The organism is Variovorax sp. RO1 (assembly GCF_002849325.1).
Taxonomy (GTDB): domain Bacteria; phylum Pseudomonadota; class Gammaproteobacteria; order Burkholderiales; family Burkholderiaceae_C; genus Variovorax.
This window is the reverse complement of record NZ_PKMT01000001.1, coordinates 792,619-1,010,067: the sequence shown is the minus strand read 5'-3', so window position 1 is coordinate 1,010,067 and position 217,449 is coordinate 792,619. Positions and strand designations below refer to the sequence as shown.

Genomic DNA, 217,449 nt, shown 5'->3' with positions numbered 1-217,449 from the left:
ACGCCGCCGGCACGTTGATCGAGCCGTCTTCGTTCTGGTGGTTCTCCAGCACGGCGACCAGCGCGCGGCCCACGGCCAGGCCGGAGCCGTTGAGGGTGTGCACCAGCTCGTTCTTGCCCTGGGCGTTCTTGAAACGAGCCTGCAGGCGGCGCGCCTGGAAGGCTTCGCAGTTCGACACCGAGCTGATCTCGCGGTAGGTGTTCTGCGCGGGCAGCCACACCTCGAGGTCATATGTCTTGGCAGCGGTGAAGCCCATGTCGCCAGTGCACAGCAGCACCACGCGGTACGGCAGCTCCAGCGCCTGCAGCACGACTTCGGCGTGGCCGGCCATCTGCTCGAGCGCGTCGTAGCTCTTCTCGGGGTGCACGATCTGCACCATCTCAACCTTGTCGAACTGGTGCTGGCGGATCATGCCGCGCGTGTCGCGCCCGGCGCTGCCGGCTTCCGAGCGGAAGCAAGGCGTGTGGGCGGTGAGCTTGATCGGCAGCTGCGCCTCGGGCACGACCTCGTCGCGCACGAAGTTGGTCAGCGGCACTTCGCTGGTCGGAATGAGGTACAGCGCCGAATGGTCGGGTGCAGCCTCGCCGTCCTGGCCGCCCTTCTTCGCGGCGAACAGGTCGCCTTCGAACTTGGGCAGCTGGCCGGTGCCGCTGAGCGTGGCGGCGTTGACCACGTAGGGCACGTAGCACTCGGTGTAGCCGTGCTGTTCAGTCTGCAGGTCGACCATGAACTGGGCCAGCGCGCGGTGCAGGCGGGCGATCGGACCCTTCATGACGGAGAAACGCGAGCCCGAGAGCTTGGCGCCCATCTCGAAATCGAGCCCCAACGGTGCGCCGAGGTCGACGTGGTCCTTGGGCGCGAAGGCCAGCGGTGTGGCGTTGGCGCCGGCGCCGCCCTTCGGGGCCCAACGGCGCATCTCGACGTTGCCGGCCTCGTCTTCACCGAGCGGCACGCTGGCGTGTGGCAGGTTGGGCACGGCGAGCAGCAGCGCGTGCAGTTCGGGTTGGATTTCTTCGAGGCGCTTGGATTGCGATTCCTGCTCGGCCTTGAGCGCGTTGACCTCGGCCATGAGCGCATCGACCGACTCGCCCTTGGCCTTGAGTGGGCCGATCTGCTTGTTCAGCGAGTTGCGGCGCGCCTGGATTTCCTCGGTGCGGGTTTGCAGCGTCTTGCGCTCGGCCTCGAGCGCAGTGAACGCCGAAACGTCGAGGTAGGGCTGGTTCTTCTTGCGTTTTTCGAGGCCGGCCACAGCGGAGGCCAGGTCTTTGCGGAGCAGGGTGATGTCGAGCATGGAGAGATTTTAGGTGGGCGCCCGGCCCGCGCCCGCCCTCCCCGCTCGCACGCCTGCGGCGACTCAGGCAACCGTGGCCGGATCGACGTTCGCCCCGCAGATGATCAGGCACACCTTCTCGCCCTCGCGCGGCACATAGGCACCGGTCTGCAGCGCCGCCAGCGGCAACGCGGCGGCCGGTTCCACGGCGAGCTTCAGCTCTTTCCACAGCCACTGCTGGGCGGCGCGGATGGATTCGTCGGACAGCAGCAGCGCGTCGCGCACCTGCTGCTGCGTGATTTCCCAGGCGATGGCGCCGATGCGGCGCGCGCCGAGCGAATCGGCTGCCACGCCGCTGACGTCCACGTCGACGGGCTCGCCCGCCTCGCGGGCGCGGAACAGCGTCGGGGCCTTCTCGGGCTCGAGCGCGACCACGCGGGCGCGCTGCTCGAACCAGCCGGCGAGGCCGCCGATCAGGCCGCCGCCGCCCACGCTCACGAGCACGGCGTCGGGCAGGCCGCCCTGCGCCTCGATCTCGCGGCCGAGCGTGCCGGCGCCGGCCACCACTTCGGGCTGGTCGTAGGCATGCGTAAGCAAGGCGCCGGTTTCCTTCTGGCGCGTCAGGCAGGCGGCCAGTGCGTCGGGGTACAGCTCGCCGACCACGACCACTTCGGCGCCCAGCGCCCGCAGGCGCGCGCGCTTGGCTTCGGGCGACACGCCCGGCAGGAACACCTGGCAGGGCACGCCCAGCGCCTTGGCGGCCGCGGCGGTGGCGATGCCGGCGTTGCCGCCCGAGGCGACGATCACGCCTGCGGCGGGGATGTCGTTGGCCAGCAGCCGATTCATCATGCCGCGGGCCTTGAAGCTGCCGCTGACCTGCATGTGCTCGAGCTTGAGCCAGACTTCGGCGCCGGGCGCGGTCACGCCGACGGCGGCGGCCGGCAGCTTCCACAGCGGCGTTTCACGCAGAAAGTGGCTGGCGCGCTCGCCCAGCCTGCGGGAGGCGCTCTCGATTTCGGAGCGCCAGTTGGTGTTTTTCATGAGATTCAGGAGATGTGCCCGAGGGGCGGAATGTCGTCGAGCTTGAGGCCCTTGGGAAGCGGGAACTTGATGGTTTCTTCGATGCCGTCCATCTTGCGCACCGACACGGCGCCGAACGCGCGCACGCGCTCGATCACCTCGTGCACCAGCACCTCGGGCGCCGAGGCGCCGGCGGTGAGGCCCACGCGCGACTTGCCTTCGAACCATTCGGGCTTGAGCTCGTCGGCCGAGTCGACCATGTAGCTCTCGGTGCCCAGGCGCTGCGCCAGCTCGCGCAGGCGGTTGCTGTTGGAGCTGGTAGGGCTGCCGACCACGATCACGAGGTCGACCTGCGGGCTCATGATCTTCACCGCGTCCTGGCGGTTCTGGGTGGCGTAGCAGATGTCCTGCTGCTTGGGCTCGCGCACATTCGGAAAGCGCGCGCGCACGGCGGCGGCAATCTCGGCGGCGTCGTCCACGCTGAGCGTGGTCTGGGTGACGACGGCGAGCTTCTCGGTCTGCAGCGGCGAGGCGTTGGCCACGTCGGCCACGTCTTCCACGAGGTGGATGCCGCTCGACAGCTGACCCATCGTGCCTTCGACCTCGGGGTGGCCCTTGTGGCCGATCATGATGAATTCGTAGCCCTCTTTCGCGAGCTTGGCCACCTCGACGTGCACCTTGGTCACGAGCGGGCAGGTGGCGTCGAAGATCGAGAAGCCGCGGTCGCGCGCCTCCTGCTCCACGGCCTTGCTCACGCCGTGCGCGCTGAACACCAGCGTGGAGCCGGGCGGCACGTCGGACAGCTCTTCGATGAAGATCGCGCCCTTGGCCTTGAGCTCGTTCACCACGTAGGTGTTGTGCACGATCTCGTGGCGCACGTAGATCGGCGCGCCGAACTTGGCGAGGGCGCGCTCGACGATCTCGATGGCGCGGTCCACGCCGGCGCAGAAACCGCGCGGCTCGGCCAGGAGGACTTCCTCGATGTTCGGGTTCATAGCACGCCGATCAGCTTCACTTCGAAAGTGACCGGTTGGCCGGCGAGCGGATGGTTGAAGTCGAAGCGCACGCCGGTCTCGTTCGACTCGACGACCGCGCCCGCGTAGCTGCCCGAGCCGTCGGGCGTGGGGAACTGCACCACGTCGCCGACGGCGTACTGCTCGTCGGGGTCGCCCATCTGGGCCAGCAGCTTGCGCGCCACCCATTGCTGCATGTCGGGGTTGCGCTCGCCGAAGGCCTCGCCGGCGGGCAGCTCGAAGGTGGCGTGCGCGCCCTCTTCCAGGCCCATCAGGCGCTGCTCCATGGCCGGCGAGAGCTCGCCGGTGCCGAGCGACAGCGTGGCAGGCTTGTCGGCGAAGGTGTTGATGATGTCGCCCGCCGGACCGGCCAGCCGGTAGTGCAGGGTCAGGAAGGAGCCGGAAGTCACAACTTGGGACATGGGTGCAGCAAAGGTGGGCAAAGAGGAGGGAGGTGTCCCGATAAACTGACCCTCATTTTAAGGATCGGGGCAACATCTCGCCCCGGCCAAGGTTTCAGCAGGGTTTCATGGCATTCAAGGATCTCCCTCTCGACGCCCGCCCACGCGAAAAGCTCATGGCGCGGGGCGCCGCCGCGCTGGCCGACGCCGAGCTGCTGGCGCTGCTGCTGCGCACCGGTGTCGCCGGCAAGAACGTGCTCCAGCTGGCCCAGCAACTGCTCGAACGCTTCGGCGGCCTGTCGGGCCTGCTGCACACCGCGCCCGACGACCTCAAAGAGGTCAAGGGCATGGGCGGCAGCGCCAAGCGCTCTGAACTCATGGCGGTGCTCGAGTTGGCGCGTCGCGCCATGGGCGAGCGCCTGAAGGAGCGCACGGTGTTCGACTCGCCCGAGGCGGTCAAGCAGTACCTGCAGCTGCACATCGGCTCGCGCCCGCACGAGGTGTTCGCGGTGCTCTTTCTCGACGTGCAGCACCGCCTGCTCACGCTCGAAGAACTGTTTCGCGGCACGCTCACGCAGACCAGCGTCTACCCGCGCGAGGTCGTCACCCGCGCCCTGCATCACAAGGCCGCGGCCGTGGTGCTGGCCCACAACCACCCGAGCGGCAGCATCGAGCCCTCGCGCGCCGACGAATCGCTCACGCAAACCCTTCGCGCCGCGCTGGCGCTGGTCGACGTGCGCGTGCTCGACCACGTCATCGTGAGCCCGGGCCAGAGCTTCTCGATGGCGGAACGGGGACTGATCTGATGGCTTCTTCCCGTCCTCCCGCCCTGAAAACCCTCGCCGACCTCAAGCAGGTGCAGCGCGTGCTCGCCGAAACCCGCGAGCGCGAAGCCGCCGAGGCCGCCGCGCGCGCCGCGGCCGAGCGCAAGCGCGCCGCCGAGAAAGACCTGTTCACGCGCGCCATCGGCGCCACCGAGCCGCTGCGCCGCAAGGCCTCGGTGCCGCTCGCGCCGGAACCACCCGCGCCCATTCCGTTTCAGCACCAGCTCGACGAGCAGCGCGTACTGCGCGAGTCGCTGTCCGACGAGTTCGACGTGACCACGCTGCTCGACGTCGACGACGCCATGAGCTTTCGCCGCCCCGGCATCGGCACCGACATCACGGCGCGGCTGCGCAAGGGCGACTGGTCGATCCAGGCGCAGGTCGACCTGCACGGCCTGCGCAGCGACGAGGCGCGCGAGGCGCTCGGTGGTTTCATCCGCAATGCCCACAAGCAGGGGCTGCGCTGCGTGCGCGTGGTGCACGGCAAGGGCCTGGGCTCGCCCGGCAAGCAGCCGGTGCTCAAGACCAAGACGCAGCGCTGGCTGATCCAGAAGAACGAGGTGATCGCGTTCGTGCAGGCGAAGCCAGCGGAGGGTGGGGCCGGGGCGCTGGTGGTGCTGTTGGCGCCTGTGCGGCGCTGAATTGCTCCCTCTCCCCTCTGGGAGAGGGTTGGGGTGAGGGCTGCGGCGCTTGCACTGACGCCCCGCCTTGTCGAGCGCACTTCCCTCACCCTATCCCTCTCCCCGAGGGGAGAGGGGACAAGATGGGGAACTACTTGCTCAGATCGACCTTGTAGACCGAGCGGCCCTTGCCGCTGTCATCGTCCGCCTTCAGCAACGAGATGTTCACGAGCCCCGCGTCCGTTGCCGCGCTCAGCTGCCCCTGCCCCGACGTGATCGTCACATTCCCCGCCGTCGTCACCTTCGTGAAACGCCAGCTGCGCGCCGCGCCGTTGGCCGCGCGCGTGATGGTCTTCTTCGCCTTGATGTACGCGATCAGCACGTCGCGGTTCGCATCGGGCGAGGCGTAGATCGTCGCGCGGCCGTCCAGCGCCGGAATGAAGCTCGCACCGCTGGTCGCACGGTAGTTGTTCGTGGCGATGACGAACTCCTTCGCCGGGTCGATGGGCGCGCCCAGGTACATGAGGTTCTTGATGCGGCTGCCCACGGCCTGCGTCACGTCGATCTCGTACTGCATGTCGGGCGTGGTGAACATGTCGAAGTTGTAGCCCGGGAAGGTGCTGATCAGCGGCTGGTCGGTCGCCAGGGCCGGGTCGATGGTGTTGAAGCGCTTGGCCGCGGCTTCGAGCCAGCCCTTGATCTCCGCGCCCGTCACCTTCACCGTATACACCGTGTTCGGGTACAGGTACAGGTCGGCGGCGCTGAAGATCGCGAGGTTGCCCACGGCCACGTCGGTGTAGTCGCGCCCGCCCTCGAAGCCCGACTTGAAGGGCGCGCTCACCGACAGCACCGGCAGGCTCGCGTACTGCGGCAGGTTGGCCTGGACATAGGTCTTCACGTAGTCGGCCTGCGCCTGGTTCACGATCTGGATCGCGCCCGGGTCGCCCACGTCGGCGAAGAAGGTGTTCATGCGGAAATCGGTGGTGCCGACCGGCGTCTTCACGTAGTCGATCGCGGCCTGGTGCTGGGTGTCGACCAGCGGCGCCACGCTCGGGTCGGCGTCGACATACACGGCCTTGCCCTGGCTGTCCTTGCCAGTTTGCGTGGAGCGCGCCTCGACCAGCGTCTTGCTCTTGTCGACGCCCCAGGCCTTGCCGTCCCACACGAGCTCGAGCTTCACGAGGCCCAGCGCCTTGCCCCACGAGCTGGGCATCACGGCCGGCACGCCGTTGACGGTGCCGGCGGCGTTGTCGACACCCGCCTGCGTGTAGCCGGGCTTGGCGCCGCGGTCGGGGAACAGGCCGTGCTGGTGGCCCATCATCAGCACGTCGATGCCGGGCACCTTCGACAGGTACAGGCCCGGGCTTTCCATGGTCGGGGAGTACGGCGAGCCGTCGAGGCCGCCGTGCTGCAGCGCGACGACGATGTCGGCGCCCTTCTCGCGCAACTCGGGCACGTAGCGCTTCGCGGCCTCGACCGCGCCTTCGGTGCGCAGCTTGCCTTCGAGAAAGCGCTTGTCCCAGTTCATGATGCCGGGCGTGGTGAAGCCGATCACGCCGACCTTCACCGGCACCGTCACGCTCTTGCCGTCAGGTGCCGTCGCGGTGAACTGCTTCGTGACGATGGTGTACGGCGCGACGAGCGGCTTGCCGCTCTTGAGGCTGTGCACGTTGGCCACCACCATCGGGAAGCTGGGGCCTGCGCATTTCTTGCTGCCGTCCACGCCCTCGACATCGAGGCCGCCACCGAGCACCTGGTTGAGGAAGTCCAGGCCGTAGTTGAACTCGTGGTTGCCCAGCGTGCCGGCGTCGTAGCCGGTGGCGTTCATCACCTTGTACATCGACAGCGGCTGCGTGCACGGGATGCGGCTGATCAGCGCCTCGTAGTCGGCCAGCGCGGTGCCCTGGATGGTGTCGCCGTTGTCGAACAGCATGGTGTTCGCGAACTCCTTGCGCGCGGCGTTGATGAGCGTGGCGGTGCGCTCGTAGCCGTACGACTTGTCTTCGGCGAGCTTGAAGTAGTCGTAGCTGCGCACGTTGAAGTGCAGGTCGGTCGTTTCGAGCAGCGCGACCGTGGTGCGCGTGCCCGCCGCCACGGGTGCCGGCGCAGGGGGCGGAACGATCGGCGGGAAGGTGGTGCCGCCCCCGTTGCCACCGCCACAGGCGGTGAGCACGGCGGTCAGTACGGCGGCACAGGTGGACATGGGGCGAGGCGCGCAAGCGACGCAGCCACTGCGTTGTTCATCGAGAGGTCTCCCTACGGATATGAGGAAGGCCAGTCTCCGAAAGCAGGGTGACAGACCGGTGAATCCGGGCCTGCCGTGCAGCGCCGTTGCGACAGCAGTTACGCCAGGTGATTCTTTAGTGGTATCGCCGCATCCGCCACCGCGTCGGGCGCGGGGCTGCGGCCCGCTTCGAGCAGCTTGCGGCTCATCATGTGATCGACCGGCGCGTTCACCGATTCGACGCACACGAGCTGGCCGTCGACGTAGTGGAACAGCGAGAACGCCTCGGGCTTCGGCCCCGCGCGGCGCACGCTCACCAGGCCCGGCGTGCCTTCGGCCGGCATGAGGCCGGCCATCTGCAGCCGCAGGCCGCCCTGGTCGGACCAGAACCACGCGACCGCGTCGTGATCGCGTGCGGCGCCGGTCAGCGTGGCCACGGCGGTGCGTGCCTGGTCGTTCGCGTTCTGCACCGATTCGAGCCGCAGCGCGCGGCCCGCGCGGCGGTCGGGGAAGCGCGTGCAATCGCCCACCGCGAGCACGTCGGCCGCGCTGGTCTGCATGTGGCCGTCGACCACGATGCCGTCCGCGCACTCGATGCCTGCGGCTTGTGCGAGCGCGGTCTCGGGCACGGCGCCGATGCCCAGCAACAGCAGGTCGATCGGTTGCTTCGTGCCGTTGACTTCGACCGACACGAGCCGGTCGCCCACGACCTCGAAGGCGCCGGTCTGCGCGCCCAGCACGATGTCGATGCCGGCGGCGCGGTGCGTGGCCAGCACATGCGCCGACAGCTCGGGCGACACCGCGCGGCCCAGCAGGCGCGGCGCGCATTCGATCACCTGCACCGTCTTGCCGAGCGCCTTGGCGGTGGCTGCCACTTCGAGGCCGATGAAGCCCCCGCCCAACACCGTGACCTGCTGCGCATCCATCAGCCGCGTGCGCAGACGATGCGCCTCGTCGGCGGCGCGCAGGCTCGCGACGTTTTCGAGGCCCGGCTGCAGGCCGGGCATCTGGCGCGCGCGCGTGCCGGTGGCCAGCACCAGGCGCTCCCACGGCAGCACCGCGCCCGAACGCAGCGTGACGGTGTGCGCCTCGCGGTCGATGGCCACGGCGGCGTCGCCCAGGTGCAGCGTGATGCCCGCTTCGCGGTACCAGTCGGTGGCCTTGTGCGGCTGCGTGGTTTCTTCCGCGCTCTTGAGGAAGGCCTTCGACAGCGGCGGGCGGTGGTACGGCTCGCAGGCCTCTTCGCAGACCAGGTGCACGCGCGCGCCCTGCCCGGCTTCCGCCAGGCCCGCGCACAGCTGGGCCGCGGCGTGGCCGCCGCCGATGATGACGATGGAATTCATGGAGAACAGTCTTTCGGAAATCGTTGTCTGGTCACTCGCCGCGGTTGCGCATCCAGTCCGCGGTCTTGAAGAAGGAGTCCCTGAGACGCGCACGCAGGTCTTCAGGCACACCGGTCTCGCCCATCGCCTGGTCCATGCAGGCCAGCCACTGGTCGCGTTCCTTGATGCCGATGCTGTGGCCGCCGATGGCCTGCGGCATGTGTCGCGCGCGCAGCATAGGGTGGCCGAAGCGGTCGGTGTAGTGGGCGGGCCCGCCGAGCCAGCCGCACAGGAACCAGAAGAGGCGCTGGCGCGCGTTGTCCAGGTCGGTGCCGTGCACGGCGCGCAGTTGCGCGTAGGCCGGCTCGAGGTCCATCAGGTCGTAGAAGCGCTCGACCAGCGCCTCCACCTTCGGCTCGCCGCCGATCCATTCGAAGGGCGTGCCGGCGGGCGGTTTGTCTTGAATCTGCATGGGCGGGAGTATCCCCTCGGGGCGCTCTAGAGTTGGATCAGATCGGGAATGCCCACATCCGTGCTCACGTCGGCCGTGTAGTCCACGCCGTCGACAGCAAAGCCGAACAGGCGCAGGAACTCGGTCTTGTAGCCCGCGAAATCGGTCAGCTCGTTGAGGTTCTCGCCAGTGACCTGCGGCCAGAGTTCCTGCACGCGGGCCTGCACCTGCGGCGCCAGTTCCTTGTAGTCGGCGCGCAGGCGGCCTTCGTCGTCCAGGTGCGGCGTGGCGCCGTACAGGCTGTCGGCGTACAGGCCGTGCACCTGCTCGATGCAACCTTCGTGCGTGCCTTCGGCCTTCATCACCTTGAACAGCAGCGACAGGTACAGCGGCATCATCGGAATGGCCGAGCTGGCCTGCGTGACCACCGCCTTCAGCACCGACACGCGCGCGTCGCCGCCCTTGGCCGCCAGCTGCGCGCGGATGTCCAGCACCTTCTCGTCCAGATCCTTCTTGGCGGCACCGATGGAGCCGTTCCAGTAGATGTCGTGGGTGATCTGCTCGCCCAGGTACGTGAAGGCCGTGGTCTTGGCACCGTCGGCCAGCACGCCGGCCTGCTGCAGCACGTCGATCCACATCTGCCAGTCTTCGCCGCCCATGACGGCGACGGTGTTGTCGATTTCTTCCTGCGTGGCGGGCTCGAGCACCGACTCTTTCACGGCCCCGCTGTCGGTGTCCAGGCCGCGCAGCGTCACGGCCTTGCCGATGGGCTTGAGCACGGAGTTGAAGACCTGGCCCGTCTTCGGGTGCGTGCGGCGCGGCGCGGCCAGGCTGTAGACCACGAGGTCGACCTGGCCGAGGTCGGCGCGGATCGTGTCGATGGTCTGCTGCTTCACCGCGTCGGAAAAGCCGTCGCCGTTGATGCTCTTGGCGTAGCGCCCTTCGGCCGTGGCGGCGCGATGGAAGGCGGCGGTGTTGTACCAGCCGGGCGAGCCGGGCTTGGTCGCGCTGCCTGCGCGTTCGAAGAACACGCCCAGCGTGTCGGCGCCGCAGCCGAAGGCCGCGGTGATGCGCGCGGCCAGGCCGTAGCCGGTGGACGCACCGATCACCAGCACGCGCTTCGGGCCGCCCGCGATGGGGGGCTTGGCTTTGACGTAGTCGATCTGTTGCCGGACATTGGCTTCGCAGCCCACGGGATGGGTGGTGACGCAGATGAAGCCGCGCACGCGGGGTTGGATGATCATGAAAAGCTCGCTCGGTAAGACATTGGGGGGACGGCGGCGGGGCACGTCGCGGCGCCGCGAATTTAACCCAGCCGGCAACAGGCCGATTCATCAGCCCCATATGCATATGTCGATTGACGATTTAATAATCTTGGGTTTTATTGATATGGTTCCGGCCTGAATTTCACTCTGGAGAGAGGACGATCCCACCATGCGCCACACCCTGCTTGCCGCGGCCCTTGCCGCTTCCGCCCTGCTGACCGGCGTTGCCGCCCATGCGGACCAGCTCGCCGACATCAAGAAAAAGGGCGAACTCGTGGTCGGCGTGCTCGGCACCGACGAGCCCGCCACCTTCATCGATCCGAAGACGCGCCAGATCGTCGGCTACGAGGTCGACCTGGTGAACGCCATCGCGAAAAAGATCGGCGTGAAGCCGGTGCTCAAGCAGATCGCCGTGGCCGCGCGCATTCCCGAGCTGCAACAGGGCCACGTCGACCTCGTGGCCGCCGGCCTCACGCACAACAAGGAGCGCGAGGCGCAGATCGACTTCTCGCTCACCACCTTCGTCACCGGCCAGAAGGCCGTCGTGAAGAAGACCAGCGGCATCACCGACGTGCCGCAGCTCGGCGGCAAGAAGGTGCTGACCATCCGCGGCGGCACGCAGGAACCCAACATCCGCAAGGCCGTGCCCACCGCCGAGGTCGTGACCTTCGACACCAGCCAGCAGGCCTTCCAGGCGCTGCAGCAGGGCAAGGGCGTGGGCTACGTGGACGACGAGGCCGCGCTGCTGCGCAGCTACGCCAAGCTGGGCCCGCAGAAGGCGCAGTACGTGGTGCTCAAGCAGAACCTGAGCACCGAGTCGCTGGCCATCGGCATCAAAAAGGGCGAGAGCAGCCTGAAGGCCGTGGTGGACGACACGCTGCGCGAGCTCGAGAAGTCGGGCGAAGCGCAGAAGATCTTCATCAAGTGGTACGGACCGAACACGGCGTCGGGCTTCCAGACGCGCGACTTCAAGCTCGAGACCGACAAGATCGACTGAGCTGTCTTTTGACTTTCTCCTTCCCCTTCCGGGGGAAGGCCGGGATGGGGGCTGACAGCCTTCGCACAGGCCGCGGCGCATCGATCGCCGCCGTGCCCCCACCCCCACCCTCCCCCAGCGGGGGAGGGAGAAGATTCCCCTCGCGACGGTGATACTGTCGCCCCCCATGCCCCTGTTCGACTATTCGCTGCTGCTCACCGGCCAGTACCACGACATGCTGGTCGCGGGCCTGTGGCTGTCGCTGCAGCTGCTTGCGGTCTCGCTCGTCCTTGCGCTGCCGCTGGCGCTGGTGGTGGCGCTGCTGCGGCTCTCGCCGCTCGCACCGCTGCGCTGGCTCGGCTTTGCGTACGTCGAATCGATCCGCAACATCCCGCTGCTGGCCCACATGCTCTTCTGGTATTTCGGCGCGCCCGAGCTGCTGCCCGAAGGCATCAAGACCTGGCTCTACGAAGGCCACATCGAGGCCTACAGCGCGATCGTCGCGCTGTCGCTGTACACGGCGGCCTTCATGGCCGAGGACATCCGCAGCGGCATCCGCTCGATCCCGGCCGTGCAGTTCGAGGCCGGCCGCGCGCTGGGCTTCAGCTTCCTGGCCACCATGCGCCGCGTGGTGCTGCCGCAGGCGCTGCGCGTGACCGTGCCGCCGCTCATCTCGCAGACGCTGAGCCTGTGGAAGAACACCTCGATCGCCACCGTGATCGGCGTGGCCGAGCTGATGTACCAGGCCGGCCAGGTCGAGAGCGCGACCTTCCGCAGCTTCGAGTCGTTCGCCTTCGCGAGCGCGGCTTATCTGACGGTGTCGCTGGCCATCACCGGATTGGCGACCTGGTACCACCACCGCTTCCCGGTGCGGACCATCTGAGGTGTTGATGACATGCTAGAGATCATCAACGACTACTGGGTCTACTTCCTCATCGGGCAGTATCCGAACGGCCCGCTCGGCGGCCTGGTGCTCACGCTGCTGCTGGCTTCGTGCGGGCTGGTGCTCGCGCTGCCGCTGGGCATCGTGCTCGGCTTGGCGCGCGTGAGCCCGTGGCGCTGCGTGCGCTGGCCCGTCACGGCGCTGGTGTTCGTGGTGCGCGGCCTGCCGCTCTTGATGGTGATCTTCTGGGCCTACTTCTTCCTGCCCAGCGTCACGGGCGTGAAGACCGACCAGTTCACCACCATGCTGATCGCGCTCGTGATCTTCGATGCCGCCTACCTCGCCGAGATCGTGCGCGCCGGCATCCAGGGCCTGCCGCGCGGACAGATGGAAACCGCACGCGCGCTCGGCCTGAGCTACATCGGCGCGATGCGCCTCGTGGTGCTGCCGCAGGCGCTGCGCAGCATGCTGCCGTCACTCGTGAACCAGTTCGTCTCGACCATCAAGGAGACCTCGCTGGGCTACATCATCGGGCTGGCCGAGGTGTCGTTCATTGCCACGCAGATCAACACGCAGGTGTTCACCAAGCCGGCGCAGATCTACCTGATCCTGGGCCTGACCTACTTCATCCTGTGCTTCGGCCTCTCGCGCTTCGCCTACTGGCTGGAGCGCCGGCTCGCGCGCCGCGGCCTTCCCGCCGCGACCCTCAAGGTGCCCGCATGATCGAACTCCAACAAGTCAACAAGTGGTACGGCAGCTACCACGCACTGGTCGACGTGACCGAAACCATCCACAAGGGCGAGGTGGTCGTGGTGTGCGGGCCCTCGGGTTCGGGCAAATCGACGCTGATCCGCACCTTCAACCGGCTGGAGCCGATCCAGTCGGGCCGCATCACGCTCGACGGGCAGGACATCCACGCGCCCGGCCTGGACGTCAACGCGTTTCGCTCGCGCATCGGCTTCGTCTTTCAGCAGTTCAATCTGTTCCCGCACCTCAGCGTGCTGCAGAACTGCACCATGGCGCCGATGCAGCTGCACGGCCTCTCGCGCAAGGAGGCCGACGCGCGCGCGATGGCGCTGCTGGAGCGCGTGGGCCTTGCCAACAAAGCCAATGCGTGGCCCGGCGAGCTGTCGGGCGGCCAGCAGCAGCGCGTGGCCATTGCGCGTGCGCTCGCCATGAAACCCCCGCTGATGCTGTTCGACGAGCCCACCAGCGCGCTCGACCCCGAGATGGTCGGCGAGGTGCTGCTGGTGATGCGCGACCTTACGCGCGACGGCATGACCATGGTGTGCGTCACGCACGAGATGGGCTTCGCGCGCGAGGTGGCCGACCGCGTGCTCTTCATGGACCAGGGCCAGGTGCTGGAACGGGCCACGCCCGACGATTTCTTCAACCGCCCGCAGCATCCGCGCGCGCAGCAGTTTCTGTCCGACATCCGTTCGCCTTTTTCGAGAGACGCATGACCGACTCCACCCTTCCCCTCATTGACGCCGCCCCGCTCGTGGCCGGCGCGCCCGAACGCGAACGCGTGGCGGCGCAGATCGGCGACGCCTGCCGCGCGCACGGCTTCTTCTACGTGACCGGCCATGGCGTCGACCCAGCATTGATCCAGCGGCTCGAAGACCTGAGCCACCAGTTCTTCGACCTGCCCGAGGAAACCAAGATGCAATGGCGCATGGCCCTGGGTGGCCGTGCCTGGCGCGGCTACTTCCCGCGCGGCGGCGAGCTGACCTCGGGCCGGCCCGACTGGAAGGAAGGCCTCTACCTGGGCACCGAGCTGCCCGCCGACCACCCGCTGGTGCAGGCGAAGACGCCCGTGCATGGGCCGAATCTCTTTCCCGACGTGCCGGGTTTTCGCGAGACCATCCTCGCGTACATGGACGCCGTCACGCAGCTGGGCCACCGGCTGATGGAAGGCATCGCGCTGAGCCTCGGCCTGCCCGCTTCATATTTCGCCGAACGCTACACGGCCGACCCGCTGATCCTGTTCCGCCTCTTCAACTACCCGACACAGGCCGTGCCCGAAGGGCTCGACGTGCAATGGGGCGTGGGCGAGCACACCGACTACGGCCTGCTCACGATCCTGCACCAGGACACCGTGGGCGGCCTTGCGGTGCACACGCCGGGCGGCTGGATCGACGCGCCGCCGGTGCCCGGCGCCTTCGTCTGCAACATCGGCGACATGCTCGACCGCATGACCGGCGGGCTCTACAAGTCGACCCCGCACCGCGTGAAGCGCAACACCTCGGGCCGCGACCGGCTGTCGTTCCCGCTGTTCTTCGATCCGAACTTCGAGGCCCGCGTGCAGCGCATCGAAGGCCTGGCCGGTGCCGAGGCGCTGGACGACAGCGCCGAACGCTGGGACCGCGCCAACGTGCATGCCTTCAGTGGCCGCTATGGCGACTACCTGCTGGCCAAGGTGTCGAAGGTGTTTCCGCAGTTGCGCAACGAAGTGCTCTGAACTGAACGCGGGCCCTGACCGCGTCAGGGGAACCAGCGCGTCACATGCGGCACCGCATCGTGCAGCGAATCGAGCACATGAAAAGCCTGCGCGACGATCGCCTCGGGCGGGTGCTTGAGGTCAGGCACCACCACCACGCGCATCCCGGCGGCCAGCGCGGCCTTGGCGCCGTTCTCGCTGTCTTCGAAGGCCACGCAATCGGCAGGGTCCACGCCCAGCCGCTCGGCCGCGAGGCGGTACAGCGCCGGGTCGGGCTTGGCGCGCGCCACTTCGTCGCCGCCCGCGAAGGCCTCGAAGTGATGAAGCACGTCGAGGCTGCCCAGGCAGGCCGCGATCTGGCCGCGCGTGGACGACGAGGCGACCGCGCAGCGCGTGCCGCGTCCGCGCAAGGCGGTGAGCAGCTCGGCCGCGCCGGGCTTGATGGGAAAGAGCGGCCGGACGTCGCCTGCCAGGCGTTCCAGCTGCAGCGCGGCAGTCACTTGCGCCGCCGCATGCTGGTAGGCAGCAGCGCCACCGAGCAGAGCCGCCAGGATCTGCTTCGATTCGCCCATGGCGAGCCCCACGCATTGCAGGTACTGGGCGTGCGAAAGCTCGATATCGAGCGTGCGGGCCGCTGCGATCCAGGCGGCCATGATGGGGCGCTCGGAATCGATCAGCAGTCCGTCCATGTCAAAAATGGCGGCGGTGAACATCGAGGCGAATCCTAAGCGAGCGCGCACCGGTCCCGTGGCGGCCATGAAAAAAGGGGCCATCGGCCCCTTCGTTGGAGAAACGGCAACGCTGCCGGTCAGTCCCGCGCCAGCGCCCGGTTCAGCCCCAGCGCCGCCAGCGTGCCGAGCGCGCCCGACAGCAGGTAGATGCTCACGAAGGCCAGGCCGAAGTGGGCCGACAGGCCCAGGGCGACCAGCGGGGCAAAGGCCGCGCCGATGAGCCAGGCCAGGTCGGCCGTGAGGGCCGCGCCGGTGTAGCGGTACTTGGCTTCGAAGTTCGAGGTGACGGCGCCGGCCGCCTGGCCGTACGAGAGGCCCAGCAGCACGAAGCCCAGCAGGATGAAGATGTCCTGGCCGATGCGCCCGCCGTCGAGCAGCGTGGGCGCAAAGCCGCTGAACACCGCGATCATCGCGGCCAGCCCGCCGAGCGTGAAACGCCGTCCCACGCGGTCGGCAACCAGGCCCGAGGCCACGATCCCGCCGGCACAGAACACCGCGCCGATCATCTGCACCACCAGGAACTCGGTGATCGACTGGTCGGAGTACAGCGTGATCCACGACAGCGGGAACACCGTGATCAGGTGGAACAGCGCATAGCTGGCCAGCGCGGCGAACGCGCCGATCAGCAGGTTGGCGCCCTGCGAGCGGGTCAGCTCGACCACGCTGGTGGGCTGCAGTTCGCGCTCTTCGAGCAGGCGGGAATATTCTTCGGTCGCCACCAGCCGCAGGCGCGCGAACAGCGCCACGACGTTGATGGCGAAGGCCACGTAGAAGGTGTAGCGCCAGCCCCAGTCGAGGAAGTCGGCCAGCGGCAGGCTCGAGTACAGGTACGCGAACAGCGCGCTGGCCACGAAGAAGCCCAGCGGTGCGCCCAGCTGGCCCAGCATGGCGTACCAGCCGCGCTTGTTGGGCGGTGCGTTCAGCGCCAGCAGCGACGGCAGGCCATCCCACGAGCCGCCCAGCGCCAGGCCCTGGGCAAAGCGGAAGATCGACAGCAGCACGATGGCCGTGAAGCCGATGCTCGCGTAGCCCGGCAGGAAAGCGATGCCCGCCGTGGAGGTGCCCAGCAGGAACAGCGCAATCGTCAGTTTCGTCTCGCGCCCGAAGCGCCGCTGGATCGCCATCGAGATCACGGTGCCGAAGGGGCGCGCGATGAAGGCGAACGAGAAGATCACGAAGGCCCAGAGCACGCCTTCCAGGCGCTGCTCGAACGGGAAAAACACCGCCGGAAACACCAGCACCGAGGCGATGCCGTAGACGAAGAAGTCGAAATACTCGGAGGCGCGACCGATGACCACGCCGACCGCGATCTCGCCCGGGGCGATGCGCGAATGGTCGGCGTCTGCGGCGCGGGCGCCGCCTTCGGTCGGGTGCGGCACGGGCTGGGCGCCTTGTGGACTGATGCTGGACGTCGTCATCTTGCTGGCTGGCTGGCTGTAATTCGGGTGTCACGCCGGAGCGCGACACAGGGGGGAATTCTGGACACCCTGTAGCGTCTCATCGATTTGCGTTTACCGCCATAGGACAAAACGTCCAATAGGCGAAATCCCTTGGGCGGCGTAGATTGCAGGGTCATTTTTGCGCGGCCTTCGCACTCTCCTCTCCCGGCATGCACATCCTCAAGACCCTTCGCCGAGCGCTCCTGCTGCTCTCCGCCATTTTCCTGGCGGGCTGCAACACAGTGCTGTTGAACCCCTCCGGCGACATCGCCAACCAGCAGGGGCGTCTCATCATCGTCTCGACGGTGCTGATGCTGATCATCATCATCCCGGTGATCGCGCTGACCATCTTCTTTGCCTGGCGCTATCGCCAGTCGAACAAGGAGGCCACCTACAGCCCCGACTGGGACCACTCCACGCAGCTCGAGCTGGCGATCTGGGCCGCGCCGCTCCTGATCATCATCGCGCTGGGCGCGATCACCTGGATCAGCACCCACACGCTGGACCCGTACCGCCCGCTGAGCCGCCTGGACGCGCAGCGCCCGATTCCCGCCGAAACCAAGCCCCTGGTGGTCGAGGTGGTCGCGCTGGACTGGAAGTGGCTCTTCATCTACCCCGAGCAGGGCATTGCCACGGTGAACGAACTGGCGGCCCCGGTGGACCGCCCGATCAGCTTCAAGATCACGGCCTCGTCGGTCATGAACTCCTTCTTCATCCCCGCGCTGGCCGGCCAGATCTATGCCATGCCGGGCATGGAGACCAAGCTGCACGCGGTGATCAACAAGCCGGGCGAGTTCGAAGGCTTCTCCGCCAACTACAGCGGCGCGGGCTTCTCGGGCATGCGCTTCAAGTTCCACGGCCTGAGCCACGACGGCTTCGACCAGTGGGTGGCCAAGGTCAAGACCGGCAAAGAGGGCGAACTGACCCGCGAGCAATACAAGAAGCTCGAAGTGCCGAGCGAGCGCGAGCCCGTGCGCCACTACGCCGCGGTCGACCCTGCCCTGTACGACGCCATCCTGAACCTGTGCGTCGACCGCAACAAGATGTGCATGAAGGAAATGATGGCCATCGACGCCGACGGCGGCATGGGCAAGCCGGGCGCTTTCAACATCGCCACCAAGCAGGCCTGGCAGGCCGACTCCCTCGACACGCCCAAGCGCAAGTACGTCACCGCGATGTGCACCACCGAAGACTAAGAAGATGCTGCAGAACCTAGACCTGACGAAGCTCGTCTTCGGCCGCCTCTCCTGGGAGGCGATTCCCCTTCACGAGCCGATTTTGCTCGTGACCTTCGCGGCCGTGATCCTGGGCGGCCTGGCGCTGCTGGGCGCGGTGACCTACTTCAAGCTGTGGGGCACCTTGTGGAATGACTGGATCACCAGCATCGACCACAAGAAGATCGGCATCATGTACATCATCCTTGGCCTGGTGATGCTGCTGCGCGGCTTCGCCGACGCGCTGATGATGCGGGCCCAGCAGGCCGTCGCCTTCGGCGACAACGCGGGCTTCCTGCCGCCGCACCACTACGACCAGATCTTCACCGCCCACGGCGTGATCATGATCTTCTTCGTGGCGATGCCGCTGGTCACGGGCCTCATGAACTTCGTGGTGCCGCTGCAGATCGGCGCACGCGACGTGGCCTTTCCGTTCCTGAACAACTTCAGCTTCTGGATGACCACCTTCGGCGCCGGCCTCGTGATGGCCTCGCTGTTCGTGGGCGAGTTCGCCAAGACCGGCTGGCTGGCGTACCCGCCGCTGTCGGGCATCCTGTTCAGTCCTGACGTGGGGGTGGATTACTACATCTGGTCCTTGCAGATTGCGGGGGTGGGCACATTGCTCTCGGGCGTGAACCTGCTGGCCACCATCGTGAAGATGCGCGCGCCCGGCATGACCATGATGAAGATGCCCGTCTTCACGTGGACCGCCCTGTGCACCAACGTGCTGATCGTGGCTGCCTTCCCGGTGCTCACGGCCGTGCTGGCCCTGCTGTCGCTCGACCGTTATGTCGGCACCAACTTCTTCACGAACGACCTCGGCGGCAACGCCATGATGTACGTGAACCTGATCTGGATCTGGGGCCACCCCGAGGTGTACATCCTGATCCTGCCGGCCTTCGGCATCTTCTCGGAAGTGGTCTCCACCTTCTCGGGCAAGCGCCTGTTCGGCTACGCCTCGATGGTGTACGCCACGGTCGTGATCACCATCCTGTCGTACCTCGTGTGGCTGCACCACTTTTTCACCATGGGCTCCGGCGCCAGCGTGAACTCGTTCTTCGGCATCACGACGATGATCATCTCGATCCCCACGGGCGCGAAGATCTTCAACTGGCTCTTCACCATGTACCGCGGCCGCATCCGTTTCGAGCTGCCCATGATGTGGACCATCGGCTTCATGATCACCTTCGTGATCGGCGGCATGACGGGCGTGCTGCTGGCCGTTCCCCCGGCCGACTTCGTGCTGCACAACAGCCTGTTCCTCATTGCCCACTTCCACAACGTGATCATCGGCGGCGTGCTGTTCGGCATGCTGGCGGGCATCACCTACTGGTTCCCGAAGGCCTTCGGCTACAAGCTCGACCCGTTCTGGGGCAAGTGCTCGTTCTGGTTCTGGATCGTCGGCTTCTGGATGGCCTTCATGCCGCTGTACATCCTGGGCCTGATGGGCGTCACGCGCCGCATGAGCCACTTCCAGGACATGTCGCTGCAGATCTGGTTCCAGGTTGCCGCCGTCGGTGCCGTGCTCATCGCACTGGGCATCGCCTCGTTCCTGATCCAGCTGGTGGTGAGCTTCATCCGCCGCGAGTCGCTGCGCGACACCACGGGCGACCCGTGGAACGGCCGCACGCTCGAGTGGTCGACCTCGTCGCCGCCGCCGGCCTACAACTTCGCGTTCACGCCGCGCGTGCATGACAACGACGCCTGGACCGACATGAAGGCCCGCGGCTACCAGCGTCCGCTGGACGGCTTCAGCCCCGTGCACATGCCCAAGAACACGGCCGCCGGCTTCATCATCGCGGCGCTGAGCGCGGTGTGCGGCTTTGCGCTGATCTGGCAGATGTGGCTCCTGGCCGGCATCGGCTTCGTGGCCATGCTGGCCGCGATCATCGTCCACACCTTCAACTACAAGCGCGACTACTACATCCCCGCGGAAGAAGTCGTGCGCACCGAAGCCGAACGCACCCGCCTGATGGCTGCCGCCCATGTCTGATACCACCGCCCTCTCCACTCCCCCGGGCGTGCACGTGCACGCCCACAGCGACCTGACGGGCAAGCCGCCGGTGTTCGAGCTGTTCCACGTCCGCAACGAGGACCACCACCCCGAGAACGGCACGCTGCTGGGCTTCTGGCTCTACCTGATGAGCGACTGCCTCATCTTTGCCTGCCTGTTCGCGGTGTACGGCGTGCTGGGCCGCAGCTACGCGGCCGGCCCCTCGGGCGCCGACCTGTTCGACCTGCCGCTGGTGGCGATGAACACGTCACTGCTGCTGCTGTCGTCGATCACCTACGGCTTCGCGATGCTCGAGATGCAGCGCAAGCGCATGGGCGGCGTGCTGCTGTGGCTGGGCATCACCGGCCTGCTGGGCCTGGGCTTCATCGGCCTGGAGCTGTACGAGTTCGCGCACCTCCTGCACGAAGGTGCCGGCCCGCAGCGCAGCGCGTTCCTGTCGTCGTTCTTCGCGCTGGTGGGCACGCACGGCCTGCACGTGAGCTTCGGCATCATCTGGCTCGTCGTGCTGATGTTCCAGCTGCCCAAGCACGGCTTCACCCCTGCCAACCGCCGCCGCCTGATGTGCCTGTCGATGTTCTGGCACTTCCTGGACGTCGTGTGGATCGGCGTCTTCACTTTCGTCTACCTCATGGGATCGATGGCATGAGCGCCCCCGCACACACCGACGCGCACGGCCATGGCGCACACGATGGGCATGACGCCCATCACGACGACGGCCCCGTGAGCCACAGCACCTTCAAGGGCTACATGACCGGCTTCGTGCTGGCCGTGATCCTGACCGCGATCCCGTTCTGGCTCGTGATGGGCAAGGTGATCGCCAACCCGAGCACCACCGCCCTCGTCATCCTCGGCTTCGCCGTGGTGCAGATCGTGGTCCACATGGTGTACTTCCTGCACATGGACGCCAAGTCCGAAGGCGGCTGGAACATGCTGGCGCTGATCTTCACGCTGGTGCTCGTGGTCATCACGCTGGCCGGATCGTTGTGGGTCATGTATCACATGAACACCAACATGATGCCGGCCATGGTCCACGACATGAAGAACATGCCCTGATGGCATCGACCGCCCGCCCGCGCTCGGTTGTCACGCGTGCGGCGCTGGCGGTCTGCGCCGTCCTGGCCTTTGCCGGTTTCGTCGCGCTCGGCACCTGGCAGGTCGAGCGCCGAGCCTGGAAGCTCGATCTCATCGCCCGCGTCGACCAGCGCGTGCACGCCCCGGCCACCGACGCGCCGGCGCAGTCCGAATGGCCCACGGTCAACGCGGCCAATGACGAATACAGACACGTGCGCCTTCGCGGCACGTTCCTCCATGACAAGGAAGCGCTGGTGCAGGCCAGCACCCGGCTCGGTGCCGGCTTCTGGGTGCTGACCCCGCTGCGCACCACCGACGGCAGCGTCGTGCTCGTCAATCGCGGCTTCGTGCCGCCCGAAGCGCGCGAGCGCGCGGCGCGCACCGCCCCCGAGCCCCAAGGCGACACCACCGTGGCCGGCCTGCTGCGGCTCACCGAACCGAAGGGCGGCTTCCTGCGCACGAACGACCCCGCAGCCGACCGCTGGTTCTCGCGCGACGTGCAGGCCATTGCCACGGCGCGCGGCCTGGCCGATGTGGCGCCCTACTTCGTCGATGCCGAGGCCGGGCCTGCGCCCGCACAAGCCGCGCCCACGTGGCCGGCAGGCGGCCTGACCGTCATCGCCTTCCCCAACAGCCACCTCGTCTACGCCCTCACCTGGTACGGGCTGGCGCTGATGGTGCTCGGCGCCGCATGGTTCGTGTGGCGCGACGACCGGCGCCGGCAGGCGGCCCCCGGCGGCAGCGGCGAAAATGCACCGCATGCCGACGCCGCACGCCCCGATCACGCCGATGTCCGCCGCGACTGACAAGCTCGTCGCGGTGGCCGGCGAGCTGCACGCCCCGCGCGCGGGCGTCGCGAGCCTGGACAACGCCATCGGCCACCAGAACATGCAGCAGCTGATCCAGCTGCGCTGGTTCGCCGTGGTCGGGCAGGTCGCCACCATCCTCGTGGTGCACTACGGCTTCGGCATCCGCCTGCCGCTGAACCACATGCTGCAGGTGCTCACCTGCCTGGCGCTGTTCAACATGGTGAGCCTGCTGCGCCTGCGCATCCATGGCCGCGTGACCAACGAAGAGCTGTTCGTCGCGCTGCTGGTCGACGTGGCCACGCTCACGGCCCAGCTGTACCTCAGCGGCGGCGCCACCAACCCCTTCGTCTTTCTGTACCTGCTGCAGGTGATCCTGGGCGCGGTGCTGCTCAAGGCCTGGTCGACCTGGACCATCGTGGTCATCACCGGCCTGTGCTTCGCCGGCCTGGCGCTGTTCTCGCGCCCGCTGCCGCTGCCGCTGGACCACGACCGCGGCCTGTGGAGCCCCTACGTGCAGGGCATGCTGGTGTGCTTTGCGCTCAACGCCGCACTGCTGGTGGTGTTCATCACCCGCATCAGCCGCAACCTGCGCGTGCGCGACGCGCGGCTGGCCGACCTGCGCCAGCGCGCCTCGGAAGAAGAACACATCGTGCGCATGGGCCTCCTGGCGTCGGGCGCGGCGCACGAACTGGGCACGCCGCTGGCCACGCTGGCCGTGATCCTGGGCGACTGGCGCCGGCTGCCGCATTTCAGCTCCGACCCCGAGCTGCTGCAGGAAGTGGCCGAGATGGAAGTGCAGATCCAGCGCTGCAAGAGCATCGTGAGCGGCATCCTGCTGTCGGCCGGCGAGACGCGCGGCGAGTCGTCCGAAGAGACCACCGTGCGCACCTTCCTGGACGACCTCGTCGAAGAATGGCGCACCACGCGCCCGGTCGAGGAGTTCGACTACGAGAACCTGTTCGGGCAAGACCTGCCCATGGTTTCCGACTCGGCGATCAAGCAGATGGTGTGCAACGTGCTCGACAACGCGCTCGAGGCCTCGCCGCACTGGCTGCGCCTGGAAGCCACGCACGACGCCGACGCGCTCACCATCACCGTCACCGACGCGGGCCCCGGCTTCATGCCGGCCATCCTCGCGGAGTTCGGCAAGCCCTACCAGTCGAGCAAGGGCCGTCCCGGCGGCGGGCTGGGCCTGTTCCTGGTCGTGAACGTGGCGCGCACCCTGGGCGGGCGCGTCTCCGTGCGCAACCGCCCCGAGGGCGGCGCCATCGTGACCATCACGCTGCCGCTGGCGGCCATCGTGCTCGAAGAAGACGAGGAAGCCCCAGCCATCGCGGACAACGCCGCCCCCCAAGCCCCGAGCAGCCCATGACCCCCACATCCGACACCGCCGAGGTCCGCCAGTTGCTCATCGTCGAGGACGACGAGGCCTTCGCGCGCACGCTCGCACGCTCGTTCGAGCGGCGCGGCTACGTCGTGGTGCATGCGCGCAACCTCGAGGAGGTCGAAGCGGTGCTCGAGGAAGGCGACGGCCCCTCGCCCGGTTATGCGGTGGTCGACCTGAAGCTCAACGGCGAGGCCTCGGGCCTGGCCTGCGTGCAGATCCTGCACCGGCACGACGCCGAGATGCTGATCGTGGTGCTCACCGGCTTCGCGAGCATCGCCACCGCCGTCGAGGCCATCAAGCTCGGCGCCTGCCACTACCTGGCCAAGCCCTCGAACACCGACGACATCGAGGCCGCCTTCGGCCGCGCCGCCGGCACCACCGAGGTCGAACTGACCAACCGCTCGACCTCGATCAAGACGCTGGAGTGGGAGCGCATCCACGAAATGCTGGCCGAAACCGGCTTCAACATCTCGGAAACCGCGCGCCGGCTTGGAATGCATCGGCGCACATTGGCACGCAAACTCGGCAAACAGCAGGTCAAGTAACATGATCTGCCGGTTTCGCGCATTTTTCGGAACCAAACCCGACCCCGGAGGCTCTGTTCCTGATGACGAATAGCCCGCCGCTGCAGCTGCAGCCCGCCCTTTCCACCGCCGCGAAGAAAACGCCGGCGTCCGCCGCGCGCGACCAGACCGCGATGGAAGAGCTCTTCAACGCCCTGAGCCACGGCCTGGGCCTGCTGCTGGCGATTGCCTCGCTGCCGATCCTGGTCTACAGCGCCGCCCAGAAGGGTCAGGCCGCGGCCGTGGTGGGGGCCTCGCTCTTCGCGGGCACGGCCATCGTGCTGTACCTGATCTCCACGCTGTACCACGCGCTGCCGATCGGCCGCGCCAAGGCCTGGTTCAACCGGCTCGACCACGCGGCCATCTACCTGTTCATTGCGGGCAGCTACATGCCCTTCCTGTTCGGCGTGCTGCGCGGGCCTTGGGGCTGGACCCTGTTCGGCGCCATCACCGCCGCCGCCGTGCTGGGCGTGAGCGCCAAGCTGTTCAACCGCCTGCAGCACCCGCTGTGGTCCACCGGCCTGTACGTGGCGATGGGCTGGATGGCGCTGATGGCGGCGGTGCCGCTGTACGAGCGCATGTCATCGGCCGGCCTGGCCTGGCTCGTGGCCGGCGGGCTGTTCTACACGGCCGGGGCCGTGGTGTTCCTGTTCGACAACAAGGTGCGCTACGCGCATTCGGTGTGGCACCTCTTCGTGCTGGCCGGCAGCACCTGCCATTTCTTTGCCGTGCTCTGGCACGCGCACGGCTGAACGATCTTCCTCAGTAGTGAGGCGGGAGTTCGTCGCGCAGGTTGCGCGCGCCCCCGTCCTGCCCTGCGTTCTGGCTCTGCAGCCGGAGCTGCGCGACCTGCAGGATCAGGCTGTCGATCTGCTGCTGCTGCCGGTAGATCGTCATGTTCAGCTGCTCGAGCAGGTCTTCGGCATAGCTCGACTTGATCTCGAGGTCGTTCAGACGCTCTGTCACGTCGTTCGGTGAATGTTCCATGCCGCTATTGGACAGGAAGATCCACCGCTTTTCTTGACAGCGCCCCGCTCAGCGACAGACCTTCGCCTCGAGCAGGTCGCCCATGCCGATGCGCCGGGCGAAGTCGATGCGCACGCGCTCCGACACCTCGAAGACCTCGGCCGCACCGTCGCCCACGAAGTCGATCAGCGAACGCATCGGCCGCGTGCCGCTGGGCAGGCCCACGATGCGCACGATGTCGTCGGCCACTGCCTGCGGATCGGCGTGCTCGGGCGTGAGGGCGGACAGGCGCTCGCCGATGCGGTCCATCACGCCGTCGTAGCGGCTGTAGGCGGCGGCGACAGTCGCATCGGAGGGCTTGCCCGCGCTTGGGAAGTGATCGGTGCCCCGGGTGAACGCGCCCGGCACGACGATCGAGGTCTCGATGCCGAAGCGCGCGATCTCGTAGCCCAGCGTCACCGCCAGCGAATCCATGGCCGCCTTGGCCGCGCCGTACGGGCCCATGAACGGCGGAAAGCCGCCCTTGGTCGTCGTGCTGCTGATCCACAGCATCAGCCCCGACTCTTGTTGGCGCAGGTACGGCAGCACCGCGCGGTTCACGCGCTGGGCACCGAGCACGTTGGTGTCGAACACTTTGGCGATGTCTTCCGGCGTGAAGGCCTCGGTCGGCCCGACCACCAGATGGCCCGCGTTCTGCATCACCACATCGAGGCGGCCGTGTGCCTGGACGATGGTCGCCGCGGCCGCATCGGCGGAGGCCTGCGACAGCACATCGAGTTCGAGCGGATGCAGCTGAAGCCCCCGGGCCGCGGCCAGGGCACGCAGCTCGGCCGCGCGCTCCTTGTTGCGGCCTGCGATGTCGCGCATGGAGGCATAGACGATGTGGCCCGCTTCGGCGAGCGCCTGCGCGCTGAGCTTGCCAATGCCGGAGCCGGCGCCAGTGACGAGGATGACGGATTGCATGATGGAACGCCTTGAATGAAGGTGAGAGGGAAGGAAGAAAGAAGGAAAGAAAGACCGGAGCGTCCGGTGGTCAGCGCACGCGGCGCTGCAGCAGGTGGGCCAGCCACGCCGCCGTCGATCCGAGTGCTGCCGCGCCGGCCAGCGTGGCGAACAGCGACAGCGACGGGGGCTGGTGGACCGCGAAGAACGCGATCAGCCCGAGGAAGTAGCACAGCAGGTTGTTCAGCCGCGGCACGCCGCGCATCGACACGACCCCGAGCGCGACGAACAGCACCACCACTGGCAGCGCCGCGGCGCCCGCGATCGGGGCCAGCGCGGCGATGGCCAGGGCCGCCCCCTTGCCGATCAGCAGGCCCAGGCTCACGCAGACGAGGTTGAACACGCCGTCGCGTGCGGTGGCGCCGCGGGTGTAGAACGCCACCCAGCCGACGAACATCGCCCACACGGGCAGTTCGAGCACGAGCGCCATCGCCGAAGCGGCGGCGGCCACCACCGCAGCGGCGGCCGTGAACGCCGAGTAGGCGAGGCTGAAGAAGCGTGGGGTGGCCGCGGGGAGTGAAGGCGGGTGCATGGTGCGTGCTCCGTGGAAATCGTGGTGGACCACTCAGGCCACGCCGCCGTTGGCTCGCAGCACCTGCCCGTTGACCCACCCCGCGTCCGGCCCCGCCAGGAACGACACCACCGAGGCGATGTCTTCCGGCTGCCCCAGGCGCTGCAGCGGCGGCATCTGGGCGAAGGCCTGGATCTGTTCGTCGGTCTTGCCGTCCAGGAACAGCGAGGTGGCGACCGGGCCCGGCGCCACGGCGTTCACCGTGATGCGTCGGCCGCGCAGCTCCTTGGCGAAGACGTGCGTGAAGGCCTCGACCGCCGCCTTGGTGGCGTTGTAGATCGCGTAGCCGGGCATGTGCAGCGCGAGCGTGGTGCTCGAGAAGTTGACGATGCGCCCGCCCTCGGCGAGGCGCGTCGCGGCTTCGCGCAGGGTGTTGAAGGTGCCGCGCACGTTGATGTCGAAGGTCTGGTCGTAGAGCGCATCGCTGTGCGCGGCCAGCGGCGCGGTCTGGAGCACGCCGGCGTTGTTGACCAGCACATCGACCGGGCCGAACTGCGCCTCGACGGTGTCGAACATGGCACGCACCGCGTCGGCGTTCGCCACGTCGGCCTGCACCGCGAGGGCGCGGGCGCCGGTGGCCTTCAGTTCGGCCACCAGCGCTTCGGCCGGCGCGGCGCCCGAGGCGTAGTTGACGGCGATGGCGAAACCGTCGGCGGCGAGCCGACGTGCAACGGCGGCGCCGATGCCGCGCGATGCGCCGGTGACGAGGGCGACGCGGGCGGAAAGAGAAGAAGGAGAAGAAGAAGTGGCGGTGTTCATGGCGCGATTCCTTGGGGTGGTGAGTGGATGTAGCGAATGGTCGGCCATTCCACTCAAAAGATAATCAGCGCCAAATCGTCAATAAAATTCCATTTACTTAAACAATAGGCACGAAGGCTGACCCCATGGACCGCTTCCAGGAAATGCAGGCCTTCGTGCGCATCGCCGAGCGCCAGAGCTTCACGCAGGCCTCGGACGACCTGCAGATTCCGCGCGCCACCCTCACCACGCTGATCCAGCGGCTCGAATCGCGCCTGGGCGCCCGGCTGCTCGAACGCACCACGCGCACCGTGCGCCTCACGCAGGACGGCGAGGCCCACTACCAGCGCTGCGTGCGGCTGCTGGCAGACGTGGAAGAGGCCGAAGGCGCGTTCACCCACGCGGCGCCCAAGGGCCTGCTGCGCGTGAACCTGCAGGGCACGCTGGCGCGGCACTTCGTGGTGCCGGCGCTGCCCGGTTTTCTGGCTCGCCACCCGCAGCTGCAACTGCACATCGCCGAGGACGACCGGCTGGTCGACCTCGTGCGCGAAGGCGTCGACTGCGTGCTGCGCGCCGGCCCGCTGCAGGACTCATCGATGGTCGCGCAGCGCGTGGCGCTGCTGCCGCAGGTGACCGTCGCGAGCCCCGCCTACCTGGCGGCGCACGGCCACCCGACCGACCTCTCGGCACTGGCCTCGCACCGCGCGGTGCACTACGTGTCGAGCAGCACGGGCAAGGCACTGCCGCTCGAGTTCACGGTCGACGGCCAACTCCGGCCCGTGCAGCTGGCCGCCACCGTGTCGGTGACCGGCGCCGACCTGTACACGGGCGCCGCCGTCGCCGGCCTCGGGCTGGTGCAGGTGCCGCGCTACCGCGTGGCGGCCGAGCTGGCGGACGGGCGCCTGCAGGCCGTGCTGCCCGACTTCGCGCCGCCGCCGATGCCGGTCTCGGTGCTGTACCCGCAGAACCGGCAGCTGTCGTCGCGGGTGCGGGTGTTCACGCAGTGGCTGCGCGGTCTCTTTGAAGCTGAAGCGGCGGCTTCCTGACCCTGATGACTTTCGCCCTCCCTTTCCGGGGGAGGGCGGGGTGGGGGCCAGCGGCGTATCGAATACCGGCAGCCTTGCGAAGGCCGCGAGCCCCCATCCCGGCCTTCCCCCGGGAGGGGAAGGAGCAAGACAGTCCCCTCAACAGGCAGATGACTCCAACGCCGCGGCGCCAGCGTCGGCATGCGTCTCGCCGCGCAAGAACACAAACACCACCACCGCCGTCAACACCGTCACCCCAGCCAGCACGCACAGCAGCGTCCCGAACGCCACGCCATACGCGTGCAGCAACGCCGCGCGATCGATGCCCGGCAACAAGGCCAGCGCCTGCGCCAGATCGCCCGTCGCTACGCGCTGCGCCGCCTGCGACACCGCCACGGACGAAGACGACGACACCCCCAGCTGCAGCGCCACCAGCGCCGTGAGCCCCGCCCCCACCAGTGCCAGCGCAATGCCCTCCCCCGCGACCCGCACGGTGTTGAAGATGCCCGACGCCATGCCCGCCCGTTCGCGCGGCACCACGCTCACGGCCAGGCCGTCCATCAGTCCCCAGGGCAGGCCGATGCCCGCGCCGATCAGCAGCAGCGGCCCCACGAGGCCGTGCAACGAGGTGCCCGGCGCGCAGCGGCTCAGCCACACGAGCCCCACCGCGCATACCAGCAGCCCCACGGCCGAGATCACGCCCGCCGAGAACCGGTGCGCGAGCCACGCCGCGAGCGTCGGCACGACGAGGATCGGCCCCGACAGCGCGAACATGAAACCGCCCGCCTCCAGCGCGTTGCGCCCTTCGAGCCCGATGAAGCGGATCGGCAGCAGCACCAGCAGCACGACAAAACCGTAGGCCGGTGCCGCGGCCAGTAGTTGCACGCCGACGAAGCGTGGGAAGCGGAAGAGCGACAGGTCGAGCATCGGATGCGCCACGCGCCGCTCGATGGCGATGAAGGCCGCACCCATGGCCAGTGCACCAGCCAGCGCCGCGAGCACCCACGGGCTGCGCCAACCGCTGTCGGGGGCCTGCAGCACGCCCAGCGTGAGCAGGCTCAGCGCGGTCGTGAAGCTGAGCGTGCCGGGCACATCGAGCCCCATCGCCTGCGGGTTGCGCGACTCGCGCATGCGCGGCGCCGCCAGGCACAGCGCGACGAGGCTCACGGCGCCGGGGCTCAGCATCACGGCGTGCCAACCAATGGTGTCGGCCAGCCAGCCCGACAGGATCGATCCGCACGACAGCCCCACGCCGAACGAGGTGCCGATGAGGCTGAACGCCCGCAGCCGCGCGGGCCCGTCGAACAGCTGCGCCAGCGCCGCCGTACCCGCCGCGAAGGCGGCCGCCGAGCCGAGCCCCTGCACGGCGCGCGCGAGGTCGAAGGCGACGATGCCCGGCGCCAGTGTCAGCAGCGCGCTGCTCAACGCCACCACCGCCAGGCCCAGCAGGAAGACGCGCTTGCGCCCGTAGGCATCGGCCAGCGCGCCGGCCGCCATCAGCGTGGCGCCGAAGCTCAGCATGAAGGCGTTGGTCACCCAGTTGAGTTGCACCGGCGTGCCGCCCAGCGTGTCGCGGATCGCGGGCAGCACCACGGCCGGGCCGGTGAAGCTCAGCGGCATGCCGAGCGCGGCCAGGCAGACGGCGGCGAGCAGCCAGGCTTTGTTGTTGGAATCGGGGGAAGACATCGGGAGGGCTTTCACGCGGAGGAAGACGAAAAGGGGAAATGCGTGAAGCGAAGATAAAAAGGATTCAATGAAACGAAAATAGGCCCTCTGATCCTCACACTGCCAACCTAAAGTTGCCAATCAAGCCGATGGACAGCTTCAGCGGACTCGAATCCTTCGTGCGGGCGGCCGACCTGCAGAGCTTTGCGCGGGCGGGCCGCGACCTGGGCATCTCGGCCTCGGCCGTGGGCAAGAACGTCGCGCGGCTCGAGGCGCAGGTCGGCGTGCGCCTGTTCCACCGCACCACGCGGCAGGTGCGGCTCACGGCCGAGGGCGCGATGTTCCACGAGCGCTGCCGCCGCATCCTCGACGAGCTCGGCGATGCGCGCGCCATGCTGCAGGACGCCGTCGCCACGCCGCGCGGCCGCCTGCGTGTGAGCCTGCCGACCATCGGCTACCGCTTTCTGCTGCCGATCCTGCCGGCGTTCAAGGCGCGCTACCCCGAGATCGAGCTCGACCTCGACTTCAACGACCGGCTGGTCGACGTGGTGGCCGAGGGTGTCGACGTGGCGATCCGCAGCGGCGAGCTGGTCGACTCACAGCTCGTGGCGCGCCGCCTCGGCCCGTTCAGCTTCGTGCTCGCCGCCTCGCCGGCCTACCTCGCGCAGCACGGCGAGCCGCAGGTGCCGGCCGACCTCGCCCGCCACCGCTGCCTGCGCTACAAGTTCGTGACCGGCGGAAAGATCGAAGACTGGGACCTGCCCGGCCTGCCACCCCAGTTGCCGCCGGGCCTGGTCTGCAACAACATGGAAGCCATGCTGGGCGCCGCGGTTGCGGGCCTGGGCATTGCGTACATGCCCGACTTTCTGGCGCGCGATGCGCTGCGCCGTGGTGAGCTGCAGCGCGTGCTGGCGCCGCACCTCGTGCGGCAAGGGCAGTTCTCGGCGCTGTGGCCATCGAGCCGGCAGTTGTCACCGAAGGTGCGGGCGTTTGTCGACTTTGCGGGTGAGCACATGTTCAGGGGCGACGGCGCAGACGCACAAACGACCTGAACCCGATTCAGACCACAATCCGGCTGATTCACGGCACCCACGGGACGCGCAATGAGCTCTTCCATGCAGATCAAATCCATCGACGATCCCGAGCGTCATGCCACAGAGGTCGTGAAGCCGCTGTTGGTCGGCTCCGACAAAGAACACGAAGAAGCGCCCGTGCTGCTGAAAGTCCTAGTGCTCGGCAGTCACCAAATCGAGCAGAACCAATTCAGGTCTTCGGATGAGGTGTTCGCAGAACTGGACCAAGAAGACACGAGCAGTACTTCCGCATGAAGCGGTCGACGGACCGGCGCGACATCGTGCTCGCGCCCATCCTCTCGCCCCACAACATCGACACGATGCAGCGGGAATTCCGGCAAGGCATCACGCGCTGACGCGGGTGCCGAGCCGGATCAAATGACAGCTTCAGCGACGACGCGCGGCTCGGTGGACACAACCTCGACCTGAGGAGCGCTCTCCTTGATCGGCGTCTTCACAGGCTCGCTGCCCATGCGGCTCAACGCCAGCGCCACCTGCAACGGATACAGCGTGCGCGCATCACCCTCGGCCTTGTTGCTCACCGTCGTGCCGGCGGCCTCGCTCATGCGGGCCGTGCGCACCGCGTCGAGGCGGTGGGTCGGCACCATGAACGGCGAGTGCGTCGTGTAGAGGATCTGGTTGCCGAAGTCGTGCTCCAGGTGCGCCAGCAGATCGGCCTGCGAATGCGCATGCAGATGCAGGCCGGGTTCGTCCAGCAGCAGGATCGCATCGCTCGCGCCCTTCGTGTCCGCAAAGAACGCGATGTAGAACGAGAAGAACCACTGGAAGCCGCGGCTGCGTTCGTCGAGGTTCACTTCCACCTCGTAGGCAGCGTTGGGGTCGGACACCAGCGTCTCCAGGTGCTGACCGTCGAGGTTGAAGCGGACCTTGAGTTCCCGGTCTTTCCACACGCGGCGGATTTCCGACGTGACGACCGAGCCGGCCCGGTTCACCAACTGGTTGCGCGTCGCCAGGTCGTTCTTCGCCAGCAGGTCCTGCAGCTGCTGCGGGTCGAGCCCCGCCACCTGGCACAGCTTCTCGAAATTGCGTTCGCCCGCGGTGCGCTCGCCCCAGCCCTTGCGCGTGAGGTACTCGGCGATGTTCTGGCGGCCGGGCAGCGAGGCGTAGTCCTCGACGTAGATGAAGCGCGGCAGTTTTTCCAGCACCCAGGCGCGGGCGCGAGCCAGCGCGGGCTGGTCGTTGTCGATCGTGCGCGCCAGCTCTTCGAGCTCGGTCAGCATCTGCGCCTGCTTGTCAGCGATTTCCGCACCGGCCGTGGCCAGCGCCTGGCGCAGCGCCTGCAGTGCGAGCAGCGCGCCGGCCGACCACTTGACGAAGTCGGGGCTCGGGATCATCGCGGCGTCGAAGGCGTCGGCCTCCTGTTCGAGCGGGGCCTTCAGTTCGTCGGCGACCTTCTCGGTCGCAGCCTTCACGGCGGGCACGATCTTGCGGACCTTGGCCTTGATGTCGCTCACGTCGATCGACAGCGGGCCCAGGCCCTCGAAGCCGGTCGTGCGCGTGGCGCCGTAGCCGCGGCCGGCCGTGACCTGGCGCACGCCCGCAGCGCGCGGCAGGATGGCGGCGAGCGCCAGTTGTTCGGAGGCGTCCAGGTCCCAGCGCGTGTGCACGACGGGGGTGTCGTCGGTGCATTCGTCGAGGCGGCGGTGCCGCGGAAAGTCCTTGATGGGGCTGAGTGCCGTGAGCCCGTCGGTCGGGTTCAGGCTGTGCAACGCGCGCAGCAGGTTCGACTTGCCGCTGTCATTTCGGCCGAGGATCGCTGTGATCTGGGAGGAATCGATGGAGCCGCTGTCGTGGATCGAGCGATAGTTGGTGATCTGGAATGACGCCAAGCGCATGCAGGAATTTCTCTTCTGAATTGAATACGGGGCCGGGGAATGTATTGCATCCCCGGCCCCGTCTTGCCGATCGCGGAAGAAAAAAACTGTACGGCGCTGTGCAGCCCTACTCGGCCGCGCGGCGCAGCGTGTCGACCACCGGCCGGCGCAGCACATCGCGCAGGCCCCACCACCCCGCCGCCAGCGCGAGCACCGCGCCGGCCAGCGCGCCCGCCACTGGCACGAGCGGCGAGGCGGTCCAGGTGAACTCGAACACGTAGCGCGCGAGCGCCCAGCCGATCACCGAGGCCACGATGCTCGCGAGAAAGCCCGCGAGCAGGCCGACGCCGATCAGTTCGGCGCGCTGCACCTGCCGCAGCAGGCTGGCGCGGGCGCCCACGGCGCGCATCACGGCGAATTCGCGCGCACGCTCTTCGCGCGTGGCGGTGACGGCGGCGAACAGCACCACCAGCCCGGCCGCCAGCGTGAAGCCAAACAGGAACTCGACCGCGCGGATCACCTGGTCGAGCACGCGCTGCACCTGGTTGATGGTGGCGCTCATGTCGACGTTGGTCACGTTGGGAAAGCTGCGCACCAGCGCGTTGTCGAAGCCGCGCGTTTCGGGCGCGCGAAAGGCGCCCATGTAGGTCACGGGCACGTCGGCCAGCGAGGCCACGGTGTACATCACGAAGAAGTTGGCGTGCAGCGAGCCCCAGTCGACCTTGCGCAGCGAGGTGATGCGCGCGTCGTTCTGCATGCCGCCAATGTCGAAGCGCAGGGTGTCGCCGAGCTTCAGGCCCAGCGTCTCGGCCAGGCCTTCTTCCACGCTCACCTCGTTCTTCGCCTCGGGCGTCCAGGCGCCGGCGGTGACGCTGTTGTGCGCGGGCGCGGCGGTGCTGTTGCTCAGGTTGAACTCGCGGTCGACCAGGCGCTTGGCGCGGTCTTCGGTGTAGTCGTCGGGCGTCACGGGCTTGTCGTTGATCGCCACCAGCCGGCCGCGGATCATCGGGTACCAGTCGAACTTGGCGACGCCCGCGTCGCGCAGCGTCTTCTGGAACGCGTCGCTCTGCTCGGGCATCACGTTGATGACGAAGCGGTTGGGCGCATCGGGCGGCGTGGCCTTGCGCCAGCTCGCGACGAGGTCGGTGCGCAGCAGCACGAGCAGCACCAGGGCCAGCAGGCCCACGGCCAGTGCGCTGACCTGCACCACGGCGTAGGCCGGCCGCGCCGAGATCTGCCGCGTGGCCAGCACCAGCCAGCGCGGCGCGGTGGTCTCGTTGACGCTGCGGCGCAGCACCTTCACGGCCAACCAACTCAGGAGCGCGAACACCGCCACGGCGCCGGCAAAGCCGCCGACCGCAATGAGGCCCAGCTTGATGTCGCTGCTGGCCGCCATCAACAGGGCCGCAAAGCCCGCCACGCCGATGCCGAGCACGGCGAGCGACGCGGGCTTGAGCCCGCCCACGTCGCGTCGGATCACGCGCAGCGGCGGCACGCGCGCCAGCTGCAGCACCGGCGGCAGGCCGAAGGCGAACAGCAGCGTGAGCCCCATGCCCAGGCCGAAGGCCACGGGCCACAGCGTGGCGGCGGGCAAGGCGGTTTCGACCAACCCAGCCAGCAGCAGCACGAACACATAGTGGACGGCGAAGCCGATGGCCACGCCGATCGCGCTCGCCACGGTGCCGATCACCGCGAACTCGAAGGCATAGGCCGCGGCGATGGTGCGCTGGCTCTGGCCGAGCACGCGCAGCATGGCGCAGTCGTCCAGGTGGCTGGCCGCGAAGCCGCGCGCGGCCAGCGCCACGGCCACGGCCGACAGCAGCGCCGCGAGCAGCGCGACGAGGCTCAGGAATTTCTCGGCGCGGTCCAGCGTCTGGCGCATCTCGGGCCGACCGCCCTCGAACGAGTCGAGCCGCACGCCGCGCAGCTCGCCCTTCTTGATGGTCGCCTCGGCCCAGTCGCTGAAGCGCTTCACGGCGGCATCGTCGCCCGCCACGGCGTAGCGGTAGCCCACGCGGCTGGCCGGTTGCACGAGGCCGGTGCGCGCCACGTCGGTCTGGTTGAGCATCACGCGCGGCGAAAAACTCATGAAGCCCGCGCCCCGGTCGGGCTCGAGCGTGATCACGCGGCCCACGCGCAGGCCAGTGTCGCCCAGCAGCAGCGTGTCGCCGACCTTCAGGCCCAGCGAGTCGAGCAGCGAGGCATCGACCCAGACCTCGCCCGAGGCCGGCACGTCGCGCGTCACCGTGCCCGCGCCCTCGGCCGTGGTGGCTGTCTGCAGGTTGCCTCGCAGCGGGTAGCCCGGCGTCACGGCCTTCAGGGCCACGAGCTTGCTGGCGCCGCCCTGCGCCTCTTCGGCCCGCGCCATGGTCGGAAAGCCGAAAGTGCCGGTGCCCGCAAGGCCGAGCGATTGGGCCTGCGTGATGAACGCTTCGGGCGTCGGGTTGTCGCTCACGATCACCGCGTCGCCGCCCAGCAGCTGGCGCGCATCGCGCTGCAATCCGCCCTGCAGCCGGTCGGCAAAGAAGCCGACCGCCGTGAGCGCGGCCACGGCCAGCACCACGGCCACGATCAAGAGGCGCAGCTCGCCGGCGCGCAGGTCGCGCCAGAGCGTGCGCCAGCCAAGGCGAAGGGAAGCGTTCATGGCGCGAACGATAGCCGACGCCTACCGGCACCGGCGGACTCAAGGGTTATTTGTGGCGGGCCGGAGCTCTGCCCTTGTCTTGCTCCTTCCCCTTCCGGGGGAAGGCGGGGATGGGGGCACGCGGCGCTCGCACGATGGCTGTGCCTGATCGAACGCCGCGTGCCCCCMCCCCTGCCCTCCCCCAGCGGGGGAGGGAGAAACACGGGGCCCTACGGCAGAACGACGAGGCCCGGTGCGCCGGCCTCCACACTGCCAATCACCGCCGCCTGCCCGAAACCCTCCTGCCGGAAGATCTCCAGCACCGCCTCGGCCACTTCAGGCGCGCAGCTCACAAGCAAGCCACCCGACGTCTGCGGATCGGTCATCAGCGCCTGCGCGGTGGCCGGCAAGCCTTCGTGCAACTGCACGTCGCCGCCATACCCCGCCCAGTTGCGCCCCGACGCACCGGTGACCAGCCCGCCGGCCGCCATCGCGATCACGTTGTCGAGCAGCGGCACACGCGACCATTCGACGACCGCCGTGAGCCCCGCGCCGCGCGCGAGTTCGAGCGTGTGGCCGGCCAGGCCGAAGCCGGTGACGTCGGTCAGCGCATGCACGCCGTCCAGCGCCGAGAGGGCGATGCCGGGCGTGTTGAGCTTGGTCGTGTTCTCGATCAGCTGGCGGTAGCCGGCCTCGGACAGCTGCTGCTTCTTGAGCGCCGCCGACAGCACGCCCACGCCCAGCGGCTTGCCAAGCACCAGCACGTCGCCCGCCCGCGCATCGGCGTTGCGCCGCACGCGCTTCGGGTGCACCAGCCCCATCGCGACCAGCCCGTAGATCGGCTCGACCGAATCGATGGTGTGGCCGCCCGCAATGGGAATGCCGGCCGCGCGGCACACGTCCTGCCCGCCGCGCACGATCTCGGCGATGACCTCCACCGGCAGTTCGTTGATCGGCATGGCGACGAGCGCCAGCGCCATGATCGGGCGCCCGCCCATCGCGTAGACGTCGCTGATCGCGTTGGTCGCGGCGATGCGCCCGAACTCGTAGGGGTCGTCCACGATGGGCATGAAGAAGTCGGTGGTGGCGATCAGCGCCTGCTCGTCGTTGAGCCGGTAGACTGCCGCGTCGTCGGCGGTCTCGATACCGACCATGAGTTCGGGCGGAATCAGCCCGCCCCCATGGTGGCGCAGGATCTGCGACAGCACGCCCGGCGCGATCTTGCAGCCGCAGCCGCCCCCATGCGAGAAGCTGGTGAGCCGCAGCGGCGCCAACGGATTCAGGAGCTTGGAAGGTGCGGCTTCGATCATGGCGGCGGGTCGGTCGAATGGAACAAGCCGCAATTATCGAAGCCCGCGCCACCGTCTGCCTGCGCACCCGAACACACCCTTTTTCTTTCTTCTCCACTGAACGCTTCACCCACACCATGCAAACGAAACAAACCGTGTCCCGGCTGGCCATCGCGCTGGCCCTGTCCCTCACCGCCGTGGGCGCCTTCGCCCAGGGCGTGCTGCGCGTGTCGGCCATTCCCGACGAAGCGCCCACCGAGCTGCAGCGCAAGTTCACGCCGCTGGGCGACTACCTGAAGAAGGAAACCGGCATGGACGTGCAGTTCACGCCCGTGACCGACTACGCCGCCGTGGTCGAAGGCCTCGCCACCAACAAGATCGACATGGCCTGGCTGGGAGGATTCACCTTCGTGCAGGCGCGCATCCGCACCAACGGCGGCGCGGTACCGATCGTGCAGCGCGCGGAAGACGAGGTGTTCACCAGCAAGTTCATCGTGCCGATCGACAGCCCCGCCAAGACGCTGGCCGACTTGAAGGGCAAGACCTTCGCCTTCGGCGCGCCCTCCTCCACCTCGGGAAGCCTGATGCCGCGCTACTTTTTGCTGCAGGCCGGCATCAACCCCGAGAAGGACTTCAAGACGGTCGCGTTCTCGGGCGCACACGACGCCACCGTGGCCTTCGTGGCCGCATCGCGCGCCGAAGCGGGCGTGCTCAACGCCTCGGTGTGGGACAAGCTGGTCGAGTCGAAGAACCCCAACGCCGCCAAGGTGCGCGTGCTCGCGACCACGCCGACCTACTACGACTACAACTGGACCGTGCGCCCCGGCATGGACGCGGCACTGCAGAAGAAGCTGACCGATGCATTCCTGAAGCTCGACCCCACCAACCCGGCGCACAAGGAGATCATGGCGCTGCAGCGCGCGAGCAAGTTCATCCCGACGAAGTCGTCGAACTACGACGGCATCGAGACGGCGGGCAAGTCGGCAGGCCTCATCAAGTAAGCGGACCGCGCGGATGAGTTTTTCGCTCGACGGCGTGGGCGTCGTCCACCCCAACGGCCAGCGCGCGCTGGCCGGCGTGACGCTGGCCGCGCGCGATGGCGAGCGCATCGCCGTCATCGGGCCCTCGGGCGCGGGCAAGACCACGCTGCTGCGCGTACTGGGCGCAGCGCTGCGGCCCGGCGAAGGCGAGGTGCAGGCGCTGGGCCAGCACCCGTGGCGGCTGACGGCACGTGCGCTCAAGCAGCTGCGCGCGCGCATCGGCACCGTGCACCAGGCGCCGCCGATCGCGCCGCGCCTGCGCGTGGTCACGGCCGTGCTCGCGGGCCGGCTCGGCCAGTGGTCGGTGCCGCGCGCGCTGGGCTCGCTTTTCTATCCTTCCGACATCGCAGGCGCGCACGAGGCACTGGCCCGGCTCGCGCTCGAAGACCGGCTGTTCGACCGCTGCGACCGCCTCTCGGGTGGCCAGCTGCAGCGCGTGGGCATCGCCCGCGTGCTGTACCAGCGCCCCGCACTGCTGCTGGCGGACGAGCCGGTGTCCGCGCTCGACCCCACGCTGTCGCACGCGGCCGTGGGCCAGCTGGTCGCACAGAGCGAATCGACCGGTGCCACGCTGGTCGCGTCGCTGCACGCGGTCGACCTCGCGCTGCGCTGGTTTCCGCGCATCGTGGGCATGCGCGACGGGCAGGTCGCCTTCGACCTGCCGGCCGCCGAGGTGACGCCGGCGCTGCTCGAGGCGCTCTATGCGAGCGAAGGCGGCGTGGCGACGCAGGGGCCGCTGCCGGTCGCACCGCCGGTCGGCACCGCCGAGCCGGCCTTCCATCGGCCGGACTGCCCGTGACGACCACGACGACGCTGTCGTCTCCCGCCCTGCGCGATCCGCAGGCGGGCCGCCGCCTGGCCGGCTGGCTCGCGGCGCTGGTCATCGCATGGCCGGTGCTGGCGCTCTCCGAATTCAAGCCATGGGCGCTGTTCGGCAGCGGACAGCTCGCCGTCATCGGCGGCTTTCTCGCGGGCTTCTTCCCGCCCGACGGTTCGCCAGCTTTTCTCGCACTGCTCGCCAAGGCCACGCTCGAGACACTGGCCATGGCCACGGCCGGCACGGCCATGGCGCTGCTGATCGGCGCGCCGCTGGGCTTCGTGACCACGCGGGCGCTCTCCATCTCGCGCATCGGGCCCGGCCCCGGCCGGCTGCAGGCCGGCATCGTCCGCCAAGCAGCGCGCTGGCTGCTGATGGTGCTGCGTGCCATTCCCGAGATCGTGTGGGCGCTGCTGTTCGTGCGCGCGCTCGGGCTCGGCCCCGCGGCCGGCGTGCTGGCGCTGGCCATCACCTACGGCGGCATGCTGGGCAAGGTCTACGCCGAGATCCTCGAATCGACCGACACGCGCCCCGCGCGCGCGCTGCTCGAAAGCGGCAGCGGCCGGCTCGCGGCGCTGTGCTACGGCCTGCTGCCGCACACGGCGCAAGAGCTGGCCTCGTACACCGTGTACCGCTGGGAATGCGCGGTGCGCGCCTCGGTGGTGATGGGCTTCGTCGGCGCGGGCGGCCTTGGGCAGCTGATGGACCAGTCGATGAAGATGCTCAACGGCGGCGAAGCCAGCAGCATCCTGCTCGTGTTCCTCGCGCTCGTGCTGCTGGCCGACATGCTGAGCAACGCGCTGCGAAAGCTGCTGGCATGACGACGCTGCCACCACGCCCTCCTCTGTGCCTGCGCTGCTGGCTCGCCGTGGCGCTGATCGCCGCCGCGGTGATCGCGAGCTTTGTCTACCTGGGCATCGACTACGGCGCGCTGGGCTCGGCCGAATCGCTCAGGCTGATGGGCAAGTTCATCGCCGAGTTCTTCCCGCCCGACGTGTCGTCCGAGTTCCTCGCCAAGGTCGGCCACGGCGCGCTGCAGACACTCGCCGTGTCGGCGCTGGGCACCGTGCTGGCCGCCGTGGCCGGCGCCGTGCTCGCACTGCCGGCCTCGGGGCGCACCGGCGGGCCGCTGCGCCATGGCGCGCGCTTCGTGCTCAACTTTCTGCGCAGCGTGCCCGAGCTGGTGTGGGCTGCGCTGATGGTGCTGGCCGCCGGCATCGGTCCGTTCGCGGGCGCGCTGGCGCTGGCGCTGCACACCACGGGCGTGCTCGGCCGCCTCTTTGCCGAGGCGCTGGAGAACGCACCGCGCGAACCCGAGCAGGCACTGGCGCTCTCGGGCGCCGGCCCGGTCGCGGCCTTCAGCTACGCCAGCCTGCCGATCGTGCTGCCGCAGTGGGTGGCCTACACGCTCTACCGCTGGGAAATGAACATCCGCATGGCGGCCGTGCTGGGCTTCGTCGGTGGCGGCGGGCTGGGGCAGCTGCTGTACTTCCACCTGTCGATCTTCCAGCAGCAGCAGGCGATGACGGTGCTGATCGCGATGTTCGTGCTGGTCACCTTTGTCGACTTGGCGAGCGCTCGCTTGCGCAAGGGCCTCGGCCCTGCCTACGCCTGAGCCCTGCGGCGACAATCGGGGGATGAGGTTCCTCCCGCCATGAGTCATCGCCAGCCCGTTCGGGTGGCCGACCGCCACGCCTTCGATTCGATCATCGACGCCCGCTCGCCGGCCGAGTTCGCGCTCGACCACATCCCCGGCGCCATCAACTGCCCGGTGCTCAATGACGAGGAGCGCCACATCGTCGGCACGGTCTACGTGCAGACCGGCGCCTTCGAGGCGCGGCGCATCGGCGGCGCGATGGTCGCGGCCAACATCGCGACACATCTGCGCGACACGCTGGCCGACCGACCCGAAAAGTGGAAGCCGCTGGTCTACTGCTGGCGCGGCGGCATGCGCAGCGGCTCGATGGTCACGTGGCTGCGCCTCGTGGGCTGGGACGCGCAGCAGCTCGCGGGCGGCTACAAGAGTTTTCGCCGGCATGTGATCTCGCAGATCGATGCGCTGACGCCGCAGCTCGACCTGCGCGTGGTCTGCGGCGCCACCGGCAGCGCCAAGACGCGCGTGCTGCACGCGCTGGCCGAACGCGGCGCGCAGGTGCTCGACCTCGAAGACTTCGCCAACCACAAAGGCTCGCTGCTCGGCGCGTTGCCGGGCGTGCCGCAGCCTTCGCAAAAACACTTCGAGACGCGCATCGCGACCGTGTTCGACGCCATCGATGTCTCGCGTCCGCTGTATGTCGAGGGCGAGAGCGTGCGCATCGGGCGGCTGTCGCTGCCGCTGGCGCTCGTGGCCCAGATGCGCGCCGCGCCGTGCATCGAGGTGGCCGCCACGCCCGAGGCGCGGCTGAGCTACCTGCTGCGCGACTACGCCTACCTGGGCGACGACCGCGCGGCGCTCGCCGAGAAGATGGGCGTGCTGAAGGAAATGCAGGGCAAGGAAACGGTGACGCGCTGGCAGCAGTGGGCGCATGACGCCGACCTGCCGCACCTGTTCGCCGAACTCATGTCGCTGCACTACGACCCGCACTACGAGAAGTCGCAAGAAACGCACTTTCGCGCGTGGGCCAAGCGCCAAAGCGTGGCGGCGTCCGACCTGTCGGATCAGGGCATCGAGGCCGTGGCCGACGCGGTGCTGGCGCTTGGCGACCCCAGCCCGTCTGCATAGAGCACGCCGCGCGGCGCGCGGCACAGCCCCCAGAAACGCAGGCCGCTGAGCTCGGCCATGCGCACGCCCATCGCGGTCGGCGCCGAGATGGTCGCCATCGCCGCGATGCCCAGGCGCGCGCACTTGCGCACCAGCTCGTGGCTGCCGCGACTGGACATCAGCACGAAGCCGGGTTCATCGAGCCGATTCGCACGCGCGAGCTTGCCAAGCAGCTTGTCGAGCGCGTTGTGACGACCGACGTCTTCCATCAGGTCGGTCAGTTCGCCGTCCACCGTGGCCCAGGCCGCGGCGTGGATCGCACCGGCTTCGGCATTGAGCACCTGGCGCGGCGACATGGCGGCGAAGGCACGCAGCACGGTGGCGAGGTCGATGCGCTCGATCCAGTCGCGCGGCGGCACGCGCTGCGGCGACAGGTCGAGCCCCGCGAAGCTTTCAACGCCGCACACACCGCAGCCCGTGCGGCCCGCGAGGCTGCGGCGCCGGTCTTTCAGGCGTTCGAAACTGCGCGTGGCAATGTCGAGCTGCACCTCGATGCCGGGCATGCCCTCGGGCAGGCCGGCGTCGGAGGCATCGACCACCTGCACCTCGATGCCGCGGCAATCGGCGGCGCTGTCGAGGATGCCTTCGCTCAGCGCAAAACCGAGCGCGAAGGCTTCGAGGTCTTGCGGCGTGGCCATCATCACCGCGTGCGAGACGCCGTTGAACACCAGCGCCACCGGCACCTCGGCGGCCAGTGTGTCGTCGCGCACCACGCCTTCGGGCGCGAGGCCGCGCTCGCCGAAGACATGCACAGCATGCCGCGCGAGCGGCGGCAGGGAGTCGGGTTCGGGGGTGTTTGTCATGGCCGCGGCCATTGTCGGCTCAGCCGGGGTTGTCGTCAGCCGGCAGGCTCTCGGCCACCGCGCGCCCGGCGTCGGTGAGGTGCGCGACCCAGCGCTCGTCCTGCTGCACCACGCGCACCCAACCGGGGCCGCGCACGCCGCCCAGGGCGGCATCGCCCATCAGCGTGAGCTGGCGCATGACCACGCTCGCGCCCTGCCCGAGCCGCTTGCCCAGGCGCGGCAGCGACATGCCGCCCTCGCCGGGCGCTTCGGCGAGCGCACGCAGGATCGCGATGGAAAAGGCGTCGGCGTCAAACCCTGCGCTCATGCCGCCACGGCGTCGACTTCCACCACGACCGGCGCCACATGCAGCGACAGCACCACGGGAATCGACTTGGACGTCGGCGTGCCCGCGTTCTCGGCCACCGACGACAGCGGCACCAGTGGGTTTGTCTCGGGGTAGTAGGCCGCCAAGTTGCCACGCGGGATGTCGTAGGCGACCAGCTTGAAGCGGTCGGCCCGACGTTCCTGGCCGTCGCTCCACACGGTCTGGATGTCGACCCAGTCGCCGTCCTTCATGCCGAGCTGGCGGATGTCGTCGGCGTGGATGAACACCACGCGGCGCTGGCCGAACACGCCGCGGTAGCGGTCGTCCATGCCGTAGATCGTGGTGTTGTACTGGTCGTGCGAGCGCGTGGTGAGCAGCGTGAACACCAGCGTGTCGCGCTGCGACGCAAAGCGCGCGCGGGCCCGGTGCGCGTGCGTGTCCAGCGGCACGGCGTGCGTGAAGAACACGGCCTTCTGCGACGCCGTGGCCCACACGCGCTCGCTCGCCGTGTTGCGCAGGCGAAAGCCGCCGGGGCGCGCCACGCGCGCGTTGAAGTCCTTGAAGTCGTCGAACACGGCTTCGATCTTGTCGCGGATGCGGGCGTAGTCTTCCACCAGCCAGAGCCACGGCGTCTTGCTGCGCGCGCCGATGGTCGCTGCAGCCAGGCGCGCGACGATGGCGGGCTCCGACAACAGGAGCTCCGACGCGGGCGGGTTGATGCCCATCGAGATGTGGACCATGCTCATCGAGTCTTCGACCGTCACGCCCTGCGGGCCGTTCGCCTGCATGTCGATCTCGGTGCGGCCCAGGCAGGGCAGGATGAGCGCCTCGCGCCCGTGCACGATGTGGCTGCGGTTGAGCTTGGTGGTCACGTGCACCGTGAGGTCGCACTGCTGCAGCCCTTTCCACGTCTGGTAGGTGTCGGGCGTGGCCGCCGCGAAGTTGCCGCCGAGCGCGAAGAACACCTTGCCCTTGCCGTCGAGCATGAGCTGGATCGCCTCGACCGTGTCCACACCGTTCTCGCGCGGCGGCTCGAAGCCGAACACCTGCTCCAGCCGGTCGAGCAGCGCGGCCGGCGGCTTTTCCCAGATGCCCATGGTGCGGTCGCCCTGCACGTTGCTGTGGCCGCGCACCGGGCAGGCGCCCGCGCCTTCACGGCCCATGTTGCCGCACAGCATGAGCCAGTTGCCGATCATCTGGATCGTGGCCACCGAATGCTGGTGCTGCGTGATGCCCATGCCCCAGCAGGCGATGACACGCTTGGCGCCCAGGTACACGTCGGCCGCCGCGCGGATCTGCGCTTCGCTCAGGCCCGATTCCTGTTCCAGCAGCGGCCACGATTCGGCACGCAAGTCGTCGGCCAGCGCCTCGAAGCCGAGCGTGTGGGTGGCGATGAAGTCATGGTCGAGCACCGAAGGCTCGCCACGCGCCACCGCCGCGTCTTCGCGCTCGATGACGTGCTTCATCATCCCCTTCACGGCCGCGAAGTCGCCGCCCACGCGCAGCTGAAAGTAGTGCGTGCTGATCGGCGTGGAGCCCAGCGTGGCCATCTCCAGCTTGTCCTGCGGGTCGGCAAAGCGCTCCAGCCCGCGCTCGCGCAGCGGGTTGAAGCTCACGATGCGCGCGCCGCGCTTGGAGGCCGCACGCAGTTCGCCGAGCATGCGCGGGTGGTTCGTGCCCGGGTTCTGGCCGAAGATGAAGATCGCATCGGCCTTCTCGAAATCTTCGAGCGTGACCGTGCCCTTTCCCACGCCGATCTGCGGCCGCATGCCGCTGCCGCTGGGCTCGTGGCACATGTTCGAGCAGTCGGGAAAGTTGTTGGTGCCGTACTCGCGAACGAACAGCTGGTACAGAAAAGCCGCCTCGTTGCTCGCGCGGCCCGAGGTATAGAAGATCGCCTGGTTCGGGTCGGGCAGCGCGTTCAGGTGCTGCGCGATCAATGCGAAGGCGTCGTCCCAGTCGATGGGCACGTACTTGTCGCTGGCCGCGTCATACACCATGGGATGCGTGAGCCGGCCCTGGTCTTCGAGCCAGAAGTCGCTCTGCTGCGCCAACTCGGCCACGGTGTGCTTCGCAAACAGCGCCGGGCCCGCGCGGCGCGCGGTCGCCTCGGCGGCCACGGCCTTCACGCCGTTCTCGCAGAACTCGAAAGTCGAGGCATGGTTGCGGTCGGGCCACGCGCAGCCCGGGCAGTCGAAGCCGTCGGGCTGGTTGGCCGAGAGCAACGTCTTCGCGCCCTTGACCGGAATGTCCTGCCGCAGCAGCGCATTCGTCACGCTGCGCAACGCGCCCCAGCCACCGGCCGGACCCTTGTAAAACTCGATCTTCTGCTCGCTCATGGCGGCAGTGTTGGCCGGTGGGGGTCTGGCGTCAAATTGAATCGGGACATGCGGCGATTCAAAATGGAAATGAAAGGCTCAGCGATGAGTCGGTTTCTGTCGCTTCGCCGCCAAATCGAGCTTCACCGTGAGACGCCGTATCAGCTCATTCGCATCGATATACACACCGCTGCGACGAGCTTCAGCCAACGATGCCAAGCCTCGCGCCAGAAATGCAGGCTTCGAACGCGTGGGAGAGACGTTGACTGATTTCATCGCTCGACTGTAGCGTCGATGCCATGCGCAGTCGTCAGCTGCGCGCCCCACCCATCAGCAAACCCCGCAGCTTGCTGCGCAGCGGCGTCTCCTCGACCTCCTGCACACCCGCAATCTCCCGCAGCGCAAAGTCGCGGCTGTCGGCGTTGTGCAGGTCGATCTCCCGCACCACCTGACCGTCCTTGTAGACGAAGGCCACGTCGGCCAGGGCGAGCACATCCTCGATGTCGTGCGTGATCATCAGGACCGGGATGCCCCACTGCTTGCGCACCTGCGCCAGCTCGTTGCGCAGCTCGGCGCGCAGCATGGGGTTGAGCGCCGCAAAGGGCTCGTCGAGCAGCAGCACCTGCGGTTCGCAGGCCAGCGCGCGCGCCAGGGCCACGCGCTGCTGCTGACCGCCCGATAGTTTTTGCGGCCGGCTGTCGGCCAGTGCGGCGAGGCCGAAGCTGTCGAGCAGCGCCTGCACGCGCTCGGCGTCGCGCGCCGGCAACCGGCGGCGGTGCCACGCCGTGAGCCCGAAGGCCACGTTCTCGCGCACCGTGAGGTGCGGGAACAGCGCGTAGTTCTGGAACAGGTAGCCGATGCGGCGCGCCGGCGCGGGCACGTCGATGCGCTGGGCCGCGTCGTACAGCGTGCGGCCGTCGAGCCGCACATGGCCTGCCGACGGATGCAGCAGGCCGGCGATGGCCTGCAGGGTCAGCGACTTGCCGGCCCCCGAGGGGCCGTAGAGCGCGGCAAAGGGAACGTCGGTCTGGAAGCGCACGGCGAGGTCGAAGCGCCGGGCCCCGTCCTTCACCGTGAGCTGCAGATCGACATCGATCATGGCTTGCCGAAACCGTAGCGCGTGAGCACTTCCTGGGCCGCAGGCGTCGACAGGAACGCGATGAAATCGCCGGCCAGCGCCCTCTGCCGGCTCTCGGCCACCACGGCGATCGGGTAGGTCACGGGCGTGTGGCCGGTGGGCGTGAAGGCGACCTTGACCTTGTCGCCGGCCACGGCCGCGTCGGTGCGGTAGACAAAACCGGCCTCGACCTCGCCACGGCTCACGTAGTCGAGCACCTGGCGCACGCTGTCGGCCTGCACGAACTTGGGTTCGAGCACGGTCCAGAGCTTCGCGTTGTCCAGCACCTGCTTGGTGTACCGGCCGACCGGCACGGTGGCGGTCTTGCCGACGGCGATCCGCTTCACGCTCGCGCCGCTCAGGTCTTGCAGCGACTTCAGGCCGACGGCGCCCTGCGCGGGCTCGACCAGCACCAGGCTGTTGGTGACGAAGTCCTTGCGGGTGGCGGTATCGATGAGCTTCTGGTCGGCGCCGCGATTCATGGTGTCCTGGTCGGCGCTGGCGAACACGTCGACCGGCGCGCCCTGGCCGATCTGCTGCAGCAGCACGCCCGAGGCGGCGAAGTTGAAGCGCACGGTGCTGCCGGCCTTGGCGGCTTCGAACTTGGGACCGATTTCCTTGAACGCGTCGGTCAGGCTCGCAGCAGCGGACACGGTGATCTGCTGCGCCGCCGCCGCAAGCGGCAGAGCGAGGACGAGCACGAGGGACAAGAGGCGCAACGAACGCATGGGCACAGTCTCCAGGAAAAAGTGGAAATCAACGAAGCGAAAAGAAGCGGTTCGACACGACCAGCACGGCAATCGACAGCACCGACGTGACGACCACCAGCAGCAGCGCCAGGTCGTCATGGCCCGCCTGCACGGCGTCGTAGATGGCCATCGACAGGGTCTGGGTCTGCTTGGGAATGGAGCCGGCCACCATCAGCGAGGCGCCGAACTCGCCCATGGCGCGCGCGAACGCGAGCAGCGTGCCGGCCAGGATGCCGGGCCAGGCCAGCGGCAGCGTGACACGCAAGAACACCGAGAACGGAGACTGGCGCAAGGTGCTGGCGGCGGCTTCGAGCGAGCGGTCGACGTTCGAGAACGCCGCGCTGGCCGACTTGAGCACCAGCGGCAGCGCGACCACGGCCGAGGCCACCACGGCGCCGTGCCAGCTGAAGATGATGGTGTAGTCGAAGTGCTCGCGCAGCCACGCGCCGAGCGGGCTGCGGCGCCCCGCCGCCACCAGGATGGCGTAGCCGATCACCGTGGGCGGCAGCACCAGCGGCAGCATGAACACGGCCTCGAGCACGCCCGAGCCGACGAACTGCTTGCGCGCAAACACCCAGCCCAGCGCCACGCCGACGACCAGCGCCAACAGCGTCGCGACCGCCGCGACCTGCAGCGACAGAACCAGCGGAGACCAGTCGGTGGTGGCGATGAGCGAAGCAGTCGTCGTGTTCATTTGAATACGGCGAGATTGTTACACGCGCCGTCCTTTTCATTCATACGGGGATGCGCGAATGCGCCGGTCTTCATATACTGGCGAATACAGCGTTGGAGACTTTTCCCATCCGCCCATGCGCCCTTCCATCCACGACACCGTTGTCCGCTCGACCTCCGGCAGGCCCGAGCTTCGCCATGTGACACAGGTGCACGAATGGCGCATCGAGCGCACGCTGGACGCCGGCGGCTTCGTGCTGTCGATCATCGCGCCGGGCGGCGAGAGCCAGTCGTTCCTGGTGGCACCGGGCGATGCGCAGGACATCGGCGAGGTGCTGCGCCGCAGCGCCGCGTGGACCGACCGGCGCGAGCAATGACAACCCAGTGGCACCACATGACGGGTGCGGAACGCATCCTCGAAGTGCTGCTGACGCGGCGCTCGGTCTCGCCGCGGCGCCTGCAATCGCCCGGCCCGAACCCCGACGAACTCGACGCCATCCTGCAGGCCGGCCTGCGCGCGCCCGACCACGGCGGGCTGCATCCGTGGCGCGTGATCGAGTTCCGCCCGCAGAACCGCGAGGCGCTGGCCTGGTGCTTCGAACAGGAAAAGCTGCGCCGCGACCCGCTCGCCAGCCCGACCGACCTGCGGCGCGCCCGCGAGCACGCCACGCGTCCGCCGCTACTGCTGGGCTTCGTGGTGTCGCCGCGCGAGCGCAGCAAGATCCCGGCACGCGAACAGTGGCTGGGCGCCGGTGCGGCGCTGGGCAACCTGCTGGCCGCCGCGCACCAGCTGGGCTATGGCGCCATCGTGCTCAGCGGCGAGCGCTGCTTCGACGAGACGCTGGTGCGCCAGGTCGGCGTGCAGCCGGGCGAGTACCTGGCGGGTTTCATCAGCATGGGCACGATTCGCGAGGCGCCGCCACAGGCGCGCGAGACGCTGTCGCAGGACGTGTGGTCGTGCTGGCAGGGCGACCTGCTGCCGGGCGTAGCCGGTGACGGCTCAGCCGACAGCGATCAGTCCATCCGGCCGTCGGAGCGCGTGCGCGGCAGCTGATCGAGCCGCGCGCCGAACCAGCCCACACGCTCGGTCTCGCGCACGTCGAAACGCGGCACGTAGGGCTTGATGTCGAGCACGGGCGTGCCGTCGACCATGTCGTTGCCGCTGAAGTGCAGCGTGGTGCCGTCCACCGCCGTGAGCCGCACGATCGACAGGCCCAGCCGGTTCGGCCGCGCGGGCGAACGCGTGGCGAACACGCCGTGCGTGGCATCGTCGAGAAAAGGCACCACCTCGAGCCGTTCATGCGCACAGCGGTGCAGGTGCGTCACGAGGATCAGGTAGTCGAAGCCTTCGATGTCGCGCAGCCCCGGCGCGAACTCGGCGAACACCTCGAGGCGCCCCACTTCGTCGGGCGCGCCGGCCGTCTGGATCGGCATGCCCGAGGTCTCGGTGAAGCGGCTGCGCACGATGCCGACCGGGCGGCTGACGACGGGGTCGATGTCTGCAGCGTTCATGGCGCGAGCAGGCGCGTGAGCGCGCGAACATCAGCGGCTGTCGCGAGGCGCGCGGCGTTCTCGATCGCGCGGTAGCGCTTCACGATGTCCTCGCCCACCGGCGTGAGCGCCGTGCCGCCGCCGCGCGAGCCGCCGGCTGCCGTGTTCACTGCGGGCGAGACCAGCGTCTGGTTCATCTCGTCGATCAGCATCCACGCACGTCGGTACGACATGCCGAGCAGGCGGGCCGCCGCCGAGATCGAGCCGGTCTCGGCCACGGCTTCGAGCACGGCGATCTTGCCGGGGCCGATGGCGATGGTGTCGTCCCGGTAGATGCGCAGGCGGAACTGGGCTTTGGATTTCATGATGGCGCAAAGGGTAAACCATCCGGATGCCATCGGCACCCGCGCGCCGGGCTACGCGGCGTCGAGCGCGCCGCTGTGCTCGCGCGCCTGCGCTTGCCATTCGGGCGTCTGCAGAAAAGCCAGCGCGGCATCGAGCGCACGCGCAGGCCGCACGCCCTCCTGCGTCATGAAGCCGATGGGCGTGCGCACCTCGGGCGACACCAGCGGCAGCGCCTCCAGTTCGCGGTGGCTGCGCACGGCCGCCACCATGGCGCCGGGCAGCACGCTGCTGACGGTGCCCACGCTCACGGCCAGCGCGAGCGTGAGCACGGAATTCGTTTCAATGGCGGGCGCCACCGCGGCCACGCCGGCATCGCGCAGGGCCTGGTCGATGATCGCGCGGTTGTGCATGTCGGGCGTGAGCAGGCACAGCGGCAGCTTGCCGGCTTCGGCCCAGGGGATGGGGCGGCCAATGCGCAGCCGGTCGGCCGAGGCCTTCTTGGCGCGCCGCAGCAGGAAGTAATGCTCGATGCTCTGCGGCCAGGCCTTGAGCTTGACGCCCGGCAGGTGCATGCGCTCGGTGTAGCCCAGCGCGAGGTCGACCGAGAGGTTCTCCAAGCCCGTCTCCAGCTCCTGCGAACTCATGGAGAGCACGGCCGGCACGATGCCCGGATGCCGCTGCTGCAGCATCGCGGCAAAGCGCGACAGCATCGGGATCGCGGTCGGCACGGCGGCCATGCGCAGGCGCCCGCGCGGGTCGTCGGCCTCGCTGCGCAGCTCCTGCAACAGCACCTCGTTGTCGCGCAGCATGCGTTGCGCCGTGGCCAGCACGCGCTCGCCTTCGTGCGTGAGGCCCACGTACACGCGGGAGCGCTTGACGATGACGACGCCGAACTCGCCTTCCAGTGCGCGCAGTGCGTTCGAAAGGGCCGGCTGCGTGATGTGGCAAGCCTGCGCGGCGCGGCCGAAATGCTTGTGCTCGCTGAGTGCGACGAGGTAGCGCATGGAGGCGAGCAGGTTCATCTCGTTGCCTTTCCGTCGGCGCTCCGCCCGCCCGACGCCGCCATGCCGTTAGGTATTTTTGCTGATCGAAATCGTCGGGAACTTCGCTGAGAAGTCCTTCGCCTTCTCCGCAATCCCCACCGCCACGCGGCGTGCCACGGCCTTGTAGAGCGCAGCGACTTCACCGTCCGGATCGGACACCACCGTCGGCGCCCCGCTGTCCGCCTGCAGCCGGATGTTGATGTCCAGCGGCAGCGCGCCCAGGTATTCCATCTGGTATTCGGCCGCCATCTTCTTGCCGCCGTCCGCGCCGAAGATGTGCTCCGTGTGGCCGCAGTTCGAGCAGATGTGCACCGCCATGTTCTCCACGATGCCCAGGATCGGCACGCCGACCTTCTCGAACATCTTGATGCCCTTGCGTGCGTCGAGCAGCGCGATGTCCTGCGGCGTGGTGACGATCACCGCGCCCGTCATCGGCACGCGCTGGCTCAGCGTGAGCTGGATGTCGCCGGTGCCGGGGGGCATGTCGACGATCAGGTAGTCGAGGTCTTTCCAGTTGGTCTGGCGCAGCAGCTGCTCGAGCGCCTGCGTGGCCATGGGGCCGCGCCAGATCATGGCCTGGTCGGCGTCGACCAGGAAACCGATCGACATCACCTGCACGCCATGGCGCTCCTTGGGCTCCATGTTCTTGCCGTCGATGCTCTCGGGGCGGCCGTCCAGGCCCATCATCATGGGCTGGCTCGGGCCGTAGATGTCGGCGTCGAGCAGGCCCACGGTGGCGCCCTCGGCGGCCAGCGCCAGCGCCAGGTTGGCGGCCGTGGTGCTCTTGCCCACGCCGCCCTTGCCCGAGGCCACGGCCACGATGTTGCGCACGTTGGGCATCAGCTGCACGCCGCGCTGCACCGCATGGCTGATGACCTTGGTGACGATGTTGACCGACACGTTCTCCACGCCCGGCACCGTCTTGGCCGCGGCCACGAGCGACTTGCGGATGGCCGCGTGCTGGCTCTTGGCCGGATAGCCCAGTTCGAGCTCGAACGAGACGTCGCCCTCGGCGATCTGGAGGTTTTTGAGCGAGCGCGTCGCTGCGAATTCTTTGCCGGTGTTAGGGTCCGTGACGCTCTTGAGCGCGTCCATGAGCCCGTCGGGGGTGAGTGCCATTGATCAAACTCCTGAATGGCGGGTAGTCTATTCGGCCTGCCAAGCCCGCACCGGACAGCGTTCAATACCCGAAAACCCAGACACCAAAAAAAGAATGCCCGAGACACGCCCCGCCACCGGTCTGCTGCTGACAGGCGGCGGCGCCCGCGCCGCCTACCAGGTCGGCGTGCTCGAAGCCATCGCCGAGATCCGGCGCGATGCCCTGGCGGCCGGTGCGGCCATCGGCGCCGGCAACCCGTTCCAGGTCATCACCGGCACCTCGGCCGGCGCCATCAACGCCGCCGCGCTGGCCTGCGGTTCCGACGACTTCAACCGCGTGGTCGCGCACATCGCGCAGGTGTGGGGCAACTTTCGCGCCGAGCAGGTCTACCGCGCCGACTCGCTCTCGGTGCTCGGCAGCGGCGCGCGCTGGCGCATGCTGCTGGGCCTGGGGCGCTTTGCGGCCAACTGGATGCGCATCAAGCCGAAGTCGCTGCTCGACAACGCGCCGCTGGCCGACTTGCTCGCGCGCCTGGTGCCGCTGGACCGGCTGCCGCAGCTCATGCAACAAGGCCACGTGCAGGCGCTGGCCGTCACGGCGTCGAGCTACAGCTCGGGCGAGCACGTCACCTTCTTCGAGGCGGCCGTGCCGATGGAGCCCTGGGTGCGTTCGCAGCGCCTGTCGGTGCGCGACCGCATCACGCATGCGCACCTGATGGCCTCGTCGGCCATTCCCTTCGTGTTCCCGGCCACCGCGCTGCCGATGCCTCCGGGCCACACCGAGTACTTCGGCGACGGCTCGATGCGCCAATCGGCGCCAATCGCGGCGGCGATCCACCTGGGCGCGCAGCGCATCGTGGTGATCGGCGCCGGCCGCATGCACGAGCCGCGCGACGAAGCTGGGCCCAACACGCACAGCGGCTACCCGACCATGGCGCAGATCGCCGGCCATGCGCTGTCGAGCATCTTTCTCGATGCGCTCGCGGTCGACATCGAACGGCTGCGCCGCATCAACCACACGCTGGGCCTGATCCCCGAAGAGGCGCGCGCCGCCAGCACGCTGCGCCCGCTCGACCTGCTGGTGATCTCGCCGTCGGAGCGCATCGACATGATCGCGGCGCGCCACGTCGATGCCCTGCCGGGCGCCGTGCGGCACCTGCTGGGCGGCTCGAAGGTCGCGGCCGACGTGAAGGGCGGCGCGCTCGCGAGCTACCTGCTGTTCGAGTCGGGCTACACGCGCGAGCTGATGGCACTCGGGCGCGCGGATGCGATGCGGCAGCGGGACGAGGTGGTGCGGTTCTTTGGGTGGGTGCCGAGGTGATGGCGCCAGCGGTCGACTGAAAGCCCGCCGCTCACCCCGCCTCGTCCACCAGCCCCAGCACCACGTCCAGCAGCACGTTCGCGCCCTGCACCAGGTCGGCGCTCGCCGTGTGCTCCTTCGGGTTGTGGCTGATGCCGCGCGCGCTCGGCACGAAGACCATGGCGGCGGGGCAGATGCGCGCCATCATCTGCGCGTCGTGGCCCGCGCCCGAGGTCATGCGGCGGTGGCGCAGGCCGCGTGCGTGCGCGCTGGCTTCGATGACGCGCACCAGCCGCTCGTCGAACCGCACCGGCTCGAAACGCGCCAGCGTGCGGGCTTCGATGGTCACGCCCTCGATCGCTTCGAGCTGCCGCAGGTAGTCCGCCAACTCGCCCTCGGCGTCATGCAGCGTCGCCTCGTCGGTGTTGCGCAGGTCGACCGTGAGCGTGGCGCGCGCCGCGATCACGTTGATGAGGCTGGGATGCAGGTCGATGGCGCCCACGGTCGCGACCTGGCTGCCGCCGTAGCGTCGCGCCAGCTCGCGCACGAACACCGCGATGGCGGCGGCGCAGTAGCCGGCGTCGTGACGCAGGCGCATCGGCGTGGTGCCGGCGTGGTTCGACTGGCCGAGGACGACGATCTCCTGCCACGAGATGCCCTGCAGGTCGGCCACCGCGCCGATGGTGATGCCCTCGGCCTCCAGCACCGGGCCCTGCTCGATGTGCAGTTCGACGAACGCATGCGGCACCAGCGCGCCGCAGGCCATGTCGCCCGCGTAGCCGATGCGCGCAAGCTCGTCGCCCAGCCGCGCGCCGTCGGTGGCGACGGTGTCGAGCGCCGCGTCGAGCGCCAGGCCGCCCGCGTGCAACAGCGAGCCCAGCATGTCGGGCATGAAGCGCACGCCCTCCTCGTTGGTGAACGCGGCGACCACGAAGGGGCGCAGCGTCTGGCGTTGGCGTTCGTTGAGCCAGCGCACCACCTCGAGGCCGGCCATCACGCCGTAGTTGCCGTCGTAGCGCCCGCCCGTGGCGACGGTGTCGATGTGCGAGCCGGTCATCACGGGTTTCGCATCCGGCAACTGGCCGGGGCGGATGCCGAAGATGTTGCCGATGCGGTCGATGCGCACCGTGAGGCCCAGGTCTCGCATCCACTGCACGAGCCGGTCGCGGCCCGCGCGGTCGGCGTCGGTGAGTGCGATGCGGCAGACGCCGCCTTGCGCGGTCGCACCGATGGCGGCGTGCGCGTCGATGCGCGCCATCAGCGCCGCTTCGGCGATGCCTTCGCGTTGCAGCCATTGCGCCTGCGCCGCAACGACTTCTTCGCCCGAGCGGCCGGTCAGCGCGCGGTACACGCCGGGTGCGGTTGCGCCTTCGGTACTGAACAGCAGCACGCGCGAGCTGGCGTCGAGGCCTGCGGCGCGCGCCAGTTCGGGGTCGGCCGCAAGCACCTGCAGCGCGGCAAGGCCGGCCGCGCCGGACTCGCCGACCAGCACGGGCACGTCGCCCGCCTCGCCGGCGGCGAAGGTGCGCATCGCGTGCTCGGCGTCGGCATCGGCGACGGTCATGAAGAGATCGACCGAGGGCTGCAGAAAGCGCCACGCGAGCGGCGAGGTCTCGCCGCAGGCCAGGCCGGCCATCACGGAGTCGACGCTGCCGGTGGCGCGGTCCGGGCGACCGCTGCGCGCGCTCTGCAGCAGGCAGTCGGCCTGCTCAGGCTCGACCACGATGAGCGTCGGCCGCGCGGCGCCATAGCGCTCCCAGAAATGGCTGGCCACTCCAGCCGCGAGCCCGCCAACGCCGCCTTGCACGATGACGTGGGTGAAGGGGCACGGCGCGCCGGGCGCGGTGGTCTCGAGCAACTCGTCGACGAGGATGCCGTATCCCTGCATCACGTCGCGCGGAATCTCTTCGTAGCCTTCGTAGGAGGTGTCGGAGACCACCTCCCACCCATTGGTCTTTGCCAGGCGCGCGGCCTCTTCGACCGAGGCGTCGTAGTTGCCGGCGATGCGCACGATCTCGGCGCCGAGCGCGGCGATGGGCGCCTCGCGCTCTTCGCTGACCTGCGCGTGCAGCACGATCACGCAGCGGCAGCCCATGCTCTGCGCGGCCGCGGCCAGTGCGCGGCCATGGTTGCCGTCGGTCGCGCTGATGACGACGAAGTCGCGCAGCGCTGCGGCGTGCCGGCCTGCGAACAGGTCGGCCGGCGTCCAGCCCCGGTCGGGCCAGCGGCGCAGCACCAGGCGCAGCAAGGCCACGGGCGCGCCGAGCACCTTGAAGCTGCCGAGCGCGGAGCGGCGCGATTCGTCTTTCACGATGACCTGCGCGATGCCCAGCTGCGCGGCGAGCCGGGGCAGCGGCCAGGCCGGTGTGGGCTGCGGCGCGAGCCGGTCCCAGGTGGACAGCCACTGGCGGCTCTCGCGGCCGCGTGCGATGTTCATGACGGCCTGCAGGGCCGCGTCGTAGCCGCGCCGTTGCGCGTGAGGATTGGCGAAGAGCATGGAATGAAAACCGGAAAAGAAGAATGGATCAGGCGGCGGTGCGTGCGGGAAGGCGCAGCCGCACGATCTCCGCGAAGTAGCGCGCGCCCGTGGTCAGCACCGCGTCGTTGAAGTCGTAGCGGCCGTTGTGCAGCGGCGTGCCGCCGGGCTCGCCCTCGGCGCCGTTGCCCAGGAAGACGAAGGCGCCCGGCACGGCGCGCAGGAAGGCGCCGAAGTCTTCCGAGATCATCATCGGCGCGACATTCGCGTCGACCTTTTCGGCACCCACCACGGCCGTCGCGGCGGCCACCGCGGTCGGCACGCACTCGGCCCAGTTCACGGTGGGCGCGAACTCGTGCGTGTAGCTGAAGGTGCAGTCCGCGCCGTGCATGCGGCAGATGCCTTCGCTGATCTCGCGCATGCGCGTTTCGAGCATGCGCTGCACGACGGGGTCGTAGCTGCGCGTGTCGCCCTTGATGACCACGTTCGACGGAATCGCGTTGCGGATGCCGTCGGTGATGAACTCGGTGCACGACACCACGGCCTGCGCACCCGGGTCGAGCGTGCGCGAGACGATGGTCTGCAGCGCCAGCACGACCTGCGCGCCGATCACGATCGGGTCGATGCCCATGTGCGGCCGCGCGGCGTGCGTGCCCCGGCCGTGGATGTGGATGACGAAGTTGTCCTCGCTCGCCATCAGGCCGCCCGCGCGCGTGGCGAAGGTGCCGGCAGGCAGACCCGGCATGTTGTGCAGGCCGTAGATCTCGTCGACCGGGAAGCGCGTGAACAGGCCGTCGTCCATCATGGCCCGGGCGCCGCGGCCGTGTTCTTCGGCGGGCTGGAAGATGAAGCGCACGGTGCCGTCGAAATCGCGCCGCTCGCGCAGCAGCTGCGCCGCGCCGAGCACCATCGCCATGTGGCCGTCGTGGCCGCAGGCGTGCATGCGCCCGGGCGTGCCTGAGGCATACGGCCGCTCGGTCGCCAGCTCGGTGATGGCCAGCGCGTCCATCTCGGCGCGCAGGCCGATCACGCCCGCGCCGCTGCCCACCGTGAGGCTGGCGACCAGCCCGGTGCCGCCAATGCCGGTGTGCACCTCGAGCCCCAGCGCCCGCAGCGCGTTGGCAATGAAGGCCGAGGTCTTGGCTTCCTCGAAGCCGGTCTCGGGCATCGCATGCAGCTGGTGCCGCCAGCCGGCCAGCTGGTCGCGCAGGGGGTGGTCTGGAAACTTCATGGCGAGATGCTATTGACAACGCAGCGGGACAGGTGCGCAAAATGAGCCGCTGCCACGCAACGTTTTTGCGCGAGACATCGCCTTTCCATGACACCCCTCGATGCTCTCGATTTGCACCTGCTGGAACTGATCCAGGCCGACAGCCGCCTCTCGCAGGGCGAACTGGGCGAGCGCATCCACCTGTCGACGGCGGCGGTCAACCGACGGCTCAAGCGCCTGCGCGACGAGGGCGTGATCCAGCGCCACGGCGCCGTGCTGTCGCCGGCCGCGCTCGGGCACCCGCTCACCATCGTGGTCGAGGTCGAGGCCGAGAGCGAGCAGATCGAACGGCTCGACGCCATGAAGCAGAGCTTTCGCGACTGCCCGCAGGTGCAGCAGTGCTACTACGTGACGGGCGAGTGGGACTTCATCCTCGTGTGCGTGGTGCGCGACATGGCGCAGTACACCGCGCTCACCCGCCAGCTGTTTTTCCAGAGCAACAACGTCAAGCGCTTTCGCACGCTGGTGACGATGGACCCGGTGAAGGTGAGCCTGGACGTGCCGGTGTCGGCGGGGGGCTGAGGGCGCGGGCTCAGCGCGCCGGCAACATCGACCGCAGCATCAGCAGCACCGCGCCGACGATCGGCGCCATGGCCAACAGCCGCCCGGGTTCGAAAGCCAGCCCTGCGATGGCGCCGACAAAGCAGCCGGCCTTGACCCACATCGGCACCGCACCCCAGCCGCGCCCGTGGGTCACGGCGAGTGCGACCAGCGCGATCCACCCGACCGCCCCGCCAAGAACCGACAGCGTCCAGCTCAGCAGGTAGAACGCCGAATCCACGTCGCGGAACGCGAGGGCCGTGCCCAGGCCGCGCCAGGTGTGCCACCAACCGTCGAACAGCAGGAAGCCGGTGGCCGAGGCGGCCCACCAGAAGAAGGCGTAGAGGCTGGCAATGCCGGCGAGGGCCGCCAGCCCGCCCAGCAGGCGGCGGGTGATGTCGTCGAAGGGCGTGTGGTCGCGCCAGGCGGCGGTTTGTCCGTGGTCCATGGTCGGAGCTCCATTGGGTTCGCAATGGGTCCGACGGTAGGCAGCGAATGTGCGGGCTGGATGAAGCCTGTGTGAACGCGGGGGCTCAGGCCTCGGGTGCTTCTGGCGTGGCTGGTGCGTCAGGGGAAATGCCCAGCTCGGAGCACACGCGCCCCACCAACGCCTTCAGCGACGCCACCTCGGTTTCGAGCCGCGCCACATTGGCCTTGAGCGCCGCAACCTCGCCGAGCGAATCACCGTGCGTGGCAAAGGCGCCGTCGCCCGACGCGCCCGGCCCCGCGACCTCTTCCGCCGGCGGCCCGCTCAGCAGGTGCGCCCAACGGCTTTCGCGTGCGCCCGGCAGGCGCGCCAGCTTCACCACGAGCGCACCGGCCGGACGCTCGGACAGCTCGTTGAGGAAGCCCTCGACCGACGAGATGTCGGCAAAGTTGTGCATGCGGTCGCAGGCGATGCGCAGCTCGCCGGCGGTCTGCGGGCCGCGCAGCATCAGCACGGTGAGCAGGATGACCGACTGCGACGGAATGCGCAGCACGCGGTCGGCGTTGTGTTCGTAGCGGAAGGCGCGGCCGCCGCTGGTTTCGGCCACGAGGCTGTAGCCCTTCAGGCTCTCGATGGCGGCCTGCACCTGCGACTCGCTGAGTTCGAGCACCGGGTTGCGGCTGGTCTTCTGGTTGCAGCCCGACACCAGCGAATTGAGCGTGAGCGGGTAGCTGTCGGGCACGGTGCGCTGCTTTTCGGCCAGCACCCCGAGCACGCGGGTTTCGAGGAGGGACAGGACGGGCAGCGGTGTGGACATGGCGCAGGGAGAAAAAAGGCAGAAGTAAAAAGGCAACCGGGCCTCAGGGCGCCACCACGGCCAGCATCGGCCCGAGGTCGCGCACGAAGTCGTTGCGCTGCAGTGTCTTCGAGTAGATCGCCGACACGGTGCCGTCGAGGTACAGCGCATCGCGGCAATGCAGCACATCGCGGAAGTAGAGCGCGAAATCGTAAAAGTTCACCGGCGTTTCGGCAAAGACGAAGACGGCCGTCGAGCCCGACACGCACACGCCGTTGCGGGTCTTGCGTGAATCCGAAGTCGGAATGAGCGCCGGGTGCACGGCGCCGTGGCGCAGCAGCAGCGGGCCCGACTGGGTCGCCAACTGCACGCCACCCTTCGCAGCCATCGCCGGGTACTCCGACGCCTCGACGATGCGCGGCCCGTCGGCCGTCACGAGGAACACGCCGTTGGGCTTGCGAAAGAAATTGCCGACACCGTCGGCAAGATTCAAAGGCGCTTCCTCGCGGCCTTCGCGCACCAGCAGGCCGACCGGCGCAAAGTCGGCGTGGTACATGCCGGCGTTCACCGCGAACAGCAGCTGCTTGTTGCGCGCTTTCAACCAGGCCTCGAGCCGGTCGAAGCGCTTGAAGGCGGTGCCCGTGTCGTCGTTCAGGAACAGCGCGAGCCGTTCGGTGCGAAGGTCGACCTTCACGACGGTGTAGCGCGGCGCGTCCGTGGCCCCGGCGGCGGACCACGCCAGGCCGGCGAGCAGAAAGACCAGCGCAGGCAGCAGCAGTTTTTTCATGCGACGACCTGCGCTGCCTTTTTTCTTCCTTGCTTGCTCAGCCGCCGTTGATGCGCGCGACCAGCGCCTTGGTGAAAGCAGCGGTGTTCGCCGTGCCGCCCAGGTCGCCGGTGCGCACGTTGTCGATGTTCAGCGTCTGGTCGATGGCCGTGCGCAGGCGCGTGGCCAGCTCGGGCATCTTCGTGTGGTCGAGCATCATCGCGGCGGCCAGCAGCAATGCGGTCGGGTTGGCGATGCCCTTGCCGGCGATGTCGGGCGCCGAGCCGTGCACGGCCTCGAAGATCGCAGCGTCGGTGCCGATGTTGGCGCCCGGTGCCATGCCCAGGCCGCCGACGAGGCCGGCCACGAGGTCCGACAGGATGTCTCCGAACAGGTTGGTCGTCACCAGCATGTCGAACTGCCAGGGGTTGAGCACCAGCTTCATGGCGCAGGCGTCCACGATGATCGAATCGAGTTCGAACTTGCCCTTGTACTTTTCGGCGTAGAGCTGCTCGCCGGTTTCCAGGAACAGGCCGGTCAGCACTTTCATGATGTTGGCCTTGTGCACCAGCGTGACCTTCTTGCGGCCGGTGGCGATCGCCGTGTCGAACGCGTACTCGAGCACGCGGCGGCAGCCCTGGCGCGTGTTGATGCCGGTGGCCATGCCCACGGCGTGCGGGTCGCCGTCGATGCGCACGTAGTGCTCGTGGCCGATGTAGAGGCCCTCGAGGTTCTCGCGCACGATCATCAGATCGATCTTGTCGAAGCGCCCGCCCGGGATGATGGTGCGCGCGGGGCGCAGGTTGGCGTACAGCTGGAACTCCTCGCGCAGCCGCACGTTCGACGAGCGATAACCGCCGCCCGAGGGGGTTTCGAGCGGGCCCTTGAGGGCGAGCCGGGTGCTGCGGATGCTGTCCAGCGTGGCCTTGGGCAGCGGGTCGCCCGAGGCCTTGACACCGCCGAGGCCGGCGATCTGGGTGTCCCAGACGAAAGGCGCCTTCAGCGCATCGAGCGCGGCCAGGGTGGCGTCGACGATTTCAGGGCCGATGCCGTCGCCGGGGATGAGGGTTGCGGGAATGGGGGTGGTCATGGAAAGGCGCCCTCGTGAGGTCAGGTGAAGGGGGGTCGCGGCCGGTTCGGCGCGAAGGCTGAAGAATAACGCCGGCCCCTCGCTGCCGCCGGGCCTCAGGCGGGGCGTCAAAGGGTCATTCGAAGGCGGTGGCTTGGGCCAGCATGAGGAGCGTGTGGCTCATGGCTCGACCTCCTGGTCGACGAGCGACGCCCGGCGCACGACACGGCCCGGGGCCAGCAACGCACCGGGCGCAACCACGGCATTGGCGCCGATGCAGACCCCATCGCCGATCAGCGCGCCGAACTTGTCGCAGCCGGCGGGCTGCAGCGCCCCGCCGGGTCCGCTGCGCACCCTGATCTGCTTGTCGGCGCGCTCGTTGCGGTGATTGCACACGATGCTGCCCGCCTCCATGTTCACGCCCGCGCCGACGATCGAATCGCCGACGAAGTTGAAATGCGCCAGCGCCGAGCCCGCGAACACGAAGGACGATTTCAGCTCGGTGCCCGGCCCGATCGTGCAGCGCGCATCGACCCAGTTGCCGCCGCGCAGGTAGGCGCCCGCGGCCACGAAACAGCCAGCGCCCAGGATCAACGGCCCCTTGAGCACCGCGCCGGGCTCGACCACGGCGTCGCGGTGAACGGCCACCTCGCCGTTGATGGCGTACACATGTGCCGGCAGCGCCGCGAGCAACCGGCGCACGATCTCGGGCGCGCGCGGCGGCAGTTCCCAGGGCAGGAGCGCGCCCCAGGGCGCGAGGGGAGAAGCGGCGAATCCCGCGACATAGGCGGACAGGTCGATGGCATGCGTCATGGGGTCGATGCTGCCACCGAACGCACGGGCGGACGCCGCCACCTAAAATGCCCGGTTCCGTCCGTACCACTCCCGAAAGCGCCCTCCCCGATGTCCGCCCCGCGCAAGCTCTTCGTTACCACCGCCCTGCCGTATGCCAACGGCAAGTTCCACATCGGCCACATGATGGAATACATCCAGGCCGACATCTGGGTGCGGAACCAGCGAATGAATGGCGCCGAGGTCAACTTCGTGTGCGCCGACGACGCACACGGCGCGGCCATCACCATCGCGGCCGACAAGGCCGGCGTGACACCGCAGGCCTTCGTGGCCGAGATCGCCGCGGGCCGAAAGCCCTACCTCGATGGCTATCACATCGCCTTCGACAACTGGCACTCGACCGACGCGCCCGAGAACCACCAGCTGGCGCAGGACATCTACCGCGACCTGCGCGCCGCCGGCCTCATCGAGACCAAGAGCGTCGAGCAGTTCTACGACCCGGCCAAGGGCATGTTTCTGGCCGACCGCTTCATCAAGGGCGAGTGCCCCAACTGCCACTCGAAGGACCAGTACGGCGACAACTGCGAGGTGTGCGGCGCCGTGTACGCGCCCACCGAGCTGATCAACCCGTACTCGGCGCTGTCGGGCGCCAAGCCCGAGCTGCGCAGCTCGGAGCACTTCTTCTTCAAGCTCTCGGACCCGCGCTGCGAGGCCTACCTGAAGAAATGGACCGCCGCCCCCGGCCACGTTCAATCCGAAGTGCAAAACAAGATTCGCGAGTGGCTCTACAAGGACGACGAAGGCAAGGGCGGCCTGGGCGACTGGGACATCAGCCGCGACGCGCCCTACTTCGGCATCGAGATCCCCGATGCGCCGGGCAAGTACTTCTACGTGTGGATGGACGCGCCCGTGGGCTACCTGGCGTCGCTGAAGAACCTGCTGGACAAACGCTGCATCGAGCTGGGCGGCGACGGCATCTCGTACACCGAGTACATGGCCGACCCTGATCTCGAGCAGGTGCACTTCATCGGCAAGGACATCATCACCTTCCACACGCTGTTCTGGCCCGCGATGCTGCATTTCAGCGGCCGCAAGGCGCCCAACGCCATCTACGTGCACGGCCACCTCACAGTGAGCGGCGAGAAGATGAGCAAGAGCCGCGGCACCGGCATCGACCCGCTCAAGTACCTGTCGATCGGGCTCGACCCCGAATGGCTGCGCTACTACATCGCCGCCAAGCTCAACGGCCGCAACGAGGACATCGACTTCAACCCCGACGACTTCGTGGCGCGCGTGAACAGCGACCTCGTGGGCAAGTACATCAACATCGCCAGCCGCGCGGCCGGCTTCATCGGCAAGCGCTTCGGCGGCCAGCTGGGCGTGGTGTCGGCCGACGGCGAAGCGCTGCTGTCGACGCTGCGCGCTGCAGCCCCGCAGGTGCAGTCGCTCTACGACGGCCGCGACTACGCCCGCGCGCTGCGCGAGGTGATGGCGCTGGCCGACAAGGTGAACGAGTACGTCGACCAGAACAAGCCCTGGGAACTGGCCAAGAAGGAAGGCGCCGAGGCGCGCCTGCACGACGTGTGCACGGTGTGCATCGAAGCCTTCCGCCTGCTCACGCTGTACCTGAAGCCGGTGCTGCCGGCGCTGGCCGTGAACGTCGAGGCCTTCCTGAAGATTTCGCCGCTGACCTGGACCGATGCCGCACAGGCCCTGCCGGCCGGCCACGCCATCGGCGACTACAAGCACCTGATGCAGCGTGCCGATGCCAAGGTGGTCGACAAGCTGTTCGACGTGCCTGAAGCCGCCGCAGCCGCCGCGCCTGTCGCCGTGGAAGCGCAAGACCTGCCGGGCGGCGAAGCCATCGCGCCGACGATCACCATCGACGACTTCGTGAAGATCGATCTGCGCCTCGCGAAGATCGTGGCCTGCGAGAAGGTCGAGGGCTCGACCAAGCTGCTGCGCCTGACGCTCGACGCGGGCGAGGGCAAGACGCGCAACGTGTTCAGCGGCATCGCCTCGGCCTACCAGCCGGAGCAGCTCGTGGGCAAGCTCACGGTGCTGGTCGCCAATCTCGCGCCGCGCAAGATGAAGTTCGGCATCAGCGAAGGCATGGTGCTAGCCGCGAGCCACGGCGACGAAAAGGCCCACCCGGGCATCCACGTGCTCGAGCCCTGGGCGGGCGCGACGCCGGGCATGCGCGTGCGCTGATCTGAAGACGAAGAAGAACTAGCCGAACTTGTTGTTCAACACGAGGTCGGCAAACACCTTGCCGCCCACCGAGATGTGGTCGCGCATCGCCTCCGCGGCGTTGTCCGCGTGGCCTTTGAGAATCCACTCGACCACCCGTTCGTGCTCCCGCTGTGAAGCGGCGAGCCGGCCGGGCTTCTCGAACATCCGGCCGCGGTAGGCCGCGATGCGCAGGCGCACGGTCTGCGCCTGCTCCACGATGAAGGGGTTGCCGCTGGCGCGGTAGATCACGCCGTGCAGCGCGGCGTTGGCCTGCTGATAGGCCTCGGCGTCGTCCGCCTCGGCCTGCGCGGCGGTGTCGGCCAGGGCGCGCAGCAGCTCATCGCGCAGTGCCGGGCCGATGCGCAGCGCCGCCAGCCGCGCCAGCACGCCTTCGAGCTCGCCCAGCGCTTCCATCATCGCCACCAGTTCGTTCGCCCGCAGCTGGCGCACGTAGATGCCGGTGCGCGGAACGATGTCGACCAGCCCGCGCGCGCTGAGCAGCAGCAGCGCCTCGCGCACCGGCGTGCGCGAGGTGTTGAAGCTCAGGGCCAGCGCCTTTTCGTCGATGGGCATGCCGGGCGACAGCGTGCCGCCCAGGATGTCTTGTTCGAGCCGGGCGCGGATGCGGTCCTGCAGGCTGGTGGTGTCGAGGGTTTTCGCGGGTTGCATGGCGATCTGGATATTAGCTAACCTTACAGATATATCAATTCATCTGTTTGGTACATCAATGTCTCCCACCCTCGCGATCGACGGCCACGTCGCCTACCTGACGCTGCACCGTCCTCAAGCCGCCAACAAGCTCACTCCGGGCGACCTGCCCGTGCTGATCCAGCATGTGGAAACGGTGAACCGCACGCCGGAGGTGCTGGTGCTGGTCCTGCGCGCCGAGGGCAAGTACTTTTGCAGCGGTTTTGATATATCAGAAGTGGCCAGCCAGAGCCAGACCGAGGGCCGCAGCTTCGGCGAGATGGTCGATGTGTTCGAAAACTGCCGCGCGGTCACCATCGCGGCGGTGCACGGCGGTGTCTACGGCGGCGCGACCGACCTCGTGCTGGCCTGCGACTTCCGCGTGGGTGCCCGCGCCGCCGAGATGTTCATGCCGGCCGCCCGGCTCGGCCTGCACTACTACCAGAGCGGCATGGAGCGCTACGTGTCGCGGCTGGGGCTGGACACGGCCAAGCGGCTGTTCCTCACCGCCGAGAAGCTCGACGGCGCCGCGATGCGCGACTGCGGCTTTCTCACGCAACTGGTCGACGACGCCGCGGCGCTCGACTCCGAGGTGCAGCGCCTGCGCACCGTGCTCGCCGGCATGGCGCCGCTGGCGCTGCTGGGCATGAAGAAGCACCTGAACCAGATCGCGCGCGGCACCGCCGACGCCGCCGCGATCTCGCGCGAGGTGCAGCGCACCGTCGCGTCCGAAGACCTCGCCGAGGGCGGCCGGGCCTGGCGCGAGAAGCGCACGCCGGTGTTCCAGGGCCACTGAGCGCGCCCGCCCTTCCCCATACAAAACTCAGGAGACAACCCATGAAGCAAGAACTGCGAGCCCTCTCGTTCGCGGCCGCCGCGCTGCTGGCCTCGGCCGGCGCGCTGGCCGACACCTACCCCTCGCGCCCGATCACGCTGGTGGTGGGCTTCCCCGCCGGCGGCGGCGCCGACACCGTGGCGCGCATCGTGAGCGACAAGATGGCCAAGCTGCTCGGCCAGCCGATCGTCATCGACAACAAGCCAGGCGCCGGCACCACCATCGCGTCGGACCAGGTCGCGCGCGCCGCGCCCGACGGCTACACGCTGCTGCTGGGCAGCGCCAACCTCTACGGCAGCGACAAGCTGCTCTACAAGAGCGTGAAGTACGACGGTGCGAAAAGCTTCGTGCCGATCTCGCGCTGGAGCTCCGCGCCGATGCTGCTGGCCGTCAACAAGGACGTGAGCGCGAAGACCGTGCAGGCGCTGATCGCCGAGGCGCGGCAGAACCCCGGCAAGCTGGCGTACTCGTCGTCGGGCGCGGGCGTGGTCACGCACCTGGCCGGCCTGTCGTTCGAGAAGGCGGCCGGCGTGCAGATGCTGCATGTGCCGTACAAGGGCGGCGCCCCGTCGATCCAGGCCGTGGCCGCGGGCGACGTGCAGCTCACCTTCGGCACGCCGCCCTCGGTGCTGCCGATGGCGCAGGGCCAGAAGCTGCGCGTGCTGGCCGTCACCTCGGGCCAGCGCTCGCCGCTCTTTCCCGATGTGCCCAGCGTGGCCGAAGCCGGCGTGAAGGGCTACGACTACACCTTCTGGTTCGGCCTCTTCGCACCCGCAGGCCTGCCGCCCGAGGTGACGCAGAAGCTGTTCGACGCCAGCGTGGCGGCGCTCAACGACCCCGAGGTCAAGGCGCGGCTGGAGAAGTCGGGCAACGAGTCGGCGCCCTCGAAGTCGCTGGCCGAGTTCCGTGCCTGGGCCCTGGCCGAAGGCGCGAAGTCGAAGGAACTCACCGCGCGCTCCGGCGCGAGCATCGAATGACGACAGACGCATTCAAGGCAGGCCCGCTGCAGGGCTTCACCGTCATCGACCTGACCCGCGTGCTCGCGGGCCCGTACTGCACGATGCTGCTCGCCGACCTGGGCGCGCGCGTCATCAAGGTGGAGCAGCCGGGCCTGGGCGACGACGCGCGGCAGATCGGCCCCTTCGTCGAGGGCGACTCGGCCTACTTCATGTCGGTCAACCGCAACAAGGAGTCGATCGCGCTCGACCTGAAGGCGCCGGCCGACCGCGCGGTCTTCGAGCAGCTGCTGGCCACGGCCGACGTGCTGGTCGAGAACTTCCGGCCCGGCACGATGGAAAAGCTGGGCTACGACTGGCCGACGCTGCATGCGCGCTTTCCCCAACTGGTGTTCACCTCGGTCTCGGGCTTCGGCCAGACCGGCCCCTACAGCAGGCGCCCCGCCTACGACATGGTGGTGCAGGCGATGGGCGGCATCATGAGCCTCACCGGCCACCCGGGCGCACCGCCGACGCGCGTGGGCGTGTCGATCGGCGACCTCGGCGCGGGCCTGTACGCGGCCATCGGCACGCAGGCCGCGCTGCTGCAGCGCAGTCGCACGGGCCTGGGCGACAGGGTCGACGTGGCGATGCTCGACTGCCAGGTCGCGCTGCTCGAGAACGCGATCTCGCGCATGGAGGCCGAGGGCCGCGCGCCGGGGCCGATCGGCTCGCGGCATCCGTCGATCACGCCCTTCGACGTGTTCCGCGCGGCCGACGGCTGGTTCGTGATCGCGGCGGGCAACGACGCGCTGTTCCAGCGACTGTGCACCGCCCTTGACCTGCCCACGCTCGCCGAGGACGCGCGCTTTGCCACCAACGCCGCGCGCTGCCAGCACCACGAGGCGCTGAAGCAGTTGCTCGAAGAGCGCCTGTCGACCGCGCCCTGCGCGCACTGGCAGGCGCTGCTGATGCAGCACAACATTCCCACCGGCGACTACAACGACGTGGCGGCGGTAGTGAAAGACCCGCAGGTGCAGGCGCGCGAGATGCTGGTGCAGGTGCGCACGCAGGGCGGCCAGTCGCTCACGGTGGCGGGCAACCCGGTGCATGTCGGCGGGCTGCGCACGCAGGTGCGGCGGCAGCCGCCGCGGCTGGACCAGGACCGCGAGGCCATCCTGGCGTCACTCGCCCAAGCCTGAGCGGGACAAGGCCGGCGGGTGCAGAATCCGCCCCATGCAACGCAGTGACCGCCTCCGCCCCCTCGTCCTTTCTGCGCTCGGCCTCGCGGGTGCACTGCTGCTGAGCGGCTGCGCGGTGGTCAGCGTCGCGAGCACCGCCGTGAGCGTGGGCGCCGGCGCAGTCGGCCTCGCCGCCGATGCCGCCATCGGCACCGCGCGCATCACCGGCAAGGTGGTGGGTGCCGCGGCCGACGCGGTGATTCCCGACAGCAAGGACTGATCCGCTTCCCGTCTCAGCGCGGCAGGCCCAGCGCCGCGATGTGCGCGGGCGTGTGCTGTGCTTTTTCCTTGCGCACGAAGGCCGAACGCAGCGCCGCGTGCGGCTCGGCCGGATCGAAGAAATTGCGCCGCATGTGCGCCAGCTCCTCGTCGCGATACGCCTGCAGCGGCTTGACCGCCTCATCGCGGGCACGCGCCGCCTGCTTGTCTGCAAGGCGCGCAGCCAGGTCCGGCGATGCCGCCAGTTGCGCGGCCAGCCGGCCGACCTCGTCTCCCAGTTCTTCCGGTGCGGCCTGCAGCACCCGCTGCGCCAGGCCCAGCGCCACCGCACGCTTCGCGCTCACGGGCAGCGCCGACTGCGTGAGCCGCACGGCCTCGTCGGCGCCCACGCGGCGCGGCAGGCTGTAGGTCCAGTATTCGGAGCCGTGCAGGCCCATCAACGTGTAGTGCGGGTTGAGCACCACGCCGTCGCGGCACCACACCTCGTCGGCCGCGAGCGCGAGCATCACGCCGCCCGCTGCAGCGTTGCCGCCCAGCGCGGCCACCGTGAGGCGGTCGGTGGTGGTGAGCACGGCCTCGACCAGGTCGTTCATCGCGTGGATGTTGGCCCACGACTCTTCGGCCGGATCGGCCGCCGCTTCGATCACGTTCAGGTGAATGCCGTTGGAGAAAAAGTCGCGCAGCCCGCCGAGCACCAGCACCGACGTCGGCCGCGTGCAGGCGAAGCGGTAGGCAGCCAGCAGACGCCGGCATTGCGCAGTGCTCATGGCCCCGCCCGCGAACGAGAAGTTCAGCACGCCGACGGGGCCGTGTTCGCTGTAGCGCATGTCGGTCCAGGTGCGACGACCAGCCGGCAACTCGAGCGGCGCGGGCACTTCGGGCAAGCCCGCCGGCAGCCGCGCGCCCAGCGCCTCGACGGCCGGCAGCTTGTAGCTCGGCAGGCCGGAACCCGCCTCGCGCCAGGGCCGCAGTTGCGTGAGCCAGACCGCGCCGTTCACGGTGGCGCGGCAGACCGCGCCGGTGCGGGTGGCGATCAGGTCGCCGGGCGTGCCGCGCAGTTCGTCTTCGGCATGGCCGCCGTGCAGGAACCACGATGCGCCCAGCAGCTCGTCAAGCACGCCGGGTTGCGAGTCGGCCGCGCGCAAATGCTGCAGCACCGATTCGGTGGTCTGCGTGGCCCAGTCGATGCGGCGCTCGGCCTGCTTCATGAACGGCCGCCAGCCGGCGGCGAGGTCGGCCGCCTTCTGCCGCTTCGGCTTGTAGGTGCCCGAAGCGAAGCGCTCGACAGCCAGCAGCACCGCATCGATGGCGGCATCGGCCACCTCGCCGCGGTAGAGGTCGCTCTTGCCGGCCTGCGGCGGCACCTTCAGCGGCGACCAGGCCCAGACATCGCCCGCGTCCATCTCGGCCACGGCCTCGAGCACGGTGACGCCCCAGCTGTCGACGCCGCCCTGCAGCGTCCGGTCAAGCGACGACGGACCGCGGTCGCCGGGCGGGCCCGGATGCACGATCAGGCAGGTGTGGGCGCGCCAGACATCCTCGGGAATCGCCGTGGTCAGCATCGGCGCGACGACCAACGCCGGCGCATGCTGGCGCACCGCTTCGCGCAAGGCCTCGTCATCGCCGAGCGCCAGCACGATGCCTGCTGTGTGACCGCGGTCCTGGAGTTCGGCCAGCACGCGCTGCGTGAGGCTGTTGAAAGCGCTCGCGACGAGCAGGATGTGCATGGGCGACCTCATTGACGTTTGTTTCTAAACGTCAAAAATGTATCTTTCAGCCTCGCCACCGATAAGCTGACTGAAAGTACTCACGCCCGGGAAATCGCCGGCCCGCCGCGACGGCCGGGCCACAATGACCGCACATGTCATCGCCGCTGAACCTCACCCGCTTTCGCCCCCGCCTGATGGACACGATGGCGGGCTACGACCGGGGGCGGTTCCTGAGGGACCTGGGCGCGGGCGCCACGGTGGGCATCGTGGCGCTGCCGCTGGCCATGGCTTTTGCCATCGCCTCGGGGCTCAAGCCCGAGGCCGGCATCTGGACGGCGATCATCGCGGGCTTCCTGATCTCATTCTTGGGCGGCTCGGCCGTACAGATCGGCGGACCGGCGGGCGCGTTCATCGTGATCGTCTACGGCATCGTCGAGCGCTACGGCGTGGCCAACCTGCTGATCGCCACCGCCTGCGCGGGCGTGCTGCTGTTCATGGCGGGGCTGTTCGGGCTCGGGCGGCTGGTGCGCTTCGTGCCGCTGTCGATCGTGGTGGGCTTCACCAACGGCATCGCGGTGCTGATCCTGCTGTCGCAGCTCAAGGATTTGCTCGGCCTCACGGTGGAACGCATGCCAGCCGACGTGTTCTCGCAGCTGCACGCCATGGCGCTGCGGCTGGACACCTTCAATCCGCACGCCTTTGTGCTCGGGCTGGCCTGCGTGCTCGGCCTGCTGGCGTGGTCGCGGCTGTTTCGCGGCGACTCGGCGCTGGCGCGTGCGGTGCAGCGCGTAGGCGGGCGGTGGGTGCAGACGCGCCCGGTGCAGATCGTCGGGCGCATCCCGGGGCCGATCGTCGCGCTGGTGTCGCTCACGCTGGTGTCGTGGGGCTTCGCGCTGCCGGTGGAAACCATCGGCACGCGCTTCGGCGGCATTCCCGAGGGCGTACCGACCTTCGCGCTGCCCGATTTCTCGTGGGAGACCGTCAAGCAGCTGGTAACGCCGACGCTGACCATCGCGCTGCTCGGCGCCATCGAGTCGCTGCTGTGCGCGCGCGTGGCCGACCAGGTCAGCGGCCAGCCGCGCCACGACCCCAACCAGGAGCTGATGGCGCAGGGCATCGCGAACATCGTTACGCCCTTCTTCGGCGGCATGCCGGCCACGGGCACCATCGCGCGCACCGTGACCAACATCCGCTCGGGCGGCAGCTCGCCCATTGCGGGCATCGTGCATGCGGTCACGCTGCTGCTCGTGGTGCTGCTGGCGGCGCCGCTGGCACGCCATGTGCCGCTCGCGGTGCTGGCCGGCATCCTGGTGTTCGTGGGGCTGAACATGGGCGAATGGCGCGAGTTCACGCCCGGCCAGCTGCGTCACTTCAGCCGCCACTACCGGCTGCTGATGCTCGGCACCTTCTTCCTCACGGTGGTGTTCGACCTCACGGTGGCGGTGCAGGCGGGCCTCGTGCTCGCGTGCGCGCTCTTCATCCGGCGCATGAGCGGGCTGTTCAGCGTCGAACTCGTGACCTTGCAGCCGCCGGTGCTCACCTACCGGCTGTACGGCGCCATGTTCTTCGGCGCGGCGGCCAAGCTCGACGAAGCAGTGAACGCCGCCGAGCGCGCACCGCGCGGCATGACGGTGGTGCTCGACGCCACGCACCTGATCTACATCGATGCCACGGGCGTCGATGCGCTGCGGCAGTTGCACCGGGCGGTGCTGGCGCGCGACGGGTTATTGCGCATCGAGTCGCTGCAGCCGCAGCCGCTCGAGGTGCTGGAGCGTTCAGGCTTTGCCGAGGAGCTGACGACGGGCCAGCCCGGCGCGTCGCACGGCGCGTAGCTGCTACGGCGCCTCGGTGCCCCGATCAGGCGACGAGCCGCTGCGCACCACGCGCTGGTCGTCGTTCAGCGTGGCGGTGAAGACCATCGCCGAGCTGGGCGGCTGCACCCAGCGCCATTCCCATTCAGTCTCGCGCTTGAGCGCATAGGGCGTGACCTTGGCGGGCTTGCCGAGCAGCTTGCGCAGGTCTTCCATCATCATGCCGGGCTGCACCTTGGCGAAGTTCTCGGGCGTGAGCACCTGGCGCAGCGCGCTCATCTTGCCGTCGGCGCCGATGGTGATCATGTAGTTCTTCTGGCCCTGCGGCTGGCGGTTGAACTCCAGCACGCGGCCGTTGGGCACGTCCCAGACGTTCTCGGGTTCGCCGAAGCGCGCGCGCACGTCGGCCTCGGTCGAGACGCCTTCTTCGAGCTCGCTGATGCGCTGCGGATCGCAGCCCGCGAGCCCGATGAGTGCTGCCAGCAGTCCTGTCATGAGGCCGATCCGGGCCTTCTGAAATCGTTGCATGCCGTCCCCGGTAAAATTCGAGCGATAAAGGTCCAGTCTATGTCCATCTTCCGCCGCCCCCACTACACCTCCGAGATCACGAACTTCATCGAGGAGATGAAGGAAAAGAAGCCGACGCTGGAAGCCGAACAGCGCGCCGGCCGCGCCCTGCTCTGGGACAAGCACCTCGACCGCAGCCTGCTCGAGGAGTACAGCGAAGCCCGCGTGCCGATGCAGCCGTACGTCTACCAGACCCAACCCAAGTGAATCGTGCCCACCCGGCATCCCGCCGCCCCGCGTGCGCGCACAGCTATTAAGTTGATAGCAATCGCCTCATGAGCGCAGACGAGGACAACGGCACGATCGTGGCCAGCATGCCCGAGGTCGTCGACCAGGTCGCCCTGGCCCGGCTCTACGGCGAGCCGCTGTTCGCGATGCCGAAAGACCTGTACATCCCGCCCGAGGCGCTGCAGGTTTTTCTGGAGGCCTTCGAGGGCCCGCTCGACCTGTTGCTGTACCTGATCCGCAAGCAGAACTTCAACATCCTGGACATCCCGATGGCGGGGCTCACGCGGCAGTACCTGAGCTACGTCGACGAAATCCGCCAGACGAACCTCGAACTCGCGGCCGAATACCTGCTGATGGCCGCGATGCTGATCGAGATCAAGTCGCGCATGCTGCTGCCGCCCAAGAAGGTGGCCGACGGCGAAGAGGCCGAAGACCCGCGCGCCGAGCTGGTTCGCCGGCTCATGGAGTACGAGCAGACCAAGCTGCAGGCCGCCGCCCTCAGCGCGCTGCCGACCTACGGGCGCGACTTCTGGAAGGCGCAGGTCTACATCGAGCAGTCGATCAAGCCGCGCTTCCCCGACGTCGACGTGGTCGAGCTGCGCGACGCGTGGGCCGACATCATGAAGCGCGCCAAGCTCGTGCAGCACCACAAGATCTCGCGCGAAGAGCTCAACGTGCGCGAGCACATGAGCATCGTGCTGCGCCACCTGCAGGGCCAGCGTTTCGTCGAGTTCGAAAAGCTCTTCGACGTCTCGCGCGGCGTGCCCGTGCTGATCGTCACCTTCATCGCGATGCTCGAGCTCGCGAAAGAGACGCTGATCGACATCACGCAGGCCGAGGCCTTCGCCCCTATTTACGTCCGCCTGGCCTACGCGCCGGCCTGACCCAACCGGTTCCACTCCCCGTGACTTCTGCCGTACGCGACTTCGACGTCCTCATCGTCGGCAGCGGCCTCGCAGGCCTCTCCGCCGCGCTGCACCTGGCGCCCACGCACCGCGTGGCCGTGCTCACCAAGCGCGCACTGAACGACGGCTCCAGCGCCTGGGCGCAGGGCGGCATCGCGGCCGTGCTGGCGGCGGGCGACAGCTTCGACGCCCACGTGGAAGACACGCTCGTGGCCGGCGCCGGCCTGTGCGACCCCGAGGCCACGCGCTTCGTGGTCGAGGGCGCGCCGCAGGCCATCGGCTGGTTGCGCGAACTGGGCGTGCCTTTCTCGGAAGAAGGCGGCGACCTGCACCTGACGCGCGAAGGCGGCCACAGCCAGCGCCGCATCGTGCACGTGACCGACGCCACCGGTGCGGCCGTGCAGCAGGTGCTGATCGAGCGCGTGCGCCGCACGCCCAACATTACGCTGTTCGAGCACCACACGCTGGTCGACCTGGTCACCGGCACCAAGCTCGGGCTGGCCGATCCGTCGTGCCAGGGCCTGTACGCGCTGGACGACGAGACCGACGAGGTGCTGGCCTTTCGCGCGCCGCACACCATCCTGGCGACCGGCGGCGCAGGCAAGGTGTACCTGTACACCACCAACCCCGACACCGCCACCGGTGACGGCATTGCCGCCGCCTGGCGCGCGGGCTGCCGGGTGTCGAACCTGGAGTTCATCCAGTTCCACCCGACCTGCCTGTACCACCCGCACGCCAAGTCGTTCCTGATCAGCGAAGCGGTGCGCGGCGAAGGCGGCCTGCTGAAATTGCCCGACGGCACGCGCTTCATGCCCACGCATGACGAACGCGCCGAACTCGCGCCGCGCGACGTGGTGGCCCGTGCCATCGACTTCGAGATGAAGAAGCACGGCCTCGACTGCGTCTACCTCGACATCTCGCATCAGCCGCCCGCGTTCCTGAAAGAACACTTTCCCAACATCCTGGCGCGCTGCCTGGAGCTGGGCATCGACATCACACGCGAGCCGATTCCCGTCGTGCCCGCCGCGCACTACACCTGCGGCGGCGTGCTCAGCGACCTGGCCGGGCGCACCGACATCCCCGGCCTGTACGCCATCGGCGAAACCGCCTGCACCGGCCTGCACGGCGCCAACCGGCTGGCCAGCAACTCGCTGGTGGAGTGCATGGTGTTCGCACGCGCCGCGGCCGACGCCATTGCGCAGGCGCCGTCGCGCGAACGCGCCGCGCTGCCCGCCTGGGACGAAAGCCGCGTCACCGACGCCGACGAAGCCGTGGTCATCTCCCACAACTGGGACGAGCTGCGCCGCTTCATGTGGGACTACGTCGGCATCGTGCGCACCAACAAGCGCCTGGAGCGTGCGAGCCACCGCATCGCGCTGCTGCAGGCCGAGATCCAGGAGTTCTACGCGAACTTCCACGTCACGCGCGACCTGCTCGAACTGCGCAACCTGGTGCAGGTGGCCGAGCTGATCGTGCGTTCCGCGCAGGCCCGCCACGAGAGCCGTGGCCTGCATTTCAGTCGCGATTACCCTTCGCTGGCCGAGCCCACCGCACCCACCGTGCTGGTGCCGCCGGTCGACTGACCCCACCCTTCGTCACCTTTCGATCACCCTCAGGATGCCCGGCCACCGACGCCCGCAGGGAGAAAGCCAACCATGTCGAACACACCTTCCACACCCACCTCACCGTCCGAAGCTCTGTCCGAAGCCCCGGCCGGCACGCCCTACGGCACGCTGCCGCCCGCCTCGCCGCTGGCACAGCGCAAGCCCGTGAGCCTGCCGCGGCTGGCGGACATGCATGCGCGCGGCGAAAAGATCGCCATGCTCACCGCCTACGACGCCACCTTCGCGGCCATGGCCGACGCGGCCGGCATCGACTGCCTGCTGGTCGGCGACTCGCTGGGCATGGTCTGCCAGGGCCTGAACAGCACCGTGGGCGTGAGCCTGGAAGCCATGCGCTATCACACCGACAGCGTCTCGCGCGGCCTGCGCCGCGTGCAGGGCACGACCTGGCTCATCGCCGACCTGCCCTTCGGCAGTTATCAAGAATCGCGCGAGCAGGCCCTGCGCAGTGCCACCGTGCTGATGCAGGCCGGCGCGCACATGGTCAAGCTCGAAGGCGGCGGCTGGACCACCGAAACGGTGCGCTTCCTGGTCGAACGCGGCATTCCCGTGTGCGCCCACCTCGGCCTGACGCCGCAGACCGTGCATGCGCTCGGCGGCTACCGCGTGCAGGGCAAGGGCGACACCGCCGGTGCGCTGCTCAAGCAGCAGGCTCACGCGCTGCAGGACGCGGGCGCCGCCATGCTGGTGCTCGAGATGGTGCCGGCCGCGCTGGCCGCCGAGCTCACGGCCGAGCTGAAACACTGCGCCACCATCGGCATCGGCGCCGGCAAGGCCACCGCCGGCCAGGTGCTCGTGCTGCACGACATGCTGGGCATCAACCTCGGGAAGATGCCGAAGTTCGTGCGCAACTTCATGGCCGACGCGCCGGGCGTGCTGCCCGCGCTGCAGGCCTACGTGCAGGCCGTGAAGAACGGCAGCTTCCCCGACGACCGCCTCCACGCCTGGTAAGCCCCCAAGGACACCGACCATGTACATCGCCAAGACCATCGACGAACTGCGCCAGCACCTGTCGTCCAGCCAGCGCCCCGCCTTCGTGCCCACCATGGGCAACCTGCACGAGGGCCACCTCGCGCTCGTGCGCCAGGCCAAGCCGCTGGGCGACGCCACGGTGGCGAGCATCTTCGTGAACCGCCTGCAGTTTTTGCCGCACGAAGACTTCGACACCTACCCGCGCACCTGGGACAGCGACTGCGAGAAGCTGCGCGCCGCCGGCTGCGACGTGCTGTTCGCGCCCGACGAGAAGGCGCTCTACCCCGAGCCCCAGACCTGCAAGGTGCACCCCGACCCGACGCTGGCCGATCTGCTCGAAGGGCATTTCCGCCCCGGCTTCTTCATCGGCGTGTGCACGGTGGTGATGAAGCTGTTCCAGTGCGTGCAGCCGCGCGTGGCCGTGTTCGGCAAGAAGGACTACCAGCAGCTCATGATGATCCGCCACATGGTGCGGCAGTTTGCGTTGCCCATCGAGATCATCGGCGGCGAGACCTTCCGCGCCGACGACGGCCTGGCGCTCTCGTCGCGCAACGGCTACCTGAGCGCCACCGAACGCGCCGAGGCCGTGCAGCTGTCGAAGGCGCTGCGAGACATGGCCGAGGCCGTGCGCGCCGGCGAGCGCGACGTGGCCGCCCTCGAGGCGCGCGCCATGCAGTCGCTTGCACAGCGCGGCTGGCAGCCCGACTACCTCGTGCTGCGCCGCCGCGCCGACCTGCAGACGCCGCAACCCGGCGATGCGCTTGTGGCCCTGGCCGCCGCGCGGCTGGGCAATACGCGGCTCATCGACAACCTCGAAATCGACACGCCGCTCGCCGCATGACTTACAGCGTCAAGGAAATCTTCTACACCTTGCAGGGCGAAGGCGGCCAGGCCGGCATGCCGGCCGTGTTCTGCCGCTTCGCCGGCTGCAACCTCTGGACCGGCCGCGAGGAAGACCGCGACACGGCCGTCTGCCGTTTCTGCGACACCGACTTCGTCGGCACCGACGGCACGCTGGGCGGCAAGTTCAAGAGCGCCGACCAACTCGCCGACACCATCGCCGCGCAATGGCCCGCCGGCGACACCGCGCACCGGCTGGTCGTACTCACCGGTGGCGAGCCGCTGCTGCAGGTCGATGCGGCGCTGGTCGACGCGCTGCACGCGCGGCACTTCCGCATCGCGGTCGAGAGCAACGGCACGGTCGCCGCGCCCGCCGGCATCGACTGGCTGTGCATCAGCCCCAAGGCCGGCGCGCCGTGGGTGCAGCAGCGCGGCCAGGAGCTCAAGCTGGTGTGGCCGCAGGCCGGCTTCGACCTCGACACGATGGCGCGCACGGGCGAGTTCACGCACCGCTTTCTGCAGCCGATGGACGGGCCCGACCGGCTCGCCAACACCGAACGCTGCATCGACGAATGCATGAAGCAGCCGGTGTGGCGCCTCAGCGTGCAGACCCACAAGATCACGGGCATCCGCTGACGCGGCGGCCTCTTTTCTTCTCTTTTCTCCGTTTCCGAGTTTCTTTTTTCTTCCGACGATGCGCTTCACCATCAGCCAACGCTTCTTCTTCGACGCCGCCCACACGCTCAAACGCGAGATCGAAGTCGAAGGCAGCCGCCGTATTCACGGCCACACGTATCACGCGGAAGTGTGGCTCGCGGGCGAGCGCGATCCGGTGACGGGCATGGTGATCGACCTGGGCCTGCTGCGCCGGCGGCTCGAGGACGTGCGCGAGCAGCTCGACCACCATCTGCTGGACGACGTGCCGGGGCTGCATCCGCCGACGCTGGAGAACCTGTGCGTGTTCATTGCAGAGGCGTTGCCGGATTTGCGGGAGTCGCTGGCGCGCGTGCGCGTGTGGCGCGAGGCGCTGGGCGATTCCTGCACGGTGGAGTTCTAGGTTTTTCTCCCTCCCCCGCTGGGGGAGGGCCGGGGTGGGGGCACGCGGCGTATCCATCGGACGCTCTGCCCGCCCCCATCCCAACCTTCCCCCAGCGGGGGAAGGAGCAAGACAGGATCAGGCGGCGCCGATGCCTTCGATCAGACTGCCGGGCTGCTGCCCGTTCTTCAACCCAGCCGTGAACGCCAGCATCCGATCGATCGGCACCCGAGCCCGCACGCCCAGTGCCGGATCGACGTGGATCTCGCCCGCGCCGGTCTCCAGCGCATTCGCCAGTTCGACCAGCCCGTTCATCGCCATCCACGGGCAATGCGCGCAACTCTTGCACGTGCCGCCGTTGCCCGCCGTGGGCGCTTCGATGAAGGTCTTGCCGGGGTTCAGCGTGCGCAGCTTGTGCAGCATGCCGGTGTCGGTCGCGACGATGAACTCGGTCGCGTCGAAGCGCTGCGCCGCGTTCAGGATGGCCGAGGTGGAACCCACCGCATGCGCCAGCGCGATCACGTCCGACGGCGACTCGGGGTGCACCAGCACCTTGGCCTTCGGGTGTTCCTTCATGAGCAGCTCGAGTTCGAGCGACTTGAATTCGTCGTGCACGATGCACGCGCCGTTCCAGCTGACCATGTCGGCGCCGGTCTGGCGGCGGATGTAGTCGCCCAGGTGGCGGTCGGGGCCCCAGAGGATCTTCTGGCCGGCCGCGTGCAGCGCGTTGACCACGTCGAGCGCGCAGCTGGAGGTGACGAGCCAGTCGGCGCGCGCCTTCACGGCTGCGCTGGTGTTGGCGTAGACCACCACGGTGCGGTCGGGATGCGCATCGCAGAAGGCGCTGAATTCGTCGACCGGGCAGCCCAGGTCGAGCGAGCAGTTCGCGTCGAGGTCGGGCATCAGCACGCGCTTTTCGGGCGAGAGGATCTTCGAGGTCTCGCCCATGAAGCGCACGCCCGACACCACCAGCGTGGTGGCGGCGTGGTCGCGACCGAAGCGCGCCATCTCGAGCGAATCGCTCACGATGCCGCCGGTTTCCTCGGCCAGATCCTGCAGGTCGGGGTGCACGTAGAAGTGCGACACCATCACCGCGTTGCGTTCGCGCAGCAGCCGGCGAATGCGCTCCTTCAGCGCGATGCGTTCATCGGGCGAAGGCTCGGGGGGCACGCGGGCCCAGGCGTGGCGCGTGTCGCAGACCGAGCCCTCCGCGGGCTGTTCGTAGTCGACATCGATGACGGAAGCGGTCGTCATGGCGGTTCAGTGGTTCAGGAAGCGCATCGAGTAGTCGATGGCCTTCACGTCCTTGGTCAACGCGCCGATCGAGATCCGGTCGACACCGGTCTCGGCCAGGGCGCGCAGGCCGTCCAGCGTGACGCCGCCCGAAATCTCGAGCACGGCCTTGCGATCGGCGCCCACGGCGTCGTTCAGGCGCACGGCCTCGCGCAGCGTGGGCAGGTCCATGTTGTCGAGCAGCACCATGCGGGCGCCGGCGTCCAGCGCTTCCTGCAGCTGGGCCAGGGTCTCGACCTCGACCTCGACGAACGCGGCCTGCGCGGCCACGGGCGCCACCGCGCGCAGGGCGGCGGCCACGCCACCGGCCGCGGCGATGTGGTTTTCCTTGATGAGCACCGCGTCGTACAGGCCGATGCGGTGGTTCAGCCCGCCGCCGGTGCGCACGGCGTACTTCTGCGCCAGGCGCAGGCCCGGCAGGGTCTTGCGGGTGTCGACGATGCGCGCGCGCGTGCCCTTCACGGCGTCGGCGTAAAGCGCGGTCTTGGTGGCGACGGCACTCAGCAGCTGCAGGAAGTTGAGCGCGGTGCGTTCGGCCGTCAGCAGCGCGCGGGCGCCGCCTTCGATTTCGAGCACGGGCTGGTCGGCGGCGCAGCGTTCGCCCTCGCCGCACAGCCAGGTGATGCGCGCCTGCGGATCGAGCCGCCGCACGGTGGCCTCGACCCAGGGCGCGCCGCAGACCACAGCGGTTTCGCGCGCGAGCACGCGGGCATGGGCCGTGCGGGAGGCGTCGACCAGCGAGGCGGTCAGGTCGCCGTCGGCGACGTCTTCCTGCAGGGCGCGGGCGACGTCGGACTCGGCCAGCGCGGCGACGGCCGACGCCGAGAAATCAAAGCGAAGGCTCATGTCTCTGGAATCTCTAATTTTCAGGAGGAGTGACGGGGGACCGAACCGGCTTGCACCGATTCCGGCACCGGGTCGCGCCCGGTCAGCGCCGCGACGGCATCGCGCGGGCTCACCTGGCCGTCGAGCAGCGCAACCACGCCTTCGGCGATGGGCATCTCGATGCCCAGGCCGCGCGCGCGCTGCACCACGGTGCGGGCGCAGTACACGCCCTCGGCCACGTGGCCCAGCGAATCGACGGCCTGCGCGAGCGTGCGGCCCTGGGCCAGCAGCAGCCCGACCTTGCGGTTGCGCGAGAGGTCGCCGGTGGAAGTCAGCACGAGGTCGCCCAGGCCCGACAGGCCCATGAAGGTGTCGGCGCGGGCACCGAGCGCCAGGCCGAAGCGGGTCATTTCGGCCAGGCCGCGCGTGATCAGCGCCGCGCGGGCGTTGAGCCCGAGCGCGAGGCCGTCGCACAGCCCGGTGGCGATGGCGAGCACGTTCTTCACGGCACCGCCGACCTCGACGCCGACGATGTCGTCGTTGGCGTACACGCGCAGGGCTGGGCCATGAAAAGCGTCGACCAGCGCATCGCGCACGCCGGCATGCGGGCTGGCGGCCACCAGCGCGGTCGGACGCCCTTCGGCGACCTCTTGCGCAAAGCTGGGGCCGCTGAGCACGCCCGCCTTCAATTCGGGCGCAACCTGCGCCCAGATTTCGTGGGCGAGCAGGCCGAAGGCGGTGGGAGAGGAGGTATCGAGCGCGGGCTCGACGCCCTTGCACAGCCACGCCACCTGGGCGGTGGTGCCGCGCAAGGCGATCAGCTGTTCGCGCAGGGCGGCCATGGGCGTGGCGACGATGACGAGGTCGGCCCCGGCCTGCGCCTGGGCGATGTCGCCCGCGCGCACGGCCAGCGAGGCCGGCAGGGCCAGTCCGGGAAGGTAGCGGGTGTTTTCACGCGCGGCCGACATGGCGTCGGCCTGGGCGGCGTCGCGCGCCCACAGCGTGACCTCGTGGCGGGCCGCCGCGTTGACTGCGACGGCCGTGCCCCAGGCACCGGCGCCATGAACGCAGATCTTCATCGTGCGTTGGCGGCGTCGTGCGGCCTGTTTACTGGGCGAGGGTGGGTGCAGCCTGGCCGGCGGCCTGGGCTTGCTGCTGCTCGTACATGGCCTGGAAGTTGATTTCGGCCAGGTGCACGGGCGGGAAGCCGCCGCGCTGGATCACGTCGGCGACGTTGCCGCGCAGGTACGGGTAGACGATCTGCGGGCAGGCGATGCCCAGGATCGGGCCCATCTGGTCTTCCGGCAGGTTGCGGATCTCGAAGATGCCGGCTTGCTTGGCTTCGACCAGGAACACGGTGCGGTCGTCGATCTTGGTCTGCACGGTGGCCGACACGGTGATCTCGAAGATGCCGTCGGCCACGGGCTGGGCGTCCACGCCGAGCTGGATGTCGACGGTGGGCTGCGTCTGCTCCAGCAGGATCGCGGGCGAGTTGGGTTGTTCGAGCGACAGGTCCTTGAGGTAGACGCGCTGGATCTGGAACACGGGATCTTGGGCTTGCTGGTCGGCCATGGCTGAACTTTCGAGGATCAAAACAATGCCCGCCGGGGAGAGGGTCCCGCAGCGGGCTGCAGATGAGGGAACAAACGATTATCGCCCGACGGCCCGCGCACTTTCGTGACGCTGGGCCGCCGTAGGCTTCAGGCGGCCTGCAGCAGCGGGACGAGGCCGCCGCGGCTGTCCAGGGCCTGCAGGTCGTCGCAACCGCCCACGTGGGTGTCGCCGATGAAGATCTGCGGCACCGTGCGGCGCTGGGTGATCTCCATCATGGTGTTGCGGGCTTGCGGGTCGGTGTCGATGCGGATCTCTTCGATCTCTTCGACGCCCTTGGCCTTGAGGATCTGCTTGGCACGCGTGCAGTACGGGCAGAACGCGGTGGTGTACATCTTGACGGCTTGCATGCGCTTTACCTTGGGGAAGAGTTAAGCCTTTTCAACCGGCAGATTAGCCTCTTTCCAGGCCTTGAGCCCGCCAGCGACGGCTTGGGCCTGCTCGTAGCCGAGCTTCTTGGCCGTGGCCACGGCGCGCTGGGCGCGGGCGCCGGTGGCGCACACCAGCAGCAACGGCACGTTCTTGTTCTTGACCGCGCCAGCCAGCTTTTCCTCGAGCAGGTTCAACGGGACGTTCTTGGCGCCGATCATGTGGCCGCCGGCAAACTCTTCGGGTTCGCGCACGTCGACCAGCACCGCGCGCTCGCGGTTGATGAGCTGTACAGCACCCTGGGCCGTGAGCGTGCCGCCGCCCGCACCCCGGAGCATCGGCCAGGCCAGCATGCCGCCCGAAGTGAGCGCCATCAGGATCAGCATCCAGTTCGCGGTGACGAATTCGATCAATTTCACGGGGGTTCCTTGGATGGCAAACCCGGGATTTTAGAATGCTGGTTTTCCCACGCGCTGCCAAAGGCCTCCGACATGCACAAACTGGTACTGATCCGCCATGGCGAATCGACCTGGAATCTCGAAAACCGTTTCACCGGCTGGACCGACGTCGACCTGACCGAGACCGGCGTCGAGCAGGCCAAGCAGGCCGGCCGGCTGCTCAAGGCCGAGGGCTACGACTTCGACGTGGCCTACACCAGCGTGCTCAAGCGCGCCACCCGCACCCTCTGGCACACGCTCGACGAACTCGACCGCACCTGGCTGCCCGTGGTGCACTCCTGGCGCCTCAACGAACGCCACTACGGCGGCCTGCAGGGCCTGAACAAGGCCGAAACCGCCAAGAAGTACGGCGACGAGCAGGTGCTGGTCTGGCGCCGCAGCTACAGCACCCCGCCGCCGCCGCTGGAAGCCGACGACCCGCGCAGCGAGCGCTCCGACGTGCGCTACGCCAAGCTGTCGCCCGAGCAGATTCCGCTGACCGAATGCCTGAAGGACACGGTGGCGCGCGTGCTGCCGTTCTGGAACGAATCGATGGCCCCGGCCATCCGCACCGGCCGCCGGCTGGTGGTGGCCGCGCACGGCAACTCGATCCGCGCACTGGTGAAGTACCTGGACGGCATCTCGGACGACGCCATCGTCGGCCTGAACATCCCGAACGGCATTCCGCTGGTCTACGAGCTCGACGACGACCTCAAGCCCCTGCGCCACTACTACCTGGGCGATGCCGCCGCCGCCGAAAAGGCCGCCGCCGCGGTGGCGTCGCAAGGCAAGGGCTGAAGACGTAAGCAAAAGAAGAAAACCCGGCTTGCCGGTCCCTCCGTGGAACCCCGGCAGGCAATTTGCTTCCAAGCTGTGTATATTGGTTCGACAGCCGTCGACATACAGGACATTTCACTCATGATGGGCCAGAAACTGAAGATCACCGGCTGGGTCGCCGCCGGCGCCGTTGCTGGCGTCCTGACCACCGTCTCGCTGCAGACGGTCGCGCGAGGTTCGCTCGCGCCGCTCCCCCTCGAGGAACTGCAGCAGCTTGCGGCCGTCTTCGGGATGGTCAAGAGCGACTATGTCGAGGCGGTCGATGAGAAGAAACTCATCTCCGACGCCATCTCGGGCATGGTCGCCGGGCTCGATCCGCACTCGCAGTACTTCGACAAGAAGTCCTTCAAGGAATTCCGCGAGGGCACCACGGGCCGCTTCGTCGGCGTGGGCATCGAAATCTCGCAGGAAGACGGCCTCATCAAGGTCGTCTCCCCCATCGAAGGCTCGCCGGCCTTCCGCGCCGGCTTGAAGCCGAACGACCTGATCACCAAGATCGACGACACCGCCGTGCGCGGCCTGTCGCTGAACGAAGCCGTCAAGCGCATGCGCGGCGAGGCCAACACCAAGGTGCTGCTGACCATCTTCCGCAAGGACGAGAGCCGCACCTTCCCGGTCACGATCACGCGTGAGGAAATCCGTACCCAGTCGGTGCGCGGCAAGATGATCGAGCCGGGCTACGGCTGGATCCGCCTGTCGCAGTTCCAGGAGCGTACGGTCGACGACTTCGTCAAGAAGATCGAAGAGCTCTACAAGGAAGACCCGAACCTCAAGGGCCTGGTGCTCGACCTGCGCAACGACCCGGGCGGCCTGCTCGACGCGGCGGTGGCGGTGTCGGCGGCCTTCCTGCCCGAGAACGTCACGGTGGTCACCACCGACGGCCAGCTGGCCGAAAGCAAGTCGATCTACAAGGCGGCACCCGAGTTCTATCAGCGCCGTTCGGGCAGCGACCCGCTGCGCAACGTGCCGGCAGCGCTCAAGAACGTGCCGCTGGTGGTGCTGGTGAACGAAGGCTCGGCCTCGGCCAGCGAAATCGTGGCCGGCGCGCTGCAGGACCACAAGCGCGCCACCATCATGGGCAGCCAGACCTTCGGCAAGGGCTCGGTGCAAACGGTGCGCCCGCTCGGCCCCGATACCGGCCTGAAGATCACCACGGCGCGCTACTACACGCCGAGCGGCACCTCGATCCAGGCCAAGGGCATCGTGCCCAACGTGCTGATCGACGAAAGCGCCGAGGGCAGCCCCTTCGCCGCCCTGCGCATGCGCGAGGCCGACCTCGAGAAGCACCTGGCCAGCGGCCAGGGCCCCGAGGTGAAAGACCCCGAGCGTGAAAAGGCCCGCGACGAAGCCCGCAAGCGCCTCGAGGAAGAAGCCAAGAAGCCGCCGCAGGACCGCAAGGTGCCCGAGTTCGGCACCGACAAGGACTTCCCGCTGGTGCAGGCGCTCAACCGCCTGAAGGGCCAGCCGGTGCTCGTGAGCAAGACGCAGGTCATCGTCGACAACAAGGACGAGAAGAAGGAAAACTGATCCGGCGAGCGGGCCGCACCCTGCGTGCGGTTCGCGCCACCGGTGTTTTTCCTTCCTCCGCGAAGTTCCAGGCAGCGCGCATGGACGATCACGACCTGCTGCGCTATTCGCGCCACATCCTCCTCGAAGAATTCGGCATCGACGGCCAGGCGCGCGTCAGTGCCGGGCGGGTGCTGGTCATCGGCGCCGGCGGGCTGGGCTCGCCGGTGGCGCTGTACCTCGCGGCAGCGGGGGTCGGCCACATCGTGCTGGTCGACGACGACGAGGTCGATCTCACCAATCTCCAGCGGCAGGTGGCCCACACGCACGCGCGGGTGGGGCAGTCCAAAGTCGCCTCCGCCGCGCAGGCCATGCGCGACATCAACCCCGACATCGCCATCGAGACCCACGCCGTGCGCGCCGACGAGGCGCTGCTGTCGCAGCTCGTGGCCGAGGCCGACGTGGTGGTCGACTGCTGCGACAACTTCGCCACCCGGCAGGCCGTGAACCGCGCCTGCGTGGCGCACGCCAAGCCGCTGGTGGCGGGCGCAGCGATCCGTTTCGACGGGCAGCTGAGCGTCTACGACACGCGCGACGCCGCCTGCCCTTGCTACGCCTGCCTGTTCCCGCCCGAGGCCAGCTTCGAGGAAACGCGCTGCGCGGTGCTCGGCGTGTTCGGCCCGGTCGTCGGCACCATCGGCACGCTGCAGGCCAGCGAGGCGCTCAAGCTGCTGGCGGGCATCGGGCCGTCGCTGGCGGGCAAGCTGCTGATGTTCGACGGGCGCAGCACCAGCTTCGACACGCTGCGCGTCTCGCGCGATCCGCACTGCAGCGTCTGCGCGCAGCGGCCCCAGGCCGGCGCCTGAGCGCCCGCCCTCTTCTTCTTTCTTTCGTCAAGGCTGACGGGCGCCCTTGGCCCGCGCGGCACCGCGCGACGCCGCCCCCGTCGTCGGCCGGTTCGCCAGCGCCAGCACGCCCGTGCAGTCGGCGTTCTCGCCAGGCCCGGTCTCGATGGTCGCGGCCAGCGCCAGCAGCGGGTTGATGGCGCCGAGCGCCAGCGCGGCGAGGCCACGGCCGGCCAGCGGGCCGAACTCGACACCGCCCCTGGGCGCGCCGAAGGTGCCGCTCACGACCAGCGGCGTGCGCAGCGACAGGATGCTCGGGCTCTTGGGCTCGGGGTGGATCACGAAGTCCAGCGACTCGGTCGCGAGGTTGGCCTGGCCGGTGGCGGTGAAGACGGCGTTGGTGGTGTCCAGCACCAGCGTGCGCCCGTTCATCACGCCCTTGTTCACGTCGAAGGCCAAGGCCGCGCAGCGCAGCTCCACGTCGCGATCGCCGCGCAGCAGGAACTTGAGGATGTCGCCGCCCACCAGCGTCGCGAACACGGGCATCAGGTTGCCGAACTGGCCGCGCCCCGACAGCACCGCCATGTCGCCCGACGCGCCGCCGAGCCAGCTGGCCACCGAGTTGCCGGCGCCCGACAGGTTGATGCGCCCGTCGAGCCGGCCCACGCTGTTGCCCGAGTTCTCGAGCTTGGGAATCAGCCGCGCCAGCCGAAGGCCGCGCACGTCGAGCGAGGCGCGGATGTCGGCCGGTGTCTTGGTGGCGTCGATGCGGATGGCGCCCGCGAGCTTGCCGTTGGCGACGCCCAGGTCGAGCGGGTCGAGCGACAGCACGCCATCGGTCAGCTTGATCTTGACGCTGCCGCGGTCCAGCGGCACCTGGCGCACGTTGCGGATGGTTTCGGCGGTGTAGCCCACGTCGGCGTTCATGGCGTGCAGCCGCCCGAAGTCGAAGGGGTGGGTCGGCAGCACCTTGCCGCCGGGCGGGCGCTTGGGCTGGGCCGAGGCGACAGGCGCCACGCCTTCCACGGCGTTGGCGGAACGCGCCGTGGGCGGCAGGCCGATCAGCGGGCCGAGGTCGTCCATGTCCATCACGCGCGAGCGCAACGTGCCCGACAGGCGCGGCACCTTGCCGGCCTGGTCGAAACTCATGTCGCCGCCGATGTCCGACAGGCCCAGCCGGCCGTTGAGCCCCGTCGCGTCCCAGACCTTGCCGCGCTTGCGCAGGCCGCCGCTCAGCGCGTAGGGCGGGGTCTGTGGCAGCACGACGCCGGTCAGCGGGAACAGCGCGCTCAGCGTCTGGCCCTTGACCTGGAACGTGGCGTCGATGCCGTCGAAGCCCGCGAGCTGGGCCACGGTGCCGCTGGCCTTGAGCTTCGTCTGGCCGGCGGCGGCATCGATCTCCAGCGGGAACGGCGGCGCGCCCGCGGCGTTGATCTGCAAGACGTTGCCGGTGCGCCCGTTTGCCGTGAGCGGCTGGCCCTTGTAGCGGCCCTTGATGCGGTAGTGCAGCGGCAGCTCGCCGCGGTTGCTGTCGTAGTCGAGGTCGGCATGCACGTCGACGCCCAGGTGCGTGGCCAGGAAGTCGACGGCGCCCTGGTCAACCTGGATCAGGCCGATGGTGGGCACGGTGCCGGTGTCCGAGGTGTCCTTGCCGAAGGCCCAGGTGCGGCGCCCGTCGGGCTCCATCTGCAGCCCCACGGTGGGCGCGGTGAGCGCCAGCCGCGGGATGACCACCCGCTTGTCGATGAGCGGCCACAGCCGGATCTCGAAGCTCGCCCGCTCGGCCTTCACCAGGTAGGGATCGCGCGCCCACTCGGGGTTGGCGAACTCGATGCCGTCGAAATTCACGGTGGCGGCTTTCCAGCCCAGGTCGACGTCGAGCCGGCGCGTGATCTCGAACTTGCGTCCGGTCTTCTCGCTCACGAAACGGTTGAGCGGCTCGCGCAGCGTGTCCCACGGAAAGAAGGCGACGAGAAGCGCGAGCGCGGTCAGCAGGACGGCGACCAGCAGCACGAAGGCCGCCAGCAGTTTCTGCCAGCGCGGCCGGGCGCGAAGGGATTGGGTTGCCATGGTCGATTCTTACCCGGATGCGCGCCCGGGCCGGGTCGGCGGCGGGCCGCAGACCCCGTGCGGCTTGGCCTACGGGCGGGCGCGAAGCCGCGTGGAGACAGCCGCCTGCACAGGCGTCGGAACCCGCCTACAACGCGCGGCCCTTGAACCCTGCATGATCCGCTGCGGGAAAGCCTCAATGTCCATGGGCAGGCTCTCTCCTCCGCAGGGCGCTTGGACACGAGCACCTGCCCACCTCAGAGGAAGCGCGGTTCGGCATGGATTCCAGATTGCAGACCTATGTTGTCGAAGACAACCCCACGATCCGTGAAAACCTCATCGGCACTCTGGAAGAGCTCACCTGCACCACGGTGGTCGGCTTCACCGACAACGAGCAGCAGGCGCGCGACTGGCTGCGCGACCATGCCGACGAGTGGCACCTGGCCATCGTCGATCTCTTTCTCAAGCAAGGGAGTGGCCTGGGCATCCTTCAGGCCTGCCAGTCGCGCAAGCCCGGCCAGACGGTGGTGGTGCTCAGCAACTATGCGACGCCCGACATCCGGCGCCGCTGCGCCGAGTTCGGGGTCGACGCGGTGTTCGACAAGTCGAACGAAATCGACGCGCTGGTCGATTTCTGCATCCGCCAGGCCGCCGCGCTGCGGCCACCCGGCGATGCCTAGTCTTTGTTGCTCAATCGATGAGCTTGTTCTTCAGCGCGTAGTAGGTCAGGTCGCTGTTGGAAGACAGGTTCATCTTCTCCATCAGCCGCGTGCGGTAGGTGCTCACCGTCTTCACCGACAGCGACAGCGTCTTGGCGATGTCGCCGGCGGTTTCGCCCTTGGCCAGCTTCAGGAACACCTGGAATTCGCGCTCCGAGAGCTGCTCGTGCGGCGCGGCGTCGTCCTTGCGGTCGAGTTGGCGGGCCAGCAGTTCGGCCACGGCGGGCGTGATGTAGCGCCGGCCCAGCGAAATAGTGCGAATGGCGTTCACGATCTCGATGGGATCGCATTCCTTGTTGAGGTAGCCGCTGGCGCCCTGACGGATCAGGTTCATCGCGTAGTGCTCCTCGGGGTAGCCGCTGAGGATCAGGATGCCCACGTCCGGCGCCTTGGCGCGGATCATGGCGAGTGCATCGATACCGCTTTGTCCCGGCATGGACAGATCCATCACCAGCACGTCCAGCTCGGTCGTGCGCACCAGCTCGATGGCTTCACGGCCACTGGCTGCTTCGCCCGCCACGCGCAGGTCCACGTGCTCGGAGAAGAACTGCCGGAGGCCCGATCGCACGATGGCGTGGTCGTCCACAATTCCAATTTTGATCATCTGTTACTTTCGTCGTTGTACTGCTGCTTTGGAAGCCGCAGCATGCCGGTCCCTGATTGTTATCAATTATTCACGAAGTTGCATTGAATGCGACCCTAAGGGTGACATGCACTGGTTAGCCCCCCAAAAAATGGCCGTGAGCCTCTTGCTCGCGGCGCTGGCCGCACTGGCCCTCGTGGGCATCAACGAGGCAGGATACCGGCAGTCGAGCCGCGCCCTGGCGGACATCGACGAAGCCCAGCAGATCCGGGGCACGCTCAACCAGATTCTGCAGAACATGCTGGACGCCGAAACCGGCCAGCGCGGCTTCCTGCTCACGGGCGAGGCCGCCTACCGCCAGCCCTACGACGTGGCCGTGAAGCAGGTGGACGGCAACCTGGCCACGCTGCGCCAGCTGTACGCCGAGCGCCCGGCCGAGCGCACCCAGCTGACCGAGCTGTCCAAGCACGTGCTGCGCAAGATCGCCGAGATGGACATGAGCGTGCGGCTGCGCCACGAGGGCAACGAGGACGCCTGGAAGTTCGTCATGACCACCGACGTCGGGCGCGAGGAGATGGAAGCCATCCGCGCCACCGCCAACGAGCTGGTGAAGGCCAGCAACGCGACGCTGCACGCCGGCCAGCTGCAGGTGATGAAGTCGCTGCAGCTGGCACGCATCGGCACCGGCATCGTGGCGCTGGCTGCGCTGATCGCCTTCTTCCTGTACCTGCGCCAGACGCACGCGCTGCGCTCCATCGGCGAGCGCCAGCAGGAGGCGCTGCAGCGCGAACGCAATGCGCTCGAAGACGAGGTGCGCGAACGCACGGCCTCGCTGGGCGAGCTAGCCACCCACCTGCAGGACGTGCGCGAGACCGAGCGCGGCTACCTGGCGCGCGAGCTGCACGACGAGCTGGGCTCGCTGCTCACGGCCGCCAAGCTCGACGTGGCGCGGCTGAAGTCGCGGCTGGCCGACGCGCCCGATGCCATTCAGCGGCTGCAGCATCTGACCGAACTGCTCAACAGCGGCATCGCGCTCAAGCGCCGCATCATCGAGGACCTGCGGCCTTCGTCGCTCTCCAACCTCGGGCTGGTCGCCTCGCTGGAAATCCTGGGGCGCGAGTTCGGGGAGCGCTCGGGGCTGGAGATCGAGATGGCGCTGGAGCCCGTGACCATGGACGAATCGCGCCAGCTCACGATCTACCGCATGGTGCAAGAGAGCCTCACCAACATCGGCAAGTACGCCGAGGCCACCGAAGCCACCATCGTGCTGAAGAACTACGCCAACCACGTGATCGTGGAAGTGGCCGACAACGGCAAGGGCTTCGACGCGCAGCGCATGCGCCCGTCGACGCACGGCCTGGCGGGCATGCGCCATCGGGTCGAGGCGGCACGCGGCAAGCTCACCATCACCTCGGCGCCGGGGCAGGGCACGCGGCTCAGCGCGATGCTGCCGGTGGTGAAGCCCACGCCGCAGGCCGGCACGCCGGCGAGCCTCGACACCCCCACGTCGCGCAGTGCCTGACGCAGCCGGTGGCATTTCTTCACGCCACGGCCTGCGGCGACTCGGTCGCCTCCTACGCTCCCCCGCCCCGGTCGCTGACAGGGCCGGCGCGGCCCTGCCTTTAAGGTGGTTCCTGTGTCATCCGGTGCAGCATCGCTTCTTGGGTTCTGCTGTCGGATGCGCGGTTTCAAACCATAAAAGAGGGAAGCCTCGAAGGAGTTCCGCATGCTGCACTACGCCGTGGTATTTCTGGTCATCGCACTCATCGCTGCCGTCTTCGGCTTCGGTGGCATCGCCGCCAGCGCGGTGGGGATCGCCAAGGTCCTTTTCATCATCTTTGCCGTGCTCGCCATCGCCAGCTTCCTGGCCGGCTTGCTACGACGCAAGTAGCGTAGTTACGATCCATAGGCTCCCGCATTTCATCTTCCCGGAAAGGACTCTCCCATGAACACGACCAAGACCCCTTCGCAACTCGCCGACGACGTGCGCCAGACCGCTCACGAAGCGGCAGAAACCACCCGCGCCTACGCTCAGAACGCGGTGAATGCGGCGGGTGAAAAGGTCCGCGAACTGCGCCGCGACGCCGAGCCGGGTGTCGAGCAGTTGGCCGCACGCGTGCAGCAAGCAGTGCAACGCGGCCTTGACGCCGCCTCGACCACCAGCGCCCGCGCCCACCGCCGCATTGAACAGGCCGCCGACGTGACGGGCCGCTACATCTCCGACCAGCCCGTGCGCTCGGTGCTGCTGGCCGCTGCGGCCGGCGCCGCCATCACGGCGCTGATCGTGCTGGCCAGCCGCCGCAGCCGCGACGACTACTGATCCGTTGCATCGCCATTGATTGACTGACCGACCGACCCCGCCCGACCACCCTCGCACATGCTTCATCCGATCTTCTCGACGGTGCTCGGGCACCCGGAGCTCATTGCCGATCACATCGCCAACTACGCGGCCCTTGCCCGGCAGGAGAGTGCCGTGGCGGGACGCGGCCTCGTCGCCCGACTGGTCGCGGGCGTCCTGGCCGTGGCCACCGCCGTGCTGGCGCTCGGGCTGATCGGCGTGGCCGTGCTGCTCGGTGTGCTGCACGGCAGCTTCCACTGGGTGCTGGTGGTGGTGCCCGCGGTGGCGGTGGTGATTGCGGCGATCTGCACCTGGATCGCCACCCGCCCGAGTCCGAACTACGGCTTCGACGATCTGCGCGCCCAGCTGGCCGCGGACCTCGACGCGCTGCACGCCGCCGGAGCCCGCCATGAGCAGCCCTGACCCACGCCGCCCTGCCGCATCGCAGCTGACGCCGCAGCAGCGGTTGGCCATTTCGCGCCGCGCGCTCGTGCGGCAACTGAACGGTGGCGAGCCGGACGCACCCGCGCCCCATCGCGCCTTTGCCGCCGGTGACGCCGACGACGATCTCGAATACGCACACACCGACGCCGATGATGGGCCTCCCGCCTCGCCGGGGCGCCGCCACAACGTCTGGAGCGCCATGGCGCGCGGCGTGGTGCAGCGCTGGTGGCGTCGCCATCCCGCGCACGCGGCCGGCCAGCTGGCCCGCCCTCTGCTCGAACACTACGCCCGCACGGAGCCCGTCAAGCTCATGGCCGCCGCGGCAGCCACGGGCTCGCTTCTGGTGCTCGTGCGGCCCTGGCGGCTGCTCTCGGCCACGGCCGTGATCGCGGCGGTGCTCAAGACCTCCGACGTGGCCGACCTGGTCAACACGCTGCTGCAGAAGCCCGCGCGCCTGCCGCGACAAGACCCGCCCTGACGTTCAGGCCTGCGCGCTCTTTGCGCACCCAAGAAAAAGCCCTCGCGAAGAGGGCTTTTCTGTTTCTGGCGGAAGGACCGGTCAGCCCTTCACTTCAAGCTGGTTGTTCACCGACTTCACGCCCTGCACGGCCTTGGCGATTTCCTCGGCGCGCGACTTGGCGGCGGCCGTCGGTGCCGGCCCCTTGAGGCTCACGGTGCCGCCCTTGGTGTCGACGTCGATCTTGATCGCGCTCAGGTCGGGGTCCTTGGCCAGGCCGGCCGAGACCGAGGCGGTGATCGCGGCATCGTCGACCGTGGCGGTCACCGCGGCGGTGGCGTCCTTGGCGGCTTCCTTCACATCGGCCGTGGCGCCGGCCATGCCAGTCTTGGCGTCGGTCGCGGCCTGTTCGGTCTTGGCCTTGGCATCGGAGGCCGCCTGCTCGGTCTTGGCGACGGCGCTGTCGAGCTTCTCGCCTGCTGTCTGGTTGCCCGGCTTGTCGCAGGCGGCCAGGGTCAGCGCGGCGCCGGCTGCGAGCACGGCGAGCCAGGTGCGCGAGGTGGCAAAGGAAGCGAGGGAACGGTTCGACGTTGTCATGGGAAATCCTCCTGCGGTCGGAATGAATGCATGGACCGGCTTGGTCCACGCCCATCAATCTAGCCCCCACCGCCTGCGCCCGGGTGTCGCCGCAGGCCCGAAGCGCTGTAGGACAAGCAAGCGACGGCAGGCGGCTCAGGCGCTGACGATCCAGCCTTCGAGCGGGTCCATGGCCTGCGGCAATCCGTAGCCGGGCCCCGGGCTGTCGGCGCGCTGGCGGGCCCACGCGGCCTGCAGCAGGCACAGCACCGCATCGAGTTCGTCGCCCTTGGCATCGGCGCGCAGCCCTTCGCGCTGCGCGGCTGTGAGTCGGAGCCGCAGGCCGAGCCGTGTCTGCCCGGCCTCGAGTGCGGCCAGCAGGTCGGCACGCGCGATCTCGCGCTCGGGCGACTGGCGCGCGAGGTCGTCGCTCTTGTAGCTGCGCCGGCCGATGAGTTCACGCGCCAGCAGGCCCGGGTAGGCCTCCAGCGCGATGCGGTCCTTGTGCGTGCCCGTGTGCAGGCCCGGCAATGTCGCGCCCGCCGCGAGCAGGCGCGGCACGCCGGCGTGCAGCATGTAGGCCACCGGCGGGTTCACCCATTTCATCGACGGGCTCGACCCCGCCGGGGCATCGGTCGCGCGGTGCGCGAACTTGCCGCCGACCGGGCGCGCCGCGCAGAAGGCGGCGAAGGTGTCGCGGATTTCGGCGCGGCTCAGGGCGGCGTAGTGGGCGATCAGCGCATCCCATGCGGTGGGCCACTGCAGGTGCTCGACCAGCTCACGCGGCAGGCCGAAGGGAAAGTCGAAGCCGCCGACCCAGGCGGGCGTGCTGTGGTCGAGCCACTGGCCCCACGCGTCGAGCGTGGTGAAGCGATGCAGACCGGTCAGCGCGACGACATCGGCGCCGGCCATCTCGCCGACGGCCACGACGATGGGTTTGCGGGCGGTCGGTGCGCTCGAGAAATCGCAGCCGAAGAGCATCGCCCGCCTTCGGTCAACCCAGTGCGAGCGCGATCACGCCGGCCGCGATGAACAGCGCGCCCAGCAGCCGCAGCATGCGATCGCCTTCGCGCAGCAGGTGCCCGCCGATCAGCGCGGCGAACAGCATCGACACCTCGCGCGCGGGCGCGACGTGCGAGATGGGCGCTTGCTGCACCGCGTACAGCACGAGCACGTACGACACGGGGCTGATCACCGCCACCAGCAACGCGTACTTCCACTGTTCGCGCCACATGCGCGCGGTGGTCGCGCGGTCTTGCAGCGCGGCGGGCAGCAGCAGCACGAGGCGCACGAAGTTGCTCATGTAGTCGAGCAGGATCGGCGACATCGCGAGGAACTTGACGGCGTAGCTGTCGGTGATCGTGTAGGCCGCGATGAAGGCGCCGGTCAGCACGCCGTAGCGCATGCCCTTCTGCACGCGCTCGCGCTGCACCGGGTCGTGCTTCTTGTGAAAGAGGCGCGGGCCGCCGGCCACCAGGAACACGCCGAGCACCACGCCGAAGATGCCGGCCACGCCGACGAGGCTGATCTTCTCGCCGAGGAACAGGATCGCGACCAGCGACGAGAGCAGCGGCCCCGAGCCGCGTGCCAGCGGGTACACCACCGTGAGGTCCGACTTGCGGTAGCCGCGCAGCAGCACGACGTAATAGAAGACGTGCAGCACGCCGCTCAGCACGATGAACGTCCACTCCTTCGTGCCCCAGGTCGGCACGACGCTCCAACCGAGCGTGATGCCCACGGGCGCCCAGACCACGGCCATGAACACGCCGCTCTGGAACGCAAAGCGCGAGTCGCCGTTCGCCTTCTTGGCGGCGATGTTCCAGCTGGCGTGAATGACCCCGGCGAGCAGGATCAGCGCAAAGGCAGAGAGTGGCACCCCGGTGGAACCGGGATCAGTGGCGGCCGACGATGGCGGCGGTCGCCATCAGTTCTTCGAGCAGCGCGAGCGAGACCTTGCCGGAGACCTTGTAGGGGTCGAGTTCGGGCTTTTCGGAGTACTTCAGCAGCGTCGAGGCGTTGAGCTTCGAGAGGTTGACCTGCCCCATCGTCCAGCCGCCGAAACGGCGCTCGGAGATTTCTTCGTAATGCAACAACACCACGTCCTTGTGGCGCGCATCGCGCTGGATGTGGCCGTAGAGATCGCTGATGGCGTCGCGCCCGCCCTCGATGGCCTGCAGGAAGGTGCCGGCGCCGTAGCAGAGGATGCCGGTGATGCCGCAGGCCGGGTTGTGCGTGCGCGATTTCGCGAGGATCGCCTCGATGGCCTCGGGGCTGGTATCGACGGCGCGGCTGGCGTAAAGAAGACGGACCAGCATGGCTCAGCTCTTTCTTGGCAACAGGGAAAGGAATTCGCGGCGCAGGCTCGGGTCCTTGAGGAACACGCCGCGCATGACGGAGTTGATCATCTTGCTGTCCATTTCCTTCACGCCGCGCCAGGCCATGCAGAAGTGCTCGGCTTCCATGACCAGCGCGAGGCCGTCGGGCTGCGTCTTTTCCTGGATCAGGTCGGCCAGCTGCACCACGGCTTCTTCCTGGATCTGCGGACGGCCCATGACCCATTCGGCCAGGCGCGCGTACTTCGACAGGCCGATCACGTTGGTGTGCTCGTTGGGCATCACGCCGATCCAGAGCTTGCCGATGATCGGGCAGAAGTGGTGCGAGCAGGCGCTGCGCACGGTGATCGGGCCGACGATCATCAGCTCGTTCAGGTGCTCGGCGTTGGGAAACTCGGTGAGCGGCGGCGGCGGCACGTAGCGGCCGCGGAACACCTCGTTGAGGTACATCTTGGCCACGCGGCGCGCGGTGTTGTCGGTGTTGTGGTCGTTCTCGACGTCGATGACCAGGCTCTCGAGCACGCCCTTCATCTTGACCTCGACCTCGTCGAGCAGCGACTCCAGTTCACCGGGTTGGATGAACTCGGCGATGTTGTCGTTGGCGTGGAAACGCTTGCGCGCTGCATTCAGTCGCTCGCGGATCTTGACGGAGACGGGGGTGCCCTCGTCATCGTCATCGTCTTTTCGATCGGGAAGCGGTTCGACGTCGGTTTTCCTCAGCATCTGCGGATGGTATCAGTGAACCCTTTTTCAGCACCGCCAGAGGGGGAACACCGCGGAACCGGCTTTGCCGGGCCGCAGGTGTTGCCCCCGGTAGGGGGTTGGAGAAGCGACACGCAGTGCGCGAAGCCTGGGGGCGAGCTCAGGCCAACGCGAAGTCGGCTACCAGCGGAAGGTGGTCGGACATGCGGGCCCAAATGGGGCCGCGTGGAACGGAGCAAGACAGCGGCTCGAGCTGGCGCCCGTAGACGAAATCGAGCTGCGCCACCGGCAAGCGCGAGGGGTACGTGAGCGTGCGCGGGCCGCGCAGGTCGCTGGTGTCACGCAGGCCCATGGCATTCATGGCGTAGCGCATGCGCGCGCCCCAGTCGTTGAAATCGCCGGCCACCACCACGGCCTCGTCGGCCGGCACCTCGCGCTCGATGAACTCGCGCAGCCGGGCCACCTGCCGCACGCGGCTGCCTTTGATGAGTCCCAGATGCACCACGATGGCGTGGATCGGGCGGCCCTCCACCTCGATCACCGCGTGCAGCAGGCCGCGCTGTTCAAAGCGGTGGTCGGAGATGTCCTGGTGGCTGGTGCGGATCACCGGCCAGCGCGTGAGCAGCGCATTGCCGTGCTCGCCGTGGCGCGTGACGGCGTTGGTCTCGTAGACGGCCGTGTAGCCCTCGGGCGCGAGAAAGTCGGCCTGCGGCAGTTCGGGCCAGCGCGGAAAGCGCGCGGCGGCCTGCCGGTTCATCTTGCGCACTTCCTGCAGGCAGACGATGTCGGCATCGAGCTGCTCGATGGCGTGGCCCAGGTTGTGAATCTCGAGCCGGCGTGCCGGCCCGATGCCCTGCACACCCTTGTGGATGTTGTAGGTCGCGACCCGGAGGTTGTGCGCTGCGGAGGCTGCCGGTGGATTCATCGCGCAAATTCTGGCAGCAACAGAATGGCTTCGGCGTTGGACGGGGAAAAACACGCATCGGCCGCCTCGCGGTACGGCAGCCATTGCCAGTCGGTGTGCTCGCGCACGGCGAGCACGGGCGTCAGGCGCTCGGGCACGCACAGGCCGAACAGGTGCTCGGTGTTGTGGGTGATGCCGGGCTCGTAACGCGCACGCCAGCCGGGGTAGATCTCGTAGATGTTGCGCAGCTGCCAGTCGACCAGCTGCGACGCCAGCGGCGTACCTTCGCCGCACTGGATGCCTGTTTCCTCGGCCACTTCGCGCGCCGCGGTGAGCATGAGCGGCTCGTCGAGGGCATCCTTGCTGCCGGTGACCGACTGCCAGAACTCGTGGGCATCGGCGCGCCGGATCAACAGCACATCGAGCGCGGGCGTGTGGATCACGACCAAGACCGACTCGGGGATCTTGAAGGGGCTCGGATCAGAAGCCACTGAGCACAGCATCCAATGCCGCTGCCACCTCACCGGCGCGGGGAGCGAGCGAGGCGACTGGTTTCTTGAGAAGTTTTGCCGACAGAGGGGCTGCCAGGTGCGGCATCAAGGACAACGTCTCTCCGTCCATGTCCACGGTCGGGCACAAGTTGACTGGTGCCTGGCGCGCACCGACACGAAACACGGGAATGACAAGGCGCGTCGACAAATGATCGAGCAGGCCGCTTTGCACATCAACGACGTAGGGAACCGTCCGGCGCGCCTCGAGCCGAGGGTTCTCGTAGATGTCGAACTGTGCCATTCAAGGCGCGTCCTGCCAGGCCACCATGCCCTCGCACCACAGCCCGTGCTTCTCCACCAGTTCGTTCTGTGCGGCGATCCAGTCCTTGTATTCCGCATTGAACTCGCGCTTGCGCTGCGCCATCGATTTCTTTTGCTCCAGCGCCTCGAGTTCCGCAAAGCGCGCCGCGGAAACAAGAACGACCGCCACGCGGTCGTTCTTCATTACGTGCACCGGTTCACGCTCGGCCTGGCCGAGGTAGTAGCCGAATCGGTTCTTGGCTTCGGTGGCGGTGATCTGCATGGCTGGCTCCGGGGAGTGATTAGCCATTTTAGCCAATCACCCTGTCCGTGCCAACCTGCCGGCCTCAGGCCGCGGCTTGCGGCGTGTTGCGCAGCTTGATGTGCAGTTCGCGCAGCTGCTTCTCGTCGACCGGGCTCGGCGCCTGCGTCAGCAGGTCTTGCGCGCGCTGGGTCTTGGGGAAGGCGATCACGTCGCGAATCGACTCGGCGCCGGTCATGAGCATGACGAGGCGGTCCAGGCCAATGGCGATGCCGCCGTGCGGCGGGGCGCCGTACTGCAGCGCGTCCAGCAGGAAGCCGAACTTGAGCTGTGCGTCTTCGGCGCTGATCTTCAGCGCGCGGAACACCTTGCTCTGCACTTCCTCGCGGTGGATACGCACCGAACCGCCGCCCATCTCGATGCCGTTGAGCACCATGTCGTAGGCCTTGGCAATGCACTTCTCGGGCGCGGTGTCCATGAGGTCTTCATGGCCGTCCTTCGGTGCGGTGAACGGGTGGTGCACGGCCGACCAGCGCTGGCCTTCCTCGTCGAACTCGAACATCGGGAAGTCGACCACCCACAGCGGTGCCCAGCGGTCGTCGAAGAGGCCGGCCTTCTTGCCGAAGGGGCTGTGGCCGATCTTCACGCGCAGCGCGCCGATGGCGTCGTTGACGACCTTTTCCTTGTCGGCACCGAAGAACAGGATATCGCCGTTGCACGCGCCGGTGCGGGCGATGATCTCGGCCAGCGTGGCGTCGTCGAGGTTCTTGACGATCGGGCTTTGCAGGCCTTCGCGGCCGGCGGCTGCGTCGTTGACCTTGATGTAGGCCAGGCCCTTGGCGCCGTAGATCTTCACGAATTCCTGGTACGCGTCGATCTCGCCGCGCGACATGCCGCCCTCGGCACCGCCGCCGGGCACGCGCAGTGCGACGACGCGGCCGCCAGTCATGGTGGCGGCGTTCGAGAACACCTTGAACTCGACACGCTTCATCAGCTCGGTGAGTTCGGTGAATTCGAGCTTCACACGCAGGTCGGGCTTGTCCGAACCGTACTTGAACATCGCGTCGGCGTAGCTCATGGTCGGGAACACCGGCAGGTCGATGCCCGCGGCGTTGCGGAACATGGTGCGGACCATGCCTTCGAACATCTCGCGGATTTCTTCTTCGGAGAGGAACGAGGTCTCGATGTCGATCTGCGTGAATTCAGGCTGGCGGTCGGCGCGCAGGTCTTCGTCGCGGAAGCACTTCACGATCTGGTAGTAGCGGTCGTAGCCGGCCACCATCAGCAGTTGCTTGAAGAGCTGGGGCGACTGCGGCAGCGCGAAGAAGCTGCCGTCGTGCACGCGGCTGGGCACGAGGTAGTCGCGCGCGCCTTCGGGCGTGGACTTGCCGAGCATGGGCGTCTCGATGTCGATGAAGCCATTGGCGTCGAGGAACTTGCGCGTTTCCATCGTCACCTTGTAGCGCAGCATCATGTTGCGCTGCATGGCCGGGCGGCGCAGGTCGAGCACGCGGTGCGTGAGGCGGGTGGTTTCCGACAGGTTGTCGTCGTCCAGCAGGAACGGGGGCGTGACCGACGGGTTCAGCACCTTCAGCTCGTGGCACAGCACTTCGATCTTGCCGCTCTTGAGGCTGTCGTTGGTCGTGCCTTCGGGGCGCGAGCGCACGAGGCCGGTGATCTGCACGCAGAACTCGTTGCGCAGGTTCTCGGCCACGGCGAAGGTCGAGGCGCGGTCGGGGTCGCACACCACCTGCACGTAGCCTTCGCGGTCGCGCACGTCGATGAAGATCACGCCGCCGTGGTCACGGCGACGGTTGACCCACCCGCACAGGGTGACGGTCTGGCCCAACAGGGCTTCGGTCACAAGACCGCAATAGTGAGTACGCATGGCCATAGGAAGGACTTCCGGCGCCGTCGTGGCGCGTTCGTTTTTATGAGTTGGATGGCTTGATCGCCACCGAGGAGGGGCCGCCTGGAACGACCACGCCCATCGAGACGATGTACTTGAGCGCTTCGTCCACGCTCATCTTCAGTTCGACGCAGTCACTGCGCTTGAGCATGACGAAGTAGCCGCCCGTGGGGTTGGGCGTGGTCGGCACGTAGACGCTGAGGAATTCCTCGGTGCCCAGGTACTCGGCCACTTCGTTGCCCGGCGCGCCGGTCACGAAGGCAATGGTCCACACGCTCTCGCGCGGCCACTGGATCAGCACTGCCGTGCGGAATGCGTTGCCGTTCTCGGAGAACAGCGTGTCCGACACCTGCTTGACGCTCGAGTAGATCGAGCGCACGACCGGAATGCGCCGCACCACGGCGTCGCCCCAGCCGAGCAGGCGCTTGCCGACGAAGTTGCTCGCAATGGCGCCGACCACCAGCAGGATGGCCAGCGTGAGCAGCACGCCGAGTCCGCGGATGTTGTTGTCGTAGAGCCAACGCTGCCATGCGCCCGGCAGCACCCACAGCGTCTGGTCGAGCGTGTCGATGATCCACTTCAGCACCGCCAGGGTGATGAACAGCGGAACGATCACCAGCAAGCCGGAGAACAACCATTTGCGCAGGGCGGACATGAAAGGGTTCCGTCAGTCGCCGCTCTTGGCGGCAGCCGGAGCAGCAGCGGGGGCCGGCGCAGGCGCGGGCGCCGGTGCGGGACTGGCTGCAGAAGACGAGGACGTGTCGGCCGGCTTGGCATTGTCGCCACTGCCGGAAGCCGCGGGCGCGGTGGGGGCCTCGGACTTCTTGCCGCCGCCGTCGCGGAAGTCGGTCACGTACCAGCCCGAGCCCTTGAGCTGGAAGCCGGCGGCCGTGACCTGCTTTTCAAATGCGCTCGCACCGCATTCCGGGCACACCGAGAGTGGCGTGTCCGACATCTTCTGCAGAACGTCCTTGGCAAAGCCGCAGGAACTGCACTTGTAGGCGTAAATGGGCATGGGGAATCGGGGTGGAAATGAGCGACGCAGCTGCCGCTCGCAAAGCCCTCGATTATAGGGGCGCCCCCGCCCACAGGGCCGCACGGGGTGCGGCCCCACCCTTCGTCAGGCCGGCTCGGTCGCCAGGAGGCGGTGCGGCGTGTGAGTGTCCACTATCCATTGCGGCAGCAGCGAACCGAGGACCATGCCCACGAACGCGGACAGCACGCCCGCCAGCTGCGCCGGGAAGGCGGTGCCCCAGGGCATCGCCATGAACAGCAACCAGACGCCGATGCCGCCGGCGATCGAGGCGATGGCGCCCTGGGTGGTGGCGCGGCGCCAGTACAGGCCGCAGACCAGCGGCACGAAGGCCCCCACCAGCGGCACCTGGTAGGCGCCCGACACCAGTTCGTAGATCGGCGTGCCCTGCATGCGAATGGCGTAGGCCAGCACGGCGGCACTGAACAGCAGCACCGTGATGCGCATCGTCATCAGGTTTTCGCGGTCGGTGCCGGCCGGGCGGAACTGGCGCCAGATGTTCTCGGTGAAGGTGACGCTGGGCGCCAGCAAGGTGGCCGAGGCGGTCGACTTGATGGCCGACAGCAGCGCGCCGAAGAACAGCACCTGCATCACGAACGGCATCTTCTGCAGCACCAGCGTGGGCAGCACCTTCTGCGGATCTTCCTTCAGCAGCACGACCACCTCCTCCGGCATGATGAGCAGCGCGCTGGCCACGAGGAACATCGGCACGAAGGCGAACAGGATGTACGCCACGCCGCCGATCACCGGGCCGCGCGTGGCGGCCCTGACGCTGTCGGCCGACATCACGCGCTGGAACACGTCCTGCTGCGGAATGGAGCCCAGCATCATCGTGATGGCCGCGGCAAAGAAGAACACCATGTCGTGCCAGTTGGGCTCGGGCCAGAACTTGAAGAGGTCCTTGCTGACCGCGAAGGCGATCACCTTGTCGGCGCCACCGGCCATGTCGCCCGCGAACATCGCGATGACCGCCAGGCCGATGACCAGGATGATCATCTGGATGAAGTCGGTCACGGCCACCGACCACATGCCGCCGAACAGCGTGTAGGCCAGGATCGAGACCACACCGATCACCATGCCCACCGGAATGCTGATCGCACCGGCCGACAGCACGTTGAACACCAGCCCCAGCGCCGTGACCTGCGCCGACACCCAGCCCAGGTAGCTCAGCATGATGATCAGCGAGCAGGCCACTTCCACGCTGCGGCCGTAGCGCTCGCGGTAGTAGTCGCTGATGGTCAGCAGCGTCATGCGGTACAGCTTGCCCGCGAAGAACAGGCCCACCAGGATCAGGCAGGTGCCCGCACCGAACGGGTCTTCGACCACGCCGCTCAGCCCGCCTTCGATGAACTTGGCCGGGATGCCGAGCACCGTCTCGGACCCGAACCAGGTCGCGAAGGTGGTCGTGACGATCATGAACAGCGGCAGGTGCCGCCCCGCGATCGCGAAGTCGGTGGTGTTCTTCACCCGCTTGGCCGCATACAGGCCGATGGCGATGGTGACCAGCAGATAGACGATGACCAGCGTCAACAACACGGTGAAACTCCTCCAGCCTCTAGAACAAACGCACGCGCACCAGCAGTTGCATGGCGAGCAAACCCAGGACGAATCCGATGCCGCCATAAAGGATGGCCTGCAGCAGCCGGTTGGTGCGCTTCTGCGCGGCCAGCAACTCCATCAACTCGCGGCGGTGATCGGGCGGCCGATTTTCCAGGAAATCGTGCAGCAGACGCGGCAACTGCGGCAGCAATTTCGCGTAGCGCGGCGCCTCGGCCCGCAGCTGCTGGAACAGCTTCTTCGGTCCGATCTGGTCGAGCATCCACTTCTCGAGGAACGGCTTGGCCGTGGCCCAGAGGTCGAGCTCGGGGTCGATGCTGCGACCCAGGCCCTCGATGTTCAGCAGCGTCTTCTGCAGCAGCACGAGCTGCGGCTGGATCTCGACGTGGAAGCGGCGCGAAGTCTGGAACAGGCGCATCAGCACCATGCCCAGCGAGATTTCCTTCAGCGGCCGGTCGAAGTACGGCTCGCAGACAGTGCGGATCGCGGCCTCGAGCTCGTCGATGCGCGTGCCCTGCGGCACCCAGCCGCTTTCGAGGTGCAACTCGGCCACACGCTTGTAGTCGCGCCGGAAGAAGGCCGCGAAGTTCTGCGCGAGGTACTCCTTGTCGGACTCGGTGAGCGTGCCGATGATGCCGAAATCGAGCGAGATGTAGCGACCGAAGGTCTCGGGCGCCAGGCTCACCTGGATGTTGCCCGGGTGCATGTCGGCGTGAAAGAAACCGTCGCGGAACACCTGCGTGAAGAAGATCGTCACGCCATCGCGCGCGAGCTTGGGAATGTCGACGCCGGCCGCGCGCAGCTTGTCGAGCTGGGCAATGGGCACGCCGTTCATGCGCTCCATCACCATCACCTCGGGGTGGCAGAAGTCCCAGAACATCTCGGGGATCAGCACCAGGTCGAGCGAGGCCATGTTGCGCCGCAGCTGCGCGGCGTTGGCCGCCTCGCGCACGAGGTCAAGCTCGTCGTGCAGGTACTTGTCGAACTCGCCGACCACCTCGCGCGGCTTCAGGCGCTTGCCGTCGGCCGAGAGGCCTTCGATCCAGCCGGCCATCATGGCCATGAGCGCGAGGTCCTTCTCGATCACGCCGCGCATGTTGGGGCGCAGCACCTTCACCGCCACGTCGCGGATCTCGCCCTGGTTGGTGCGGATGGTCGCGAAGTGCACCTGCGCGATCGATGCGCTGGCAATGGGCGTTTCGTCGAACTGCACGAACACGTCGCTCACCGGACGGCGGAAGGCACGTTCGATGGTCGCAATGGCCACTGCCGAAGGGAACGGCGGCACGCGGTCCTGCAGGAAGGCCAGCTCGTCGGCGATGTCGGGCGGCAGCAGGTCGCGGCGCGTGGACAGCACCTGGCCGAACTTCACGAAGATCGGGCCCAGCCGCTCCAGCGCCTCGCGCAGGCGCTGGCCGCGCGGCGCGTCGAGGTTGCGCCCGACAGAAACGATGCGTGCCACCACGCGCAGCCAGGGCTTCTGGAAGCTCGTGAGCACGAGCTCGTCCAGGCCATAGCGCAGTGCGACCCAGACGATGAACAGGCCGCGATAGAAGCGACTCATTCGGCGCGGCCTGCCGCACCGCCCGCACCGACCGCAGGGGCCGAGCGGTCGCCGACGAACTGGCGCAGCGCGCCCACCACGCGGCGCACGCCATTGCCCAGCGTGTGCGCGGGCACATCGCCGATCACGCGGGCCAGGTCGTCTTCGACGTCCCAGCGCACGTGGTCGACCAGCCAGTTGACCTCGGCCGCGAGCTGCACGTCGCCGACGATCTGCACGGAAGGCTTGTCGCCGCGCAGCGTGGCGCGGGCGATGTCGAAGGGGGAGTCATCGATCACGGTGAGCGTGAGTTCGGGCGTGGACCCGGCAGGTGCCAAGTCGAGCAGGCCGGCCGGCGTGGCCACCAGCTCCATCGTCACGAAGCGCCACTGGAAGCGCACCACCCGGCCCTGCTGGCGCAGCAGCCGCTGCTGTGCTTCGGGCTCCTGCTGCAGCACATGGTTCATGAACAGGACCACGCGGTGCTGGATCTCGTGGACCGCCCAGTCCGGCGGTTGCAGGCGTTCGCCGATGCGGTTGAACAGGTCGCCGAGCAAAGAAAAAGGGGACGATGGTGTAGCCATGGTCCCCATTATCCCGTCAGTGCTACGGCCGGGTGACGGCCGCAGCTCAGGTTTTTGTCACTGCAGCGCTTGCACGCCTGCCACCAACCAGCCAGCGCTGCCGGTCTTGGTCATGTTCCAGACTTCGCGGAACGGAGCCGGGCCTGCCGAGGCGTCTTCGCGGATCATGCCGGAGAACTCCACGCTCGCCATGTAGGCGTCGGGCAGCTCTTCGATGCCGAGCAGCTTGGCGTCGAGCATCACGACTTCGGTCTTGTTCGACGAACCACCGGTGTGGCTGGCGCGATCGGCCAGTTGCGTGCGGATCTCTTCAACCATGCTGTCGGTCATCATGGAACGCAGCATCGACACGTCGGCGCGGTCCCAGGCGTCTTGCAGGGTCACGAAGTTGCGCTTGGCGGCGGTGAGGAAACCGTCGGCATCGAAGCCCGCGGGGACGCCCCAGGACTGCGAACCGGCGAGGGCCGAACCGATCATGCTGCCACCGGCTGCGGCACCCGCGGCCGACAGGCTGCTGCCGTGGCGTTCCGACTCGGCGGGCGTGGCATCGAACGCCGTGGCGTTGCGCTCCCACGGCCGTGCCGAGGCGTCGTTGCCGACGTTGGCCGGGCTGTACTGTGCCGGTGCGCGTGCATCGGCGGGGTTGCCGGCGCCCTGGAACGCGAAAGCACCCTGGCGGTTGGCATTGCCCGACGACGCGGCCGAGCGCGCCTTGAAGATGCGCCACACCGCGAGCGCAGCAAAGGCCAGCAGCGCGATCAGCAGGATGTTGGCGAAGCCGGCACCCAGGCCCAGCGAATTCGCGAGCCATGCCAAGCCCAGGCCGGCGGCGAGACCGCCAAGCATCGCGCCCCACGGACGCTTCGGTGCAGCGGCGGCGGGCGTTGCGGGCTTCGGCGCCGCATTGGTCGCGTTCTGCTGCGCGGGGGCCGCAGGCTGCGTGGCCTGGCGCTGCGTCACGTTGGACGACTGGCGACCGACAGACTTGCCGCCGCCCATGCGAGCGGCTTCCGCCTGAACACTCACCAGCACCAGCGCAGCCGCCAAAAACAAAGAACCCAAACTCTTCATGCCGTCTCCTCTTGAGCGAAAAAATCGCGTCGTCATCGTGATCAACACTTGATTCCAACATGGAGGGCTGCAATTCCCCCCGTCATGTTGTGATAGTCCACATGTCCGAAACCGCCCTCTTTCATGAGGGTCTTGAGCTCCTCTTGCGAGGGGTGCATCCGGATCGATTCGGCCAGGTAGCGATAGCTCGCGTCGTCGCCGGCCACGAGCTTGCCCAGGCGCGGCAGCACGTTGAACGAATACCAGTCGTAGGCCTTCGTGAGCGGCTTCGCGACCTTCGAGAACTCGAGCACCAGCAGCTTGCCGCGCGGCTTGAGCACGCGGTTCATCTCCTTGAGCGCGACGTCCTTGTGCGTCATGTTGCGCAGGCCGAAGGCCACGGTGACCACGTCGAAGTGGTCGTCGGGAAAGGGGAGCTTTTCGGCGTCGCAGACCGTGGTGGGCAGCACCACGCCGGCGTCGAGCAGGCGGTTGCGGCCGGTGTGCAGCATGGCTTCGTTGATGTCGGTGTGAACCACCTGGCCGGTGGCGCCGACCTTCTTCGAGAAGGCGAGCGCGAGGTCGCCGGTGCCGCCCGCGATGTCGAGCACGCGCGAGCCTTCGCCCACGTTCGCGACCATCACGGTGTAGGCCTTCCAGGCCCGGTGCAGGCCGGCCGACATCAGGTCGTTCATGATGTCGTAGCGCGAGGCCACCGAGTCGAAGACGCCGCGAACGCGTTGCGCCTTCTCGCTTTCGTCGACTTTCTCGAAGCCGAAGTGGGTTGTACTCATGCGGTCGATGTTAGGCCGGAAGGCATTCCTTCAAGGCGACGACCCCGCGGGCACGGCGGACATTTGTTGCTTTTTCCTCCAACGCAGAGCCGCCGCAACGCGCGTCTTTGCTATGTGTAAGGCTATCTTTTCAATAGCAACAGGGTATGTTTACCCTCGGTCTCGCGCTCAGTGGCTGCTGCAGGCGCTGCCGCCCTTGTCGGCCATCGGCGCATCGCGGTCCACGCCGGCCGCGGCCAGGCGCCGTTCGTAGTCGGCCCACAGTTCAGCCTGCCGAGCGCCCAGTTCGTACAGCAGGCTCCAGGTGTAGATGCCGGAGTTGTGGCCGTCGCTGAAGGCGGGCTGCACGGCGTAGTTGCCGACCGGTTCCAGCCCGACCAGCTCGACCTCGCGCTTGCCCGTCTGCAGCACCTCCTGCCCCGGGCCGTGGCCCTGCACTTCGGCCGACGGCGAATAGATGCGCATCAGCTCGAAGGGAATGCGGAAGGTCGCGCCGTCCGAGAAGCCGACTTCGAGCACGCGCGACTGGCCGTGCACGGTGATCGATTGGGGCGTCGGCGCGCCGGCTTGCAAACCTGCCATGGGGAATCCGTTCGAAGGAAGAGAAGAGAGAAAAGGGATCGGAGTCGCGCAGTATGCCGCGCGCTCCGCCGCGGCGTGCCCGCTGCCTGCGCTTAGCATTGCGGCATGCCGTCACGCACACGCTTCCACCCGCTCCTGTCGCGTCCGAACCGGGCCGCCCTCGTCCTCTGCGCCGCGCTCGCGGGCGCGGCCCTCACCCCACCCGCCCACGCTTTCTGGGGCCTGATCGGCAAGGCGGCGGGCAAAGCTGCAACCGCCGGCAAGGCGGCTGGCGTGGCGGGCAAGGGGGCGGCAGTCGGCGCCGGGGCGGTGGCGGCCGAAGGTGCGACGGGCGTGGCCGCCAAGGGCGCAATGGCGCTGGGCGACGACGCAGCGCATGCCGCGCAGGCGGGCTCGCGCGGCTTCGGCGGCGCGCATGAACTGAGCACCGTGAACGCGGCGCTGCCACCCGAGGTCGCGGCCTACCTCGCCAAGCCGGCAAAGGAGCTGACGCCCAAGGACACGTCGTTCATGATGGACAGCTACCGGCAGATGGTCGAGCGCGCCGGCAAGAGCGGCGACTTCACCGCCGTCGAGCGCCTGCCGACCTCGGCCAGCACCGCGCGCACGCTGCCCGCGGAACCGGTCAAGGCCGCCGCAACACCGCAGCCGACGACCGCTGCAGCCACCGCGTCGTCCAGCACCTCGGGCGTGCCCTTCCACGCGGTGCGTCTGCTGGCCCATGCCGCGCATGCGGGCAACAGGAGCGCGCAGACTGAACTCGATCGCGTGTGCAGGGACGGCAGCGTGGCCTCGAAGCGCTTCTCGAAGGAAACGCGCGCCACGCCGGAATTCAAACAGGCCTGTGCGGACCGCAAGGCAGGCAGCGCGACGCGCACCGCCGCGGCCAGCTGAGAAAAAAACGAGGGCCTCAGGCCAGCGTCGCGAGCCGGCAGACCATGTCGGCCTCCGCCTGCGGCAGCAGCGCCTGCACGGCTGCCAGCCGCTCGGCCGGCGCCGTCCGCTGCACGGCGGCCCAGACCGCCCCGGGAAAATGGCTGTCCCAGTCGAAGCGCGCGATCACATGCCAGTGCAGGTGCGCCACCATGTTGCCGAGCGCGGCGATGTTGAGCTTGGTGGGCGCGAGCGCGTCACGCAGGCATTGCTCGACGCGCACCACGGCTTCCATGCACAGCACGCGGTCGGCTGCGTCGAGGTCGGAGAACTCCGCCGCATGGTCGCGCCACACCACGCGGTAGAAGGCCGGAAAGCCTTCTTCCTGCGCATGGATGACGCGCAGCTTCGCGCCTTCGAACACGATGCGCCCGCCGGGCGCATCGCACAGCGGGCAACCCGCCACGGCCGTCATACCAGCACCCGCTCGATGCCGCCCTGGTTGGCGGCCGCCACGTACTTCGGCATCCAGTCGTCGCCGAGCAGCTTGTTGGCCATCTCGACCACGATGTAGTCGGCTTCGAGCAGGCCGTTGTTCAGGTCGTTGCCGTAGCGCGAGAGGCCTTGCAGGCAGCTTGGGCAGCTGGTGAGGATCTTCACGTTGCCGGTCGCGCCGACAGCGCCGCTCTCGCGCAATTCAGCCTCGCCCTTCTTCAGTTCTTCTTCCTTGCGGAAGCGGATCTGCGTCGAGATGTCGGGCCGCGACACGCCCAGCGTGCCCGACTCGCCGCAGCAGCGGTCGTTCTTGAGCACGTTGTCGCCGACCAGCGCCTTCACGGTCTTCATCGGGTCCTGCAGCTTCATCGGCGAATGGCAGGGGTCGTGGTACAGGTAGCCGCCACCGCCGGCATCGGCCAGGGTGATGCCCTTTTCGAGCAGGTACTCGTGAATGTCGATGATCCGGCAGCCCGGGAAGATCTTGTCGAACTGGTAGCCCTGCAGTTGGTCGTAGCAGGTGCCGCAGCTCACCACCACGGTCTTGATGTCGAGGTAGTTGAGCGTGTTGGCGACGCGGTGGAAGAGCACGCGGTTGTCCGTGATCATCTTCTCGGCCTTGTCGAACTGGCCGCTGCCGCGTTGCGGATAGCCGCAGCACAGGTAGCCCGGCGGCAGCACGGTCTGCACGCCCGCGTGCCAGAGCATCGCCTGCGTGGCCAGACCGACCTGCGAGAACAGCCGCTCCGACCCGCAGCCCGGGAAGTAGAAGACCGCCTCGGTTTCCGACGTGGTCGTCTTCGGGTCGCGAATGATCGGCACGTAGTCGGCGTCCTCGATGTCGAGCAGCGCGCGCGCCGTCTTCTTCGGCAGGTTGCCCGGCATCTTCTTGTTGATGAAGTGGATCACCTGCTCCTTGATGGGTGCAGGCCCCAGCGTGGCCGGCGGCGCGCCGGTCTGCTTCTTCGCGAGGCGGCTCAGCAGATCGTTGGCCAGGCGCTGCGCCTTGAAGCCCACGCCCACCATGCCGGCGCGCACCGCCTTGATGGTCTGCGGATTGGTCGCGTTCAGGAAGAACATCGCGGCCGCGTTGCCGGGGCGAAAGCTCTTCTGGCCCATCTTGCGCAGCAGGTTGCGCATGTTCATCGACACGTCGCCGAAGTCGATCTTCACGGGGCACGGCGTGAGGCACTTGTGGCAGACCGTGCAGTGGTCGGCCACGTCCTCGAACTCTTCCCAGTGCTTGATGCTGATGCCGCGCCGCGTCTGCTCTTCGTAGAGGAAGGCCTCCACCAGCAGCGAGGTGGCCAGGATCTTGTTGCGCGGGCTGTACAGCAGGTTGGCGCGCGGCACGTGCGTGGCGCACACCGGCTTGCACTTGCCGCAGCGCAGACAGTCCTTCACGCTGTCGGCAATGGCGCCGATGTCGCTCTGCTGCATGATCAAAGACTCGTGCCCCATGAGGCCGAAGCTCGGCGTGTAGGCGTTGGTCAGGTCGGCGTGCAGCGTCTGCGCTTGCCCCGCGGGCGCGCGCAGCAGCTTGCCCTTGTTGAAGCGGCCCTCCGGGTCGACCCGGGCCTTGTATTCGGTGAAGGGGCGCAGCTCTTCGTCGCTCAGAAATTCGAGCTTCGTGATGCCGATGCCGTGCTCGCCCGAGATCACGCCGTCGAGGCTGCGCGCCAGCGCCATGATGCGCACCACCGCGGCGTGCGCGGTCTGCAGCATCTCGTAGTTGTCGCTGTTCACGGGCAGGTTGGTGTGCACGTTGCCGTCGCCCGCGTGCATGTGCAGCGCGACCCACACGCGGCCCTTGAGCACCTGCTTGTGGATGGCGGTGCACTCGGCCAGGATCGGCCCGAACTCGGCGCCCGAAAAGATCTCTTGCAGCGGCTGGCGCAGCTGGGTCTTCCAGCTTGCGCGCAAGGTGTGGTCCTGCAGTTGCGGGAACAGCGCGTCGACGTTCTGCAGCCAGCCGGCCCACAGCGCGCGCACGTCATGCACCAGCGCCACGGCCTGCGCCACGCGGTCTTCCAGCAGCTCGGCCGCAGGAATCTCGTGCGCGTCGTCGGTCTTGCCCAGCGGCAGGTTGCCGCGTGTGAAGAACGCTTCGAGCGCGTCGGTGAGCGCCAGCTTGTTCTGCAGCGACAGCTCGATGTTGATGCGCTCGATGCCGTCGCTGTACTCGGCCATGCGCGGCAGCGGGATCACCACGTCTTCGTTGATCTTGAAGGCGTTGGTGTGCTTGCTGATGGCGGCCGTGCGCTTGCGGTCGAGCCAGAATTTCTTGCGCGCTTCGGGGCTGATGGCAATGAAGCCTTCGCCGCTGCGCGAGTTGGCGATGCGCACCACTTCCGAGGTGACGCGCGCCACCGCGTCGGCGTCGTCGCCCGCGATGTCGCCGAACAGCACCATCTTCGGCAGGCCGCCGTGCTTCTTCGACTTGGTGGCGTAGCCGACCGCCTTGAGGTAGCGGTCGTCCAGGTGCTCGAGGCCGGCCAGCAGCACGCCCGAGCGCTTCTGCTCGGCGAACATGAAGTCCTTGATCTCGACGATGCTGGGCACCGCATCCTTGGCGTTGCCGAAGAATTCGAGGCACACGGTGCGCGTGTGCGCCGGCATCTTGTGCACGACCCAGCGGCAGCTGGTGATGAGGCCGTCGCAGCCTTCCTTCTGGATGCCCGGCAGGCCCGAGAGGAACTTGTCGGTCACGTCCTTGCCCAGGCCCTCCTTGCGGAAGGTCTTGCCGGGAATGTCGAGGCGCTCGGTGCGCAGCGGGGTCTTGCCGTCGGCGGCGAAGTACTGCAGCTCGAAGAGCGCGCTCTCGGCGTCGTGGATCTTGCCCAGGTTGTGACCGATGCGGGTCACTTCGAGCCATTCGGCCTGCGGCGTCACCATGCGCCACGAGGCGAGGTTGTCGAGCGCCGTGCCCCACAGCACGGCCTTCTTGCCGCCGGCGTTCATGGCGACGTTGCCGCCCACGCACGAAGCCTCGGCCGAGGTCGGGTCGACCGCGAACACGAAGCCCGCGCGCTCAGCCGCGTCGGCCACGCGCTGGGTGACCACGCCGGCCTCGGTCCAGATGGTGGGCACGGGGTGGTCCAGGCCGGGCATCGACACATGCTCGACCTCGGTCATGGCCTCGAGCTTCTCGGTGTTGATGACCACGCTCTTCCACGTGAGCGGAATGGCGCCGCCGGTGTAGCCGGTGCCGCCCCCGCGCGGAATGATGGTCAGGCCCAGCTCGATGCAGCCCTTGACCAGCAAGGCCATCTCGACCTCGGTGTCGGGGCACAGCACGACGAAGGGGTACTCGACGCGCCAGTCGGTGGCGTCGGTCACGTGCGACACGCGCGAAAGGCCGTCGAACTTGATGTTGTCCTTGGCCGTGAGCCGGCGCAGCACGCGGGTGGCCTTGCGGCGCAGGGCGGAGACTTCGCGGAAGGTGTCGTCGAAGGCGGCGACGGCCTGGCTGACGAGGCCAGTGAGCTCGCCCACCAGCTGGTCGCGCGGCAGGTCGCTGTCGGGGGTGCGGCGCTTCTGCACTTCGCCCAGGCGGTGGCGCAGGGCGTCGACCAGCTGGCCGCGGCGGCGCGGGTTGTCCAGCAGGTCGTCGACGAGGTAGGGGTTGCGCTGCACGACCCAGATGTCGCCCAGCACCTCGTAGAGCATGCGCGCCGATCGGCCGGTGCGGCGCTCGGCACGCAGGGTCTGCAGCAGGTCCCAGCCGCGTTCGCCCAGCAGGCGAAGCACGATCTCCCGGTCGGAGAAGCTGGTGTAGTTGTAAGGGATCTCGCGCAGTCGTACAGGCTCTGCGGCCTGTGACAACAGCGTATTCAACGCGGTCGGAGCATTCATCGGGTGGGGCCCTTGGCCAGGCGCTGCGCGCCCATGTAGCCGGGGGGGTGGATTTTAGGGCAGGCCTTGGGGTCTTTGCCCTTCCCGTTCCGCTATTCCCTATGGCAGGCCCGATGCCTGCCTTGGCGTGGGGCCGCCGACCCTCACGCCGCCCTCTCCCGGCGGGAGAGGGAGAAAGACAACGGGCTTAGAACAGCACGCGGCTGCGGATCGTCCCGTTCACCTTGGCCAGCTTCTCCAGCGCCAGGTCGGACGAGGCCGCGTCGATGTCCATCACGACGTAGCCGACCTTCTCGTTCGTCTGCAGAAACTGGGACGAGATGTTGATGTTGTTGTCCGAGAAGATCTTGTTGATCTCGGACAGCACGCCCGGCACGTTGCGGTGGATGTGCAGCAGGCGGTGCTTGCCCGGGTGCGCCGGCAGCGCCACCTCGGGAAAGTTGACCGACGAGGTCGAGGTGCCGTTGTCGCTGTACTTGACCAGCTTCTCGGCCACTTCGAGCCCGATGTTGGCCTGCGCCTCCATGGTCGAGCCGCCGATGTGCGGCGTGAGGATCACGTTGTCCAGCCCGCGCAGCGGCGACTGGAACTCGTCCTTGTTGGTGCGCGGCTCGACCGGGAACACGTCGATGGCGGCGCCCAGCAGCTTCTTGCTCTTCAGGGCCTCGGCCAGCGGCTCGATCTCGACCACGGTGCCGCGCGAGGCGTTGATGAGGATCGACCCCGGCTTCATGGCGGCGATCTCGGCGGCGCCGATCATCCATTGGGTGGCCTGGGTCTCGGGCACGTGCAGGGTCACGATGTCGCTCTGGGCCAGCAGCTGGTGCAGCTCGCGCACCTGGCGAGCGTTGCCCAGCGGCAGCTTCGTGACCACGTCGTAGAAGGCCACGTGCATGCCCAACGCCTCGGCCAGCACCGACAGCTGCGCGCCGATGGAGCCGTAGCCCACGATGCCCAGCGTCTTGCCGCGGATTTCAAAGGCGTTGTCGGCCGACTTGAGCCAGCCGCCGCGGTGCGCCACCGCGCTCTTCTCGGGCACGCCGCGCAGCAGCAGGATGGCTTCGGCCAGCACCAGCTCGGCCACCGAGCGGGTGTTGGAATACGGGGCGTTGAACACGGCCACGCCGTGTTCGCGGGCGGCGTCGAGGTCGACCTGGTTGGTGCCGATGCAGAAGCACCCGGCCGCCACCAGCTTGTGCGCGGCAGCGAACACATCGGCCGTCAACTGGGTGCGCGAGCGGATGCCCACGAAGTGCACGTCGGCGATCTTGGCCTTGAGTTCGGCGTCGGGCAACGCACCCGGCAGCGCCTCGATGTTGGTGTAGCCGGCGGCGCGCAGCACCTCCACGGCCGAAGGGTGGATACCTTCGAGCAAAAGGAACTTGATCCTGCTTTTGTCGAGGGAGGTTTTGCTGCTCATGGCGTACTCAGGAAGGCCCCGGCCATGGCGACAAGCTAGGCCAAAAAAGGGGAGGACGATGCTAGCATGGTGCAGCGCAGCAAGAGCCCCGCAGCCCGCGCCGGGCTTGACGCTAAAGGGGTTTCCCCGATTGGAATAGCCCCCGGGTCCGTGCCCCAATGTGACGCGGCTGTGTCACGCACATGCCCTAGCATTCGCGCTTTCCATTTTTTCCCCGAGGAGACTTCATGCGATTCAAGACGCTCGCGTTGGCATCGGCGCTGGCCGCCACGCTGTTCAATGCAGCCCAGGCCCAGACCGAAATCCAGTGGTGGCATTCCATGACCGCCGTCAACAACGAGTGGGTCAACGACCTGGCCAAGCAGTTCAACGAGAGCCAGAAAGACTACAAGATCGTCCCGACCTTCAAGGGCACGTACGACGAATCCATGACGGCCTCCATCGCGGCCTTCCGCTCGGGCAACGCACCGCACATCCTGCAGGTGTTCGAAGTGGGCACCGCCACCATGATGGCCAGCAAGGGCGCCGTCATTCCGGTCGGCCAGGTCATGAAGGACGCGGGCGAGAAGTTCGACCCGGCCGCCTACATCCCCGCCGTGGCCGGTTACTACACCGCCCCCAACGGCCAGATGCTGAGCTTCCCGTTCAACAGCTCGACCACCATCTTCTACATCAACAAGGACGCCTTCAAGGCCGCCGGCCTACCCACCGACAAGGCACCGTCGACCTGGCCCGAAGTGGTGGCTGCCGCCGCCAAGCTCAAGGCCAGCGGTCACAAGTGCCCGTTCACCACGGCCTGGCAGAACTGGACGCAGGTCGAGAGCTTCTCGGCCTGGCACAACGTGGAGTTCGCGAGCAAGGCCAACGGCCTGCAGGGCCTGGACGCGCGCCTGAAGGTGAACTCGCCGCTGCACCAGCGCCACATCGAGAACCTGGCCAGCATGTCCAAGCAGGGCCTGTTCATCTACAAGGGCCGCGGCAACGTGCCTGAAGCGTCGTTCGTGTCGGGCGAGTGCGCCATGATCAACACGTCGTCGGGCTTCTACGGCAACGTGGCCAAGAACGCCAAGTTCGCCTACGGCCTGGCACCCCTGCCCTACTACCCGGACGTGCCGGGCGCACCGCAGAACACCGTGATCGGCGGCGCCAGCCTGTGGGTCATGTCGGGCAAGAAGGCCGCCGAGTACAAGGGCGTGGCCAAGTTCTTCAGCTTCATCTCGACGCCTGAAGTCCAGTCCGCCAGCCACAAGCGCACCGGCTACCTGCCGGTGACCACCGCCTCGTACAAGCTCACCGAAGAATCGGGCTTCTACAAGCAGAACCCCGGCACCGACGTGGCCGTGACGCAGATGATCCGCAAGGTCACCGACAAGAGCCGAGGCATCCGCCTGGGCAACTACGTGCAGATCCGTGCCATCGAGGACGAAGAGCTCGAGCAGGTCTGGGGCGGCAAGAAGACGGCCAAGGAAGCCCTCGACGCCATCGTGACCCGCGGCAACGAGCAGCTGGAACGCTTCCAAAAAGCGAACAAAAGCTAACGATTGAAGTTCCGGGCTCCGTGTCCGGCTAATATCGCCCGCCCCCGCACGCCCTTATTTCAGGGCGCGCCGGGCGGGATTTTTTATGTAGAGGCTTCATGGAAAAACGCGTTTTCTTTCGCTCGGGCTGGTTGCCCTGGCTGCTGCTGACACCGCAGATGGCGGTGATCCTCGTGTTTTTCTTCTGGCCGGCCGGCCAGGCGCTGTTGCAGTCGCTGCAGCAGCAGGACGCGTTCGGCACATCGGTGGAGTTCGTCGGGTTCGACAACTTCCGCCAGCTCTTCAGCGACCCGGCTTATGGCGAGTCGTTCAAGACCACCGCGCTGTTCTCGGTGCTGGTGGCCGGCATCGGCATCAGCCTGTCGCTGATGCTGGCCGTGTTCGCCGACCGCATCACCCGCGGCGGCATGTTCTACAAGACCATGCTGATCCTGCCGTACGCCGTGGCGCCCGCCGTGGCGGCCGTGCTGTGGGTCTTCATGTTCTCGCCCTCGCTGGGCGTGGTGGCCTATGCGCTGGGCAAGATCGGCATCAACTGGAACCACCTGCTCGACTCGGGCCATGCCATGACGCTGATCGTGATGGCCTCCGTGTGGAAGCAGATCTCGTACAACTTCCTGTTCTTCCTGGCCGGGCTGCAGTCGATTCCGAAGTCGCTGATCGAGGCCGCGGCCATCGACGGTGCGCGCCCGTGGCGCCGCTTCTGGACCGTGCAGTTCCCGCTGCTGTCGCCCACCACCTTCTTCCTGCTGGTGATCAACGTGGTCTACGCCTTCTTCGACACCTTCGCGATCGTCGATGCGGCCACGCAGGGCGGCCCGGGCAAGGACACGACCATCCTGGTCTACAAGGTCTACCACGACGGTTTCAAGGGCCTCGACCTCGGCGGTTCGGCCGCGCAGTCGGTGGTGCTGATGGTGATCGTGGTGGCGCTGACGGTCATCCAGTTCCGCTACGTCGAGAAGAAGGTGCAGTACTGATGAAGCAACAAGAACAAATCAAACTGGGCGGAGCGCAGCATGGTTGAGAAACGCGGCACGCAGGGCATCCTGGCCCACGTCATCATGATCCTGGGCGTGTTCATCGTCGCCTTCCCGCTCTACCTGGCGTTCGTGGCTTCCACGCACACGGCCCAGGAGATCGTGCAGGCGCCGATGCCCCTCACACCCGGCTCGAACATCGTCGACAGCTACAAGGGCGCGCTCTTCGGGCGCGAGAACAGCGCGGGCTCCAACGCCCCGGTGGCGCACATGATGTGGGTGAGCTTCGTGACGGCCATGGTCATCGCCATCGGCAAGATCACCATCTCGCTGCTGTCGGCCTTCGCCATCGTGTACTTCCGCTTCCCGTTCAAGAAGATCTGCTTCTGGGCCATCTTCGTGACGCTGATGCTGCCGGTGGAGGTGCGCATCCTGCCCACCTACAAGGTGCTGTCCGACCTGAACATGCTGAACACCTACGCGGGCCTGACGGTGCCGCTGATCGCGTCGGCCACGGCGACCTTCCTGTTCCGCCAGTTCTTCCTCACGGTGCCCGACGAGCTCACCGAAGCGTCGCGCATGGACGGCGCGAGCCCCATGCGTTTCTTCTTCGACGTGCTGCTGCCGCTATCGAAGACCTCGATCGCGGCGCTGTTCGTGATCCAGTTCATCTACGGCTGGAACCAGTACCTGTGGCCGCTGCTCGCGACCACGAGCGAAGACATGTACCCCGTGGTGGTCGGCATCAAGCGAATGATTGCCGGCGGCGACGGACAGAACGAATGGAACGTCGTGATGGCCACCGCCATCCTGGCGATGCTGCCGCCCGCGCTGGTGGTGATCCTGATGCAAAAGTGGTTCGTCAAGGGCCTTGTAGATACCGAGAAATAAAAAATGGCAGCTCTTTCCCTACGCAACGTCATCAAGCGCTACGGCCACGGGCCGAAAGCCAACCAGGTCATCCACGGCGTGAGCGCCGAGATCGCCGACCATGAATTCATCGTCATCGTCGGCCCCTCGGGCTGCGGCAAGTCGACGCTGCTGCGCATGGTCGCGGGCCTCGAGGAAATCTCGGCCGGCGAGATCGCCATCGGCGGCAAGGTGGTGAACCAGCTCGAACCCTCCGAGCGCGACATCGCCATGGTGTTCCAGAACTACGCGCTGTACCCGCACATGAGCGTGTTCGCGAACATGGCCTACGGCCTGAAGATCGCCAAGGTGCCGAAGGACGAGATCAAGGTGCGCGTCGACAAGGCGGCCAAGATCCTCGAGCTGGGCCACCTGCTGGAGCGCAAGCCGCGCGAGCTCTCGGGCGGCCAGCGCCAGCGCGTGGCCATGGGCCGCGCCATCGTGCGCCAGCCGCGGGTGTTCCTGTTCGACGAACCGCTGTCGAACCTCGACGCCAAGCTGCGCGCCCAGACCCGCCTCGAAATCCAGAAGCTGCACCGCGAACTCGGCATCACCTCGCTGTTCGTCACGCACGACCAGGTCGAGGCCATGACGCTGGCGCAGCGCATCATCGTGATGAACGGCGGCGTGATGGACCAGTTCGCGACGCCCGAAGAGGTGTACTCGCGCCCGGCCACCACGTTCGTGGCGAGCTTCATCGGCTCGCCGCCGATGAACCTGCTGCGGCACGCACCGGGCGTGCGCCCGGGGCAGATCCTCGGCATCCGACCCGAGCACATGAAGCTCGACGAAAGCGGCTGGACCGTGCAGGTCGAGCAGGTCGAACTGCTGGGCGCCGAGCGCCTGGTGTACGGCCGCATCGGCGAGGAGCAGATCATCATGCGCACCGACGAGGGCGACCATCCGCCGGTGCCTGGCGACACGGTGAAGATCGCCGCGCGCGAAGACAAGCTGCACTGGTTCGACGCCGGATCGGGCAAGAGGGCAGACTGAGCGATGGCCGAACGCAGCCCCTGGCCCTACCCCCGCTGGGTCGCGCACCGCGGCGCCGGCAAGCTGGCGCCTGAAAACACACTCGCGGCCTTCCGCTTCGGCGCGTCGCACGGCTACCGCATGTTCGAGTGCGATGCCAAGCTCAGCGCCGACGGCGTGGTCTTTTTGATGCACGACGCCACGCTCGATCGCACCACCAACGGCCACGGCATCGGCGGCCAGCAAGCGTGGGGCGCGCTGTCGCAGCTCGACGCCGGCGGCTGGCACTCGCGCGCGTTCGCGGGCGAGCCGCTGCCCACGCTGGAGAACCTGGCCCGCTTCTGCCGCGCCAACGACCTGCTGCTGAACATCGAGATCAAGCCCACGCCCGGCACCGAACGCGAGACCGGCGAAGTGGTGGCACGCGAAGCCGCGCGCCTCTGGCAGGGCGCGGCCGTGCCGCCGCTGCTCACCTCGTTCCAGATCGACGCGCTGAAGGGCGCGCAGGCCGTGCAGCCCGAACTGCCGCGCGGCCTGCTGCTCGACACGCTCTGGAACGGCTGGCTCGACACCGCGCTGAACCTGGGTTGCCAGGCCATCGTCTGCAACCACGCACTGTGGGACGCCACCACCGTGGCGCAGGTGCATGGCGCGGGCCTGCGCTCGCTGAGCTACACGGTGAATGACGATTGGGCCGCGCAGCGGCTCATCGACCTGGGCACCGACGGCATCATCACCGACCGCGTCGACCTGTTCAGTCCCGCGGGCTGAGGCTGCATTTCTTACCCGTTCTTACGTCATGGCGGCTTCTATGATGCGGCCATGAATCGGACCTCTCGCCTCGCGGGCCTGCGCCTCCCCGCCCTCCTGGCCGCGTTGACCGTGTGGGCCCTGCTGATGTGCGGCAGCGCCTTCGCGCAGCCCGACGCCAGCATGAACGCCGGCAACGGCAACCCCAACAACAGCGCCAACACCGTGGCCGCCGCCGCGGCCCCGCCCCCCACCATCGCCGAACTGCGCGCGCAGTTCGCCCGCATCGCGCCCACCGGCAAGGCCAATGCCAGCGTCGTTCCGGGCGCCGAAGACGACGCACGCAAGCAGCTCGCGCAGATCAACGAAATCGGCGTGCAGGCCGACAAGTTCGTCGCCGCCCGCGCCAGCGAACTGGCCGACCTGAACGCACGGCTCGGCGAACTCGGCAACCCGCCCGCGGCCGGCGCCACCGAAGACCCCAACATCACGCGCCAGCGCGCGCAGCTGACCAAGGAGCGCAATGCGCTCGATGCGGACATCCGCCTGGCCAAGCTGCTGGCGATCGACGTGCGCCAGCGCGGCACCGACGTCGTATCGCAGCGGCGCCAGCAGTTCGAGGCCGAACTCACCAGCCGCGCCGCCTCGCCGCTCGGCGGCGAGTTCTGGGACGACCTGCGCGAAGCCTGGCCCGACGACCTGGCCCGGCTGCAGGCGATCGGGTCGGCGCTCGGCGACGGCTTCGATCAGGCGCTGCAGCCCGAAAGCCGCACGCCGGTGATCGCCGCCTTCATCGGCGCGCTGCTGCTCGCATGGCTCGGCGTCTGGGCCGCCGAACGCGGACTGACGCGGCTGGCCACGCGCGTGCTGCCGGCCGGGCGGCTGCGCCGCTCGCTGCTGGTGATCGCCATCGTCGCCACGCACGTGCTGCTGGTCGCCGTGGCCGCGCACGGCGTCGTCGAAGTGCTCAAGGCCCACGCGATGTGGGACGCGCAGGCGCGCAAGGCACTGCAATCGGCGGCGCAGACGCTGACCTTCATGGCGTTCATCATCGGCCTGGGGCGCGGGCTGCTGGCCACCGGGCGGCCGTCGTGGCGCCTGCCGGCCATTCCCGACCTCACGGCCCAGCGCCTGTCGGCGCTGCCGTGGCTGGTGGCGCTGGTGGCCGCGCTGGCGTGGACGCCCGCCGAGATCAACGCGCTCATCGACGCCAGCTTTGCCGCCGTGGTGACCACGCACGTGGCGACCGCGCTGCTGCTCACCGCGCTGATCGGCACCGTCGTGTACCGCCTGAAGGCACTGCGCGCCGACGCGCCCGACGCCGGCCTGCCCGAACGGCCGATGTGGGTCGGGGTGCTGGTGGCGCTGATCGTGGTGCTGGTCATCGCCATCTGGGTGCTGGTGGCTTTCGGCTACGTGGCGCTGGCGAGCTTCCTGGCCTCGCAGCTCACCTGGAGCGGCATCGTCGCGGCAGCCTTCTACGTGCTGTTCAAGTTCGCCGACGACCTGTTCATGGCGGTGGTGTCGTCGCGCAGCGCCTCCGGCCAGCGGCTGCAGAAGAGCTTCGGCCTCGCGCCGCAGACGCTCGACCAGGCGGCCACGGTGCTCTCTGGCCTGAGCCGCGTGGCGCTGTTCTTCTACATGCTGGTGGCGCTGGCCGCGCCGCTGGGCACCGGCCCGGGCGAGGTGTTCCAGCGCGGCGGCAAGCTCGGCACCGGCGTGAAGGTGGGCGAGTTCCAGCTGGTGCCGGGCGCAATCCTCAGCGCCGTGGCCGTGGCGGTGATCGGCTTCATCGTGCTGCGGGTGTTCAAGCGCTGGCTCTCGCGCAGCTACCTGCCGAGCACGCAGTTCGAGCCGGGCATGCAAAGCTCGATCACCACGCTGCTGGGCTACGTGGGCGGCATCCTGGTGGTGGCGTTCTCGCTGTCGGCGCTGGGCATCGGCATCGAACGGATCGCATGGGTGGCGAGCGCGCTGTCGGTGGGCATCGGCTTCGGCCTGCAGGCCATCGTGCAGAACTTCATCTCGGGGCTCATCTTGCTGGCCGAGCAGCCGGTGAAGGTGGGCGACTGGGTGGTGCTGGGCACCACCGAGGGCGACGTGCGACGCATCAACGTGCGTGCCACCGAAATCCAGCTGGGCGACCGCTCGACGCTGATCGTGCCGAACTCGGAGTTCATCACCAAGACCGTGCGCAACATGACGCTGGCCAACGCCGAGGGCCGCGTGCTGATCCGCCTGCCGATGCCGTTGACCACCGACGCGCAGCGCGTGCGCGACCTGATCCTCGAAGCCTGCCGCGCGCACGAGGGCGTGCTGGAAACGCCGGCGCCCTCGCTCACGCTCGAAGGCATCGAGAACGGGCTGCTGATCTTCCAGGCCATCGCCTACGTGCCGAGCCCCCGGCTGGCGGGCGGCGTGCGCAGCGACCTGCTGTTCACGATCCTCGATGCGCTCAAGCAGGCCGACCTGCCACTGGCCACGCCCACGACGCTCGTGATGGCGGCGCCCGCGCCGGTGCTGCCTGCCGAGCCTTCGCCGGCGCCGGCCACGCCGGCGTCTCCGCTGCCGGGCACCACCAGCACCTGAAGCACCCGCCGCCCTATTCGAGCGGCAGCGCCCCGGTGCACTTGATCTCGTTCAGGCACACGCTGGAGCGCACGGCCGACACGCCCGGCATGTGCATCAGCGTGTGCATCAAGAACTGCGACAACGCCTCCAGGTCGCGCGCGACCACCTTGAGCACGTAGTCGAAGTCGCCGGTCACCGAATAGCACTCCAGGATCTGCCGCATGTCGGCGATCAGGTCCTGGAACTTGGGCAGCTCGTCGACGTGGCCGCGCGCCATCGTGACGTGGATGAAGGCGATCACGCCCAGCCCGATGTGGCGCGCGTTGAGCCGCGCGGCGTAGCCGCTGATCAGCCCCAGTTCTTCGAGCCGACGGTGGCGCCGCAGGCACTGTGCGGGCGACAGCTGGGCCACCTCGGCCAGGTCCAGGTTGGACGCGCGGCCGTGCGCCTGGAGATGGTCCAGAATCCGCCGGTCGGTGCGGTCGAGTTCGATGATCTGCAATTTCGTCTCCCCATATGCATGATTGATGCAATTATGTTTCTTAAAGCGGGGAAAGCCCGAGGGGTTCATGCACCTTAATTGTGCAAAGTACGATCTAGACTTCGACGCGCCCGGACGGCGTTGCATCCATCCGGGCCGCTGAATGGCGCGCCCCAGGCTTTGCCGGCGGCTTCGAACGCACCCACACCCCTTTCCCCACCCGGAGACCCTTACGTGAAAAACGCTTTGCTTCGCACCCCCTTCAGCGCCGTGGCCCTGGCCCTCGGTGTGCTCGCCGCCGCACCGGCGCTGGCCGCCGACAAGTCGGTCGCCGTGACCGCCATCGTCGAGCACCCGGCGCTGGACGCTGTGCGCGACGGCGTGAAGGAAGAGCTGAAGGCCGCCGGCTACGAGGTGGGCAAGAACCTCAAGTTCAGCTACCAGAGCGCACAGGGCAACGTGGGCACCGCCGCCCAGATCGCCCGCAAGTACGTGGGCGATGCGCCCGACGTGATCGTCGCCATCGCCACGCCGTCGGCGCAGGCGACCGTGGCCGCCACCAAGACGATTCCCGTCGTGTACTCGGCCATCACCGACCCGGTGGCCGCCAAGCTGGTGAAGAACTGGGAGCCCTCGGGCACCAACGTGACAGGCGTCTCCGACCTGTCGCCGCTCGAAAAGCACATCGACCTGATCAAGAAGGTCGTGCCGAACGCCAAGCGCATCGGCGTGATCTACAGCCCCGGCGAAGCCAACTCGGTGGCGATCGTCACCGCGCTCAAGAAGGCCGCCGCCGACGCCGGCATGACCGTGGTCGAAGCCGCCGCCGCGCGCACGGTCGACGTGCCCACCGCCGCCCAGAGCCTGGTCGGCAAGGCCGACGTGATCTACACGCCCACCGACAACAACGTGGTCTCGGCCTTCGAAGGCATCGTGAAGGTGGCCCAGCAGGCCAAGCTGCCCGTGGTGGCCGCCGACACCGCCACCGTGGAGCGCGGCGCCGTGGCCGCACTGGGCCTGAACTACACCGACATCGGCCGCCAGACCGGCAAGATCGTGGTGCGCATCCTCAAGGGCGAGAAGCCCGGCACCATCGCCTCGCAGACCAGCACCAACTTCGAGCTGGTGGTGAACCCCGGCGCGGCCAAGCTGCAGGGCGTGACCCTGTCGGACGCGCTGCTGAAGTCGGCGAAGGTCGTCAGCACCAAGTAAAAGCCGCCCCCGGCGGGCCTTCCGCTCCCGGCGCAGGCCGGGCGCCGGGGCCCGCCGACTGCGCTCCCCGGAAGCCCCCATGTCCCTCATTGCTTCGCTGGGCGCCATCGAGATCGGTCTGATTTTCGGACTGGTCGCGCTGGGCGTCTTCATGTCGTTTCGCATCATCAACTTTCCCGACCTCACGGTGGACGGCAGCTTTCCGCTGGGCGCCGCCGTGGCCGCGACGCTCATCGTCGCGGGCTGGAACCCCGCTGCCGCCACGGCCGTCGCCTGCGTGGCCGGTGCCGCCGCGGGCTGGCTCACGGCCTGGCTCAACGTCAAGCTGAAGATCATGCAGCTGCTCGCGAGCATCCTGGTGATGATCGCGCTGTACTCCATCAACCTGCGCGTGATGGGCAAGCCCAACGTGGCGCTCATCACCGAACCCACGGTGTTCAGCATGGTCAGCTTCGGCGGCATGCCCGAGCAGTGGGCCAAGCCGCTGTTGCTGCTGATCATCGTGATCGCCGCGAAGATCGTGGTCGACATGTTCTTCGCCTCCGAAGCCGGTCTGGCGATGCGCGCCACCGGCGGCAATGCGCGCATGGCGCGTGCGCAGGGCATCTCGACCGACTTCCACACGATGGCAGGCCTGGCGCTTTCCAACGCGCTGGTGGCGCTGGCCGGTGCGCTGTTCGCGCAGAGCCAGGGCACGGCCGACATCTCGATGGGCGTGGGCACGATCGTGATCGGCCTGGCCGCCGTGATCATCGGCGAGACCCTGCTGCCCGCACGCAGCATGGTGATCACCACGCTGGCCTGCGTGCTGGGTGCGCTGCTGTATCGCTTTTTCATCGCGATGGCGCTCAACACCGACTTCATGGGCCTGCAGGCGCAAGACCTGAACCTGGTCACCGCCGTGCTCGTGGCGTTCGCGCTGCTGGTGCCCGCCTACAAGCGCAAGCTGGGCGGACTCTTCAAGGGGAAGAACTGATGCTGCGCGCGCAACAACTCGAAATTACGTTCAACCCGGGCACGCCGATCGAAAACCGCGTGCTGCGCGGCCTGAGCCTGGACATTCCGACCGGCCAGTTCGTCACCGTGATCGGCTCGAACGGCGCGGGCAAGTCGACTTTTCTGAACGCGATCAGCGGCGATCTGATGGTCGACAAGGGCCGCCTCGAAATCGACGGCAAGGACGTGACCCGCCTGAACGCCTGGCAGCGCTCGGGCATGGTCGCCCGCGTGTTCCAGGACCCGATGGCCGGCACCTGCGAGGCGCTGACCATCGAGGAAAACATGGCGCTGGCGTGGAAGCGCGGCGAGCGCAGGGGCTTCGGCTTTTCGCTCAATCGCAACCTGCGCGAGCTGTTCCGCGAGAAGCTGTCGATCCTGAAGCTGGGCCTCGAAAACCGGCTGGCCGACCGCATCGGCCTGCTCTCGGGCGGCCAGCGCCAGGCCGTGAGCCTGCTGATGGCGTCGCTGCGGCCCTCGCGCATCCTGCTGCTCGACGAGCACACGGCCGCCCTCGACCCGAAGACCGCCGCCTTCGTGCTGGAGCTCACCGCCAAGATCGTCGAAGGCAGCCAGCTCACCGCCATGATGGTCACGCACAGCATGCGCCAGGCGCTGGACTACGGTTCGCGCACCGTGATGCTGCACGAAGGCCAGGTGATCCTCGACGTGGCCGGCGACCAGCGTTCGGGCCTCGATGTGCCCGACCTGCTGCGCATGTTCGAGCAGACGCGCGGCGAAAAGCTGGACGACGACAAGCTGCTGCTGGCCTGATGGACGCCGCGCCTTCTCTTCTCGTGCGCGACATGCGCGCAGACGACCTCGAGGCGGTGCTGGCGATCCAGCTCGCCTGCTACGGCGCGGGGTTCGTGGAGGACGGCGTGCTCATCGCGCGGCGGCTGGCGGCCTCGCCGCACACCGGCTGGGTGGCCGAGCACGGCGGCGCCGTGCGGGCCTACCTGGCGGCCTACCCCTCGCAGTGCGGCAAGCTCACGCCGCTGCACGGCGACTTCGACGTCGCGCCCGACGCCGACGCGCTCTACCTGCATGACCTGGCGGTGCATCCCGAAGCGTCGGGGCTGGGCCTGGGGCCGCGCCTCGTGCGCCACGCCTGGGCCCACGCACTGCGCGCGGGCTGGCGGCATTCGACGCTGGTGTCGGTGCAGGCGTCGGTCGGGTTCTGGGAGCGCCAGGGTTACGCGACCACGTCACCAGCCGGCGACGAACAACAAGCCCGGCTGGCGACCTACCCCGGGCTGTCGGTCTACATGGCCCGCCGGCTCGACTAAAGCCGGCTCAGCGGCCCCAGCCGCGCATCACGAGCCACTGCACGGTGCCGCAGACCGCCGCCAGTGCGGCGTAAGTGGTCATCGAGCCGTCGCGGCCCGTGACGATCAGGCCGGCCAGCGAGGTCAGCAGGCCGGCCCCGAAGGTGATCGCCCATTGCATCCACCCGCGCGGAATGCCGGTGCGCGGGCCGCCGAGAAAGCGCCCCACGGCCACGAGCACCCAGGCGATGAAAGCCGCGGGTGCCGCAAAATTAAGCAGGTGATTGAAGAGGTCCAGCAGGTCCATGAGGGGCCGTGAGTGAGCGCGAAGGCCATGTGGCGGCGCATATGGCTGTCATAGGGAAAGCCATTTGTCCCTCGGAACGCCTCGCCCGGCTGCTGATTTTATAATCATGGAATGTCAGTCTGGGCTCTCGGCTTGAACCACACGACCGCGCCGCTCGATCTGCGCGGTCGTTTCGCGTTCGCGCTCGATCAGATCGCCCCGACGCTGCACAGTTTGCGCAGTTCTTTTGGCAGCAGCAGCCACCCCCAGGTCGAGGCCGCGATCATCTCGACCTGCAACCGCACCGAGATCTATTGCGCCTCCGAGCACATCGCGCTCGACCACACCTTCGGCTGGCTGGCCCAGAGCGGCGGCGTGGCCCCTGCCCTGCTGCGCTCGCACGCCTACACCCTGCACGACGACGAAGCCGCACGCCATGCCTTCCGCGTGGCCAGCGGACTCGACTCCATGGTGCTCGGCGAGGCCCAGATCCTCGGCCAGATGAAAGACGCCGTGCGCGCGGCCGAAACCGCCGGCGCGCTCGGCAGCACGCTCAACCAGCTGTTCCAGCGCTCGTTCGCGGTCGCCAAAGAAGTGCGCACCGCCACCGAGATCGGCGCCCACTCGATCAGCATGGCCGCCGCCGCCGTGCGCCTGGCCGGCCAGCTGTTCGAAGACCTGCGCACCACGCGCGTGCTGTTCGTCGGCGCGGGCGAAATGATCGACCTCGCGGCCACGCACTTCGCGGCCAAGGAACCCAAGGCCATTGCCATCGCCAACCGCACGCTGGAGCGCGGCGAAAAGCTGGCCTCGCGCTTCGGCGGCGAAGCCATGCGGCTGGCCGACCTGCCGGCGCGGCTGGCCGAGTTCGACATCGTCATCAGCTGCACCGCGAGCACGCTGCCGATCATCGGCCTGGGCGCCGTGGAGCGCGCGCTCAAGGCGCGCAAGCACCGCCCGATGTTCATGGTCGACCTGGCCGTGCCGCGCGACATCGAGCCCGAAGTGAAGGCCCTCGAAGACATCTACCTGTACACCGTGGACGACCTCGCCCAGGTCGTGCAGCAGGGCCAGGCCAACCGCCAGGCCGCCGTGGCGCAGGCCGAAGTCATCATCGACGCCGGCGTGCAGAGCTTCATGCACTGGCTGGGCCAGCGCGGCACCGTGCCGCTGATCCAGCAGCTCAACGCACAGGCCGACGAATGGCGCGCCACCGAAATGGCCCGCGCACGCAAGCTGCTCGCCAAGGGCGAATCGGTCGAGGCCGTGCTCGAAGCCATGTCGCGCGGGCTCACGCAGAAGATGATGCACGGCGCCATGGCCGAGCTGCACGCGGGCGATGCCGCCTCGCGCGAACAGACGGCGCAGACGCTCTCGCGCCTGTTCCTGCGCAAAGAGCGTTAGCGACGACGCTCGCCGATCGCCCGCCGCGCGGGCCGCGCTCTTCATGCGCCCTGCCGCTGCATTGCGGCGTTCCTCCCCATTTTTCGAGCCCCTTCCGTCGTGAAATCCTTTCTGCGCCACCAACTCGAACGCTACGTCCAACGCCTGGGCGAGCTCGACTTCCTGCTCTCGCGCGAAGACATCATGAGCGACATGGCGCAGTACCGCACCATCTCGCGCGAGCACGCCGAGGTCACGCAGATCGCCGGCCGTTACGAGCGCTTCAAGCAGCGCGAAGCCGACATCGCGGGCGCAAAAGAAATGCTCGACGACCCCGACATGGCCGAGATGGCCACGGAAGAAATCGCCGGTGCCGAGGCCGAGCTGGTGCAGCTCGAAGACGAGCTGCAGCGCCTGCTGCTGCCCAAGGACCCGGACGACGCGCGCAACGCCTTCATGGAAATCCGCGCCGGCACGGGCGGCGACGAATCGGCGCTGTTCGCGGGCGATCTGCTGCGCATGTACACGCGCTACTGCGAGCGCGTGGGCCTGCGCTGCGAGGTGGTGAGCGAGAGCGCGAGCGAACTCGGCGGCTACAAGGAAGTGGTGATCCGCATCGTCGGTGACGAAGTCTTCGGCAAGCTGCGCTTCGAATCGGGCGGCCACCGCGTGCAGCGCGTGCCGGCCACCGAGACGCAGGGCCGCATCCACACCAGCGCCTGCACCGTCGCCGTGCTGGCCGAGCCCGACGAAACCGTGGCGGTGCAGATCAACCCGGCCGACCTGCGCATCGACACCTACCGCGCCAGCGGCGCCGGTGGCCAGCACATCAACAAGACCGACTCGGCCGTGCGCATCACGCACATCCCGACCGGCATCGTGGCCGAGTGCCAGGACGACCGCAGCCAGCACCGCAACAAGGCCAAGGCGCTGCAGGTGCTGTCGGCGCGCATCCAGGAAAAAGACCGCAGCGAGCGCGCCGCCAAGGACGCGGCGATGCGCAAAGGCCTGATCGGCAGCGGCGACCGCTCGGACCGCATCCGCACCTACAACTTCCCGCAGGGCCGGCTCACCGACCACCGGATCAACCTCACGCTCTACAAGCTGCTGGCCATCATGGAAGGCGACCTGGGCGACGTGCTCGAAGCACTGCGCGCCGCGCGCGAGGCCGAACAGCTGGCCGAGCTGGAATCGAGCCTGCCCGCGTGATGACCGAAGCCACCGCACCGTCCACCGTGGCGCAGGCGCTGGCCGCGGCCGTGGCCCTGGGCATCGACCGCCTCGACGCCCAGCTGCTGCTGCTGCACGCGCTGGGCCGCCCCGTGAACGACCGCGCCTGGCTGCTCGCGCACGACACCGATCCGTTTCCCGGCGAGGCCTGGCCCGCGTTCGCGGCCCGGCTGTCGCGCCGCACGGCGGGCGAGCCGGTCGCCTACCTGCTGGGCGAGAAAGAATTCCATGGCCTGCAGCTGCAGGTCGATGCCCGTGTGCTGGTGCCGCGCCCCGACACCGAAACGCTGGTCGAGTGGGCCCTCGCCTGCCTCGATGGCCGCCCGGCCCCGCGCGCGCTCGACCTCGGCACGGGCAGCGGCGCGATCGCGCTGGCGCTGCAGCATGCGCGCCCCGATGCACAGGTCGACGCGGTCGACGCCAGCGCCGATGCGCTCGCGGTGGCCCGGGCCAACGCGCAGCGCCTGGGCCTGCCGGTGCGCTTCACCGAATCGAGCTGGCTCGACGGCGCCGCCGACGGCTACGCGGTCATCGCCAGCAACCCGCCGTACATCGCCGCCGGTGATCCGCACCTGCCCGCACTGCGCCATGAGCCGACCCGCGCGCTAGTGGCGGGCGCCGACGGCCTCGACGACATCCGCCAGATCGTGCGCGACGCGCCCGCCCACCTGGCCGACGGCGGCTGGCTGCTGCTGGAGCACGGCCACGACCAGGCCGAGGCGGTGCGCCAGCTGCTGGCCGCGCGCGGCTTCGCCGAAGTGCAAAGCCGCAACGACCTCGCCGGCATCGCGCGCTGCTCCGGCGGCATCTGGCGCACGGTGAAATAATCCCCCCAGCCCACTTTTCTTCAGGAGTCCCCATGTCCGACGCTCAACAACGCATCGACGACCTCGTCAAATCCAACGAACTCGTGCTCTTCATGAAGGGCAACGCCAGCTTCCCGATGTGCGGCTTCTCGGGCCGCGCCATCCAGATCCTCAAGGCCGTGGGTGTCGACACCAAGGCGCTGAAGACCGTCAACGTGCTCGAAGACGACGGCATCCGCCAGGGCATCAAGGAATACAGCAACTGGCCCACCATCCCCCAGCTCTACGTGAAGGGCGAATTCGTGGGCGGCTCGGACATCATGATGGAGATGTACGAGTCGGGCGAGCTGCAGCAGGTGATCGGCGGCGGCGCGTCCGCCTGAGCCTTTCGCTTCTTGTTTGACGGGCGCCGCGCCCCGCGCGCGCCCGAACCCGGTGCCAGTCATGGCACCATGGCGGTCTACAACGTGCCGCCATGACTCTCACCCAAAGCCTGCTCATCATCGCGCTGCTGATCGCGATGAGCGCCTTCTTCTCCCTCGCCGAAATCTGCCTGGCCGCCTCGCGCCGCCTGCGTCTGCGCCAGATGGCCGACGAGGGCGACCCGCGCGCGGAAAAGGTGCTGCGCGTGCAGGAGCAGCCGGGCCACTATTTCACCGTGGTGCAGATCGGCCTGAACGCCGTGGCGATCCTCGGCGGCGTGGTCGGCGAAGGCTCGCTGAGCCCGTATTTCGCCCGCTTCTTCGAGAACTGGCTGAGCGTGGAGGTTGCGGCCAACATCGCCTTCCTGTGCTCGTTCGTGATCGTGATCGCGGTGTTCCTGGTGTTCGCCGACCTGTTCCCCAAGCGGCTCGGCATGAGCAACCCCGAGCAGCTGGCGGTGCGCCTGGTCGGTCCCATGCAGTTGCTGATCACCACCTTCAAGCCGCTGGTGTGGTTCTTCACGCGGTGCACCGACCTGCTCTTCAAGCTGCTCGGCATGCCGATGGCGCGCGACGACAAGATCACCTCGGCCGACATCCTCGCCATGACCGAGGCCGGCGCGCGGGCCGGCGTGCTGGCGGTGCGCGAACAACAGGTGATTGCCAACGTGTTCGAGCTGGAAACGCGCCTCGTCAGCAGCGTGATGACGGCGCGCGACAGCATCGCCTGGTTCCTGCACGACGACCCCGAGTCGGTGCTGCGCGCGCGCATCGTGGCCGAGCCGTTCTCGGCCTACCCGGTGTGCGACGGCGACATCGACCACGTGCTGGGCTACGTGGACGCCAAGGACATGTTCCAGCGCGTGCTCAGCGGCCAGCCGCTGGCCTTCGACCAGGGCCTGACGCTGCACAAGGCGCTGGTGATTCCCGACCGGCTCTCGCTCACCGAGGTGCTCGAGCAGTTCCAGCAGGCGCGCGAAGACTTCGCGATCATCGTCAACGAGTACAGCCTGGTGGTCGGCGTGATCACGCTCAACGACGTGATGAGCACGGTGATGGGCGACCTGGTGTCGACGTCGACGCCCGAAGAAGAACAGATCGTGAAGCGCGACGAGAACTCGTGGCTGATCGACGGCATCACGCCCATCCAGGACGTGCAGCGCGCGCTGCACATCGACGAGCTGCCGCACGCCGAGGAGTACGAAACGCTCGCGGGCTTCCTCATGGTGATGCTGCGCCGCGTGCCCAAGCGCACGGACAGCGTGACCTGGGGCGGCTACACCTTCGAGGTGATGGACGTCGACAGCTACCGCATCGACCAGGTGATGGTGACCAGGGGATCGACCACCGCGAAGGCCGTGGTCGCCGACTGAGCGAACGCCTTCAGGCCGCCGAGCGGTCGCGCTCGCGTTCCTTGTCGACGTACGCCCACAGCCGCTGGTTCGCGAACACGGCGTTCGGGTACGGCGCCCTGCCGCGGCTGCCGTTGTAGCGGCCCAGCGTCATGAACAGGTCGCCCTTCTCGCGGTCGAGGTAGTGGCGCAGGATCACGCAGCCGAAGCGCAGGTTGGTCTGCATGTGGAACAGCTTGGCGGAGTCGCTGTCGCCGATCACGCGGGTCCAGAACGGCATCACCTGCATGTAGCCGCGCGCGCCCGCACTCGACACCGCGAACTTGCGGAAGTTGCTCTCGACCTGGACCAGGCCCAACACCAGGCTCACGTCGAGCCCCGAGCGCTTGGCCTCGTACCAGACGGTCTGCAGGAACTCGATGCGCGTGGCCGGGTCAGCCACCTTCTTGCGCAGGCGTTCGCTCATCTCGCCGAGCCACCGCAGGTACGCGAGGCGGGCCTCGGTGTCGGCAAACTGCGGCACTGGCGGCGCCTTGTTGTGAACGGCCGAGCTCAGTGCGGTGCGCACCGAGTCGATGAGCGGCTCTTCGATCTGCGCGCCGGCCCAGGCCGCTTGCGGCAGCGACAGAGCTGTGAGGGCGCCGGCGGCGGCGCTGCCCAGCAGGCAGCTGCGTCGCGACAGGCCGCCCGCCACGCTCATGCCGCGAGCTTGCCGGCGATGAAGTCGGCGATACCGGCGGCGGGCACCTTGGTGGCCGCGGTGTCGCGTCGACCCTGGTACTCGAGCTGGCCTTCCTTGAGGCCGCGGTCGGAGATGACCACGCGGTGCGGCACGCCGATCAGCTCCCAGTCTGCGAACATCGCACCGGGACGCTCGCCGCGGTCGTCGAGCAGCACGTCGACGCCCTTGGCCAGCAGCTCTTCGTAGAGCGCTTCGGCCGCGACCTTGACCTCGGGGCTGCGGTCCATGCCGATCGGGCAGACCACCACGGTGAACGGCGCCAGCGCGTCGGGCCAGATGATTCCGCGCTCGTCGTGGTTCTGTTCGATGGCGGCGGCCGGCAGGCGCGTGATGCCGATGCCGTAGCAGCCCATCTCGAGGAACTGCGGCTTGCCGCCTTCGTCGAGGTAGGTGGCGTTCATGTCCTTGCTGTACTTGGTGCCGAGCACGAAGACGTGGCCCACTTCGATGCCGCGCTCGATGGCCAGCACGCCCTTGCCGTCGGGCGAGGCGTCGCCGGCGACCACGTTGCGCAGGTCGGCCACCAGGTCGGGCTCGGGCAGGTCGCGGCCCCAGTTGACGCCGGTCATGTGGAAGTCGACTTCGTTGGCGCCGGTGATCCAGTCGGCCAGCACGGCGGCTTCGCGGTCGGCCACGAGCTTGACGGGCTTCTTGAGGTTCAGCGGGCCGAGGTAGCCCGGCTTGCAGCCGAAGTGCTCGTCGATCTCGGCGACGGTGGCAAAGCGGAAGCCCTTGTCGAGGCCCGGCAGCTTGCTGACCTTGATCTCGTTCATGTCGTGGTCGCCGCGCAGCAGCAGCAACCAGACTTGCGCGCCCTTGATGTTGCCGGCCGCGTCAAGGACGTCGGTGGCCAGCACCAGCGACTTGACCGTGGTGGCCAACGGCACGCCGAGCAGCTCGGCCACGTCGGCGCAGGTGGCCTTGCCGGGCGTGGGCGTCTTCTCGAGCGCGTTGGCGGCGGCAGGACGCGGGCCGGCCGGGGCCAGTGCCTCGGCCTTTTCCATGTTGGCGGCGTAGGTGCTGTCGGGGCAGTAGACGATGGCGTCCTCGCCGGTGGCGGCGATCACCTGGAACTCTTCGCTCAGGTCGCCGCCGATGGCGCCGCTGTCGGCCGCGACGGCGCGGTAGCGCAGGCCGAAACGGTCGAAGATGTTGCGGTAGGCCTGCGCCATGATCTGGTAGCTGGCCTTGGCCGCGTCGAGGTCGCGGTCGAAGCTGTAGGCGTCCTTCATGATGAACTCGCGCCCACGCATCAGGCCGAAGCGCGGACGGCGCTCGTCGCGGAACTTGGTCTGGATCTGGTAGAAATTCTTCGGCAGCTGCTTGTAGCTGCGGATTTCCTGGCGCGCGATGTCGGTCACCACCTCTTCGCTGGTCGGCTGGATCACGAAGTCGCGGTCGTGGCGGTCCTTGATGCGCAGCAGCTCGGGGCCCATCTTGTCGAAGCGGCCGGTCTCCTGCCAGAACTCGGCCGGCTGCACCACGGGCATCGCGAGCTCGACGGCGCCGGCGCGGTTCATTTCCTCGCGCACGATCGCTTCGACCTTGCGGATCACGCGCAGGCCCATGGGCATGTACGTGTAGATGCCCGTGCCGAGCTTCTTGATCATGCCGGCGCGCATCATGAGCCGATGGCTCGCGACCTCCGCGTCAGCGGGCGCTTCCTTCAGGGTGGAGACAAAAAATCGGGAAGCTTTCATCGGGATCGCGCAGGTGGGTTCGAAGTGAGGAGGGAGACAGGCACCCCGGATAGACCCTGAGAGCCCGGAACCGGTCGCTTGCCGAGGGCAACCCGGCATGCATAATCGACTCAGTTCAAAAATTGGGGTTTGATTATGCTCGACCGGGACGGCTTCAGGCCCAACGTCGGCATCATCCTGCTCAACCAGAGAAACCAGGTTTTCTGGGGCAAGCGCATACGCACGCATTCCTGGCAGTTTCCGCAAGGCGGCATCGACCGTGGCGAAAGTCCCGAGCAAGCCATGTTCCGGGAACTGCACGAGGAAGTCGGGCTCCATCCGGAGCATGTGCGCATCGTGGCCCGTACCCGCGACTGGTTGCGCTACGAGGTGCCGGATCGGTTCATCCGCCGTGACGCACGGGGCCACTACAAAGGCCAGAAGCAGATCTGGTATCTGCTGCAACTTGTCGGCCACGACTGGGATCTCAACCTGCGTGCCACCGACCATCCCGAATTCGACGCTTGGCGCTGGCATGACTACTGGGTCCCGCTCGACGTGGTCGTCGAGTTCAAGCGCGGCGTCTACGAGATGGCGCTTACCGAGCTTGCTCGCTACCTGCCCCGGCAGGATTTCCGCAACCGCTTCCTGCGCAGCAACGTGCGCGCCCGAGAATTCGAGCGCCACACGCTGGACCATGGAGCACCTGCGGGCCTCGACCTGCCGCCCGGCGGCAGTTTCGATCCGCATCCCGACATTCCTTCTGCGAGCGATGAACCTCCTCCCAAGAACAGCGCGCCTTCTTCTTTCCCGACGCCACGCTGAGCGTGCGCTCGTCATCGCCTGCGTCAGCCTGCTGGCTGCATGCGCCTCCCGCGGCTACGACACCGACAACCCCGACTGGGCCCAGGCCGGCACGCCGCCCGCACCCAAGAGCACGGAGCAGGACAAGGAGTGGGAAGAAACCGCGGTGCCGCCGCCGCCCGCGTTCAGCGAAAGCCGTCTGCTGCCGATCGCGATGCCGCCCTACATGACGCTGAAGTTCGGCGTCGATCCGAACACCATCGCCATCACGAAGGATGGCATCGTGCGTTACGTCGTGGTGGCACAGAACCGGGCCGGCGGTGCCGTCAACGCGTTCTATGAAGGCGTGCGCTGCTCGACGGCAGAGATGAAGAGCTATGCCCGCTACAACAACGGCGCCTGGCAGGAAACGAAGTCGCCCGAGTGGAAGCGCGTGAAGGACATGAACTCCAGCTACGTGCCGGCGCTGGCATCCCAAGGCCTGTGCCGCGGCAACGCGCCGCGCAGCTCGGTCAACGAGATGGTGCAGAACATCCGCAATCCACTGCGCGAAATGCCGTGAACCGGCGGCGGGGCATGGCGCCCCGCCTTGACGATCAACCCGGCATCAACACCATGTTGTCGCGGTGCACCATCTCCGGCTCGGCAGCGTAGCCCAGCAGCCGCTCGAATTCCGCCGAGGGCTTGCGGCACAGCAGCCGGGCCTCCACGCTCGAATAGTTGGCCAGCCCGCGGGCCAGCTCGACACCGTCGACATCGCGCACCGCGATCACGTCGCCGCGCGAGAACTCGCCCGACACGCTCGTCATGCCGATCGGCAGCAGGCTCTTGCCTTCGCCGCGCACCTTGGCGGCCGCGCCGGCGTCGACGATGACAGCACCGCGCAACTGCAGGTGATCGGCCATCCAGCGCTTGCGCGCCTGGTGCTTGGCGGTCTGCGCCACCAGCAGCGTGCCGATGGATTCACCGCGCGTGAGCCGCAGCAGCGCGTCGGCTTCGCGGCCCCAGGCGATGACCGTCGAAGCACCGGAACCCGCCGCGCGCTTGGCCGCGAGGATCTTGGTGATCATGCCGCCCCGCCCGATGCTCGAGCCGGCACCGCCCGCCATGGCTTCGAGCGCCGAGTCGCCTGCAGCGGCCTCGTGCACAAACTTGGCGTCGGGGTCCTTGCGCGGGTCGGCCGTGTACAGGCCCTTCTGGTCGGTCAGGATGATCAGGGCATCCGCTTCGACCAGGTTGGCGACCAGCGCGCCGAGCGTGTCGTTGTCGCCAAACTTGATCTCGTCGTTGACCACGGTGTCGTTCTCGTTGATCACCGGCACCACGCCCAGGCGCAGCAGCGTGACGAGGGTCGAGCGTGCGTTGAGGTAGCGCTCGCGGTCTGCGAGGTCGGCATGCGTGAGAAGCACCTGTGCGCTGCCGATCTGGTTCTCGCGCAGCTTGGTCTCGTACATCTGGGCCAGGCCCATCTGCCCGACGGCCGCCGCGGCCTGCAACTCGTGGATCGCGTGCGGCCGGGTCTTCCAGCCCAGGCGCTTCATGCCTTCAGCAATGGCGCCGCTCGACACCATGACCACCTCGCGCCCGTCGCGCACCAGCTGCGCCAGCTGCCGGCACCACTCGCCGATGGCGGCTTCATCGAGGCCGCGCCCCTCGTTGGTGACGAGGCTGGAGCCCACCTTGACGACGATACGGCGGGCATCCCGCAAGGCAGTGGAACCGGAATTCGAGGTCATGAAGGAAGAAGGCGTGTTTCAGGGATGCAGCCTGCGCTGCTTGCTATCCATTTTGCAGCACCGAAGGCGCCGCGACGCCTTCAGTTTCCTTCGGGCGGCAGCGGAACGAAGCGCGGATCGACCTCGACGGTTTCGTGCTCGGCCACCTGCTGCGCCTTGACCTGCTGGTACACAGCCTTGATCAGGTGCTCGCAACCCTCGCGCGTGAGCGCCGAGATCTCGAAGACCGGGCCCTTGAAGCGGAGGCGCTTGACGAAGTCTTTAACCAGCGCAGCGCGCTCATCGCCAGGCACCATGTCGAGCTTGTTCAGCACCAGCCAGCGCGGCTTTTCGTAAAGCGCGGCATCGTACTTCTTCAGCTCGCCCACGATGGCCTTGGCCTGGGCGACCGGGTCAACGGCATCGTCGAACGGAGCCATATCGACCACGTGCAGCAGCAGGCGCGTGCGCTGCAAGTGCCGCAGGAACAGGTGCCCGAGGCCGGCGCCTTCGGACGCGCCTTCGATCAGGCCGGGCAGGTCGGCGACCACGAAGCTTTGCTCCGGACCGACGCGCACCACACCCAGGTTGGGGTGCAGCGTGGTGAAGGGGTAGTCCGCGATACGGGGACGGGCATTCGAGATGGCGCTGATCAGGGTCGACTTGCCCGCGTTGGGCATGCCCAGCAGGCCCACGTCGGCCAGCACCTTGAGCTCGAGCTTGAGGCTCTTCTTCTCGCCGGGCCAGCCAGGCGTCTTCTGGCGCGGCGCACGGTTGATCGCGCTCTTGAAGCGCATGTTGCCGAAACCGCCGTCACCGCCCTTGGCGATCGTGACGACCTCACCTTCCGTGAGCATCTCGTACAAGACCTCGCCGGTTTCGGCGTCGGTGATGATCGTGCCGACCGGCATCCTGAGGACGATGTCATCGCCCGCAGCGCCGAACATGTCGGAGCCCATGCCGTGCTCGCCGCGCTTGGCTTCGTGCCGGCGCGAATAGCGAAAATCGACCAGGGTGTTGAGGTTCGAATCGGCCACCGCGAACACGTGGCCACCACGGCCGCCGTCGCCGCCGTTGGGGCCGCCGAACTCTTTGTACTTCTCATGTCGGAACGACACGCAGCCGTTGCCGCCATCGCCCGCGGCGATGTCGATGAAGGCTTCGTCGACGAACTTCATGGGATGTCCAGTTTACAAATGAAGAAGCCCCGGCAATGCGGGGCCTCGGAAAGATCGAAGTGACTAGCGGGGCTTAGGCCGCGGGCGTCACGTTGACCATGTGCTTGTTCAGCGCACCCTTGTGACCGAACGACACGTGGCCGTCGACCAGGGCGAAGAGCGTGTGGTCCTTGCCCACGCCGACGTTCACGCCGGGGTGGAACTGGGTGCCGCGCTGGCGCACGATGATCGAGCCTGCGCTGATCAGTTCGCCGCCGAAGGCCTTCACGCCGAGCATCTTGGGCTTGGAATCGCGCCCGTTTCGCGTTGAGCCGCCGCCTTTTTTCTGTGCCATGGAATGTGCTCCTTAGCCGGCGATCGCGCCGATTTGCAGTTCGGTGAACTGCTGGCGATGGCCTTGACGTTTTTGATAGTGCTTGCGACGGCGCATCTTGAAGATGCCGACCTTGTCGTGCTTGCCGTGCGACAGTACCGTGACTGTCACCGTTGCGCCGGACACCAGGGGCGTGCCAACCTTGATTTCAGCGCCGTTTCCGACAGCCAGAACCTGGTCGATCACGATTTCCTGGCCTACGTCCGCAGCAATCTGTTCTACTTTAATTTTTTCGCCGGAAGCAACGCGATATTGCTTGCCGCCGGTTTTTATGACCGCGTACATGTAAACCTCTTAGAAATGAGTCCCCGCAGCGAATTCCGCAGAGCCCAAGATTATAGCGCGCTTTGCGAACGCTCACCACCCCGACTCTGAGACGCACCGGGGATTCGTGCACGGCTCCCTATAATTCCGGCGTTCCGGCCTCCAGGGCCGCCCTCATCTTCGCAGCGCCCCGCGCCTTCGCTTTGCCAGTTCCCGCCGCCGACACCTCCCCCACCGCCACTGTGCTGGACCTGATTGCCGGCGACATGGTCGAAGTCGACCGTGTGATCGCCCAGCGCCTGAACACCGGCGTCCCGCTGGTCAGCCAAGTCTCGCAATACATCATCTCGGCCGGCGGCAAGCGGTTGCGGCCGGCGCTGCTGCTGCTCATGGCAGGCGCACTCGGCTACACCGGCGAACAGCGCTTCAACCTGGCGGCCGTGGTGGAGTTCATCCACACCGCAACCTTGTTGCACGACGACGTGGTCGACGAATCGACCCTGCGCCGAGGCCGCGCCACCGCCAACGAATCCTTCGGCAACCCTGCCAGCGTGCTGGTGGGCGACTTCCTGTACTCGCGCGCCTTCCAGATGATGTTGGATGCAAACAACATGCGCATCATGCAGATCCTGGCCGAAGCGACCAACGTGATCGCGGAAGGCGAAGTGCTGCAGCTGATGAACATGCACGACGCCTCCCTGGACGAAGCAGCGTACCTGCGCGTCATCCGCTCCAAGACCGCCAAGCTCTTCGAGGCAAGCACCCGGCTGGCGGCCGTGCTGGCCGGCACCACACCCGAGGTCGAAGAAGCCTGCGCCACCTACGGGCAAGCGCTGGGCACCGCCTTCCAGGTGATCGACGACGTGCTCGACTACGCAGGTGACGCCCACGAAACCGGAAAGAACGTCGGCGACGATCTGCGCGAAGGCAAGACCACCTTGCCGCTGATCTTCGCCATGCAGCGTGGCACGCCCGAACAGAGCGCACTGGTGCGCGCGGCCATCGAGGCCGGCGACACCGCACAGCTAGGGAAAATCGTCGAAATCGTTCGCGAAACCGGCGCCCTGGAAGCCTCGCGCGCCGCCGCAGCCGCAGAGGCCGAACGCGCGATTCATGCGTTGCGCGACCTTCCGTCGAATTTGCACGCTTCAGGTTTGCTACAATTAGCGGCTCAGTTGCTTGAGCGACGTGCCTGAACACCTCACCAGAGTTGGCCTCTAGGACGATTTCATTTTTGCAACCAATCGGGGTGTAGCTTAGCCTGGTAGAGCGCTACGTTCGGGACGTAGAGGCCGGAGGTTCGAATCCTCTCACCCCGACCAGTTTTTCTCGACTGGTCCAGTTAATGTCAGCTCCTGTTGCTGTGTAACGATTTACAGCACAGGCGTGTTCAGCGATGATCGTGAAGCACTTTTTCACATCTTTTGCATTCGCTGAATGGCCGCTGCCGAAATTCCCGTTAAAGAAACTACGCAGATCGCCCTTCCCGGCTTGGCGCGCGCCTTGGTGTCCGCCGGCAAGCTTGCAGCGAAATCAGCCGAAGAGATCTATCAGAAGTCGCTGAGCGGGCGCACCAGTTTCATCGCCGAACTGACCGGCACCGGCGCCGTCTCGGCCGCGGACCTCGCCCATACTCTGTCGAGCGCCTTCGGCGCCCCGCTGCTCGATCTCGATGCCATCGATCACCAGCGCCTGCCCAAGGACCTGCTCGATCCGAAGCTCTGCCACGCCTACCGCATCGTCGTTCTCAGCAAGCGCAACAACCGCCTGATCGTCGCGACGGCCGACCCGTCGGACCAGCAGGCTGCGGAGAAGATCAAGTTCGCCTCGCAGATGGGCGTCGACTGGGTCATCGCGGAGTACGACAAGCTCTCGCGCATGATCGAGGCCGCCGCAGCCAGCGCAGCCGAAACCATCAACAGCATCGTCGGCACCGAGTTCGAATTCGACGATGTCACGGCCGACACCTCGGGCGACGCGAATGAGCAGGCCATCGCCGAAGTCGAAGACGCACCCGTGGTGCGCTTCCTGCACAAGATGCTGCTCGACGCAGTGAGCATGCGGGCCTCGGACATTCACTTCGAGCCTTACGAACACCACTACCGGGTGCGCTTCCGGGTCGACGGCGAGCTGCGCGAAATCGCCAGCCCGCCCACGGTCATCAAGGACAAGCTAGCGTCGCGCATCAAGGTCATTTCGCGGCTCGACATCTCGGAAAAGCGCGTACCGCAAGACGGCCGCATGAAGCTCAAGATCGGCCCCGACCGCGTGATCGACTTCCGCGTGAGCACATTGCCCACGCTGTTCGGCGAGAAGATCGTCGTGCGTATCCTGGACCCGAGCAGCGCGCGCATGGGCATCGACGCTCTGGGCTACGACGCCGACGAGAAAGAGCGGCTCCTTCATGCCATCGGCCGCCCCTACGGAATGGTGCTGGTGACCGGCCCCACGGGCTCGGGCAAGACCGTGTCGCTGTACACCTGCCTGAACCTGCTCAACCAGCCGGGCGTCAACATCGCGACGGCGGAAGACCCGTCGGAAATCAACCTGCCCGGCGTCAACCAGGTCAACGTCAACGAGAAGGCCGGCCTCACCTTCGCGGCCGCGCTGCGCGCCTTCCTGCGGCAGGATCCCGACATCATCATGGTCGGCGAAATCCGCGACCTCGAAACCGCCGACATCTCGATCAAGGCCGCACAGACCGGCCACTTGGTGCTGTCGACGCTGCACACCAACGACGCCCCGACCACGCTGACGCGCATGCGCAACATGGGCATCGCACCGTTCAACATCGCGTCGAGCGTGATCCTGATCACCGCGCAACGCCTGGCGCGCCGGCTGTGCATGCTGTGCCGTGTGCCGATCGACATCCCGCGCGAAGCCCTGCTTGAGGCCGGCTTCAACGAGGAAGACATCAACGGCACCTGGAAGCCGTACCGCCCGGTCGGCTGCGCCGCCTGCAGCGGCGGCTACAAGGGCCGGGTCGGCATCTACCAGGTGATGCCGATTACGGAAGCCATCCAGGAAATCATCCTGCGCGATGGCAGCGCACTGGACATCGCGAACCAATCCGAAGCCGAAGGCGTGCGCTCGCTGCGCCAATCCGGCCTTCGCAAAGTCATGCAGGGCCTCACTTCGCTCGAAGAAGTCGTGGCCTGCACCAACCTATAACGAACACACTGAACCGGAGATCGAATGGCAACAGTGGCATCCTCCCGCTCCCAGGTCACGCACAAGGAATTCGTCTTCGAATGGGAAGGCAAGGACCGCAACGGCAAGCTGGTGCGTGGCGAACTTCGCGCCGCCGGAGAAAACCAGGTCCAGGCGGCATTGCGTCGCCAAGGCGTGCTGGCCTCCAAGATCAAGAAGCGCCGCATGCGCTCGGGCAAGTCGATCAAGCCCAAGGACATTGCGATCTTCACGCGCCAGCTCGCGACCATGATGAAAGCCGGCGTGCCGCTGCTGCAGTCCTTCGACATCGTCGGCCGCGGCAACGCCAACCCGAGCGTCGCCAAGCTGCTGAACGACATCCGCAGCGATGTCGAGACCGGCACGTCGCTGTCGGCGGCCTTCCGCAAGTTTCCGAAGTACTTCGACAACCTGTATTGCAACCTGGTGGAAGCCGGTGAAGCGGCCGGTATTCTGGAAGACCTGCTCGATCGCCTGGCCACCTACATGGAGAAGACCGAGGCGATCAAGTCGAAAATCAAGTCGGCGCTGATGTATCCGACCTCGGTGGTCGTCGTGGCCTTCGTGGTGGTCGCGATCATCATGATCTTCGTGATTCCCGCGTTCAAGCAGGTGTTCTCTTCATTCGGCGCCGACCTGCCCGCACCGACGTTGATCGTGATGGCGATCAGCGAGTTTTTTGTTTCCTATTGGTGGCTGATCTTCGGCGTGATCGGTGGCGGCATCTACTTCTTTCTGCAAGCCTGGAAACGCAACGAGCGCGTCCAGAAGGTCATGGACCGCCTGTTGCTGCGCCTCCCCATCTTCGGCACGCTGATCGAGAAGTCCTGCATCGCCCGCTGGACCCGCACGCTCGCCACCATGTTCGCGGCCGGCGTTCCGCTGGTCGAGGCCCTCGACTCCGTGGGTGGCGCCTCGGGCAACTCGGTGTACGGCGATGCCACCGCCAAGATCCAACAGGAAGTCTCGACCGGCACCAGCCTGACGACGGCCATGACCAACGTCAACCTGTTCCCTTCGATGGTGATCCAGATGACCGCCATCGGTGAAGAATCAGGCTCGATCGATCACATGCTCGGCAAGGCCGCGGACTTCTACGAGTCTGAAGTTGACGACATGGTCGCCGGTCTCTCCAGCCTGATGGAACCCATCATCATCGTGTTCCTGGGCGTCATCATCGGTGGCATCGTGGTGTCGATGTACCTGCCCATCTTCAAGCTCGGCCAGGTCGTCTGATGCTGGTGTCGCAAGGGTTCGACACCGCATTGGCCGGTGTGTTGGGGCTATTGATCGGCAGCTTCCTCAACGTGGTGATCTATCGCACCCCCGTCATGATGTACCGGGGCTGGCTGAGCGATGCGGTCGCCAACCTCATGTCATCGAAGGACATGCCCTCGCTCTGGTCGCTGGTCTTCGGCCCGAAGGCCCTGCCGCCGGCAGGTCTCGAAGCGGCGGCCGACAAAGCCGCCGAAGCCCTCGAGAAGCTGCCACCTTTCGACCTGTCGCGCCCTGCTTCGCGCTGCGGCGCCTGCGGCCACCGGATCCGCTGGTACCAGAACATCCCGGTGCTGAGCTACCTTCTGCTGCGCGGCCGATGCGCCAGCTGCAAGACGTCGATCAGCCCTCGCTATCCCCTCGTCGAGCTGATCACGGGCGCACTGTTCGCTCTGTGCGCGCATCGTTTCGGCATCACCCCGACCGGCGCGCTCTGGGCGGCCTTCGGCGCCGTGCTGATCTGCCAGTTCCTGATCGACTTCGACACGCAGTTCCTGCCCGATGCGTTGAACTATCCGCTGCTCTGGCTGGGCCTGATCGGCGCCGCCATGGGCTGGACCGGCGTCAGCCTGAGCGCTGCAGTCTGGGGGGCGGTGTTCGGCTACCTGAGCCTGTGGCTTGTGTACCATGGCTACCGCCTGGCCACAGGCAAGGAAGGCATGGGACATGGGGACTTCAAACTGCTCGCCGCATTGGGCGCCTGGCTCGGCGCTGATTACCTCATCGCGATCATCCTCGTGTCGTCGGTGGTGGGCGCCGTGATCGGCCTCACGCTGCGCTTCGCCGGCAAGCTGGCCCACAAGGACATCCCCATCGCCTTCGGCCCCTTCCTGGCCGGTGCCGGGCTGATCTGCCTCGTGGCCGGTCCCGCCGTCGTGAAGCAGTGGATTCCTTTCGCCTTCCCTTTCGGGGCCTTGGCCCTCTGACAACGACAACGGCATGGCGGTGAAGCGCATCGGCCTGACCGGCGGCATCGGCAGCGGCAAAAGCACGGTCGCGTCGCTGCTGATGGCCGAAGGGGCGGTGCTGGTCGACACCGACGCCATCGCACGCAGCATCGCGCAGGCCGGCGGCATTGCGATGCCCGCCCTCGAGGCCACGTTCGGCCCTTCAGTCATCGCCCCCGACGGCAGCCTCGACCGAGCTGCCATGCGCCAGCTGGTGTTCACCGATGCGGGCGCCAAGGCCCGCCTCGAAGCCATCCTGCACCCGCTGATCGGCACCGAAACCCAGCGTCAGGCAGCGGTGGCCGGCGACGATGCCGTCGTCGTGTTCGATGTGCCCTTGCTGGTCGAATCCGGCCGCTGGCGCGCCCTCGTGGACCGCGTGCTGGTGGTCGATGCCCGGGAAGAAACACAGTTGCAGCGTGTGATCGCGCGTTCGGGCTGGGCACCCGAAGCGGTGCGTGCCGTGATCGCCCAGCAGGCTCCGCGCAAGGCACGCCGGGCCGCCGCCGACGCCGTGATTTACAACGAGTCACTGACGCTCGCGGAACTAGGCACCGAGGTGCGGGGTCTCTGGAAGCTGTGGGCCGCGGCCACCACGCGATAATCCGAGACCAGCCGCCCCGGCGGCTCTATAACGATTACGACAAAAAGGCGCTCGCCACTGCAGTGCCCTCCCCGAGATGCTTTTCAACTCGTATCCCTTCATTTTTGTCTATTTCCCGCTGGTCCTGATCGGGTTCTTCCTGATCGGCAAGCGCAACACCCGCGCCGCCGCCGGCTTCCTCGGACTGGCCTCGCTGTTCTTCTACGGCTGGTGGAGCGTGCAGGCCCTGCCGCTGCTGCTGGGCTCCATCTGCGTCAACTACTGGTTCGGCCTGCAGCTGACACCCGCGCCGGGCCGCAACGACCGCAAGCGCAAGACGCTGCTGATCACCGCGCTGGTGATCAACCTGGGCGTGCTGGCCGTCTTCAAGTACACCAACTTCTTCCTGGAAAACGTCGATGCCGGGCTGGTCGCGGCGGGCTTCACGCCAATCGAGTTGGTGCACATCGTGCTGCCGATCGGAATCTCGTTCTACACCTTCACGCAGATCGCCTTCCTGGTCGACTGCTGGCAGGGCAAGGTGCACGAGCGCAGCTTCATCCACTACATGCTGTTCGTCACCTACTTCCCGCACCTGATCGCGGGCCCGGTGCTGCACCACGCACAAATGATGCCGCAGTTCGCGAACCCCGCGACCTACCGGATGGACCCGAACAAGGTCGCGATCGGCATCGCGATCTTCGTCTTCGGCCTGGCCAAGAAGCTGCTGATCGCCGACCCCATGGGGCAGTACGCCGACCTGATGTTCAACGGCGTTCACAAGGGCATCGAGCCCACGCTGTACACCGCATGGTTCGGTGCGCTGGCCTACACGCTGCAGATCTATTTCGACTTCTCGGGCTACTCGGACATGGCCGTCGGCCTCTCGATGTGCCTGGGCGTGCAGCTGCCGCTCAACTTCCGCTCGCCCTACAAGTCGACCAACATCATCGAGTTCTGGCGCCGCTGGCACATCTCACTGTCGACCTTCCTGCGCGACTACCTCTACGTGCCGCTGGGCGGCAACCGCAAGGGTCCAGCGCGGCGCTACCTGAACCTGTTCCTCACGATGCTGCTGGGCGGCCTGTGGCACGGCGCGGCCTGGACCTACGTGGTCTGGGGTGCGATGCACGGCGCGTTCCTGATGATCAACCACCTCTGGAACGCCAAGGTCCGCCGCAACGCCACCCCGGGCCGCATCGCGCGCGTGCTGGGCTGGCTGCTGACCTTCCTGTGCGTGGTGGTGGCCTGGATCGTCTTCCGCGCCGACGGCATGACCACGGCCATGTCCATCTACAAGGGCATGCTCGGTATGCACGGCGCGCCGGCGTCGGCGTTCAGCGAGTTCGGCAAGGTGCCGTTCCGCAAGCCCGAGTTCTTCCAGCTCATGCTGGTGGCGATCGTCATCTGCCTCACGCTGCCGCCGACCATCACGCTGGAGCGCTGGATTCCCCATCCGAAGTCGATGGCCGGCCGCCCGGTGATGGCGCGCCTGTCGACCGCGGTGCTCGCCATCGGTACCTTCGCACTGTTCGCGTGGTGCGTTTCGAAGCTGGGCGGCTACAGCCCCTTCCTCTATTTCCAATTCTGATTCGACATGACGACGACGACGCCCGCGAAAGTCTGGCTGCGCTTCTTCCTCATCGGCTACTTCGTCCTGATGGCCCTGTGGATCATTTCGCTCACCAGTCCGGTCCCCTACGGCGACCTCACGCGCATCGGACGCCTGTCCGAACGCGAATTCGGCTGGCGCGATCCGCCGCCCAAGGTCGACCCGGTCTACCTCGCCAGCACGCCCATCGAACAGGCGGACGTGATGGTCGTGGGCGACAGCTTTTCCATGACGCACCGCTGGCAGTCCGTGCTCGCCAAGGCCGGCTACCGCGTCTCGACCTCCTACTGGGGCCAGTACGGCGAATCACTGTGCGGCGACTTCAGCCAGTGGGTCCAAGACTCCGGCTTCAAAGGCAAGCTGGTCATCATCGAGAGCGTGGAGCGCCTGCTGGACATGCGCATGCGCTACAGCGAGCGCTGCAAAGATGGCAAGACCATCTTCCCCTACAGCGCCAAGGCCGAACCCCTGATCGAGCCCGACGAGACCGTGCCGGCCTTCGCGCCCAACTGGGAAGTGCAGTACATGACCGGCGTCGTCACCTACTACCACACCTGGAAGGCCAAGAACTCGCCGGTAGACACCTATTTCGACCGTGACACCTGGGTAAGGAAAGTACCCGACGGTTGCAAATTCTTCTCGCATCGCCAGTGCGACCGGATGCCGTTCTTCCAGGAAGACGAAGACAATGGCCCGTTGACCCCCGAGACGCTGGCGCGAATGAAGACCTTCACCCAGGCGCACAGCACCCTCCCGATCCTGTGGATGGTGGTGCCCAACAAGACGACGGTCTACATCAAGCCCGACTTCTCGAAAGACTTCGAAAGCGGCTTCCGCGACGCGAAGCTCGGCCCCGACCTTTACGCCTTCACCCGCGAAAAGCACACGCAGATCCGCGACTTCTACTTCTCGAACGACACGCACATGTCCATGCACGGACAGCTCGCACTCGGCGAGCGCATGCTGGCCGCGGTGCGCGAAGTGATGCCCACACCCCCTTCGAAATCGCCCTGAAGTTATGATTCCGCGACAGGAAACCGACAAATACGCGTGATCCTCTACGAGTACCCCTTCAACGAGCGCATTCGCACGTACCTGAGGCTGGAGCATCTGTTCCGCCGCCTCGGGGAACTGGTGCCCTCGGAATCGCCGCTTTCGCACCACTACGCCCTGGTCACGATTTTCGAGATCATGGATGTGGCGGCGCGCGCCGACCTCAAGGCCGACGTGCTGCGCGACCTCGACAAGCACAAGAACGTCTTCAACAGCTACCGGGGCAATCCGGCCATCGCCGAGACGGTGCTGAACCAGGTCGTCGACCAGCTCGAACGCAACTTCAGCGCGCTCAACGGCGTGGCCGGCAAGGCGGGACAGTCACTCACCGAGAACGAGTGGCTCATGAGCATCCGCAGCCGCGCCGGCATTCCGGGCGGCACCTGCGAATTCGACCTGCCCGCCTACTACGCCTGGCAGCACCGCGCACCGCCCAGCCGCCGCGCCGACCTGGAACGCTGGTCGAACACGCTGTCGCCACTGGCCTCGTCGATCTACCTGCTGCTCAAGCTGCTGCGCGACGCCGACGTGCCCTACAAGGTGATCGCCACCCATGGGCAGTTCCAGCAGAACCTGCCGCAGGGGCGCAGCTTCCAGCTGCTGCGGCTGCGCATCGATCCCAAGCTGGGCCTCGTCCCGGAAATCAGCGGCAACCGCCTCATGGTCTCCGTTCGGCTCATGCGGCACGAAGCCGACGACCGCCTGCACGCGAGCACACAAGACACCCCCTTCGAACTGACCCTCTGCGCATGAGGCCCGGTGTGAGCAAGAAGAAAGAAGACGAACGCATCGTCCGCTGCCCGAACTGCGGCGGCGACAGCATCTACGCCGAGCGCAACCCGTTCCGGCCGTTCTGCAGCGCACGCTGCAAGGGCATCGATTTCGGCGCCTGGGCCAGCGAGGAGTTCCGGATGCCCGCCGAAGCGCCGCCCGACGAAGAGCCTTTCGGCGATCCCAAGCTGACGCAATAGCCTGGGTTGCCCGGCACCGCAGCCCCAGGCTGCGGGCTCGTCGTCAGTTGGCCGTCGCGGGCTGCACGCCCTCTTCCAGGAACACCTTGTCCAGGTAAGTCGCGAACTGCCGCGTGAACGCAGGCCGCAGATGGCCGTGGTCCTTGTAGGCCGGCGCACCGTCGGGCATCGTCCGCGGGCACTGGCCGTCCTTGCACAGGGCGCCCAGCACGTCGATCGCTTCCGCACCGCTGGCAGCCGCGATCTGCAGGAGCCGCTGGTTGAGCTTCACCTGGTCGGCCAGCACAGGCGCTGTCGGCGAATTCCCCACCACCGACAGCGTGCGCAGGCGGCTGCCTTCGATCATGCGGCGGGGTTCGAAATCGTCGCCCAGCGCGTTGTCCAGCAGCAGATAAACCTTTTTCTTCTGCTTGACCAGCTCGGTCACCCACGCCTGCAACGCCACCAGCGAGGGCTCGATGCCGGCGCGATCGCCGCGGGTCAGGGAGAGCGAGGCGCCGTTCTCGCGCAGCACGTAGTCCAGTGGGAACTCGCCCGTGAAGTAGCAGTTCCAGCAGCTCCCGATCACCACGGTGTCGATCTGCGGATCGCGCGCCATCGCCATCCATTGGTCGCGGGCCGGGCCGCAGCCGGGGTTCTGTTCGGCGAAGACGTTCGGAATGGCCGGGCACGCGCCGTAGGTGAAGAAGTACGTGGTCGCCATGCGCTCGGGCGCGATGCGCGCCAGCTCTGCGGCACGGGGGCCGTATTCGATGACGTGGCTGTCGCCGATCAGCAGCACCTTGCGGGCGCCGTTGCCGATGCGGTTCACCGCGTAGGGACCGACGTTTTCCGAGGAGAAGCCGCTGTAGTAGTCGCCGTCCACCGTCGCATCCGTCACCTTCTGCAGCAGCTCGCTGTTGTGGCGCGCCGGCAGGCCATTCATCACGGCCACGCCGGCCACGGCCACGAAGGCACCCGTTCCCACGAGCGTGCGCAGCATGCCCACGCCGACGCGAGCCCGCGTGAACCGTTCGATGAAGCGGTAAGTCAGCCAGGCCAGCAGCACGCTCGCCACCACCATCGTCACGCGCGTGCCTACCGACGGCTCCGCGCCCTTGACGATCCGCGCGTAGACCAGCAGCGGCCAGTGCCACAGGTACAGCGGATAGCTGATGAGGCCGATCCACACCATCGCGCGGTTCGAGAGGAAATACTTGTTCAGCACGCCCGTCGGGCCGGCCGCGATGCAGCTCACCGCGCCCAGCGTCGGCAGCAGCGCCCACCAGCCGGGGAAGGCTTTGTCGCTGCGGATCATCACGAGGCCGAGCACGATCAGGCCCACGCCCAGCAGCGACTGCACATGGCTGCGCCAGATGTTCGGCACCGAAGGCTTGAGCCGCATGCAGGCCAGGATGCCGCCCACCATCAGCTCCCAGAAGCGCGAAGCGGGCGAGTAGAAGGCCGCCGTGCGGAACGGGTGGATCGTCGTCACGTTGATGAGGAACGACACCACGGCCAGCACCCACAACACCCGCACGATCGGCCAGCGCCGGCGCCAGGCCAGGCCGAGCAGCAGCGGCCAGAAAATGTAGAACTGCTCCTCGATGCCCAACGACCACAGGTGCAGCAGCGGCTTGGTCTCGGCGGCCGTGTCGAAGTAACCGGCCTCGCTCCAGAAGACGAAGTTGGCCACGAAGCCCACGCCGCCCAGCGCCTGCTTGCCCAGCTCGAGGAATTCCTTGTTCAGCAGCACGTACCAGCCGAAGGCGAGCACGCCCGCCAGCACCAGCATCAGCGCCGGGAAGATGCGGCGGATGCGGCGTGCATAGAAATCGCGGTAGCTGAAATCGCCGGCCGCGTGGCTCTGCATGATGATCGTCGTGATCAGGAAACCCGAGATCACGAAGAAGATGTCGACGCCGATGAAGCCGCCAGGCAGCAGCTTCGGAAACGCGTGGAAGATGACCACCGAGGCCACGGCCACGGCGCGCAGGCCGTCGATGTCGGCACGGTACTTGGGATGCATATCTCTTACTTCTCGACCACGGTCGTGCCGTGCGTCGTCAGGCGACGGTCGACACCGCCTCGGCGGCCGACGCGGGCAGGCCGCGTTCCTCGACCAGCCACGCCAGCACCGGCAACGCGCCCGGCAACACCGGCGCCACGTCGAGCGGCAGTTGCTGCCAGGCCATGGCCTGGCTCTCGCGCATTTCGAATTCGCCGGTCCAGTCCGTCACCTTGCACCAGTGCAGGCGCACCAGCGCGTGCGGGTAGTCGTGCTCGGTGACCTTCCAGACCTCGGCGCCACCGATGGTGATGCCCAGTTCTTCCTGCAGCTCGCGGCGCAGGGCTTCTTCGACCGTTTCGCCGGCCTCGATCTTGCCGCCCGGAAACTCCCAGTAGCCCGCGTAGGCCTTGCCTTCGGGCCGGGTGGTGAGCAGCAGCGCATCGTCGGCCAGCCGGATCAGCACGCCGACGGCCACTTCGGTGTGCTTGCGCACCGATTCCACAGCCTCGCTCACGCGCCGGCCCGCCCTGCGTAGTCACGTGCGAACTGGTAGGCCACACGGCCGCTGCGCGAGCCGCGCTCCAGTGCCCACACGAGCGCCTCGGGCCGTGCCGCCGCAATGGCCGCGTCGTCGACGCCGAACGACGAGAGCCACTGGCCCACGATCGTCAGGTATTCGTTCTGGCTGAAGGGATAGAAGCTCACCCAGAGGCCGAAGCGCTCCGACAGCGAAATCTTCTCTTCGATCACTTCGCCCGGATGCACCTCGCCGTCGTCCGTGTGCTTGTACGTGAGGTTGTCCTTCATGTACTCGGGCAGCAGGTGACGGCGGTTGCTGGTCGCGTAGATCAGCACGTTGGGCGTCGATGCGGCAATCGATCCGTCGAGGATCGACTTGAGCGCCTTGTAGCCCGGCTCGCCCTCGTCAAAGCTCAGGTCGTCGCTGAAGACGATGAACTTCTCGGGACGCTGCGACACCACCTCGACGATGTCGGGCAGGTCGACCAGCTCGGCCTTGTCGACTTCGATCAGACGCAGGCCCTGCGGCGCATAGGCCTGCAGGCAGGCGCGGATCAGCGACGACTTGCCCGTGCCGCGTGCGCCGGTCAGCAGCACGTTGTTGGCTGGCTTGCCTTCGACGAACTGGCGCGTGTTGCGCTCGATCTTTTCCTTCTGGACGTCGATTTCCTTCAGCGAATCGAGCGCCATCGTGGCCACGTGCTTCACGGGCTCCAGCACGCCATGGCCGGAGTTGCGACGGCGGTAGCGCCAGGCGATCGACGCGTTCCAGTCGGGAGGGGCCGACAGCGGTTGCGGCAGGATCGATTCGATGCGGCCGATGAGCTGCTCGGCGCGCTCGATGAGCTTCTGGAACTGCTCGTTCATGACCGGTAGTCGGCGTTGATCGTGACGTACTCGTGGCTGAAGTCGCAGGTCCACACGGTTTCGCTGGCGGTGCCGCGGCCCAGGCCGATGCGCACGGTGATTTCGCTCTGCTTCATCACGCGCTGGCCGTCTTCCTCGCGGTACGACGGGTTGCGCCCGCCCTTCACGGCCACATGCACGTCGTCCAGGAACAGGTCGATGCCGGTCTGGTCGAGGTCGGCAATGCCGGCATAGCCGACGGCCGCCAGGATGCGGCCCAGGTTCGGGTCGCTGGCGAAGAAGGCGGTCTTGACCAGCGGCGAATGCGCCACGGCGTAGGCCACCTGACGGCACTCGGCCGTGTCCTTGCCGCCGTCGACCTGGATGGTGATGAACTTGGTCGCGCCTTCGCCGTCGCGCACGATGGCTTGCGCCAGCAGGCGGGCCACGTCGCGCATCGCGGCCACGAGCGCCTGGCCGTCGGCCGAGTCGAGCGAGGTGATGGTCGCGTGCGCGGCCTTCTGCGTGGCAATGACCACGAAGGAGTCGTTGGTCGAGGTGTCGCCGTCGATGGTCACGCGGTTGAACGAGGCGTCGGCCAGCTGCTTGGCCAGCGGCTGGATCAGCGACGGGTCGATCTTTGCGTCGGTCGCCATGAAGCCGAGCATGGTCGCCATGTTCGGGCGGATCATGCCGGCACCCTTGCTGATGCCGGTGATGGTGACCGTGGCGCTGCCGATCTGCACCCGGCGGCTGAACGCCTTCGGGATCGTGTCGGTGGTCATGATGCCTTCGGCGGCACGGCCCCAATTGTTCTCCGACGCGTCGGCCAGCGCGGCCGGCAGGCCGGCTTCGATGCGGTCCACGGGCAGCGGCTCCATGATCACGCCGGTCGAGAACGGCAGGATCTGCTCGGGCGCCAGCTCCAGGTGGCGCGCCAGCGCGATGCAGGTCGAGCGCGTGCGCATCAGGCCGTCTTCGCCGGTGCCGGCGTTGGCGTTGCCGGTGTTGATCACCATCGCGCGGATGCCGTAGTTGGCCGCCAGGTGGTCGCGGCAGACCTGCACCGGCGCGGCGCAGAAACGGTTCTGCGTGAACACGCCGCCGACCGCCGAGCCTTCGTCGATCAGCACGACGGTCAGGTCCTTGCGGTTGGCCTTGCGCACGCCGGCTTCGGCCACGCCGATGCGGACGCCGGGCACCGCGAACAAGGCGGCAGGATCGGGAGCGGACAGGTTCACGGGCATGGAATTTCTCTCAATGAAAAGTGCGGGACTTCAGCTCAGCTTGCCGTGGCACTGTTTGTACTTCTTGCCGCTGCCGCAAGGGCAGGGGTCGTTGCGGCCGACGCGCGCAAAGGCGGCGGCTTCGGCGCTCAGGGCGCCCGTGCCGACGGCCGCGAGGCGACGCTGGTTCTCTTCGTCGACGCGCACCTCGACCTCGCCGGTCTCGGTGGGCGCGGTGTAGGTGATGTTCGAGACGTTTTCGCCGCGGCTTTCCATTTCTTCGGCCGCCTGCTCGAGCTGTTCGCCCGACTGCACGCGCACCGTCATGAGCTGACGGGTGACTTCGTTCTTCACCGAGTCGAGCAGCTGGCCGAAGAGCTCGAAGGCCTCGCGCTTGTATTCCTGCTTGGGCTGCTTCTGCGCATAGCCGCGCAGGTGGATGCCCTGGCGCAGGTAGTCGAGCGAGGCCAGGTGTTCGCGCCAGTGGGTGTCGATGCTCTGCAGCAGCACCATGCGTTCGAACTGGGTGAAGTTCTCCTGGCCGATCAGCGTGACCTTGGCGTCGAAGCTCTCGTTGGCGTAGGCCACGATTTTTTCGACCACTTCCTCGTCGGAGATGGCGTCGGCGGCCTCGACCTGCTGCTTGAGCGGCATGTCGATGCCCCACTCGCTGAACAGGCTCTTCTCGAGGTTCTCGAGGTCCCACTGCTCTTCGACCGATTCGCGCGGCACGTACTGGCGCGCGAGGTCGGTGAAGCAGCCTTCGCGCAGCGCGGCGATCTGCGCCGTGAGGTCGGCCGCGTCGAGGATGTCGTTGCGCTGCTGGTAGATCACCTTGCGCTGGTCGTTCGACACGTCGTCGTACTCGAGCAGCTGCTTGCGGATGTCGAAGTTGCGCGCCTCGACCTTGCGCTGCGCGCTCTCGATGCTGCGCGTGACGATGCCGGCCTCGATGGCTTCGCCGTCGGGCATCTTCAGGCGGTCCATGATCGCCTTCACGCGGTCGCCCGCGAAGATGCGCATCAGCGGATCGTCCAGGCTCAGGTAGAAGCGCGACGAACCCGGGTCGCCCTGGCGGCCCGAACGGCCGCGCAGCTGGTTGTCGATGCGGCGCGATTCGTGGCGTTCGGTGGCAATGATGCGCAGGCCGCCCAGCGACTTCACGAACTCGTGGTCCTTGGTCCATTCGGCGCGCACGTGGGCAATGTCGGCCTCTTTGGTGGCTTCATCGCGACCTTCGTCGTTCTCGATCGCCTCGATCATCTTCTCGATGTTGCCGCCCAGCACGATGTCAGTGCCGCGACCGGCCATGTTGGTCGCGATGGTGATCATCTTCGTGCGACCGGCCTGCGCGACGATGTCGGCTTCGCGGGCGTGCTGCTTGGCGTTCAGCACCTGGTGCGGCAGGCCTGCCTTCTCGAGCAGGGCGTCGATGATTTCCGAGTTCTCGATCGACGAGGTGCCCACCAGCACCGGCTGGCCACGCTCGTAGCACTCGCGGATGTCTTGAATGGCCGCTTCGTACTTCTCGCGCGTGGTCTTGTAGACGCGGTCGAGCTGGTCGTCGCGCTTGCTGATGCGGTTCGGCGGAATGATCGTGGTCTCGAGACCGTAGATTTCCTGGAACTCGTAAGCCTCGGTGTCGGCCGTGCCGGTCATGCCGGCCAGCTTGCCGTACAGGCGGAAGTAGTTCTGGAAGGTGATCGAGGCCAGCGTCTGATTCTCGGCCTGGATCTCGACGCCTTCCTTGGCTTCCACGGCCTGGTGCAGGCCGTCGCTCCAGCGGCGACCGCTCATGAGACGGCCGGTGAATTCGTCGACGATGACCACTTCGCCCTGCTGCACCACGTAGTGCTGGTCGCGGTGGTACAGGTGGCGGGCACGCAGCGCGGCATTCAGGTGATGCATCAGCGTGATGTTGGCCGGGTCGTACAGCGACGCGCCTTCGGGAATCAGCTTCAGTTCGCCCAGGATGCGCTCGGCGTTCTCGTGGCCGTCTTCGGTCAGGAACACCTGGTGGGTTTTCTCGTCGACCGTGAAGTCGCCAGGCACCGTGACGCCCTCGCCCGTGCGCGGATCGGCTTCGCCTTCCTGCTTCGTGAGCAGCGGCACCACCTTGTTGATCGCCAGGTACAGGTCGGTGTGGTCTTCGGCCTGGCCGCTGATGATCAGCGGCGTGCGGGCCTCGTCGATCAGGATGGAGTCCACCTCGTCGACGATCGCGAAGTTCAGGCCACGCTGCACCCGGTCGCCGGGCTCGTAGACCATGTTGTCGCGCAGGTAGTCGAAGCCGTACTCGTTGTTGGTGCCGTACGTGATGTCGCTGCCGTAGGCGCCCTGCTTTTCCTCGCGTGGCATCTGCGGCAGGTTGATGCCGACCGACAGGCCCAGGAAGTTGTACAGGCGGCCCATCCAGGTCGCGTCGCGGTTGGCCAGGTAGTCGTTCACCGTGACCACGTGCACGCCCTTGCCGGACAGCGCGTTCAGGTACACGGGCAGCGTGGCGGTCAGCGTCTTGCCTTCGCCGGTGCGCATTTCGGAGATCTTGCCGTTGTGCAGCGCCATGCCGCCGAGCAGCTGGACGTCGAAGTGGCGCATCTTCATGATGCGCTTGGAGCCTTCACGCACGGTGGCGAAGGCTTCGGGCAGCAGGTCGTCGAGGCTTTCGCCCTTGGCGACGCGGTCCTTGAATTCCTGCGTCTTGGCGCGCAGCGCGTCGTCGCTGAGCTTTTCGAACTCGGGTTCGAGCGCATTGATGCGCGTCACCGTCTTGCGATACTGCTTGAGGAGCCGGTCGTTGCGACTGCCGAAGATCTGGGTCAGGAAGTTGGTTGCCATGGGCGTGGAGAGGGGCGGGCACCTGACACGACAGGCACTGCGACCGGATTCCCTAAGATATGGTGAAAGCAGTTGGGCGCACCTTCTTCGAATGCAAGCTTGGCAAGTCTCGAAGTCGGATGGCCCCGTTCCGGAACAAACGCCGACGCAAGCGTCGGCAAACCGGGCATTTTAGCTGTCTTGTTTCTAACCCCTGGATTACCCATGTATCGCCGACTTCCCCCCGCCATTTCACTGCACGAAGCTGCGGCAGGCGCCCCCACCCTGGGGAGCCTGATGGCGCGCGCGCGGGACACGGCCGAGCGGCTGAAGGCCATCGAAGGGTTGATTCCGCCGGCCATGCGCGCGGCCATCCAGCCGGGGCCGGCCGAGGGCGACGTGTGGTGCCTGCTGGTCAAGGGCAGCGCCGCCGCGGCCAAGCTGCGCCAGCTGTCGCCGATGCTGGTCACGCGCCTGAAGAACCGCGGCTGGGACGTCGCGACGATCCGCATCAAGGTGTACACGGGGCGCTGAGCCCCGGGGCCGCACACCGCTTCAAGCGGTGACAGCGCGATCGGGCCAGCTCGGATCGCTCGACGCGTCCGAGGTCAGCACCAGCACGACGTGCGCATCGGCCGCGATGGTCTCGGCCTCGCGCAGTTGCCGCACCGCCCCCAGGCCCGCCGCCGCCGCCAGCTCGGCGCTCACGCCGGCCGCGGTGAGCAGCCGCCGCGCCGCACGGGCCTCATCGTCGCCCACCACCACGGCACCGCCGCCGCTGGCCGTCGCAGCTTGCCATTGCAGATACGTGACGGTCGCGCCCGCGCTCGACAGCTGCGCCGTGCGACCGGGGTAGCTGCCGTTGAGCGCCCCACCCCCGAGCACACGCGACAGCCTCGGAAAAGGCTCGACCAGCCACATCCGCGGCAGGCGCGCGATGCGCCCCGCCGCCAGCAGGTCGCGAAAGCCGGCGTAGATGCCCCAGGCCATGTCGCCGCGCCCGGTCGGCACCACGACGTGGTCGGGCAGGCCGCCATCCTGCAGGCATTCCTCGGCAATGGCCTTGTAGCCCTCCACGCCCAAGGGCGCGCTGCCGAGCGCCGGCAGGCGGTAGTTGGAAAGCGCGAAATAGCCCGGGTACTGCGAGCGCTCGCGCACGAAGCCCCAGCGGCCGGTGTTGTCGGCGAACACATAGCGCCGCGCGCCCAGTGCGTCGAGCTGGCGCGCATAGGTGGCGGGCATCGCCTCATAAGTGGCCACTTCGCAACCGAGCCCCGCGGCCCACGCGTAGTGTGCCGCCGACACCGCCGTGTTGCCCGACGACGCCAGCACCAGCGTGTGGGCGCCGGCGTCCAGCGCCTGCGCCACGCCCATCGCGGTCAGCCGGTCTTTGGGCGAGCCGGTGGGGTTACGCGATTCGTCCTTGATGCTCAGGCGCGCCACGCCGAACTGCTGCGCGAGATCGGGCATGTCGTGCTGCGGCGTGTTCCCCTCGCCGAGCGAAAAGCCCTGCACGTACGGCATCGGCACCACGTCCGCGCCGCCGGGCCGGTAGCTTGCGCGCAGGCCGACGTGAAAGCCGGCCTGCCGACAGGCCGGACAGCCGTCGTTGGCGAGCGAAACCGGGTACAGCGTGTCGCAGCGCAGGCACTGCAGCCCCTGCAGGCGCGGATTGCGCTCCGGTGTGAACGAGCGGCCGAGCACCCCGGCCGGCCGGCCCGGCAGGAAGGTCTGCGCGGGGCTCTCCGGCGGTGCGGTGAACTTGAAGTCCAGAACGGGCGATGGGGTCACGGATCGTTGACTCGTTAATAAATGTGACGGAATCTTATTCAAAATCAACCAAATCCACGATACGGGAGTTCATCCCATTGCAGTGGATTTCAGTTTCTCTTCACTTATTTCCACATGAATTCGTGGTTCAGCCCGATCACCACGCCGCGCACGCCCTGCGGCCCAGTGCGCGACGTGCTGATGTCGACGCTGATCAGCGGCGTCAGGCTGACGCGGCCGCCCACGCGCGAGGTCCACACGCCCCCGGCCCGGTGGCGCTCCGCGATCAGCGACACGGCATCGTTCAGCGCCCACTCCACCGCCAGGCCGGCGCGCGACGTGCGCGCGCCGGTGCCCAGCGCCCAGTCGGCGCCGAGGTTGGCGTGAAATTGCAGGCTCTCGGTGGGCCGCCAGGTGATCGGCACGACCAGCTGGCCGCCCATGCGACCGCCGCGCCGCAGATCGGCCACCGCGCCCATCGACACGGCGGCGCTGAAAGGCGCGTCGGCGGCCGTCCCGGCAAAGGTCCATTTGAGTTGCGGGCCGCCCGTGACCGAGTGAATGCCCTGCGCTGAGAGCCGGTCGACGTTCAGCCCCAGCTCGACCGGCCCGACCCGGCAGGCCGGCCCGACATGCAAGCCCGTCGTGACCGGCTCGGCGCCGCTGCGGCCCCACCAGGTTTCGTACTGGCACTGGCCCGGATCGAGCGTGCCGGCATCGTCGACATCGAAGTGGCCGGCGGCCTGCGCGCCGAGGCCCGGCAGCGCCGCGCATGCAGCGAGCAGCAGGCGTGCGGTGCGTTTGTTGTTGTTCTTCATCTCGTGCTTCCCTCAGAGAGCCCTGCCTCATTCTAGGAAGCCGGAAAGTCCACGCCATGACGCGGCGCCGCCCTCGCACCCTTCAGAACTCGAACTGCGGCTGCAGCTCGCGGATGCGCTTGATCGCCACGCCGGCCGCTGCCGTGCGCGTCTCGACGCCCAGCTTCACGTACACGCGCTCCAGGTGCTTCTTGGCGGTGGCTGGGCTGCTGCCGAGGATCTCGCCGATGTCCTTGTTGGTCTTGCCCTTGACCACCCAGTACAGCACCTCGGCCTCGCGCGCCGTGAGCTTCAGGCTCAGGCTCATGGCCTCGATCACGGCGGTGTCGGACACCTCGCGCATGACGATCATCCATTCGTCGCCGGCGTCGTCCTCGCCGGTCTGGCGGTGCAGCCGCAGGCTCAGGCTGCGCGCGCCCTGCGCGATGACCAGCGCGGGCGGCTCGATGCCGCGTGCGCGGGCTTCGGGCGCATGCTGGCGCAGCCAGTCGAGCACGGCCGGCGGCGTCTCGGGCGCCTGCGTTTCGCAGTAGCGCGACAGCAGGTCGCGCGCCAGCGCCGTCTGCCAGATCAGCCGCCCCTCGGGCAGCCGCACCGTGATGCTCGCGTAGCCGAAGGCGTCGAGCGCATTGCGTGCCTGCCCCGCCTGGTGCGCCTCCTGCCGCGCGCGGCGGGCGCCCTGCAGGTGCACGTTCATGCGCGCCAACACCTCCTTCGGCTTGATCGGTTTGGTGACGTAGTCGACCCCGCCCGCCTCGAGCGCGGCCACGAGGTGCTCGGTCTCGGTGAGGCCGGTCATGAACACGATGGGAATGTGCGCGGTGGCCGCATCGGCCTTGAGACGGCGCGCCACCTCGAAGCCGTCGATGCCCGGCATCATGGCGTCGAGCAGCACGATGTCGGGGCGCGCCTGCGCGGCGCGCTGCAGCGCCTGCTCGCCGTTGGTGGCGATGAGCACGGTGTAGCCCGATTCGTCGAGCGCGTCGTGCAGCACGGCGAGGTTGTCGGGCACGTCGTCGACGATCAGCACCAGGTCGCCGTGGGCGCCCTGCTGTTCACGCAGCGTGCGGGCGAGCGGCGAAGTGAGCAGGCTCGGTGGAGACAAGAGAGTCATGCAGCGCCCTCGGCGGCTTCGGCCAGCGCGCGGCCCATGGCCTCGAACTGGAACTGGCGGGCCAGCGCGCGCTGGGCCTCGGTCCATGCGGCGCACTCGGGCTGCGCGGCGTCGATGTCGTCGAGCTGGTTCATGATGCCGCGAAAGTAGCCCAGGCCCACGGCCTCGTCGAGTGCGCGCAGACGCGCCAGCGACGGCGGCTGCATCGCGCGCGGCGCGGCGACGGCGGGCGCGGGCCGCGCGGCGGTGTCGGTCCATTTCAAGGCGAGCCGACGCTCCAGCCAGTCGAGCAGTTCGGTGTGGCGCACAGGCTTGACGAAGAAGTCTTCGGGCGCGATGCCCACGTCGTTGTCGAGTCCCTTGTCGAAGGCGTTGGCCGAGACGATCGCCACCGACGCGTCGGCCAGCCCCAGCTTGCGCGCGCGGCGGATGGTTTCCCAGCCGTCGATGCCGGGCATCGCGAGGTCGACGAACATGGCGTCGGGCCGGTAGCCCGCGGCGATGAGGTCCAGCGCGTCGTGCCCGCTGGCCGCGCTGCGCAGCTCGAAGCCCAGCGGCGCGAGCACATGGCCCAGCAGCTCGCGGTCCGCCTCTTCGTTGTCGACCACCAGCAGGCGCCGGCGCACGCCCTCGTAGCCGCGCCGTGCACGCGGCACTGGTGCGATGCGCGCGACACCCGCCACCGCCTCATGCACCCGTGGCAGGAACAGCCGCACGCAGAACAGCGAGCCCTCGCCCGGCGTGCTGCGCACCTTCATCTCGCCGCCCATCAGGTCGGTCAGCATCTTCGCGATGGTCAGGCCCAGGCCTGCGCCGGGCGCCGACGACACCGCCGCGTGGCCGCGCGCAAAGGGCTCGAAGATGCGCTCGATGTCGGCGTCCGTCATGCCCGGCCCGGTGTCCTCGATCTCGATGGCGGCGAACTCGCGTGCATAGGAAATGCGCAAGGTCACCTGCCCCGCCGCCGTGAACTTGATCGCGTTGCCCAGCAGGTTGATGAGGATCTGGCTCACGCGCTTCTCGTCGGCGCGCACCACGTCGGGCAATGCGCCGGCCGCCTCGAAGCGAAAGCGCAGGCCCTTCTCGGCCGCCTGCAGCTCGAACATGTCGGCCAGCTCGCGCATCGCGTCGGCGAAACGCATGGGCCGGGCGTCGAGCGTGAGCTTGCCGGCCTCGATGTGGGCGATGGCCAGCGTGCCCTCGATGAGCGACAGCAGGTGCTCGCCGCCACGCTTGATGACGGCCACCGCCTGCTGGCGGTGCGGCGGCACCGAGTGGTCTTCGCCCATGAGCTGCGCGTAGCCCAGGATGCTGTTGAGCGGCGTGCGCAGCTCGTGGCTGATGGCGCTGATGTAGCGGCTCTTGGCCTGGTTCGCGAGGTCCGCCGCGCGCCGCGCCTGGTCGGCCGCGAGCTTGGCGTGCTCAGCAATCTCACGGGCTTCTTCGGCGCTTTGCTTGGCATCCTGCAGCGCGCGGTCGGTCTCGCGGTGCAGAGCGATCTCTCGCACCAGCAGGTGGGTCTGCCGGTTCGATTCCTCTTGCGCCACCTTGCGGCTCTGGTGCGCCAGCACCAGCCACCACGCGACGATGCCCGCGATGACCAGCAGCGCCATGTAGGCCTTGAGAAAGCCCGAGCGCAATGAAGCCTGCTGCACGGCGACAAGCGCCCCGGCCACGTCGACCTGCGTCGCCAGCGCGAGCGCGCCCTCGCTCAGGGCCCGCAGCTCCTGCTGGTAGAGCACGCCGAACACCACGGCCAGCAGCGGCACGATCACCAGCATCAGCAGCAGGAAGTGCCCGAGCCCCGTGTCGAGGTAGCGCCAGCTGCGGCGCGGCAGCAGCCAGCGCAGCACGGCGGACCACTGCGCCGACAGGCTCGCGTGCGGCTTGCACAGGTCGCCGCAGCGCGCGTCGAGCGTGCAGCACAGCGAGCAGATCGCGCCCTGGTAGGCCGGGCAGTGCGCCATGTCGGGCCCTTCGTATTCGCGCTCGCAGATCACGCAGTGCTGCACCTTCAGACGCTGGTAACTGCCGCCATCGTCCGACGACGGCTCGACCCGCGCCCAGCGCACCTTGCGCCCGCCCGCAGCCGGCGCGAACAGCACCGAGCCGCCCACATCGGAGATCCGCGCGAGGTAGTACTTGCCGCCCGTGGCCCACGCCAGCAGCGGCGACGCCACCAGCGCCGTGCCGAGCGCAATCAGCGCCGAGAACGCCTGCGCCAGCGGCCCGAACACACCGAGGTGCGCCGTGATCGACAGCACCGACGCCAGCGCCATCGCGCCCACGCCCACCGGGTTGATGTCCCACAGGTGCGCGCGCTTGAACTCGATGCCCGGCGGCGACAGCCCCAGCGGCTTGTTGATGACCAGATCGGCCACCACGGCCATCATCCAGGCGATGGCGATGTTGGCGAACAGCCCGAGCACGTCGCCCAGCGCCTCGAACACGTTCATCTCCATCAGCATGAAGGCGATGAGCGCGTTGAACACCACCCACACCACGCGCCCCGGGTGGCTGTGCGCCACGCGCGAGAAGAAATTGCTCCAGGCCAGCGAGCCCGCGTAGGCGTTCGTCACATTGATCTTCAGCTGCGAGATCACCACGAACAGCGCCGTCGCCGCCACCGCCCAGCCGTAGTTCGGGAACACGTACTCGTAGGCCGCCAGGTACATCTGGTTCGGATCGACCGCGCGCTCGATCGGCACCATGTGCGTGATCGCCAGGTAGGCCAGCGCCGCCCCGCCCAGCATCTTGACCACGCCCAGCACCACCCAGCCCGGCCCGCCCGCCAGCACGCCGGCCCACCAGCGGCGCGCCGAGCCCGCCGTGCGCGCGGGCATGAAGCGCAGGTAGTCGGCCTGCTCGCCCATCTGCGTGATGAGCGCGATGCCGACCGTCAGCGCAGCACCGAACAGGTGCAAGTTGAATCCTTGTGCGCCCGACTTCGCCCCGCTGTAGTGCGTGATGCCCGCGAACGCACCAGGATCGCGCACGAGCACGAAGACAAAGGGCACGACCAGCATCAGCAGCCACAGCGGCTGCGTCCACAGCTGCAGCCGGCTGATCACCGACACCCCGTGCGTGACCAGCGGAATCACCACCAGCGCGCACACCAGGTAGCCCCACACCGGCGGAATGCCCAGCGCCAGCTCGAGCGCATAGGCCATCACCGCCGCCTCGAGCGCAAAGAAGATGAAGGTGAAGCTCGCGTAGATCAGCGAGGTGAGCGTGGAGCCGATGTAGCCGAAGCCCGCGCCGCGCGTGAGCAGGTCCATGTCCAGGCCATAGCGCGCCGCGTACACGCTGATCGGCAGGCCCGCCAGGAAGATGATGAGCCCCGTGACGAGGATCGCCCAGAAGGCATTGGCAAAGCCGTACTGCACCAGCAGCGTGGCGCCGACCGCCTCCAGCACCAGGAACGAGGCCGCCCCGAACGCCGTGTTGGCCACCCGCCATTCGGACCATTTGCGAAAGCGCTGCGGCGTGTAGCGCAGCGCGTAGTCCTCGAGCGTTTCGCTCGCGACCCAGCTGTTGTAGTCGCGCCGCACCTTCACGATGCGCTGGGGCGCGTCGTCGGGAAGGAGGGGGGCGTCAGGTGAATTCACACCGTTTCGGTGCAGCTTCCGTGCCACCAGGTACGGCATTTGGCGAACAGGGCACGACTGTTGCAAAGAGATCGGCTTGCCCATAATCACCGACCGCCACCCGACGAAGCCGCCGCCATGGAACTGACCCCGCGCGAAAAAGACAAGCTGCTGATCTTCACGGCCGCCCTGCTGGCCGAACGCCGCAAGGCGCGCGGGCTCAAGCTCAACTACCCCGAAGCCATCGCGCTCATCACCGCCGCCGTGATGGAAGGCGCCCGCGACGGCAAGAGCGTCGCCGAGCTGATGAGCGAGGGCCGCAGTGTGCTCACGCGCGCCGACGTGATGGACGGCATCGCCGACATGATTCCCGACATCCAGGTCGAAGCCAGCTTTCCCGACGGCACCAAGCTCGTGACCGTCCACCAGCCGATCGTCTGAAGAACCTCCGCCACAAGAAGAAAGATCCCGCCATGCGCTTCGCAAAGACTTCCGCCCTGCTCGTCACCCTTCTCCTCCTGCCGCTGGCCGCCAGCGCCCACACCGGCGCCGACGGCGGCGTGCACCACGGCTTTGTCACCGGCTTCATGCACCCGCTGACCGGCGCCGACCACCTCGCGGCGATGGTCGCGGTCGGCCTGTGGAGCGCACTGGTCGCGCGCCGCGCCTGGCCCGACCTGCTGTGGGCGCCGCTGGCCTTCGCGGGCATGCTGCTCGGGGGTGCGCTGGCCGGGCTGGCCGGCGTGCAGTTGCCGGCGGTCGAACCGATGATTGCCGCCTCGCTGCTGGTGCTGGGCCTGCTGGTCGCCACGCGCGTGCACCTGCCGGCCGGCGTCGCCATGGCGGTCGTGGGCCTGTTCGCCGTCTTCCACGGCGTGGCGCACGGCCACGAACTCGCGGGCGAACACGGCGCCGCGCTCACGCTGGCCGGCATGGTCAGCGCCACGCTGCTGCTGCACGCGGTGGGCATCGCACTGGGATGGGCACTGCGCCATGCCAACGCCTGGCTGCCACGCGTGGCCGGTGCCGCCGTCGTCGCCCTCGGCGCCACGCTGCTGGCCCAGGCGATCTGAGGCGGCCATGACGCCCGGCGAACTCCTCATCGACGACGGCGAGCACACGCTCAACCCCGGCCGCCGCGCCCTCACGCTGGTCGTGCGCAACACGGCCGACCGGCCGATCCAGGTCGGCTCGCATTACCACTTTGCAGAAACCAACGGCGCGCTCGACTTCGACCGCGCCGCCGCGCGCGGCATGCGGCTGAACATCGCCTCGGGCGCCGCGGTGCGCTTCGAGCCGGGCCAGCAGCGCACGGTCGAGCTGGTCGATTTTTCCGGCGATCGCATCGTCTACGGCTTTCGCGGCCTCGTTCAAGGGAAGCTCTAAAACATGGCCACCATCGGGCGACGCGCCTACGCAGAAATCTTCGGCCCCACCGTGGGCGACCGGGTTCGTCTCGCTGACACCGACCTGCTGATCGAAGTGGAAGCCGACTACACGCTGCGTGCCGGCGGCTACGGCGAAGAGGTGAAGTTCGGCGGCGGCAAGACGATCCGCGACGGCATGGCGCAGTCGCAGCGCACGCGCGCGCAAGGTGCCGTCGACACGGTGATGACCAACGCCCTCATCCTCGACCACTGGGGCATCGTGAAAGCCGACATCGGCCTGAAGGACGGCCGCATTGCCGCCATCGGCAAGGCCGGCAACCCCGACGTGCAACCGGGCGTCGATATCGTCATCGGCCCGAGCACCGAGATCATCAGCTGCGAAGGCACCATCGTCACTGCGGGCGGCATCGACAGCCACATCCACTTCATCTGCCCGCAGCAGATCGAGGAGGCGCTGGCCTCGGGTGTGACCACCATGCTCGGCGGCGGCACCGGCCCGGCCACCGGCACCTTCGCGACCACGGCCACGCCCGGCCCGTGGCACATCGAACGCATGCTGCAGGCGGCCGACGCGTTTCCGATGAATCTGGGCTTTCTCGGGAAGGGCAACGCCAGCCTGCCCGATGCGCTGCACGAGCAGATCGAGGCCGGCGTCATGGGCCTGAAGCTGCACGAAGACTGGGGCACCACGCCCGCGGCGATCAGCAACTGCCTGGACGTGGCCGATGCCACCGACACGCAGGTGGCGATCCACAGCGACACGCTCAACGAATCGGGCTTTGTCGAGAACACCATCGCCGCCGTGGGCGGGCGCGCCATCTGCGCCTTCCACACCGAGGGTGCGGGCGGCGGCCATGCGCCCGACATCCTGCGCGTGGTGGGCGAGGCGAACTTTCTGCCCTCGTCGACCAACCCGACGATGCCCTACACCGTGAACACCCTCGACGAGCACGTCGACATGCTCATGGTGTGCCACCACCTCGATGCCGGCATCGCCGAAGACCTGGCCTTTGCCGAGTCGCGCATCCGCAAGGAAACCATCGCCGCCGAAGACGTGCTGCACGACCTGGGCGCCATCAGCATGTTCAGCTCCGACAGCCAGGCCATGGGCCGCGTCGGCGAGGTGGTGATCCGCACCTGGCAGACCGCGCACAAGATGAAGCAGCAGCGCGGTGCGCTGCCCGAAGACAGCGAACGCAACGACAACTTCCGCGTGCGTCGCTACGTGGCCAAGTACACGATCAACCCGGCCCTCGCGCACGGCATTGCGCACGAAGTCGGTTCGATCGAAGTCGGCAAGTGGGCCGACCTCGTGGTCTGGAAGCCGGCCTTCTTCGGCGTGAAACCCTTCACCATCATCAAGGGCGGCACCATCGCCATGGCCGCGATGGGCGACCCCAGCGCGTCGATTCCCACGCCGCAGCCGGTGCACTTCCGCCCGATGTTCGGCGCCTACGGCGGCTCGCTCGCCAAGAGCTCGCTGACCTTCGTCTCGCAGGCCGGGCTGGCCGCGGGCATCAAGGAGCGCTACGGCCTGAGCAAGCACCTCAGCGCAGTGAAGAACATCCGCAACGTGCGCAAGAAGGACCTGATCCACAACGGCTACACGCCGAAGATGGAGATCGACGCGCAGACGTATGCCGTGCGCGCCGACGGGCATCTGCTGACCTGCGAGCCGGCGAAGGTGCTGCCGATGGCGCAGCGGTACTTCCTGTTCTGAAAACTCATCCCGCTGGATGTCGGCGGTGCCAGTCGGTCGCCCGCTGGAACGCCCAGCCCGCGCGCACCAGCAGGTCTTCGCCGAAGTGCGGCGCCACGAACTGGAAGGCCACCGGCACGCCCGCCTCGGTGGCGCCACCCGGCAAGGTGAGCGTGGGGCTGCCCGTGAGGTCGAACGGGCAGGTGTAGCGCAGCATGCCCGCCAGCAGTTCCGGGTCCACGCCGAGCTGGCCCGCGCGTTCCAGCGTCGGCGCCGCAAAAGGAATGGCCGGAATCAGCAGCAAGTCGACCTGCTCAAAGAACGTCCGCACGCGGCCACTGAAATCGGCGCGGCGCAGCAGCAGCTTCTGGTAGTCGGTGGCGCTTTGCGACAGGCCGAGGTCGATCAACCCCGAGAGGCCCGGACCGTACTCATCGCGCCGCGACGGGTATGTCGCCTCGTGCGCCACGGCGGTCTCGACCGCGCACAGCGGCGACCAGTCGAGCACCGCCTGTGCCGTGTCCGGAAACACCACCTCGCGCACCGAAGCCCCCAGCGATTCGGCCGTGCGGATCGCGGCTGCGAGTGTGGCGCGCGTGGGCGCGTCCACGCGGTCCAGCGTCCAGGCGGGGTCGATGCCCACGCGCAGGCCGGCCAGGCCACGCGTCATCGTCGCCAGGTAGTCGGGCACCGGCAACGTGCTGGTCGTGGGATCGCGCGAATCGGCACCAGCGATGGCCGCCAGCATCGCGCCCGCATCGGCGGCGCTGCGCGTCATCGGGCCGATGTGGTCGAGCGAAGCGGCCAGCTCGAAAGCACCGTGACGGCTCACCCGCCCCCACGTCGGCTTCAAGCCCGTGATGCCGTTGGCCGCCGACGGAAAACGGATCGACCCGCCCGTGTCGGTGCCCAGCGCGCCAAAGCACAGGCCCGCCGCCGTGGCCACGCCCGAGCCGCTGGACGACACGCCGGGCCACAGCGTGGCGTCCCACGGGTTGACCGGCGACGCGATCTGCGGATGGTGGTCGGCAAAGGCGCCTTCGGTCTGCTGCAGCTTGCCGAGGATCACCGCGCCAGCCTCGCGCAGACGGCGCACCACGGTCGCGTCTTCCGTCGGGCGGAAGGACTGGTGGATCGTCATGCCGTGCGCGCTCGGCACGCCCTCGGTCCACAGCAGGTCCTTCACGGCCAGCGGCACGCCGTGCAACGGCCCGCGCGCGCGGCCGGCGGCGATCTCGGTGTCGGCGCGGCGCGCATCGTCGAGCGCCTGCGCGTCCATGCGCGTCGCGTAGCTGCGCAGCCGGCCATCGACAGCCTCGATGCGCGCGAGCATGGCGCGCGTGACCTCTTCCGACGAGCGCTCGCGCGACTGGATCTGCCGGCCGACTTCCAGTAGTTCGAGATGATGCAATTCCTTGTCCGCCATGACTGACTCCCGCATGTGTAGGGTTGAGAAAAAGAAGGTCCGAATCCAAGCGGCAGAAGCTGCCACCCCGGGCGAACCTTATCGGCGCGGGGCGGCCCGCGCTGGTCTCTTCCGGACATGCACTTGTGCTGGGGCGGACACCCCACGCGCAGCGCTCAACGCGCCTTCAGCAGCGTGTGCGGCGCGCAGCCGTACGCCTTGCGGAAGGCCCGGCTGAAATGCGACAGGTCGGAGAACCCATGCTGGAACGCGACGTCCGTCACGCTGTGCGCACGCCCGCCCATCAGCGCGTCGCGGCTGGCTGCGAGACGCGCCTGCCAGACAGCGCCCATCGCCGTCTCACCCTGCCGCGCGAACGCCCGCGCCACGGTGCGCGCCGAGACGTGGTGCGCCTGCGCCATCGTGTCGAGCGAAAGAGCAGGGTCATCCAGGTGGCGCCCGATGTAGGCCGTCATGCGCGCGTGCAGGCCGTGCTCGGCGCCGGCGTCGCCGGTGGTGTCCTGCTGAAGTTCGAGCGTCACGGCCAGCAGGTCGATGAGCGCGCCACCGAAGCGTTCGGCCGCGGCGGAATGCGGCTGCGCAAAGGCCGGGTTCGCCGTCTCCTGCAGCATCGCGTGCAGCGGCCTCGCGCCGGGGCGGTCCGCGGCGATGGTGCGGGCGGTGAAGTCTTCAGCCTTCGCAAAGCGCCGCAACAGCAGCCGGCGCGGCATGCGCGCCAGGTAGACCGAGCGCGCGTCCATCGTGCATTCGAACGGCCGGCCCGCGTCGTAGAGCAGCATGTCCCCGCTGCGCAGCCGCCCCTGCCGCCCACCCTGCAAGAAGGCGCCCTCGCCGTCCTGCACGAACGCGAGCCACAGGTCGTCCAGCGGATGCTGGCGCAGGTGGTGCGCATCGCGCGACCAGTAGTGCAGCGGCGCCGACATGCGGTTGACGCTGACCGCGCCCACGTCACGCACATCGAGCCGCCCTTCGAACGGCTCCGCCGTCATCGCACGGCTGGCCGCGGGAATGCAGTGGCGGCACACGACGTCATGCCAATAGTCGAAACGCAGCGGGGTCGCGACGTCGGTCGTCAGATAGGCCAGGCTGTTCATGACGCGGATGCTGGGGCGGATGGGGCGCGGAGGCAAGCCCTGGGGCCACAAGGCCCGATATTTGCTAAAGGAGGAAAGGTCGATCCCGGCACACCAGCCTCGCCGATGGGCTTGGGACGCCGCGCCGAACAGGCGCTGCAAGAGGCGCTACATTCATCGGCCTCATCCGACCCCGCAACCCGCCATGCTCACCGCCAACAAACTCATGCCCCAGGGCCGCGGTCTCGCGCCCGTGCTGCTCAAGCGTGCCGCCACCATCGAACTCGACTGGGACGTGCGCCAGAAAAGCCGTTTCGACGCCACCGACTCGCAGGGCCGGCAGATCGGCATCTTCCTGCCGCGCGGCACCGCGGTGCGCGGTGGCGACGTGCTGGTCGCGGAAGACGGGTCGCTGGTGCGTGTGATCGCGGCGCCGCAGCCGGTGCTGCGCATCACGCACTGCACGGCCCACGGCACGCCCTTCGACCTGACGCGCGCGGCCTACCACCTGGGCAACCGGCATGTGCCGATCGAGCTCAAGCCCGACCACCTGAAGATCGAACCCGACCACGTGCTGGCCGACATGCTGCGTTCGATGCACCTGATCGTCGTCGCCGTCGAGGAAGCCTTCGAGCCCGAAGGCGGCGCGTACGGATCGCAAGGGCACTCGCACGGCGGCCACAGTCACGACCATGGCCATGACCACGGCAAGAGCGGCCCGAAGCCACTCGTGCTCGCCCCCGAACTGCTCGACGACGATCACGGCCACGACCACTCCCACGGCCACTCGCATTGAAATGACCCACCGCCCTTCCCGTGCGCAGGCCACCGGGTGCTTCCCGCAGCGAAATCAAGGAGGAGGGCGAAGCCCGGGGGACATTCGCGGAGGGAAGTACCCGGTGGCCTGCGCACGCGCCCTGAACAGCGGCGCACGCCAGTAAACAAATGCCGCCCCCTCACAGCCTCCTCCAGCTCATCTGGCTCGCCTCCCCCGCCCTGCCGGTCGGCGGCTTCTCGTACTCCGAAGGCATCGAGGCCGCCGTCGAATGGGCCGGCATCCAATCAGAAGCCAGTGCCACCGAGTGGCTCTCAGACCAGCTGCACCTGAGCTTCGCGCGCGGCGACCTCGCACTGGCAGCCCAGGCCATCACCGCTTGGCGCGCGAACGACGCACAACGCATCCGCACCCTCAACGACTGGGTGCTGCACACGCGCGAATCCGCCGAGTTCTTCCTGCAGACCGAGCAGATGGGCCGCTCCTTCGTCGAATGGCTGAAGCTGCACCACGCCGACACGGCCGAGGTCTTCGCCGGCCTGCCCGCGACCTACCCCGTGGCCTTCGCGTTCGCCGCCAGCCGCACCGAAGCCTCGGTGCAAGACGGCTGCCTGGCTTTTGCCTTCGGCTGGGCCGAGAACATGGTCGCCGCCGCCGTCAAGGCCGTGCCGCTGGGCCAGAGCGCGGGCCAACGCATCCTGGCGCGGCTCGCGAACGAGATCCCTGCGGCCGTCGACCGAGCGATGACCCTGAGCGATGACGACCGCCAGGCCTTCGCGCCCCTGCTGGCCGTGTTGTCGGCCCGCCATGAAACACAATATTCCCGCCTCTTCCGAAGCTGACCGAACCGGACCTTTCCGCCCATGACCTCCGCCCTGCACCACATTCCGAACCGCACCAAGAAGCTCCCGCCGCTGCGCGTGGGCATCGGCGGCCCCGTCGGCTCGGGCAAGACCACGCTGCTCGAAATGCTCTGCAAGGCGATGCGCGACAAGTACGACCTGGTCGCCATCACCAACGACATCTACACCAAGGAAGACCAGCGCCTGCTCACGGTGGCCGGCGCGCTGCCGGCCGAACGCATCATGGGCGTAGAAACCGGCGGCTGCCCGCACACCGCGATCCGCGAAGACGCGTCGATCAACCTCGAGGCCATCGACCGCATGCTCGAAGACTTTCCGGATGCCGACATCGTGTTCGTCGAATCGGGCGGCGACAACCTCGCGGCCACCTTCAGCCCCGAGCTGTCGGACCTCACCATCTACGTGATCGACGTGGCGGCCGGCGAAAAAATCCCGCGCAAGGGCGGTCCCGGCATCACCAAGAGCGACCTGTTCGTCATCAACAAGACCGACCTCGCGCCCTACGTCGGCGCGAACCTCGATGTGATGGAGCAGGACACCCAGCGCATGCGCCGCCAGCGCCCCTATGTGATGACCAACCTCAAGACGCACACGGGCGTTGCCGAGGTCGTGGCCTTCATCGAGGAACGGGGCATGCTCACCGCCGCCTGATCTTTCAATCGAGGCGGCGGCGAACCTGGCGTCGCGCTCAGTGCGCGACCGCCTCCGGCATCTGCCCGAACTTCCCGCTGCCGAAGTCCTTCATCGCCTGCACGATCTCGTCGCGCGTGTTCATCACGAACGGGCCGTGGCCGACGATGGGTTCGTCGATCGGCTCGCCGCTCAGCAACAGCACCACCGCGTCGTTGTTGGCATCGATCGTGAGCGCATCGCCCGCGCGGTCGAGCAGCACCATCTGCGCGTCGCGCACGACCGTCTCGCCGTTCACCTGCACCGTCCCACGCAGCACCACGATGGCGGCGGCATGGCCTTCGGGCACCGGCAACGTCACCTGCGCGCCCTGGTTCAGGCGCAGGTCCCACACATCGATGGGCGTGAAGGTGTGCGCCGGCCCCTTGTTGCCGAGGTAGTCGCCCGCAATCACGCGCACGCTGCCCGCGCCTTCCGGCAGCGGCACCGACGGAATCTGCGCATCGACGATGGCCTGGTAGCCGGGCGTGGCCATCTTGTCCTTGGCGGGCAGGTTGACCCACAGCTGCACCATCTCGAGTTCGCCGCCGTCGCGCGTGAACGCTTCGGAATGGAACTCTTCATGCAGGATGCCCGCGCCGGCGGTCATCCATTGCACGTCGCCAGGGCCGATGGTGCCGCCCTGCCCGGTCGAGTCGCGGTGCGACACCTCGCCCTTGTAGACGATGGTCACGGTCTCGAAGCCGCGGTGCGGGTGCTGGCCCACGCCGCGCGGCTGCGTGGTCGGCGTGAACTGGGCCGGACCGGCGTAGTCCAGCAGCAAAAAGGGGCTGGCGTGGCGGCCCAGCGTGTCGTAGCTGAACAGCGAGCGCACAGGAAAGCCGTCGCCGACCCAGTGCGGGCGCGGGGCGCTGTAGGTGCCGAGGATCTTCTTCATGGGGTCTTTCCTTTCCATCAGGCGGCTCGCCCGGTGCGGGAAAGCCATGCATCAAGGATGGGGCCGCAACGATGCTTTGAGTAGATGCCAGAATTCGCCCTCATCGTTCCATCTGACGAACGATCAACGGCACGGAGGGCCCCCAAAGCCATGCGCGACCTGAACGACCTTTACTACTACGCCCAGGTGGTCGACCACGGCGGTTTTGCCCCGGCCGGCCGCGCCCTGAGCGTGCCCAAGTCGAGCCTGAGCCGGCGCATCGCGCTGCTCGAAGAGCGGCTGGGCGTGCGCCTCATCCAGCGTTCCACGCGCCGTTTCAGCGTCACCGACATCGGCCGCCAGTACTACGAGCACTGCGTCGCCATGCTGGTCGAGGCCGACGCCGCGCAGGAGGCCATCGACCGCCTGCAGGCCCAGCCGCAGGGGCTGGTGCGGCTGTCCTGCCCGCCGGCGCTGGTGTACTACCAGGTGGCCGAAATGCTCGCCCGCTTCATGACCGAGTGCCCGCGCGTGACCGTGCAGCTCGAAAGCACCAACCGCCGCGTCGACGTGATCCGCGAGGGCTTCGACCTCGCGCTGCGCGTGCGCTTTCCGCCGCTCGAAGACACCGACCTCGTGATGAAGGTGTTGGGCCACAGCACGCAGCGGCTGGTGGCCCACCCGCGCCTGCTCGAAGGCCTCACGGCGCCGGCCAGCCCTGCCGACATCGGCCTGCTGCCCAGCCTCGACCTCGGCCCGGCCCAGCCGCACCACACCTGGTCGCTCGAAGGCCCCGACGGCGCGAGCGCCGAGGTGCGCCACCAGCCTCGGCTGGTGACCGACGACATGGCCGCGCTGCGGCATGCCGCCCTGCAAGGCGTGGGCGTGGCCAAGATGCCGACCATGATGGTGCGCGAAGACCTGCAGGCCGGCCGCCTGGTCGACGCGCTGCCGCAATGGGCGCCGCGCAGCGGCATCGTGCATGCGGTGTTCCCGTCGCGCCGCGGCCTGCTGCCGTCGGTGCGCAAGCTGGTGGACTTCCTGGCGGTGGAGTACGAGGCGCTCGAAGCCCTCGAGCTTGCCGGCGTATCGGCACCGCCGGCCGCATCGGGGCCGACGCGCACCTCAGTCGACTGATCCGGCGGTCACTGGCGCGTAGAGCGGCAGGCGCAGCGTCAGGCCGAGCACGCCGCCGTCGTCCGGCGCCGAATAGATGCGCCCGCCGTGGCGCCCCGCGATGCGTTCGCAGATGCGCGCACTGGCCAGCGAGGCGGCGTCGAGCGCATCGAAAAAGCGCGCCAGCGGTGGGCGTTCGCCCTCAGCGTTGAGATCGCGCCAGTGAATGACGGCCTGCATGCCTTCGATGCGCGCGCGCACCTGCAACGTCGCCCCCGCCGCCATCACGCGCGCGGCATGCGCAGCCACCTTGGCCAGCAGCTCGCGCAGCTCCGACGGAATGCCGAAGACCGGCACCGCTTCCGCGGGCAGGTCCACATCGAGGTGCAGCGAAGTTGCATCGCCCGATTCAGCGCCGAGCAATGGCCGCAGGTCCTGCACGCGACTGTCCGCCAGTTGCTGGTGCAGCTCGGTGCGGGCCTGCTGGGCGAGGCCACGGGCATGCGCGGCCGCTCGCGCATTGGCGACGAACAGCGCGCCCATCAGCGCGAGCACGCCAGCCAGCCCCAGGCCGATGAGCGTGGCAATGATCAGGCCGAGCTGACTGCCGTACATGGTCGACAGTCCCTCAGCGCGTTTCGGGAAAGGCCGGCCGCGCGCAGTCGCTCGGGGCCCCACATCGTGGCGCGGGCGGCGGCCCCTCGCCGCGAAACCCCGGCGGTGGCCCGGGTGGAAAGAGAGGCGGCGGCAGCACGATGCAGCCCGACAGGCCGAGCGCTGCCAGCACGCCTGCGAGGTGGTGAATTCGGATCATGTGGATCGATGCGTTGCGTGTTCGACGGCACGGACCGTTCGCGTGCGCCGGCAGCGCCGCCGCACGCGAACGGGGCCGATCAGAACGCGTGGCGGATGCCGAAGTCGTAGCCGGTCGACGAACGCGGCAGGCCCGTGTAGCCCACGCCCGTGCTGCCGTAGCCCGTGGTGCTCGCGGCCGTGAGGCTGCCCGTGTAGTTCGCGTCGTTGCGGTTGCTCACACGCGCCACGGTGGCGTACAGCGCCGTGCGCTTGGACAGGTTGTGCACGTAGCCGATCGCGAGCTTGTTCGCACGCGGGTCATCGCCTGTGACACCGACCGCGCCTTCGTTGTAGCGCACGGTCGAGTACGACGCGCGGATCAGGCCCGCGCCCACCGGCATGCTCGCGCCGATCAGGTAGCCGTTGTAGCTGTCATGGCGGTTGCCCAGCGCCGCGAGGTCGAACTTGTTCTTCACGTTCGACAGCTCGCCGAACAGCTTGACCGGACCGAAGTCGTACGACGCACCGAGGTTGATGGTCTGCACCTTGCGCGTGAGCGTGGTGGTGTCGGCCGCGACGTTCTGGCCCACCGCCAGCGCGATGTCCAGCGGCCCGTTCGCATAGCCGAAACGCCCGCCCACATAGCGGCCGGCGCTGCTGCTGGTGGCCGCCGTGGTGTCGGTGGCGCTGGTCTTCGTGTTCTCGTTCAGGCTGTACTGCAGCTGGCCGTAGAAGCCGCCCAGGTTCGGCGGCAGGAAGTAGCCGACCATGTTGCTGGCGCGCACGTAGTTCGTGTTGCCCAGCGCGGTGCTGCCGCTCACCGTGTTGATCACGCTCGAGCCCGAGCCGTTGGTGCCGAACGGATCGAACACCGTGTCGTTCCAGAACGTGGCCGTATAGTCGCGGCCCAGTCGCACTTCACCGAAACCGCCCGACAGGCTGACGGTGGAACGGCGGTTGAAGTTGGCAATGCCGGTCGCGCCGTCGTCGTTGCTGATCGGCGCCTCGAGCCAGAAGCTCGCGGCCAGCCCGCCGCCCAGGTCTTCCGTGCCGCGAAAGCCGATGCGGCTGGAGTTGTAGCCCGAGTTGGCTAGGCTCCATTGGCTTTGCTTGCTCGTGGTGCCGGTGACGGGGTTGCGCGACGTGGCGCTCTGGTAGCTCACGCCGGCATCGACGACGCCGAACAGGGTGACCGACGATTGGGCAGAGGCCAGGCCGGTGACGGCCAGCGCGGCGAGTGCCGTGAGGGATTTCTTCATTCAGGTTTCTCCGGGGTTTGCAGCTGCTCTTCATCGAGCCGCTGACCGGATGGTCCTGTTCAAAATTGGAGGAATCTGGTGGACGAAGCGCGATCGCGACCGTGTGTTGTTTTGCGCTCACGCCCCCACCGGGTGCGTATTCATCGAAGCCAACGCAGCACATACCAGAAGTCTCCCAAAAGCCCAGCAATGCTCGGCTTTCCGAAGGAGTCCGACATGACCATTGTTTTGCAGCAAAGCGCGGTCGCCGCGACGCTCGGTGTGCAGCAACTCGCCACCGCATTCAGCCCCGCCTTTTCCCACCTGCGCATTCTTCGCAACCTCATCATTCCGATGCCTTCCGGTTGCGCCGTTCCCACCGCGCGCATCGACGCGGTGATCGTGTGCGAGACGGGCGTCTACCTGTTCGAGATCAAGGCCTGGCGCAACGCGTTTGTCTACCGCAAGAAGTCCGACGAGGCGCCGCCGCGCTGGTTTCTGCGGCTGCATGGCTGCACGCGGGCGCGTGAAGTGAAAGACCCGGCCTGGCAGGGCGGGCGCAAGACGACGCAGCTGCGCAGCCTGCTGCCGGACGACCTGCGGCTGCAGTACTTCGTGCTGCTGCCTTGCGAAGGCGTGGAGCTCGAGGGCGTGATGCCCGCCGCGGTCATCACGCAGCAAGACCTGCCCTACATCGCGCGCCTCGTGCGCAACAACGGGCGCACGGCGCGCACGTATCCGCTGCTCGACGCGCATGCGGTCGATCGCACGGTGCAGCGGCTGCTGGAGATCCAGGGCGATCTGTCGCTGGAGACGCATGCGCAGAACTGCCGGGAACGCATCGAACGGCCTGTGGTGTCGTGGCCCGCTGTGAACGCCATGGGGTTGCAGTAACGACTGCTTTCCACTCGGCCCTTCGGGTGGGAGGGCGTCCCACATTCCTCCGACATTGGTGAAGACCATGCGGTGATGATGATTCCTCCCAAGTCTCTCGCCGCCCTTGCTGCGTTGTGCCTCGCGATGGCGGCCTGCCCGGCACAGGCCGCCGACCCGTTCACCGTGCAGGACATCCGCCTCGAAGGCCTGCAGCGTGTCGAAGCCGGCACGGTGTTCGGGACCCTCGGCCTCAAGGCCGGCGACACGTACAGCGACGACCGCGGCAGCGCGGCCATTCGCGCGTTGTTCGACCTCGGGCTCTTCAAGGACGTGCGCATCGACGTCAACGGGCATGTGCTCGTCGTCATCGTCGAAGAGCGCCCCACCGTCGCCGATGTCGACTTCGCCGGCACCAAGGAATTCGACAAGGCCGCGCTGCAGAAGGCGCTGCGCGACATCGGGCTGGCCGAAGGCCGGCCGTTCGACAAGGCATTGGCCGACCGCGCGGAGCAAGAGCTCAAGCGCCAGTACATCGGCCGCAGCCTCTACAACGCGCAGGTGGTCACCACCGTCACGCCGCTGGAGCGCAACCGCGTCAACCTGACGTTCAGCGTGACCGAGGGCGAACCGGCGCGCATCACGCGGGTGCGCGTGGTGGGCCAGCAAGCCTTCGACGAGCGCACATTGCTCGACCTGTTCGACCAGGACAGCGGCGGCTGGCTGGCCTGGTACACGAAGTCGAACCAGTACGCGCGCGCCAAGTTCGACGCCGACCTGGAAACGCTGCGCTCGTTCTACCTGACGCGCGGGTACCTCGAGTTCCGCATCGAGTCCACGCAGGTCGCGATCTCGCCCGACCGGCAGACGCTCGAACTCACAGTGAAAATCACCGAGGGCGAGAAGTTCGCTGTGGCCGGCGTAAAGCTGGCGGGCAACTACCTGGGGCGCGAGGACGAGTTCAAGTCGCTCGTCACCGTGCGCCCCGGCACGCCCTACAACGGCGAGGACGTGGCGGCCATCACCAAGGCCTTTGCCGACCACTTCGGCACCTTCGGCTACGCCTTCGCGCGCGTGAAGGCCGAGCCCGAGATCGACCGCGCCCAGCGCCGCGTCGTGATGGTGCTGAACGCCGAGCCCGGGCGGCGCGCCTACGTGCGGCGGCTGAACATCGGCGGCAATGCGCGCACGCGCGACGAGGTGCTCCGCCGCGAGTTCCGCCAGTACGAAGGCGCCTGGTACGACAGCACGAAGATCAAGCTCTCGCGCGACCGCGTGGACCGCCTGGGCTTCTTCACCGACGTGAATGTCGAGACCGCCGAAGTGCCGGGCAGCAACGACCAGGTCGACCTGAACGTCACCGTGGCCGAGAAACCCACGGGCTCGCTGCAACTCGGCGCGGGCTACTCCTCGACCGACAAGATTTCGCTGAGCTTCGGCATCACGCAGGAGAACGTGTTCGGCTCGGGCAACTACCTCGGGTTGCAGGTCAACACCAGCTCGTACAACCGCTCGGTGTCGCTCACGGCCACCGACCCGTACTTCACGACGGGCGGCATCTCGCGCACCTTCAACCTCTTCCACACCACCACGCGGCCCTACTACGAGGCCGACGGCAACTACAAGCTCGCGAGCGACGGCGGCTCGGTGCGCTTCGGGCTGCCGGTGAACGAGCTGGACACGGTGTACCTGGGCATCGGCGTGGAGCGCTATGCGTTCACGCCCGGCAGCAACGGCTCGTACACGCTGGTCAACGGCTCGTATGTCTACACCGCCACGCCGCAGGCCTACCTCGACTACTTCCAGTGCACCGGCACCGCGCCGAGCGTGGTGTGCGCGGGCAAGAACGTGGTGGGCATCCCGGCGACAGTGGGCTGGTCGCGCGACGACCGCGACAGCGCGCTGGTGCCCACGCGCGGGCGCCTGCAAAGCGCCAACCTCGAGCTGGGCGTGGGCAGCGCGCTGCGCTACCTGAAGACCAACTACCAGTACCAGCAGTACGTGTCGCTGTCCAAGCAGTACACGCTGGCCTTCAACGGCCAGCTGGGCTACGCGAAGGCGCTGGGCAGCAGCAGCTTCCCGATCTTCAAGAACTTCTACGCGGGCGGGCTCGGCTCGATCCGCGGCTTCGAGCAGAACTCGCTGGGCCCGACCGACGCGGTCACCGGCGGTTCGCTCGGCGGCACGCGCAAGGCGATCTTCAACATGGAGCTGACCACGCCCTTCCCCGGCGCGGGCAACGACAAGTCGCTGCGCCTGTACACCTTCTTCGATGCGGGAAACGTGTTCGCCGAACGCACGGCGGGCATGACCGATGCGCAATGGAAGGCGCAGAACCGCCTGCGCGCCTCGGCCGGCCTGGGCATCAGCTGGATCTCGCCACTGGGCCCGCTGCGCCTGGCATATGCGGTGCCGATCATCTACCAGAAGGAGGACACGGCCAACGGCATCGCCGCCGACCGCACGCAGCGCTTCCAGTTCCAGATCGGCACGTCCTTCTGAACCGGCCCGCAAGACCATGAGCCGCATCCTGCTGGTGGAACACGGACGCGACATCGCGTCGGTGCTGCTGGACCTGCTGCACCGCGCGGGCCACGAGGTCGAGCAACTCGGCGACGGCGCCGCTGCGCTCGACCGCATCCTGCATGCGCCGCCCGCGCTCACCCTGCTCGACGTGGTGCTGCCGCGCATCGACGGACTGCAGGTGATCGAGCAGGTGCGCTCGCGCAGCGACCATCCGATCATCGTGCTGACCGCACGCGCGCACGAGACCGACCGGCTGCGCGGGCTCGACCTGGGCGCGGACGACTATGTCTGCAAGCCCTTCTCTCCGCGCGAGGTGGTGGCGCGCGTGCACACGGTGCTGCGCCGACACGCGCAGCGCGACCTGAACGTGGGCATGGCGTCGCCTTCCGTGGCTTTCGACAGCGCCATGGGCGATGCGTGGCTGGAGGGGCGGGCCCTGGCGCTCACGCGCCGCGAGCTGCTGTTGCTGCGCGCGCTCTCGCGCGAGCCGGGCCGGGTGTTCACGCGCTCGAAGCTGCTCGAAGCAGCGTTCCCCGAAGCGCTCGACGTGAACGAGCGCGCGGTGGACGGGCACATCAAGAACCTGCGGCGCAAGCTCGCGGCCGTGCCGCCCTCGCACGGCTGGATTCGCTCGGTCTACGGCGTGGGGTTCAGCTTCGCGGAACGGCCGGGCTGAGGGCGGACCGGGTCTTGCAGGGGCCGTGGCCGCGCGGCGTGCGGCTTTCATGGCGGCTTTGCATGATCGTCGCCAGGCGCGAGTTGCGCACCTCGGCCTGCCGGGCTTCCGCGCAAGCGCCGCGTGCCGCGACGCTGATGCCCAGCGCCAGGCTGCAGAAGGCCAGGCCGCCCGCGCAGGTGTGCGCCAGCGCGCGCATCGCGGCGCGTGGCGTCACCCACCAATGACCGGGCGCGGCGGACGGGAGCGGCATGCGCAGCACCGCTCAGCCTTCGGTGCGCGGTGGCACGAGCGCGCGGCCTTCGGTCAGCGGGAGCCTCTGCACCGCAGCAGCCGCGGGGACCGACGCAGCCAGGCCCGCCGCACCGATCGCAGCCAGCAGGCCCCGGCGCCCGATCGCTTCATCGGCCATGGGCAGCCTCCTTCTTCGCAGGTCCCTGCACGCCCGAGGCCCGTGCCTCGGCCCAGACCACGAGCAGCGTCCACACATGCGCGACGACCCAGAACAGCGCCGCCAGCAGGAACAGCAGCAGGTCGACGCCGGTGTCGGCCGGCGGTGTCGCCGCGGGCGCCGCGTGCCCCGGCGGGGCCCAGGCGAGCGCGGCGGCGGCCAGCGCGTGGAAGGCAAGGGTCGGGCGGGAGCGGTGCGTGTCCGGTGTCATGGCCCGCATCGTGCGATCCGAATCGGGAGAAATGTGGGAGAGGTGCAGGAAGGCGCCTCTCCCAGATTCCTCCCCAATCCGCAGCCATGATCGACGGCTTGCCTATGACGTCCCCGCCCCCGAAACGCATGCCGCAGAATGCGGCCATGCCTCCGCCGCCGAGCCCATGCCGCGCCTGACACTCTCCCGCAAGATCTTCCTGGCGCTGGCCGCCCTGCTGATCGTGCTGCTGCTCAGCTTCGTGGGCTTTTCGATCGTCGCGCTGCAGCGGGGCCTGGGCGCCTACGTGGCCGAGATCGAGATCCGCCGCATGGACTGGCTCTCTCAGCTCCTGCTGAAGCACTACACCGCCAACGGCGACTGGAAGAAGCTGCGCGACAACGACGAAGCCTGGCACCGCCTGCAGATGGGCCAGCTGGCGCTGGTGATCGACGGCGCCACCACGCCCGACGACCGGCGCCTGCCGCCCTGGTACGAGCGCCGCACGTCAGGCGACAACGCGCAGCAGGCCGAGTCGTCCAGTGGCCTCTCGAACACCGCCTCGCCGCCGCCCCCGCCACCACAGCTCGACCTGCTGCCCCGGCGCTTCGCGATGCCACCACCGGGCTTCTTTCCCGGCCTGTCGGGCCCGCCCGATTCGATCTACCGCCGCCTCGCCCTGCTCGATGCGCAAGGCGCGTGGGTGGTCGGCGCCACCCTCGACCTGGCCACCGCCGCGCGCCTGCCCATCCGACGCGGGCGCACCGTCGTCGGCTACCTCGCGCTGGCCCCGGTGCAGGGCCTCGAAAGTGAGGCCGACCGCGCCTTTCTTGCGCAGCAATCGGGCGTGATCGCACTCACGGGGTTGTGCGGCCTGGCCTTCGCGCTGGCCCTGTCGTGGCTGCTCGCACGCCGCTGGTTCAAGCCGATCGATGCGCTCACGCAGGCCGCGCAAGACGTGGCGCGCGGGCGGCTGTCGACCCGCGTCGCGGTCCACGGCTCCGACGAACTCGCGCTGCTGGGCAAGACCTTCAACGACATGGCGCAGCGCCTGGACACCGTCGAGGCCTCGCGCCGCGCCTGGCTGGCCGACGCGGCGCACGAGCTGCGCACGCCGCTGGCCGCGATGCGCGCGGAGATCGAAGCACTGCAAGACGGCGTGCGCAGCTTCGACGAGCGCACCGCGCTGCGGATGCACCGGCAGGTGATCCGGCTCGGCCAGCTGGTCGACGACCTGCGCAGCAGCATGCGCGAGCCCCAGAGCGACCTGCTGAAGGCGCCGGTGTACCCGCTGTCGCTGCTGAAGGAGGCGCTCGACCACACGCGCGACCGCTTCACGCAGCGCGGCATCGCGGTCGATCGCGACGCCATCGACCGCATCGCCGCCTCGGCCCAGCCGGTGATCGACGGCGATGCGCACCGGCTGCACCAGGTCTTCATGAACCTGCTCGAGAACACGCTGGCCTACACCGATGCCGGCGGCACACTGCGCATCGATGCGACCGTCGAGGGCGCATGGACGGGCAATTGCCTCACGCTGGTGTTCGACGACAGCGCGCCGGGCGTGCCCGAGGAAGAGATTCCGCGGCTCTTCGACCGCCTGTTCCGCGGCGAGACCTCGCGCAGCCGCGCGCTGGGCGGCTCGGGGCTGGGCCTGTCGATCTGCCGCGCGACCCTCGAGGCGCACGGCGGCAGCATCGAGGCGGCGCCCTCGCCGCTGGGCGGCCTGCGCATGACGGTCACCCTTCCGCTGGCGGCTTCCGCATGACACGCATCGTGATCGTCGAGGACGAACTCGACATCGCCTCCGTGGTGCAGGACTACCTGCGCCACGCCGGCTACGACACCGAACATTTCGCCGACGGGCAGAGCGCGCTCGAACGCATCGTCGCCGCACCGCCCGACCTGACGCTGCTCGACATCATGCTGCCGCGCCTCGATGGCATCGAGGTGCTGCGCCGCGCGCGCGAGCACACAGCGCATCCGATCATCATGCTCACCGCGCGCATCGAAGAGGTCGACCGCCTGCTCGGCCTGGAACTGGGCGCCGACGACTACGTGTGCAAGCCCTTCTCGCCGCGCGAGCTCGTGGCGCGCGTGCGCGCCGTGCTGCGCCGAACCGCGCCTGCTGCTGCACCGGGACAGTCGACTGTTTCGGACAACGCACCGGGCCTCGTGCTCGACGATGTGCACTGGCGCGCCTCGCTCGACGGCACGCCGCTGAACCTCACGCGCCGCGAGTTCGGTCTGCTGCAGGTGCTGTCGCGGCACCCGGGCCGCATCTTCTCGCGCGCCCGGCTGCTGGAGCTGGCCTACGACGACACCGTGGACGTGACCGAGCGCGCCATCGACAGCCACGTGAAGAACCTGCGCCGCAAGCTCGGTGCGGTGACGCCCGCGCACGACTGGATACGGTCGGTGTATGGCGTGGGCTTTGCGTGGGAACCGCCGGCCGACGCGGTGCATTGAACACCCTTGTTTCCTGTGGAAGCAGCGCTCAGCCGTTCCACGGCGGGCTCGCCACCACCGCCGACGTCGCGGGCCGCGACAAGCCCAGCGCCCCTTCCAGCATCCGCATGATCGTCTCGCGCGCCTGGTCGAAATCTTCCGGCTCCAGCGCCTGCTTGCCGAGCAGCATCCGCATCTGCCAGGCGAAGTCGGCATAAGTCTGGGTCATGGCCCAGAGCGTGAAGAGCAGGTGCGGCACCGGCAGCGGGTCGATGTCGCCGCCCGCCATCCAGCGTTGCAGCACGGCCGCCTCGGCCCGAAAGGCGGGCACCAGCTTGGCCTGGATGTCGTCGGCGCACTGCGGCGCCTGCGAGATGATTTCCTGCGCGAACAAGCGCGAACCTGAGGGGTGGTCGTAGGAGAACTTGAGCTTCTGCGTGACGTAGCGCTCCAGCGCCGCGTGCGGATCGAGGTCTGCATCGGCGAGGCTGTCGAGATTCGACAGCCACGAATCGAGCACGTCGTTGAACACGCGCCGGTACAGCGCCGACTTCGAGGGAAAGTAATAGAGCAGGCTCTGCTTGGAAACGCCCGCATCGGCCGCGATGTCGTCGACCGACACACCGCCATAGCCGTGCAGCGCAAAGCACTCCTGCGCGACGGCGAGGATCGCGCTCTCCAGGTTCTGGCGGCGCGCCTGGCGCTTCACCGCGGGGGGACGTGGCGCAATGCTCATCGAATGACCTCCGCGCTGCGCGCTTGCCTGGAACGGCACTGCGCAGCACTCATGGGTTCTTGATCCGCGCCAGGAAGCGCACCAGCCGCTCGTCGCCGCACTGCGTGACGTTGAACCGGAACCACGCGAAGGGCTGCGGCGTGGTGCAGAAGTCCGCGGCGGCGGTGAGCGGCAGGCCCTGCTTGCGCGCCTCCAGCAGCACCGCATCGCTCGACGGCCGCGGCTCGCTGCCGGCCGGCCAGCCGGCGCAGAGGAAAGGGCCACCATCGGGCACGCACAGCGCCTGCAGGCCCGCCCCGGTCAACAGCGACAGCGTGCGCTCGCCAGCGATCTTCAAGGACGTGTTGAGCCGCTGCAGGAAGCGCGCGTGGCCGGCATCGGCCAGCACTTCGCAGGCCACGCGTTCCTCGAACTCGCTCGGCCCGAGCGTGGTGTGCAGGCAGCGCAGCGCGGGGTCGTCGGTCCAGCGCTGCGGCAACAGCACATGCGCGAGCCGCAGGCGGGCCGACAACGTGGCCGAGACGCTGCCGACCTGGGCCACGCGCTGCAGGCCGTCCATGGCCGCCAGGCTGGGCGCCTGCAGCGGCGAGAGCCCGCGCCACGCATCCAGCTCGATGACGCGCAGGTCGTGCCGCTCGGCGGCTTGCAGCGCCTGGTGCGCGCCTTGCGGCGTCATGCACACGCCCAGCGGATTGGACACGGCCGTCGACACGAACAGCAGCCGGCGCCTGCCCTCCGCAGGCAGCAAGGCGGCCTGCTCGTCGAGTGCGGCAATGTCGAGGCAGCCGCCACGCCGCGGCACTTCCAGCGTGCCCCGGCCCAGCGTGTGAATCAGCCGGCGCAACTGGCGCGACGCGGGCGACTCGATCAGCACCGCGTCGCCGGGCGCGGTCCACGCCTGCAGCAGGCACATCGCAGCGCCGAGGCTGCCGGCGGCGGTCATCACCTGCTGCGGACCGAGTGCGGGCAGCTCGGCGCGATGGCGTGCGGCGATGCGCTCGCGCAGTCGCACCAGTCCGAGCCCGGGCCTGGCGCCGTCGTCCCATTCGGGGGTCGCGCGGGCCACGCGACGCATGGCCTCGCGCACCAGTTCGTCGCCACGGTATTCGGCCGGTGGCGGCCTGTCGTGGTCTGCGTGCGCCTCGGCCGCGGGCGGCGCAACAACGTTCGGCGCAGGCGCTGGCCGGTGCAGCACGTAGTAGCCGCTGCCCGGCCGCGAGGCCAGCACCGAGCGGGCACGCAAGGCGCTGTACGACTCGGTGACCGTGAAGGTGCTGATGCCCAGCTTGCCGGCCAGCGCGCGCACCGAGGGCATCTTGGTGCCGGGCGCCAGGCGTCCGTCGATGACGCGCAGCTCGACGCCCACCACGAGGCGCTGGGCCAGCCCGAGGCCGGGCGCGGCTTCGTCCATGTCGCCCATCAGGCCCTGCATCCAACCGGCACCGGCCGGTGCCGTCTGGCGCAGCGCCGACGCGTTGCTTGAACTCTGCATCACCGGGTCTCCTTGAGAAACGCATGCGGCCTGTCTGGACAGGGTTTGCCCTGGACAACTGTGCTGGGGAGTGCACCAAACAGCATGGTCGACAGCGGCAAACACTTTCTTGTGCGCCGCGCCAACTGTGTATGGGCGGCACACCTCGTTTGCTGAATCATCGCGACATTCGACCACTTGGTCAAACTTCATGAGGGCTCGATCTCTCATGTCGCACACGGTTACCCCACCACGACCTGGAGCTTGAAAGTCCATGAGCAGCACGATGAATCCCGTCGCGCCCAGCGCGCACATTGCCTCCGATGTGCGCGCCGGCCGTCTCGACCCCGCGCAGTACGCCAAGAACTTCTGCGACGCCCACCCGCCGCTGAACGTGGTGCAGGCCAACATCGAGGCCGAGCGCTGCTATTACTGCTTCGACGCGCCCTGCCAGACCGCCTGCCCCACGGGCATCGACATCCCGACCTTCATCCGCCGCATTGCCGACGGCAACCTGCGCGGCGCGGCGCGCACCATCCTCGAAGAGAACCCGCTGGGCGGCATGTGCGCCCGCGTCTGCCCGACCGAGGTGCTCTGCGAGCAGGCCTGCGTGCGCAACAGCAACGAGAGCAAGCCGGTCGAAATCGGCCTGCTGCAGCGCCACGCGACCGATGCCTTCTTCGACGCGCCCGGCGCACCGCTGTTCGTGCGCGCGGCCGACACGGGCAAGCGCATTGCCGTGGTCGGCGCGGGCCCGGCCGGCCTGGCCTGCGCCCACCGCCTCGCGGTGCTGGGCCACCAGGTGACGTTGTTCGATGCGCGCCCCAAGCTCGGCGGCCTGAACGAGTACGGCCTGGCGAGCTACAAGACGGTGGACGGCTTCGCGCAGCGCGAGATCGAATGGCTGCTGTCGGTCGGCGGCATCGACGTGCGCAACAACCAGGCGCTGGGCCGCGAGCTGCACCTGGATGCGCTCGCCACCGACTACGACGCGGTGTTCCTCGGCCTCGGCCTGGCCGGCGTGAACGCACTGGGCCTGGGCGAGCAGGCCGGCGTGCGCGACGCGGTGGATTTCATCGCCGAACTTCGGCAAGCCGCCTCGCCGGCCGACGTGGCCATCGGACGCCACGTGGTGGTGATCGGCGGCGGCATGACCGCCGTGGATGCGGCCGTGCAGTCGCGCAAGCTGGGCGCGGAAGACGTGAGCATCGTCTACCGGCGCGGCGCCGAGGCCATGGGCGCCTCGGTCGACGAGCAGAGCTGGGCCAAGGAGAACGGCGTGCGCATCATCCACTGGGCCGCGCCCAAGGCCCTGCGCGCCAAGGGCGGCGTGCTGCGCGGCATCGACTTCGCGCGCACTGCGCTGGTCGACGGCAAGCTGGTCGAGACCGGCGAGGCTCTCGCGCTGCAGGCCGACATGGTGCTGTGCGCCATCGGCCAGAGCTTTGTTGCGACCGCGCTGGAAGACAGCGGCGTGCGCTTGCAAGGCGGACGCATCGACACCGATGCCGAATGCCGCAGCTCGCGCCCGAAGGTGTGGGCCGGCGGCGACGCGCGCTTCGGCGGGCGCGACCTCACGGTCGAGGCGGTGGAAGACGGCAAGCAGGCCGCGCTGTCCATCGACCGCCACCTGCGCGCCGCCTGACGCGACGCCGCCCCTCTTCCTTTCTCACCTCTCATCCGAGCGCGCCGCGGCGCGACAGGAGCAATTCACATGGCAGACCTGAGCATCGACTTCGTGGGCATCCGCAGCCCCAACCCTTTCTGGCTGGCCTCGGCGCCGCCGACCGATAAAGAGATCAACGTGGTGCGCGCCTTCGAGGCCGGCTGGGGCGGCGTGGTCTGGAAGACCGTGGGCGAAGACCCGAACGTGGTCAACGTGCACGGCCCGCGCTATGCCGTGTCGTATGCAGCCGACCGTCGCGTGACGGGCTTCAACAACATCGAGCTGATCTCCGACCGGCCGCTGCGCACCAACCTCGACGAGATGACGCGCGTGAAGCGCAACTGGCCCGACCGCGCGCTGGTGGCGTCGATCATGGTGCCGTGCACCGAAGAGGCCTGGAAGAACATCCTGCCGATGGTCGAAGACACCGGCTGCGACGGCATCGAGCTGAACTTCGGCTGCCCGCACGGCATGAGCGAACGCGGCATGGGCGCGGCCGTGGGCCAGGTGCCCGAGTACATCCAGATGGTGGCCGAGTGGTGCAAGCACTACTCGAAGCTGCCGGTGATCGTGAAGCTCACGCCCAACGTGGCGGACATCCGGCCCGCCGCGCGCGCGGCCAAGAAAGGCGGCGCCGACGCGGTGAGCCTCATCAACACCATCAACTCGATCATGGGCGTCGACCTCGATGCGATGGCGATGTTCCCGCACACCGACGGCAAGGGCTCACACGGCGGCTACTGCGGCCCCGGCGCCAAGCCGATCGCGCTGCACATGGTGGCCGAGATCGCGCGCGACCCGCTGACGGCGGGCCTGCCCATCTCCGGCATCGGCGGCGTCTCGACGTGGCGCGATGCGGCCGAGTTCATCGCGCTGGGCAGCGGTTCGGTGCAGGTGTGCACCGCCGCCATGGTCTACGGCTTCAAGATCGTGCAGGACCTGTGCGACGGCCTCTCCAACTTCATGGACCAGAAGGGCTACGCCAACCTCGAACAGATGCGCGGCCGCGCGGTCGGCAGCATCACCGACTGGCAGCAGCTCAACCTGAACCACGTCGACAAGGCGGTGATCCACCAGGACCTGTGCATCCAGTGCGGCCGCTGCCACGTGGTGTGCGAAGACACCTCGCACCAGGCCATCAGCGCGACCAAGGACGGCACGCGCTTCTTCGAGGTGAAGGAAGAAGAGTGTGTCGGCTGCAACCTGTGCGTGTCGATCTGCCCGGTGCCCGGCGCGCTGTCGATGCGCACGCTGAAGGCCGGCGAGACGGACGCGCGCACCGGCCACCCCGTCGCCGGTCACTACGCCAACTGGACCACGCACCCTAACAACCCGTTGCGCGTCGCCGACGCCAGCCCGCACTGATCCGCGGGGTCGGCACGGATCGTGCCTGCGCCGCGTGAGTCCCCTTCCCAGCCCAGCCCCATGCAGGAACAAACACCATGAACACCTCATCGCAAAGCGGCAGCCCCACAGCCAACCTCTGGAACGAAGACCTCGCGCCCACCACGCTGGCGCAGCGAACGTGGCGCTGGTACCACTTCGCCGCGCTCTGGGTGGGCATGGTGATGTGCATCCCCGCCTACATGCTGGCGGCCAGCCTGATCGAAGGCGGCATGTCGTGGGGGCAGGCGGTGCTGACCGTGTTCCTCGGCAACGCCATCGTGCTGGTGCCGATGCTGCTCATCGGGCACGCGGGCGCGAAGTACGGCATTCCGTATGCGGTGATGGCGCGCGCTTCGTTCGGCACGCGCGGCGCGCGGTTGCCGGCATTGCTGCGCGCCATCGTGGCCTGCGGCTGGTACGGCATCCAGACCTGGTTCGGCGGCCAGATGATCTACACGCTGGTCGGCGTTCTCATGGGCCAGCAACTGGGCGGCGACAAGCTGCCGATGCTCGGCATCAACGGCGCACAACTCGTGTGCTTCCTGATCTTCTGGGCGATCCAGCTGTACTTCGTGGTGCACGGCATCGAATCGATCCGCCGGCTCGAAACCTACACCGCGCCGCTCAAGATCATCGTGTGCATTGCCCTGCTCTACTGGGCCGTGCAGCGCGCGGGCGGCCTGGGCCCGATCTTCGACCAGCCTTCGCAGTTCGAGGCCGGCGGCAAGAAGGCCGGCATGTTCTGGGCGGTGTTCTGGCCGTCGCTCACGGCCATGGTGGGCTTCTGGGCCACGCTGGCGCTGAACATTCCCGACTTCACGCGCTTCTCGCGTTCGCAGCGCGACCAGGTGGTGGGCCAGGTGATCGGCCTGCCCGCACCCATGGGCCTGCTTGCGATGATGGCCGTGATGGTCACCTCGGCCACGGTGGTCATCTACGGCAAGGCGCTGTGGGACCCGGTCGACCTGGCCAGCCGCATGACCGGCGCCGCGGTGCTCATTGCGCTCATCGTCCTGCTGATCGACACGGTGAGCGTGAACCTGGCGGCCAACCTCGTGGGCCCGGCCTACGACTTCTCTGCCCTCAACCCGAAGAAGATCTCGTACCGCACGGGCGGCTACATCACGGCCGGCATCGCCATCGTGATGATGCCGTGGAAGGTGCTCGAAACCACGCAGGGCTACATCTTCACCTGGCTCATCGGCTACTCGGCGCTGCTCGGGCCGGTGGCGGGCATCCTGATTGCCGACTACTACCTCATCCGCCGCAAGGAGCTGGACGTCGATGCGCTCTACCGCGAGAACGGCGCCTACAGCTACGGCAACGGCTGGAACATGGCGGCCGTCATCGCCTTCGTCGTCGGCGTGCTGCCGAACATTCCGGGCTTTCTGAATGCGGCGTTCCCGCAGGCCGTGCCGTCGATGCCCGAGTTCTTCAAGACGATCTACACCTACGCCTGGTTCGTCGGCGTGGTGCTGTCGGCCGTGGTCTACATGGGGCTGATGAAGGCGCGCGCGCCGCAGCTTCAGGGCATGACCCCGCCCCTCAAGAACCCCAGCTGAAACAACGTAAAGGAACCCACGCCATGACCGTTCTCATTCGCGGTGGCACGGTGGTCAACGCCGATGCCGAGCACCGTGCCGACGTGCTCTGCCAGGGGGAAAAGATCCTCCACGTCGGCACCGACCTGCAGGTACCGACCGGCGCCGAAGTCGTCGATGCCGGCGGCGCCTACGTGATGCCCGGCGGCATCGATCCGCACACCCACATGCAGTTGCCGTTCATGGGCACCGTGGCGGCCGACGACTTCTTCAGCGGCACGGCGGCGGGCCTGGCCGGTGGCACCACCAGCATCATCGACTTCGTGATTCCCGACCCGCAGCAGTCGCTGATGGACGCCTTTCGCATGTGGCGCGGCTGGGCCGAAAAATCCGCCGGCGACTACAGCTTTCATGTGGCCGTGACCTGGTGGAACGACAGCGTGCACAAGGACATGGGCACGCTGGTGCAGGAGCACGGCGTGAACAGCTTCAAGCACTTCATGGCCTACAAGAACGCGATCATGGCCGACGACGAGATCCTGGTGAAGAGCTTCCAGCGTTCGCTCGAACTCGGCGCCATGCCCACGGTGCACGCGGAAAACGGCGAGCTGGTCGCGATGCTGCAGCAGCAGTTGCTGGCACAGGGCATTCGCGGCCCCGAGGGCCATCCGCTGTCGCGCCCGCCGATGGTCGAGGCCGAAGCCGCCAACCGCGCCATTGCCATCGCCGAGGTGCTGGGCGTGCCGATCTACGTGGTGCACGTGTCGTGCGGCGAGGCGCTGGAAGCCATCACCCGCGCCCGCGCGCGCGGCCAGCGCGTGTACGGCGAAGTGCTGGCCGGCCACCTGGTGGTCGACGAGAGCGCCTACCGCGACCCCGACTTCGCGCGCGCCGCCGCCCACGTGATGAGCCCGCCCTTTCGCTCGCGCGAGAACCAGGCCATGCTGTGGCGCGGCCTGCAAGGCGGCAACCTGCACACCACGGCGACCGACCATTGCACCTTCTGCGCCGAGCAGAAGGCCGCCGGCCGCAACGACTTCACGAAAATCCCCAACGGCTGCGGCGGCGTCGAAGAACGCATGGCCGTGCTGTGGGATGCGGGCGTCAACGCCGGCCGGCTCACGCCGTCGGAGTTCGTGCGCGTCACCTCCACCAACGCGGCGCAGCTGTTCAACCTGTACCCACGCAAGGGGGTGATCCAGGCCGGGGCCGACGCCGACATCGTGGTGTGGGACCCGAAGGCGACCAAGACCCTGTCGGTAAAAACGCAGCACTCGAAGAGCGACTTCAACATCTTCGAGGGCCGCGAAGTCACCGGCGTGCCGCGCCACACCGTGAGCGCGGGCCGCTGGGTCTACCGCGACGGCGACCTGCGCGCCGAACCCGGCACCGGTCGCTACCTGAAACGCCCGCCCTTCGCGCCGATGTTCACCGCGCTGGAACGCTTCAAGCAGCAGCACGCGCCCACGGCCGTGGCGCGCTGAATCCCCAAGGAGTCATACATGAATGCAGCAGTGGACACACAGGTGCTGACGATCAACGGCGAGCGCCTGTGGAACTCGCTGATGGAGCTGGCGCGCATCGGCGCCACGCCCAAGGGCGGCGTCAAGCGGCTGGCGCTCACCGACCTCGACAAGCAGGGCCGCGACCTCGTGGTCTCGTGGGGCAAGGAAGCCGGCCTGAGCATCACGGTCGACAAGATCGGCAACGTCTTCATGCGCCGCGAAGGCACCAACCCCGCGCTGCCACCCATCGTGTCGGGCAGCCACATCGACACGCAGCCGACCGGCGGCAAGTTCGACGGCAACTACGGCGTGCTGTCGGCGCTGGAAGTGGTGCGCACGCTGAACGACCAGGGCATCCGCACCGAAGCACCCATCGAGGTCGCGTTCTGGACCAATGAAGAAGGCTCGCGCTTCGTGCCGGTGATGATGGGCTCGGGCGTGTTCTGCGGCGCCTTCAGCCTGGAACACGCCTATGCCGCGAAAGACACCGAAGGCAAGACGGTGCGCGAAGAGCTGGAGCGCATCGGCTACGTGGGCAGCCAGACGCCGGGCGACCACCCCATCGGCGCCTACTTCGAGGCGCACATCGAGCAGGGGCCGGTGCTGGAAGACGCGGGCAAGGTGATCGGCGTGGTGCCGGCGGTGCTGGGCCTCTCGTGGTACGACTGCGTGGTGACCGGCATGGAAGCGCATGCGGGCCCCACGCCCATGCACCTGCGCCGCGACGCGCTGCAGGTGGCGACGCGGATCATGCAGGAGGTGGTGGCCATCGCGATGCGCTACCAACCGTACGGCCGCGGCACGGTCGGCATGGTGCAGGTGCACCCGAACAGCCGCAACGTGATTCCAGGGCAGGTGAAATTCTCGGTCGACCTGCGCAACGTGAACGACGAGCTGCTCGACCGCATGCATGGCGAGATCCTGGCGTTCGTCGAGCGCACGGGCCGCGAGACCGGGCTGGGCGTGACCATCGAGCGCGTGTCGTACATCCCGCCCTGCCCGTTCCACCCCGACTGCGTGGACGCGGTGCGCCGCGCCACCGAGAAGCTCGGTTACTCAAGCATGGATGTGGTGTCGGGCGCAGGCCACGACGCGATCTATGCCGCGCGGCTCGCACCGGCCGGCATGATCTTCGTGCCTTGCAAGGACGGCATCAGCCACAACGAGATCGAAGACGCGCAGCCCGACCACCTGACGGCCGGCTGCAACGTCTTGCTGCACGCGATGCTGGAGCGCGCGAAGCGCGTCGACTGACGCGCTCGCGGCGGCGGCGTTGCCGTTACTGGTACGCCGCCAGCTCCTGCTTCGCGATCGCGTTGCGGTGCACCTCGTCGGGGCCGTCGGCCACGCGCAAGTGACGCTCGTAGGCGTAGAAGTGCGTGAGCAGCGTGTCCTGGCTCAGGCCCATCGCGCCGAAGGCCTGCATGGCCCAGTCGATCACCTTCACGCAGTTGTTGGGCGTGAGCACCTTGATCATCGCGATCTCTTTCGCCGCAACCTTGTTGCCCACGGTGTCCATGCGGTAGGCCGCGTGGAGCACCATCCAGCGCGACTGCTCGATGAGCATGCGCGACTCGGCAATGCGCTCGCGCCACACGCCCTGCTCCGACAGCGGCTTGTGGAAGGCCACGCGCGACACGAGGCGCTGGCACATCATCTCCAGCGCGGCTTCGGCCATGCCGATGGCGCGCATGCAGTGGTGGATGCGTCCGGGGCCAAGGCGGCCTTGTGCAATCTCGAAGCCGCGGCCTTCGCCCAGCAGGATGTTCTCGACCGGCACGCGCACGTTGTCGAACACGATCTCGGGGTGGCCGAAGGGCGGGTCGTACATGCCGAGCAACTGCATGTCGCGCACGATGGTGATGCCCGGCGTGTTCTTCGGCACGAGCACCATCGACTGCTGCTTGTGGCGGTCGGCGTTGTCGGGGTCGGTCTTGCCCATCAGCACGAAGATCTCGCAACGCTCGTTCATGGCGCCGGTGATGTACCACTTGCGCCCGTTGATGACGTACTCGTCGCCTTCGCGGCGGATGCTGCAGCGGATGTTGGTGGCGTCGCTCGACGCGACCTCGGGTTCGGTCATCGCGAACGACGAGCGGATCTCGCCGGCCAGCAGCGGCGTGAGCCAGCGCTCCTGCTGCGCCTTGGTGCCGTAGCGCGCCAGCACTTCCATGTTGCCGGTGTCGGGCGCGGAGCAGTTGAAGATTTCCGCGCTCCAGTAGCGCCGGCCCATGATCTCGCACAGCGGCGCGTACTCGACATTGGTCAGGCCCGGGCCGTGTTCGGCCTCGGGCAGGAACAGGTTCCACAGGCCGCGCTCACGCGCCTTGGCCTTGAGGCCGGCCATCATCGGCAGCTCGGCATACGGGCGGCCAGCGCGGGCGTTGGCGGCCAGCTCTTCCTCGCGGCGCTTCTCGTTCGGGTAGACGTGTTCGTCCATGAACTTGAGCAGCTCGGCGCGCAGCGCGAGCACCCGGGGCGTGAATTCGAATTGCATGTCGTCTCGTCCTTCTTCCAATGTGCGGTCGAAGATACGTCGCGATGCGGATCGGGACGGTCGTTCGCGCGACAGCACGAACGCCGCCCCTGCGCGAATCAACGTGGGGTGGGCAACGCCGTCGCAAGCGCGGCCAGCGCCGCCACCACCTTCTGCACCGACTGCGCGGCGCGCGCGTCCTTCAGCGCGCCGTCGGCATCGAAGGCCTCGTTCGCACGTCCGAGCGCGAACTGCTGCGGCGCCACCAGCATCGCGAAGGCCATCTGCAGGTACTGGCGCAGGAAGTTCATCGAGCGCAGCGCGCCCAGCGGACCGGGCGAGGCCGACAGCAGCGCGGCCGGCTTGTTGGCCGTGGCGGCCAGGCCGCCCGCGTGGCCGTCGCCCGGTGGAATGCGCGAGAGCCAGCTGAAGGCGTTGATGACCAGCGGCGTGGGAAAGCCGTTGTACTCGGGCGTGACGATCAGCACGCCGTCGCTCGCCGCAATGGCGCGCCGCAGTTCGAGCGCGCCGGCGGGCACGCCCGAGGCGGCCTCGAGGTCGCCGTCGTACACGGGCAGCGCCAGCGCGCGCAGGTCCATCTCCGTCACCTGCAGGCCTGCCGCGCGCGCGGTGGCCGCGGCCACGGCCGCCAGCTGGCGGTTGAGCGAACCGTCGCGGGCGCTGCCGGGAATGATCAGGATGCGGGGACTGTCCATGCGAGGGCTCCTTGCCGTGCGTTGAAATGAGGAACGCCGCGCCGCAGGTTTCGCGTGCGGCGCGGCGTTCGTCAGTGTCGCATCGAGGATGCGATCCGGTGTGTCAGCTGCGCTGCGAATCCAGCTGCTCGCTGTTCGTCACGACCTCCTGCGCCTTCATGTAGCTCTCGATCAGCAGCTGATACGGCGGGAACACGGCGCTGTAGGCCTCGGCCCATTGCGCGGCATCGTCGCGGTGCCAGGTCTTCTGCACTTCGGAGCACACGCCGGCGGTGTCGATCGGCACCACGCCGGCCTGCACCACGCGCGCCAAGGTGATCTCCTGCGCCATCTTCGAGTACGTGCCCGACGCATCGACCACCGCGAACACGCGGTAGCCGTCGTACACGGCCGAGATGCTCGGGAAGGCCATGCACACGCTGGTGATGGTGCCGGCAATGATCAGCGTGCCGCGCCCGGTGGCCTTCACGGCGGCCACGAACTCGGGGTTGTCCCAGGCGTTGATCTCGCCCTTGCGCGCCACGTACTGCGCATGCGGCGCGTACTTGTGCACTTCGGGAATCAGCGGCCCGTTGGGCCCCTGCGGCACCGACGCGGTGGTGATGACCGGGATCTTCGCCAGCGTCGCAACCTTGGCCAGCGTGGTGACGTTGGAACGCAGCTCGGTCATCGGCATGTCCTTCACGGTCTGGAACAAGCCGCTCTGGTGGTCGATGAGCAGCATCACGGCGTCGTCGGGGTCAATGACGGGCTTGGCACCGTTGAAGTTGGCAACGTTGTTGGGGATGGTCATGGCGTGCTCACTTTCCTTGGGTCAGTTGCGTGTAGCTGGTGATGAGGTTGCGGTAATCGGGGATGTGGTTGGAGAACAGCGTGCCCAGCCCCTCGATGTCGTTGCGCCAGTCGCGGTGCAGCTCGCACGCCACGCCGAACCACGACATCAGCTGCGCGCCGGCGGCCGACATGCGGTCCCACGCGGCCTGGCGCGTCACGTCGTTGAAGGTGCCCGACGCATCGGTGACGACGAACACATCGAAGCCCTCGGCCAACGCCGACAGCGCCGGGAAGGCCACGCAGACCTCAGTGACCACGCCGGCAATCAACAGCTGCTTCTTGCCCGTGGCTTTCACGGCCTTGACGAAATCTTCGTTGTCCCAGGCGTTGATCTGGCCGGGGCGCGGAATGTAGGGCGCGTCGGGGAACTGCGCCTTCAGCTCGGGCATGAGCGGGCCGTTGGGGCCGTTCTCGAAGCTGGTGGTCAGCACCGTGGGCAGCTTGAAGTAGCTGGCGATGTCGGCCAGGGCCAGCACGTTGTTCTTGAACTTGTCGGGGTCGATGTCGCGCACCAGCGAGAGCAGGCCGGTCTGGTGGTCGACCAGCAGCACGGCGACATCGTTCTTGTCGAGACGGGTGTAAGGCTTGGACATGAGAGGCTTCCTTTGTGAGGGTGAATGCCGGGGAAAAAATGGCCCCGATGCATGACCGTCAGCGTAAAAGCGCGCCCCGAAGTCCGGTAGTCGGCGAAATTTGCCTGCAGCGTTCCACCCGATGGACGATGGCAACACCCGTGCGCGCAGGTCGGATGAATTCGCGCCCGCCGGGCCCGATCCGTCGCGGCGGGTAAAATACCCCTACATGTCCCGCTGGTTTGCCGCTACCGTCCTCGCTTTCATGCTGTCCTGCTACGGCTTCGCCGTGCTCGCGCATGGGCTGGTGGGCGGCAACCATGTGACATCGTCCGGTGAACGCCAGACCGTCGTGACGCTCGCCGTCTCGCTGGCCGATGGCGGTGACAAGGACATCGGCAACACGTCCGCCGAAGACCCGTCCGCCATGGACGAAGCGGGCTCCGAGCACGCCGAACTGCTCGACGCCCGCCCCCACGCACGCAACCTGCTGGTGCTCTCCGCGCAACCGCCGCGGCTGGGCTCCACGTCGGTGGTCTCGCCACTGCTCGACCGGCCCAAGCGGCCACCCCGGCCCCGCGCCCTCCTCGCCGCCTGAGGCCGCGCGGCGGCGAGCGAACGCCTGAGGACCGATCCGGTCCGGGCGTTTGCGCTCACCCATCCGGCCCGTCGCCTGTTTCACGCGACGCCCCTGCCCCTTCTTTTTCAGCCGTCTGACGGCCCTGCCGCACGTGTCACACGACCCGTCCGGCCCTCTCTCTTTTCAGGATTTTTTGATGAACTCCAGCCAATCGGCCTACCCCTCCAGCTTCGGCGCACCGTTGGCCTCGGTCCAGGAACGCAACCGCGTTCTGCGCAACACCTACTGGCTGCTCGCGCTGTCGATGGTGCCCACTGTGCTGGGCGCCTGGCTCGGCGTGGCCACCGGCCTCACGCGCGCCCTGTCGCCGGGCATCGGCCTCATGGTGTTCCTCGGCGGCGCCTTCGGCTTCATGTACGCCATCGAGAAAACCAAGAACTCCGCCGCCGGCGTGCCCGTGCTGCTGGCCTTCACCTTCTTCATGGGCCTGATGCTGTCGCGCCTGGTCGGCAGCGTGCTCGGCCTGTCCAACGGCGCCAGCCTAGTGATGACCGCCTTCGCCGGCACCGGCGGCATCTTCCTGGGCATGGCCATGCTCTCGACGGTCATCAAGCGCGACATCTCGGCCATGGGCAAGTGGCTCTTCGTCGGCGCCATCGGCCTGCTGGTGGTGGGCATCGCCAACGTCTTCATCCAGTCGAGCGCGCTGATGATGACGCTGTCGGTCGCCGCCATCGGCATCTTCTCGGCCTTCATCCTGCACGACCTGAAGCGCGTGAAGGACGGCCTCGAAACCAACTACATCTCGGCCACGCTGGGCGTGTACCTGAGCCTGTACAACGTGTTCCAGTCGCTGCTGGCCCTGCTGGGCATCGCCGGCGGCCGGGACGAGTAAGCGCACACAGAACGACAAGCAAGGAAGGAAACACCATGCGCCTCACCACCAAAGGCCGCTTCGCGGTCACCGCGATGATCGACATCGCCCTGCACGGCCGCTCGGGCCCCGTCACGCTGGCCTCGATCAGCCTGCGCCAGCAAGTCTCGCTCTCGTACCTGGAACTGCTGTTCGCCAAGCTGCGCCGCAACGGGCTGGTCGAATCCACCCGCGGCCCCGGCGGCGGCTACTCGCTCAGCCGCAAGGCCGCGGAGATCACGGTGGCCGACGTCGTGCTCACCATCGAAGACCTGGGCGCCAGCAAGATCCGTCCGCGCGCCGCCGGTTCGGACAACGAGCCCGGCCGCTGCGAGATCGACGACCTGTGGGCCTCCGTGAACCTGCGCGCCGTCGAGTTCCTGCGCTCGATCTCGCTGCAGAGCCTGGTCGACGAACAGAAGGCCAAGGGCGTGCAGCCCGCCACCAGCGCGGCCGCCCGCCGCACGACAGCCGTCGTCGGCTCGCCGGTGCGTAAGCCCTTCGTGGTCGACGCGCCGAACTCGGTGTTCGCACTGGGACGTCGCCACAGCACGAGCAGCTGACGCACAGGAAGGACGCGCGGGGTCGGCCTTGAATGTGCCGCCCGCGCGACCTAGACTGGAATGGCAAGGCACCCGCGGTGCCGGGGGCCAAGGAGCCTGCCATGTACAAGCGTGTTCTCGTCGCAACCGACGGCTCGCCGCTGTCGGACAAGGCGGTGGCCACGGCCATCGACCTCGCGTTGCTGACCGGCGCCGAGCTGGTCAGCGTCAACGTCGCGCACATCCAGCCGTACGGCTACTTCGAAGGCTCGATGCTGCTGAACCAGACGGATTTCGAAGCCAACCAGAAACACGTCGAGCAGGCGGCCCAGCGCGTGGCCGATGCGGTGCGCGACACCGCGCTGGCCAAGGGCGTGCGCCGCGCCGATTCGGTGGTCATGAAGTCGAACCAGGTGGCCGAGGCCATCATCAACACCGCAAAGAACCAGGACTGCGACCTGATCGTGATGGCCTCGCACGGGCGCCGCAGCCTCGCACGGCTGTTGCTGGGCAGCGAGACGCTGCACGTGCTGACGCACTCGCACATTCCGGTGCTGGTGCTGCGCTGAACGGAACGAAAAAGGCACCGCCCGCGCGGTGCGCGACGGTTATCGGGTCGCGGCCGACTCGACGGTCTCGACCACCGTGCGACCGGCCGGCGGGCACGACGGCCCGGCATCGCGGCCGAAGCAGCGCGCGGCCTGCGTGCGCGCCTGGGCTTCCTGCGCGTGGCGTGCTTGCGCGGCATCGACCTGGTAGTCGAGCAGCCATTTCATGAGCAGCAACATCGCGATCACCAGGCCGAGCGCCACGCCCAGCAGCGTGGTGCGCCAGTTGCGCGGGCGCGCCGCAGCCGGCGCGCGGGCCGGTGCTGCGCTGCTTTCCATCGCGGTGAAGCCCGCAAGGCTGCGGGACGCGCCGCCGTCATGGATGCGGCGGCGGGGCGGTTCGGGGGTCGCGGAACGCGCGGACACCGAGGTCTGCGCGCGCTTCACGCGCGGCGCATGGGCAGTGTCCGAAGGCAGGTGGCGGGCAGGCATGACGGGGGCGATTATGAACGGCCCGCGCGCCCAGCCCGCGCCTCAGCCCGTGCGTCAGGCACCGACGCCGAACGCCGCGTCGTACCGCACCTCGCCGACCGGCCATGCGCCGTGGAACGACACGGCCTGGAAATACTCCGGCGGCACGCCCGGCAGCACCAGGCCGGGCCGCACGACGAAGCCGAAGCGGCCATAGAAGGCCGGGTCGCCCAGCAGCACGCAGCCTTGCGCGCCGGTGTCGCGCAGGCCCGCCAGCGCGGCGTCCATCAGCAGCCGGCCGATGCCCTGCCCCTGGCGCGCAGGCGCCACCGAGATCGGCCCCAGGCCGTACCAGCCGGTCGTGCCATCGGAGATTGCCACGGGCGACAGCGCGACATGGCCGACGATCTCGCCGCCTTCCTCGACCACGAGCGACAGCGTGAGCTGATCGGCCGCGCGCAAGGCGTCGACGATGAGGTGTTCAGTGCCGTCGGCATGCGGTGCCTCGGCAAACGCGGCCACCGTCAGTTGCCGGATGGCAGCCTCGTCGCCCGGCTGCTCGGGGCGAACCACCGGCCCCGCCTCCGCCCGCCGCGCGGCCCCCACCTTCTTCTGCGTGTCGGCATCCACCAACGCCCGCATGGCACGAAACAGCGGCCGCGTGCCGGTGTGCTTCTGGCCGTAGCCGAGGTTGAACTCGTAGTCGAAGTCCGGCGGGTTCGCGCCCTGGTTGTGCTGCAGCAGGGTTTCGAGCTTGTCGAGCGCCTTCACCGCCTGCGCTTCGGGCGTCTCGGCTTTCTCGTACTCGTCCCACAGCGCAAGGATGCCCGCACGCAGCGGCGCATCGAGCGTGCGCGTGAGCACCTGCAGGTCTTCGCGCTCCTGCGCGCTCTTGTTGGGGTGCGCGCCTTGCACGATGGCGGGGATGTCGCCGTGGATCGCCTCGCCCAGGTCGTGCACCACGCACATCTTCAGCACCTTGAGAAGGTCGAGGTCGGCCAGCTCGTCCTCGAAGGCCATGGCCATGAGGCACAGGCGCCAGCTGTGCTCTGCCGTGCTCTCGGTGCGGCCCGAGGCGGTGTGCGCGCTGCGCAGCACGCTCTTGAGGCGCTCGGCCTCGCGAAGGAAGTCCAGCCTTCCCTTGATCTGATCGATGTCCATCTCGCGGTCTCGTTTTGTCCTGAATGTGTCAGGCCGAGCCTAAGCGATCCGCAGGCACACCGTTGTTACAGCGCCGGCCCCAGCCCGATCGGCGCGGGCACCACGTTGACGATGCGCGTGAAGAGCGCGGCGTAGACCTCGTCGGGCGCGGGGTGGCTGGAGAACAGGTCGCGGTTCTCGCCGAAGGCCGCATCGAGCTCGCGCCAGTCGTCCTCGCTGAGCACGCGCTCGGCCAGCGGAAGAATCTCGCGCTCCTCGTGCGCCATGTGCTCCAGGTAGAAGCTCACGTACTCGTTCATCGCCTGTTCGAAGGCCACGCGCCGCGGCTCGCCGAGCATCTCGAACGCGAGCAGCGCGTGCTCGACGTGGCGGATCTTGCGCTCGCCCCAGGCATGGTCGTTGTCGAGCTTGTCCATCAGGTCGCGCGAGATCGGCGTGCAGGCACGCAGCCGGGGAAAGAGCAGCTCGGTCTCCTTCGGGTGGTGGCGCTTCTCGGGAAACTCGTCCACGTAGAACAGCATCGCGCGCAGCGTCGCGAAGTCGGGCATCGTACCCTTGCGGCGGTGCTGGTCGAGCAGCATCACGATGGAACGCAGCATGGCCGCCAGCGCGGCGTGCTCCTGGCGAATGATCTTCACCGCGACATGGGTCATGAGAGGTCTCCTTCTTTCTTCGAAGGCCCCAAGGGTCGCAAGCCCGAGGCCGTGCGGGCTTGCTCCAGATCAAGGCCCGTGCATGCGGCCAGGCACAGACTGGCACGGCATCTCCTCTTTTCTTTCTTCAACGCACCCCTGGAGGTTCCACACCATGTACCAACACATCCTGGTTCCGATCGACGGCAGTTCCACGTCCGGCGAAGGCCTGGCCGAAGCCATCCGCCTGGCCAAGCTCACGGGTGGGCGCCTGCGGCTGGTCCACATCCTCGACGAGCTCTCGTTCGCACTCGGCGTCGGCGTCTACGCGGGCCATTCGAGCGACTGGCTCGCGACACTGCGCACCGACGCCGTGGCACTGCTGGAGAAGGCGCGCGCCCAGGCGCAGGCCGAAGGTGTCGAGGCCGACACTGTGCTGCGCGACGGCTTCAAGGCCGGCGCGGTCCACGACCAGGTGGTGACCGAAGCCATCGCCTCGAAGGCCGATCTCATCGTGCTCGGCACGCACGGCCGGCGCGGCCTGAGCCGCTGGGCCATGGGCAGCAGTGCAGAGCACATCCTGCGCATGGCGCCCGTGCCGGTGCTGCTGATCCGCGCACCCGAAGTCGCTGCGAAGGTCGACTACGAGCGCTTCAGCCTGCCGGACGGGTTGGTCGCGAACCAGTAGGCGGCATCGCCCGCCGCCGGTTTGACGGGGCCCGGCGGCGCGCCCAGAATGAGTTGCAGCGCTCGCGGCTCATTTCTCTTTTTTCGCGCGAGAACCGCCCGCCCGTTCCCCGTTTCAAGGAGCAGCGCCATGAGCTCACCCCAGCACATCCGGCAGTCCATGGACACCCTCGCGAGCCACTTCGCGACGCATCCCCAGAACGCCCTGACCCAGGACAAACAGGCAGTGGCCACACTGGTGTCGGGCCTGCGCTTTCGCGTGACCGGGCCCACGGGGGAATCCCTCGAGACCGACATGCCGAAGGCCATCGGAGGCAACGCGGAAGCGCCATCGCCCGGCTGGTTCATGCGCGCCGCCCTGGCGAGTTGCGAAACGACCGTGATCGCCATGCGGGCGGCGCAGCTCGGCATCGCATTGACGACCCTCGAAGTGGTCGTCGGCAGCCAGTCGGACAGCCGCGGCCTGCTCGGCGAGCCGGCCTCCGTGCCCGCCGGCCCCAGCCGCATCCATGTCGCGGTGCGAATCGCTGCCGATGGCGTGCCGGAGCAGGACCTGCGCGACCTGGTGCAGTGGGCCGAGGCGCACTCCCCCGTGGGCACTGCGCTGCGCCGGGCCATCCCGCTCGATGTCGCGGTGCAGGTCGGGCAGGCCTGACGGCACCGGCGAAGGCTGGCCTCAGGCGTAAGAACGCAGCCGCACCGCAAAGGCCGCCAGCGGCGCGATGCCGCTGGCTTCGGCGCGCTCGCACCAGTCCTGCAGCCGCTTCACCAGCTGCTCGCCGGTGGCGCCCGAGCGGCTCCACAGCGCCGTCAGTTCACGCCGCATCGCGTACATGGTCTCCAGGGCTTGCGAGGCCACCAGCGCCTGCGTGAGTTGGGCGTGGCGCGTGGCGTCGAGCGCCTTTTCTTCCTTGCCGAGCCAGGGCTGCGCGGCGCGCAGTGCGCGGGCCTTGTTCGGTGCGAGCGCATGCGGTCGCGCCAGCTCTTGCGCACAGGCCTGCTTCAGCGAACGCGAGTAGTTCGACAGCACGTCGTAGTGGTGCCGGATCACCGCCTGCACCGTGAGCAGGTCGACGGTGGCGCGCGGCGTGGTGAGGCGCGGCTTCGGCGCGAGGTGCTTCACCTTCGCCAGCCCCACCGCCTGCAGCGCGCGGATGTAGACCCAGCCGATGTCGAACTCGAACCACTTGTTCGACAGCTTGGCCGAGGTCGGGAACGCATGGTGGTTGTTGTGCAGTTCCTCGCCGCCGATCAGCAGGCCGATGGGAAAGATGTTCGTGCTCGCATCCGACGCGGGCCAGTTGCGGTAGCCCCAGAAGTGGCCGATGCCGTTGACCACGCCGGCGGCCCAGAACGGAATCCATGCGATCTGCACCACCAGCACCAGCGCGCCCGGCAGCACGCCGAAGAGCGCCATGTCGATCAGGCCCATGCAGGTGATGCCCAGCGTCTGGTAGCGCGTGTAGAGCCGGCGCTCGAGCCAGTCGTCGGGCGTGCCGTGGCCGTAGCGGCTCAGCGTTTCGGGGTTGCGCGCCTCGGCCACGTACAGCAGCACGCCGCCCCAGAGCACGCGCTTCAGGCCCACCACCTGCGGGCTGTGCGGGTCTTCGGGCGTGTCGCACTTGGCGTGGTGCTTGCGGTGCACAGCAGCCCACTGCTTGGTGACCATGCCCGTCGTCATCCAGAGCCAGAAGCGGAAGAAGTGGCTCGCGATGGGGTGCAGGTCGAGCGCACGGTGCGCCTGGTGGCGGTGCAGAAAAATGGTGACCGAGGCGATGGTGACGTGCGTCAGTGCCAGTGCGGCCAGCAGCACGCCCCACCACGGGAGATCGAGCGCGCCGGAGAGAAGAAAAGATGCCATGCGTACGTACCCTTCAGACACGGTGGACAGTGGCCGCGATTCTCGGAAGCGCCCTGCCCGCAGGCCTTGCGCCAGATCAACGGCGGGCGCCACAGCTGCCACGCGCGCGGCTTGCGTGCTACGCTTCCCGGCTCCATGCGCCCTCCCCTGTGGCGCCGGCGTTTTTTCTCCCAGCCCCCGCATGACTTCTGCCCCCCACATCGCGGTGCTCGACGACGAGGTCGACATCACGCTGCTGCTGGCCAACTACCTCCAGAGCCACGGCTTTCGCGTCACCCAGATCCATGACGGCGCGGCGCTGCGGGCGCTCATGGCGGCCGACCCGGCCGACCTCGTGCTGCTCGACCTCGGCCTGCCCGGTGAAGACGGTTTCTCCATCGCCCGCCACATGCGCGAAAACTGGCGCTGCGGCCTCGTGATCGTCACCGGCCGCGGCGATCCGGTCGACAAGGTGGTGGGCCTCGAAGTGGGCGCCGACGACTACGTGACCAAGCCCTTCGACCTGCGCGAGCTGGTCGCACGCGTCAAGGCCGTGCTGCGCCGCCTGACACCCGACGCATCGGTGGCGACGGCCGCCGCGCCCACGCCGCCCGAGCGCCTGCGCTTTGCCGGCTGGCGGCTGGACACCGCCGCGCGCAGCCTCAGCAACGCGCAGGGCGAGGCCGTGCCGCTGACCACCGGAGAGTTCGACCTGCTGTGCGCCTTCGCGCGGCACCCGGGCCGCGTGCTCTCGCGCGACTTCCTGCTCGAGCAGACGCGCGGTCGCGAGGCCGCGCCCTTCGACCGCACGATCGACGTGCAGGTCGGCCGGCTGCGCAAGAAGATCGAGGCCAACGCCGACGATCCGCAGCTCATCAAGTCGGTGCGCGGCGCGGGCTACATCCTCGTGCCGCCGGTCACCCATGGCTGACGACCACGCACCGCAGCCACCGTCCATCCCCGGCCTACCCTCGGGCGTCGAGGAAGGCAGCGTGTTCCGCTCACTGTTCGCCGCGTACCCCGATTCGCTGCTGGTGGTCGACCAGTCGGGCCACATCGTGCTGGCCAACCCCTCGGCCGCCGCCATGCTCGGCTACGCGGCCGACGAGCTCGTGGGCCTGAGCGTCGAAGCGCTGGTGCCCGACAGCATCCGCCCGCGCCACGCGGCATTCCGCGAAGCCTACGGCCGCGCGCCGCGCCCGCGCCCGATGGGCACCGACATGGAACTCGTCGCCAAGCGCAAGGACGGCAGCGAGGTGATGGTCGAGATCGCGCTGAGCCCGCTGCAGAACCAGGGCTTGCCTTTCGTGGTGGCTGCGATCCGCGACATCGGCGCCTACCCGCGCGTGAAGCAGGCGCTGCAGCGCGCGCGCTACAGCGAACACCTCGCGCAGCTGGGCCGGCTGGCGGTCGACACGCGCGACCTGCAGGTGGTGCTGGCGCAGGTTCCCGACATCGTCGCGACCGCGCTGCAGGTCGAGGTCGCGATGGTGTGGCTGCTCGACGGCAGCCAGCGCGAGTTCCGCCTTGCGAGCGGCGTGGGCCTGCTCGCCGACGAAAGCGTCGGCCTGCGCATCACCAACCGGCCCGACACCCAACCCGGCTACGTGCTCTCGCAAGGCTGCCCGGTCGTCGTGCCCGACTACCGCGAGGAGCGCCGCTTCGCCGTGCCGCCTGCGTACCTCGAAGCCGGGCTGGTCAGCGCGCTGGCTGTGCCGCTGTCCGACCGGGGCCGCGTGACCGGCATGCTGTCGGTGCGCGCCACCGCTGCGCGGCGTTTCGGCGACGAGGAGATCCGTTTTCTCGAATCGGTGGCGAGCCTGCTGGCCACCAGCCTGCAGCGCGTGCAGACCGAAGAAGCGCTGAACCACGCGCAGCGCCTGGAGAGCGTGGGCCAGCTCACCGGTGGCATCGCGCACGACTTCAACAACCTGCTGACCATCATCCAGGGCAACCTGCAGGTGCTCGAAGAGCTGCCGCAGCTCGCGGCCGACGGCTACGCGCAGCAGCTCGTGGCCGCCGCCGCGCGCGCCAGCCGGCGCGGCGCCGAACTCACGGGCAAGCTGCTGGCGTTCTCGCGGCGCCAGATGCTGCAGCCCGACGCGGTCGACGTGCGGCAGATGCTGCACTCGCTCACCGACATGCTGCGCCGCACGCTCGACCAGCGCATCCAGATCGAGATCGACACTGCCGACCCCTGCCCCGCCGTGCGCGCCGACCCGGGCCAGCTCGAATCGGCGCTGCTGAACATCGCCATCAACGCGCGCGACGCCATGCCCGAGGGCGGGCACCTGCACTTCCGCGCCGAAGCCTGCGATGCCCTGCCCGCCACCGTGCGCCAGGAACTCAGCGACGCCGACGCCGGCCGCCGCTTCGTCGCGCTCTCCATCGCCGACAGCGGCACCGGCATGACCGACGCAGTCATGGAGCACATCTTCGAGCCCTTCTTCACCACCAAGGACGCCGGACGCGGCACCGGCCTGGGCCTGAGCACGGTGTACGGTTTCGTGAAGCAGTCGCGCGGCGCCATCGCCATCGACAGCAAGCTCAACGCCGGCACCACCGTCACGCTCTACCTGCCGCAGGTCGAGGCCGATACGGCGAGCGCTGCAGCACCTGCCGATGAAGACCCCATCGAGATCGAAGCCGAAGCCACGCTGGCACCGGGCCTGCGCGTGATGCTCGTCGAAGACGACGCCGAGGTGCGCCAGGTCGTCCACACCTTCCTCACCACGCTGGGCTGCGAAGTTGCGACTGCTGCCAATGCCGAACAGGCCTTGCCCGCCATGGCGGCCGAGGCCACGCCTTTCGACCTGCTGCTGAGCGACATCGCGCTCGGCCCCGGTATGCGCGGCACGCGGCTGGCTGCCGAGGCGGTGCAACGCCAACCGCGGCTCGCGGTGCTGCTGATGTCGGGGTTTTCGGCGGAGCTGCTCGACGCCGACCGCGAAGCGCCCCCGGGCTGGGAGCTGCTGCGCAAGCCGTATTCGCGCAGCGAACTCGCACGTGCGATGGCGCGGGCGCTGCTGGCCTCACGCGAGTGAGCGAGTGAGCGACGGCTCTCGTTACTGAAGCAGTGCAGGCGCCGGCGCCAGGCAGCGCTGCACAAAGGCCGACAGCGCGCCCACATCGGGAATCTGCACCTCGCGCCGCCCCTTGGTAGCAAAGCCGATGACCTTGTCCCGCGCCAGCCGCGAGAGTGCGCGGCTCACGCTTTCGAGCGTCATGCCCAGGTAGTTGCCGATCTCGGCGCGCGTCATGCGCAGCGTGATCTCGTCGGTGCGCATGCCGCGGTCGGCCAGCGACTCGGCCCAGTAGCGCAGGAAGTCGGCCACGCGCGCGTCGGCCGGCAAGGTGCACACCGACATCAGCGAATCACGGTCGTGCGCGATCTCACGGCTCATCGCGGCATGCAGCATCTGCAGCAGCGCGGGGTGCGCGGTGCAGGCCGTCAGCAGCGATTCGTAGGGCACGACCCAGACCTCGCCCGTGTCCATCGCCACGGCGTCGCACACGTAGCGCTGGCCCGCGATGCCGTCGAAGCCCAGCCAGTCGCCGCGGAACTTGAGGCCCACCACCTGCTCGCGGCCGTCGGCCGAGAGGTTCACGATCTTGAAGAAGCCCGAGTTCAGGATGTAGAGGTTGCCGAAGCGTTCGCCGGCCTGGTAGATCACGTCGCCCGTGTGCACCATGCGGCGCTGCGGTTGCAGCTGCTCGGCCAGCACGCGCAGGCGCTCGGCCGTGCGCCGGCCCGCGTCCTCCTTCTGCACCGTCGGAAGGGGCCGAAGCGGCAGGAGGGGATTGGGGCGGGCACTCGTGAGCATGGGGATTCCTCGGCGTTCTGTCTTGTGTAGCTTTTTCGCCTGCGATCAGGCGATGTCTCGATGCTAGGAAGCGCGAGGCCCCGCAGTGACAACGGCCCGCATCGGTGCGTAACGTCGGGTGAATGCTCTGTGTCCGGCGTGTAACAGCGGCGCCGGCCTTGATGTGCGTCAAGGCGGGAAACACAAGGCTGGCTAGCCTCCGCGAGACACATGTCGAACCTTGCCATGCACTCCTTCGCCGCTGCGCTGTCGCCCCAGAAAGAAGCCAGCCTGCTCGGCCGCGCCCGCCTGCTCCAGCGCGCCGCGCTCGACGGCGCCGCGCCGCCGCGGCTGCTGCGCGGCAAGAACCTCGGCCTGCTCAGCGAGGCCGGCGACAGCGAAGCGCTGGCCCTGCTGCGCCAGGCCGCCGAGGAACTGGGCGCGCAGGTCGCGACGATGCGCTCCAGCCTCTCGCCCGCCACGCCGGTGCAGGAGCTGCAGCACACGGCGCGCATGCTCGGCCGGCTGTACGACGCCGTGGCCTGCGAGGGCATCGACGCCGCGCTGGTGCGGCAGATCGGCCAGCACGCGGGCATTCCGGTGCTCGACGGCGCGGCGGCCGACAGCCACCCCACGGCCGCGCTCGCTGAGCTGCTCGGCGAACGCACGGCGCCGGCGGACAACCGGCGCTTCGTGCTGCAGGCGCTGCTGATCGAGAGCATCGCCTGACGAGACAGCGCGGCAGCGCCTCAGCCGCACCAGTCCGCAATGCGATGGCTCAAATCCATCCACAGCGCCTGCAGCGCCACCGCCGCCAGCAGCACCCCCGCCAGCCGCGCGCCCCAGGCCTGCCGCGTGCCGCTGTCGCCCCACCCGCGCAGGCGCTGCCACAGCCACGGCGCGGCGAGCAGCGACACGCTGCTGCCGAGCGCGAACAGCGCCATCGTCGAGGCGCCCTGCCACGGCCCGTTGCCCAACGCGGCCAGCATCAGCGCCGAATAGAGCAGACCGCAAGGCATCGCGACCCACAGCGCGCCCGTGGCGAGCACACCCAACACCGAGCCGCCAGCCATCGGCCGCAGGCGCGCTTCGAGCGCGCGCCCGGCGCGCTGCGCCCACAGCGGCTGGCGGCCCGCGACGGCGAGCACCACGCCCCAGGCGAGCACGAACACATGCAGCATCACCCACAACGGCCGCCAGGCCGCGACCTGCGCGCTCGCTGCGCCCAGGCCGTGCAGGCTCGCGGCGGCGATGGCGCCGGCCACTGCGTAGCTCGCCATGCGACCGAGGTGAAAGGCGACCGGTGCGATGGCGTGCGTGGCCTGCAAGGGTCCGCCCACCGGCACGATGCGGATCACCGCGGCCGACACCGCGCCGCACATCGCCACGCAATGCGGCCCGCCGGCGAGGCCCATGAGCAGCGCGGCGCCGGCGAGTGCGGGTGAGTCCATCGAATCAAACGACGCGCGAGAAGCGCGTGCGCGTCGCGGCGCAGTAGCGGTCGAACACCATCGCCACGGCGCGCACGAGGAACCAGCCGGCGTCGGTGACTTCGATGGCGCGCGCCGACAGGCGCACCAGCCCCTGTTCGGTCATGGGCGCCAGCGCGGCGCGTTCGGGCGCGAAGTAGTCGGCGAAGGCAATGCCGTGCGCCGCCTCGACGGCGTCGAAGTCGACGCGGCCGCGGCACATCAGCGCCATGATGACGTCGCGGCGCAGCACGTCGTCGTCCGACAGCGCGAGGCCCTTGACCACGGGCAGGCGGCCCTGGTCGAGCAGCGCGTAATAGTCTTCCAGCGTCTTCGCGTTCTGGCTGTAGGTGGCGCCCACGCGGCCGATGGCCGACACGCCGAGCGCGACGAGGTCGCCGTCGGGCTGCGTGCTGTAGCCCTGGAAGTCGCGGTGCAGGCGGCCCTCGCGCTTGGCCACGGCCAGCGGGTCGTCGGGCAGCGCGAAGTGGTCCATGCCGATGTAGACGTAGCCGGCTTCGGTGAGCGCGGCAATCGCACGACCGAGCATGCGCACGCGCGTGGGCGCATCGGGCAGCTCGTCGGCGGCGATGCGCCGCTGCGGCTTGAAGCGCTCCGGCAGGTGGGCATAGGCGTACAGCGCGATGCGGTCGGGCCGCAGTTCGCGGACCTGCACGAGCGTGCGTTCGAACGAGGCGTCGTTCTGGCGCGGCAGGCCGTAGATGAGGTCGACGTTGATCGATCTGAAACCCAGCGCGCGCGCCGTGTCCATCAGCGCGAAGACCTGCGCCGCCGGCTGGATGCGGTGCACGGCCTGCTGCACGGCGGGGTCGAAGTCCTGCACGCCGAAGCTCAGGCGGTTGAAGCCGAGCGCGGCCAGCGCGGCGAGCCGTTTCGCATCGACGGTGCGCGGATCGATCTCGATCGACTGCTCGCCGCCCGGCACGAAGGCGAACGCACGGCGCAGCATCGCGACCAGTTCGCCCAGTTCTTCATCGTCCAGGAAGGTCGGCGTGCCGCCACCCAGGTGCAGCTGGCCGACGGGTGCATCGGGCCCGAGCTGCGCGACCTGCAGCGCCACCTCGCGTGCGAGGTAGCCAAGGTACTCACGCCCGCGCTCGCGGTGCTTGGTGACGACCTTGTTGCAGGCGCAGTAGTAGCACAGCGATTCGCAGAACGGGATGTGCACGTACAGCGACAGCGGCTCGCCGGCCGTGTCCGCATCACGCCGCTGGTGCAGCGCCTGCGCGTAGTCGCCGGCGCCGAAGCTGTCGACAAAGCGGTCGGCCGTCGGGTACGAGGTGTAGCGCGGCCCGGGCACGTCGAAGCGGCGCAGCAGCTCGACGGGCAGCACGGATGGGGCATCGGGAACACACGCGAGAGGAAGCGTCATGAAGCAGTCTCTTTCTCGGACGGCAGCGCCAGCAGCGTGGTGCACGCGCTCGAGGCCGCCGCCATCAGCCAGAACACGAAGAAGGACACGGTGTAGATGCCCTGGCGCGACAGGCTCAGTGCGTCCGCACCGCAGTAGGTGTGGACCGGATCGATCATCGCGAACACCAGCACCTCCATGCCGCAGGCGACGAGGAACGACGGCCACAGGATGCCGGCGACCCGGCGGATGGCACTCACTGCGCGCCCCGCTTGGGCACCGGCACGTCGCCCTCGGGCGTCGCCGCATGGTTGCGCCCGGCCTGCGCCGGCATGAGTTTCTTGTCGGCCAGTGTGCGGTTGATCTCGATGCCTTCGCGGTAGTAGTCCTCCGACACCAGCACCTCGGGCGTGCGCAGCGCCAGCCAGACGGTCGCGATGCTCGCGAGCACCACGGCCGCGGGCCCCGCAATCACCAGCCAGACCAGCGGGTAGCGCCACCAGGGGCCGGAGGTCGCGGGCTCGTTCATCGGCAGGGCATCGTTCATGGGAAGACCTTTCAGCGCGGCACCAGGAAGACCGCTTTTTCGGAAACCTGCGCCGCGCCATCCGCCTCGCGGATGTCGAAGTGCACCGTGTGCGAACCGGCCGGCGCGGCGCCATAAGGCACCTGCAGCCGCACGGCCACCCAGCGCGCCTGCGCGGGTTCGACCTCGATGGCCTCGTCGGGCGACACGCTCAGCCCGTCGATGCCGCGCGCGGCGATGCGGTAGTGCTGCGTGCGCTCGGTCGCGTTCATGATCTGCAGCCGGTAGACGTTCTCCAGCCGCCCGCCTTCGACGATGCGCGCCAGCGACGCACGGTCACGCACCACGTCGACCTTCAGCGGCGTGCGCGCGACCAGGCTGGCGAGCAGGCCCGCCACCAGCAGCGCGAGCAACGCCGTGTAGATCAATACGCGCGGGCGCAGCACGCGGCGCCAGAGCTGGCGGCGCGACCAGCCGGCCTCCATGCCGTTCTGCGTGTCGTAGCGGATGAGGCGCGGCGCGTAGCCCATCTTGTCCATCACGCTGTCGCAGGCGTCCACGCACAGGCCGCAGCCGATGCACTCGTACTGCAGGCCTTCGCGGATGTCGATGCCCGTGGGGCATACCTGCACGCACAGGCTGCAGTCGATGCAGTCGCCCAGTGCGGCGCTGCGCGGATCGACGGTCTTGCGGCGCGGTGCGCGCGGTTCGCCGCGCTGCGGGTCGTAGCTGACGATGAGCGTGTCGCGGTCGAACATCGCGCTCTGGAAGCGCGCGTAGGGGCACATGTACTTGCACACCTGCTCGCGCATGAAGCCGGCGTTGCCGTACGTGGCAAAGCCGTAGAAGAACACCCAGAACACCTCCCACGAGCCCATCTGCAGCTGCAGCAGGGCCGAGCCCAACTCGCGGATGGGCGTGAAGTAGCCCACGAAGGTGAAGCCGGTCCACAGCGCAATGGCGATCCAGACGCTGTGCTTGAGGGCCTTCTTTCCGAGCTTCTCAAAAGAGAACGAACCGGCATCGAGCCGGATGCGCGCGCTGCGGTTGCCCTCGATGCGCTGCTCCACCCACAGGAACATCTCGGTGTAGACGGTCTGCGGGCAGGCGTAACCGCACCACAGGCGGCCGGCCACGGCGGTGAAGAGAAAGAGCGCCAGCGCGCTCACCACCAGCAGGCCCGACAGGTAGATCAGGTCTTGCGGGTACAGCACCAGCCCGAAGATGTAGAAGCGCCGCGCGGCCAGGTCGAACAGCACCATCTGCCGCTCGCCCCATTCGACCCAGGGCATGCCATAGAACACCAGCTGGGTGAGGAAGACCATGGCCCAGCGCCAGCGCGCGAACAGGCCCTGCACGCTGCGCGGGTAGATCTTCTTCGTCGCCTCGTAGAGACCGACCTCCGGCGCAGCGGCAGGCGGTGCGCTGACGATGGGAATGACGGTCTTGCGCCTCATGGCGTCGCGGCAGGCGGATTGGACATGCCCCACACGTACGAGGCCAGCAGCTTGATCTGCGCCTCGGTCAGGCGGCCGTCCTGCGCGGGCATGGTGCTGTGCTTGCCCTCGTTGATGATCTGCACGATGGCGGCTTCGCCGTAGCCGTGCAGCCAGATGCGGTCGTTCAGGCGCGGCGCGCCCATGGCGGCGTTGCCCACGCCGCCGATGCCGTGGCAGGCCGCGCAGGCCGCGAACTTCGACTTGCCCAGGCCCGCGCGCAGCGAGTCGTGCGGCTCGCCCGACAGGCTCAGCACGTAGTTGGCGACGTTCTTCACGTCGTCGGGCGAGCCGACCATCGCGGCGGCCGGCGGCATCACGCCCGTGCGGCCGTGGGTGATCGATTCGACGATCTTGTCGGGCGTGCCGCCGTGCAGCCAGTCGGCGTCGGTGAGGTTCGGAAAGCCCTTGCTGCCGCGTGCGTCGGAGCCGTGGCACTGCGCGCAGTTGTTCATGAACAGGCGCTCGCCGATGGCATGGGCCTGCGGGTCGCGTGCGGCCTCTTCGATCGACATGGGCGTGTAGCGCGCATACACCGGCTCCAGCGCCTGCGTGGCCTTGGCCACGTCGGCCTGGTACTCGCCGCGCGAGCTCCAGTCGTTCGTGCCGCGAAAGCTGCCCAGGCCCGGGAACACGGCCAGGTAGCCGAGCGAGAAGACGATGGTCAGCACGAACAGGCCCACCCACCACAGCGGCAGCGGGTTGTTGGCTTCGCGCAGGTCTTCGTCCCAGACGTGACCCGTGGTGTTGTCGGCGTCCGAGGGCACGCGCTTGCGCGCCGTGAGCCACAGCAGCAGCGCGCAGCCGAGGATGCTCAGCAGCGAGGCCACGGCCACATAGCTGGACCAGAAGTTACTAATGAAATCGCTCATCGCGGTGTGTCCCTTCAGTCCTGCTCGAACGGCAACCGGGCCGCTTCGGCGAAGCGTTGCGTGTTGCGGCGCGCGCAGGCCCAGGCCACGATGCCGATGAAGACGACGAAGCAGGCGATGGTCGCGGCGATGCGCAGGGTGGTGATGTCGGTCATGGGGCGTTGCCTGTTCTTTCTTCTTACTTGAGCGCCAGGCCCAGCGATTGCAGGTAGGCCACGGTGGCGTCCATGTCGGTCTTGCCGGCCACCTCGTCGGCGGCCTTGGCAATTTCTTCGTCGGTGTAGGGCACGCCGACCTTGCGCAGCGCGCGCATGTGGGTGGCGATGCTGCCGCCGTCGACCAACCCCTTCTCCAGCCACGGGTAGGCCGGCATGTTCGACTCGGGCACGAGGTCGCGCGGGTTGTTCAGGTGAATGCGGTGCCACTCGTCGCTGTAGCGCCCGCCCACGCGGTGCAGGTCGGGGCCGGTGCGCTTGCTGCCCCACTGAAAGGGGTGGTCGTACACGAACTCGCCGGCCACCGAGTAGTGGCCGTAGCGCAGCGTCTCCGAGCGGAAGGGGCGGATCATCTGCGAGTGGCAGTTGTAGCAACCCTCGCGCAGGTACACGTCGCGCCCGGCCAGCTGCAGCGGCGTGAGCGGCTTCACGCCCTGCACTGCTTCGGTGGTCGACTTCTGGAAGAACAGCGGCACGATCTCCACGAGGCCGCCGATGGCCACCACCAGCAGGATCAGCACGATCATCAGCAGGTTGTTGGTCTCGACCTTCTCGTGCGTGAAGCCGGTGGCGGCGGGCGCGGAGTTCTTGTTGTCAGGTGCGTTCATCGTGCGTCCTCAGTGGCTTCAGGCGTGGGCAGCGGCAACGGCCGGGATCTCGGCGCGCACCGAGCGGCCGCTGATCACGGTCATCCAGACGTTCCAGGCCATGACCAGCATGCCGCCCAGGTAGAGCACGCCGCCGATCACGCGCACCAGGTAGTAGGGGAAGGTGGCCTTCACGCTCTCGACGAAGGTGTAGGTCAGCGTGCCGTCGGCATTGATCTCTCGCCACATGAGGCCTTGCATCACGCCGGCGATCCACATCGCGGCGATGTACAGCACGATGCCGATGGTGGCCATCCAGAAGTGCAGGTCGATGGCGCGCACGCTGTACATGGCCACGCGGCCGTACATGCGCGGGATCAGGTAGTACAGCGAGCCCATGGTGATGAAGCCCACCCAGCCCAGTGCGCCGGAGTGCACGTGGCCCACGGTCCAGTCGGTGTAGTGGCTCAGGGCGTTGACGGTCTTGATGGACATCATCGGACCCTCGAAGGTCGACATGCCGTAGAACGACAACGAGACGATCAAAAAGCGCAGGATCGGGTCGGTGCGCAGCTTGTGCCAGGCGCCCGACAGCGTCATCACGCCGTTGATCATGCCGCCCCAGCTGGGCGCCAGAAGAATCAGCGAGAACACCATGCCCAGCGATTGCGTCCAGTCGGGCAGCGCGGTGTAATGCAGGTGGTGCGGGCCGGCCCACATGTAGGTGAAGATCAGCGCCCAGAAGTGCACGATCGACAGCCGGTACGAGTACACCGGGCGCCCTGCCTGCTTGGGGATGTAGTAGTACATCATTCCCAGGAAACCGGCCGTGAGGAAGAAGCCCACGGCGTTGTGGCCGTACCACCACTGCACCATGGCGTCCTGCACGCCGGCGTAGGCCGAATAGCTCTTCATCCAGCCGGCCGGAATGGCCGCGCTGTTGACGATGTGCAGCAGCGCCACCGCGATGATGAAGGCGCCGTAGAACCAGTTGGCCACGTAGATGTGGCGCACCTTGCGCAGGCCGATGGTGCCGAAGAACACGATGGCATAGGCCACCCAGACCACCGCGATCAGGATGTCGATGGGCCATTCGAGCTCGGCGTATTCCTTGCCGCTGGTGTAGCCCAGCGGCAGGCTGACGGCGGCGGCAACGATCACCAGCTGCCAGCCCCAGAACACGAAAGAAGCCAGTGCCGGTGCGAACAAGCGGACCTGGCAAGTGCGCTGCACCACGTGGAAGCTCGTGGCCATGAGCGCGCAGCCGCCGAACGCGAAGATCACCGCGTTGGTGTGCAGCGGACGCAGGCGGCCGTAGCTGAGCCAGGGAATGCCGAGGTTGAGGTCGGGCCAGGTCAGCTGCGAGGCGATGATCACGCCGACCAGCATGCCGACCACCCCCCAGACCACCGACATGAGTGCGAACTGCCGGACGACGGTGTCGTCGTAGATGGCCGCTGGAGGGTGCGTGGTCTGCTGCATCGTGGTGCCCGTTGATGTGGTTTCCGGGCAGTGTCTGCCGGCATCACGCGGGCAGGCTTGATGCAGATCAAGCCATCGGTCGCTGTGTCAGTCGTTGTTCAGGATGCGGTCGCCTTCGACCTCGATGTCCTCGAACTGGCCACGCTCGATGGCCCACCAGAGCCCGCCCAGAATCGCGAGCACCAGCACCACCGACAGCGGCACGAGCAGGAACAGCACGTCCATCAGGCCACCGCCACTTTCCCCGGCGCGGCGAGGCGCGCCGCGTTGAGCACCACCAGCAGCGAGCTCGCCGCCATGCCCAGCCCCGCGAGCCAGGGCGGCAGCCAGCCGACCACGGCCAGCGGCACGCACACGGCGTTGTAGGCCGCGGCCCAGAACAGGTTCTGGCGCACCACGCGCAGCGTGCGGCGCGCCTGCGCCACGGCCACGGGAATAGCCTGCAGTGCGTCGCCGAGCACCACGAAGTCGGAACGTGCGCGCGACAGCGGCACGGCATGACCGAAGGCGAACGAGGCGTTGGCGCGCGCCAGGCTGGGGCCGTCGTTGAGACCGTCGCCGACCATCGCCACCTCGCGCCCGGCCGCCTGCAGCTGCCACAGCACCTCGAGCTTGTCCTCGGGTGCGCAGTCGCCCTGCACCGCCGCGATGCCGGCCTGCGCGCCGATGGCACGCGCCGCGTTGTCGCGGTCGCCTGACAGCAGGCGCACCGACAAGCCCTGCGCCTGCAATGCGGCCACGGCCTGCGTGGCGTCGGGGCGCAGCTCCTCGGCGAGCACGAAGCTGGCGATCCAGCCTTCGTTGTCGCTCAGGTGGATCTGCGCTGCATCGACCTCCAGCGGGGGTACTTCGCAGAACGACGCGGAGCCCAGGCGCACGGGGCGCGCGTCGTGGTCGTCCACCGCATCGCGCCGGTGCAGCGAGGCCGCCACGCCCTGCCCCACCGTCTCGCGCAGCTGCGTCGCCGACCAGGCCGGCGGCGCGCGGAACTGCGCCTGCCAGGCGTTCACGAGCGCACGCGCGGCGGGATGCAGCGACAGCGTGCCGAGCGCCGCGCCGATCTCCAGCGCATCGCCGGGGCGCAAGCCCTGGCGGCAGTACACGCGTTCCAGGCACGGCGTGTCGCCCGTGAGCGTGCCGGTCTTGTCGAACACCACGGTGTCGACGCCCGCCAGCGCTTCGAGCGCCTGCAGGTTCGACGTGAGCACGCCGCCGCGCGCCAGGGCGCCCGCGCTCGCCAGCATCGCGGCCGGCGTGGCGAGCGACAACGCGCAGGGGCAGGTGACGATCAGAACCGCCACCGCGACCATCAACGCTTTGCCGGGATCGACCGACCACCACAGCGCGCCCGCGCCGAACGCGCAGACCAGCACGGCGATGAGAAAGGGGCGCGCGATGCGGTCGGCCAGCCGGGCCAGGCGCGGCTTGTCGAGCGCGGCGTTTTCCATGAGCCGCACGATCTGCGCGAAGCGCGTGCCCTCGCCCACCGACGCGATGCGCACCTGCACCACGGCCGAGAGGTTGTGGCTGCCCGCGAGCACGCGGTCGCCGCAGGGGCGCGGCACGGGGCGCGATTCGCCGGTGAGCAGCGCCTCGTCGGCGGTGGTGTCGCCGTCGATCACCGTGCCGTCGGCCGGAAAGGCCTCGCCGGGGCGCACGCGCACCACGTCGCCCGCCGCAAGCCGGCGCACCGCCACGCGGGTCCACGCACCGTCGAGCCCGAGGCGTTCGACGCCGTCGGGCAGCCGGTGCATCAGCGCCTCGAGCGCGCCGGCCGTGCGGTCGCGCAGCCGCGCCTCGAGCCAGCGGCCGGTGAGCAGGAAGAAGACGAACATCGTCAGCGAGTCGAAGTAGACCTCGTGCCCCAGCGGCCCCGTGGGGTCGAAAGTGGCGGCGGTGCTCACCACGAAGGTGATGACCACGCCGAAGGTCACGGGCAGGTCCATGCCGATGCGCCCGATGCGCAGGTCGCGCCAGGCGCTGCGAAAGAACGGCCCGCACGAGAACAGCACCACGGGCAGGCTGAGCACCCACGAGGCCCAGCGCAGCAGCTGGGCCGCATCGGCCGTCATGTCGCCGGGGCGCGCGACGTAGGCCGGGTAGGCGTACATCATCACCTGCATCATGCAGAAGCCCGCGACCAGCCAGCGCCACAGCGCCATGCGCAGCTCGCGCGTGCGCGTCTCGCGCGCACTGCGGCTGCCGGCCGGCAGCAAGGGGTAGCCCACGCGCGCGCTGGCCTCGAACCAGCGCGAGGGCCGCGTCGCCGCGGCCGACCACACGACGCGCGCGCGCCGGCTCGCGGCATTCACCTGCACTTCGACCACACCGGGCACCTGCGCCAGCGCAGCCTCGACGGTGAAGGCGCAGCCCGCGCAGTGCATGCCCTCGACCGCGACATGCGATTCCCAGCGGCCCGTGGCGGCATCCACTTGGCGGCCAAACGCGGCCCACTCGGCGGGATCGTCGAGCAGCTGCCAGGCGTCCGCGCGGGCATCGCCGCTGGCGGACGATGGCAGGGACGGAAACGGCGCGAGCGCGGCGGAAGCTTGCATCGGGGCAGGCTAAGCGCCTTGCCGATGCAAGCGTTTGATCTGCATCAAGGTTCGTGACGGCGGCCGGGGCCGCGCAGGACCTTCAGTCAGCCAGTCAGGCGGGCGTCTTCGCGAGCTCCACCGGCGGCGTGCCGGCCTTGAACATGCTCGCCAGCTGCTGGCGCAGTTCGGGCGTGTCGGTGTGGCCGTGCACGGCCACGGCGTGCTGGACGGCGGCATCGAGCAGTTCGCCTTCGGAATCGGCGCAGAGCGCGACACTGCAGTTCATCGTGCTTGGGTACTCGCGGCAGTCGATGTATTGGCGTGACATGGCGGCTCCTTCATGTGTCCTTATGGACGTGCTTCGAAGATCAGGTTGAAGGGCGTTTCGCTGGCGCGGCGGAAGTGTGAGAAGCCGCCCTGCGAGACGACGTCGCGCAGGCGCGCTTCGCCGGCCTGCGCCCCCAGGCACAGGCCCACTTCCTGCGAACGCGAGGCCGGTGTGCAGATGAAGCTCGAGGCCGAATAGAACACGCGCCCCACCGGGTTGATGTTGTCTTCCAGCCGGTCGTTGGCAAAGGGCTCGACGATCATCCACGTGCCCTGCGGCTTGAGGGCTTGCCGCACGTGCGCCGCCGCGCCGACCGGGTCGCCCATGTCGTGCAGGCAGTCGAAGACGGCAACCAGGTCGTAGTCTTCACCGGGGAAATCCTTGGCGCTCGCGACCTCGAAGCGCAGGCGCTTTTCATCGTCGACGCCGGCCTTGCGCGCGGTTTCACGTGCGCGTTCGATCGACGGCGCGTGATAGTCGAAGCCGACGAAGCTGGATTCGGGATAGGCCTGCGCCATCAGCAACGTCGAGGCCCCGTGCCCGCAGCCCACGTCGGCCACGCGTGCGCCGCTTTTCAGCAGCGGCTCGATGCCTTCGAGCGCCGGAATCCACTGGCTCACCAGGTTGGCCGCGTAGCCGGGCCGGAAGAAGCGTTCGGTGCCATGGAACAGGGCCGCGTCGTGCTCGTGCCAGCCGATGCCCAGGCCCGTGCGCATGGCCTGGAGCATCTTGGGAATGACCTTGAACTGCGCCACGGCGATCTGGAACGCACCGGGCACGAAGGCCGGGCTGCCCTCTTCGGCCAGCGCAAAGGCCTGTTCCTCGGTCATCGAGAACAGCTCGCCTTTCGGGTCGTACTCGACGTAACCGCTGGCGGCCTGGGCCGAGAGCCATTCGCGCAGGTAGCGCGGGTCGGTCTCGGTGCGGCGGGCCAGCGCCTCCACGGTGGAGGGGCCTTCGGCCAGCGCCTTGTACAGGCCGAGCTGGTCGCCGACGACGACGGTGGCCGCGTGCATCACGGCCCCGAGGTCGTGGACGAAGTTACCCATGAAGGCGTTAAGCCGTGTTTCGTCGATGGCCATGTGTATCCCCTTCGTCGGCAGGCGACTTGCGCGGCCCTTGCGTGCCTATACTGAATTCGCGGCAAAGGGCCTGCGAGCATCCTGTCTCTCGATGCATGCGGGCGCCATACGCAGCAATGCGTATGCACCGTGAAAGGCATGCCATGACGCACCTGTCGCGCAACGATTGGGCGAGCGCACTTCGCCTGCTGGACAAGCTGGAGTCCGGGGATTCACCCGTGCGGCATCGCGGCGCTGACGCGCATCGCCTGCGCACCACCCGCCGCATCGCCAAGGCGCCGGGCCGGCGCGAATTCCGCCGCGCCGCCCTGCAGGCCGACTACTGCCGGCGCGTGGGGCTGGAGCATGCGATGGCGGTGGCCTTCCTGTACCGGCTGGCCTGCCGCGCCCCGGCGCCGTTGCCCGACGCGGTGCCCGCCGGCCTCACGCCGCGCGAGGGCGATGTCATGCACTGGCTCTCGCAAGGCAAGACCGACGCCGAAATCGCCGCCCTGCTCACGATCAGCCCCCGCACCGTGCACAAGCACCTGGAACATGTCTACGTGAAGCTGGGCGTCGAGACGCGCACGGCCGCCGTGATGCGCGCGCTCGGCTTGGGCCGGCCTGTCTGAAGAAGAGAGGCCACGGCCTCCTGCGCGCTATTCGATACGGAAGACGAACTCCTGCGTCGCCAGCACCTCGGCATCGCCCGTGGTCTGGCACTCGTAGCGCATCACCGCGGCACGCACGGCCGAGTGGTACACGCGCGGCCCCGACAGGAAGCGCACCTCCTGCACATGGCCGCCCTTGATGCGGACCTCGGCCTTGACGACACCGCCAATGCCTTCGTCCATCGCCTTGCGCGGCATCTCGGGCTTGACCTGCCGCGGGCAGGCCACCGCGATGTCGGTGGTGGTCGCCTTCGGCGGCGCCGGCGGCGCGGGGGGCGCCGGCGGTGCGGCCGGCGGCGGCGGCGTGGGCTCGGTGTTCTGCACGGCGGTGATCGCGGGCGCCGAGGTGGCGGGCGGTGTCACGGCCGGCGGCGGCACGTAGGCCGGGCGCGGCGGTGGCGGCGGCTTGGGCGTTTCCTGCCGCACGATCTTCTTCGGCGGCGGAGGCGGCGGTGGAGGGGGCGGCGGTGGCGGCTTGATCTCGCTGATGATGGTCGCGTCCATCGGCTTCTTGATCAGCTCGACCGTCTGGCGCGCCAGCCCCGACACGAGCGCATAGCCCACGCCGACGTGGAACAGCACCATCACGGCGATGCCGACGGGCCCGAAGCGGGACTTGGGGTTGAAATCCTTGCGGGAGCGCTTCATGGGATGAACTGCTCCGCACCCACGATGCCCAGCTTGCTCACGCCCGTGCGCTGCGCCGAGGCCATCACGCCGGCCACCACTTCGTACTTGGCGCGGCGGTCGGGGCGCAGGTGCACCTCGGGCTGCACGGCCTGCGCGGCGACCTGCTCGAAGCGCCGTTCCATCTCGCTGCGGTCGGTCAATGGCTCGCCGTTCCACTGCACGACGCTGAGCGCATCGATGTCGATACGCAGCACCTCGGGCTTGAGGTCGCTGGGCGGCGGGTTGCCTGTGGGCATGTTCAGGTTCACCGAATGCAGCTGGATCGGGATGGTGATGATCAGCATGATCAGCAGCACCAGCATCACGTCGATGAGCGGCGTGGTGTTGATGTCCATCAAGGGCTCGTCGGAGGGCGCGCTGCTGCGCCGCCCCTGCTTTTCTTTTCTTGGCATGGCTTGTCTCGCTGTCTGCTCGTCAGTTGCGCGCCGGCGGCTCGGTGATGAAGCCCACCTTGGCGATCCCGGCCGCCTGGCAGGCGTAGATGATCCGGCCCACCGGCTCGTAGTCGGAATGCCAGTCGCCGCGGATGTGCACCTCGGGCTGCGGGTTCAGGGCCGCCACCTTGGTGAGCCGCGCGACCAGCGCGGGCGTGCCCTGCACCGGCGTGTCGTACCAG

Annotated in this window: 224 protein-coding genes, 1 tRNA gene and 2 pseudogenes (2 of these 227 cut by a window edge); 106 read left to right on the top strand and 121 right to left on the bottom strand. The window is 68.2% G+C overall.

The features are described 5' to 3' along the window. The 4 genes from serS to CY658_RS04765 form a co-directional block, all read right to left on the bottom strand. Positions 1 to 1,291, bottom strand: the 5' portion of a protein-coding gene (serS, locus tag CY658_RS04780) for a serine--tRNA ligase (RefSeq protein WP_101489084.1). It extends 41 nt beyond the left edge of the window; the window shows 1,291 of its 1,332 coding nt (coding positions 1-1,291); it begins with the start codon at positions 1,289 to 1,291; its stop codon lies beyond the left edge, outside the window. 63 nt (positions 1,292 to 1,354) lie between these two features. Further along, positions 1,355 to 2,311 (bottom strand): threonine/serine dehydratase, encoded by a 957-nt coding sequence (locus tag CY658_RS04775; RefSeq protein WP_374221083.1) that lies wholly within the window; start codon positions 2,309 to 2,311, stop codon positions 1,355 to 1,357. Between the two features lie 5 nt (positions 2,312 to 2,316). Continuing rightward, positions 2,317 to 3,285: a 4-hydroxy-3-methylbut-2-enyl diphosphate reductase gene (gene ispH, locus CY658_RS04770; RefSeq protein ID WP_101489083.1), complete on the bottom strand. Its 969-nt coding sequence runs from the start codon at positions 3,283 to 3,285 to the stop codon at positions 2,317 to 2,319. Continuing rightward, positions 3,282 to 3,725 carry an FKBP-type peptidyl-prolyl cis-trans isomerase gene (locus CY658_RS04765; protein ID WP_101490227.1) on the bottom strand — a complete coding sequence of 148 codons (444 nt, stop codon included), beginning with the start codon at positions 3,723 to 3,725 and terminating at the stop codon, positions 3,282 to 3,284. Before CY658_RS04765 ends, ispH begins: the two co-directional genes overlap by 4 nt. A gap of 107 nt (positions 3,726 to 3,832) precedes the next feature. Between CY658_RS04765 and radC the strand changes: the two genes are divergently transcribed. Together radC and CY658_RS04755 are read left to right on the top strand one after the other, a co-directional pair. Beyond that, the gene (gene radC, locus CY658_RS04760) at positions 3,833 to 4,510 is read left to right on the top strand and encodes a RadC family protein (protein ID WP_099792078.1); all 678 of its coding nucleotides are present in this window, start codon (positions 3,833 to 3,835) and stop codon (positions 4,508 to 4,510) included. After that, entirely contained in the window at positions 4,510 to 5,169 is a 660-nt protein-coding gene (locus CY658_RS04755) for a Smr/MutS family protein (protein ID WP_101489082.1), read from the top strand. The genes radC and CY658_RS04755 overlap by 1 nt, the downstream gene beginning before the upstream one ends. 130 nt (positions 5,170 to 5,299) lie before the next feature. On the opposite strand, the gene CY658_RS04750 is transcribed toward CY658_RS04755, so the two are convergent. From CY658_RS04750 to fabV, 4 genes are all read right to left on the bottom strand, one after another. After that, entirely contained in the window at positions 5,300 to 7,351 is a 2,052-nt protein-coding gene (locus tag CY658_RS04750) for a bifunctional 2',3'-cyclic-nucleotide 2'-phosphodiesterase/3'-nucleotidase (RefSeq protein WP_101489081.1), read from the bottom strand. 140 nt (positions 7,352 to 7,491) lie between these two features. Next, the gene (locus tag CY658_RS04745) at positions 7,492 to 8,715 is read right to left on the bottom strand and encodes an NAD(P)/FAD-dependent oxidoreductase (RefSeq protein WP_101489080.1); all 1,224 of its coding nucleotides are present in this window, start codon (positions 8,713 to 8,715) and stop codon (positions 7,492 to 7,494) included. 31 nt (positions 8,716 to 8,746) lie between these two features. Beyond that, on the bottom strand, positions 8,747 to 9,166 hold the full coding sequence (locus CY658_RS04740; protein WP_099792083.1) for a group II truncated hemoglobin: 420 nt from the start codon (positions 9,164 to 9,166) through the stop codon (positions 8,747 to 8,749). A gap of 26 nt (positions 9,167 to 9,192) precedes the next feature. Further along, a complete protein-coding gene (gene fabV / locus CY658_RS04735) occupies positions 9,193 to 10,389 on the bottom strand; it encodes an enoyl-ACP reductase FabV (protein ID WP_101489079.1) in 1,197 nt (398 codons plus the stop codon). A gap of 190 nt (positions 10,390 to 10,579) precedes the next feature. Here fabV and CY658_RS04730 point away from each other — a divergent pair, with 190 nt between their 5' ends. The 5 genes from CY658_RS04730 to CY658_RS04710 all read left to right on the top strand — a co-directional run bounded on the left by CY658_RS04730 (position 10,580) and on the right by CY658_RS04710 (position 14,730). Then, positions 10,580 to 11,407, top strand: a complete 828-nt coding sequence (locus CY658_RS04730; protein WP_095743982.1) for an ABC transporter substrate-binding protein — start codon at positions 10,580 to 10,582, stop codon at positions 11,405 to 11,407. Between the two features lie 166 nt (positions 11,408 to 11,573). Further along, entirely contained in the window at positions 11,574 to 12,269 is a 696-nt protein-coding gene (locus CY658_RS04725; protein ID WP_101489078.1) for an amino acid ABC transporter permease, read from the top strand. Positions 12,270 to 12,281: 12 nt separating this feature from the next. Continuing rightward, positions 12,282 to 12,992 (top strand): amino acid ABC transporter permease, encoded by a 711-nt coding sequence (locus CY658_RS04720; protein WP_101489077.1) that lies wholly within the window; start codon positions 12,282 to 12,284, stop codon positions 12,990 to 12,992. Beyond that, complete coding sequence (locus tag CY658_RS04715) at positions 12,989 to 13,732, top strand: amino acid ABC transporter ATP-binding protein (RefSeq protein ID WP_062469108.1); 744 nt, start codon at positions 12,989 to 12,991, stop codon at positions 13,730 to 13,732. Before CY658_RS04720 ends, CY658_RS04715 begins: the two co-directional genes overlap by 4 nt. After that, positions 13,729 to 14,730: an isopenicillin N synthase family dioxygenase gene (locus tag CY658_RS04710; protein ID WP_101489076.1), complete on the top strand. Its 1,002-nt coding sequence runs from the start codon at positions 13,729 to 13,731 to the stop codon at positions 14,728 to 14,730. Before CY658_RS04715 ends, CY658_RS04710 begins: the two co-directional genes overlap by 4 nt. A gap of 23 nt (positions 14,731 to 14,753) precedes the next feature. On the opposite strand, the gene CY658_RS04705 is transcribed toward CY658_RS04710, so the two are convergent. Both CY658_RS04705 and CY658_RS04700 read right to left on the bottom strand, forming a co-directional pair. Beyond that, positions 14,754 to 15,422, bottom strand: coding sequence for an HAD family hydrolase (locus CY658_RS04705; RefSeq protein WP_101490226.1), 669 nt, complete (start codon positions 15,420 to 15,422; stop codon positions 14,754 to 14,756). A gap of 95 nt (positions 15,423 to 15,517) precedes the next feature. Then, positions 15,518 to 16,858 carry an MFS transporter gene (locus CY658_RS04700; RefSeq protein ID WP_101489075.1) on the bottom strand — a complete coding sequence of 447 codons (1,341 nt, stop codon included), beginning with the start codon at positions 16,856 to 16,858 and terminating at the stop codon, positions 15,518 to 15,520. A gap of 191 nt (positions 16,859 to 17,049) precedes the next feature. On the opposite strand from CY658_RS04700, the gene cyoA reads away from it, so the two are divergent. The 8 genes from cyoA (at position 17,050) to trhA (ending at position 24,689) form a co-directional block, all read left to right on the top strand. Beyond that, a complete protein-coding gene (gene cyoA, locus CY658_RS04695) occupies positions 17,050 to 18,075 on the top strand; it encodes a ubiquinol oxidase subunit II (protein ID WP_101489074.1) in 1,026 nt (341 codons plus the stop codon). Positions 18,076 to 18,079: 4 nt separating this feature from the next. Further along, complete coding sequence (cyoB, locus tag CY658_RS04690; protein WP_101489073.1) at positions 18,080 to 20,086, top strand: cytochrome o ubiquinol oxidase subunit I; 2,007 nt, start codon at positions 18,080 to 18,082, stop codon at positions 20,084 to 20,086. Continuing rightward, positions 20,079 to 20,753 carry a cytochrome o ubiquinol oxidase subunit III gene (cyoC, locus tag CY658_RS04685; RefSeq protein WP_101489072.1) on the top strand — a complete coding sequence of 225 codons (675 nt, stop codon included), beginning with the start codon at positions 20,079 to 20,081 and terminating at the stop codon, positions 20,751 to 20,753. Before cyoB ends, cyoC begins: the two co-directional genes overlap by 8 nt. Further along, positions 20,750 to 21,160, top strand: a complete 411-nt coding sequence (gene cyoD, locus CY658_RS04680; protein ID WP_101489071.1) for a cytochrome o ubiquinol oxidase subunit IV — start codon at positions 20,750 to 20,752, stop codon at positions 21,158 to 21,160. Before cyoC ends, cyoD begins: the two co-directional genes overlap by 4 nt. Further along, a complete protein-coding gene (locus CY658_RS04675) occupies positions 21,160 to 21,984 on the top strand; it encodes an SURF1 family protein (RefSeq protein WP_101489070.1) in 825 nt (274 codons plus the stop codon). Before cyoD ends, CY658_RS04675 begins: the two co-directional genes overlap by 1 nt. After that, on the top strand, positions 21,968 to 23,359 hold the full coding sequence (locus CY658_RS04670; protein ID WP_101490225.1) for an ATP-binding protein: 1,392 nt from the start codon (positions 21,968 to 21,970) through the stop codon (positions 23,357 to 23,359). The genes CY658_RS04675 and CY658_RS04670 overlap by 17 nt, the downstream gene beginning before the upstream one ends. Continuing rightward, positions 23,356 to 23,919, top strand: coding sequence for a response regulator transcription factor (locus CY658_RS04665; protein ID WP_101489069.1), 564 nt, complete (start codon positions 23,356 to 23,358; stop codon positions 23,917 to 23,919). The genes CY658_RS04670 and CY658_RS04665 overlap by 4 nt, the downstream gene beginning before the upstream one ends. Positions 23,920 to 23,981: 62 nt before the next feature. After that, positions 23,982 to 24,689: a PAQR family membrane homeostasis protein TrhA gene (gene trhA, locus CY658_RS04660; protein WP_101489068.1), complete on the top strand. Its 708-nt coding sequence runs from the start codon at positions 23,982 to 23,984 to the stop codon at positions 24,687 to 24,689. Between the two features lie 10 nt (positions 24,690 to 24,699). On the opposite strand, the gene CY658_RS04655 is transcribed toward trhA, so the two are convergent. The 4 genes from CY658_RS04655 to CY658_RS04640 form a co-directional block, all read right to left on the bottom strand. Further along, complete coding sequence (locus CY658_RS04655) at positions 24,700 to 24,924, bottom strand: SlyX family protein (protein WP_062469081.1); 225 nt, start codon at positions 24,922 to 24,924, stop codon at positions 24,700 to 24,702. Positions 24,925 to 24,972: 48 nt separating this feature from the next. Then, positions 24,973 to 25,866, bottom strand: coding sequence for an SDR family NAD(P)-dependent oxidoreductase (locus CY658_RS04650; protein WP_101489067.1), 894 nt, complete (start codon positions 25,864 to 25,866; stop codon positions 24,973 to 24,975). Positions 25,867 to 25,936: 70 nt separating this feature from the next. Beyond that, positions 25,937 to 26,437, bottom strand: coding sequence for a DUF1097 domain-containing protein (locus CY658_RS04645; protein ID WP_101489066.1), 501 nt, complete (start codon positions 26,435 to 26,437; stop codon positions 25,937 to 25,939). 33 nt (positions 26,438 to 26,470) lie between these two features. Next, the gene (locus tag CY658_RS04640) at positions 26,471 to 27,235 is read right to left on the bottom strand and encodes an SDR family oxidoreductase (protein WP_101489065.1); all 765 of its coding nucleotides are present in this window, start codon (positions 27,233 to 27,235) and stop codon (positions 26,471 to 26,473) included. A 125-nt stretch (positions 27,236 to 27,360) separates the two neighbouring features. Between CY658_RS04640 and CY658_RS04635 the strand changes: the two genes are divergently transcribed. Beyond that, complete coding sequence (locus tag CY658_RS04635) at positions 27,361 to 28,260, top strand: LysR family transcriptional regulator (protein ID WP_101489064.1); 900 nt, start codon at positions 27,361 to 27,363, stop codon at positions 28,258 to 28,260. A 138-nt stretch (positions 28,261 to 28,398) separates the two neighbouring features. Here CY658_RS04635 and CY658_RS04630 read toward each other — a convergent pair whose 3' ends face one another. Then, positions 28,399 to 29,925: an MFS transporter gene (locus CY658_RS04630; protein ID WP_101489063.1), complete on the bottom strand. Its 1,527-nt coding sequence runs from the start codon at positions 29,923 to 29,925 to the stop codon at positions 28,399 to 28,401. A 128-nt stretch (positions 29,926 to 30,053) separates the two neighbouring features. On the opposite strand from CY658_RS04630, the gene CY658_RS04625 reads away from it, so the two are divergent. Then, on the top strand, positions 30,054 to 30,956 hold the full coding sequence (locus tag CY658_RS04625; RefSeq protein ID WP_101489062.1) for a LysR family transcriptional regulator: 903 nt from the start codon (positions 30,054 to 30,056) through the stop codon (positions 30,954 to 30,956). Between the two features lie 63 nt (positions 30,957 to 31,019). Next, positions 31,020 to 31,232 carry a prevent-host-death protein gene (locus CY658_RS04620; protein ID WP_257884685.1) on the top strand — a complete coding sequence of 71 codons (213 nt, stop codon included), beginning with the start codon at positions 31,020 to 31,022 and terminating at the stop codon, positions 31,230 to 31,232. Between the two features lie 119 nt (positions 31,233 to 31,351). Here the strand turns inward: CY658_RS04620 and CY658_RS04615 are convergent, their stop codons facing one another. From CY658_RS04615 to selD, 3 genes are all read right to left on the bottom strand, one after another. After that, a complete protein-coding gene (locus CY658_RS04615) occupies positions 31,352 to 32,833 on the bottom strand; it encodes an AAA family ATPase (protein WP_101489060.1) in 1,482 nt (493 codons plus the stop codon). A 106-nt stretch (positions 32,834 to 32,939) separates the two neighbouring features. After that, entirely contained in the window at positions 32,940 to 35,456 is a 2,517-nt protein-coding gene (locus tag CY658_RS04610) for an ABC transporter permease (RefSeq protein ID WP_101489059.1), read from the bottom strand. A gap of 209 nt (positions 35,457 to 35,665) precedes the next feature. Then, a complete protein-coding gene (selD, locus tag CY658_RS04600; protein ID WP_101489057.1) occupies positions 35,666 to 36,745 on the bottom strand; it encodes a selenide, water dikinase SelD in 1,080 nt (359 codons plus the stop codon). A gap of 116 nt (positions 36,746 to 36,861) precedes the next feature. Here selD and CY658_RS04595 point away from each other — a divergent pair, with 116 nt between their 5' ends. The 5 genes from CY658_RS04595 to mnmH are packed head-to-tail and all read left to right on the top strand — an operon-like array spanning position 36,862 to position 41,303. Continuing rightward, complete coding sequence (locus CY658_RS04595; RefSeq protein WP_101489056.1) at positions 36,862 to 37,725, top strand: putative selenate ABC transporter substrate-binding protein; 864 nt, start codon at positions 36,862 to 36,864, stop codon at positions 37,723 to 37,725. A gap of 13 nt (positions 37,726 to 37,738) precedes the next feature. Further along, positions 37,739 to 38,563, top strand: a complete 825-nt coding sequence (locus CY658_RS04590) for a phosphonate ABC transporter ATP-binding protein (RefSeq protein WP_101489055.1) — start codon at positions 37,739 to 37,741, stop codon at positions 38,561 to 38,563. Next, positions 38,560 to 39,402: a PhnE/PtxC family ABC transporter permease gene (locus tag CY658_RS04585; RefSeq protein WP_374221082.1), complete on the top strand. Its 843-nt coding sequence runs from the start codon at positions 38,560 to 38,562 to the stop codon at positions 39,400 to 39,402. Before CY658_RS04590 ends, CY658_RS04585 begins: the two co-directional genes overlap by 4 nt. Continuing rightward, the gene (phnE, locus tag CY658_RS04580; protein ID WP_101489054.1) at positions 39,399 to 40,196 is read left to right on the top strand and encodes a phosphonate ABC transporter, permease protein PhnE; all 798 of its coding nucleotides are present in this window, start codon (positions 39,399 to 39,401) and stop codon (positions 40,194 to 40,196) included. Before CY658_RS04585 ends, phnE begins: the two co-directional genes overlap by 4 nt. Before the next feature lie 39 nt (positions 40,197 to 40,235). Next, positions 40,236 to 41,303 (top strand): tRNA 2-selenouridine(34) synthase MnmH, encoded by a 1,068-nt coding sequence (gene mnmH / locus CY658_RS04575; RefSeq protein ID WP_101489053.1) that lies wholly within the window; start codon positions 40,236 to 40,238, stop codon positions 41,301 to 41,303. On the opposite strand, the gene fdhD is transcribed toward mnmH, so the two are convergent. The 6 genes from fdhD to modB all read right to left on the bottom strand — a co-directional run bounded on the left by fdhD (position 41,240) and on the right by modB (position 47,330). Then, entirely contained in the window at positions 41,240 to 42,145 is a 906-nt protein-coding gene (gene fdhD, locus CY658_RS04570) for a formate dehydrogenase accessory sulfurtransferase FdhD (RefSeq protein ID WP_257884684.1), read from the bottom strand. The two genes, mnmH and fdhD, sit on opposite strands and share 64 nt — an antisense overlap. Before the next feature lie 19 nt (positions 42,146 to 42,164). After that, positions 42,165 to 42,452: a hypothetical protein gene (locus CY658_RS04565; protein ID WP_101489051.1), complete on the bottom strand. Its 288-nt coding sequence runs from the start codon at positions 42,450 to 42,452 to the stop codon at positions 42,165 to 42,167. Then, positions 42,449 to 44,791 carry an FdhF/YdeP family oxidoreductase gene (locus tag CY658_RS04560; protein WP_101489050.1) on the bottom strand — a complete coding sequence of 781 codons (2,343 nt, stop codon included), beginning with the start codon at positions 44,789 to 44,791 and terminating at the stop codon, positions 42,449 to 42,451. Before CY658_RS04560 ends, CY658_RS04565 begins: the two co-directional genes overlap by 4 nt. A 289-nt stretch (positions 44,792 to 45,080) precedes the next feature. Further along, on the bottom strand, positions 45,081 to 45,869 hold the full coding sequence (locus CY658_RS04555; protein ID WP_101489049.1) for an ABC transporter ATP-binding protein: 789 nt from the start codon (positions 45,867 to 45,869) through the stop codon (positions 45,081 to 45,083). Next, positions 45,866 to 46,615, bottom strand: coding sequence for a molybdate ABC transporter substrate-binding protein (modA, locus tag CY658_RS04550; RefSeq protein WP_101489048.1), 750 nt, complete (start codon positions 46,613 to 46,615; stop codon positions 45,866 to 45,868). Before modA ends, CY658_RS04555 begins: the two co-directional genes overlap by 4 nt. A 28-nt stretch (positions 46,616 to 46,643) precedes the next feature. Then, the gene (modB, locus tag CY658_RS04545; RefSeq protein WP_101489047.1) at positions 46,644 to 47,330 is read right to left on the bottom strand and encodes a molybdate ABC transporter permease subunit; all 687 of its coding nucleotides are present in this window, start codon (positions 47,328 to 47,330) and stop codon (positions 46,644 to 46,646) included. A 115-nt stretch (positions 47,331 to 47,445) separates the two neighbouring features. Here modB and CY658_RS32960 point away from each other — a divergent pair, with 115 nt between their 5' ends. Then, positions 47,446 to 47,685, top strand: a complete 240-nt coding sequence (locus CY658_RS32960; protein ID WP_257884683.1) for a hypothetical protein — start codon at positions 47,446 to 47,448, stop codon at positions 47,683 to 47,685. After that, entirely contained in the window at positions 47,682 to 48,362 is a 681-nt protein-coding gene (locus tag CY658_RS04540) for a nitroreductase family protein (protein WP_192193265.1), read from the top strand. The genes CY658_RS32960 and CY658_RS04540 overlap by 4 nt, the downstream gene beginning before the upstream one ends. Here the strand turns inward: CY658_RS04540 and tsaA are convergent. The 4 genes from tsaA to apbC are packed head-to-tail and all read right to left on the bottom strand — an operon-like array spanning position 48,323 to position 51,306. After that, positions 48,323 to 48,820, bottom strand: a complete 498-nt coding sequence (tsaA, locus tag CY658_RS04535; protein ID WP_101489045.1) for a tRNA (N6-threonylcarbamoyladenosine(37)-N6)-methyltransferase TrmO — start codon at positions 48,818 to 48,820, stop codon at positions 48,323 to 48,325. The genes CY658_RS04540 and tsaA overlap by 40 nt on opposite strands. Beyond that, a complete protein-coding gene (locus CY658_RS04530; RefSeq protein WP_101489044.1) occupies positions 48,817 to 49,164 on the bottom strand; it encodes a winged helix-turn-helix domain-containing protein in 348 nt (115 codons plus the stop codon). Before CY658_RS04530 ends, tsaA begins: the two co-directional genes overlap by 4 nt. Before the next feature lie 51 nt (positions 49,165 to 49,215). Then, positions 49,216 to 50,166, bottom strand: coding sequence for a LysR substrate-binding domain-containing protein (locus tag CY658_RS04525; protein ID WP_101489043.1), 951 nt, complete (start codon positions 50,164 to 50,166; stop codon positions 49,216 to 49,218). Between the two features lie 48 nt (positions 50,167 to 50,214). Further along, positions 50,215 to 51,306: an iron-sulfur cluster carrier protein ApbC gene (gene apbC, locus CY658_RS04520; protein WP_101489042.1), complete on the bottom strand. Its 1,092-nt coding sequence runs from the start codon at positions 51,304 to 51,306 to the stop codon at positions 50,215 to 50,217. A gap of 94 nt (positions 51,307 to 51,400) precedes the next feature. Here apbC and CY658_RS04515 point away from each other — a divergent pair, with 94 nt between their 5' ends. Next, positions 51,401 to 52,606, top strand: a complete 1,206-nt coding sequence (locus tag CY658_RS04515) for a patatin-like phospholipase family protein (protein WP_101489041.1) — start codon at positions 51,401 to 51,403, stop codon at positions 52,604 to 52,606. 31 nt (positions 52,607 to 52,637) lie between these two features. Here CY658_RS04515 and CY658_RS32955 read toward each other — a convergent pair whose 3' ends face one another. The 3 genes and pseudogenes from CY658_RS32955 to CY658_RS04505 form a co-directional block, all read right to left on the bottom strand. After that, positions 52,638 to 53,843 carry a M20 family metallo-hydrolase gene (locus CY658_RS32955; RefSeq protein WP_257884825.1) on the bottom strand — a complete coding sequence of 402 codons (1,206 nt, stop codon included), beginning with the start codon at positions 53,841 to 53,843 and terminating at the stop codon, positions 52,638 to 52,640. A 39-nt stretch (positions 53,844 to 53,882) separates the two neighbouring features. Next, positions 53,883 to 55,082: pseudogene (locus CY658_RS32950) on the bottom strand (diaminopropionate ammonia-lyase); the annotation flags it as partial. 28 nt (positions 55,083 to 55,110) lie between these two features. Next, the gene (locus CY658_RS04505; RefSeq protein ID WP_101489039.1) at positions 55,111 to 56,292 is read right to left on the bottom strand and encodes a M20 aminoacylase family protein; all 1,182 of its coding nucleotides are present in this window, start codon (positions 56,290 to 56,292) and stop codon (positions 55,111 to 55,113) included. A gap of 87 nt (positions 56,293 to 56,379) precedes the next feature. Here CY658_RS04505 and CY658_RS04500 point away from each other — a divergent pair, with 87 nt between their 5' ends. Beyond that, positions 56,380 to 56,853, top strand: coding sequence for an Lrp/AsnC family transcriptional regulator (locus CY658_RS04500; protein ID WP_101489038.1), 474 nt, complete (start codon positions 56,380 to 56,382; stop codon positions 56,851 to 56,853). A gap of 10 nt (positions 56,854 to 56,863) precedes the next feature. Here the strand turns inward: CY658_RS04500 and CY658_RS04495 are convergent, their stop codons facing one another. From CY658_RS04495 to CY658_RS04475, 5 genes are all read right to left on the bottom strand, one after another. Then, positions 56,864 to 57,319 carry a hypothetical protein gene (locus tag CY658_RS04495; RefSeq protein WP_101489037.1) on the bottom strand — a complete coding sequence of 152 codons (456 nt, stop codon included), beginning with the start codon at positions 57,317 to 57,319 and terminating at the stop codon, positions 56,864 to 56,866. Between the two features lie 85 nt (positions 57,320 to 57,404). Further along, entirely contained in the window at positions 57,405 to 58,115 is a 711-nt protein-coding gene (locus CY658_RS04490) for a YceH family protein (RefSeq protein WP_101489036.1), read from the bottom strand. Between the two features lie 43 nt (positions 58,116 to 58,158). Beyond that, on the bottom strand, positions 58,159 to 58,881 hold the full coding sequence (locus tag CY658_RS04485) for a phosphodiester glycosidase family protein (RefSeq protein ID WP_101489035.1): 723 nt from the start codon (positions 58,879 to 58,881) through the stop codon (positions 58,159 to 58,161). A gap of 37 nt (positions 58,882 to 58,918) precedes the next feature. After that, positions 58,919 to 59,950 (bottom strand): isocitrate/isopropylmalate dehydrogenase family protein, encoded by a 1,032-nt coding sequence (locus tag CY658_RS04480; protein ID WP_101489034.1) that lies wholly within the window; start codon positions 59,948 to 59,950, stop codon positions 58,919 to 58,921. 159 nt (positions 59,951 to 60,109) lie between these two features. Next, complete coding sequence (locus CY658_RS04475) at positions 60,110 to 60,742, bottom strand: LpxA family transferase (RefSeq protein ID WP_101490223.1); 633 nt, start codon at positions 60,740 to 60,742, stop codon at positions 60,110 to 60,112. A 90-nt stretch (positions 60,743 to 60,832) separates the two neighbouring features. On the opposite strand from CY658_RS04475, the gene metG reads away from it, so the two are divergent. After that, entirely contained in the window at positions 60,833 to 62,932 is a 2,100-nt protein-coding gene (gene metG / locus CY658_RS04470) for a methionine--tRNA ligase (protein WP_101489033.1), read from the top strand. A gap of 18 nt (positions 62,933 to 62,950) precedes the next feature. Here the strand turns inward: metG and CY658_RS04465 are convergent, their stop codons facing one another. Further along, on the bottom strand, positions 62,951 to 63,622 hold the full coding sequence (locus CY658_RS04465; RefSeq protein ID WP_101489032.1) for a GntR family transcriptional regulator: 672 nt from the start codon (positions 63,620 to 63,622) through the stop codon (positions 62,951 to 62,953). A 58-nt stretch (positions 63,623 to 63,680) separates the two neighbouring features. Here CY658_RS04465 and CY658_RS04460 point away from each other — a divergent pair, with 58 nt between their 5' ends. The 4 genes from CY658_RS04460 to CY658_RS04445 are packed head-to-tail and all read left to right on the top strand — an operon-like array spanning position 63,681 to position 66,871. Then, positions 63,681 to 64,436, top strand: a complete 756-nt coding sequence (locus CY658_RS04460; protein WP_101489031.1) for an enoyl-CoA hydratase/isomerase family protein — start codon at positions 63,681 to 63,683, stop codon at positions 64,434 to 64,436. A gap of 41 nt (positions 64,437 to 64,477) precedes the next feature. Beyond that, positions 64,478 to 65,452, top strand: a complete 975-nt coding sequence (locus CY658_RS04455; RefSeq protein ID WP_099792218.1) for a Bug family tripartite tricarboxylate transporter substrate binding protein — start codon at positions 64,478 to 64,480, stop codon at positions 65,450 to 65,452. After that, a complete protein-coding gene (locus tag CY658_RS04450; RefSeq protein ID WP_101489030.1) occupies positions 65,449 to 66,612 on the top strand; it encodes a CaiB/BaiF CoA transferase family protein in 1,164 nt (387 codons plus the stop codon). The genes CY658_RS04455 and CY658_RS04450 overlap by 4 nt, the downstream gene beginning before the upstream one ends. A 34-nt stretch (positions 66,613 to 66,646) precedes the next feature. Beyond that, positions 66,647 to 66,871 (top strand): hypothetical protein, encoded by a 225-nt coding sequence (locus CY658_RS04445; RefSeq protein ID WP_101489029.1) that lies wholly within the window; start codon positions 66,647 to 66,649, stop codon positions 66,869 to 66,871. A 13-nt stretch (positions 66,872 to 66,884) separates the two neighbouring features. Here CY658_RS04445 and CY658_RS04440 read toward each other — a convergent pair whose 3' ends face one another. Next, the gene (locus CY658_RS04440; protein WP_101489028.1) at positions 66,885 to 68,597 is read right to left on the bottom strand and encodes a hydrogenase maturation protein; all 1,713 of its coding nucleotides are present in this window, start codon (positions 68,595 to 68,597) and stop codon (positions 66,885 to 66,887) included. A gap of 134 nt (positions 68,598 to 68,731) precedes the next feature. Here CY658_RS04440 and CY658_RS04435 point away from each other — a divergent pair, with 134 nt between their 5' ends. Beyond that, complete coding sequence (locus CY658_RS04435) at positions 68,732 to 70,411, top strand: SulP family inorganic anion transporter (RefSeq protein WP_101489027.1); 1,680 nt, start codon at positions 68,732 to 68,734, stop codon at positions 70,409 to 70,411. Positions 70,412 to 70,414: 3 nt separating this feature from the next. Here the strand turns inward: CY658_RS04435 and CY658_RS04430 are convergent, their stop codons facing one another. Next, complete coding sequence (locus CY658_RS04430; RefSeq protein ID WP_257884680.1) at positions 70,415 to 70,885, bottom strand: outer membrane protein assembly factor BamE; 471 nt, start codon at positions 70,883 to 70,885, stop codon at positions 70,415 to 70,417. 72 nt (positions 70,886 to 70,957) lie between these two features. Here CY658_RS04430 and CY658_RS04425 point away from each other — a divergent pair, with 72 nt between their 5' ends. The 7 genes from CY658_RS04425 (at position 70,958) to CY658_RS04395 (ending at position 76,581) form a co-directional block, all read left to right on the top strand. Then, entirely contained in the window at positions 70,958 to 71,164 is a 207-nt protein-coding gene (locus CY658_RS04425; protein WP_056578352.1) for a DUF3460 family protein, read from the top strand. Between the two features lie 68 nt (positions 71,165 to 71,232). Further along, positions 71,233 to 72,069: a segregation and condensation protein A gene (locus tag CY658_RS04420; protein ID WP_101489025.1), complete on the top strand. Its 837-nt coding sequence runs from the start codon at positions 71,233 to 71,235 to the stop codon at positions 72,067 to 72,069. 20 nt (positions 72,070 to 72,089) lie between these two features. Continuing rightward, the gene (gene nadB, locus CY658_RS04415) at positions 72,090 to 73,673 is read left to right on the top strand and encodes an L-aspartate oxidase (protein WP_101489024.1); all 1,584 of its coding nucleotides are present in this window, start codon (positions 72,090 to 72,092) and stop codon (positions 73,671 to 73,673) included. 72 nt (positions 73,674 to 73,745) lie between these two features. Then, on the top strand, positions 73,746 to 74,663 hold the full coding sequence (gene panB, locus CY658_RS04410) for a 3-methyl-2-oxobutanoate hydroxymethyltransferase (protein ID WP_257884678.1): 918 nt from the start codon (positions 73,746 to 73,748) through the stop codon (positions 74,661 to 74,663). Positions 74,664 to 74,682: 19 nt separating this feature from the next. Beyond that, positions 74,683 to 75,525 carry a pantoate--beta-alanine ligase gene (gene panC / locus CY658_RS04405; RefSeq protein ID WP_101489023.1) on the top strand — a complete coding sequence of 281 codons (843 nt, stop codon included), beginning with the start codon at positions 74,683 to 74,685 and terminating at the stop codon, positions 75,523 to 75,525. Then, complete coding sequence (gene queE / locus CY658_RS04400; RefSeq protein WP_101489022.1) at positions 75,522 to 76,160, top strand: 7-carboxy-7-deazaguanine synthase; 639 nt, start codon at positions 75,522 to 75,524, stop codon at positions 76,158 to 76,160. Before panC ends, queE begins: the two co-directional genes overlap by 4 nt. Before the next feature lie 58 nt (positions 76,161 to 76,218). Next, positions 76,219 to 76,581, top strand: a complete 363-nt coding sequence (locus CY658_RS04395) for a 6-pyruvoyl trahydropterin synthase family protein (protein ID WP_101489021.1) — start codon at positions 76,219 to 76,221, stop codon at positions 76,579 to 76,581. Between the two features lie 117 nt (positions 76,582 to 76,698). Here the strand turns inward: CY658_RS04395 and nadA are convergent, their stop codons facing one another. From nadA to CY658_RS04365, 6 genes are all read right to left on the bottom strand, one after another. Beyond that, positions 76,699 to 77,814, bottom strand: a complete 1,116-nt coding sequence (nadA, locus tag CY658_RS04390; RefSeq protein ID WP_101489020.1) for a quinolinate synthase NadA — start codon at positions 77,812 to 77,814, stop codon at positions 76,699 to 76,701. A gap of 6 nt (positions 77,815 to 77,820) precedes the next feature. After that, positions 77,821 to 78,699 (bottom strand): carboxylating nicotinate-nucleotide diphosphorylase, encoded by an 879-nt coding sequence (nadC, locus tag CY658_RS04385; RefSeq protein WP_101489019.1) that lies wholly within the window; start codon positions 78,697 to 78,699, stop codon positions 77,821 to 77,823. Positions 78,700 to 78,719: 20 nt separating this feature from the next. Next, positions 78,720 to 79,757: an NAD(P)H-dependent glycerol-3-phosphate dehydrogenase gene (locus tag CY658_RS04380; protein WP_101489018.1), complete on the bottom strand. Its 1,038-nt coding sequence runs from the start codon at positions 79,755 to 79,757 to the stop codon at positions 78,720 to 78,722. A gap of 28 nt (positions 79,758 to 79,785) precedes the next feature. After that, entirely contained in the window at positions 79,786 to 80,250 is a 465-nt protein-coding gene (secB, locus tag CY658_RS04375; protein WP_099792246.1) for a protein-export chaperone SecB, read from the bottom strand. A gap of 128 nt (positions 80,251 to 80,378) precedes the next feature. Then, positions 80,379 to 80,639: a glutaredoxin 3 gene (gene grxC, locus CY658_RS04370; RefSeq protein WP_101489017.1), complete on the bottom strand. Its 261-nt coding sequence runs from the start codon at positions 80,637 to 80,639 to the stop codon at positions 80,379 to 80,381. Positions 80,640 to 80,660: 21 nt separating this feature from the next. Beyond that, positions 80,661 to 81,044, bottom strand: coding sequence for a rhodanese-like domain-containing protein (locus tag CY658_RS04365; protein ID WP_374221100.1), 384 nt, complete (start codon positions 81,042 to 81,044; stop codon positions 80,661 to 80,663). Positions 81,045 to 81,149: 105 nt separating this feature from the next. On the opposite strand from CY658_RS04365, the gene gpmA reads away from it, so the two are divergent. The 3 genes from gpmA to CY658_RS04350 all read left to right on the top strand — a co-directional run bounded on the left by gpmA (position 81,150) and on the right by CY658_RS04350 (position 84,304). Further along, on the top strand, positions 81,150 to 81,893 hold the full coding sequence (gene gpmA / locus CY658_RS04360; RefSeq protein WP_013543140.1) for a 2,3-diphosphoglycerate-dependent phosphoglycerate mutase: 744 nt from the start codon (positions 81,150 to 81,152) through the stop codon (positions 81,891 to 81,893). Positions 81,894 to 82,016: 123 nt separating this feature from the next. Beyond that, positions 82,017 to 83,459 (top strand): S41 family peptidase, encoded by a 1,443-nt coding sequence (locus CY658_RS04355; protein ID WP_101490221.1) that lies wholly within the window; start codon positions 82,017 to 82,019, stop codon positions 83,457 to 83,459. 80 nt (positions 83,460 to 83,539) lie between these two features. Continuing rightward, entirely contained in the window at positions 83,540 to 84,304 is a 765-nt protein-coding gene (locus tag CY658_RS04350; RefSeq protein ID WP_101489015.1) for a HesA/MoeB/ThiF family protein, read from the top strand. A gap of 27 nt (positions 84,305 to 84,331) precedes the next feature. On the opposite strand, the gene CY658_RS04345 is transcribed toward CY658_RS04350, so the two are convergent. Beyond that, the gene (locus CY658_RS04345; RefSeq protein ID WP_101489014.1) at positions 84,332 to 86,353 is read right to left on the bottom strand and encodes an AsmA family protein; all 2,022 of its coding nucleotides are present in this window, start codon (positions 86,351 to 86,353) and stop codon (positions 84,332 to 84,334) included. Positions 86,354 to 86,610: 257 nt separating this feature from the next. Between CY658_RS04345 and CY658_RS04340 the strand changes: the two genes are divergently transcribed. After that, complete coding sequence (locus CY658_RS04340) at positions 86,611 to 87,012, top strand: response regulator (protein WP_101489013.1); 402 nt, start codon at positions 86,611 to 86,613, stop codon at positions 87,010 to 87,012. A 10-nt stretch (positions 87,013 to 87,022) separates the two neighbouring features. Here CY658_RS04340 and CY658_RS04335 read toward each other — a convergent pair whose 3' ends face one another. Next, complete coding sequence (locus CY658_RS04335; protein WP_007837167.1) at positions 87,023 to 87,655, bottom strand: response regulator; 633 nt, start codon at positions 87,653 to 87,655, stop codon at positions 87,023 to 87,025. A gap of 130 nt (positions 87,656 to 87,785) precedes the next feature. On the opposite strand from CY658_RS04335, the gene CY658_RS04330 reads away from it, so the two are divergent. The 5 genes from CY658_RS04330 to CY658_RS04310 all read left to right on the top strand — a co-directional run bounded on the left by CY658_RS04330 (position 87,786) and on the right by CY658_RS04310 (position 90,894). Further along, positions 87,786 to 89,156: a CHASE3 domain-containing protein gene (locus CY658_RS04330; protein ID WP_101489012.1), complete on the top strand. Its 1,371-nt coding sequence runs from the start codon at positions 87,786 to 87,788 to the stop codon at positions 89,154 to 89,156. 204 nt (positions 89,157 to 89,360) lie between these two features. Next, positions 89,361 to 89,525 (top strand): DUF1328 domain-containing protein, encoded by a 165-nt coding sequence (locus tag CY658_RS04325; protein WP_070063586.1) that lies wholly within the window; start codon positions 89,361 to 89,363, stop codon positions 89,523 to 89,525. Positions 89,526 to 89,579: 54 nt separating this feature from the next. Next, entirely contained in the window at positions 89,580 to 89,954 is a 375-nt protein-coding gene (locus CY658_RS04320) for a hypothetical protein (RefSeq protein ID WP_101489011.1), read from the top strand. A gap of 57 nt (positions 89,955 to 90,011) precedes the next feature. Beyond that, positions 90,012 to 90,395, top strand: coding sequence for a hypothetical protein (locus tag CY658_RS04315; protein ID WP_101489010.1), 384 nt, complete (start codon positions 90,012 to 90,014; stop codon positions 90,393 to 90,395). Next, complete coding sequence (locus tag CY658_RS04310) at positions 90,382 to 90,894, top strand: hypothetical protein (RefSeq protein WP_101489009.1); 513 nt, start codon at positions 90,382 to 90,384, stop codon at positions 90,892 to 90,894. The genes CY658_RS04315 and CY658_RS04310 overlap by 14 nt, the downstream gene beginning before the upstream one ends. Before the next feature lie 81 nt (positions 90,895 to 90,975). Here the strand turns inward: CY658_RS04310 and CY658_RS04305 are convergent, their stop codons facing one another. The 18 genes from CY658_RS04305 to CY658_RS04220 form a co-directional block, all read right to left on the bottom strand. Next, a complete protein-coding gene (locus tag CY658_RS04305) occupies positions 90,976 to 91,470 on the bottom strand; it encodes a BON domain-containing protein (RefSeq protein WP_101489008.1) in 495 nt (164 codons plus the stop codon). 135 nt (positions 91,471 to 91,605) lie between these two features. After that, on the bottom strand, positions 91,606 to 92,430 hold the full coding sequence (locus CY658_RS04300) for a DUF429 domain-containing protein (protein ID WP_101489007.1): 825 nt from the start codon (positions 92,428 to 92,430) through the stop codon (positions 91,606 to 91,608). A gap of 13 nt (positions 92,431 to 92,443) precedes the next feature. After that, positions 92,444 to 93,325 (bottom strand): DMT family transporter, encoded by an 882-nt coding sequence (locus tag CY658_RS04295; RefSeq protein WP_101489006.1) that lies wholly within the window; start codon positions 93,323 to 93,325, stop codon positions 92,444 to 92,446. Positions 93,326 to 93,341: 16 nt separating this feature from the next. Further along, positions 93,342 to 93,764 carry a BLUF domain-containing protein gene (locus tag CY658_RS04290; RefSeq protein WP_101489005.1) on the bottom strand — a complete coding sequence of 141 codons (423 nt, stop codon included), beginning with the start codon at positions 93,762 to 93,764 and terminating at the stop codon, positions 93,342 to 93,344. A 3-nt stretch (positions 93,765 to 93,767) separates the two neighbouring features. Beyond that, positions 93,768 to 94,505, bottom strand: coding sequence for a GTP cyclohydrolase I (gene folE, locus CY658_RS04285; RefSeq protein ID WP_101489004.1), 738 nt, complete (start codon positions 94,503 to 94,505; stop codon positions 93,768 to 93,770). A 139-nt stretch (positions 94,506 to 94,644) separates the two neighbouring features. Beyond that, positions 94,645 to 95,409: an endonuclease/exonuclease/phosphatase family protein gene (locus CY658_RS04280; protein WP_101489003.1), complete on the bottom strand. Its 765-nt coding sequence runs from the start codon at positions 95,407 to 95,409 to the stop codon at positions 94,645 to 94,647. Then, positions 95,406 to 95,891: a dihydroneopterin triphosphate diphosphatase gene (nudB, locus tag CY658_RS04275; protein WP_101489002.1), complete on the bottom strand. Its 486-nt coding sequence runs from the start codon at positions 95,889 to 95,891 to the stop codon at positions 95,406 to 95,408. The genes CY658_RS04280 and nudB overlap by 4 nt, the downstream gene beginning before the upstream one ends. After that, positions 95,869 to 96,180: a CcdB family protein gene (locus tag CY658_RS04270; protein WP_101489001.1), complete on the bottom strand. Its 312-nt coding sequence runs from the start codon at positions 96,178 to 96,180 to the stop codon at positions 95,869 to 95,871. The genes nudB and CY658_RS04270 overlap by 23 nt, the downstream gene beginning before the upstream one ends. Further along, the gene (locus CY658_RS04265) at positions 96,181 to 96,462 is read right to left on the bottom strand and encodes a type II toxin-antitoxin system prevent-host-death family antitoxin (RefSeq protein WP_099792284.1); all 282 of its coding nucleotides are present in this window, start codon (positions 96,460 to 96,462) and stop codon (positions 96,181 to 96,183) included. 64 nt (positions 96,463 to 96,526) lie between these two features. Then, the gene (gene aspS / locus CY658_RS04260; RefSeq protein ID WP_101489000.1) at positions 96,527 to 98,335 is read right to left on the bottom strand and encodes an aspartate--tRNA ligase; all 1,809 of its coding nucleotides are present in this window, start codon (positions 98,333 to 98,335) and stop codon (positions 96,527 to 96,529) included. Between the two features lie 37 nt (positions 98,336 to 98,372). Then, a complete protein-coding gene (locus CY658_RS04255) occupies positions 98,373 to 99,005 on the bottom strand; it encodes a DUF502 domain-containing protein (protein WP_101488999.1) in 633 nt (210 codons plus the stop codon). Positions 99,006 to 99,017: 12 nt separating this feature from the next. Then, positions 99,018 to 99,365 (bottom strand): FmdB family zinc ribbon protein, encoded by a 348-nt coding sequence (locus CY658_RS04250; RefSeq protein WP_101488998.1) that lies wholly within the window; start codon positions 99,363 to 99,365, stop codon positions 99,018 to 99,020. 105 nt (positions 99,366 to 99,470) lie between these two features. Then, positions 99,471 to 100,919 carry a sodium:solute symporter family protein gene (locus CY658_RS04245; protein WP_101488997.1) on the bottom strand — a complete coding sequence of 483 codons (1,449 nt, stop codon included), beginning with the start codon at positions 100,917 to 100,919 and terminating at the stop codon, positions 99,471 to 99,473. 19 nt (positions 100,920 to 100,938) lie between these two features. Continuing rightward, complete coding sequence (ubiB, locus tag CY658_RS04240) at positions 100,939 to 102,504, bottom strand: ubiquinone biosynthesis regulatory protein kinase UbiB (RefSeq protein ID WP_101488996.1); 1,566 nt, start codon at positions 102,502 to 102,504, stop codon at positions 100,939 to 100,941. After that, entirely contained in the window at positions 102,501 to 103,067 is a 567-nt protein-coding gene (locus tag CY658_RS04235; RefSeq protein ID WP_101490220.1) for a ubiquinone biosynthesis accessory factor UbiJ, read from the bottom strand. The genes ubiB and CY658_RS04235 overlap by 4 nt, the downstream gene beginning before the upstream one ends. Positions 103,068 to 103,124: 57 nt before the next feature. Next, positions 103,125 to 104,138 (bottom strand): Tim44 domain-containing protein, encoded by a 1,014-nt coding sequence (locus CY658_RS04230; RefSeq protein WP_101488995.1) that lies wholly within the window; start codon positions 104,136 to 104,138, stop codon positions 103,125 to 103,127. Positions 104,139 to 104,179: 41 nt separating this feature from the next. Next, on the bottom strand, positions 104,180 to 104,911 hold the full coding sequence (ubiE, locus tag CY658_RS04225; RefSeq protein WP_101488994.1) for a bifunctional demethylmenaquinone methyltransferase/2-methoxy-6-polyprenyl-1,4-benzoquinol methylase UbiE: 732 nt from the start codon (positions 104,909 to 104,911) through the stop codon (positions 104,180 to 104,182). Positions 104,912 to 105,079: 168 nt separating this feature from the next. Then, complete coding sequence (locus CY658_RS04220) at positions 105,080 to 105,493, bottom strand: gamma-butyrobetaine hydroxylase-like domain-containing protein (RefSeq protein WP_101488993.1); 414 nt, start codon at positions 105,491 to 105,493, stop codon at positions 105,080 to 105,082. 105 nt (positions 105,494 to 105,598) lie between these two features. On the opposite strand from CY658_RS04220, the gene CY658_RS04215 reads away from it, so the two are divergent. Then, the gene (locus CY658_RS04215) at positions 105,599 to 106,387 is read left to right on the top strand and encodes a hypothetical protein (protein ID WP_101488992.1); all 789 of its coding nucleotides are present in this window, start codon (positions 105,599 to 105,601) and stop codon (positions 106,385 to 106,387) included. A gap of 16 nt (positions 106,388 to 106,403) precedes the next feature. On the opposite strand, the gene CY658_RS04210 is transcribed toward CY658_RS04215, so the two are convergent. From CY658_RS04210 to serA, 3 genes are all read right to left on the bottom strand, one after another. Continuing rightward, the gene (locus CY658_RS04210; RefSeq protein WP_101488991.1) at positions 106,404 to 106,841 is read right to left on the bottom strand and encodes an HIT family protein; all 438 of its coding nucleotides are present in this window, start codon (positions 106,839 to 106,841) and stop codon (positions 106,404 to 106,406) included. Then, on the bottom strand, positions 106,838 to 110,716 hold the full coding sequence (locus tag CY658_RS04205; RefSeq protein ID WP_101488990.1) for a DUF3683 domain-containing protein: 3,879 nt from the start codon (positions 110,714 to 110,716) through the stop codon (positions 106,838 to 106,840). The genes CY658_RS04210 and CY658_RS04205 overlap by 4 nt, the downstream gene beginning before the upstream one ends. 187 nt (positions 110,717 to 110,903) lie before the next feature. Further along, positions 110,904 to 112,136, bottom strand: a complete 1,233-nt coding sequence (gene serA, locus CY658_RS04200; protein WP_101488989.1) for a phosphoglycerate dehydrogenase — start codon at positions 112,134 to 112,136, stop codon at positions 110,904 to 110,906. Positions 112,137 to 112,363: 227 nt separating this feature from the next. Between serA and ugpB the strand changes: the two genes are divergently transcribed. From ugpB to CY658_RS04170, 6 genes are all read left to right on the top strand, one after another. After that, the gene (ugpB, locus tag CY658_RS04195; protein ID WP_101488988.1) at positions 112,364 to 113,674 is read left to right on the top strand and encodes a sn-glycerol-3-phosphate ABC transporter substrate-binding protein UgpB; all 1,311 of its coding nucleotides are present in this window, start codon (positions 112,364 to 112,366) and stop codon (positions 113,672 to 113,674) included. A 98-nt stretch (positions 113,675 to 113,772) separates the two neighbouring features. Continuing rightward, positions 113,773 to 114,654, top strand: coding sequence for a sn-glycerol-3-phosphate ABC transporter permease UgpA (ugpA, locus tag CY658_RS04190; protein ID WP_101488987.1), 882 nt, complete (start codon positions 113,773 to 113,775; stop codon positions 114,652 to 114,654). 39 nt (positions 114,655 to 114,693) lie between these two features. Next, entirely contained in the window at positions 114,694 to 115,545 is an 852-nt protein-coding gene (gene ugpE, locus CY658_RS04185; protein ID WP_099792315.1) for a sn-glycerol-3-phosphate ABC transporter permease UgpE, read from the top strand. 3 nt (positions 115,546 to 115,548) lie between these two features. Continuing rightward, positions 115,549 to 116,556 carry a sn-glycerol-3-phosphate import ATP-binding protein UgpC gene (locus tag CY658_RS04180; RefSeq protein ID WP_101488986.1) on the top strand — a complete coding sequence of 336 codons (1,008 nt, stop codon included), beginning with the start codon at positions 115,549 to 115,551 and terminating at the stop codon, positions 116,554 to 116,556. 3 nt (positions 116,557 to 116,559) lie between these two features. Beyond that, a complete protein-coding gene (gene ugpQ, locus CY658_RS04175) occupies positions 116,560 to 117,306 on the top strand; it encodes a glycerophosphodiester phosphodiesterase (protein ID WP_101488985.1) in 747 nt (248 codons plus the stop codon). 51 nt (positions 117,307 to 117,357) lie between these two features. Next, positions 117,358 to 119,874 (top strand): DUF3772 domain-containing protein, encoded by a 2,517-nt coding sequence (locus tag CY658_RS04170; RefSeq protein ID WP_101488984.1) that lies wholly within the window; start codon positions 117,358 to 117,360, stop codon positions 119,872 to 119,874. A 13-nt stretch (positions 119,875 to 119,887) separates the two neighbouring features. Here CY658_RS04170 and CY658_RS04165 read toward each other — a convergent pair whose 3' ends face one another. Continuing rightward, entirely contained in the window at positions 119,888 to 120,358 is a 471-nt protein-coding gene (locus tag CY658_RS04165) for an Lrp/AsnC family transcriptional regulator (protein ID WP_056578260.1), read from the bottom strand. A gap of 213 nt (positions 120,359 to 120,571) precedes the next feature. On the opposite strand from CY658_RS04165, the gene CY658_RS04160 reads away from it, so the two are divergent. From CY658_RS04160 to CY658_RS04145, 4 genes are all read left to right on the top strand, one after another. Further along, entirely contained in the window at positions 120,572 to 121,549 is a 978-nt protein-coding gene (locus CY658_RS04160; RefSeq protein ID WP_180288568.1) for an ABC transporter substrate-binding protein, read from the top strand. Positions 121,550 to 121,628: 79 nt separating this feature from the next. Beyond that, complete coding sequence (locus CY658_RS04155; RefSeq protein WP_099792325.1) at positions 121,629 to 122,525, top strand: ABC transporter permease; 897 nt, start codon at positions 121,629 to 121,631, stop codon at positions 122,523 to 122,525. Beyond that, positions 122,525 to 123,319 carry an ABC transporter ATP-binding protein gene (locus tag CY658_RS04150; RefSeq protein ID WP_099792327.1) on the top strand — a complete coding sequence of 265 codons (795 nt, stop codon included), beginning with the start codon at positions 122,525 to 122,527 and terminating at the stop codon, positions 123,317 to 123,319. Before CY658_RS04155 ends, CY658_RS04150 begins: the two co-directional genes overlap by 1 nt. Continuing rightward, positions 123,319 to 123,834, top strand: coding sequence for a GNAT family N-acetyltransferase (locus CY658_RS04145; protein WP_101488983.1), 516 nt, complete (start codon positions 123,319 to 123,321; stop codon positions 123,832 to 123,834). The genes CY658_RS04150 and CY658_RS04145 overlap by 1 nt, the downstream gene beginning before the upstream one ends. A gap of 7 nt (positions 123,835 to 123,841) precedes the next feature. Here the strand turns inward: CY658_RS04145 and CY658_RS04140 are convergent, their stop codons facing one another. Next, positions 123,842 to 124,120 (bottom strand): hypothetical protein, encoded by a 279-nt coding sequence (locus tag CY658_RS04140; protein WP_101488982.1) that lies wholly within the window; start codon positions 124,118 to 124,120, stop codon positions 123,842 to 123,844. Between the two features lie 111 nt (positions 124,121 to 124,231). Here CY658_RS04140 and hemA point away from each other — a divergent pair, with 111 nt between their 5' ends. The 5 genes from hemA to CY658_RS04115 all read left to right on the top strand — a co-directional run bounded on the left by hemA (position 124,232) and on the right by CY658_RS04115 (position 129,313). Next, a complete protein-coding gene (gene hemA / locus CY658_RS04135) occupies positions 124,232 to 125,503 on the top strand; it encodes a glutamyl-tRNA reductase (protein ID WP_101488981.1) in 1,272 nt (423 codons plus the stop codon). Between the two features lie 99 nt (positions 125,504 to 125,602). Next, positions 125,603 to 126,691, top strand: a complete 1,089-nt coding sequence (prfA, locus tag CY658_RS04130; protein ID WP_101488980.1) for a peptide chain release factor 1 — start codon at positions 125,603 to 125,605, stop codon at positions 126,689 to 126,691. Continuing rightward, on the top strand, positions 126,691 to 127,539 hold the full coding sequence (gene prmC, locus CY658_RS04125) for a peptide chain release factor N(5)-glutamine methyltransferase (RefSeq protein ID WP_101488979.1): 849 nt from the start codon (positions 126,691 to 126,693) through the stop codon (positions 127,537 to 127,539). The genes prfA and prmC overlap by 1 nt, the downstream gene beginning before the upstream one ends. A gap of 32 nt (positions 127,540 to 127,571) precedes the next feature. Then, a complete protein-coding gene (gene grxD / locus CY658_RS04120) occupies positions 127,572 to 127,901 on the top strand; it encodes a Grx4 family monothiol glutaredoxin (protein WP_056578246.1) in 330 nt (109 codons plus the stop codon). 92 nt (positions 127,902 to 127,993) lie between these two features. Further along, the gene (locus tag CY658_RS04115; protein WP_099792339.1) at positions 127,994 to 129,313 is read left to right on the top strand and encodes a hemolysin family protein; all 1,320 of its coding nucleotides are present in this window, start codon (positions 127,994 to 127,996) and stop codon (positions 129,311 to 129,313) included. 10 nt (positions 129,314 to 129,323) lie between these two features. Here CY658_RS04115 and CY658_RS04110 read toward each other — a convergent pair whose 3' ends face one another. Both CY658_RS04110 and CY658_RS04105 read right to left on the bottom strand, forming a co-directional pair. Next, positions 129,324 to 129,992 carry a lytic transglycosylase domain-containing protein gene (locus CY658_RS04110; protein ID WP_101488978.1) on the bottom strand — a complete coding sequence of 223 codons (669 nt, stop codon included), beginning with the start codon at positions 129,990 to 129,992 and terminating at the stop codon, positions 129,324 to 129,326. Continuing rightward, a complete protein-coding gene (locus CY658_RS04105) occupies positions 129,989 to 131,734 on the bottom strand; it encodes a proline--tRNA ligase (RefSeq protein ID WP_101488977.1) in 1,746 nt (581 codons plus the stop codon). The genes CY658_RS04110 and CY658_RS04105 overlap by 4 nt, the downstream gene beginning before the upstream one ends. 135 nt (positions 131,735 to 131,869) lie before the next feature. Here CY658_RS04105 and CY658_RS04100 point away from each other — a divergent pair, with 135 nt between their 5' ends. Continuing rightward, on the top strand, positions 131,870 to 132,538 hold the full coding sequence (locus CY658_RS04100; protein ID WP_062474507.1) for an RNA pyrophosphohydrolase: 669 nt from the start codon (positions 131,870 to 131,872) through the stop codon (positions 132,536 to 132,538). After that, positions 132,486 to 133,079 (top strand): CNP1-like family protein, encoded by a 594-nt coding sequence (locus CY658_RS04095; RefSeq protein WP_101488976.1) that lies wholly within the window; start codon positions 132,486 to 132,488, stop codon positions 133,077 to 133,079. The genes CY658_RS04100 and CY658_RS04095 overlap by 53 nt, the downstream gene beginning before the upstream one ends. Positions 133,080 to 133,113: 34 nt before the next feature. Here the strand turns inward: CY658_RS04095 and proB are convergent, their stop codons facing one another. From proB to rplU, 4 genes are all read right to left on the bottom strand, one after another. Continuing rightward, positions 133,114 to 134,253 carry a glutamate 5-kinase gene (proB, locus tag CY658_RS04090; RefSeq protein WP_101488975.1) on the bottom strand — a complete coding sequence of 380 codons (1,140 nt, stop codon included), beginning with the start codon at positions 134,251 to 134,253 and terminating at the stop codon, positions 133,114 to 133,116. Between the two features lie 80 nt (positions 134,254 to 134,333). Next, the gene (gene cgtA / locus CY658_RS04085) at positions 134,334 to 135,410 is read right to left on the bottom strand and encodes an Obg family GTPase CgtA (RefSeq protein ID WP_101488974.1); all 1,077 of its coding nucleotides are present in this window, start codon (positions 135,408 to 135,410) and stop codon (positions 134,334 to 134,336) included. Between the two features lie 73 nt (positions 135,411 to 135,483). Beyond that, a complete protein-coding gene (gene rpmA, locus CY658_RS04080) occupies positions 135,484 to 135,744 on the bottom strand; it encodes a 50S ribosomal protein L27 (protein ID WP_013543198.1) in 261 nt (86 codons plus the stop codon). Between the two features lie 12 nt (positions 135,745 to 135,756). Further along, positions 135,757 to 136,068, bottom strand: a complete 312-nt coding sequence (gene rplU / locus CY658_RS04075) for a 50S ribosomal protein L21 (RefSeq protein ID WP_042578903.1) — start codon at positions 136,066 to 136,068, stop codon at positions 135,757 to 135,759. Between the two features lie 182 nt (positions 136,069 to 136,250). Here rplU and CY658_RS04070 point away from each other — a divergent pair, with 182 nt between their 5' ends. From CY658_RS04070 to CY658_RS04025, 10 genes are all read left to right on the top strand, one after another. Beyond that, on the top strand, positions 136,251 to 137,243 hold the full coding sequence (locus CY658_RS04070) for a polyprenyl synthetase family protein (protein ID WP_101488973.1): 993 nt from the start codon (positions 136,251 to 136,253) through the stop codon (positions 137,241 to 137,243). Positions 137,244 to 137,292: 49 nt separating this feature from the next. After that, positions 137,293 to 137,369: transfer RNA gene (locus CY658_RS04065), tRNA-Pro, on the top strand. Positions 137,370 to 137,484: 115 nt separating this feature from the next. Then, entirely contained in the window at positions 137,485 to 139,218 is a 1,734-nt protein-coding gene (gene pilB / locus CY658_RS04060) for a type IV-A pilus assembly ATPase PilB (RefSeq protein ID WP_101488972.1), read from the top strand. Between the two features lie 24 nt (positions 139,219 to 139,242). Beyond that, a complete protein-coding gene (locus CY658_RS04055) occupies positions 139,243 to 140,472 on the top strand; it encodes a type II secretion system F family protein (protein ID WP_101488971.1) in 1,230 nt (409 codons plus the stop codon). Continuing rightward, the gene (locus tag CY658_RS04050; RefSeq protein ID WP_101488970.1) at positions 140,472 to 141,437 is read left to right on the top strand and encodes a prepilin peptidase; all 966 of its coding nucleotides are present in this window, start codon (positions 140,472 to 140,474) and stop codon (positions 141,435 to 141,437) included. The genes CY658_RS04055 and CY658_RS04050 overlap by 1 nt, the downstream gene beginning before the upstream one ends. Positions 141,438 to 141,450: 13 nt before the next feature. Further along, the gene (gene coaE, locus CY658_RS04045) at positions 141,451 to 142,062 is read left to right on the top strand and encodes a dephospho-CoA kinase (protein WP_180838864.1); all 612 of its coding nucleotides are present in this window, start codon (positions 141,451 to 141,453) and stop codon (positions 142,060 to 142,062) included. Positions 142,063 to 142,138: 76 nt separating this feature from the next. Continuing rightward, positions 142,139 to 143,632: an MBOAT family O-acyltransferase gene (locus CY658_RS04040; RefSeq protein WP_101488969.1), complete on the top strand. Its 1,494-nt coding sequence runs from the start codon at positions 142,139 to 142,141 to the stop codon at positions 143,630 to 143,632. A 6-nt stretch (positions 143,633 to 143,638) separates the two neighbouring features. After that, positions 143,639 to 144,667, top strand: coding sequence for a hypothetical protein (locus tag CY658_RS04035; protein WP_101488968.1), 1,029 nt, complete (start codon positions 143,639 to 143,641; stop codon positions 144,665 to 144,667). Positions 144,668 to 144,703: 36 nt separating this feature from the next. Further along, on the top strand, positions 144,704 to 145,459 hold the full coding sequence (gene zapD / locus CY658_RS04030; protein WP_101488967.1) for a cell division protein ZapD: 756 nt from the start codon (positions 144,704 to 144,706) through the stop codon (positions 145,457 to 145,459). Between the two features lie 8 nt (positions 145,460 to 145,467). Continuing rightward, entirely contained in the window at positions 145,468 to 145,677 is a 210-nt protein-coding gene (locus CY658_RS04025; protein WP_374221081.1) for a DNA gyrase inhibitor YacG, read from the top strand. Between the two features lie 43 nt (positions 145,678 to 145,720). Here CY658_RS04025 and CY658_RS04020 read toward each other — a convergent pair whose 3' ends face one another. The 5 genes from CY658_RS04020 to secA are packed head-to-tail and all read right to left on the bottom strand — an operon-like array spanning position 145,721 to position 153,096. Next, on the bottom strand, positions 145,721 to 147,685 hold the full coding sequence (locus tag CY658_RS04020) for an acyltransferase family protein (RefSeq protein ID WP_101488965.1): 1,965 nt from the start codon (positions 147,683 to 147,685) through the stop codon (positions 145,721 to 145,723). A 37-nt stretch (positions 147,686 to 147,722) separates the two neighbouring features. Continuing rightward, on the bottom strand, positions 147,723 to 148,181 hold the full coding sequence (locus tag CY658_RS04015) for an NUDIX domain-containing protein (protein WP_257884670.1): 459 nt from the start codon (positions 148,179 to 148,181) through the stop codon (positions 147,723 to 147,725). Next, complete coding sequence (locus CY658_RS04010) at positions 148,178 to 149,053, bottom strand: ATP-binding protein (RefSeq protein WP_099792377.1); 876 nt, start codon at positions 149,051 to 149,053, stop codon at positions 148,178 to 148,180. Before CY658_RS04010 ends, CY658_RS04015 begins: the two co-directional genes overlap by 4 nt. Continuing rightward, the gene (gene argJ, locus CY658_RS04005) at positions 149,050 to 150,279 is read right to left on the bottom strand and encodes a bifunctional glutamate N-acetyltransferase/amino-acid acetyltransferase ArgJ (RefSeq protein ID WP_101488963.1); all 1,230 of its coding nucleotides are present in this window, start codon (positions 150,277 to 150,279) and stop codon (positions 149,050 to 149,052) included. The genes CY658_RS04010 and argJ overlap by 4 nt, the downstream gene beginning before the upstream one ends. Before the next feature lie 30 nt (positions 150,280 to 150,309). Continuing rightward, complete coding sequence (gene secA / locus CY658_RS04000; protein WP_101488962.1) at positions 150,310 to 153,096, bottom strand: preprotein translocase subunit SecA; 2,787 nt, start codon at positions 153,094 to 153,096, stop codon at positions 150,310 to 150,312. Positions 153,097 to 153,300: 204 nt separating this feature from the next. Here secA and CY658_RS03995 point away from each other — a divergent pair, with 204 nt between their 5' ends. Continuing rightward, positions 153,301 to 153,609: a DciA family protein gene (locus CY658_RS03995; RefSeq protein ID WP_056578205.1), complete on the top strand. Its 309-nt coding sequence runs from the start codon at positions 153,301 to 153,303 to the stop codon at positions 153,607 to 153,609. A gap of 21 nt (positions 153,610 to 153,630) precedes the next feature. Here the strand turns inward: CY658_RS03995 and CY658_RS03990 are convergent, their stop codons facing one another. The 4 genes from CY658_RS03990 to CY658_RS03975 all read right to left on the bottom strand — a co-directional run bounded on the left by CY658_RS03990 (position 153,631) and on the right by CY658_RS03975 (position 160,400). Then, positions 153,631 to 154,866, bottom strand: coding sequence for a pyridoxal-phosphate dependent enzyme (locus CY658_RS03990; RefSeq protein WP_101488961.1), 1,236 nt, complete (start codon positions 154,864 to 154,866; stop codon positions 153,631 to 153,633). A gap of 104 nt (positions 154,867 to 154,970) precedes the next feature. Continuing rightward, positions 154,971 to 155,663, bottom strand: coding sequence for a hypothetical protein (locus CY658_RS03985; RefSeq protein ID WP_257884669.1), 693 nt, complete (start codon positions 155,661 to 155,663; stop codon positions 154,971 to 154,973). An 82-nt stretch (positions 155,664 to 155,745) separates the two neighbouring features. Beyond that, the gene (locus CY658_RS03980) at positions 155,746 to 156,777 is read right to left on the bottom strand and encodes a response regulator transcription factor (RefSeq protein ID WP_257884668.1); all 1,032 of its coding nucleotides are present in this window, start codon (positions 156,775 to 156,777) and stop codon (positions 155,746 to 155,748) included. Continuing rightward, entirely contained in the window at positions 156,774 to 160,400 is a 3,627-nt protein-coding gene (locus CY658_RS03975) for a hybrid sensor histidine kinase/response regulator (protein ID WP_101490216.1), read from the bottom strand. The genes CY658_RS03980 and CY658_RS03975 overlap by 4 nt, the downstream gene beginning before the upstream one ends. A 102-nt stretch (positions 160,401 to 160,502) precedes the next feature. On the opposite strand from CY658_RS03975, the gene CY658_RS03970 reads away from it, so the two are divergent. Genes CY658_RS03970 through ureC form a run of 4 tightly spaced genes read left to right on the top strand, consistent with a single transcriptional unit; the run spans position 160,503 to position 163,472 of the window. Beyond that, positions 160,503 to 160,805: an urease subunit gamma gene (locus CY658_RS03970; RefSeq protein ID WP_101488960.1), complete on the top strand. Its 303-nt coding sequence runs from the start codon at positions 160,503 to 160,505 to the stop codon at positions 160,803 to 160,805. A gap of 32 nt (positions 160,806 to 160,837) precedes the next feature. Next, positions 160,838 to 161,437: a HupE/UreJ family protein gene (locus CY658_RS03965; RefSeq protein ID WP_101488959.1), complete on the top strand. Its 600-nt coding sequence runs from the start codon at positions 160,838 to 160,840 to the stop codon at positions 161,435 to 161,437. Between the two features lie 7 nt (positions 161,438 to 161,444). After that, entirely contained in the window at positions 161,445 to 161,750 is a 306-nt protein-coding gene (locus CY658_RS03960; RefSeq protein WP_101488958.1) for an urease subunit beta, read from the top strand. Between the two features lie 3 nt (positions 161,751 to 161,753). Then, on the top strand, positions 161,754 to 163,472 hold the full coding sequence (gene ureC, locus CY658_RS03955) for an urease subunit alpha (RefSeq protein WP_101488957.1): 1,719 nt from the start codon (positions 161,754 to 161,756) through the stop codon (positions 163,470 to 163,472). 4 nt (positions 163,473 to 163,476) lie between these two features. Here the strand turns inward: ureC and CY658_RS03950 are convergent, their stop codons facing one another. Then, a complete protein-coding gene (locus tag CY658_RS03950; protein WP_101488956.1) occupies positions 163,477 to 164,877 on the bottom strand; it encodes an amidase in 1,401 nt (466 codons plus the stop codon). A gap of 155 nt (positions 164,878 to 165,032) precedes the next feature. Continuing rightward, positions 165,033 to 165,971: a helix-turn-helix domain-containing protein gene (locus tag CY658_RS03945; RefSeq protein ID WP_101488955.1), complete on the bottom strand. Its 939-nt coding sequence runs from the start codon at positions 165,969 to 165,971 to the stop codon at positions 165,033 to 165,035. A 184-nt stretch (positions 165,972 to 166,155) separates the two neighbouring features. Here CY658_RS03945 and ureE point away from each other — a divergent pair, with 184 nt between their 5' ends. The 3 genes from ureE to ureG all read left to right on the top strand — a co-directional run bounded on the left by ureE (position 166,156) and on the right by ureG (position 168,239). Next, positions 166,156 to 166,746: an urease accessory protein UreE gene (ureE, locus tag CY658_RS03940; RefSeq protein WP_101488954.1), complete on the top strand. Its 591-nt coding sequence runs from the start codon at positions 166,156 to 166,158 to the stop codon at positions 166,744 to 166,746. Positions 166,747 to 166,895: 149 nt separating this feature from the next. After that, positions 166,896 to 167,567, top strand: a complete 672-nt coding sequence (locus CY658_RS03935; protein ID WP_101488953.1) for an urease accessory protein UreF — start codon at positions 166,896 to 166,898, stop codon at positions 167,565 to 167,567. A gap of 21 nt (positions 167,568 to 167,588) precedes the next feature. Further along, positions 167,589 to 168,239 carry an urease accessory protein UreG gene (gene ureG, locus CY658_RS03930; protein ID WP_101488952.1) on the top strand — a complete coding sequence of 217 codons (651 nt, stop codon included), beginning with the start codon at positions 167,589 to 167,591 and terminating at the stop codon, positions 168,237 to 168,239. A gap of 37 nt (positions 168,240 to 168,276) precedes the next feature. Here the strand turns inward: ureG and CY658_RS03925 are convergent, their stop codons facing one another. Then, complete coding sequence (locus CY658_RS03925; RefSeq protein WP_101488951.1) at positions 168,277 to 169,155, bottom strand: pirin family protein; 879 nt, start codon at positions 169,153 to 169,155, stop codon at positions 168,277 to 168,279. 150 nt (positions 169,156 to 169,305) lie between these two features. Between CY658_RS03925 and CY658_RS03920 the strand changes: the two genes are divergently transcribed. Continuing rightward, positions 169,306 to 170,271, top strand: coding sequence for a LysR family transcriptional regulator (locus CY658_RS03920; protein ID WP_101488950.1), 966 nt, complete (start codon positions 169,306 to 169,308; stop codon positions 170,269 to 170,271). On the opposite strand, the gene CY658_RS03915 is transcribed toward CY658_RS03920, so the two are convergent. Together CY658_RS03915 and CY658_RS03905 are read right to left on the bottom strand one after the other, a co-directional pair. Further along, on the bottom strand, positions 170,260 to 170,865 hold the full coding sequence (locus CY658_RS03915) for an ATP-binding protein (RefSeq protein ID WP_101488949.1): 606 nt from the start codon (positions 170,863 to 170,865) through the stop codon (positions 170,260 to 170,262). The two genes, CY658_RS03920 and CY658_RS03915, sit on opposite strands and share 12 nt — an antisense overlap. 278 nt (positions 170,866 to 171,143) lie before the next feature. Continuing rightward, a complete protein-coding gene (locus CY658_RS03905) occupies positions 171,144 to 172,304 on the bottom strand; it encodes a porin (protein WP_101488947.1) in 1,161 nt (386 codons plus the stop codon). A gap of 216 nt (positions 172,305 to 172,520) precedes the next feature. On the opposite strand from CY658_RS03905, the gene CY658_RS03900 reads away from it, so the two are divergent. The 3 genes from CY658_RS03900 to CY658_RS03890 all read left to right on the top strand — a co-directional run bounded on the left by CY658_RS03900 (position 172,521) and on the right by CY658_RS03890 (position 176,358). Further along, the gene (locus tag CY658_RS03900) at positions 172,521 to 173,177 is read left to right on the top strand and encodes a nuclease-related domain-containing protein (RefSeq protein WP_101490215.1); all 657 of its coding nucleotides are present in this window, start codon (positions 172,521 to 172,523) and stop codon (positions 173,175 to 173,177) included. 75 nt (positions 173,178 to 173,252) lie between these two features. Continuing rightward, complete coding sequence (gene bamA / locus CY658_RS03895) at positions 173,253 to 175,658, top strand: outer membrane protein assembly factor BamA (RefSeq protein WP_374221080.1); 2,406 nt, start codon at positions 173,253 to 173,255, stop codon at positions 175,656 to 175,658. A 16-nt stretch (positions 175,659 to 175,674) separates the two neighbouring features. Then, complete coding sequence (locus CY658_RS03890) at positions 175,675 to 176,358, top strand: response regulator (protein WP_101488945.1); 684 nt, start codon at positions 175,675 to 175,677, stop codon at positions 176,356 to 176,358. On the opposite strand, the gene CY658_RS03885 is transcribed toward CY658_RS03890, so the two are convergent. From CY658_RS03885 to CY658_RS03880, 3 genes are read right to left on the bottom strand one after another with little or no spacing between them, the layout of a single operon-like run. Then, positions 176,333 to 176,611: a hypothetical protein gene (locus CY658_RS03885; protein ID WP_143713589.1), complete on the bottom strand. Its 279-nt coding sequence runs from the start codon at positions 176,609 to 176,611 to the stop codon at positions 176,333 to 176,335. The genes CY658_RS03890 and CY658_RS03885 overlap by 26 nt on opposite strands. A 12-nt stretch (positions 176,612 to 176,623) precedes the next feature. Beyond that, on the bottom strand, positions 176,624 to 176,770 hold the full coding sequence (locus CY658_RS32670; protein WP_180838862.1) for a hypothetical protein: 147 nt from the start codon (positions 176,768 to 176,770) through the stop codon (positions 176,624 to 176,626). Further along, a complete protein-coding gene (locus CY658_RS03880) occupies positions 176,760 to 177,020 on the bottom strand; it encodes a hypothetical protein (RefSeq protein ID WP_257884666.1) in 261 nt (86 codons plus the stop codon). The genes CY658_RS32670 and CY658_RS03880 overlap by 11 nt, the downstream gene beginning before the upstream one ends. 166 nt (positions 177,021 to 177,186) lie before the next feature. Between CY658_RS03880 and CY658_RS03875 the strand changes: the two genes are divergently transcribed. Both CY658_RS03875 and CY658_RS03870 read left to right on the top strand, forming a co-directional pair. Beyond that, positions 177,187 to 178,767, top strand: coding sequence for an ATP-binding protein (locus CY658_RS03875; RefSeq protein WP_101488942.1), 1,581 nt, complete (start codon positions 177,187 to 177,189; stop codon positions 178,765 to 178,767). Further along, positions 178,764 to 179,468, top strand: a complete 705-nt coding sequence (locus tag CY658_RS03870) for a response regulator (protein ID WP_101488941.1) — start codon at positions 178,764 to 178,766, stop codon at positions 179,466 to 179,468. Before CY658_RS03875 ends, CY658_RS03870 begins: the two co-directional genes overlap by 4 nt. 28 nt (positions 179,469 to 179,496) lie before the next feature. On the opposite strand, the gene CY658_RS03865 is transcribed toward CY658_RS03870, so the two are convergent. Together CY658_RS03865 and CY658_RS03860 are read right to left on the bottom strand one after the other, a co-directional pair. Beyond that, positions 179,497 to 180,183, bottom strand: coding sequence for a TetR family transcriptional regulator C-terminal domain-containing protein (locus CY658_RS03865; RefSeq protein WP_180838861.1), 687 nt, complete (start codon positions 180,181 to 180,183; stop codon positions 179,497 to 179,499). A 49-nt stretch (positions 180,184 to 180,232) separates the two neighbouring features. Continuing rightward, complete coding sequence (locus tag CY658_RS03860; protein ID WP_180838860.1) at positions 180,233 to 181,675, bottom strand: aminotransferase-like domain-containing protein; 1,443 nt, start codon at positions 181,673 to 181,675, stop codon at positions 180,233 to 180,235. A 253-nt stretch (positions 181,676 to 181,928) separates the two neighbouring features. On the opposite strand from CY658_RS03860, the gene CY658_RS03855 reads away from it, so the two are divergent. From CY658_RS03855 to CY658_RS03835, 5 genes are all read left to right on the top strand, one after another. Beyond that, positions 181,929 to 183,299, top strand: coding sequence for an NAD(P)-dependent oxidoreductase (locus CY658_RS03855; protein ID WP_374221079.1), 1,371 nt, complete (start codon positions 181,929 to 181,931; stop codon positions 183,297 to 183,299). A gap of 69 nt (positions 183,300 to 183,368) precedes the next feature. Then, complete coding sequence (gene preA, locus CY658_RS03850) at positions 183,369 to 184,685, top strand: NAD-dependent dihydropyrimidine dehydrogenase subunit PreA (protein WP_101488937.1); 1,317 nt, start codon at positions 183,369 to 183,371, stop codon at positions 184,683 to 184,685. Between the two features lie 77 nt (positions 184,686 to 184,762). Then, positions 184,763 to 186,268, top strand: a complete 1,506-nt coding sequence (locus CY658_RS03845) for an NCS1 family nucleobase:cation symporter-1 (protein ID WP_101488936.1) — start codon at positions 184,763 to 184,765, stop codon at positions 186,266 to 186,268. A 23-nt stretch (positions 186,269 to 186,291) separates the two neighbouring features. After that, the gene (gene hydA / locus CY658_RS03840; RefSeq protein ID WP_101488935.1) at positions 186,292 to 187,731 is read left to right on the top strand and encodes a dihydropyrimidinase; all 1,440 of its coding nucleotides are present in this window, start codon (positions 186,292 to 186,294) and stop codon (positions 187,729 to 187,731) included. An 18-nt stretch (positions 187,732 to 187,749) separates the two neighbouring features. Beyond that, positions 187,750 to 189,006, top strand: coding sequence for a Zn-dependent hydrolase (locus CY658_RS03835; RefSeq protein WP_101488934.1), 1,257 nt, complete (start codon positions 187,750 to 187,752; stop codon positions 189,004 to 189,006). A 25-nt stretch (positions 189,007 to 189,031) separates the two neighbouring features. Here the strand turns inward: CY658_RS03835 and CY658_RS03830 are convergent, their stop codons facing one another. The 4 genes from CY658_RS03830 to ycaC form a co-directional block, all read right to left on the bottom strand. After that, the gene (locus CY658_RS03830) at positions 189,032 to 190,249 is read right to left on the bottom strand and encodes an acyl-CoA dehydrogenase family protein (protein WP_101488933.1); all 1,218 of its coding nucleotides are present in this window, start codon (positions 190,247 to 190,249) and stop codon (positions 189,032 to 189,034) included. A 98-nt stretch (positions 190,250 to 190,347) separates the two neighbouring features. Next, positions 190,348 to 190,944, bottom strand: a complete 597-nt coding sequence (locus CY658_RS03825) for an NADPH-dependent FMN reductase (RefSeq protein WP_101488932.1) — start codon at positions 190,942 to 190,944, stop codon at positions 190,348 to 190,350. 103 nt (positions 190,945 to 191,047) lie between these two features. Beyond that, a complete protein-coding gene (locus CY658_RS03820) occupies positions 191,048 to 191,737 on the bottom strand; it encodes an isochorismatase family protein (RefSeq protein ID WP_101488931.1) in 690 nt (229 codons plus the stop codon). A gap of 7 nt (positions 191,738 to 191,744) precedes the next feature. Continuing rightward, positions 191,745 to 192,371 carry an isochorismate family cysteine hydrolase YcaC gene (gene ycaC, locus CY658_RS03815; protein ID WP_101488930.1) on the bottom strand — a complete coding sequence of 209 codons (627 nt, stop codon included), beginning with the start codon at positions 192,369 to 192,371 and terminating at the stop codon, positions 191,745 to 191,747. Between the two features lie 121 nt (positions 192,372 to 192,492). On the opposite strand from ycaC, the gene CY658_RS03810 reads away from it, so the two are divergent. The 4 genes from CY658_RS03810 (at position 192,493) to CY658_RS03795 (ending at position 194,954) form a co-directional block, all read left to right on the top strand. Continuing rightward, positions 192,493 to 192,948, top strand: a complete 456-nt coding sequence (locus CY658_RS03810; protein ID WP_257884665.1) for a hypothetical protein — start codon at positions 192,493 to 192,495, stop codon at positions 192,946 to 192,948. A gap of 178 nt (positions 192,949 to 193,126) precedes the next feature. Continuing rightward, on the top strand, positions 193,127 to 193,825 hold the full coding sequence (locus tag CY658_RS03805; protein ID WP_101488929.1) for a Bax inhibitor-1/YccA family protein: 699 nt from the start codon (positions 193,127 to 193,129) through the stop codon (positions 193,823 to 193,825). Positions 193,826 to 193,860: 35 nt separating this feature from the next. Next, entirely contained in the window at positions 193,861 to 194,406 is a 546-nt protein-coding gene (locus CY658_RS03800) for an Rrf2 family transcriptional regulator (protein WP_101488928.1), read from the top strand. Between the two features lie 101 nt (positions 194,407 to 194,507). Then, positions 194,508 to 194,954 (top strand): universal stress protein, encoded by a 447-nt coding sequence (locus CY658_RS03795; RefSeq protein ID WP_101488927.1) that lies wholly within the window; start codon positions 194,508 to 194,510, stop codon positions 194,952 to 194,954. A gap of 39 nt (positions 194,955 to 194,993) precedes the next feature. Here the strand turns inward: CY658_RS03795 and CY658_RS03790 are convergent, their stop codons facing one another. From CY658_RS03790 to CY658_RS03780, 4 genes and pseudogenes are all read right to left on the bottom strand, one after another. Beyond that, positions 194,994 to 195,425, bottom strand: a complete 432-nt coding sequence (locus tag CY658_RS03790) for a hypothetical protein (protein WP_101488926.1) — start codon at positions 195,423 to 195,425, stop codon at positions 194,994 to 194,996. A 54-nt stretch (positions 195,426 to 195,479) separates the two neighbouring features. Next, positions 195,480 to 195,977, bottom strand: a complete 498-nt coding sequence (locus CY658_RS32880) for a GNAT family N-acetyltransferase (protein ID WP_257884824.1) — start codon at positions 195,975 to 195,977, stop codon at positions 195,480 to 195,482. Positions 195,978 to 196,001: 24 nt separating this feature from the next. Beyond that, a pseudogene (locus CY658_RS32945) lies at positions 196,002 to 196,565 on the bottom strand (HD domain-containing protein); the annotation flags it as partial. Positions 196,566 to 196,630: 65 nt separating this feature from the next. Further along, a complete protein-coding gene (locus CY658_RS03780; RefSeq protein ID WP_101488924.1) occupies positions 196,631 to 197,218 on the bottom strand; it encodes a hemerythrin domain-containing protein in 588 nt (195 codons plus the stop codon). A gap of 154 nt (positions 197,219 to 197,372) precedes the next feature. On the opposite strand from CY658_RS03780, the gene CY658_RS03775 reads away from it, so the two are divergent. Both CY658_RS03775 and CY658_RS03770 read left to right on the top strand, forming a co-directional pair. Further along, a complete protein-coding gene (locus CY658_RS03775; protein WP_101488923.1) occupies positions 197,373 to 197,885 on the top strand; it encodes a universal stress protein in 513 nt (170 codons plus the stop codon). Between the two features lie 129 nt (positions 197,886 to 198,014). Further along, entirely contained in the window at positions 198,015 to 198,539 is a 525-nt protein-coding gene (locus CY658_RS03770) for an OsmC family protein (RefSeq protein ID WP_180838859.1), read from the top strand. Between the two features lie 21 nt (positions 198,540 to 198,560). Here CY658_RS03770 and CY658_RS03765 read toward each other — a convergent pair whose 3' ends face one another. After that, positions 198,561 to 199,745, bottom strand: a complete 1,185-nt coding sequence (locus CY658_RS03765; protein WP_101488921.1) for a DesA family fatty acid desaturase — start codon at positions 199,743 to 199,745, stop codon at positions 198,561 to 198,563. A 181-nt stretch (positions 199,746 to 199,926) separates the two neighbouring features. On the opposite strand from CY658_RS03765, the gene CY658_RS03760 reads away from it, so the two are divergent. Together CY658_RS03760 and CY658_RS03755 are read left to right on the top strand one after the other, a co-directional pair. Continuing rightward, positions 199,927 to 200,655, top strand: a complete 729-nt coding sequence (locus CY658_RS03760; protein WP_101488920.1) for a winged helix-turn-helix domain-containing protein — start codon at positions 199,927 to 199,929, stop codon at positions 200,653 to 200,655. Beyond that, entirely contained in the window at positions 200,648 to 202,768 is a 2,121-nt protein-coding gene (locus CY658_RS03755) for a PAS domain S-box protein (RefSeq protein WP_101488919.1), read from the top strand. The genes CY658_RS03760 and CY658_RS03755 overlap by 8 nt, the downstream gene beginning before the upstream one ends. Before the next feature lie 21 nt (positions 202,769 to 202,789). Here the strand turns inward: CY658_RS03755 and CY658_RS03750 are convergent, their stop codons facing one another. Continuing rightward, positions 202,790 to 203,548, bottom strand: coding sequence for a Crp/Fnr family transcriptional regulator (locus CY658_RS03750; protein WP_101488918.1), 759 nt, complete (start codon positions 203,546 to 203,548; stop codon positions 202,790 to 202,792). Between the two features lie 210 nt (positions 203,549 to 203,758). Between CY658_RS03750 and CY658_RS03745 the strand changes: the two genes are divergently transcribed. Continuing rightward, positions 203,759 to 204,256, top strand: coding sequence for an ornithine carbamoyltransferase (locus CY658_RS03745; protein ID WP_101488917.1), 498 nt, complete (start codon positions 203,759 to 203,761; stop codon positions 204,254 to 204,256). 20 nt (positions 204,257 to 204,276) lie between these two features. On the opposite strand, the gene CY658_RS03740 is transcribed toward CY658_RS03745, so the two are convergent. From CY658_RS03740 to CY658_RS03680, 13 genes are all read right to left on the bottom strand, one after another. Then, positions 204,277 to 204,978: a sulfite exporter TauE/SafE family protein gene (locus CY658_RS03740; RefSeq protein WP_101488916.1), complete on the bottom strand. Its 702-nt coding sequence runs from the start codon at positions 204,976 to 204,978 to the stop codon at positions 204,277 to 204,279. A gap of 4 nt (positions 204,979 to 204,982) precedes the next feature. Then, complete coding sequence (gene hemN, locus CY658_RS03735) at positions 204,983 to 206,389, bottom strand: oxygen-independent coproporphyrinogen III oxidase (RefSeq protein ID WP_101488915.1); 1,407 nt, start codon at positions 206,387 to 206,389, stop codon at positions 204,983 to 204,985. Beyond that, positions 206,386 to 206,628, bottom strand: a complete 243-nt coding sequence (locus tag CY658_RS03730) for a hypothetical protein (protein ID WP_101488914.1) — start codon at positions 206,626 to 206,628, stop codon at positions 206,386 to 206,388. The genes hemN and CY658_RS03730 overlap by 4 nt, the downstream gene beginning before the upstream one ends. After that, entirely contained in the window at positions 206,625 to 206,915 is a 291-nt protein-coding gene (locus CY658_RS03725) for a FixH family protein (RefSeq protein ID WP_101488913.1), read from the bottom strand. The genes CY658_RS03730 and CY658_RS03725 overlap by 4 nt, the downstream gene beginning before the upstream one ends. Positions 206,916 to 206,926: 11 nt before the next feature. After that, the gene (ccoG, locus tag CY658_RS03720; RefSeq protein ID WP_101488912.1) at positions 206,927 to 208,351 is read right to left on the bottom strand and encodes a cytochrome c oxidase accessory protein CcoG; all 1,425 of its coding nucleotides are present in this window, start codon (positions 208,349 to 208,351) and stop codon (positions 206,927 to 206,929) included. Continuing rightward, entirely contained in the window at positions 208,348 to 209,262 is a 915-nt protein-coding gene (gene ccoP / locus CY658_RS03715; protein WP_101488911.1) for a cytochrome-c oxidase, cbb3-type subunit III, read from the bottom strand. The genes ccoG and ccoP overlap by 4 nt, the downstream gene beginning before the upstream one ends. 14 nt (positions 209,263 to 209,276) lie before the next feature. Further along, the gene (locus CY658_RS03710; RefSeq protein WP_101488910.1) at positions 209,277 to 209,417 is read right to left on the bottom strand and encodes a cbb3-type cytochrome oxidase subunit 3; all 141 of its coding nucleotides are present in this window, start codon (positions 209,415 to 209,417) and stop codon (positions 209,277 to 209,279) included. A gap of 23 nt (positions 209,418 to 209,440) precedes the next feature. Then, positions 209,441 to 210,085: a cytochrome-c oxidase, cbb3-type subunit II gene (gene ccoO / locus CY658_RS03705; RefSeq protein ID WP_101488909.1), complete on the bottom strand. Its 645-nt coding sequence runs from the start codon at positions 210,083 to 210,085 to the stop codon at positions 209,441 to 209,443. A gap of 18 nt (positions 210,086 to 210,103) precedes the next feature. Next, positions 210,104 to 211,546, bottom strand: a complete 1,443-nt coding sequence (gene ccoN, locus CY658_RS03700; protein ID WP_101488908.1) for a cytochrome-c oxidase, cbb3-type subunit I — start codon at positions 211,544 to 211,546, stop codon at positions 210,104 to 210,106. A gap of 87 nt (positions 211,547 to 211,633) precedes the next feature. Next, positions 211,634 to 211,771, bottom strand: a complete 138-nt coding sequence (gene ccoS / locus CY658_RS03695; protein ID WP_062481719.1) for a cbb3-type cytochrome oxidase assembly protein CcoS — start codon at positions 211,769 to 211,771, stop codon at positions 211,634 to 211,636. Further along, on the bottom strand, positions 211,771 to 214,101 hold the full coding sequence (locus tag CY658_RS03690; RefSeq protein WP_101488907.1) for a heavy metal translocating P-type ATPase: 2,331 nt from the start codon (positions 214,099 to 214,101) through the stop codon (positions 211,771 to 211,773). Before CY658_RS03690 ends, ccoS begins: the two co-directional genes overlap by 1 nt. A 94-nt stretch (positions 214,102 to 214,195) precedes the next feature. Next, positions 214,196 to 214,411 (bottom strand): DUF1059 domain-containing protein, encoded by a 216-nt coding sequence (locus CY658_RS03685; RefSeq protein WP_101488906.1) that lies wholly within the window; start codon positions 214,409 to 214,411, stop codon positions 214,196 to 214,198. 20 nt (positions 214,412 to 214,431) lie between these two features. Next, positions 214,432 to 215,493 carry a class I SAM-dependent methyltransferase gene (locus tag CY658_RS03680; RefSeq protein ID WP_101488905.1) on the bottom strand — a complete coding sequence of 354 codons (1,062 nt, stop codon included), beginning with the start codon at positions 215,491 to 215,493 and terminating at the stop codon, positions 214,432 to 214,434. Positions 215,494 to 215,636: 143 nt separating this feature from the next. Here CY658_RS03680 and CY658_RS33095 point away from each other — a divergent pair, with 143 nt between their 5' ends. After that, positions 215,637 to 216,104 carry a helix-turn-helix transcriptional regulator gene (locus CY658_RS33095; RefSeq protein ID WP_101488904.1) on the top strand — a complete coding sequence of 156 codons (468 nt, stop codon included), beginning with the start codon at positions 215,637 to 215,639 and terminating at the stop codon, positions 216,102 to 216,104. A 27-nt stretch (positions 216,105 to 216,131) separates the two neighbouring features. Here the strand turns inward: CY658_RS33095 and CY658_RS32665 are convergent, their stop codons facing one another. The 3 genes in view from CY658_RS32665 to CY658_RS03655 are tightly spaced (at most 22 nt apart) and all read right to left on the bottom strand, a layout consistent with a single transcriptional unit that may run on beyond the window. Further along, a complete protein-coding gene (locus CY658_RS32665; protein ID WP_180838858.1) occupies positions 216,132 to 216,791 on the bottom strand; it encodes an energy transducer TonB in 660 nt (219 codons plus the stop codon). Beyond that, positions 216,788 to 217,225 carry an ExbD/TolR family protein gene (locus CY658_RS03660; protein WP_099792493.1) on the bottom strand — a complete coding sequence of 146 codons (438 nt, stop codon included), beginning with the start codon at positions 217,223 to 217,225 and terminating at the stop codon, positions 216,788 to 216,790. Before CY658_RS03660 ends, CY658_RS32665 begins: the two co-directional genes overlap by 4 nt. A 22-nt stretch (positions 217,226 to 217,247) precedes the next feature. Further along, positions 217,248 to 217,449, bottom strand: the final stretch of a protein-coding gene (locus CY658_RS03655) for an ExbD/TolR family protein (protein WP_101488902.1). It continues 227 nt past the right edge of the window; the window shows 202 of its 429 coding nt (coding positions 228-429); the start codon falls outside the window, past its right edge; it ends in the stop codon at positions 217,248 to 217,250.

Bases quoted from the DNA above. Each gene is read 5' to 3' on its own strand.
- CY658_RS04775 (WP_374221083.1), bottom strand. From the start codon at position 2,311: ATGAAAAACACCAACTGGCGCTCCGAAATCGAGAGCGCCTCCCGCAGG.
- ispH (WP_101489083.1), bottom strand. From the start codon at position 3,285: ATGAACCCGAACATCGAGGAAGTCCTCCTGGCCGAGCCGCGCGGTTTC.
- CY658_RS04765 (WP_101490227.1), bottom strand. From the start codon at position 3,725: ATGTCCCAAGTTGTGACTTCCGGCTCCTTCCTGACCCTGCACTACCGG.
- radC (WP_099792078.1), top strand. From the start codon at position 3,833: ATGGCATTCAAGGATCTCCCTCTCGACGCCCGCCCACGCGAAAAGCTC.
- CY658_RS04755 (WP_101489082.1), top strand. From the start codon at position 4,510: ATGGCTTCTTCCCGTCCTCCCGCCCTGAAAACCCTCGCCGACCTCAAG.
- CY658_RS04750 (WP_101489081.1), bottom strand. From the start codon at position 7,351: ATGTCCACCTGTGCCGCCGTACTGACCGCCGTGCTCACCGCCTGTGGC.
- CY658_RS04745 (WP_101489080.1), bottom strand. From the start codon at position 8,715: ATGAATTCCATCGTCATCATCGGCGGCGGCCACGCCGCGGCCCAGCTG.
- CY658_RS04740 (WP_099792083.1), bottom strand. From the start codon at position 9,166: ATGCAGATTCAAGACAAACCGCCCGCCGGCACGCCCTTCGAATGGATC.
- fabV (WP_101489079.1), bottom strand. From the start codon at position 10,389: ATGATCATCCAACCCCGCGTGCGCGGCTTCATCTGCGTCACCACCCAT.
- CY658_RS04730 (WP_095743982.1), top strand. From the start codon at position 10,580: ATGCGCCACACCCTGCTTGCCGCGGCCCTTGCCGCTTCCGCCCTGCTG.
- CY658_RS04725 (WP_101489078.1), top strand. From the start codon at position 11,574: ATGCCCCTGTTCGACTATTCGCTGCTGCTCACCGGCCAGTACCACGAC.
- CY658_RS04720 (WP_101489077.1), top strand. From the start codon at position 12,282: ATGCTAGAGATCATCAACGACTACTGGGTCTACTTCCTCATCGGGCAG.
- CY658_RS04715 (WP_062469108.1), top strand. From the start codon at position 12,989: ATGATCGAACTCCAACAAGTCAACAAGTGGTACGGCAGCTACCACGCA.
- CY658_RS04710 (WP_101489076.1), top strand. From the start codon at position 13,729: ATGACCGACTCCACCCTTCCCCTCATTGACGCCGCCCCGCTCGTGGCC.
- CY658_RS04705 (WP_101490226.1), bottom strand. From the start codon at position 15,422: ATGTTCACCGCCGCCATTTTTGACATGGACGGACTGCTGATCGATTCC.
- CY658_RS04700 (WP_101489075.1), bottom strand. From the start codon at position 16,858: ATGACGACGTCCAGCATCAGTCCACAAGGCGCCCAGCCCGTGCCGCAC.
- cyoA (WP_101489074.1), top strand. From the start codon at position 17,050: ATGCACATCCTCAAGACCCTTCGCCGAGCGCTCCTGCTGCTCTCCGCC.
- cyoB (WP_101489073.1), top strand. From the start codon at position 18,080: ATGCTGCAGAACCTAGACCTGACGAAGCTCGTCTTCGGCCGCCTCTCC.
- cyoC (WP_101489072.1), top strand. From the start codon at position 20,079: ATGTCTGATACCACCGCCCTCTCCACTCCCCCGGGCGTGCACGTGCAC.
- cyoD (WP_101489071.1), top strand. From the start codon at position 20,750: ATGAGCGCCCCCGCACACACCGACGCGCACGGCCATGGCGCACACGAT.
- CY658_RS04675 (WP_101489070.1), top strand. From the start codon at position 21,160: ATGGCATCGACCGCCCGCCCGCGCTCGGTTGTCACGCGTGCGGCGCTG.
- CY658_RS04670 (WP_101490225.1), top strand. From the start codon at position 21,968: ATGTCCGCCGCGACTGACAAGCTCGTCGCGGTGGCCGGCGAGCTGCAC.
- CY658_RS04665 (WP_101489069.1), top strand. From the start codon at position 23,356: ATGACCCCCACATCCGACACCGCCGAGGTCCGCCAGTTGCTCATCGTC.
- trhA (WP_101489068.1), top strand. From the start codon at position 23,982: ATGACGAATAGCCCGCCGCTGCAGCTGCAGCCCGCCCTTTCCACCGCC.
- CY658_RS04655 (WP_062469081.1), bottom strand. From the start codon at position 24,924: ATGGAACATTCACCGAACGACGTGACAGAGCGTCTGAACGACCTCGAG.
- CY658_RS04650 (WP_101489067.1), bottom strand. From the start codon at position 25,866: ATGCAATCCGTCATCCTCGTCACTGGCGCCGGCTCCGGCATTGGCAAG.
- CY658_RS04645 (WP_101489066.1), bottom strand. From the start codon at position 26,437: ATGCACCCGCCTTCACTCCCCGCGGCCACCCCACGCTTCTTCAGCCTC.
- CY658_RS04640 (WP_101489065.1), bottom strand. From the start codon at position 27,235: ATGAACACCGCCACTTCTTCTTCTCCTTCTTCTCTTTCCGCCCGCGTC.
- CY658_RS04635 (WP_101489064.1), top strand. From the start codon at position 27,361: ATGGACCGCTTCCAGGAAATGCAGGCCTTCGTGCGCATCGCCGAGCGC.
- CY658_RS04630 (WP_101489063.1), bottom strand. From the start codon at position 29,925: ATGTCTTCCCCCGATTCCAACAACAAAGCCTGGCTGCTCGCCGCCGTC.
- CY658_RS04625 (WP_101489062.1), top strand. From the start codon at position 30,054: ATGGACAGCTTCAGCGGACTCGAATCCTTCGTGCGGGCGGCCGACCTG.
- CY658_RS04620 (WP_257884685.1), top strand. From the start codon at position 31,020: ATGCAGATCAAATCCATCGACGATCCCGAGCGTCATGCCACAGAGGTC.
- CY658_RS04615 (WP_101489060.1), bottom strand. From the start codon at position 32,833: ATGCGCTTGGCGTCATTCCAGATCACCAACTATCGCTCGATCCACGAC.
- CY658_RS04610 (WP_101489059.1), bottom strand. From the start codon at position 35,456: ATGAACGCTTCCCTTCGCCTTGGCTGGCGCACGCTCTGGCGCGACCTG.
- selD (WP_101489057.1), bottom strand. From the start codon at position 36,745: ATGATCGAAGCCGCACCTTCCAAGCTCCTGAATCCGTTGGCGCCGCTG.
- CY658_RS04595 (WP_101489056.1), top strand. From the start codon at position 36,862: ATGCAAACGAAACAAACCGTGTCCCGGCTGGCCATCGCGCTGGCCCTG.
- CY658_RS04590 (WP_101489055.1), top strand. From the start codon at position 37,739: ATGAGTTTTTCGCTCGACGGCGTGGGCGTCGTCCACCCCAACGGCCAG.
- phnE (WP_101489054.1), top strand. From the start codon at position 39,399: ATGACGACGCTGCCACCACGCCCTCCTCTGTGCCTGCGCTGCTGGCTC.
- mnmH (WP_101489053.1), top strand. From the start codon at position 40,236: ATGAGTCATCGCCAGCCCGTTCGGGTGGCCGACCGCCACGCCTTCGAT.
- fdhD (WP_257884684.1), bottom strand. From the start codon at position 42,145: ATGACAAACACCCCCGAACCCGACTCCCTGCCGCCGCTCGCGCGGCAT.
- CY658_RS04565 (WP_101489051.1), bottom strand. From the start codon at position 42,452: ATGAGCGCAGGGTTTGACGCCGACGCCTTTTCCATCGCGATCCTGCGT.
- CY658_RS04560 (WP_101489050.1), bottom strand. From the start codon at position 44,791: ATGAGCGAGCAGAAGATCGAGTTTTACAAGGGTCCGGCCGGTGGCTGG.
- CY658_RS04555 (WP_101489049.1), bottom strand. From the start codon at position 45,869: ATGATCGATGTCGATCTGCAGCTCACGGTGAAGGACGGGGCCCGGCGC.
- modA (WP_101489048.1), bottom strand. From the start codon at position 46,615: ATGCGTTCGTTGCGCCTCTTGTCCCTCGTGCTCGTCCTCGCTCTGCCG.
- modB (WP_101489047.1), bottom strand. From the start codon at position 47,330: ATGAACACGACGACTGCTTCGCTCATCGCCACCACCGACTGGTCTCCG.
- CY658_RS32960 (WP_257884683.1), top strand. From the start codon at position 47,446: ATGCGCCCTTCCATCCACGACACCGTTGTCCGCTCGACCTCCGGCAGG.
- CY658_RS04540 (WP_192193265.1), top strand. From the start codon at position 47,682: ATGACAACCCAGTGGCACCACATGACGGGTGCGGAACGCATCCTCGAA.
- tsaA (WP_101489045.1), bottom strand. From the start codon at position 48,820: ATGAACGCTGCAGACATCGACCCCGTCGTCAGCCGCCCGGTCGGCATC.
- CY658_RS04530 (WP_101489044.1), bottom strand. From the start codon at position 49,164: ATGAAATCCAAAGCCCAGTTCCGCCTGCGCATCTACCGGGACGACACC.
- CY658_RS04525 (WP_101489043.1), bottom strand. From the start codon at position 50,166: ATGAACCTGCTCGCCTCCATGCGCTACCTCGTCGCACTCAGCGAGCAC.
- apbC (WP_101489042.1), bottom strand. From the start codon at position 51,306: ATGGCACTCACCCCCGACGGGCTCATGGACGCGCTCAAGAGCGTCACG.
- CY658_RS04515 (WP_101489041.1), top strand. From the start codon at position 51,401: ATGCCCGAGACACGCCCCGCCACCGGTCTGCTGCTGACAGGCGGCGGC.
- CY658_RS32955 (WP_257884825.1), bottom strand. From the start codon at position 53,843: ATGGCGCGCATCGACGCGCACGCCGCCATCGGTGCGACCGCGCAAGGC.
- CY658_RS04505 (WP_101489039.1), bottom strand. From the start codon at position 56,292: ATGAAGTTTCCAGACCACCCCCTGCGCGACCAGCTGGCCGGCTGGCGG.
- CY658_RS04500 (WP_101489038.1), top strand. From the start codon at position 56,380: ATGACACCCCTCGATGCTCTCGATTTGCACCTGCTGGAACTGATCCAG.
- CY658_RS04495 (WP_101489037.1), bottom strand. From the start codon at position 57,319: ATGGACCACGGACAAACCGCCGCCTGGCGCGACCACACGCCCTTCGAC.
- CY658_RS04490 (WP_101489036.1), bottom strand. From the start codon at position 58,115: ATGTCCACACCGCTGCCCGTCCTGTCCCTCCTCGAAACCCGCGTGCTC.
- CY658_RS04485 (WP_101489035.1), bottom strand. From the start codon at position 58,881: ATGAAAAAACTGCTGCTGCCTGCGCTGGTCTTTCTGCTCGCCGGCCTG.
- CY658_RS04480 (WP_101489034.1), bottom strand. From the start codon at position 59,950: ATGACCACCCCCATTCCCGCAACCCTCATCCCCGGCGACGGCATCGGC.
- CY658_RS04475 (WP_101490223.1), bottom strand. From the start codon at position 60,742: ATGACGCATGCCATCGACCTGTCCGCCTATGTCGCGGGATTCGCCGCT.
- metG (WP_101489033.1), top strand. From the start codon at position 60,833: ATGTCCGCCCCGCGCAAGCTCTTCGTTACCACCGCCCTGCCGTATGCC.
- CY658_RS04465 (WP_101489032.1), bottom strand. From the start codon at position 63,622: ATGCAACCCGCGAAAACCCTCGACACCACCAGCCTGCAGGACCGCATC.
- CY658_RS04460 (WP_101489031.1), top strand. From the start codon at position 63,681: ATGTCTCCCACCCTCGCGATCGACGGCCACGTCGCCTACCTGACGCTG.
- CY658_RS04455 (WP_099792218.1), top strand. From the start codon at position 64,478: ATGAAGCAAGAACTGCGAGCCCTCTCGTTCGCGGCCGCCGCGCTGCTG.
- CY658_RS04450 (WP_101489030.1), top strand. From the start codon at position 65,449: ATGACGACAGACGCATTCAAGGCAGGCCCGCTGCAGGGCTTCACCGTC.
- CY658_RS04445 (WP_101489029.1), top strand. From the start codon at position 66,647: ATGCAACGCAGTGACCGCCTCCGCCCCCTCGTCCTTTCTGCGCTCGGC.
- CY658_RS04440 (WP_101489028.1), bottom strand. From the start codon at position 68,597: ATGCACATCCTGCTCGTCGCGAGCGCTTTCAACAGCCTCACGCAGCGC.
- CY658_RS04435 (WP_101489027.1), top strand. From the start codon at position 68,732: ATGTCATCGCCGCTGAACCTCACCCGCTTTCGCCCCCGCCTGATGGAC.
- CY658_RS04430 (WP_257884680.1), bottom strand. From the start codon at position 70,885: ATGACAGGACTGCTGGCAGCACTCATCGGGCTCGCGGGCTGCGATCCG.
- CY658_RS04425 (WP_056578352.1), top strand. From the start codon at position 70,958: ATGTCCATCTTCCGCCGCCCCCACTACACCTCCGAGATCACGAACTTC.
- CY658_RS04420 (WP_101489025.1), top strand. From the start codon at position 71,233: ATGAGCGCAGACGAGGACAACGGCACGATCGTGGCCAGCATGCCCGAG.
- panB (WP_257884678.1), top strand. From the start codon at position 73,746: ATGTCGAACACACCTTCCACACCCACCTCACCGTCCGAAGCTCTGTCC.
- panC (WP_101489023.1), top strand. From the start codon at position 74,683: ATGTACATCGCCAAGACCATCGACGAACTGCGCCAGCACCTGTCGTCC.
- queE (WP_101489022.1), top strand. From the start codon at position 75,522: ATGACTTACAGCGTCAAGGAAATCTTCTACACCTTGCAGGGCGAAGGC.
- CY658_RS04395 (WP_101489021.1), top strand. From the start codon at position 76,219: ATGCGCTTCACCATCAGCCAACGCTTCTTCTTCGACGCCGCCCACACG.
- nadA (WP_101489020.1), bottom strand. From the start codon at position 77,814: ATGACGACCGCTTCCGTCATCGATGTCGACTACGAACAGCCCGCGGAG.
- nadC (WP_101489019.1), bottom strand. From the start codon at position 78,699: ATGAGCCTTCGCTTTGATTTCTCGGCGTCGGCCGTCGCCGCGCTGGCC.
- CY658_RS04380 (WP_101489018.1), bottom strand. From the start codon at position 79,757: ATGAAGATCTGCGTTCATGGCGCCGGTGCCTGGGGCACGGCCGTCGCA.
- secB (WP_099792246.1), bottom strand. From the start codon at position 80,250: ATGGCCGACCAGCAAGCCCAAGATCCCGTGTTCCAGATCCAGCGCGTC.
- grxC (WP_101489017.1), bottom strand. From the start codon at position 80,639: ATGCAAGCCGTCAAGATGTACACCACCGCGTTCTGCCCGTACTGCACG.
- CY658_RS04365 (WP_374221100.1), bottom strand. From the start codon at position 81,044: ATGCTGATCCTGATGGCGCTCACTTCGGGCGGCATGCTGGCCTGGCCG.
- gpmA (WP_013543140.1), top strand. From the start codon at position 81,150: ATGCACAAACTGGTACTGATCCGCCATGGCGAATCGACCTGGAATCTC.
- CY658_RS04355 (WP_101490221.1), top strand. From the start codon at position 82,017: ATGGGCCAGAAACTGAAGATCACCGGCTGGGTCGCCGCCGGCGCCGTT.
- CY658_RS04350 (WP_101489015.1), top strand. From the start codon at position 83,540: ATGGACGATCACGACCTGCTGCGCTATTCGCGCCACATCCTCCTCGAA.
- CY658_RS04345 (WP_101489014.1), bottom strand. From the start codon at position 86,353: ATGGCAACCCAATCCCTTCGCGCCCGGCCGCGCTGGCAGAAACTGCTG.
- CY658_RS04340 (WP_101489013.1), top strand. From the start codon at position 86,611: ATGGATTCCAGATTGCAGACCTATGTTGTCGAAGACAACCCCACGATC.
- CY658_RS04335 (WP_007837167.1), bottom strand. From the start codon at position 87,655: ATGATCAAAATTGGAATTGTGGACGACCACGCCATCGTGCGATCGGGC.
- CY658_RS04330 (WP_101489012.1), top strand. From the start codon at position 87,786: ATGGCCGTGAGCCTCTTGCTCGCGGCGCTGGCCGCACTGGCCCTCGTG.
- CY658_RS04325 (WP_070063586.1), top strand. From the start codon at position 89,361: ATGCTGCACTACGCCGTGGTATTTCTGGTCATCGCACTCATCGCTGCC.
- CY658_RS04320 (WP_101489011.1), top strand. From the start codon at position 89,580: ATGAACACGACCAAGACCCCTTCGCAACTCGCCGACGACGTGCGCCAG.
- CY658_RS04315 (WP_101489010.1), top strand. From the start codon at position 90,012: ATGCTTCATCCGATCTTCTCGACGGTGCTCGGGCACCCGGAGCTCATT.
- CY658_RS04310 (WP_101489009.1), top strand. From the start codon at position 90,382: ATGAGCAGCCCTGACCCACGCCGCCCTGCCGCATCGCAGCTGACGCCG.
- CY658_RS04305 (WP_101489008.1), bottom strand. From the start codon at position 91,470: ATGACAACGTCGAACCGTTCCCTCGCTTCCTTTGCCACCTCGCGCACC.
- CY658_RS04300 (WP_101489007.1), bottom strand. From the start codon at position 92,430: ATGCTCTTCGGCTGCGATTTCTCGAGCGCACCGACCGCCCGCAAACCC.
- CY658_RS04290 (WP_101489005.1), bottom strand. From the start codon at position 93,764: ATGCTGGTCCGTCTTCTTTACGCCAGCCGCGCCGTCGATACCAGCCCC.
- folE (WP_101489004.1), bottom strand. From the start codon at position 94,505: ATGCTGAGGAAAACCGACGTCGAACCGCTTCCCGATCGAAAAGACGAT.
- CY658_RS04280 (WP_101489003.1), bottom strand. From the start codon at position 95,409: ATGAATCCACCGGCAGCCTCCGCAGCGCACAACCTCCGGGTCGCGACC.
- nudB (WP_101489002.1), bottom strand. From the start codon at position 95,891: ATGCTGTGCTCAGTGGCTTCTGATCCGAGCCCCTTCAAGATCCCCGAG.
- CY658_RS04270 (WP_101489001.1), bottom strand. From the start codon at position 96,180: ATGGCACAGTTCGACATCTACGAGAACCCTCGGCTCGAGGCGCGCCGG.
- CY658_RS04265 (WP_099792284.1), bottom strand. From the start codon at position 96,462: ATGCAGATCACCGCCACCGAAGCCAAGAACCGATTCGGCTACTACCTC.
- aspS (WP_101489000.1), bottom strand. From the start codon at position 98,335: ATGGCCATGCGTACTCACTATTGCGGTCTTGTGACCGAAGCCCTGTTG.
- CY658_RS04255 (WP_101488999.1), bottom strand. From the start codon at position 99,005: ATGTCCGCCCTGCGCAAATGGTTGTTCTCCGGCTTGCTGGTGATCGTT.
- CY658_RS04250 (WP_101488998.1), bottom strand. From the start codon at position 99,365: ATGCCCATTTACGCCTACAAGTGCAGTTCCTGCGGCTTTGCCAAGGAC.
- ubiB (WP_101488996.1), bottom strand. From the start codon at position 102,504: ATGAGTCGCTTCTATCGCGGCCTGTTCATCGTCTGGGTCGCACTGCGC.
- CY658_RS04235 (WP_101490220.1), bottom strand. From the start codon at position 103,067: ATGGCTACACCATCGTCCCCTTTTTCTTTGCTCGGCGACCTGTTCAAC.
- CY658_RS04230 (WP_101488995.1), bottom strand. From the start codon at position 104,138: ATGAAGAGTTTGGGTTCTTTGTTTTTGGCGGCTGCGCTGGTGCTGGTG.
- ubiE (WP_101488994.1), bottom strand. From the start codon at position 104,911: ATGAGTACAACCCACTTCGGCTTCGAGAAAGTCGACGAAAGCGAGAAG.
- CY658_RS04220 (WP_101488993.1), bottom strand. From the start codon at position 105,493: ATGGCAGGTTTGCAAGCCGGCGCGCCGACGCCCCAATCGATCACCGTG.
- CY658_RS04215 (WP_101488992.1), top strand. From the start codon at position 105,599: ATGCCGTCACGCACACGCTTCCACCCGCTCCTGTCGCGTCCGAACCGG.
- CY658_RS04210 (WP_101488991.1), bottom strand. From the start codon at position 106,841: ATGACGGCCGTGGCGGGTTGCCCGCTGTGCGATGCGCCCGGCGGGCGC.
- CY658_RS04205 (WP_101488990.1), bottom strand. From the start codon at position 110,716: ATGAATGCTCCGACCGCGTTGAATACGCTGTTGTCACAGGCCGCAGAG.
- serA (WP_101488989.1), bottom strand. From the start codon at position 112,136: ATGAGCAGCAAAACCTCCCTCGACAAAAGCAGGATCAAGTTCCTTTTG.
- ugpB (WP_101488988.1), top strand. From the start codon at position 112,364: ATGCGATTCAAGACGCTCGCGTTGGCATCGGCGCTGGCCGCCACGCTG.
- ugpA (WP_101488987.1), top strand. From the start codon at position 113,773: ATGGAAAAACGCGTTTTCTTTCGCTCGGGCTGGTTGCCCTGGCTGCTG.
- ugpE (WP_099792315.1), top strand. From the start codon at position 114,694: ATGGTTGAGAAACGCGGCACGCAGGGCATCCTGGCCCACGTCATCATG.
- CY658_RS04180 (WP_101488986.1), top strand. From the start codon at position 115,549: ATGGCAGCTCTTTCCCTACGCAACGTCATCAAGCGCTACGGCCACGGG.
- ugpQ (WP_101488985.1), top strand. From the start codon at position 116,560: ATGGCCGAACGCAGCCCCTGGCCCTACCCCCGCTGGGTCGCGCACCGC.
- CY658_RS04170 (WP_101488984.1), top strand. From the start codon at position 117,358: ATGAATCGGACCTCTCGCCTCGCGGGCCTGCGCCTCCCCGCCCTCCTG.
- CY658_RS04155 (WP_099792325.1), top strand. From the start codon at position 121,629: ATGTCCCTCATTGCTTCGCTGGGCGCCATCGAGATCGGTCTGATTTTC.
- CY658_RS04150 (WP_099792327.1), top strand. From the start codon at position 122,525: ATGCTGCGCGCGCAACAACTCGAAATTACGTTCAACCCGGGCACGCCG.
- CY658_RS04145 (WP_101488983.1), top strand. From the start codon at position 123,319: ATGGACGCCGCGCCTTCTCTTCTCGTGCGCGACATGCGCGCAGACGAC.
- CY658_RS04140 (WP_101488982.1), bottom strand. From the start codon at position 124,120: ATGGACCTGCTGGACCTCTTCAATCACCTGCTTAATTTTGCGGCACCC.
- hemA (WP_101488981.1), top strand. From the start codon at position 124,232: ATGTCAGTCTGGGCTCTCGGCTTGAACCACACGACCGCGCCGCTCGAT.
- prmC (WP_101488979.1), top strand. From the start codon at position 126,691: ATGACCGAAGCCACCGCACCGTCCACCGTGGCGCAGGCGCTGGCCGCG.
- grxD (WP_056578246.1), top strand. From the start codon at position 127,572: ATGTCCGACGCTCAACAACGCATCGACGACCTCGTCAAATCCAACGAA.
- CY658_RS04115 (WP_099792339.1), top strand. From the start codon at position 127,994: ATGACTCTCACCCAAAGCCTGCTCATCATCGCGCTGCTGATCGCGATG.
- CY658_RS04110 (WP_101488978.1), bottom strand. From the start codon at position 129,992: ATGAGCGTGGCGGGCGGCCTGTCGCGACGCAGCTGCCTGCTGGGCAGC.
- CY658_RS04105 (WP_101488977.1), bottom strand. From the start codon at position 131,734: ATGAAAGCTTCCCGATTTTTTGTCTCCACCCTGAAGGAAGCGCCCGCT.
- CY658_RS04100 (WP_062474507.1), top strand. From the start codon at position 131,870: ATGCTCGACCGGGACGGCTTCAGGCCCAACGTCGGCATCATCCTGCTC.
- CY658_RS04095 (WP_101488976.1), top strand. From the start codon at position 132,486: ATGAACCTCCTCCCAAGAACAGCGCGCCTTCTTCTTTCCCGACGCCAC.
- proB (WP_101488975.1), bottom strand. From the start codon at position 134,253: ATGACCTCGAATTCCGGTTCCACTGCCTTGCGGGATGCCCGCCGTATC.
- cgtA (WP_101488974.1), bottom strand. From the start codon at position 135,410: ATGAAGTTCGTCGACGAAGCCTTCATCGACATCGCCGCGGGCGATGGC.
- rpmA (WP_013543198.1), bottom strand. From the start codon at position 135,744: ATGGCACAGAAAAAAGGCGGCGGCTCAACGCGAAACGGGCGCGATTCC.
- rplU (WP_042578903.1), bottom strand. From the start codon at position 136,068: ATGTACGCGGTCATAAAAACCGGCGGCAAGCAATATCGCGTTGCTTCC.
- pilB (WP_101488972.1), top strand. From the start codon at position 137,485: ATGGCCGCTGCCGAAATTCCCGTTAAAGAAACTACGCAGATCGCCCTT.
- CY658_RS04055 (WP_101488971.1), top strand. From the start codon at position 139,243: ATGGCAACAGTGGCATCCTCCCGCTCCCAGGTCACGCACAAGGAATTC.
- CY658_RS04050 (WP_101488970.1), top strand. From the start codon at position 140,472: ATGCTGGTGTCGCAAGGGTTCGACACCGCATTGGCCGGTGTGTTGGGG.
- coaE (WP_180838864.1), top strand. From the start codon at position 141,451: ATGGCGGTGAAGCGCATCGGCCTGACCGGCGGCATCGGCAGCGGCAAA.
- CY658_RS04040 (WP_101488969.1), top strand. From the start codon at position 142,139: ATGCTTTTCAACTCGTATCCCTTCATTTTTGTCTATTTCCCGCTGGTC.
- CY658_RS04035 (WP_101488968.1), top strand. From the start codon at position 143,639: ATGACGACGACGACGCCCGCGAAAGTCTGGCTGCGCTTCTTCCTCATC.
- CY658_RS04020 (WP_101488965.1), bottom strand. From the start codon at position 147,685: ATGCATCCCAAGTACCGTGCCGACATCGACGGCCTGCGCGCCGTGGCC.
- CY658_RS04010 (WP_099792377.1), bottom strand. From the start codon at position 149,053: ATGAACGAGCAGTTCCAGAAGCTCATCGAGCGCGCCGAGCAGCTCATC.
- argJ (WP_101488963.1), bottom strand. From the start codon at position 150,279: ATGCCCGTGAACCTGTCCGCTCCCGATCCTGCCGCCTTGTTCGCGGTG.
- secA (WP_101488962.1), bottom strand. From the start codon at position 153,096: ATGGCAACCAACTTCCTGACCCAGATCTTCGGCAGTCGCAACGACCGG.
- CY658_RS03995 (WP_056578205.1), top strand. From the start codon at position 153,301: ATGTATCGCCGACTTCCCCCCGCCATTTCACTGCACGAAGCTGCGGCA.
- CY658_RS03985 (WP_257884669.1), bottom strand. From the start codon at position 155,663: ATGAAGAACAACAACAAACGCACCGCACGCCTGCTGCTCGCTGCATGC.
- CY658_RS03980 (WP_257884668.1), bottom strand. From the start codon at position 156,777: ATGACTCTCTTGTCTCCACCGAGCCTGCTCACTTCGCCGCTCGCCCGC.
- CY658_RS03970 (WP_101488960.1), top strand. From the start codon at position 160,503: ATGGAACTGACCCCGCGCGAAAAAGACAAGCTGCTGATCTTCACGGCC.
- CY658_RS03965 (WP_101488959.1), top strand. From the start codon at position 160,838: ATGCGCTTCGCAAAGACTTCCGCCCTGCTCGTCACCCTTCTCCTCCTG.
- CY658_RS03960 (WP_101488958.1), top strand. From the start codon at position 161,445: ATGACGCCCGGCGAACTCCTCATCGACGACGGCGAGCACACGCTCAAC.
- ureC (WP_101488957.1), top strand. From the start codon at position 161,754: ATGGCCACCATCGGGCGACGCGCCTACGCAGAAATCTTCGGCCCCACC.
- CY658_RS03950 (WP_101488956.1), bottom strand. From the start codon at position 164,877: ATGGCGGACAAGGAATTGCATCATCTCGAACTACTGGAAGTCGGCCGG.
- CY658_RS03945 (WP_101488955.1), bottom strand. From the start codon at position 165,971: ATGAACAGCCTGGCCTATCTGACGACCGACGTCGCGACCCCGCTGCGT.
- ureE (WP_101488954.1), top strand. From the start codon at position 166,156: ATGCTCACCGCCAACAAACTCATGCCCCAGGGCCGCGGTCTCGCGCCC.
- CY658_RS03935 (WP_101488953.1), top strand. From the start codon at position 166,896: ATGCCGCCCCCTCACAGCCTCCTCCAGCTCATCTGGCTCGCCTCCCCC.
- ureG (WP_101488952.1), top strand. From the start codon at position 167,589: ATGACCTCCGCCCTGCACCACATTCCGAACCGCACCAAGAAGCTCCCG.
- CY658_RS03925 (WP_101488951.1), bottom strand. From the start codon at position 169,155: ATGAAGAAGATCCTCGGCACCTACAGCGCCCCGCGCCCGCACTGGGTC.
- CY658_RS03920 (WP_101488950.1), top strand. From the start codon at position 169,306: ATGCGCGACCTGAACGACCTTTACTACTACGCCCAGGTGGTCGACCAC.
- CY658_RS03915 (WP_101488949.1), bottom strand. From the start codon at position 170,865: ATGTACGGCAGTCAGCTCGGCCTGATCATTGCCACGCTCATCGGCCTG.
- CY658_RS03905 (WP_101488947.1), bottom strand. From the start codon at position 172,304: ATGAAGAAATCCCTCACGGCACTCGCCGCGCTGGCCGTCACCGGCCTG.
- CY658_RS03900 (WP_101490215.1), top strand. From the start codon at position 172,521: ATGACCATTGTTTTGCAGCAAAGCGCGGTCGCCGCGACGCTCGGTGTG.
- bamA (WP_374221080.1), top strand. From the start codon at position 173,253: ATGATGATTCCTCCCAAGTCTCTCGCCGCCCTTGCTGCGTTGTGCCTC.
- CY658_RS03890 (WP_101488945.1), top strand. From the start codon at position 175,675: ATGAGCCGCATCCTGCTGGTGGAACACGGACGCGACATCGCGTCGGTG.
- CY658_RS03885 (WP_143713589.1), bottom strand. From the start codon at position 176,611: ATGCCGCTCCCGTCCGCCGCGCCCGGTCATTGGTGGGTGACGCCACGC.
- CY658_RS32670 (WP_180838862.1), bottom strand. From the start codon at position 176,770: ATGGCCGATGAAGCGATCGGGCGCCGGGGCCTGCTGGCTGCGATCGGT.
- CY658_RS03880 (WP_257884666.1), bottom strand. From the start codon at position 177,020: ATGACACCGGACACGCACCGCTCCCGCCCGACCCTTGCCTTCCACGCG.
- CY658_RS03875 (WP_101488942.1), top strand. From the start codon at position 177,187: ATGCCGCGCCTGACACTCTCCCGCAAGATCTTCCTGGCGCTGGCCGCC.
- CY658_RS03870 (WP_101488941.1), top strand. From the start codon at position 178,764: ATGACACGCATCGTGATCGTCGAGGACGAACTCGACATCGCCTCCGTG.
- CY658_RS03865 (WP_180838861.1), bottom strand. From the start codon at position 180,183: ATGAGCATTGCGCCACGTCCCCCCGCGGTGAAGCGCCAGGCGCGCCGC.
- CY658_RS03860 (WP_180838860.1), bottom strand. From the start codon at position 181,675: ATGCAGAGTTCAAGCAACGCGTCGGCGCTGCGCCAGACGGCACCGGCC.
- CY658_RS03855 (WP_374221079.1), top strand. From the start codon at position 181,929: ATGAGCAGCACGATGAATCCCGTCGCGCCCAGCGCGCACATTGCCTCC.
- preA (WP_101488937.1), top strand. From the start codon at position 183,369: ATGGCAGACCTGAGCATCGACTTCGTGGGCATCCGCAGCCCCAACCCT.
- CY658_RS03845 (WP_101488936.1), top strand. From the start codon at position 184,763: ATGAACACCTCATCGCAAAGCGGCAGCCCCACAGCCAACCTCTGGAAC.
- hydA (WP_101488935.1), top strand. From the start codon at position 186,292: ATGACCGTTCTCATTCGCGGTGGCACGGTGGTCAACGCCGATGCCGAG.
- CY658_RS03835 (WP_101488934.1), top strand. From the start codon at position 187,750: ATGAATGCAGCAGTGGACACACAGGTGCTGACGATCAACGGCGAGCGC.
- CY658_RS03830 (WP_101488933.1), bottom strand. From the start codon at position 190,249: ATGCAATTCGAATTCACGCCCCGGGTGCTCGCGCTGCGCGCCGAGCTG.
- CY658_RS03825 (WP_101488932.1), bottom strand. From the start codon at position 190,944: ATGGACAGTCCCCGCATCCTGATCATTCCCGGCAGCGCCCGCGACGGT.
- CY658_RS03820 (WP_101488931.1), bottom strand. From the start codon at position 191,737: ATGACCATCCCCAACAACGTTGCCAACTTCAACGGTGCCAAGCCCGTC.
- ycaC (WP_101488930.1), bottom strand. From the start codon at position 192,371: ATGTCCAAGCCTTACACCCGTCTCGACAAGAACGATGTCGCCGTGCTG.
- CY658_RS03810 (WP_257884665.1), top strand. From the start codon at position 192,493: ATGGACGATGGCAACACCCGTGCGCGCAGGTCGGATGAATTCGCGCCC.
- CY658_RS03805 (WP_101488929.1), top strand. From the start codon at position 193,127: ATGAACTCCAGCCAATCGGCCTACCCCTCCAGCTTCGGCGCACCGTTG.
- CY658_RS03800 (WP_101488928.1), top strand. From the start codon at position 193,861: ATGCGCCTCACCACCAAAGGCCGCTTCGCGGTCACCGCGATGATCGAC.
- CY658_RS03795 (WP_101488927.1), top strand. From the start codon at position 194,508: ATGTACAAGCGTGTTCTCGTCGCAACCGACGGCTCGCCGCTGTCGGAC.
- CY658_RS03790 (WP_101488926.1), bottom strand. From the start codon at position 195,425: ATGCCTGCCCGCCACCTGCCTTCGGACACTGCCCATGCGCCGCGCGTG.
- CY658_RS03780 (WP_101488924.1), bottom strand. From the start codon at position 197,218: ATGACCCATGTCGCGGTGAAGATCATTCGCCAGGAGCACGCCGCGCTG.
- CY658_RS03775 (WP_101488923.1), top strand. From the start codon at position 197,373: ATGTACCAACACATCCTGGTTCCGATCGACGGCAGTTCCACGTCCGGC.
- CY658_RS03770 (WP_180838859.1), top strand. From the start codon at position 198,015: ATGAGCTCACCCCAGCACATCCGGCAGTCCATGGACACCCTCGCGAGC.
- CY658_RS03765 (WP_101488921.1), bottom strand. From the start codon at position 199,745: ATGGCATCTTTTCTTCTCTCCGGCGCGCTCGATCTCCCGTGGTGGGGC.
- CY658_RS03760 (WP_101488920.1), top strand. From the start codon at position 199,927: ATGACTTCTGCCCCCCACATCGCGGTGCTCGACGACGAGGTCGACATC.
- CY658_RS03755 (WP_101488919.1), top strand. From the start codon at position 200,648: ATGGCTGACGACCACGCACCGCAGCCACCGTCCATCCCCGGCCTACCC.
- CY658_RS03750 (WP_101488918.1), bottom strand. From the start codon at position 203,548: ATGCTCACGAGTGCCCGCCCCAATCCCCTCCTGCCGCTTCGGCCCCTT.
- CY658_RS03745 (WP_101488917.1), top strand. From the start codon at position 203,759: ATGTCGAACCTTGCCATGCACTCCTTCGCCGCTGCGCTGTCGCCCCAG.
- CY658_RS03740 (WP_101488916.1), bottom strand. From the start codon at position 204,978: ATGGACTCACCCGCACTCGCCGGCGCCGCGCTGCTCATGGGCCTCGCC.
- hemN (WP_101488915.1), bottom strand. From the start codon at position 206,389: ATGACGCTTCCTCTCGCGTGTGTTCCCGATGCCCCATCCGTGCTGCCC.
- CY658_RS03725 (WP_101488913.1), bottom strand. From the start codon at position 206,915: ATGAACGATGCCCTGCCGATGAACGAGCCCGCGACCTCCGGCCCCTGG.
- ccoG (WP_101488912.1), bottom strand. From the start codon at position 208,351: ATGAGGCGCAAGACCGTCATTCCCATCGTCAGCGCACCGCCTGCCGCT.
- ccoP (WP_101488911.1), bottom strand. From the start codon at position 209,262: ATGAGCGATTTCATTAGTAACTTCTGGTCCAGCTATGTGGCCGTGGCC.
- CY658_RS03710 (WP_101488910.1), bottom strand. From the start codon at position 209,417: ATGACCGACATCACCACCCTGCGCATCGCCGCGACCATCGCCTGCTTC.
- ccoO (WP_101488909.1), bottom strand. From the start codon at position 210,085: ATGAACGCACCTGACAACAAGAACTCCGCGCCCGCCGCCACCGGCTTC.
- ccoN (WP_101488908.1), bottom strand. From the start codon at position 211,546: ATGCAGCAGACCACGCACCCTCCAGCGGCCATCTACGACGACACCGTC.
- ccoS (WP_062481719.1), bottom strand. From the start codon at position 211,771: ATGGACGTGCTGTTCCTGCTCGTGCCGCTGTCGGTGGTGCTGGTGCTC.
- CY658_RS03690 (WP_101488907.1), bottom strand. From the start codon at position 214,101: ATGCAAGCTTCCGCCGCGCTCGCGCCGTTTCCGTCCCTGCCATCGTCC.
- CY658_RS03685 (WP_101488906.1), bottom strand. From the start codon at position 214,411: ATGTCACGCCAATACATCGACTGCCGCGAGTACCCAAGCACGATGAAC.
- CY658_RS03680 (WP_101488905.1), bottom strand. From the start codon at position 215,493: ATGGCCATCGACGAAACACGGCTTAACGCCTTCATGGGTAACTTCGTC.
- CY658_RS33095 (WP_101488904.1), top strand. From the start codon at position 215,637: ATGACGCACCTGTCGCGCAACGATTGGGCGAGCGCACTTCGCCTGCTG.
- CY658_RS32665 (WP_180838858.1), bottom strand. From the start codon at position 216,791: ATGAAGCGCTCCCGCAAGGATTTCAACCCCAAGTCCCGCTTCGGGCCC.
- CY658_RS03660 (WP_099792493.1), bottom strand. From the start codon at position 217,225: ATGCCAAGAAAAGAAAAGCAGGGGCGGCGCAGCAGCGCGCCCTCCGAC.